Origin of the sequence: Streptomyces sp. NBC_01241 (assembly GCF_041435435.1) — a bacterium.
Taxonomy (GTDB): Bacteria; Actinomycetota; Actinomycetes; order Streptomycetales; family Streptomycetaceae; genus Streptomyces.
The window spans coordinates 5502177-5732862 of record NZ_CP108494.1; the positions used below are offsets into that span (position 1 = coordinate 5502177).

Here is a 230686-nt window from a genome sequence, read left to right on the forward strand (position 1 = left end):
CACCACGGAACGCAGGGCGGCGAGCGTGACGAGCACCGCCGCCACCGGAACCGCGACGGCGATCAGCGCCGCCGGCCAGGGTGCGGGGACCAGGTCCGCCGGGAAGGCGCTGACGTCCCACACCTCGACGTAGGCCATGAGCTGACGCCCCGCCAGGAAGAAAACGAGGCCGAACAGCAGGCCGAGCACCGCTCCGAAGAGCGCCTCGCCGGCCGCGATCCGGCGGGTCGTCCGGATGTCCGCACCGACCAGACGCAGCGCGGCGAGCCGGCGGTCGCGGCGGTCGCCGCCGAACCGCACGGCCGTCGCGATGAAGATCGCGACCGGCGCCAGCAGCACGACGCAGATCATGATGACCAGAACGATGAGGATCGGCGACATGGGCTCGGGCGGGCCCGGGTCGCCGTAACCGGCGATCCGGTGACCGCCGTTGGCGGGGGTCAGGGTGTCGCTGCCCATGTAGAAGAGCAGCTCGCCCGGGGCGATCAGGCCCGCGTCGCCGATCGTGCCGGTGATCCGGTGCGACAGCCGCTCCCTGAGCAGGCTGCCTTCGGGGGAGGCCAGCAGTTCCTTCAGGGCGGGGGAGACCACCATCTCGTCCGCACCGGGGAAGCGTCCGACGCCCGGCGGGACGACCGGATGCGTACCGTCCGCACGCATCAGGTAGCCCCCGATGGTGCGGCCGCGGTATTCGGTCTCCGCGTTGATCCGCAGCACCGAGGTGTCCGACTTCTTGGCCGCGGTGTCGGGCGAATCGGATACCGCGGTCTCGGAGCGGGCCTGGTCGCGCGCGGAGCGCTGGTCGAGCATGTGCGGTACGGACGCGGCGACGAGCAGCAGTGTCACGCCGAGGCCGACACCGACGGCGGTCAGCAGCGTGCGGATCCAGCCCTCGCGCCCGCCGGAGGAGGCGAACCGGACGCCCAGGGCGAGGTCGCGCAGCAGGGCGGTGAAGCCGGTGGGTCCGGTGGGGCGGGGCGCTGCCTGGGCCGGGGCGTTCTTGTGGTCGAGCAGCGTCATAGCGCGTGCTCCAGGTCACGGGCCCGGCCGTCGCGCACGGTGACGTCGCGGTCGGAGTACGCGGCGACCCGGGCCTCGTGGGTCACCAGGACCACGGCGACATGGGTGGACCTGGCCGCCTCGGTGAGCAGTTCCATGACCCGCTCACCGTTGAGGGAGTCCAGGGCGCCGGTCGGCTCGTCGGCGAAGATCACCTTCGGGGAGGCGGCCAGCGCACGGGCCACCGCGACCCGCTGGCCCTGGCCGCCGGAGACCTCGCCGGGGCGTTTGGCGGCGACGTTGTCGACCTCCAGCCGCTCCAGCCAGTGGCGGGCGGTGGCTTCGGCGGCCTTGCGCTTCGTGCCGCTCAGCCGGAGCGGCAGGGCGACGTTCTCCACGCACGTCAGCTCAGGGACGAGCTGGCCGAACTGGAAGACGAAGCCGAACTCGGTGCGGCGCAGGGCGCTGCGTTCGGCGTCGGACATTGCGGAGAGCTCGCGGCCCGCGTAGGTGATCGTGCCCCTGTCGGGGGTGACGATTCCGGCGAGGCAGTGCAGCAGGGTCGACTTGCCGGAGCCGGACGGACCCATCACGGCGACGACCTCGCCGGGGTGGATGGAGAGCGAGGCGCCGTCGAGCGCGGGCGTCGCCCCGTACGACTTGTACAGGCTGTCGGCGACGAGGAGGGAGCCGGCGGGGGTCATGCGCGCACCTCCGCGGCGAGCCGGTCCAGCCGGGCGGCGGTCAGTTCCAGCCAGCGCAGATCGGCTTCGAGGTGGAAGAGCGCGTGGTCGCAGATCAGCTGATCGGCGAGGTCGCCCTTGCGCTTGCGGGCGGTGAGGATGCGCATGAGACGCAGGTGCTCGGCGCGCTGGGTGTCCAGCAGGGCCTCGGCGCTGCGGCCGGTGAGCAGGGCGAGGACGACCTTCGTGTAGAGCGTCGACTGGAGGTACGGCTCGGGCTTCTCCGGCTGCGCGAGCCAGGTGCCGACATCGGTGATGCCCGCCTCGGTGATGGCGTACCGCTTGCGTTCGGGGCCGCCCCCGCTCTCGACGCCATCGACCTCGACGAGGCCGTTCTTGAGGAGCCGGGACATCGTCGAGTAGACCTGCCCGTAGTGCAGGGGGCGGTCGTGGCCGAACCTCTCGTCGAAGGCGCGCTTGAGGTCGTAGCCGTGGCAGGGGCCGGACTCCAGGAGCCCGAGCAAGGTGTGGCCGATAGACATGCACAGCACTGTACATGGTGTGTATACATCGCGTGTATACCGGCGGCCCCGGAGCCGGGCTCCGGAGCCCGATCCCGGACCCGATCCCCGGACCCCCGGTCCTCAATCCTCGGAAGGGCCCGGTCCGTCCTTCGGGGGGCGTCCCCGGCGCGGGATCGGGCGGGCCGCGCCCGGCAGGCGGCCCGCCTCCGCCAGCGCCCTGCGCAGCAGGAACTCGATCTGGGCGTTCGCGCTGCGCAGCTCGTCGGCGGCCCAGCGGGCCAGTGCGTCGTGCACCGCGGGGTCCAGCCGCAGCAGCATCTGCTTGCGCTGCGGCGACGGCCTGCGCCCGGGGGTCTCTTCCGTCACTGGTCTTCCGTCACTGGTAGAGACTGCCCGTATTGAGGACCGGCTGCGCCGCGCGGTCGCCGCACAGCACCACCATCAGATTGCTGACCATGGCCGCCTTCCGCTCCGAGTCCAGCTCGACGATGTCCTGCTCGGCGATCCGGGTCAGCGCCATCTCGACCATGCCGACCGCGCCCTCGACGATCTGCTGCCGGGCCGCGACCACCGCGCCGGCCTGCTGGCGCTGGAGCATCGCGGAGGCGATCTCGGGCGCGTACGCGAGATGACTGAAGCGCGATTCGATGATCCGCACACCGGCGGCCTGCACCCGGGCGGTGAGTTCCACGGCCAGCTTCTCGGTGATCTCCTCCGCGTTGCCGCGCAGTGAGAGGCCGCCCTCCTCGTGGGCGTCGTACGGGTACTCGATCGCGATGTGCCGGACGGCCGCCTCGGTCTGGGTGGCGACGAACTCCAGGAAGTCGTCGACCTCGAAGAGCGCCTGCGCGGTGTCCTCGACCTTCCAGACGACGATCGCGGCGAGCTCGATCGGGTTGCCGTAGGCGTCATTGACCTTCAGGACCGCGGTCTCGTGGTTGCGGACCCGGGTGGAGATCTTCCGGCTGCTGGTGAGCGGATTGATCCAGCGCAGCCCGTCGGTACGGATCGTGCCGACGTACCGGCCGAAGAGCTGTATCACCCGTGCCTCGCCCGGTGCGACCATCTTCACACCCGTCATGCAGAAGAACGAGGCGATGGTGAGCAGGATCCCGAAGATGCAGACCGGGACACCCACCCCGTTGTTCCCGTTCGAGCCGACGACGCCGCCGACGATGGCCAGACCGATGCCGGCGATCACCCCGATCACGGTCAGCAGCAGGCCGACGCCGCCGGGGATGCTGTGCGCCGTCACCTCTCTCACCTGCGGTTCGGGCATCTGTGGTGCGTCGGGTGCGAGGTCGGCGGTCAGGGTGGACGCGGTGTACGGATTGCCTTGGTCGGGCATGGAATCCCCCGTTTCGAAAGGCCGGCCGTAGCCGGCGGAGACTACTCGGTGCTAGCAATGTGATTACACATTACCGGGATTCGCAACCCTGAGCGCCTCTCATGAGTCGGTTCCCTAGAGAACGGGTGCTGATTGTCACGTCCGGAAAAGACCGCATCGCTTGCATTTTGTCCTTGCCGACGGTGTTAGCTGGCTGGGCTGAGCTGATCTGGTCGAGCAGAGAATCGGGAGCAACACAGAGATGGGTCGAGCGGATGCGCGACGAGCCCAGCGGCATGAGTCGCGGCGGGCTGCGAAGAGCGGCGGCATACGCAGACTCTTCACCTGGCGGAAGATGCTGGGCACGTTCTTCGGGTTCTGCCTGCTGATCATGGGCGCCTTCGTGGCGCTGTACATGTACGTGGACATACCCAAGGCCAACGCCCTGGCCGAGCGGCAGAGCAACGTCTACCAGTACAGCGACGGCACCGTGCTGGCCCGGACCGGTGACGGGGTCAACCGTCAGATCGTGGACCTGGCCGAGGTCCCCAAGGACGTGCAGCACACCTTCGTCGCCGCCGAGAACAAGTCCTTCTACAAGGACAAGGGCGTCGATCTGAAGGGCACCGCGCGTGGCCTCCTCAACACCCTCAGCGGCAAGGGCAAGCAGGGTGGCTCGACCATCACCCAGCAGTACGTGAAGAACTACTACCTGACGCAGGACCCGACGATCAGCCGGAAGCTCAGGGAACTGGTGATCTCCCTCAAGGTCGACCAGAGGACGAGCAAGGACGACATCCTCGCCGGATACATCAACACCGCCTACTACGGGCGCGGCGCGAGCGGGATCCAGGCCGCCGCACAGGCCTACTACGGGGTCGATGCCAAGGACCTCAACGTCTCGCAGGGCGCCTATCTCGCCGCGACGCTCCAGGCCCCCAGCCAGTACGACTGGGCGACCGCGACAGCGACCGGCAAGAGGCTCGTCAAGGAGCGCTGGGGTTACACGCTCGACAACATGGTCGAGATGCACTGGCTCGACAAGGCCGAGCGCGACACCCTGAAGTTCCCCGTCCCGGGCAAGCCCAAGCCCGCCCCCGGCATGGAGGGCCAGACCGGATACCTCGTCGATGCGGCCAACAAGGAGCTGAACGAGCAGGGCGTCACCCCTGAGATGCGGCTGGCCGGCGGCTGGACCTTCACCCTCAACATCGACAAGAAGCGGCAGAAGGCGCTGGAGGAGGCGGTCGACCGCCAACTGGAGTCCAAGCTCGACCGCAAGAACAACAAGGTCGACGCGACCGTCCAGGCGGGTGCCACCTCCGTCGACCCGAAGACCGGTGCCGTCGTCGCCCTCTACGGCGGCGTGGACTACGTCAAGCACTACGTCTCCAATGCCACCCGCCGGGACTACCAGCCCGCCTCCACCTTCAAGCCGCTGGTGTTCGCCTCCGCGCTGGAGAACGAGTCGAAGACCCAGGACGGCGATCTGATCGGCGTCAACACCCGCTACGACGGCACCAGCAGGCGGCCGGTCGTGGGCAGCGACACCCCGTACAACCCGCAGAACGAGGACAACCGGAGCTACGGCAACGTCACCGTGCAGACGGCGATGAACAAGTCGATCAACTCCGTCTTCGCGCAGATGGTGGTCGACGTCGGCCCCGCCAAGGTGAAGGAGACCGGGCTCGCCCTCGGGCTGCCGGACAAGAACTTCCCCGAGCGGCCCGCGATCACCCTCGGCACGATGAACGCCTCGACCTGGGACATGGCGGGGGCCTACGCCACGCTGGACAACCACGGCAAGAAGGTCACCCCCTTCATCGTGAAGTCCGCCAAGCACCGCGACCGCACGGTCGAGCCGGTCAAGGGCATCGGCAGCCAGGTGATCAGCCGGAAGTCCGCCGACACCGTCACCTCCGTCCTGACGGGGGTCGTGGACAGCGGCTCGGGCCAGGCGGCCAAGACCTCGGCGTACGAGGCCGCGGGCAAGACGGGCACCGCCGAGGAGAACAAGGCGGCCCTCTTCGCGGGCTACACCCCGGAGCTCACCACCGTCGTCGCGCTGTTCGGCGAGTCACCCAACAAGGGCGGCGCCCAGGTCAGCCTGACCGGTACCGCCAACTCCGGCCGCGCCAACGGTGGCGGCTTCCCGGCGCAGATCTGGGCGGACTACACCCTCGGCGCACTGGGCGGCGGCTCCACCGCGCGGTTCGATCTGCAGGACGTCGAGCACGGCGAGGTCACCGTACCGGCCAGCCCGTCGACGACCACCTCGCCGTCGCAGAGCCCCGCCCCGTCGTCGTCCCAGCCGTCGACCCCGCCGGTGCAGAGCCCGAGCGCCCCGCCCAGCGAGTCGGCCAGCCAGTCGCCCGAGCCGCCGCCGAGCCAGTCGCCGGACGTGCCGCTGCCGAGCGAGACCCCGATCCCGCCGGGCGACGGACTGAGCTCCGGATGGCCGGGCAACAACCAGGCCAACAACAACCCGGCCGGGCAGTGAACGTGTGAGGCAGTGAACGCGTGCGTCAGGGGCGGTGCCGGCCGGCACCGCCCCTGACGCGTGTGTTGCCGTACGACGGGGTCAGCCGCCGTTGACCTTCTGGGCGATCCGGTCGCCGAGGTCCTTGTCCACGTTGCGCCAGTACTGCAGCGCCCGCTTCAGGACCGGGGCGCTCACCCCGTCCAGCAGATGGCCGGAAATGTTCGACACCAGCCGATCGCGGGCCGCGTCGTCCAGGACCTTGCGCACCATCGTGCCCGCCTGGCCCCAGTCGTCGTCCTCGCGGTGCAGCTTGTACGCCTCGTGCACCATCTCGCCCGCCGTGGCCCAGCCCGCAGGGTCGCCGAAGCGCTCGGTGTCCGCCGCCGGACCGCCGTACGAGTTCGGTGCGTAGACCGCTCCCGTACGCGTCGGCTCGTACCGCATGGGGCCGTCCTTCGCGTACGAGTTCCGGCCGAACCGCGGACGGTTCGGGGGCAGCTGCGCGTAGTTCGGGCCGATCCGGTACCGGTGGGTGTCCGGGTACGAGAAAAGCCGGCCGAGCAGCATCTTGTCGGGCGACGGGCCGATGCCGGGCACCAGGTTCGACGGCTCGAACGACGCCTGCTCGATGTGGACGAAGAAGTCCTCCGGGTTCTCGTTGAGCGTCATCCGCCCGACTTCGATCTCCGGGTAGTCGCCGTGCGGCCACACCTTCGTGAGGTCGAACGGGTTGAACCGGTAGTCCGGGGCGTCCTCGAACGGCATGATCTGGACGTACAGCGTCCAGCTCGGGTGGTCACCGCGCTTGATCGACTCGAAGAGGTCGCGGCGGTGGACATCGCCGTCGATGCCCGCCACCTCGTCGGCCTCGGCCTGCGGGTAGAAGTCGATGCCCTGGTCGGTCTTGAAGCGGTACTTGACCCAGAACTTCTCGCCGCCGGCATTCACCCACATATAGGTGTGCGAGCTGTAGCCGTTCATGTTGCGGTACGTTTTCGGGATGCCCCGGTCGCCCATGAGCCACGTCACCATGTGCGCGGACTCGGGGGAGAGCGTCCAGAAGTCCCACTGCATGTCGTGGTCGCGCATCGCGCTGTCCGGGCGGCGCTTCTGCGAACGGATGAAGTCCTGGAACTTCATCGGGTCGCGCACGAAGAAGATCGGCGTGTTGTTGCCGACCATGTCGTAGTTGCCGTGCTCCGTGTAGAACTTCAGAGCGAACCCACGGGGGTCGCGCCAGGTGTCGGGGGAGCCCTGTTCGCCGGCGACCGTGGAGAAGCGGGCGAGCATGGCGGTCTGCTTGCCCGGTTGGAAGAGGTCGGCCTTGGTGAACTGGCTGACGTCGTTGGTCACCTTGAAGAAGCCGTAGGCGCCGGAGCCCTTGGCGTGGACCACGCGCTCGGGGACCCGTTCACGGTTGAACTGGGCCATCTTCTCGATGAGGTAGTGGTCCTGGAGCAGGATCGGTCCGTCGGATCCGACGGTGAGCGAGTGTTCGTCGCTCTCCACCGGGTTACCGGCGTTGTTCGTGGTGTAGGGGGTGTTCTTGGTCTTCATTTCCTCAGGCACGAGCGTCCTCCCGTCGGTGGGGGTTTCGGTCAGGTCGTCTCGTTCACGACTGAAGTCAACTCCGCCGACAGGAGGTCGGCAACATTTGGCTACCGTCCGTGCAGGGCTCCTGCCCGTGCCCGGTCCGGCCCCTTCTCCCCGCCTCTTCTACTGGCCCCGGACCGGCATCTCGAACCAGACGACCTTGCCCGTGGACAGCCGCGTGGCCCCCCACCGCCGGGCCAGCCGGTTCACGAGGAACAGGCCGCGGCCACCCTCGTCCATGTCCCGGGCCCGGCGCTGCCGGGGCAGCTGCGGGGCGTCGTCGCCGACCTCGCAGCGCAGGATGTCGGTACGCAGCAGCCGCAGCGTCACCGGCCGCTCCGCGTAGCGCACGGCGTTGGTCACCACCTCGCTGACCAGCAGCTCCACTGAGTCGGAGAGATCGTCGAGCCCCCAGCGGCTCAGCGCCCGGCGGGCCAGCCTGCGGGCCCGCCCCGGAGCGGTTTCCTCCGGTTCCAGGTGCCAGTACGCGACATCACTCGGCGCGATCCCGTCGAACCGGGCGGCGAGCAGCGCGATGTCGTCGTCCCGGTCACCGGGGCCGAGCATGTCCAGGACGTCGTCGCACAGCGCCTCCAGCGGCGGCGAGTGGTCCGGGCCCGTCAGCCGGGCGGTGGCGGCGAGCCGTTCGCGCAGCATCTCGATCCCGGTCCAGACGTCCCGCAGCCGGGACTCCACCAGACCGTCGGTGTACAGCAGCAGCGTGGCGCCCGCGGGCGCGTCCAGCTCGACGGCCTCGAAGTCCACCCCGCCGACGCCGATCGGGGCGCCGGGCGGCACCCGCAGCACCTCCGCGCGACCGCCCAGGTGGAGCAGGACGGGCGGCGGATGCCCGGCGTTGGCGATGGTGATGCGGTGTGCGACGGGGTCGTAGACCGCGTAGAGGCACGTCGCCATGCGGTCGCTGCCGAGCCGCTGCGCCTGCTCGTCGAGGTGGTGCAGCACCTCCTGCGGCGGCAGGTCGAGCCCGGCGAGGGTCTGCGCGGTGGTGCGCAGCTGGCCCATGATCGCTGCCGACGTCATGGAGTGGCCCATGACGTCCCCGACGACCAGGGCGACCCTGCTCCCGGGCAGCGGGATCGCGTCGTACCAGTCGCCGCCGACCCGGGCCGTCTCGGCGGCCGGGAGATAGCGGGAGGCGAGCCGGACGCCGGTCGGCTGCGGCAGCGAGTCGGGCAGCATGGTGCGCTGGAGCTCGTCGGCGATGTACGCCTCGCGGCCGTACAGCATGGCCTTGTCGATGCCGAGCGCGGTGTGCGTCGCCAACTGGGCGGCGACCAGCAGGTCATTGGCCTCGAAGGGCGGCCGTTCGGTCCCGCGCAGGAAGACGGCGGCGCCGATCACCCGCTGCCGGCCGCGCAGCGGAGCGAGGATCGCACGGTGTCCGGTGGGTACGGCCCGGCCGGCGCCGAGCAGTTCGGGCAGCGCGGCGCGGGCTGCCGCGGAGTCCCCGAAGACCGGCCGCACCCCGCGCAGCACCTCGGTGAGCGCGCCGCCCGAGCGGACCTCGCACAGCTCGGCCGCGGGCGGCAGATCGCCGTGCGGATCGATGGCGGGCAGCCGCAGGCGTTCGATCTCGGACGAGGTCCCTGCCTCCTCCTCGTTCAGCCGCAGCCGGTCGGACCGGCGCAGCCGCAGCACGAAAGGGGAGACCGGCCGCTCGTCGCCGACCGGGAGCGGGTCGCGGAGGTAGACCAGTATGGCGTCGGAGAACGTCGGCACGCTGGCCCGGCACAGGCCGAGCACGATCTCGTCCAGGTCTATGCCGCGGGCGATCCGCCGGGTGGCCGCCCCCACGAAACGCAGCCGGTCGCCCTCGCGACGGGCCGGTGCCTGGGGGTCGAGCCCTGCGGGGCCGGGGTTCGCGGCGGGAGCCGCCGAAGCCGCCGGAGGCGCAGAAGCCGCGGGCGCAGCGGAAGCCGCGACTGCCGCCGGATTCGCTCCGGCGCCCGGCGCCGTGGCGGGGCCGGGAATCGCGGCGGTGGCAGGAGAAGCGGCCGACGCGGCATCCTGCTGCCGCGGCCGGGTGCGTTCCTGCGACCGGGCGGCGAGAGGCTGCCGGCCTTCGTGGGAGGTGGGATGCTCCGTCACGCGTGGGGTTCCGTCCGTCCGGGCCGGTTGTATGAGGCAATCACCTCGTGGGGCGCTACTGTGCCCCGACGGGAGCAGCGATAACAACGGCTGTCACCGGATGTCCCCGAAAGAGGGGCCGAAACCGGATGCCCGCAGGGTGATTCGCCGACAACGTTTCCGATGATGGGGCAGGCGACAGTGAACACGTCTCCACCCCCTCGTAGTGGCTCATACGATTCATACGACTGATGTGGCTCATACAGCTCATGCAGTGCGTGTTGCTCGTGCGATGACTTACGGTCAGGTCCGGTGCCCCGCCCGCAGGTTGGATTGGCACGCCCCTCCGGAGCACGATCCTACGTTTGCCCCCCTGGGGTGCATCAAGGGTCTCACGAGGCCATGGGGGAGGGGGTACGGTCCCAGTCATCCGGGAGCGCCGGAACGCGCCACTGCGGATCGGGCCGCCAGTTCTCCCAGCCGTCCCGGAACGGCGCGCCCCAGTCCCGGATGACCTCGACGGCCGCGCGGCCCGCCTCCCGCACCCGTTGAGCGGTCCGCGGGGCCAGCAGACCGACCCGCTGCGCCTGGGCGAACTCGTCCTCGTCGCGCCAGACCCAGCTGTGGTCCGGGTAGACGGAGATGTCGAGAAAGTGATCCTCGGAGTCGACGCCGCCCGCCCAGCGGGTGCGGGGTTCCTCCAGGTTCACGTACCAGCTGCGGAATCTCCAGCCGGGATCCCAGAACAGCCACACCGACCAGGGATCACCGGGACGGGCGAGCTTCAGCACGCCGTTGCCGAGCCAGGCCGAGCGGGCGGTGGTGCGCGGGGCGGTGTAGCGGGTGGCGAGCGGCTCGTCGTGCACCTCGGTGCCGTCGGCCAGTACCGGCTTCACGCACTCGGTGCCGGGCGCGACCCACACGGCGAGCAACTCGTCGGTGTCCTGCACGACGGTGACGGGCCGGCAGATGTGGACCGGGCACGGGGCGGGGCCCGGCGCGGCTTCCCCGGGCAGCGGGCCGTTGCCGCGATAACGCCACAGGATCTGCTCGCCCGGAGCCCAGTGCCCGACGCGCTCGATGTACTCCGTACCTGCCATGGGCAGATCTTAGAGATGCCGCGGCCCCTTCGCTGCGATGCGTGTCACGGGCGGGTCATGCGCAAGACGTCCAGCGCCTCGTCGAGCTGCTTCACGGTGAGGTCGCCGCGCTCGACATATCCCGAGTCCAGCACCACTTCGCGGATCGTCCGGCGTTCCGCGAGGGACCTCTTGGCGACCTTCGCCGCCTCCTCGTACCCGATGTACTTGTTCAGCGGGGTGACGACGGACGGTGAGGACTCGGCGTACTCCCTGGCCCGCTCCACGTTCGCGGTGATCCCGTCGATCGTGCGGTCCGCGAGCAGCCGGGAGGCATGGGTCAGCAGCCGTACCGACTCCAGGAGATTCTTCGCGATGACCGGAAGCATCACATTCAGTTCGAAGTTGCCCGCCGCGCCCGCGACGGCGACCGTCTGGTCGTTGCCCATCACCTGGGCCGCGACCATCAGGACGGCCTCGGGAATGACCGGATTCACCTTCCCCGGCATGATCGACGAGCCCGGCTGGAGATCGGGCAGGCTGATCTCGGCCAGACCGGTGCGGGGTCCGGACGCCATCCAGCGCAGATCGTTGGAGATCTTGGTGAGCGAGACGGCGAGGGTACGGAGCTGGCCGGACGTCTCGACGAGCCCGTCCCGCGCGCCCTGTGCCTCGAAGTGGTCCCTGGCCTCGGTGAGCGGCAGCCCGGTGACGCGGGCGACCTCGGCGATGACGGCGGCGGAGAAGCGGGGCGGGGTGTTGATGCCGGTACCGACGGCCGTACCGCCCAGCGGTAGTTCGGCGAGGCGCGGGAGGGAGACGCGCAGCCGCTCGATGCCGTACCGGATCTGCGCCGCGTAGCCGCCGAACTCCTGGCCCAGGGTCACGGGCGTGGCGTCCATCAGGTGCGTACGGCCCGCCTTCACGACCGTCGCGAACTCGGCGGACTTGCGCTCCAGCGCGGCGGCCAGATGGTCCAGCGCCGGGATCAGCTCGCCGGTGACGGCGGCGGTCGCGGCGATGTGGATGGACGACGGGAAGACGTCGTTGGACGACTGCGAGGCGTTGACGTGGTCGTTCGGGTGGACCTCGCGGCCCAGGCGCTCGGTGGCGAGGGTGGCCACGACCTCGTTGGTGTTCATGTTGGACGAGGTGCCGGATCCGGTCTGGAAGATGTCGATCGGGAACTGCGCGTCCCAGCGCCCTTCGGCGACCTCCTCGGCGGCCTCCTGGATGGCCAGGGCGATGTCCGGGTCGAGCACGTTCAGCTCGGCGTTCACTTTGGCCGCGGCCGCCTTGATCCGGGCCAGGGCCTCGATGTGGGCCCGCTCCAGGCGCTGCCCGGAGATCGGGAAATTCTCCACCGCGCGCTGCGTCTGGGCCCGCCACTTGGCGTCCACGGGCACCCTCACCTCGCCCATCGAGTCGTGCTCGACGCGGAAATACGTAACTCCTGTGGGGTACTGCGGACCGAACTGTGACTCGTCCATGGGGTGCAACCTCCTGAAAAAGTTGAGCACTTGTCTTGTTCTGTCTATTCCCAAGTCGCCTACCGACCAGTAAATACCGGGGGTAACCACAAACCCGGGGAGATTGAATGAGGCGCACGAAGCACAGACTCCGCTGTACGGTCGCGGCCGCCGCGGCCATGGCGGCGGCACTCGGCGGTATGGCCGCCGCCGCGGGACCGGCCGGCGCGGCGGACCGGTCCGCTACCACCACTACCGCATCCACCCCCCTGTCGCCCGAGCTGGAGACCATCCGCGCCGCCGAAGCCACCCGGCTGTACGGCGACCCGGCCGAGCGCCCGCTCGCCGACCGCAAGACGGGACTGATCTCGCTCGGCGACAGCGAGATCTCCGGCGAGGGCGTCGGCACGTACGAGGCGGGCACCAACGGCCCCGACAACTGGTGCCACCGCTCGCCCGACTCCGCCATCCACCGCACCGGAATCCCGGCCGACGTCACGTACAACGTCTCCTGCTCCGGCGCGTATACCGGCAACATCGTGATCGGCGGATCGAAGCAGTACGCCGACGAACTCGTGCAGAGCGACAACCTCGCCATCAAGGCCCGCAACACCCGCATCAAGATGATCGTGCTGGTCGCGGGCGCCAATGACGACCTCCAGTTCGGCCCGGTCATGACGGACTGCGTCACGCGCTGGGTGCTCTCCCAGGGCACCTGCCAGCCGAAGTACGAGGGCGGCTGGCAGGCGCGCGTCGACGGACTCGTCCCCAAGGTCGAGAAGACGGTGCGCGATCTGAGGACCGTCATGTCCGACGCCGGCTACGGCAACGGCGACTACAAGCTCGTCGTCATGGGCTACCCGAGCCCGATCGGCCCGGACTTCTACGACAACCCGAACTTCCCCGGCAAGCTTCCCGGCGGCTGCGCCGGATACGACTCCGACGCCGCCTGGGGCCGTAACGTCGCGGTGCCCGCCTTCGAACGCGGCATGCGCAAGGCCGCCGCCGACACCGGGGCCGTCTACCTCGACAACTCCCGGCTCTTCCACGGTCACGAGGTCTGCAGCGACGACACCTGGGCCCGCGGCCTCTACATCGACCTGTCGAACTTCCCGCCGGACTCCAACTCCGTCCGGCAGTCCTTCCACCCGAACGCGCGCGGCCACGCCGCCTTCGCCTCCTGCCTCACCCAGATCTACAACTCCTCCCTGCGCGAGGCGGGCTGCGCCGACCCGGCCAGCACCGGACAGCCGGTGCTCCAGGCCACGGCATGGGACGACGCCTTCAAGCCCCTGAAGAACGAGGCCACGGGCACCTGCGTGGACGTTCCCGCCTCGGTGACCCGCAACAACACACAGATCGGCGGCTGGGACTGCCACGGCGGCCGCAACCAGGGCTGGTGGTACGACTCCGGCACGAAGACCATCCGTACGGAACTGAGTCACGACCGGTGCCTGGACGTGCCGGGCGCGGACTACAAGGCGGGCGCCACGCTCATCCTGTGGAACTGCTCGGGTGCGGCCAACCAGCAGTTCGTCAAGCAGTCGGGCACGATACGCCCGGCGGCCTCGACCGGACTGTGTCTGACGCTCGCGGCGGCCAAGGACCCGCTCAAGCTGCAGAACTGCGACGGCGGCGCGAACCAGCGATTCGCGTAACTGCGTCATACGGAACGGGGCGGGGCGGCCCGGGCGTTCGTGACCCGGGCCGCCCCGCCCCGCACTCCCGGCCGTACTTCAGCCGGACGTCACGAACGCGCCCAGGACGGCGGCCAGGTGGCCGGGGTCCGCGGCCCCGCACAGCTCGCGCGCGGAGTGCATGGACAGCCCCGGCACCCCCACGTCGACCGTCGGCACACCCAGCCGGGCCGCGGTGAGCGGGCCGATCGAGGTGCCGCACGGCATCGCGTTGTTGGAGACGAACGGCTGCCACGGCGCCGCCGCCCGCTCGCACGCGGCCGCGAACACCGCCATGCCGGTGCTGTCGGTGGCGTACCGCTGGTTGACGTTGACCTTGACCGTGGCGCCGTCGTTGGGCAGCGGGTGGTGGCCCGGGTCGTGCCGTTCCGCGTAGTTGGGGTGGACCGCGTGCGCCATGTCGGCGGAGACGCAGAAGGAACCGGACAGGGCACGGGACCAGTCCTCGGGGCTGCCGCCGCGCGCGGTGACCGAGCGGCCGAGGACCCGTTCCAGCAGCGGGCTCTGCGCACCGGTGTGCGAACCGCTGCCGACCTCCTCGTGGTCGAAGGCCGCCAGGACGGGGACGTACGAGGGCTCCTGCGCCGCGGTCGCCGCACCCGCCAGAGCCGTGACGCCGGCGTGCACCGACACCAGATTGTCCAGCCGCGCGGACACCACGAACTCCCGGTCCGCGCCGAGATACCCGGGCGGCTGGATGTCATGGAGCATCAGGTCCCAGCCGAGGACATCCGCCCTCTCCACCTCCGCGGCCTCCGCGACCCGGCGCAGCAACGCGCCCTCCTCGGGCGCCCCGAGCGCCCACAGTGGGGCGAGATGGCGCTGCCGGTCGAGGGCGAGCCCCTCATTGACCGTGCGGTCCAGGTGGATGGCCAACTGGGGCACCCGCAACAGCGGTTCGTCGATCTGGACCAGCCGGGACCCGACGCCGCCGCCGGGGCCGCGCAGCGCCAGCCGCCCGGAGATGCCGAGATCGCGGTCGAGCCAGGTGTTCAGCGGCACGCCGCCGTAGACCTCCACGGCGACCTGCCGCCAGCCCGCGGACCCGGTGTCGGGGGTGGGCTTGACCCGTAGATTCGGGGAGTCGGTGTGGGTGCCGACGATCCGGAACGGGGTGTGGGCCGGGGCGCCCTCGGGGACGTACCAGGCGATCAGGGCGCCGTCGCGGGCGACGAAGCTGCCGCCGGTCGTGCCCGTCCAGTCGGCCGTGCCGTGCAGTTCACGGAAGCCGGCCTTCTCCAGGCGCTGGGCGGCGCTCGCCACCGCGTGGTACGGGGAAGGGCTGGCCCTGATGAACGACAGCAGGTCGTCGGCGTGGCTGCGGTGGGGAAGCGGCGTCATACGGCGTCCGCCTTTCCGGTGTTCGACGGTAAGAGTGAGGGTGGATCAGTGGGGGGTGGCGGCTGATTCCTGGTTCCCAAGGCGGTTTCCCGGGTCCCCGGGGAGGTGGAGTGCTTCGGTACGTCAGGAACGTTCGACAATCCACCGCAGCAGCGCGGCGCGGTGCAAGCCCGCGGCGCGCCCCGCTGCGCGAAAGCTGCGGTGCCGCAGCGGCCCCGGGATCCGGGCCGGTGGTACCGGCCGCGCCTCCGCGCCGGGCGTGCCGCTGCGGGGCCGGGCGGCCGGTCGCGTAAGGAGCGCCCGAAGATTGGCTGAATACCGTCGTAGGTGAACCCTCACGGCACCGGCCTGCCACTATCGGCGCCGGAGCGGTGAGCGGGAGTCCGGTCGCGCCCGCGCACCCCCGACACCCGGATCAGGAACACCACGGAGATCACGATGGCCACCCCGTGCGACCGGGCGACTACGGTCGGCGGGCTGTGGCCGTCGAGCGCCGCCGCGGCCAGGATCATGCCGACGCCGAACCCGAGGTTCAGTGACGCGGAACGGAGCGGGGCGTCCCGGCCGATGAAACGTGACCGGAACGCCCCGCGAGAACCGTGGCTACGGGAGGGACTGCCCCGTCAGGCGAGACCCGGGCCCCGCACCGGGATGCTGGTGAACGTCGGCGCCGGGGCGGGCTCGGTGAAGAAGTCGTTGCCCTTGTCGTCGACGACGACGAACGCGGGGAAGTCCTCGACCTCGATCCGCCACACCGCTTCCATGCCGAGCTCCTCGTACTCGACGACCTCGACCTTCTTGATGCAGTCCTGCGCGAGGCGTGCCGCCGGACCGCCGATCGAGCCCAGGTAGAAACCGCCGTGCGCGTCGCACGCCTCGGTGACCTGCCGGGAGCGGTTGCCCTTGGCGAGCATCACCTTCGAGCCGCCCGCCGCCTGGAACTGCGCGACATAACTGTCCATGCGGCCGGCCGTCGTCGGGCCGAAGGAACCGGAGGCGTACCCCTCGGGCGTCTTCGCCGGGCCCGCGTAGTAGACCGGGTGGTCCTTCAGGTACTGCGGCATGTCCTCGCCCGCGTCCAGCCGTTCCTTGATCTTGGCGTGCGCGATGTCGCGCGCCACGACCAGCGGACCGGTCAGGGACAGCCGGGTCTTCACCGGGTACTTGGTCAGCTCGGCGAGGATCTCGTCCATCGGCCGGTTCAGGTCGATCTCCACGACGCTCCCGGACTCGTCCAGGTGCTCGTCCGTGGTGTCGGGCAGGAAGCGCGCCGGGTCCTTCTCCAGCTGCTCCAGGAAGACGCCCTCGGCGGTGATCTTCGCGGTGGCCTGGCGGTCCGCCGAGCAGGAGACGGCGATCGCCACGGGCAGCGAGGCGCCGTGCCGGGGGAGGCGGACGACACGGACGTCGTGGCAGAAGTACTTGCCGCCGAACTGGGCGCCGATACCGATCTTCTGCGTCAGCTCGAAGACCTTCTCCTCCAGCTCCTTGTCCCGGAAGCCATGCCCCGTGGGGGAGCCCTCGGCGGGCAGCTCGTCCAGGTAGTGCGCGGAGGCGTACTTGGCGGTCTTCAGCGCGAACTCGGCCGACGTACCGCCGACGACGATCGCCAGGTGGTATGGCGGGCAGGCGGCCGTACCCAGCGAACGGATCTTCTCCTCCAGGAACTTCATCATGGAGGCCTCGTTGAGGACCGCCTTCGTCTCCTGGAAGAGGAACGACTTGTTGGCCGAGCCGCCGCCCTTTGCCATGAAGAGGAACTTGTACGCACCGCCGTCGGTGGCGTACAGCTCGATCTGCGCGGGCAGATTCGAGCCGGTGTTCTTCTCCTCCCACATGGTGAGCGGAGCCATCTGCGAATAGCGGAGGTTGAGCTTGGTGTACGCGTCGAAGATGCCGTGCGACAGGGCCTCTTCGTCACCGCCCTCGGTGAGTACGTTCTGCCCGCGCTTGCCCATGACGATCGCGGTACCGGTGTCCTGGCACATCGGCAGGACGCCGGCGGCGGCGATGTTCGCGTTCTTCAGCAGGTCGAGCGCGACGAACTTGTCGTTGGACGACGCCTCGGGGTCGTCCACGATCCGCCGCAACTGTGCCAGGTGGGCCGGGCGCAGGTAGTGGGAGATGTCGTGCATGGCCTCGGCGGCCAGCGTGCGCAGCGCCTCCGGCGAGACCTTGAGGAACGTACGACCGTCGGCCTGGAAGGTGGAGACACCCTCGGAGGTCACCAGACGATACGGCGTGGTGTCCTCTCCCAGGGGGAGCAGATCGGAGTACGCAAACTCTGGCATTACGGCCATTCCTCACTCGGCAGACGGCGGCTGCCCTCCCTTGGGCAGCGCACCCACCAGAGTAGAACGCCGCACGGACACCGGAGCTGTGAGGTAGGGCTCAGTCCGCAGTCCGCCGTCCGTGCGGGGGGTGGCGGCGCGGGGGCGACACGGCGGAGGCGGGGCGGGGGCTAGTCGCGATCTATCGCGTTTGGGTACGCTGGGCCGGTGGACCTCGAAAAGCACCCCCAGCAGCCCGTAGCCCCGGCAGAGCCGGCCGGTATCCGCGCCTCCGACGCGGACCGCGACCGGATCGCGGACATCCTGCGCGAGGCCATGGCCGAGGGCCGGCTCACCGCCGAGGAACACGCCGAGCGGGTCGACGCGGTCTACCGCGCCAAGACCGTCGGCGAGCTCGAACCGCTGGTACGGGATCTGCCCGACCCGTCGGGCGCCTCCCGCCCGGCCGCCGCGGCCGACGTGCATGGCCAGGCGAGCCCGACGGGCCCCGCCGAGAACCTGGTGGCGATCTTCAGCAGCTCCACCCGCAAGGGCCGTTGGCGGGTCGGCGGCCGTACGAACGCCTTCGCGCTCTTCGGCAGTGTGGAGATCGATCTGACCGAGGCGCTTTTCGGCCAGAGACTCACGGTCGTCAACGCGACGTCCATCTTCGGAAGCGTCGAGATCAAGGTCCCCGAGAACATCTCGCTGCGCGGCAGCGGCACGGGCGTCTTCGGTAATTTCGAAGTCGCGACACTGGAATCCGCCGACCCCGAAGCGCCCGTGGTCGTCGTCAATGGCTATTCGGTGTTCGGCAGCGTCGAGGCGAAGCCCAAGCGCGGGAAGTTCATCGCGGATCTCCAGAACCGGCTGCGCAAATACTTCGACCAGGGGTGAAGTGGTCCGCCCTTCCCCTCCCTCCTGCTTCCTTCCTTCCTCCTTCGAAAACAAGCCAAATTCCTGATCGCACGCAATGGCGCCGCCCGGAACCGGGGCCACGCAGTGCATAGGCACACGCACAGCGGGTAGGGACTGCTGCATCGTCTCTCGCTCGCGAAGCCGTAAGCCGTCGTCAGGAGTAGACCGTGCTGCAACTGCCGCATCAGCCCCTGCAGGTCGCCGCCGTCCCTCCCCAGCGCATCCCCGCTCGGGAGGACCAGGCAGGCCCCTGGCACTCGGAGGCGGTGTGCCGCCGGGACGAGGCCGGGCTGTTCTTCGCCCCGTCGAAGGAGCCGACTGCTGCCAGACTTGCGCGCGAGGAGTCCGCGAAGCGGGTCTGCGCGCGCTGTCCGGTGATGGTCGAATGCCAGGAACACGCCCTTATACAGCCGGAACCGTACGGGGTGTGGGGCGGCCTCACCGCCGCCGAACGCCGTGTGGTGCTCGCCCGTCGCAGACGGCGCGAGATGGAACTCAAGGCATCATCCGCATCCTCCGGCGCGACGGGCCGCATCGCGGCGGCGGGCTGACCGGGCGGGCACAGGGGCTGAACCGGCCCGGACTGGGCTGGGCGGGGCTGGACTGGATCGAACCGGACCGGACCGATCGGTCCCTTCGCGCCGTCGTCCGGGTACCTCCGTGCGCGCCCGTCCGGCTCCGTGCGCGCCCGTGTTACGTCGCAACGCACCCGTGCCGCGTCCGTCTGCGCCCCGCAGGTCCGTGTACACGTCCGTACGCGCGAAGAGGCGCCCCCACCGCACACGGGGGCGCCTCTTCGCGTTCCTCTCCCCGGACCCGGGGCGGGGGCTACTTCGCCCGGTCGAAGTCGATCGCGCTGTAGGCGCGCAGCTTCGACAGCCGGTGCGTCGAGTCGATCTTCCGGATGGTGCCGGACTTGGACCGCATGACGATCGACTCGGTGGTCGCCGTCTCCGCGCGGTACCGCACACCGCGCATCAGCTCACCGTCCGTGATGCCGGTCGCGACGAAGAACACGTTGTCGCCGCTGACCAGGTCGTCGGTGGACAGCACCCGGTCCAGGTCGTGCCCGGCGTCCAGCGCGCGCTGCCGCTCGGCCTCGTCCTTCGGCCAGAGCTTGCCCTGGATGACACCGCCGAGGCACTTTATGGCGCAGGCCGAGATGATGCCCTCGGGGGTGCCGCCGATGCCCATGAGGAGGTCGACGCCGGTCCCCTCGCGGGCGGCCATGATCGAGCCCGCGACATCGCCGTCGGAGATGAACTTGATCCGGGCGCCGGTCTCCCGGATCTCCTTGACGATGCCGTCGTGGCGGGGGCGGTCGAGGATGACGACGGTGACGTCCTCCGGGGCGGAGTTCTTCGCCTTCGCGACCCGGCGGATGTTCACCGAGACGGGCGCATTGATGTCGACGAAGTCGGCGGCCTCGGGGCCGGTGACCAGCTTGTCCATGTAGAAGACCGCGGACGGGTCGAACATGGCGCCGCGGTCGGCGGCGGCCAGCACGGCGATCGCGTTCGGCATGCCCTTCGCGTTCAGGGTCGTACCGTCGATCGGGTCGACCGCGATGTCGACCTCCGGGCCGGTGCCGTCACCGACGCGCTCGCCGTTGAACAGCATGGGGGCTTCGTCCTTCTCGCCCTCGCCGATGACGACGACGCCGTTCATCGAGACGGTGGAGACGAGGGTCCGCATGGCCTTCACGGCGGCGCCGTCGGCGCCGATCTTGTCGCCGCGACCGACCCAGCGCCCTGCTGCCATGGCGGCGGCCTCGGTGACCCGGACCAACTCCAGGGCGAGGTTGCGGTCGGGGGCCTCCGGAGAGACCTCTAGCTGGGACGGCAGATGATGCTCGGACATCGGAGCGCACCTTTCTGTACGGCGACGACCGGAAGAGGGTGCTCTGACTCTATCGTCAGGTCGACAAAATGAGCAGGCCGGGTCACGTATGAGCGGGCTGCCCCCGGGTCGGACCCGTCAGGCCTAATGCGACCATGGACCCGTGGCTAGCAAGCGAGGCAAGCAGACAGTGCGGGACATGTTCCTGTCGATGGCGGTGATCTCCGCTGCGGCGGGGCTCGTTTACATCTTCGTTCCGCACGACGAGAACGCCAACCCGGTCAAGGCGGTCGACTACCGGGTGGAGCTCCTGACGGCGCGGCGCGCGGCACCGTACCCGGTAGCCGCTCCGGACGGACTGGCCAAGGACTGGAAGCCGACCTCGGTCCGTTACGACCGCGAGGCCGGCGACAGCTGGCACCTGGGCTTCCTCGACCCGGAGGGCAAGTACGTCGCGGTGGAGCAGTCCACCTCCCCGACGAAGAAGTACGTGACCGAGGTCAGCCATGACGCCAAGGACACCGGGCGTACGCAGCAGGTCGCGGGCGAGGCGTGGCAGCACTGGAAGGGCGACAAGTACGACGCCCTCGTGCGCCAGGACAAGGGTGCGACCACGGTGGTCACCGGCTCGGCCTCGACGGAGCGGCTGGCCGAGATGGCCGCCGCACTCAAGTCGTCCTGACGTCCCTGACGCCGTACGCGCACCTACGGATCCGGCCCTGGAGCAGCACACGTGCTGCTCCAGGGCCGGATCCGTACAGAGGGGGTGATCAGACGGTCGTGACGACCTCGTCGTAGGCGAGACGCGGCAGGCGCGGGAACCAGGCGTCCTCGCCCGGCTTGCCGATGTTGACGACCATCAGCAACTTGTGGTCGCCGTCCAGGAACTCCTTCTCGATGCCCGCGGCGTCGAGGCCGGTCATCGGGCCCGCGGCCAGACCGGCGGCGCGGACGCCGATGATGAAGTACGCGGCCTGCAGCGCGGCGTTGAGCGTGGCGGACGACTCGCGGACCGGGCGCTCGGAGAAGAACGCGTCCTTGGCCTGCGGGAAGTGCGGCAGCAGGGCCGGGAGCTCCTCGTGGAACTCGTTGTCGGCGACCAGGATGGCGACGAGCGGGGCGGTCCGGGTCTTCGGCTGGTTGCCTTCGGCCATGTGCTTGACGAGGCGCTCGCGGCCCTCGTCGGAGCGGACCAGGATCACGCGCAGCGGCGACTGGTTGAAGGCGGTGGGGCCGTACTTGACCAGGTCGTAGATCGCCTGGACCTGCTCCTCGGTCACCGGCTCGTCGGTGAAGGTGTTGGCGGTGCGGGCCTCACGGAAGAGGAGATCCTGGGCGGCGGGGTCAAGAACGAGCGACATGGTGCGTATTACCTTCCGGGCGTGCGGGGGGATCGAGCAACGGCGATCACCGTAACGGAGAGGTAGGTTAACTTTCAACTAAAACGGGTGCAGGGTGATCCGTTCCACAGGGCGGCCCACGACGGCCCACAGGGCGGCTCTTTCGCGCCGAGGCGTACGCCCCCGCCCGGACCGCAGCCACGCACCCCGCCCTGGCCCGTCCAGGGCTGTCTCAGCCGTTCTTGTTGCCGCTCTCGTTGCCGGCTGTCTGTTCGCCGCCGTTCTCCGCGGGCCCCGCCAGGGCCGCGTCCAGCCGTGCGCGCGCGCCTTCGAGCCAGTGCCGGCACACCTTCGCCAGCTCCTCGCCCCGCTCCCAGAGCGCGAGGGACTCCTCCAGTGTCGTACCGCCCGCTTCCAGGCGGCGTACCACCTCGATCAGCTCGTCACGGGCCTGCTCGTAGCCGAGCGTGCCCGTGGCACCAGCCGCCGTGGTCCCGTCGTCCGTCATGCGCTCCACCCTACGTTCCGCCCCGTGAGGAGCCTTCGGCCTCGTCCGTCATCACCTTCGAGGGCTCCCGCCCCCGGACCCACGCTCATTCGCTCACCCGCACCGCGAACTCGCCCCCCGATACCCGCGCCCGCAGGACCTCGCCCACCGGCCCGGCGTCGGCTGGAGCCCGCACCACATGGCCGTCCGCCCGCTGCAGCACCGCGTACCCGCGCTCCAGCGTCGCCGCGGGGGACAACGCGACCACCCGCGCCCGGGTGTGCGCGAGCTCCGAGTCCGCCCGGTCCAGCAGATGCCCCAGCACCCGCCGCCCCCGCCCGATCAGCGCGTCGATCTCCGAGGCCCGCTCGTCCACCATCCACAGGGGACGCTCCATCGACGGCCGGCCCAACGTGTGCGCCAGCCCCCGCTCTTCCCGGTCCAGCAGCCCCCGTACCGTCCGCAGCGCACGGTCCCGCAACTGCTGCACCCGGTCCAGCTCCTCACCCACATCGGGCACGATCTTCTTCGCGGCGTCCGTCGGCGTGGAGGCGCGCAGATCCGCGACCAGGTCGAGCAGCGGGGAGTCGGGCTCATGACCGATCGCCGACACCACCGGCGTACGGCACGCGGCGACCGTACGGATCAGCTGCTCGTCCGAGAACGGCAGCAGATCCTCCACGCTGCCGCCACCCCGTGCCACGACGATCACGTCGACGTCCGGAAGGTCGTCCAGCTCCTTCACGGCCTGCACCACCTGATTCACCGCGTGCACCCCCTGCACCGCGGTGTTGCGCACCTCGAACCGCACCGCGGGCCACCGCCGCCGCGCGTTCTCCAGGACGTCGCGCTCGGCCGCGGAGGCCCGCCCGCAGACCAGCCCGATCAGCTGCGGCAGGAACGGCAGCGGCTTCTTCCGGTCGAGTGCGAAGAGCCCCTCCGAGGCCAGCGACTTCTTCAGCCGCTCAAGGCGGACCAGCAGCTCACCGATGCCGACCGGCCGTATCTCCGTGGCCCGCAGGGACAGCTGGCCGCGGGGCGCGTACCACTCGGGCTTGGCAAGGACGACGACCCGCGCCCCCTCCGTCACCACATCCGCGATCCGGTCGAAGACCTGGCGGAAGCACGTCACGCTCACCGAGATGTCCTGCGACGGGTCGCGCAGCGTCAGAAACACCACGCCCGCGCCCGGCCGCCGCGACAACTGCGTGATCTGCCCCTCGACCCAGACCGCCCCGAGCCGGTCGATCCAGCCGCCGATGAGCCGCGACACATCACCGACGGGCAGCGGAGCTTCCGCGGACGTTTGGAGAGCCATGCGAGCGAGCGTATCCGCCCCCACCGACAATCAGCCGCCGACAACGGCAGCCGCTCCCGGCTCCGGCAACGGCAGCCAAGCCCTGCCGGGGACGGCAGCCTCCCCCGCGACTCCCCACCCACGACGGCAGCCCCACCCCATCGGCGGGACACAACAGCCCCTCGAATCAGGCCGTGCGTCGCCCCAATTGCAAGGCCAGCACCACCAGCCCCACCCCTAGCCAGCACACCCCCACCACCTGGGCGCTCGCGGTCGCCTCCACGATCACCGTGATCAGTACCCCAGCACCTACCACCGGCACCAGCACATGCCGCCACCAGCTCGGCGGCCCCTCCATCCGGCGTACGGCGAACCAGCCGACCACCGACGCGTGCAGCAGCACGAACGCCGTCAGCGCACCGATGTCGACGACCGACACCAGACGGTCGAGGCCGTCGGCGCGCCGGGCCGCCCACACCGCCGCCACCAGCGTCACCACCGCGGCCAGCAGGATCGCGACCCGCGGCACCCCGGACCGCGGATCGACCTTCGACAGCAGCGTGGGCAGCCGCCGCTCCCTGGCCATCGCGAACAGCAGCCGCCCGGCGGCCGCCTGTCCGGCCAGCGCCGCGAAGGCCGCCCCGATCGCCTTGCTGAGCGCCACCAGATCGTGCAGCCAGGTCCCGACCGCGGAGTCCACCGTGTAGTAGAACGCCGAGCCCTGCGTGGCCGGATCGGCGGCCAGCTCCGCCGACGTCATCGGCTCCAGCAGCGCCGCCAGATACCCCTGCACCACGAACAGCACACCCGCGAGCACCAGACAGAACAGCACCGCCCGCGCCACCTTCGACGAGCCCCCCGTCACCTCCTCCGCGAACGAGGCGATCGCGTCGAAGCCCAGATACGACAGCACGGCCACCGACACCGCCCCCAGCACCGCCGACAGGGAGAAACCGGAATCACCCGTGAGCGGGGTCAGCCAGCCGCGCTGCGCCCCGTCCCGTACGAGGACCACCACCGCCGACACCAGGAACACCAGCAGCACCACGATCTCCATAGCGAGCACCGCGAAGCCGACCCGGGCGGCGGCCCGCACGCCCCAGAGATTGAGGAACGTGGTGACGACGACCGCCAGTGCCGTCCACACCCACTGCGACACCGACGGCACGAGCGCGTTCAGCGCGATTCCGGAGAAGAGATAGGCGACCGCAGGGATCAGCAGATAGTCGAGCATCGCCATCCACCCGGCGATGAACCCCGGCCCCTCCCCGAGCCCCCTGCGCGCGTACGCGAAGACCGAGCCCGCCAACGGGGCGACGCGCACCATCTGGGCGTAACTGAAGGCGGTGAACGCCATCACCACGGTCGCCACGACATAGACCAGCGCGACCGCACCGCCCGATTTCGCGTCGAGCGTGCCGAACACACCGACGGGCGCCATCGGTGCGATGAAGAGGAGCCCGTAGACCACCAGATCCCGGAAGCCGAGCGTCCGCCGCAGCCTGCCCGCCTCCTGATGCGCACCCCGCACCGCCGCGCCCCCGCCCCCGTCGCCGCTGCCGGTCCCCGCCATGAGCCCTCCGTCGATCGCGTACGGATCAGTCTCGCGACCCCGTGGATCTTCCGCCCGTCCGACGCGGCCTTACGATGGGGCGCATGACTGCTACGACACCCCGCCGCGTCCTGCTCGCCGCTCCCCGTGGCTACTGCGCGGGCGTGGACCGTGCCGTGATCGCCGTGGAGAAGGCCCTGGAGCAGTACGGCTCCCCGGTCTACGTACGCCACGAGATCGTCCACAACAAGTACGTCGTACAGACCCTGGAGAAAAAGGGCGCGATCTTCGTCGAGGACACGGCGGAGGTGCCCGAGGGCTCGATCGTGATGTTCTCCGCGCACGGCGTCGCGCCGACCGTGCACAAGGAGGCGGCCGAGCGGAAGCTCGCCACGATCGACGCGACGTGCCCCCTGGTCACCAAGGTCCACAAGGAGGCCGTCCGCTTCGCGCAGGAGGACTTCGACATCCTCCTGATCGGCCACGAGGGCCACGAGGAGGTCATCGGCACCTCCGGCGAGGCCCCCGAGCACATCACGCTGGTCGACGGCCCCGAGGACGTCGCGGGTGTCGAGGTGCGCGACCCGTCGAAGGTCGTCTGGCTCTCCCAGACCACGCTCTCCGTCGACGAGACGATGGAGACGGTCGGCGCGTTGAAGGAGAAGTTCCCCCTCCTGATCTCGCCGCCCAGCGACGACATCTGCTACGCCACGCAGAACCGCCAGATCGCCGTGAAGCAGATGGGCGCGGACGCCGACCTCGTGATCGTCGTCGGCTCCAAGAACTCCTCCAACTCGGTCCGCCTGGTCGAGGTCGCCCTCGGCGCCGGCGCCGGTGACGCCCATTTGGTCGACTTCGCGGACGAGATTGACGAGGCATGGCTGGACGGTGTCTCGACGGTCGGCGTCACCTCGGGCGCGTCCGTTCCCGAGGTCCTGGTCGACGGCGTCCTGGCATGGCTCTCGGAGCGCGGTTTCGAGGACGTGGAGATCGTGAAGGCGGCCGAGGAGTCCATCACCTTCTCCCTTCCCAAGGAGCTCCGCCGCGATCTGCGCGCCGAGGCCGCGGCACTCGCCGGGGAGTGACGGCTTCGCGCCGACGGCCTCCCGCTCCGGGAAGTGGGCGGGGCCTGCTGCCCGTACCGTGGATTGCATGCAGATCTTCGGCGTGGACATCGGCGGATCCGGGATCAAGGGCGCTCCTGTTGACCTGGACCGCGGAGACCTGGCGCAGGAGCGCCACAAAGTGCTGACACCGCACCCGGCCACGCCCAAGGACGTGGCCGGGTGCGTGGCCGAGGTGGTCGGTCATTTCGACTGGTCGGGTCCGGTGGGCGTCGCCTTCCCGGGCGTCGTCACCGGCGGTTGCACCCGTACCGCGGCCAATGTCGACGAGGGCTGGATCGACACGGACGCCCGCGGACTGCTCGGCGACAGGCTCGGCCTCCCCGTCACCGTTCTGAACGACGCCGACGCGGCCGGCATCGCGGAGATGACGTTCGGCGCGGGCCGCGGCCGCAAGGGGACGGTCATCGTGCTGACGCTCGGTACGGGGATCGGCAGCGCCCTCTTCATCGATGGCACGCTCGTTCCCAATACCGAGCTGGGTCATCTGGAGCTGAACGGCCACGACGCCGAGACGCACGCCTCCACCAAGGCCAAGGAGGACGAGGAGCTGAGCTGGCACCACTGGGCGCACCGGCTGCAGAAGTACCTCGCCCACGTGGAGATGCTGTTCTCGCCCGAGCTCTTCATCATCGGCGGCGGAGTCAGCCGCAAGGCCGACAGGTTCCTGCCGCTGATCGAACACGTACGGGCCGAGATGGTGCCGGCGGAGCTGCAGAACAACGCCGGCATCGTGGGAGCGGCGATGGCGGCGATGGCGGCGACGGACAAGGCGTAGGACGGTGTGTGTCCCGTCCCGGCCCCCGCTCAGCGCTGGGGGCGACGGGGCGGCTGCGCGGCGAGCAGCATCCGGCGCTGACGTTGCCGCTGCCGCATCAGCCGTACCTTCCGCACGGTCGCGATGAGCCCGGCGATGAGCGTTCCGCCGTACAGCCACCCGGCGTGTACGGCGAGCGCGGTGATGAGCGCCATGGTCTGACCGGCGAATCCGCCGGGGCCGCCGGAGATCGGAATGACCCCGACGGCGAACGCGATCGGCACGATGATCGGGGCGGTGACCAGGTCCGCGGGCCGCACCCACAGCGCGGTCAGCGCGCTGACCGGCAGGAACAGCACACCGAACACGGTCGACGAACCGTCGAGCAGCAGCTCGTCGAGGCACGCCAGTACGAACATGGAGGCGGCGGCGAAGAGCCCCGCACCGATGCCCGTCAGCCGGGGATTCGGCAGCCTGCGCAGCGCGAGAACGGCGGGCGGCACCGGCCGGGACCGGCCGCCCTCCGGCTTCGCGTCCATCACCCGATAGACGGCGGCGGCTTCGTCGATGGTGCCCTGCGGGGACAGCGGGGCCTGCTGAGACTGCCTGCGCTGCGGGGGACGTGTCCTGTGCTGCTCCACCGGGACAACGTAGGTCGCCAAGCAGGAGGAATCGGGTGCGGGACACGCGCTTTCGGTGACCTTGGGGGTGAGTTCGATGCCACACGGCCGAACGCCGACCGGAACGGTGCCGGGATTCGGTGACCGGGGTGGTGCCCGGACCGGTACCGGGGGCGGTGCCCGAGCGGACCTGTGGGTACCCGGTTGCGCCCGCCCGGAAACTGGAGAATCGGCCGGCGTCGAGCGGATTGGGCAGCGCTCGCGGAGGAAGCCTTCCAGCTCGGCCGTGCCCAGGTCGTGCATTCCGAGCCTGGGAAGGAAGACAGCCGGGTGGCTCATCTGCCGCGCCACGTCAGCTGCGGCGTAGTGGCCCCCCTGCTCCGGGGCGAGGCGCGCGACCGTGCTGCCGGGCGGGCCTCCAGACCGGCGATGACCATCTGCATCGCGTGCAGACCCGACAGAGGGCGCACATTCACCGTGGCTGCGCCCCTCAACCGGCGCAGGAGCGGAACCGCGAGGCCGGTCTCCAGCCACACGACCTCTTTGGCGGAGGGGAACCGTCACTCGCCCTCCGCGGGGAAGGAGACTCCATCGAACGTACAGCCCGACTCGTCTGCCGCCACCAGCGGTTTTGCCTTAGGGAAGGCCTGTGACCTGCGTCGGAGGCCCTCGTCCGCGCGAAGCCCGCCCGGGCGTACCGCAGGCGTGACGAGAACGCGGGCGGAGTCCTCGGCGGAAGCGGACACCTCCGGCACCTGGAACTCGGCACTGACCAGCTACCGGCCGGCCGGGCCTGAACGCGCCTTACGACGTTTCGGGTGTGATGAACTCCAGCGCATTGGTGTCGAAATGGCCCCCGCAGGCCGGGCACTCGTTGCAGTACGAATGGGCACGTGAGCGCTCGACTCCGTTGGAGAACAAGGGAACGGCAACGTCCCATTCGATTACCCGGAACTTCGCACCGCAGGCTGGGTGCGAGATGTAGTGAGGCTCTCCGACAACGGCCCCGGCGAAGTCCTCTTCGGTCGCTGTCCCGGCAGCGACCCGCCTGTCGAGGGACACCAGGTCGGTTCCATCGCTCCAGTGCAGGTAGTAGCGGAGCAGCGGCCAGCCAGGACGTAGACGAATCAGGATGCGGCGCATCCGAGGGTGGTCCGCGAGCAAGCGGTCCTCCAACTCGTCGAAGCCGGCGATCGGCTCGTCAGCCCTGACCAGTTCACCTGCCGGAAAGTACTGCGCCTCCCACTTGCGAAAAGTCACTGTCAATCTACCCATGGTTCCACCTTGATCATGTGAGGGATCAGGACTTCACTCTCGCCTGCTCCGGGCAGGCTCTGCCAGATCCCTTCGCTCGGATGGATCATGGCACGGTAGACAGACCCACCCTCGGCGAAGTACTTCGCGCGCTCCAGGTCCGTCGTGAACGACATCACCGACTGGCGGCCCGTACGCCTGCTGCATCTCCGTTCCGAACTTCGAATGGGCGCGCGCCAGTGCCTCTGGACTGCCCCATTCCGTAAGCACCGAGGAATGTGTCTCCACGCGTCCGTGTATTCACCCGATCCCGTCAATGTGCTGCGCCGATCCATGACCGTCAGCGGTTCCCGTAGTCCTCGACCAGTTCAGCGATGAGCGCGAGCAGGGCGTCGGCCCGGTGGCGGTCCTCGCGCTGGTTGCGCAGCGCGTCATCGAGCGCCCAGAGTCTGCTCAGGGCGGCCGGGTTGCGGTCGCTTATCTCGTAGTACGACGTGGTGACCAGGTCCATGCATTGGGTGAACAGGACCCGGGTGGCCGGGGCGGGAGGAGCCGGGTCCGGGGCATCGAACCCACTGGTCAGGTAGCGCACGGGATCCGTGAGGCTCCAGCCGGCGACTGTGCCGTGCTGGACGAGGAGCGCCACGTCGGGGGCGATGCCGATGCGGGCCTCCAGCGGCTCGTCGAGGACGTCGAGGTCGCGCAGGCAGGTCAGCACGGTGTCCCCGGGAGCACGGCACAGCTCCGTGGTCGTCTCCATGCGGAAGTCCCGGGCCTCGTCCGCACGGAGCCCGCCCGGCCGGACGGCGGGTGTGACGGGCACGCGGACACTGTCCTCGTCGTCCGCGGACTCACCGGGGACGTGGATCTCCGCGCCGACCAGTTCCCGGCTCGCCGGATCGAAGCGGAGCTCGTCGGGCGTGTCCCACAGCCATTCCCTGCTGCCGAAAGTGTCGAGCTGGAACTGCGAGCGCTCCTTCACGTCCGCGTACGTCGCGATGCACACAAGGAATTCCCGGAAGACGAAGCGCGGCGCGATGGTCAGGGAATGGCCTGTCACGGTCGCGGTCCAGTCGCCGTCCATGGTGATTCTCACCGAGGTTGCTCCTCATCGGATCTGCACAGCCGTAGCCATGCAGCCGCGTTTGGCGGGAATCCTGCCCTCTACGACATCGGGGCAGTGCTGCCTTCGTGGCTGCTTCAGCGGGCATGGTCATCTGCGACGGCACCCCCATCATCCGCCTGCGCGAAGGCGACGTCGGCCCGTGAGGTCCGTACTGGCCCTGGCCGGGCGACGCCTGAATGCGCCTCACGACGTTTCGGGTGTGATGAACTCCAGCGCGCCGCCCTGGAAGCGGCCCCCGCAGACCGGGCACTCGTTGCGGTACGAGTGGGCGCGTGAGCGCTCGAGACTGTCGGAGAACAAGGGAACAACAGTGGTCAGTTCGATCACCCGGAACTCTGCGCCGCAGGCTGGGTGCGAGGTGCGGTAAGGCTCTCCGACAACGGCCCCGGCGAAGTCCTCTTCGGTCGCTGTCCCGGCAGCGACCCGCCTGTCGAGGGACGCCAGGTCGGTTCCATCGCTCCAGTGCAGGTACCAGCAGTGCAGCGGCGAGACAGGACTTAGACGAAGCACGATACGGCGCATCCGAGGGTGGTCGGCGAGCAGGCGGTCCTCCAGCTCGTCGAAGCCGGCGATCGGCTCGTCAGCCCTGACCAGTTCTCCTGCCGGAAAGTACCGCGTGTCCCACTTGCGAAATCTCACTGTCAGCCTGCCCACGGTTCCACCTTGATCATGTGGGGGATCAGGACTTCACTCTCGCCTGCTCCGGGCAGGGTCTGCCAGAACCCTTCGCTCGGATTGATCATGGCACGGTAGACAGGCCCACCACGGGCGAAGACCTTCGCTACCTCCGGGTCCGTCGTGAACGACATCACCGACCGGTCGCCGAACGCCTTCTGCATATCCGTTCCGAACTCCGCGTGGGCATGGGCGAGTGCCTCTGGACTGCCCCATTCCCTAAGCGCCGCGGCATGTGCCTCCTGAGACGCGCGAAGTGCGTCTTCGACCGAACCGCCCTCGAGGTACGCGCGTCGGGCCGCCTCGCTCATGAGGCGGCCTGTCTCGTCCGCGACCATGTTCTCCGACATGAAGTCTGTCCCCCGGTAGACCGGAACCTTCTCATCCGAGTACGGGGACAGGCCGAGCGGATCCGTCCAGCGGTGGGGGTTGTCCACGTACGCGACGGGGTTGGGGGCCGGAGCGAGGCCGAGCGGGTCCGGGGTGGCGTAGCGGGCGGTTTCGGGGTCGTAGTGGCGGAAGAGGTTGTAGTGGAGGCCGGTTTCGGGGTCGTAGTACTGGCCGGGGAAGCGCAGGGGGGTGTACGTGCCGCTGTTCCGGGACCAGGCCGTGGTGCCCCAGAGCGTGGAGCGGGAGCGCCAGGCGATGTCTCCGGACTCGTCGATCAGTTCGGCGGGGGTGCCGATGAGGTCGGTGGCGATGGCGAAGAAGCGGCGGTCGATCTCTTCCTGGCGATCGTCGGCCGTGAGGATGCGCTCGGTCTGGGCCAGGGGCGTGTGACCGCGGTGGTCCCAGGTGAGGGCGACCGTGTTCGGGGTGTCCGGCTGGTGGCTGGTCTGTTCGCACAGGGTCAGGCCGTCCCAGGTGAACCGGACCTCCTCTGCCACGCTTCCGTCGGCAACTGACAGGCGCTGTTTCGCGGTGCGGCGGCCGAGCGGGTCGTAGCGGTACCTCCACCGTGTTCCGTCGGGGGTGGTGACGGAGGTGAGGCGGTTCTCCGTGTCCCATGTGTAGCGCCAGGTGTCGGGCTTGCGGGAGAGGCGGGTCTTCTGGCGCAGGGTGACCCGGCCGAGGGCGTCGTGCTCGAAGCGGACGTTCCCGGCGCGGGTGATGGTGGTGCCGGTGTAGGCGCGTGGTCCGGTGGCCTCGCTGCCTGGGTGGCCGGACGGCCAGGATGCCGAGGTCTGGTTGCCGGCGTCGTCGTAGGCGTAGCGCTCCGTCCAGCCCTGGGCGTGGACCGCGGTGACGCGGCCCGCCCGGTCGAGGTCGAAGGTGCGGGTGCCCGACTTCCGGTCGGCGACGGATATCAGGTGACCGTCGGCGCGGTAGGAGTAGGCGCGGCTGTTGACGGGGCGTGCTCCGGCGGTGATGTGCTGCGCGGAAAGCCGTCCGGCTTCGTCCCAGGCGGATGTCATGGTGAGCGCGTCGTCGAAGGCGCGGGTGAGTTCCCGGCCGACGGCGTCGTGCGTGAAGTCGATCCGGTGGCCGCCGGTGGTGAGGCGGTGGGCCTGCCCGTCGGTGCCGTAGGTGTAGGAGGTGACGTGGCCGGTGGGCGTGATGCGCCGGGTGCGGCGGCCCAGGGCGTCGTAGGAGTAGGAGACGGGCCGGCCGTCCACCAGCTCGGTCTTGACCTTTCCCCGGCGGTCGTACTGGTACCGGAGTTCGCTGTCCGGCCCGGCCGCCTCCTGCAGGCGTCCCGCTCTGTCGTAGAGGTAGGTCGTCACATGGCCGTCGACGTCCTTGCTGACCACCTGGCCGAGTTGGTCACGCTCGAACGAGATGGTCCCGCCGAGCGCGTCGGTGCGGGCGGCGAGCCGGCCCACGGCGTCCACCCGGTAGCTGAGGGTGCGGCCGTCGAAGTCGGTCTCGGAGACGATGTTGCCGGCCGCGTCGTACGCGTAGCTCCAGGCCAGACCCTGCGGGTTGGTGACGCGGGTGAGGCGCAGTTCGGCGTCGTGCTCGAACTCGTAGCGGGCGCCGTCGGGTCCGGTGCGGGCGAGGGGCAGGTCGAAGTGGGTGTACTCGGAGCGGGTGACGCCACCGGATGCGTCGGTGTGGGTCAGCCGGTTGCCCTCGCCGTCGTACGTCCATGACTCCGTGGCGCCGTCGGGTCCGGTGCGCCGGGCGAGCTGCCCGTCGGCGTGCCACTCCAGGCGGGTGACGCCGCCCACCGGATCGGTGACGCGGACGGGTCTGCCGAGGGCGTCCCGCTCCGTGCGGGTGACGGCGCCGGTCGGGCCGGTCACCTCCGCGGGCAGGCCCGCTGCGTCGCACACCACCCGTGTCGTGGCGCCGAGGGCGTCGGTGACCGAGGTGAGCCGGCCGGCCCGGTCGTAGGTGTAGCGGGTCGTGGAGCCGGCCGGGTCGGTGACCGCCGTGCGGTTGCCGCGTTCGTCGAACTCGTGGAGCACGCGGTTGCCGTCCGGGCCGACGACCTCCACCGGCAGACCGAACGGACCGCGCACGGTACGCAGTTCGCCCCCGTCGGGGCCGGTGGTGGAGATGAGCCGGCCGTCCTCGTCGTAGGAGAAGGCGGTGCGCAGGCCCAGCGGGTCGGTGCGGGACAGGAGGTTGCCGCGCGGGTCGTAGGTGAACCGGGTGGTGTGGCCGAGCGGGTGGGTGACGGCCAGCAGACGGCAGCCGGGGCCGAACAGGTGGCGGGTGGCGTGCCCGTCGGCGGTGGTGAGCGTGGTGGTGCGGTGGCCCGTCTCGGGGTCGGGTTCGGTGTAGGTCAGGGCAATCTGGACGTGGCCGGCCTCGCCGCCCTCCGTCACGACACGGTCCCGGTCGTCGTAGGCGTAGTCGTAGCGGCTGTTGTTCGAGTCGATCCAGGCGGTGACGCGGCGGCGGTCGTCGTAGACGAAGGTGGTCGTGGCGCCCGACGGCTTGCTGACGGTGGCGAGGTCGCCGTCCTGATAGCCGTAGCTCATCAGGGGCAGGTCCGCGCCGCCCTCGCCCGCACCGGCCAGGGACAGGGTGGTGACCCTGCCGTCCGCGGTGGACAGGTTCACCTGGTGGCCCGCGGAGTGGACCAGGGCCAGCGGCAGGCCGTCCTCGTCGCGGTCGACGCTGATCGTGTGGCCGTTGCGGTCGGTGATGTCCGACAGCCAGGCCTCGCCGTCGCCCCCGGGTTCGCTGCCGGACGGGGTGGTGAAGTCGAGGACCAGGCCGCTGTCGGGGTCGGTGACCGTGTAGTCGCCGTTGATGTCACGGGCCAGCAGGGTGCGACCCCTGCCCGTTTCGGGCGTGGTCGGCGCGCCCGGGGCCGGGTGCGGGTACCGGATCAGGAGCCCGTCGGCGGTGACGTGGACGACGCCGATGGCATCGATCTGCAGGCGTTCGTCGACGGTGGACGTCCAGGAGGGCCCCAGGAAGCGGCCGACCGTGCAACCGGACTCGGTGCGGCGGGTGAAGACCAGCGGCAGGATGCCGGGGAGTTCGATGTCGGTCTGGGGCAAGTACATCCGGCCGGTGGCGAGGTCCACCGGGTCGGTGCCGTCGGATATTCGCTCGCCGTCGGGCCGGCTGTGGGTGCCTTCCGGGGCGTCGTCGATGAGCCTGCGCAGCCGTGCGGCGTCGGCGGCCTCCTCGGCAACGCGCACGCCCTTCACCGCGGCGCCGCCCCCACCAGTGGCGACGGTCAGCGCGAGATCGGGCAACAGCCGGCCGAAACCCTCGGCCGGGTCCTTCATGAAGTCCTTGACCATCGTGGTGCCGGTGCCGACCGGGTCGTTGGCGGCAACCACCAGACCGGCGGCCAGGCTGTTGAGGGACGTGACGTACTCGGCCGGATGCGTGAGGTTGTACGGGTCCATCGGGTTGACGCTGCGGACGAAGTTGAGAATGCCCGCAGTGGCCTTGATGATGCCGCCGTCCACATGCATGCCCATGACCTGCAGTTCCTCGACCCCGTCGCGCAACTGCTCGGCGTACGACGGCTTCTGCGGCGCCATGTCGCGGGCGGCACACACCGCCGTGCGCGCGGTCTGCGCCGCCGAGTTCCGCTGCTTGCGCGCCTCGGCGAGGAGGTCCTGCGCATCCTGCATCAGCTTCTTGCCGGGGTCCTCGAACGTCGACGCGGGCCGGGGAGGCAGGGACGACGGGTCGCGCTTGTCGGAGGGCTGGGCGTTGTAGCGGTCGACCGCGCTGTTGAAGTCGTCGACCTTCTTACGGTGGGCGTCCGCCGCGTCCTCGGAGGCCTTGATGCCCTCCTTCCACTTGTCGATCGCCGTCTGCGCCTGCCCCTGCGCCCAGGTGACGGTGTCGGCGAACGCGTCGAGAGCTCCGATCGCCTTCGCACTGGCATCGGCGGCGGCATACCACTTGGGCGGCTGAGTGCTCACCGCAGTGCGCAACGCGTTAGCCGTCTCGCCCTTGAGCTGTCCGGAGTCCAGGCCCTTGAGACCGTCGCCGGTGCCATCAAAGGCCGACTGGAAGGCGCGGAGCTTGGTGACGGTTGAGTTGATCTTGCTTGGGCTGCCGTAGATCAGCTTGGTCTTGTCCTCGGTCTGCCCGAGGTCCATCTCGTCGACCTCCGCGCCCATCCGGTTGGCGACCGAACGGGACTGCTCGCGCACCCAGTCCGCACCGGACTCCCAGCCGACGTCGTCCAGCCGGTCGGCGGTCCAGTTCCCGACGTCCTCGACCCGGTCGCCGACCCACTCGACGCCGTCCTCGATCGCGTCCTCAATCGAGTCGGGCGTGATGTCACTGAGGAAGTCGCCTATACCCATGCTCAGTTCTCCCCCGACTCACCCTGCTGCTGCGCCTGCTGGGCGCGCTCTTCCGGAGACGGGCCGAGCGTGTCGTCCAGCGCCTGGTTGAACTGATCGTCGGAGAGGCCGAGCGCGTTGTTGAACATCTCGGACTGCCGACCGCCGTAGCCCTCGGTGAGGACGGAGCGGCCGGTGTCCTTCCAGGTCTGCCCCATGTCCTGGCCGGCCTTCTCGAACGATTCCTTGCTCCAGTCCGGGTTCAGATAGTCCGGCGTGAAGATGTCGCCCCAGTCCTGCCCCGCGATCTCCTCCTCGCTCGCGTGCGGGTTCCCGCCGAACAGGGAGTTGGCACCCACCTTGAGCGTGCCCGCGAGGTACTGGTCGTGCTCCCACTGGGTACCCGCCGCCAGGCCGAGCCGGTTCGCAAGCCCACTGGCGTCCCGCACCAGGGCACGCACACCCCACTCCCAGCGCTCACAGAAGTCCTCGAAGTCAACCGAGAGACCGTGGTGCCCGGCCTCCATCCCGGTCATCGCCAACTCCGAGAAGCCCTTGCCCATCACCGAACCCGTGGCACCACCGAGATCACCGAGCTCGTCGACGGTCGCGCCCACACCCTTGGTGAACTTGTCGACAGATGCCTTGTCGAGACGCAGATCAGCCCCGTCACCGCTCATGACCTCTCCCCCTGTGCCTCACCGGCGTCGACGGCGACCGACTCCGGAACGATGCCGACGACCGGCGGGAAGAACATCGACCCGTCCTCGGTAGCGATATCGACCGCGAGACCGGCAGGCTCACTCAGGGACGGCACGACCTCGTCCACGATGCGCGCGCCCAGCAGCGCCGCATAGTCCATGGCCTGATCACCCGATGCGTGAAGCAGAGCAAACCGAGCCAGAGCGGACTCGTCGGTGAACCCACAGATCCACCGCACCCCACCCAACCGCGCCGACCACAGGCGTTCACCCACTGTCGGCACCAAAAGGACCGAACGCCGCATCTCACCGACCAGCGGCCGAGGGTCACCGACTCCCCGTCTCTGTTGGGCGATTCGCTCAGCGAGCGCTGTCCTAGCCTGCTCCACGGCCCCTCCCCCTTGTAGGTGACTGACGGCACTGTAGATCAGGACGCGCGGCATGACAGGGCCGGTTCTCATGAAGGTGTTACTCGATGCCGATTCGCCTCAAAACAGTGGGGTGACCTGTCGCACGTGCTCTGATCAGGCAAAACGCCACTGAACAGCACGCCGAAGCACCACGCAACCTGATCGCTCACGGTCTCGTAATGCGTAGGTATCGCTACTGAGCCTGGATCCACCGGTTTGATTCCCGAGTGATTGTTTCGGTCCTTCGTGGTGTGATTCGGGCCGGTGGTGGGTTTCGGGGCGTGGCGTAGCTGCTGGTCTGCCCAGCTTTTCCACATGTCCACAGACATCCGAGCTTGGTAAGAAGTCAAGCTGCGAGCGTCACCGGCGCCGTGGACGCGGCGGGGAACGCCTTGCCGGGATCGAACTTCTGCCCGGTCTGCAGGCAGTGGTAGAGGCACCCCAGGAAGCGGTTGAAGACGTTGCGCATAGCGGCGGTGTGCCGGTCCCCAAGGTCCCGGCGTCGGTCGTATTCGGCCTTGACCTGTGGGGAGGGCAGTGCCCCGAAGATCCATACGTAGCCTGCGGCGGCCAGCCGCTGGTTCTTCACCCGCCGGTGGCGCACGAGGTGGCTCTTGCCGCTGGCGATGGTGACCGGCGCCGAGCCGGCATACGCCTTCAGGGCGCGGGCGTCGGCGAAGCGGGTGCGGTCGTCACCGATCTCGGCCAGAACGCGTGCGCCGGTGAGCGGCCCGATCCCGGGGAAGCTGCCCAGGATTTCGGCGTCCGGATGCGTGGCGAACGCCTCGGCCGCAGCCTCGGCGAGGTCGTCGGCCGCCCGGCAGGCGGCATCCAGCTGGGCCACCAGTGCGAGGGTTTGCCGCCCCATCGCCTGCTCGATGAGCGACGGCTGGTGCAGGTAGTCGCCGGTGAAAATGGTGCGCAGCCGTTCCGCCCAGACCTCGATGTTCCGTTGCCGTCCGGATCTGCGCAGGGCGGCCCGCAGTCGGGCACGGGTCAAGCGGGCGGCGGTGTGCGGGTCGGGTGCCACGGCGAGGACCGCGCGAGCCTCCCGGGAGTCCAGGCCCACGCCGCGGACGGCGAACGCAGCGAGGGCGGCCGGGTAGTACTGCTTGAGGTGCGAGCGCAGCTGGTTGTTGAGCTGGGCTCGGTTCCACACCGTGTCCTGCTGGGCGCGTGCGAGAACGGCGATCGCCCGTACCAGTTCGGAGTCGGCGGGCAGGGGCCGGTGCACGTCGGCGTCGGTCCGCAGGATGTTGGCCAGTGTCATCGCGTCGGCGTGGTCGGACTTCGCGCGGGCGCTGCGGTGCCGCTCGCGGTAGCGTGCCACGGCCATCGGGTTGATCGAGTACACCTTGCGGCCGGTGGTGCGCAGGCAGGCGAACAGCAGGCCGCGGGCGGTCTCCACCGCGACCGGTATCGGGGCTTGAGCGCAGTCACCGGCTTCAGCGAGCAGGGCAAGCAGCTGGTGGAAACCGCCCGCGTCGTCCTTGATGCGCTGCTTGGCGACCAGTTTTCCCGTCTCGTCGACCAGCGCCACGTCGTGGTGGGGTCGGCACGGAGCGCGGTTCCGGGATTACTCCCGGCCCGTTTCTCCATGCCGCCCTCCCGAACCGGACGTGCGAGTTGGCCCCGCATCCGGCTCTCCACAAGCCCCGTTGGGCAGTTGCTCTCCTCAGCTTGTACTGGGCCATGGCGATGGAATCGTCGTTCCACGGGGTCGGTAACGTGTGGTGACTACCGACCCGGGGTTGAACAGGACGACTTCTCCGTCGTGCGGCCACCATCCACCGTCGCAGTAGCGGCGGCGGAGTTCCTTCCACCCGACTCCGAGGTGTTTGCGCCGGAGCCATCCGAAGACCTGCCGCCAGACGATCATGCGGAGGTACTGGAAGGCCCGGGCAGATACCCCGGGGCGAAAGTAGGCGGTCCAGCCCCGCAGCACCTGGTTGAGCTTGTGCAGCAGAACTGCCAGCGGCAGGCTGACATTCATCCGGCAGATCGTCTTCGTCTTGGCCTTGATGGACCGAAGTGCCTTCTTGGCCGGGTAGTTGTAGACGTACTGCCGGTCCGTTCCCCGCTTCCGGTGACGCTGGATGCGCCAGCCGAGGAAGTCGAGGCCCTCGTCGATGTGCGTGATCAGCGTCTTCTCCTCCGACAGCCGAAGACCGACGGTGGAGAGGACGTCCGCCACTTCCGGAAGCAGCGCCTCGGTGTGCGCTCGGGTGCCCGACACCAGAACGACGAAGTCGTCCGCGTACCGGATCAGCCGGTAGTTGGGCAGCCCCTTCTGGCGCCGTGTCCACCGCTGCTTCGTCGTGGACTGCGGCCCGCCCGGAGCCTTGACGAAGTGCTCGTCTAGGACCGACAGAGCCACATTGCTCATCAGTGGCGAAAGAATCCCACCCTGTGGGGTGCCGGTGACGGTCTCCTTGGAGGTGCCCACCTCAGTGAGGATGCCCGCTTTCAAGAACGCCTTCACCAGCGCGAGCACACGCTTGTCCCCGATCCGAGCCCGCACTCGGTCCATCAGGACCGAGTGCGAGATCTCGTCGAAACAGGCCGTGATGTCGCCCTCCAGCACCCACTCATATGTCTTGGATGCCAGAAAGCGTGTCTCGGCCATCGCGTCGTGCGCACGCCGATTCGGGCGGAAGCCGTACGAGCACGGCACAAAGTCCGCCTCGAAGATCGGCTCCAGCACCAGCTTCAAAGACGCCTGGACCACCCGATCGGCCACGGACGGAATCCCAAGGCGCCGCCGCTTGCGCGACCCCGGCTTGGGGATCATCCGTTCCCTGACCGGGACCGGGCGGAAGCTGCGGGACTTCAACTGGTCCCGCAGCCCGGCGAGGAACCGCTCCTCACCGATCCGTTCCCGGACGAAGGCGACGGTCATCCCGTCGACTCCGGCCGAGCGTGCGCCCTTGTTCCCCGCGACCCGCTCCCAGGCCATCGCCAGGAAGCCGGGATCGCAGACGAGGTTGTAAAGATCGTCGAACCGACGATGAGGATCGTCGTTCGCCCAACGGTGCAGCTTGGTCTGGATCTCCAGTACCCGCCGCTCGGTCCGCAGAGAACCAAGCGGCAGTTCACTCGTGTTCACCAGTGTTCTCCCGGTCTTCCAGTACTTCCACTGCTGACTTGCTGGCTCCCTTGGCCACGCGGCCGGCTTTCCCGGCCTCGGACTACTACGGAGCCTCCGCCCCGCCCGACGCCAGCAGCAGACGACGCGCCTGTCCTTCCTCCGCGCTGGCTGCACGGGTTCAGGACGACACCGGACGGTTCCCACGTTCACTTGAGAGTCGATCGACGGGTGAGGTGCCCAGCTCTACCCCTGCGGCATCGCCACGGTTACGCCGCAGACATTCACCGTGGCCTCCTGGCCGTTGATCACATGGCGACCAAGGAGTTCCCCGCCGTCCGAAGACAGCAGGTGCGCACCGCGACCAGCCCATATCCGCCAGATTTGAGCTGGTGGGCCGTTAAGGGGCGTCAGACACTGGTTCCTCGCGTACACCTTCCCGTCTCGCTGACCGAACCCGCGCCATCTGGCAGTACTGGCACGTCCCGGCGTTGTCAGGGCTGCTCCCACCCTCCCCGGCGTCTCCCGGCTCAGGATGCCCTCAGCTTCACCCAGCCGCTGCGACGGCCAGGAGTCGAAGGTCTTTCACCCCCGCTCAACTTCAAGCGCCTCGTGGCGCACGTGGTCTTCCGCCCAGTCGATCCCGCAGGTGATTGTCAACTTCAAGCTCCCTACTCTTCGTGCTCGTCCTGGTGTGAGCCTGCGCAGGGCGCGCCGCGACCTAATAGGAGGGCTCGATGGCCCGACATCCGATGAGCAGTTCGCAGCCCCAGCTCCCCGCACGGTCCCCGGTCTCTGGAAGGAGCTCGGCGGCTCGCGTGGTGAGGGAGAGGTGGCCGTACGGACGGCTCAGGTCACGATCATGACGTCATCGTGGAGATGTTCGACGCGCTTCGGCAGGTGCACGGTGACGGGGCCCTCTGCCTGTGGAGAGGAGTCCGGCTCCAGGTCTTGAGTAGGGGTCACCCGTCACCGTGGACAGCTATTAGGTCTCGGGCCCTCGCGGGCGGGGCGGATGGGGAGTCAGGCACGTGGTGGTGCGTGCAGGACGGCGAACATCTGCTGCCAGGCCCTCTACCAGGGCCAGTTCCGGGGCCGATGGAGTGTCAGGCGACGGGCTCCGCGTGCGATCCGGGCCGGGACGTTGATGAGTTGGCCGCGCAGGGCCGTGGTGGTCGCTCTGGTGTGGAAGGTGGAGGCCAGGGCGCCCAGGGCGCGCATCAGGTTGTGAGTGATCGCTGCGATGGCGAGCCAGGCGGCGTTGGCCTGGAAGTCGCCGGAAGGCAGGCGGGCCAGCGGACCGCCCTTCACGTCCGCGATCAACTGCTCCACGATGGCGTGCCGGCGGTGGTCCTTCTCGGCGTCGACCAGCGTGAGCGGGGAGTCGGTGAACGCGCAGTGATAGCGGTAGGTGGTGAACAGGTCGCTCTGTTCATGGACTTGGGCATCGAGGTTGGGTCGCTTGACGCGGCGCACGAGCAGACGGGCGGTGACCTGCTTCTTCTTCGGCTTGGACGTGAACGCGGTGTGGTCGGGGACCTCGGAGATCTCCACGTCCGAGATCCAGCACTGGTCCTCGTCGTCCCATACCGCCTTCGGGTAGCGGATCGCGGGCCAGGCGTCCTCGTCGATGGTGGCGATCGCCCTCTTGACGGAGGCGTTCATCCGAGCGGTGACGGAGAAGCGGGCGCCCAGGGGTCAGCAGACGGCGATCATCTCGCTCGCGTAGAACGCGGAGTCCGCCCGCAGCACCAGCAGCCCGCCCGCGCCGCAGGCCCGTGCGGTGCGCAACGCCTCCGCGACGAAGGACGCGGCCCCGCGCACCGAGCTGGCGGCACGGCGGCACCTTACGTAGACGGGGCGCGGCGATCACCGGGGCCGCGAGCGGAGTGGAGAGCATGGCCAGCAGCGCGTCCAGGCCCTTGATCGTGGGTGAACGCTCGCAGGAACGGCCCGAGGGTGGAGGGTGCGTGCACGCCGGTGAACAGGCGGTCCATCGCGCCGTGCCGCAACCGGTCCATGTCATCGATGCCGACGGCCGTGGATCGACGTCAGCAGCGCCTTGATGTACGGCCCCGTCTGCACCGGCACGGGGATCAGCTCGGCTCCGCAGACCATGGCTGAAGAGTGAGCATCAGACGCGACGTAGATCGAGAGCGATCCCGAGTCACGGGAAAGGGCGGTTGCTCCACCAGGCGCCTGGTGGAGCAACCGCCCTTCGGCATCCAGGAGCAGTGCTTGTCGACACCATCCAGGGGTGCGCCTCTACCACAGTGCCCCGGTCTGGTGAAATCCTCGGGTCTTCGGATCCTGGCCAGGCCGTCGCCAGTTCCGCGACGCGGTTCACGTCCTGCCGCCGGGAGTTCCTGCATGCCGCCGATTCCGAAACTTCGTACCGCCACCGCCACCGTCACCGCCACCGACGACCCGTGGAGCCGGTCCACGATGCGGTTCATCGGCTCTCCGGCCGACAAGCGCTCGAACATTTCCCGTACGTAGGCGGCTTCCGACTCCTCGACGTGGAGAGCTCCCACGCGGCATTTCTCGCAACGGGAGTCAGGATCCCCTTCCAGCGGGCTTCGGCACTTTCCGTAACCGAATCGGAGCCGGCCGTCGTGAGTGACGCCGCGGTTGCGTCGGTGGTCGTGGGTCTCCATCCAGGATTCACGACTGCGGTCAACCTCGTACCCGGCGACGATCAAGTGCGTGTTCCGGCCGAGCCGACCGCCGCCGCTGGAGGTGTCGATATCCTCCTTCGCCGCCCGGATCACTCCGCCGGCCTGCTCCAGGCGCTTGGTGTTGTACGAACTCAAGGTCGCGCCGCGCCCGAAACGTGACCAACGTCACACCAGGATGACGTCCGCTTCGCCCCGTTTGATCCGTTGGGTGATCTGCTCTACCTGGCGTTTCGCGAAGTACTTGCCACTCAGGTTGAGGTCCTGCAGGACGTCGATGACGACCATGCCCTCGCGCTCCGCCAGCGTGTTGCACGCATCGATCTGGAGTTCGGGGGAGATCTTCTCGTCCTTGTCCCTGTACCGTGATACGCGCACGTAGATGATGGCGCGCTTGGGCTGCTGTGGAAACGAGGAGCCGGTGAGCGTGTCTGGAGTCACGGCCGACCCCACCCTTCTTGATCTTGAGCGGACGTTTGTGTCATGAGTACTAGCATCGGAATCGTTGGCCTGCCGAATGTCGGCAAGTCGACCCTGTTCAACGCCCTGACCAAGAACGACGTGCTGGCGGCCAACTACCCGTTCGCCACGATCGAGCCGAACGTGGGCGTCGTCGGCGTCCCGGACGCCCGCCTGAACAAGCTGGCGGAGATCTTCGGCTCGCAGCGCCTGCTCCCCGCGACGGTCGACTTCGTCGACATCGCCGGCATCGTGCGAGGCGCTTCGGAGGGTGAGGGCCTGGGTAACAAGTTCCTCGCGAACATCCGCGAGTCCGACGCGATCTGCCAGGTCATCCGCGCCTTCAAGGACGAGAACGTCGTCCACGTCGACGGCAAGGTCTCGCCCAAGGACGACATCGAGACGATCAACACTGAGCTGATCCTCGCCGACCTCCAGTCCGTCGAGAAGGCCGTCCCGCGCCTCACGAAGGAGTCCCGCCTCCAGAAGGAGAAGATCGCGGTCCTCGCCGCGGTCGAGGAGGCCCAGAAGATCCTCGAATCCGGCCAGACCCTCTTCTCCGCAGGGATCACCGCGGGCACGGAGAAGGGCAAGCTCCTCCACGAGCTGCACCTCCTCACCACCAAGCCCTTCCTCTACGTCTTCAACGTCGACGAGGACGAGCTGGTCGACGAGGACTTCAAGAACGAGCAGCGTTCCCTGGTCGCCCCCGCCGAGGCGATCTTCCTCAACGCCAAGATCGAGTCCGAGCTGATCGAGCTCGACGACGACGAGGCCCTCGAACTCCTCCAGTCCATGGGCCAGGAAGAGCCCGGCCTCGCCACCCTCGGCCGCGTCGGCTTCGACACCCTGGGCCTGCAGACCTACCTCACCGCAGGTCCGAAGGAAGCCCGAGCCTGGACGATCAAGAAGGGCGCCACGGCCCCCGAGGCGGCCGGTGTCATCCACACCGACTTCCAGAAGGGCTTCATCAAGGCGGAGATCGTCTCCTTCGAGGACCTGGTCGAAACAGGCTCGGTCGCCGAGGCCCGCGCCAAGGGCAAGGCCCGCATGGAGGGCAAGGACTACGTGATGCAGGACGGCGACGTGGTGGAGTTCCGCTTCAACGTCTGACGTTCCATCAAGGGCGGCGCCCGGCCCGCTTGTTGGCGGGTCGGGCGCAGGTGCCTGTCCGCGGGGAGTCCTCGTCCGTGAAGGGCTGTGGCTGACGGCCGACCTGGTTGGCGTGGCTGTGGTCGGCGCTTCAGACCTTGACGACCTCTACGGAAGGGCCGGACAGGAGTGTCAGGTCCTCGGGGTCGGAAGTGAGGACGGTGACCGGCTGGGGCGCGTTCCGGGCGATGACGGCGAAGGCGGCGTCGATGGCGTACTTGTGGCCGTGGAGATGATGGGCGCGAAGGAGGGCGGCGGCTTCGTCGGTGACCTCTCTGGTGACGTCGTGAACGTCGACGCGGGAGAGGACCCACTTGATGCGGGCCGGGTGGATCCGCTCGTAATCGGCCTCAAGAGTGGTCATGGCGCTGGTGGCCACGCGGATGCCTTCCTCTGATGCCGCCTGGACCAGCGCTACGACGGTGCGGTCCTTGCGGTAGAGCTTGGAGAGTCCTTCGCTGTCGAGCAGCAGGGTGCCGGGCATCAGGCGGCGGCACCGCCGACCTGTCGGTGGTCGTGGCGCAGCAGCGCGCGGGCGGCCTCGACCTCCTCGCGGGTGAGCTCGTCATTGTCGGTCTCGAAGTCGGCGACGATCTCCCGAAGCTTGTCCATGGCGACCCGCTGTTCCAGGGCTTCGGCGACGTAGGCGGAGAAGCCACCGGGCCCGACATGGGCGCGTACGGCCTCGGCAAGGTCCTCGGGCAGGCTGATGGAGTACTTTCTGCTACTGCTCATGGTGCTGATCCTATCGACGGTCGTAACTCTGTGGGTGCGCATAGTCATGGCAGCGCAGGGGAGGCGGCGCTCCACCCTCCGCCTTGCGGGAGGCTGCCCGGTCCGCAGACAGTCCGCAGGACGGTCGTAAACGCTCGTCGGGGGCCAACGCACCCAAACGGTGAAATCCCAGGTCCACGGCCTGGGCGGGGCTTCGCCGCAGGTCAGGATCGGGGCTCAAGCATTCCGCTTCAACGTCTGAGCGGATGAGACACCGCCCCTTCCGACCTGACATTCAGATCAGAAGGGGCGGTGTCAAAAGCCAGTCCCTTCGTCGGTGCCGTGACAGATCCGGGGCCGGGATGTTCGGACCTGGCTCAGGGGGTGAACAACAGTTCCCATTTCTTTCAGGGCGCCGTCGCAAGCTGCACCGGCTGCTCGCCGACCCGGGTGTGGGGGCGATCGTGGTCGAGCACCGTGACCGCCTCGCCCGGTTCGGCGTCGAGCACCTGGAGGCCGCCCTCTCGGCCTCGGGGCGGTGCCTGCTCGTCGTTGACCCGGCGGAGACGGCCGACGATCTCGTACGGGATATCACCGAGACGTTTCGCCGACTGGTGGGAGGAGAACTCCAAAGAGGCGTACAACACCGGCCTGGCAGGCGCGTCGGCGGCGTTCGACAACTACGCGAAGTCGAAGAGCGGTAGGCGCAAGGGCCCGAGGATGGGCATCCCCCGCTTCAAGTCGAAGCGGAATGCTTCCCTGACCTGCCGGTTCACCACCGGAACGATCCATATCGAACCTGACGGCAGGAACATCACCCTGCCCAGGATCGGCACCATCCGCCTCCACGAACACCGGGCCGACCTGCGCGCCCTTGCCGACGCGGGAAACATGCGGATCCTGTCCGCGACGGTGCGTCTGGACCAGGGCCGCTGGTTCGTGTCGTTACAGGTCGAGGAGAAGCGTCAGCCGGCGAAGGTCGCCCGTCCGGATGCGTCGGTCGGTGTCGACCTTGGCATCAAGACCCTCGCCGTTCTCGCGGACAGCGACGGTGTCCTGGCTACGGAACCCAACCCACGCCACCTCGACCGCGCGCAGAAGCAGCTGCGCCGCGCCAGTCGTGTCGTCTCGCGCCGTCAGGGCCCCGACCGGCGCACCGGTCGGCAGGCATCGAAGCGTTGGGAGAAGGCGAACCGGGCGCGGAACAAGGTGCACCACCGGGTTGCGAACCTCCGCGAGGACACCCTCCACCGACACCCCACTGCATCAACACCCGCACCTCAAGGGCCATCGGTACCGGCACGCGCCCTCCGTGCGTCCTGCGCCCCCGTGTCGGGTTGTTCTCGGGTGGTGCGGTCGGCGGCTCAGGTGTGGTCGAGGGGGTGTGCGCATCGTGCGGCGGGTCAGGAAGGTGCGCCGGCCAGGACTTCCACCTTGCCGGTGTCGAGGTAGTAGTAGGCGCCGACCACGGCAAGGGCGCCCTTTCCTACGAGTGGGGCCAGGTCCTGGTTGGAGCGCAGGGCGGCTGCGGTCAGCTCGACCTGGGCGCGGGCCATGGTCTCGACCGGGTCGGCACCGCCTTCGCGGACGGCCTGCTCGTACGCCGGCCGCAGGGCCTTGGTGATCGCCTCCAGGTTGCCGGGCAGCGGCTTGCCGTCACGGATGGACTTGTACGCTGCCTCGACGGCGCCGCAGCGTTGATGCCCGAGGACCACGACGAGCGGAGTGCCGCTCGTCATGGGCCCGTACTCCACGGACCCGGTGACCACCGGACCGACCGCCTCCCCGCCCGTGCGCATCACGTAGAGGTCACCCAGTCCGGTGTCGAAGAGGAGCTCCGGGGGGACCCGGGAGTCGATGCACGAGAGGACCGCTCCGAAAGGTTCCTGTTTCTGGGCTACGAACTCGCGCCGGTTCGGATCCCGGTCGGGATGTCGAAGGTCTCCGCTCACCCAGCGCTTGTTGCCGTCCATCAGCCTCGCGAGCGCCTCGGCGGGCGTGGCCGGCCGTGCTTCCGGCGAAGTGCTGGTCGCCATCGGGGTGGCGCTCGTCGATGAGCACCCCGCCAGTACGGCCGAGGCGACCACGAGTCCGCCGGCGAGCAGAGTTCTGCGATCCGGACGTCCCGCTCTGTCCATTTCGGTGGTTCCCCTCAGTCCGCTGAGATGTGTCCGTACGTCTTGGCCAAGGCGATTGTTCAGCGCGGTGCGGGAGCCCGGTCACAGGCGCAAGCGAGGGCGGGCCGCTTTGCCACCGACGGCCCACAGAGCCGGCTCGGGAGGCGGCTCGAGCGGCAGCGCAGCACTGACCGGGCGATCACGCGGGTCTCCGGGGGCGTCTCTGTCAGGAGAGGCCCCCTCCCTGCTTCCGCACCGGGTCTGCCGGCGCCGCGCCGGGTGTGATCGTTGCGGGAAACCGGTCAAGTGCGGGCTGGTTCTTGAGGGGCGCGTGGTGGGAGGGGCGGCGGATTCGGGTTCCCCCGGCGTGCTGGTCGATCCGCCCTCGTGCGCTCCGCCTTTCAGGTGGCCGGCAGTCAGGATGCTTGTGTCATATTCGATTTGTATGGGTCACTTGAGTAACCGAACCGGTGGGCCGCCCATCCCTCTCCGGGGGAGCGCGGAACCGTTCTGTTCGCCGACCGTCCACGCATGACGGACCTCGGCATCGTTTGCTCCGGACGGCCGCCGCGATGGGCGCCCCTGTAGAGGACTTGGATCCGACCAGTCACCCCTGCCGAACAGCGGCAGGGGCTGGTGAGGCAGCCCCCGGCCTCTGCAAGTGAGCGGTGCGCGAGCCGTCCGCGCACACCGAGTACCTCGCCATCGAGGCCATGAGCGCGGTCGTCGGCCCGCGACATGGCTCACCACGGCCCCATGCATCCTGTGCGGCGACGGCCGCTGGAGGTTGTCCCAGCAGGCACCTTTCGGGCGATTCCCCGGGTTCGCCCAGCGGCGTACCCCCGGGACCGGTCGAGCAGGAGATGAGCGAGGTCGGCCGGGGCCGGACAGCGGCCCAGTGGTCCACGTCATGGCCATGGGTCCTGATCCGGAACCGGCTCGAAGTCAACTCCCTTATGTGGGAGTCCCGTTCAAGCACACGGAGGACGATCATGCCAATCAGTCCAAGCCAGGGCTCCACCGGTGGCGGTACCGCCGTCACCATCACGGGCACCAACCTCACGGGCACCAGTGCGGTGCTCTTCGGCACCAAGCCGGCCACCGGCGTCACCAACGTCTCGCCCACCCAGGTCACCGCTGTCTCGCCGTCCGGCTCCGGCGAGGTCGGCGTGACGGTGACCACCTCGGGCGGAACCAGCAATCCGATCCCGTTCTTCTACGTCGGCGCCCCGTTCAAGTCCGGTCTGAGCGTGAGCTCGGGCCCCACCGCGGGTGGCAACACCATCACCATCAGCGGCACTGGCCTGTCCACCGCCACGGCGGTGTCCTTCGGCGCCAATTCCGCGACGCCGACAGTGCTGTCGGACAGTCAGATCAGCGTTGTCGTGCCCGCGGGTGCGGCAGCCGGGGCGGTCGGGGTCAGCGTGACGACCGCCGGAGGCACCAACAACGGTCTGTCGTACACGTACATCGACATCCCGACCATCGCCACCGTCACTCCGGCCTCCGGACCGACGTCCGGCGGCACGGCGGTGACCATCACGGGCACCAACCTGACCTCGACGAGCCAGGTCACGTTCGACTCGGTGCCGGCACCGTTCTCGGTCATCAACGCCACGACGGTGTCCGCCGTCACGCCGCCCGGCGCCGTCGGTGCGGTCGACGTCGGTCTCTCCAACCCTGCGGGCACAGCCACGGACGTCGGCGCCTTCACGTACGTGACAGGCCCCGGCATCTGATCCGCCACGGCTGCGGCACCGACAGCCGACGCGGAACAGCGCCCGGCGCCGATACCGCCTCCGGTACATGACGTCCGCCCCGGTCCGGGACATTCCGCGCCCGGCCGGGCGGGCAATCCACTCGGCATCACTCGCTCACCGCCGCCCGGCCAGGAGGTCCGGGCGGCGCCCCGATCACCACATTCCGATCTTCGCACCCCGTGCACAACGCCCCGATCACACCCCGCAGATCACATCACCCGACAGGAGAACGGCTGTGGAGAGCTCCGACAGCTCAATGCCCCGCGAATCGACGGCCGCGGCGGCCCCCGTAATCACCGTGAGCAGCCCTTTCTCGGGAGCCGCCGGAACGGTCGTCACACTGACCGGAACCGGCTTCACCGGGGCGACCGCGGTCACCTTCGGCGGTACTCCCTCCGCTTCGTTCACCGTGGTGTCCGCGACCGGGATCACCGCGGTCGCCCCGGCCGGTGCGGGCACCGTCCAGATCATGGTGACCACGCCCGATGGAACCAGCAACGGCATTGGCTTCACCTACACGATCGCGACGCCCGCGATCAGTTCCGTCGCCCCCAACCAGGGGTCGGTCGAGGGCGGGAACACGGTCACATTGACCGGAACCGGCTTCACCGGCGCCACCTCGGTTCGTTTCGGTACCGTGGCCGCCGCGTTCATTGCCGTCTCCGCGACGCAGGCCACCGCGGTCGCCCCCGCCGCGCCCACCGGCACCGTCAACGTCACGATCACCACTCCGGGCGGCACCAGTGCCGGGATCCCCTATACGTATGTCGCCGCTCCGGTTCTGGGCAGTGTGACTCCGGCCCAGGGGCCGCTCGCGGGTGGGAACACCATCACCTTGTCCGGGACCGGCTTCACCGGAACGACGTCCGTCCGCTTCGGTGTGAACGTGGCGACCTCGTTCACCTTCGTCTCGGCGACTCAGCTGAGTGCGGTTGTTCCCACCGGCGGCGCGGGCCCGGTTGCCGTCACGGTCACCACGCCGGGGGGCACCAGCAGTCAAGCCGTCGCCTACTACTACCTCGGCGCACCGGTTCTCACCAGTGTCGTCGCCGGGTCCGGTCAGGTGGGCGGTGGCAACGCCGTGACGCTGACCGGGGCCAATCTCCTCCAGGCCACGGCGGTTCTCTTCGGCTCGACGGCGGCCACCACCTTCACCATTCTCTCGGTCACGGAGATCCGGGCGACGGTGCCGCCCGGTGTCAGCGGCACCGTCCCGGTCACCGTCACCACGCCCGGTGGCACGAGCAACAGCGTGGCCTACCTGTATCTGAGTGCCCCGGTAGTCAGCGGTCTGGTACCCAACCAGGGGGCGTCGGCAGGCGGGAACACGGTGACTGTCACCGGCTCCGGACTGACGTATACGACCGGTGTGCTGTTCGGGAGCGTGCCCGCCGGCTTCACCGTGGTCTCCGACACCCAGTTGACGACCACGGCGCCGCCCGGCGGGGTGGGCGCGGTCACCGTCAGGGTCGTCACCCCTGGTGGCACCAGTCTCGGTGTTTCTTACACCCGAGTTGGCTCACCCGGTATCTGAGTGGTCCGGTCGGCCCGGCGAACCGGTTCGGCGGGTACCCGGAGAGCGCCCGGCCCATGGACAATCGCGGCCATGGGCGAAGACTCGATACGGAACTACCTGGCCTCCGTCGAGAGCCGACTGGCGGCCGACGGCTGTGTCCCGCGCTGGGAGGACTGGGCCGGAGTCCCTGTGCTCGTCGGGCGGCGGGCCGACTTCCGGATGCGGTGGGCGGCCACCAACCTGCATCTGTTCACCGTGGCCGCCGCCGTACCCGAGGTCACCGTGCCGGTCATCGGCACGTTCACCACGCAGGTGCTCGCGTACGCCAAGAAGAACAAGGGCGGTCTGCCCGTCGGGATGCAGACCGGTGTCGCTTCCTTCCCCGTTCTGGTCAGCGACCGGATCGATCCGGCCGCGATGGCGTGGGCGGAGGAGAAACAGCACAATCAGTTCGCCTGCTTCGCGCGGCCGGTCGTCGTCGACAGCGCGCAGGGCTACGTGGGCATGTACCGGGGGAAGCCGGCCCTGGGGCGGGTCTACGCCTCGCACCTGATCGAAAAGGGTGCCCGCTACTTCCAGCCGTAGGCGGGGCACGGACACGTGCGACGCCTGCCGTGACACGGCGTCCGGGAGGCGCGCACGCGCCGGCTACGGCTGCCCGACCCTCAACTCCCGTACGCCCACCGGCTTCTCCGGATCTCCCGAATCGACCGTCAGGCGTACCCGGCGGGCCGCCGAACCCGGCCTGTACGGCTGCCAGTCCTTGCCGTTCACCGATGTCTCCACGCGGTACGAGACGACGCGTGCGTCCGTCCATTCCGGTGCGATCGAGGTCACCGGGGCCGTGCGGCCCAGGTCCACGGTCAGGCTGCCCGTCGCGCCGTCCGGGGACCAGGCCGTGGCCGGGCTGCCGTCCACCGCGGCGGCGGCGTACAGGCCGGGGGTCTCGGAGCTCGCCGTCGCCGGGCGGCAGCGGGCCGCGTTCGTCGTCCGGGCGAGGTCGGGGCGGCGGGTGGCGAGGGCGAGTGTGCTGGTGAGGAGGCGGGGGCCGGTGGGGGTGTGGACGGTGAAGGGGGCGCCGGAGGTCAACCGGACCGTCGTCGTCAGGGGGCCGATCGCGATGTCGTACGTACGACCCCGGTAGCGCAGCCCCGTCAGCGTGACGCCCCTGCCCAGCTGCGGCGGCAGCAGCGGATCGAGGCGCACCCCGTCCTCCCGCAGCCGAAGGCCCGTCAGCCCGTGCGTGAAGACCTGGAGGAATCCGCCCTTCCCGGTGAGGAAGTCCTCCGCGGGACTCCCCGACAACGGGTCCTGTGCGCCCGACTTTGCGCCCCGGGCCTCGCTGAAGAGGGCGTACGGGCCGCGCATGAACGGGCGTACGGCGCGCTGGAGATAGGTGTACGTCGCGCAGCCGGCCTCGCCGATCGCGGCCGCGGCGATCGCGTGGACCGAGTCCGTCATCGCCGGGCCGTCCGGATCGGTGCGTTCGGCGTAGTAGTCGAGCGTGGCCGCCCGGGCGCCCGGCTCCATCGGCCATTCGAGCGGGTAGATCAGCAGCACCGTGTCGGCCTGCTTGATGGTCGAGCCGTTGTAGCCCGCGTACTGGAGGAACAGTTTCCGCTTCGGGTCGTACGGGATGCGCAGACCGTCCGCGACCCGCGTCCACTCGGCCGGCGCGGTATGCCCGAGCAATCGCGCCGCGCGGGTGGCGTTGCGCAGCGCGGTGGCCGCCACCGCGTTGGTGAAGACCCCGTCGGTGACGCCGTTGCTGTATTCGTCGGGGCCCGCGACGTCCTTCACCGAGTAGCTGCCGTCCGCGTCGGCGGTCGCCCGCGAGACCCAGAAGTCGGCGATCCCCCGGAGCAGCGGCCACCCGTGCCCGGCCAGCCAGCCGCGGTCCCCGGTCGCCAGGTAGTACTGCCAGACGGCGAGCGAGACATCGCCCTGGAGGTGGACCTGGGTGAGGCAGTGCGGGGGATCCCAGCTCTGGCACTCGGACCACAGATCGCCCTTGCTCGCGCTCGTCCACGGGTAGAACAAGCCCTTGAACCCCAGTTTCCGGGCGTTGGCGCGGGCGGCTCCGCGCGTGCGGTAGCGGTACTCGACGACCGAACGGGCCAGCTCGGGGCGGGTGGCGAGCAGCCCCGGGTACATCCAGATCTCGGCGTCCCAGAAAACCAAGCCCGCGTAATTGTCGCTGGTCAGACCGGTCGGAGCGATGCTGTCGCGGGAACCGGTACGGGTGGACGCCAGCAGGCCGTACTGCGCCGACCTCAGCCACTTCTGCAGGTCGGGACTGTCCGGGACGGAGATGTCGGCCGCCCAGACCCGCCGCCAGGCGGCGGCGTTCGCGGCGAGGACGGCCGACCAGCCGCGGCCGGCCGCGCGCCGCGACGCCTCGCGGGCGGTGGTGCGCGGGGCGTACGAGGTGAGCGCGGTGTCCACGCCCACGTACTTCTCGAAGGTGTACGTGCGCCCGGCGCGCACCTGGGGCGTGCTGCGGATCTGGTTCGCGCCGGGTACCTGCGGCTCCGATCCGCCGGTGCGCAGCGTCTGGACGATCGCGCCCGCCGTCCCGGTGCCCTGCGTGCGGAACGTTCCGTCGGCGTTCAGCGTGATCCGGCGTGCGCCCCGCGGGTCGAGGCGTCCGGTGACGGTCGCGGTGCCGCTCCAGTGCGGTGTCATACGCAGCCGTACGGCGCCGGTGTGCGCGTCGGACCGGTCCGCGAGCACCTCGTACGTCAGGTCGGTCGCTCGTCCGTCGGCCGTGGTCCAGCGCAGCGACGTACGCACCAGACCGCAGCGCAGGAACACGGTTCGGCGGTAGTGCGAGATCCGGCCCGGGGGAGTGCCGGAGCCGTAGGTCTCGTTGCCGACGCGTACGTCGAGGGTCGTCCAGCTCGGCAGCGCGGCGATCACCTCGCGCCCTTCGGCGAGGTTCTTGTCGCGCCCGAACAGGCCGGAGACGAAGGCGCCGTCGTAGCGCGGGGTGAACAGCGGCCAGCCCGTCTTCCTGTCCGACGCGGCGTATCCGGCGCCTGTGGCGGGCACTCGGTGGGCCAGATAGCCGTTGCCGGCATAGGGGTCGTAACCGTCGGCCTCGTCGAACCGGGTGGAGGCCGGCGCCCAGGCGGGGTCGGTGTCCCGCCCACAGGTCGTGGAGGCGGGCGGGCGGGGAGCGGCCGCGTAGGAGAGGGGCGGCAGCGGCGCGATCAGGGCGCCCGCGACCAGGGACGTCAGGGACGCGAGGGACGTGAGGAGACAGACGCGCGAGGGGCTCACCGTACGAAGGTATGGACGCGCGCGCCGAGCGGTGGCGCACGGCGCGCGGCGGGCGGGTGAACGGTGGGCGGGGGGGTGGTGATGCCCTCGGCGAGGGCGACGGTGGGGGCGGGCGCGCCGCCCGGGGCGGCCGGCAGATCGTTCGCGTCCGCGCGGAAGGCCGCGGCGAGCGGGGACACGGCCTCGGCCTGTACGGCGATCAGCGCCGGGCGTCGGTCGATCAGCCCCTGGGCGTGGAGTGCGGCGGTGGCCGGTGCCGAGCCGAGCCGAGCCGAGCAGGAGCGTGCCGGTTCTGGTCGCGGTTCCGAGGACGGCTCGGCGGCCCGGTTCTCTCCGGGGCCCGGCGGCGGGTCATGCATGAGGCCGTGATGAATCATCACTTCGGGTGAAACTCTGGCCCGTGCTTGCGGTGCGCAACCGACGGTCGTCAGGCTGTTGCAGACTGTCAACCTGTTGGGAGTGGCCTGTGACTTTCGGTGAGCAGCCCGCCTATCTGCGTGTTGCAAGCGATCTGAGAGAGAAGATCGCCAACGGTTCGCTGCCGCCGCATACGCGCCTGCCCTCGCAGGCGCGTATCCGCGAGGAATACGGAGTCTCGGACACCGTCGCGCTGGAGGCACGCAAGGTGCTGATGGCCGAGGGGCTGGTCGAGGGGCGCTCCGGATCCGGTACGTATGTGCGCGAGCGCCCCGTCCCGCGCCGGATCGCCCGCTCCGGCTATCGGTCCGGAGCCGGGGCCAGTCCGTTTCGTCAGGAGCAGACGGCGGAGGGGGTGTGCGGAACGTGGGAGTCCCGCAGCGAGCAGGAGGGTGCGAGCGGCGAGATCGCCGAGCGCCTCGGCATCGAACCGGGCGACCGGGTGATGCGTACGCGATACACCTTCCGGGAGGCCGGTGAGCCGATGATGCTCTCCACCTCCTGGGAGCCGCTTGCCGTGACGGGGCGCACGCCGGTGATGCTGCCGGAGGAGGGCCCGTTGGGCGGCTGCGGGGTGGTCGAGCGGATGGCCGCGATCGATGTCGTCGTGGACAACGTGGCCGAGCAGGTCGGCGCGCGGCCGGGGCTGGCGGAGGAGCTCCTGGCGCTCGGCGGTGTTCCGGGCCATGTGGTGATGGTGATCGAGAGGACGTATTACGCGTCGGGCCGCGCGGTCGAGACGGCGGACGTGGTGGTGCCCGCCGATCGCTTCCGGATCGCCTATCACCTTCCGGTCCGGTGAGCGACAGGCGCAGGGCGTCGTCCGGCGCCCGTGCCGACGGGCGGGCCCCCTGCCGGGCCCCTTGTCCGATGGGCTGTCGCCGACCGTCCTAGCTTGTCATGTCCCGCTCCTTAAGGGGGCGCATCCAGCCGGGTGCGCCCCCTTTTCCGTGGCCGGATCGGTATCTCTTTGTGTAATTACGTATTCGTTGAGTGAAGGTCAGGCGTAGGCTCGGGCATATGCGTACTGCGGTTTCCTGGGGATCCTTAGAGACCTACATGCCGTTCGACGGAGGGGCGCAATGTTCGGGAATGGCGCGATGACCGACAGCGGTGCCGAGCTCCCTTGGCTGGTGATAAGGGAGGACGACAACGGCAATCGCTATCGCGTCGGCAGATATGCCACGCAGGGCGAGGCCCAGAAGATCGCCGACAAGCTCGATACCCGTGGTCACAAGCAGCTCTACTGGGTGGAGCGCATCGGGCAGAGCGCCCGGCCGTAGGGCGCCGGGCCGCGTCCACCGGAAGTCGAGCGGGGGAGTCGCGCGGGGGAGTCGCGCCCCGGCTCAGGGGCGAGGGGCGGTCGGCCGGGGCGGTCGGCGGCCTGGAGGGCCGAGGTGGCCCGGGTGGGCAGTGTCCGTCCGGCTAAGGTCCTGCCTGACGTGGGTTCCGGATGGCGGAGGCGGAGTGATGTCGGTCCTGATCGACACGGTGGCGTGGGTGCGTGTGGAAGGCGGCAGGATTCTCTGCGCGCGGCCACGGGGGAAGGATGTCTTCTACATCCCCGGTGGCAAGCGGGAGGGCGCGGAAAGCGATCTCGAAACCCTGCTCCGCGAGATCAAGGAGGAGCTGACGGTGCTCCTCGCGCCGCACACCGCGGTACACCTCGGTACGTACGAGGCCGGGGCGCCCGATCTGCCGAGCGGCGCCGTGGTGCGTATGAGTTGCTACACCGCGGACTACGAGGGGACGCTGGCGGTGAGCAGCGAGATCGAGGAGATGGCCTGGTTCTCGTACGCGGACCGTCCGCTCGTTCCACCGGTCGACCAGCTGCTCTTCGACGACCTCAAGGCGGCGGGCGAGCTGAACTGAGCCGGGCCCGGCCGCCGTTGTGCCTCGCCGGAGGCGTGTCCGTCCGGAGGTGCCTCGCTCACGGCGCGCCCCTCCGGTGCCGAGCGTTGCCCGTGTGGATGGCTGCGGCGCGCAGTGGTGGCCTCGTGCGCCCCTCTGTCTGCGTACATCTGTTCGTGTGCGCACTCGTACACCCGTACGCCCCACGTGTCGATCGCGGTGGTAGGTTGCCCTGAATATCGGGTATGTGCTGATTAACCCCCGTAAAACAGGACGCTCTCCGTTGCTGGTCTTGGGAAGTGGTCGGCGTGATCGACACCGAAGGCGATTGCGCCGAGTGGACCTTTCCGGCTGTGCCGGGCGCGGTGCGTTCCGCGCGGCATGCCGTTCATGAGGCGTTGCGCGGCTGGGGGCTCGACGACGCCGTCAGGGACATGACGGTTCTGCTGGTCAGTGAGTTGGTCACCAATTCCCTGCAGTACACGACGGGCCCCATCGGCGTGCGGCTGCAACGCCCTCACCTCAACGGTGACGCCCCTTCCGCCCACCCGGGACTGCTCGTGGAGGTCTCCGATCCGCTTCCGGATCCGCCCACCGAACGCAGTGCCGGACCCGATGACGAGGGGGGCCGAGGACTGCAGCTGGTGGCCTGTTCCGCGCGCCGCTGGGGGACCCGGCGGGGAAAGAGCGGCAAGACGGTGTGGTTCGAGCTGTCCCTGCCTGGTTAGGAGTGGGGTGGGACGTGCAGCGATCACCAGAGGCCGGTCCGGAGGCCGGGCAGAACTTGGCCGAAAGGGACTGAGACCGTGCTGTGATCGTGAACGCCGTGTCGGTTGGGACCATAGTGCTGAATACTGCGGGCAGGACCGGTCCGGTGTGTGAGCTGGAGGGGACGGTCGCGTGAGCGAAATACCTGGGACAGCGGGCGACATTGTGTGGCAGAGCAGCCCGCCTGGCTCGATCTACGACTACATCAGGGTCGCCTCCTTCTCGATCGGCCCCGATGGCCAGATCGAGCAGTGGAGCCGCCGGGCCGCCGGCCTCTTCGGCATTGCCGCGGACAAAGCGGTGGGAATGGATCCGGTCGAGGCGTTCATGCCTGCCGACCTGCGCACGGACGGCCACCGCCGGATCGGCGAGATCCTCGACGGCAAGGAGTGGACGGGCCTCGTCCCCTTCCGGATACCGGGCGACGACCCGGTGCACGGGCTCGCCGAGATCTATGTGATGCCGAGCGAGACCGGCAGCGGGGAACGGGCCGCGCTCTGCATCGTCGTGGACGTCCGAGCACTGCGCCACATCGAGACGGACCTTGCCGCGTCACAGGCGATATTCGGTCAATCTCCCTTCGGTTTCGTGCTGTTCGGTATGGATCTCACGGTCATCCGCGCCAACGAGCGCTTCGCTACCGTCTTCGGTGGCCGGGCCACCGACCACCGCGGCCGTACGGTCGACGACTATCTCCCCCGCCCCGAGGCGGACCGGCTCACCGCCACGCTGAAGCGCGTCCTGGAGACCGGCTCCTCCGTCACCGACCTCCAGCTCGTCGGCACCGCGCCTGGTGACACCGAGAACCGCAACTGGTCGATGAACCTCTACCGCGTGCACAGCGGATCGGGCCGGCCCATCGGTATCGCCGGACTGGCCACCGATGTGACCCGACGGCACATCGCCGCCCGCGAGGCCGCCAGCGCCCGCCGCAACCTCGCGCTGCTCAACGAGGCCAGTGCCCGCATCGGCAACTCCCTCGACCTGGAGACCACGGCCCGCGAACTCCTCGACGTCGCCGTCCCCGGCTTCTGTGACCTTGCCTCCGTCGACCTCTACCAGGGGCTGCTCACCGGCGACGACGCGCCGCCCGGCCGCTGGGACTCGCTCCGGCAGGAGTCCTTCGGCGGCTCCGCCGAACTGCGCCGCGTCGCCCTCGCCAGCGCCGTGTCGGACGGTCTTCCCACCACCGGCACCGCGACTGCCACGGACACCGCAGCAGCCGGCACATGCTCCGGCCGGCCCGCGCTCGGCGCCGTACACCGCTTCCCGTACGACTCGCCCTGTGCCACCGCCCTGCGCACCGGCCATGTCGAGGATGTGCCCAGCGACGACCGGGGCTTCGTCCAGTCCACGCTCGCCGTACCGATGGTGGCCCACGACGCGGTGGTCGGCCTCGTCCAGTTCGTCCGCACGAAGGGCAGCGAACCCTTCGGCGAGCGGGATCGTGCCCTGGCCACCGAACTCGCCGCCCGCGCCGCGGTCTGCATCGACAACGCCCGCCTCTACCGGCGCGAACACGAACGCGCCCTGATCCTCCAGCGCAGCCTCCTGCCACCCGGCGACCCCGTCGCCGCGGGCCTCGACATCGCCTGCCGCTACCTCCCCGGCAACACGGCCACCGAGGTCGGCGGCGACTGGTTCGACGTGATCGAACTCCCCGGCCACCGCACCGCCCTCGTCGTCGGCGACGTCATGGGCCGCGGACTGCGCGCCGCCGTGGCCATGGGCGAACTGCGCACTGCCGTACGGACCCTGGCCCTGCTGGACCTGGAACCCGCCGAGGTGCTCTCCGCGCTCGACGAGGTCGCCCGCGGGCTCGGCACGCCCGGCGGCGGCACCTCATCTTCTTCCGGCGGCTCGGGGGGCGGCGCCCAGTGGCCCTCGCGGGCCGCCCACAGGTCCCGCGAGGCGGACCTCTCCGAGGTGTACCTGGCGACTTGCGTGTACGCGGTCTACGACCCGGTCACCCGGCGGTGCACCTTCGCCAACGCCGGTCATCTCCCCCCGGCCGTCGTCGAGCCCGGCGAACCGGCCATGCTGCTCGACGTCCCGCCCGGGATGCCGCTCGGCGTCGGCGGCGAACCCTTCGAGGAGGTCGAGGTCGAACTGAAGGAGGGCGCCCTGCTCACCCTCTACACCGACGGCCTCGTCGAGTCCCGCGATCATCCGCTCGACGAGGGACTGCACGCCCTGCGCGGCGCGCTCGTCGAACCGGACCGGCCGCTCGAAGACGTCTGCGACCACGTGCTGACCACCCTCGACACCCGGCACGGCGAGGACGACATCGCGCTGCTCATGGCCCGCATCCGGGGGCTGCCGGTGGACGCCGTCGGGGACTGGCGGCTGCCCCGCGAACCCCGCTCCGTCGGCCGTGCCCGCGAACTGGCCCGTGGCCAACTGCTGGCCTGGGACCTCGACGAGCTGGTGGACACCACCGAACTGCTGGTCAGCGAACTGGTCACCAACGCCCTGCGGTACGGGGAGGGCGAGATCCGGCTCAGGCTGCTGCGCGACCGTACGCTCGTCTGCGAGGTGTGGGACGCGGGCCTCGTCCAGCCGCGGCGACGGCGGGCGCGCGACACCGACGAGGGCGGGCGCGGGCTCCAGCTGGTCGGTCTGCTGAGCGTGGCCTGGGGGTCCAGGCGCACACCGCGCGGCAAGACCGTCTGGTTCGAACTGGCGCTGCCCGACGGGGAGCCGGCTGCCGAGCCCACGGTCGAGCAGCTGCTGAGCATGTTCTGACAGGGAGGGTTCAGGAGGCCGGCGGGAGCGCCGTCATGACGCTGTTTTCAGGGCGGCGAACCGGGCCTCGACCTCGGCGCTGTCGCCCAGGGCGTCCAGCTGCTCGAACTGGGCGTCCAGGGATGACGCGGCGAGTTCCTGCTTGCCCAGCGCCCGCGCCTCCTCACGCCGCACCTTGTCCTCGAACCGGCTGAGCTCACTGGTCGGGTCGAGTACGTCGATGTTCTTGACGGAATCCATCATCAGGTTCTGCGCCTGGGCGGACTTGGCGCGGGCGACGAGCTCGTCGCGCTTGGACTTCAGCTCCGTCAGCTTGGTCTTCATCTGATCCAGGCCGGACTTGAGCTTGTCCACCACCGCCGTCTGCGAGGCGATGGTCGGCTCCGCGGTCTTCGCCTCCTTCTCCGACTGGAGTTGACGCCCGAGCGCCACCTTGGCCAGATGGTCGAACTTGTCCGCCTCCGCGCCCGCTCCGGCCGCCCGCAGTTCGTCGGCCTTGCGGCTGGCGGCGAGCGCCTTGCCGCCCCACTCCCGCGCCGCCTCGACATCCTCGCGGTGGTCCTGTTCCATCAGCCGCAGATTGCCGATGGTCGCGGCGACCGCCTGCTCGGCCTCCGAGATGTTGGCCGTGTAGTCGCGGATCAGCTGGTCCAGCAACTTCTGCGGATCCTCCGCCTGATCCAGCAACGCGTTGATGTTGGCCTTCGCCAGCTGGGTGACGCGGCCGAGGATGGTCTGCTTGGTCATGGCGCCTCTCCTGTGAGTGAAGTGGGTGAAGTCGCTGAAGCGGGTGAAGCGGGTGAAGTCGCTGAAGTGGGTGAAGTGGGTGAAGTGGCTGAAGTGGGTGAAGTGGCTGAAGCGGGTGAAGTGGCTGAAGTGGGTGAAGTGGCTGAAGCGGGTGAAGTGGCTGAAGTGGGCGAATGAATACGTACGCGTGATGCGCTGAGCCGCGGGCCGTGCCGACCGTTCAGAAGCGGCCGCCGCCGCCCCGCCGGCCACGCGTGCCCCCGCCGCCGAAGCTGCCGGGCCCGCCGCCCCCGCCGAAGTTCCCGCCGAACCCTCCTCCGTACCCCCCGCCACCGCGGCCACCCCCGCCGCCCAGGAGCCCGCCGAGGATGATGCCGCCGAGCACCGCGCCGCCGACCCCACCGCCTCCTCCGCCGCCCCGCACATCGCCCGGCCCGCCCCGGCCCCCGTACGACCGCACGTCCTGTTCGGCCAGGCTGCGCGCCTGCCCGGCCAGGGCGTCCGCCTGCTGCGCCTCGGCCAGCGCGCCCTGCGGATCACCGCTCCCGGCCAGTGCACGGGAACGGTCCAGCCGCCGCTGGGCCTCCGCGAGGCGGGTCCGGGCCTGGCTGCCCACCGCCCCGCGGTGGGTGGCGACGTAGTCGGCGGCGGCGGCGATCGCCGAACGCGCGGTGAGTGTCGCCTGGTCGAGGAGGGAACGGGCCCGGCGATCGCCCTGTTCCTGCTCGCGGGCGCCGGCCAGCGCCGCGTCGAGCGCCGTGTCCGCCTCCTCCACCCTGCGCAGCGCGTCGATGGGGTCGTACGGGCCGGCCCGCAGCTCCCCCTTCACATCTGCGAGCACCGACTGCGCGCGGGCGATCCGGCCCCGCAGGTCCGCCGTCGGCACCCCCGCACCGGTGCCTTCGAGCAGCCCGCCCGCATCGGCCAGGTCGGTCTCCATCCCGGTGAGGGCGGCGGGCAACCGGCCCGCCGCCTCAGCGAGTTCGCCGCTGCGGCGGTCCACGGCGTCGACGAGGGTCGTCGCCTGGTCGACGGCGCCCTCGGCGGCCCGTACGAACACCGCAGCCGCGGCGTTGTCGCCGCTGTCCACCGACTGCCGGGCCCGGTTGAGGGCGGAGGTGGCGAAGACGAGCCGGTCCTTGGCCTGTTCGACGGCTCCGGCGACGGGCGCGGCGGCCGACTCCGCGTACCGGCCACGCATCGCGGTCAGGGCGGCCTCGGCGGTGGAGACGCGGCCGGCGAGCGTACGGAAGGCGGTCTCGGCCGTGGCCAGGGCCTGCGGGGCGTTGCGTTCCAGGGCGCGCAGCCGGTCGAAGTCCTCGGACACGGCGTCGAGGCGGGAGCCGGCGTCCGTGCAGCGGCTGATGATCTCGTCCAGCATCCGGCGTCGCGTCGCGTCGTCCTCGGGAATGGCGTCGTCCAGCTGCTGGCGCAACCGGAACGCGGCGGTCAGCTCGCCCTTCGCGTAGCCGACGGCCTCGGTGAACGGGGCCGCGGCCTCCTCCCCGAACTGGGCGGTGGCGAAGCCCAGTTCCTCCTCGCTGGTGCGGACCGCGTCATCGGTCTCCACCAGCGTCTCCTTCGCCCGGGCATCGAGCTCCGGCAACGAAGTCGGCTGCCGTGGCCCGCCCGGTCCGGCGGAACCCGGTCCCCAGCCGGTCGCGGCGGGCGTGGTGCGGGTCGTGGCCCGCTTCCTGCGCCGGGTGTACGCGTAGCCGGCGACCACTGCCGCCCCGCCGACGACGACCACCGGAAGAATCAGATCCCAGGCACTCGTCCCGCCGGAATTCCCGGTTCCGGGATCGGAGGCGCCGGGTGTGAGCGTCGGCGTGGGCACGGCCTTGCCGGCCAGTACGGCGGAGTACCCGTTCGCGGCGCCGATCGCCGCGCCGGCCCAGTCGTGTCTCCTGAGTGCGGGCTCGACGGCCGTGCTCGCCACGTCCCGGAGCTGGGCGTCGGTGAGGCGTGAGCCCTGTTCGACGGTGTACGCGTACTGCCGGACGTGGGTGGCGACGGCGAGCAGGACGTCGTCGCGGCCGAGGCCGTTCCGGTCGGCCGTCGCATCGGCCCAGCTCTGCGCGGACCGGCCGGAGAAGTCCCGTACGTACACGACGAAGAGCTGGATGCGGCGTTCGTCGTACAGCCGGTCGAGTGCTGCCGAGACCTGGTCCTTGCGCTCGCCGAGCGCACCGACCCGGTCGGTGATCTGCCCGTCCCGGGACAGGGTGACGGGATCGTCGGCGCGAGCGGTCAGCGCGGCGGGCAGGGCCAGCCAGCACACCGTCATCAGCACGGTGAGGAGGGCCCGGCCCGGTATCGGTATCCGGGTACGGCTCACGAGCGGCATCACGTTTGTGAGGCTATGTCCACCCTGGGTGACCCGCGACCCGGCGACCGGGCGCGGTGGCTGTTCGACGCCGAACGCCGCACCATGCCGGCATCCGGGTGCAGGCCCGGCCCGGCGACAAGCTCGCCACCGAGGGGCCGGACGGGCTGCGCCTGGAGCGTGCCGCGTCTCTACGCCGACTTCGCGGCGCGGGAGGGCGACCGGGCGGCGTACCGGAAGGGCTGGAACCGACCCGGCCCCTCTGGTACACCGCCGCGCGGCCGGTCAGATGGAGAAGCGCTCCTTGGCGAGCAACGGACGCACCTTCGACTGGAATCCGCCGGTCCGGAACGGCCGTTGCAGCAGACCGGGGCGGATCGCCTGGGCCAGTGCGGCGGCGATCATGCCCTGGTCGAGGGCGAGCATGTAGTCACTGACCCGGCCGGTGCCGACGTTGACGGAGTCCCGGAACCCGTATCCGTCGTGATAGGCGCCGAAGTCGCGGTCGAGCGCGCGCAGGTTGGCGACCGCCTCGTCCGGCGCGTAGGGCAGCGCGAGGAAGGAGGCGTGCGGGGTGACGACACCGTTGGTGAATGCCGAGGCGGGCGGCAGCGGAGCGCCGTCCTCGGTGTACGTCCGGTCGGTGTTGGAGGCGTATCCGTCGACCTGCATGCCGATCGCGTCGACGCCGTACTCCTGGTACCCGCCCTCGGGAATGTTGGAGGGGGAGAAGCCCCAGTACCCGTACTCCGCTTCCTCCATACCGTGTTCGATCTGGCTGCGGACGTAGCGCTGGTGCGTGAGGCCCCAGGACCGCGGCGACCACTCCGGCTCCGGCACGAACAGCGGCACCATCAGGGCCTCGAACATCGAACCGCCCCAGGTGGGCACGATCTTCCGGCCGCGGTGCGTGTAGTGCCCCTGCCAGACCCGTACACCGTCCATGACGACGTAGCTGCCCCCGGGGTGCTGCTCCTGCCCGTGCTCGGGGAGCATCGTGCGCAGCATGTGCCAGTAGTGGTCGGAGGGCAGCGAGCCGTCCGCGATGCCGAGGTAACTGGCCATACGCGGCTCGGTGTTGAGCGCACCGTAGTGATGGCCGGTGAACTCCTCGGTGTCGGTCCAGGATCCGCCGCGCAGCTGGCCGGGGCCGGCGACGGGGTCGGCCGGGTCGTACGGCGTGTAGTAGTAGGACCAGTCGGCGGTGGCCAGGATGCGGGCGATGCGGGGGCGGAGCGCCGGTGCGGCGTCGGCGGCAATGCGCAGGCCGGTGACCAGCCAGGCGTTGTCGACGGAGGAGAGGAACGGGCGCACCGGGTCGCCGGTGCCGGGCCACTGGGTCAGGACCGAACCGTCGTGCGCGTCGTACCAGTTGAGCCAGAAGCCGTGATGGCGCTCCAGCTTCTCGACGGCCCGGACGGTGTGCTCCAGCCTGCGTTTCATCGTGGCGTCACTGATCACGCCGAGCCCGGCCGCGGCGACCGTCGACCAGAGGCCGCAGCCGATGTTGGTGGGCGAGGTCTGGCGCGACTGGACGGGGGTGCCGGAGCCGCTGACGTCGATCTTGTCGGTGGCGAGGCCGAAGTCGGTCGTCATCGCCTCGATCGAGCGGTACGTATCGCGGAACCAGCGCATGAGCAGTGGTGTGCCCGCGCCTTGCGCGGGCTGCGTGAGCTGTGCGGCGCCTGCGGAAGGCACGGCCACGGCTCCGAGGGACAGGGCGGCAGCCCCTGTTCCCGCGGCGGTGAGAAATGTGCGACGGTCCATCAGAATCCCTCGAAGAAGAGCCACCGACTGTGGGCGGTGGGCGGATTTCGTTCGTCGGTCGTAACTGAAGGGCGGGGCGCCGTGTCGCGTGCGGCACCCGCGTGGGCGCCGCACACTTGCGGGGCTGGATACGTGTGGCGCCCACGCGGGCGATGGGCCTGTCCGGCGGATCGGGCCGGACAGGGCCCGGCTGTACGGGAACCGGCGTCCGTCAGGTATCGCCGGTTCCCGTACGGGCGGGAGCGGTCAGGTCGCTCCCGGTCTGGGGACCGACGTCAGTCGGCGATGCGCGGCAGCGCGCGCGTGCGGCCCATCTCGCCCAGCCAGACGGCGGACGGCTTGGGCAGGCGCTCGAAGGTCTCCGGGTCCCAGCCGATCAGGCCGAAGGTCGGCTTGTAGGAGCCCCACTCGTAGTTGTCGAGCGCGCTCCAGGCCAGGTAGCCCTGGATGTTCAGGCCGTCCTGGAGCGCGGACGCGACCTCGTTCAGCGCGCCGGTGTAGTAGTCGACGCGGCGGCTGTCGTCGTCGGTCGCGATGCCGTTCTCGGTCACGATCAGCGGCACGTCGTTGCCGAGGACCTCGGCGGTGTGGCGCAGCGCGTAGCCGACCGCGCAGGGGTAGTACTCCCACTGCGTGAGGGTGCGCTCGACGCCGTCGGCCGTCGGAATCGGGCCCTCGGGGCCGATCTTGGTCCGGGTGTAGGACTGCACGCCGATCCAGTCGTCGCCGCGGGCGGCCTCGATGAAGACGTCCTCGCGGGGGTGACGGTAGGCCGCGGTGACCTCCTCGGCGCCGGGCAGGGCCTGGTAGACCTGGTTGGCGATGGTCCAGCCGACCTGGATGGCCGGGTTGATCGCCCGGACCTCCTTGACGGCCGCGTGGTGCGCGGCGATGACGGCCTCGGTCGTCTCGTCGTCGGGGGTCGGCAGACCGGCGGGCGGGAAGCTGTTGTCGCCGCGCTTGGCCTGGCCGGCCATGACCGCGATCATGTTCGGCTCGTTGATCGTGCAGACGTGGCCGACGCCCTCGGCGATCACCGGTGCGCAGGCGGCGACGTAGCGCGCGAAGAGCTCGGCCGCGCCGTCGGCGGTCCAGCCGCCGCGCGCCTCGAACCACTGCGGCACGGTGAAGTGGTGCAGCGTGATCATGGGGCGCAGGCCGCGCTCGATGGCGCCCTCGACCATGCGGCGGTAGTGGGCGAGCTCGGCGCGGGAGAAGCGGCCCTCGGCCGGCTCGATGCGCGCCCACTCGATGGAGAACCGGTAGTCCGTGAAGCCGAGACCGGCCAACGTGTCCATGTCCTCGTGCCAGCGGTGGTAGCTGTCGCAGGCATCCAGGCTCGGCTCCTGGATGTGGGTGCCTGCGGCGTGCTCCTTGACCCACCAGTCGCTGTTGGTGTTGTTGCCCTCGATCTGGTGGGCGGCCGTGGAGGCACCCCACAGGAAGCCTTCGGGGAACGGGAGCTGGGCGTGAGTCATCGCAAACTGTCTTTCTGGTGCGTGAAGGGGTGTGGCCGGCGGAGTGCGGGGTGCGGCCTCGTACGTTTCGGGTGGGGCGGCCGGGCGGACTACTTCATGCCCGCCGTGGCGATGCCCTGGGTGAAGTGCCGCTGGAGCGCGATGAAGACGACCAGGACCGGCAGCACGATCAGGAAGGACCCGGCCATCAGCATGCCGTTGGATCCGCCCGCCTTGTTGGGGTCGGTGGCGAAGGTGGCCAGCGCGACCGGAAGGGTGTACTTGTCGGGGTCGTTGGTCGCGATGAGCGGCCAGACGAAGTTGTTCCAGGAGCCCAGGAACGTGAAGATCGAGAGTGTCGCCAGGGCGGGCTTCACCAGCGGCATCACGATCCGCCAGAAGATGTACCACTCACCGGCGCCGTCCATCCGGGCCGCTTCCAGCAGCTCGTCCGGGATCGACTGCATGAACTGCCGCATCAGGAAGACACCGAAGGCTCCGGCGGCGAACGGCAGCACCAGACCCGCGTACGAGTCGATCAGGTGCAACTTGCTCATCAGCACGAACAGCGGCAGCAGCATCAGGTTGCCGGGCACCATCAGGGCGCCGAGGACCAGGCCGAAGATCTTGTTGCGTCCGGCGAAGTTCAGCTTGGCCAGGGCATACCCGAGCATCGAGCAGAACACCAGGTTCGAGACGGTGACCAGCACCGCCACGATGACCGAGTTCATGAAGTACAGCGGCAGATCGAGCTTGTCGAGCAGGTCCCGGAAGTTGTCCAGCGTCCACTCGGTCGGGATCCACACCGGCGGGCTCGCGGTCAGCTCCTGCGACGTCTTGAACGCCGAGAGGGCCATCCACAGGAACGGCGCCGACATGATCAGCAGTCCGAGGGAGAGCAGGACGTAGACGAGGACGCGTTTCGGGTTGCGGGCCTTCTTCGCGCCGGACTCCGGTGCGTCCTGGGGCTTCTTCGCCGGCGCCGTCGAGACGGCGCCCGGTGCACTGGTGGCGCTCATTTCGTGTTGTCCTTCAGCAGTCGGAGCTGCAGCACCGTGATGCCCATGATCACTACGAAGAGGACATACGCCATGGCACTCGCGTAGCCCATGTGGAAGAAGTTGAAGCCCTCGCGGTACATGTTCAGCGAGACAGTGAGCGTGGAGTCCGAGGGACCGCCCTGGGTCATCACGAACGGCTCCTCGAAGACATTGAGGTAGCCGATGGTGGTGATCACCGTGGCGTAGAGCAGCGTGGGCCGCAGCAGGGGCACGGTGATGCCCTTGAACTCCTGCCAGGCACCGGCGCCGTCCAGCCGTGCGGCTTCCCGCACGTCGGTGGGGATGGCCTGCAGACCGGCGATGAAGAGCACCATGACCGTGCCGAGGTTGCGCCAGACCGCCATCGCGATCATCGAGGGCATGGCGAGCGTCTCGGAGCCCAGGAAGTCGGGCGAGGTGAGGCCCACTTCGGAGAAGAGCCCCGCGATGAGCCCGTCGCTCGGGTCGAGCACGAACCGCCAGACCACGGCGACCGCGACGATGGTCGTGACCACCGGTGCGTAGAAGCCGACGCGGAAGAAGGTCCGCGCCCGGTCGATGCCGTTGTTCGCCAGTACGGCGACGACCAGCCCGAGAAAGATCGTCAGGGGGACGCCGATCACCACGAAGTACGCCGTGTTGAACAGCGACTTGAGGAACTTGCCGTCGCTGAAGAGATTGACGTAGTTCTCGAAGCCGATGAAGTTCGCGTCCAGCGGGCGCGTGACATTGCGCAGCCCGAAGTCGGTGAAGCTCATCACCAGCGTCGCGAGGATCGGGAACGCCATGAAGACGAGGAAGAGGACGAGGAAGGGGGTGGAGAACAGCCAGCCGGCCAGGTTCTGCACGCCCATCGACGACTTCTTGCCACCCCGGCGGCGCTCGGGCCCGGTGGCCGGGGACTCGGAAGCCCCCGGCCCGGCCTGCACCGTGGCCGACTCCGCGGCCTTTGAGGTCATGGTGCGCATGACTCCTACTTCACGAGGCCTTCGATTTCGGACTGGGCCGTCTTGAGCGCGTCCTCGGCGGACGCCTTGCCCTGGGTGACCTTGGCGATGGCCTGGTCGACCTTGTCGGTGATCTCGGTCCAGTTGGACGGCGACGGGTTGGCCTTGGCCGTGTCCATCTGCTTCTTGAAGACCTGGAGGTTCGCGTCGTCGGCGAGGTCACCGGAGGTCCAGGCGGCGGTGTTGGCCGGCAGGTCCTTGGTGCGCTTGTACCAGTCGGCCTGGCCCTTGGTGTCCGTCAGGTACGTGATGAACTCGGTGGCGGCGGCCTTGTGCTTGCTGTCCTTGGAGATGACCAGGGAGGAACCGCCCGCCATGGAGACGGAGGCCTTGTCGGCGGGCACATTGGCCACCGCCCACTTGCCCTTGATCTGCGGCTGGCCCTCGTTCAGCAGGGTGACGTGCCAGGGGCCGCCGAAGAACATCGGGACGCGGCCGTTGCCGAAGTCCTTCACCACGTCGTAGCCGGGCTGCACGGACTTGTTGGAGAGCCCCTTGTCGAAGTACGAGCCGTACTCCTTGAGCGCCTTGACGGCCTCGGGGCTGTCGATGACGACCTCGCCCTTGTCGTTGACGATCTCGCCGCCGGCCGAGTACAGGAAGGAGTAGAAGTTCTGCACCGTGTCCAGGCCGCTCGGCTGGATGGACAGGCCCCACTTGGTTCCGGCCTTCTTCTGGTAGGCCGTGGCGAGGTCCTGCATCTCCTTCCAGTCGGTCGGAGCCTTGGTGACGCCGGCCTTCTCGGCCAGGTCGGTGCGGTAGTAGAGGACGCGGGTGTCGACGTACCACGGCACGCCGTACGCCTTCCCGTCCACCTCGCCCTGCTGCCAGCCGGACTGGAAGAAGTCCTTCTCGTTGAACGTCTTGGTGTCGACCGGATCCAGAACGCCGAGCTCGGCGAACTCGCCCAGGTAGCTGCCGCCCATCTGCGCCACGTCCGGCAGGGTGCCGGCGGCGGCCGCGGAGACCAGCTTCTGGTGGGCGACGTCCCAGCCGACCGGGGTCACCTTCACGGTCACGTTCGGGTTGGCCTTGGTGTACTCCTTGGCCACATCCGCGAGCTTCTCGCCCTCGGCGCCCATGGCCCACACGGTGAGCGTCTGCTTCTTGTCCGCGGCGACGCTGCCGCCGTCGGAACTGCCGCACGCGGTGACACCGAAAGTGAGCGCGGCTGCTACTGCGATACCGACCGAGGCGGTTCTGGCGGTGCGGGGCATGGAGGGCTCCTCCTTGAGCAATCCGAATGTATGCGCTGCCTGTAAGCGCATACATCACTCTGCGGCAGGCGTTCGGGAATCCGCAAGAGGGTGCTAGGTCACACTCGTGCAACGTGCCGGACATCTGAATGTTCAACTTGGCACGGTAAGCGCGAAGTTTAAGGAATTGGTGATGATGTGACCGATTTCGCGCGGTTGATCCGTGAGATCGGTGGTCTGTACCGGCATGGGTGGGGCGCCGCACGGGCGATATTGTCGTGATCATGACTTCGTTCGCGCACGACTTCCCCTTCGACCCGGCCTACGGGCGCACGCTCGACGACCTGCTGCGCATCCCCGCGCCCGCCGCCCCGGACGACTTCGACGCCTTCTGGCGGGCCAGGTACGAAAAGGCCCGCGAGGTCGCCACGGAGCCGGAGCTCGGCGCGCTGGAGGAGGTGCGCGACGGCGTACGGATCCACGGGGTGACCTTCACCTCGGTGGGTGGTATCCGGCTCGGGGGCTGGGTGGCGCTGCCCGCCGAGGGGGCCGCGGAGTACGGCTTCGTCATCGGACACGGCTACGGCGGACGGCAGGAGCCGGGCCCCGATGTGCCGCTGCCGTTGCCCGGGGCGGCGGCGATCCTGCCGTGCGTACGGGGCATGGGGGCGCGGGGCCTGCACCCCGGCATCCCGGACGTGGCCAACGCGCACGTGCTCCACGGCATCCAGTCGCGCGGCACCTACGTCATCGGCGATTGCGTGGCGGACCTGTGGTGTGCGGCGTCGGCGCTGCACGAACTGGTACCGGAACTGGCTCCGGGGGTGGGCGCCCCACCGCTCGGGTACCTCGGGGAGAGCTTCGGCGGCGGGCTCGGCGCGCTGGCCCTGCCCTGGGACGACCGGTTCGGCGCCGCGCAGCTGACGGTGCCGACCTTCGGCAACCATCCGCTGCGGCTCACCCTGCCGTGCGCCGGGAGCGGGGAGGCGGTGCGGGGTCACCACAGGGAGCACCCGGAGGTCACGGAGGTGCTGCGGTACTTCGACGCCGCCACGGCCGCGACGCGACTGGAGCTGCCGACGCTGGTGGCCGCGGCGCTCTTCGACCCCTCGGTGCCGCCGCCGGGGCAGTTTGCCGTGCACAACGCGCTGGCGGGTGAGCGCGAGCTCCAGGTGCTGAGCGCGGGGCACTTCGCGTACGAGGGGCTGGCGGCGCAGACGGCGGAGCTGCGGACGGCCCGACGGCGGTTCTTCGGAGCGCGGCCGGGGCGGTGAGCCGGGGCGGGGCGGCTGTGGGATTGCGGCCCTTGCCGCCCCCGGCGCCGCACGTCGGGCTCGACGTGCCGGGCGGGCCTGAGCGCGCCGCCCCCGTCACCCCGTCAGCCGCAGCCGCAGCTCGCGCGGCGAATCACCGAGACCGGAAGCATGAGCGACACCGGCTCGCGCCCGCTGTTGCCCAGTCGCTGCACCAGCAGCTCGACGGCCTGCGCGCCGAGCTGTCGTATGGGCTGCCGCACGGTCGTCAGCGGCGGGCGTACGAGCCGGCTCAGCGGAATCCCGTCGAACCCGGTCACGGCGATGTCCTCGGGGACCCGGACCCCGCGCCGCTCCAGTGCGCGCAGCGCGCCCACGGCCATCTGGTCATTGGCGAACAGCATCGCCTGCGGCCGTTCCCCGTCCCGGTCGAGCAGTGCGTCCGTGACCCGGAGGCCTTCGGCCTGGGTCATCATCGTGGCCCGCATGGCCGGGGCGTCCGGCACCGGAAGCCCCGCGTCGCGGCACGCCTCCTGGAAGCCCGCGAACCGGGCCTCGGCGTCCGGGGAGTTCGCCTCCCCGCCGACGAAGGCGAGACGGCGCAGCCCGTGGTCCTCGATCAGGTGCCGGGTGAGCGCGCGCTGCCCGTCGGCATTGGCGACGACGATGTGGTCGAGATGGTCGATGCCGCGCGGGCCCGCCAGCATGACCACCGGCAGCCGTCGCGAGATCACTTCGAGGTCGGCGGTCGGGACGGTGCCGGCCAGGACCGCGAATCCGTCCACCCGGCCTGCCACGTTCGCGACGAGACTCTCCGGACCGCCCTTGAGCGACGCGGCGATCAGCAGGGCGTAGCCGTGCTGCCGGGCCGCTCGCTCCATGCCCCGGATGATCTGGTCGGAGTAGAGCATGAAGGCGTGGTCGTCGTCCTCGTCGGTCGCGGCCGCCTCGTTCTCGGTGTCCGGGTCCGAGTAGTCGGGGAAGCAGAGGCCGAGCACACCGGTGGTGCGGCTGGCGAGTCCGCGGGCGCTGCCGCTCGGTACGTAGCCCAGTTCGCGGGCCGCCTCCAGGACCCGCTCGCGGGTCTGGGCGCGCACCGAATCGGGGGTGCGGTAGACCCGCGAGACCGTGGCAATGGAGACGCCCGACCGCTCGGCGACGTCATACACCGTTGGGGCACTCACTCGACCGACCGTCCGCTTCTTCTTCCGTACCCAAGCACCTGCTGTTGCACGTACCACCCTCTTTTGAAAGCGCATTCACCCTAGATCGCGGGCCGCGTGACGAGCAAGGCCGTCGCGGTTCCTGGCTGGAAAACAGACAGGCAACCTTGCCTGGAAAACTTCAGTCCCGGGAGGAATCGCGTCCTTGCCGGGCGGCGCGGAGCGCCGCAGCGTCGTGCCTGCGGGCGCGGAGTGGCCGCATAGCCACCGGTGGAGTCGGGCAAGGCGATGAGCACCGGAGGCGAATGTGCGTTCTCACCGTGGCCACCAGTGACGGCGCCAAGTGCTCCGGGCGCCGGATCAGCCGTAAGCGGGCCAAGGGCCGGGCCTCGTTGGGGAGGGCGCGGGCCCTTCCGGTCTCCCGGGGTCCGCTCCGCCGCACGGGTGAGGTTGCGGAGGTGTTGCGCCGTGTCTGCGCCGCCTCTCGCGCGGGGGCGCCTTCAGTGGAGGGACGGAATCAGTGTGATCAGCTGCAAATGCCACTAAAAAGCACATGCGGTCCATCCCGGTGCGGGTGGATCGGGCCGGCCTCGGAGGTATCAGCCATGTCCCACGTCGGCGTCCCGCGGGGGACGGCACGAAAGCGCCGCTCGCTCGCGCTCCTCACGACGGGCGTGCTGACGCTCCCCGTGCTGGCCGGCTGCACCTCCGACGACAGCGGCACCACCGCCGCCGCGGCACCCCAGGACATCGCGGTCGCGGCCCGGAACCTGGTCGCGGCGGGCGGTACGGCCACCTGGGCGATCGATGCCGTGCCCACCACTCTCAACGCCTTCCAGGCCGACGCCGACGGCGCCACCACCCGCATCACCGGCGCCCTGCTGCCGACGCTCTTCCCGCTGGACGCCCAGGGCAGGCCGCAGCTCGACGCCGACTATCTGAAGTCCGCGAAGGTGGTCGAGCGCGAGCCCAGGCAGGTGGTGCTCTACCGGCTCAACCAGCGGGCGGTGTGGAGCGACGGCCGGGCGATCGAGGCGGCGGACTTCGTCGCCCAGTGGCGGGCGCTGAACGGCAAGGACACGGCGTACTGGACCGCCCGCAACGCCGGCTACGACCGGATCGAGAAGATCGAGCGCGGTGCCGACGAGCAGGAGGTGCGGGTCACCTTCGCCAAGCCGTACGCGGACTGGCGCTCGCTCTTCTCGCCGCTCTACCCGAAGGAGGTGACCGGCACCCCGGGCGCCTTCAACGACGGGGCGCGGACCACGCTCAAGGCCACCGCGGGACCGTTCAGGCTGCGCGGCGTGGACCCGAAGGCCGGCGAGGTCACCCTGGAGCGCAATCCACGCTGGTGGGGGAGACCGGCCAAGCTCGACACGCTGGTCTTCCGGGCCGTCAAGCTGCAGGACCGCACCCAGGCGCTGACCGAGGGGAAGATCGACGTCGCGGACATCGACGCCGCGGCGGCGCAGCGCATCGTGCAGGCGGGCCGGGACAAGGGCGGGAACGGGCAGCCGCTCGCCCAGGGCCCCGACTCCGGGACCGGCCCGGCCGCCGCCCTGCGCTCCTGGGCCGAGGCGCACGGCTCGGACGAGACGGCGGCGGCGGCCGCGCAGGCGGCCAGGGAGAAGAACCGGGCAGCCGCCCAGGCGTACGCGGCCGAGCAGGGCAAGCTCCGCGCGTTCGTGGTCCGCAAGTCGCTGGGGCCCGCCTACACCCAGCTCGCGCTGAACGGCGAGTCCGGGCCGCTCGCCGACGACCGGGTACGCCGGGCGGTCGCCCGGGCCCTGAACCGCCAGGAGCTGGTCGACACCGTACTCAAACCCCTCGGCCTGCCCGCCGCACCGCTCGGCAGCCACGTGGCCCTGGCCGGTCAGCCCGCATACAAGGACAACAGCGGCGCACTCGGCGGGCACGACACCGACGAGGCGCGGGCGCTGCTGGCCGACGCCGGCTGGACGCGGGAGGGCGCGGTCAAGAAGCCGGACGGAACCAAGGCGGGCAGCGAAGCCGGGAAGAAGGGCGCGAAGGACAAGGACGCCGCCGGGAAGGACGACAAGGCGGCCACACCCGGGAAGCAGGGCAAGCCCGACGCCGACAAGCCGGTCACCGGCACTGGCACCGGCACCGACAAGCCGGTCACCGGCACCGGCACTGGCACCGGCACCGGCACCGACACCGACAACGGGAGCAAGCCCGACGACAACAAGCCCGGTGGCAACGGGCCCGACGACAACAAGCCCGGTGACCGCAACGGATCACGCAACGCCCCCCAGGTCCTCGCCCCCGCCTCCGCAGCCGCGGTCCACAGCGCCGCCCTGCTGCGCCAGGCCGGCCGCCTGGCCGGGACCGGCACCGCCGAGGAAGCCGCCGCCAAGGTCGCCGGCCAGGACAAGCAGCCGGACGGCGCCACCGGTGCGTACGCCCCCGTGGGCACCGCGGCCCCCGCCCAGGCCCCCGACGCGCGCCGCGGTCCGCTCGGCAAGGACGGCAAGACGCTGACCCTGCGCTTCGTCCTGCCGTCCGGTCCCGGCTCCGAGCCGCTGCGCGCCGTCGGGGACAGGATCTCGGCGATGCTCGATTCGATCGGCATCGGCACGTCGATCACCAAGGTCGCCGACGACAGCTACTTCAAGGACCACATCGCCTCCGGCGACTACGACCTGGCCCTGTACTCCTGGCCCGCCACCGCCTACCCGGCGACCGACGACCGCCCGATCTTCGCCAAGCCCGTGCCCGCCACCGACGGCTCGCTGACGGTCGAGCAGAACTACACCCGCGTCGGTACGGACCACATCGACCAGCTCTTCGACCAGGCGGCCGCGGAGCTCGACGAGGGGGCCGCCCGGGATCTGATGAAGCAGGCGGACGCCCGGATCTGGGCCGCCGCCGGATCGATTCCGCTTTACCAGCGCCCGCAGCTTGTGGCGACGAACAGAAAGCTGGCGAACGTCGGCGCCTTCGGCTTCGGGTCTCCCCACTACCAGGACATCGGCTTCAAGAAGCCGCAGTCCGCCGGAGCCCCGGCAGGCAAGAAGAAGTAGCAGGTCAGACCGGAACCGGAAGCTCAGAACTGGCTCAAGCCCCTTGCCCGCCGGACTCCTCGGCGGGCAGGGTCGGGTACCAGCCGGACCCGAGCCGAATGCCTCGCCCACATGCCCCCACGGGATCTTGCGGAGCCCCACGGATCCCCCCACGGATCCCTCCGCATCCCCCATTTTTCCGCCCTCGGCATCCCCTTTTCACACCCTGCGCACCCACCCGGCGCAGTCCGGATACCGAGGCGGGCGACGAGGTAAGGACGGCCGAATTCCGGTTGAAGAGTGGCTGAAGAGCGGTCTCGCGGATCGGGCCGGGAAGCCCCGGACGCGCCAGCCCCGTACCATGGGGGTAGCCGTGGCGCGTCCGCCCGGCGGGCGTACGAGGACCCGAGAGCGACTGAGACGCCTGATCCCACGATCCGAGAGAAGCGCAAGCCACCCAATGCCCACGCGCCACGACATCCGTAACGTAGCCATCGTCGCCCACGTCGACCACGGCAAGACCACGCTGGTCGACGCCATGCTGAGGCAGGCCGGCGTCTTCGCCGCGCACGCCGCCGAGAACCTCGACGAACGCATGATGGACTCGAACGACCTGGAGCGTGAGAAGGGCATCACGATCCTCGCCAAGAACACGGCGGTGAAGTATCACCCCAAGGACGGCGGGGACCCGATCACGATCAACATCATCGACACCCCCGGCCACGCCGACTTCGGCGGCGAGGTCGAGCGCGGTCTGTCGATGGTGGACGCGGTCGTGCTGCTCGTCGACGCCTCCGAGGGCCCGCTCCCGCAGACCCGCTTCGTGTTGCGCAAGGCGCTCTCCGCGAAGATGCCGGTGATCCTCTGCATCAACAAGACGGACCGCCCCGACTCCCGGATCGCCGAGGTCGTCGACGAGACGTACGACCTGTTCCTGGACCTGGACGCGGACGAGGACCAGATCGAGTTCCCGATCGTCTACGCCTGCGCCCGTGACGGCGTCGCCTCGCTGACCAAGCCCGAGGACGGCACCGTCCCGCCGGACAGCGACAGCCTGGAGCCGTTCTTCTCCACGATCCTGTCGCACGTCCCGGCCCCGGAGTACGACGACGAGGCCCCGCTGCAGGCCCACGTCACCAACCTGGACGCGGACAACTTCCTCGGCCGTATCGCGCTCTGCCGCGTCGAGCAGGGCGAGCTGCGCAAGGGCCAGACCGTAGCCTGGATCAAGCGCGACGGCACGATGTCCAACGTCCGCATCACCGAGCTCATGATGACCGAGGCGCTCACCCGCAAGCCGGCCGAGAAGGCGGGCCCGGGCGACATCTGCGCCATCGCCGGTATCCCGGACATCATGATCGGCGAGACCCTGGCCGACCCCGAGAACCCGATCGCGCTGCCGCTGATCACGGTCGACGAGCCGGCCATCTCGATGACCATCGGTACGAACACCTCGCCGCTCGTCGGCAAGGGCGGCAAGGGCCACAAGGTCACCGCCCGTCAGGTGAAGGACCGCCTCGACCGCGAGCTGATCGGTAACGTCTCGCTCCGCGTCCTGGACACCGAGCGCCCCGACGCCTGGGAGGTCCAGGGCCGCGGTGAGCTCGCGCTGGCCATCCTCGTCGAGCAGATGCGCCGTGAGGGCTTCGAGCTCACGGTCGGCAAGCCCGAGGTCGTCACCAAGCAGGTCGACGGCAAGACGCACGAGCCGATCGAGCGCATGACGATCGACTCCCCCGAGGAGCACCTCGGCGCGATCACGCAGCTGATGGCGACCCGCAAGGGCCGTATGGAGACCATGACGAACCACGGTTCGGGCTGGGTCCGCATGGAGTGGATCGTCCCGTCCCGCGGCCTCATCGGCTTCCGTACGGAGTTCCTGACGCAGACCCGCGGCACGGGCATCGCGCACTCCATCTTCGAGGGCCACGAGCCGTGGTTCGGCGAGCTGCGCACCCGTCACAACGGCTCGCTGGTCGCCGACCGCGCGGGCTCCGTGACGCCGTTCGCGATGGTCAACCTCCAGGAGCGCGGTGTCATCTTCACCGAGGCCGGCACCGAGGTCTACGAAGGCATGATCGTCGGCGAGAACTCCCGCGCCGACGACATGGACGTGAACATCACCAAGGAGAAGAAGCTCACCAACATGCGTGCGGCTTCCGCGGACACCACGGAGAACGTGGTGCCGGCCCGCAGGCTCTCCCTGGAGCAGTCCCTGGAGTTCTGCCGCGAGGACGAGTGCATCGAGGTGACCCCGGAGACGGTCCGTATCCGCAAGGTCGTCCTGGACCAGAAGGAGCGCGGCCGCGCCGCGTCGCGCGCCAAGCGCTGACCCGCGCACCCGCACCCGGTCACTTGAGGCCCGGCCTCCCGCACGCACTGTGCGGGAGGCCGGGCCTCTGCGGTGAGGCAGGAGCGTCACCGCAGACGAATGCGCTCACGAAGACGGTCCTGTACCGGTTCTACGCGGGTAGGCTCCAGTGCGTCGGGGTACTGGCGGGGATACCCGTGCGACCGGGGCACCGAGCGGATCGAGCAGGCGCACAGGCACGGTGATGTGAGCGCGCCGCCCCTCGGATGCGCAACCCGTATTCCTGAGCCGAGCGTCCGGATATCGGGCGTCGCTCTCCGGAACATGTGTTAACGGTCCGTTTCGGGGGTGTCTGTCTGGGATCGCTTTGTCCGCATTTCGGGTCTACGCGTGCGATTGATGTTGTCAAACCGAGACCCTTTAACTGTGGTTTACAGCCCGGCTGTCCTTAATAGTTGGCTCGATGAGCTCGGGTCAATGGGTCACGCACTGTGGGGAGTGCCGACTCACGAGCACACTCGGGGTACTTGGGTGTCATTGCCGTCAGGGGTGTCGGCGAACGGCCAAGGCCCTTCTTGTAGATCAGTGGACTCATGAGGAGGAAACCCATGCGTGGTGCCAAGAGCGCCAAGTGGGTCGCGGGGGCGGCAATCATTGCGCTGGCCGCGACGGCCTGTGGTGGTAACGACGACAACGCCGACAAGGGGAAGGACGGCGGCTCCGGCAAGGCCGGCGGTACGTTCCGTCTGGGCATCACCGAGCCGGTGGCGATCGACCCGTACAACGCCCAGGAGTCCGAGGGCATCCTGGTCACGGACAACCTCTTCTCGGGTCTGTACGAGCCCACGGCCGACGGTCAGGTCGTCCCGGTGCTCGCCGAGTCGAAGCAGGTCAGCGACGACGGCAAGACCTGGACCTTCAAGATCAAGGCCGGCACCAAGTTCAGCAACGGCGAAGTGGTGGACGCCGAGTCCTTCATCCGCGGCTGGAACCGTGTCGCGCAGAAGAAGGCCGCTTCCGACGTCGCCTACCACATGGCCGGCATCGCGGGCTTCGCGGACGTGCAGAGCGGCAAGGCGGACAAGATGTCCGGCCTGAGCGCTCCGGACGAGAACACGCTTGAGGTCAAGCTCTCCGAGCCGGACTTCGAGTTCGACACCAAGACGACCCACACCGTGTTCAGCCCGGTGCCGAAGGTCGCCGGTGACGCCAAGAACGCGGCCTACAACACGGCTCCCATCGGTAACGGCCCCTTCAAGATGGAGGGCAAGTGGGAGCACAACAAGAAGATCACGCTCGTCCGTAACGACGACTACGGTCTGACGAAGACGAAGCTCGACAAGGTCGAGATCTCGATCCTCAACTCCCAGAACGGCACCACCCTGGAGTACCAGGGCTTCCAGTCGGGTCAGTTCGACTGGGCGCGTATGCCCACCCCGCAGCTCGCTCCGGCCAAGGCCAAGTACGAGCCGCTGGGTGAGTGGATCGCCGAGGACACGAACGGCATGAACTACCTCCTGCCGATCACCGACAACGGTCCGCTGAAGTCGGCGAAGGCCCGCGAGGCAGTGTCGTACGCGATCGACCGGGACGCCATCATCAAGGGCGTCTTCCAGAACATGATGACGAAGTCGGCGACGATCCTGCCGCCGGTCTTCAAGGACGTCTACACCAAGGACCTCTGCACCTCCTGCGTCAAGCAGGACAAGGTGAAGGCCAAGACCCTGGCGAAGGAGGCCGGTCTCAAGCCCGGTACCACCATCGACATCGGCTACAACACCGGTGCGGGCCACGAGGAGTGGGTCCAGGCTGTCGCCCAGCAGCTGGAGGACGTCCTCGGTGTCAAGGTGAAGGCGACGGGCAAGCCCTTCGCCGAGCTCCTCGCCGACCAGCAGAAGCCGAAGGCCACGGGCGCCTACCGCTTCGCGTGGGGCGCGGACTACCCGACGCCGGACAACTTCCTGTTCCCGCTGCTGTCCACCGCGTCCATCAACAAGGACGCGTCGGGCAAGGTCACCGGTGACAACCGTGGCCGTTACAGCAACAAGAAGTTCGACGAGCTGCTCGCCAAGGCCCGCGGCAGCAAGGACGCCGCTGCGCGCAACGAGATCTACAAGGAGGCCGAGAAGGTCGCCATGGACGACGTGGCGCTCATCCCGCTCTGGAACCGTACGCAGCTGCGTCTCGTCAACACCAAGAAGTTCGCGGACGTCAAGATGGACTTCCATGAGAACCCGAACCTCGCCGAGCTCAGCCTGAAGTAGCCGGTCGCCGCGCGAGAGCGGCACCGAATTGGGGGCCGTGGTGCTGAGCATGCGCTCAACGCCACGGCCCTTCATGGCCGTCGGGAGCGGTGCGATCCACCGCCCCGCCCCCCAAACCCCACCCCCCCGCATCCGGGGCGAGGGCACTGCTCTGATAGGCGCAGTGAGGTAGAGAGGTAAGTCATGGGAAGGTATGTGGTCCGTCGGCTCGGCCAGTTGGTCGTGGTCGTCCTGGGCGCGACCCTGGTGTTGTTCGCCTGTCTGTTCGTGTTTCCGGGCGATCCGGTCGGACAGATCGCGGGCAGCGACAAGGCACGTGACCCGGCTGTCATCGAGCAGCTCCACAAGCAGTACGGCCTGGACAAGCCGTTGGTCGTTCAGTACGGCACCTACGTCGGCAAACTCGCCACCGGTGACCTGGGTCAGGACTACACCCAGGGACGTCCGGTCACCGAGATCCTGGCGCCGAAGCTGGCCAACACCGCGAAGCTGGCCGTCGTCGCGATCGTCTTCGACGTGTTCATCGGTATCGCGGCCGGTGTGATCGCCGCGATGCGCAGATATTCCGTCTGGGACATGACGGTCACCTTCACCACCACCCTGGCTATCGGCGTACCCTCCATCGTGCTCGGCATGATCATGCAGTGGGTCTTCGTGATCCAGCTGGGATGGTTCCCGCTCATCTCCGACGGCACCGTCAGATCACTGATCCTGCCCGCGTTCACGCTGGCGATCATCGACGCCGCTCTGGTGGCGCAGATCGCCCGGAGCACCATGCTCGAAGTGATGGGTGCCGACTACGTCAAGACCGCGGTGGCCAAGGGGCTTCCCCGCGTCACGGTCCTTTTCCGGCACATCATGCGCAACTCCGTGATCCCGGTGGTCACCTACGTGGGTATCTCGTTCGGAACGCTGCTCGGCGGCGCGATGATCACCGAGACGATCTTCAACTGGGACGGCATCGGGCTGGCGCTGGTCAACGCGATCCAGCAGAACAACAACCCCATCATCGTGGGGGTCGTGACGATCAGTGTGGCGGTCTTCGTCGTACTGAACCTGATCGTCGATCTGCTCTACGCCGCCCTTGACCCGCGTATCCGCCTCGCCTGATCCGGCCGAGTCGTCCGAAATAGGAGTTACACCATGACTGAACTCGTCACGGGCAAGGAGGGGCCGGCGGTGGCCGATCCCGGCATAGCGACGGCGGGCGCCGAACCCGCCGTAGCGCGGGTGAGCCAGTGGGCCGACATCCGGGCCCGCTTCCTCGCCAACAAGCTCGCTGTCGTCGGTCTCGTCATCGTCCTCGCCCTGGTCCTGGTCGCGATCTTCGCGCCACTCCTGGCGCCGTTCGATCCGCTCAAGCAGGACCTCACCAACACCCTTCAGTCGCCGGGCGGCGAGCATCTGCTCGGGACCGACGCGCTCGGCCGCGATCAGCTGTCGCGTCTCATCTACGGCAGCCGGATCGCCATGATCGTCGGTATGGCGTCGATCCTCCTGGCCTGCACGATCGGTATCATCCTGGGCGCCGTGGCCGGATACTTCGGCCGCGCCGTCGACTCGGTGATCATGCGTGTCGCGGATATCTTCTTCGCGTTCCCGCTGCTCATCGGTGCCATCGTCGTCATTCTGCTGATGGGCCGTGGAGTGCTGCCCGTCGTGCTGTCGCTGGGTATTTTCTCCTGGGCCACCTTCGCCCGCCTGCTGCGCAGCCAGATCCTCTCGGTGCGCGAGATGGACTATGTGCACGCCGCCCGGGCACTGGGCGCGAGCGGGTTCCGGATCATCCGTCAGCACATCCTGCCCAACTCGCTGACGGCCGTGCTGGTCTACGCGACCAGTAACGTCGGTATCGCCATCGTGGCCGAGGCATCCCTCTCCTACCTCGGCGTCGGCGTACCGCCGGAGGTCGCCGAGTGGGGCAACATGGTCTCGGCCGGCCGGAACTTCATGGGAGTCAAGGACTTCCTGTGGACGTACCCGAGCCTCGCCATCGTCGTCACCGCGCTCGGCTTCGTCCTGCTGGGCAACGGTCTGCGCGACGCACTCGACCCGAAGCTCCGGTGAGGCACCGCGATGAGTGCAAGCAAGCTGAGCAAGCAAGCCGAAGGTGATGACATGACCAGCGCCGAGACAGCCGGCGTCGGCAGCGGACCGGCCGAGGCCGCACCGTTGCTCGAAGTCCGGGACCTCCACGTGGAGTTCAAGGTCCGCGACACCGTGACCAAGGCGGTCAACGGTGTCAGTTACAGCGTGAACGCGGGCGAGACCCTCGCCGTGCTCGGTGAGTCCGGATCGGGCAAGTCCGTCACCGCGCAAGCGATCATGGGCATTCTGGACAGCCCGCCCGGTCGCATCGCGGGTGGCGAGATCTTCTTCCATGGCCAGGAGATCCTGTCCATGCCGGAGAGCGAGCGCCGCAAACTGCGCGGCGCCAAGATGGCGATGATCTTCCAGGACGCACTGTCCTCGCTCAACCCGGTTCTCTCCGTGGGCTTCCAGCTCGGTGAGATGTTCCGGTCGCACCTCGGCATGTCCCGCAAGGACGCCAAGGCCAAGGCCATCGAGATGATGGACCGGGTGCGTATTCCGGCCGCGAAGCAGCGCGTCGGGGACTACCCCCACGAGTTCTCCGGCGGTATGCGCCAGCGCATCATGATCGCCATGGCGCTCGCCCTGGAGCCGGACCTGATCATCGCGGACGAGCCGACCACCGCGCTCGACGTGACGGTGCAGGCGCAGGTGATGGAGCTCCTCGCGGAGCTCCAGCGCGAGCTCGACATGGGTCTGATCCTGATCACCCACGACCTGGGTGTGGTGGCGGACGTCGCCGACAAGATCGCCGTGATGTACGCGGGCCGGATCGTCGAGAACTCCCCGGTCCACGAGATCTACAAGCGCCCCGCCCACCCGTACACCAAGGGACTGCTCCAGTCGATCCCGCGCCTGGACCACAAGGGCCAGGAGCTGTACGCGATCAAGGGCCTCCCGCCCAACCTGCAGAACATCCCGGCGGGCTGTGCGTTCAACCCGCGCTGCTCCGCCGCGCAGGACATCTGCCGTACGGACATTCCGGTGCTCAGCCCGGTGACCGAGCAGGACGGCACCGAGCTGGTCGGCCGCGGCAGCGCCTGCCACTTCTGGAAGGAGACGATCCATGGCTGACATGAAGAAGGAGTCCGTGGACGCCACCCCGAACGTCACCGAAGTGGAGACGGTCGACGCATCCACCGAGGCGGCGGCCGTGGCCGCCATCGAGGCGCCGGTCTCGAAGGGCGAGCCGATTCTCCAGGTGCGCAATCTGGTCAAGCACTTCCCGCTGACCCAGGGCATCCTGTTCAAGAAGCAGATCGGTGCCGTCAAGGCGGTCGACGGGATCTCCTTCGACCTGCACCAGGGCGAGACGCTGGGCATCGTCGGCGAGTCCGGCTGTGGCAAGTCCACCGTCGCCAAGCTCCTGATGATGCTGGAGACGGCGACGGCCGGCGAGATCTTCTACAAGGGCCAGGACATCACCAAGCTGTCCGGGCAGGCGCTGAAGGCGGTCCGCCGGAACATCCAGATGGTGTTCCAGGACCCGTACACCTCGCTGAACCCCCGGATGACGGTCGGTGACATCATCGGGGAGCCCTTCGACATCCACCCCGAGGTGGCCCCGAAGGGCGACCGGCGCCGCAAGGTGCAGGATCTGCTCGATGTGGTCGGTCTCAACCCCGAGTACATCAACCGCTATCCGCACCAGTTCTCCGGCGGTCAGCGCCAGCGCATCGGCATCGCCCGTGGGCTCGCGCTCCAGCCCGAGATCATCATCTGCGACGAGCCGGTGTCGGCCCTGGACGTTTCCGTCCAGGCACAGGTCATCAACCTGATGGAGAAGCTGCAGGACGAGTTCAACCTCTCCTACCTCTTCATCGCGCACGACCTGTCGATCGTCCGGCACATCTCCGACCGGGTCGGCGTCATGTACCTCGGCAAGATGGCCGAGATCGGTACGGACACGCAGATCTACGACCACCCGACGCACCCCTACACCCAGGCGTTGCTGTCGGCGGTCCCGGTTCCGGACCCGGAGGCCCGCGAGGGCCGCGAGCGGATCGTGCTCGTCGGTGACGTTCCGTCGCCTGCGAATCCGCCCTCGGGCTGCCGCTTCCGCACCCGTTGCTGGAAGGCCGAGGACAAGTGCGCCACGGAGATGCCGCTGCTGGCGATCCCCGAGCGCTTCAAGGGCTCGGACACGCCGGCCGCGCACGAGTCGGCATGCCACTTCGCCGAGGAGAAGGACATCGTCGGCGCGGCGTCATGATGTCCGCCCCGACATGAGCCGGAAGGCCCGGAACCGATTGTTCGGTTCCGGGCCTTCCGGCGTTCACGTACTGTCACCCTCCGCGTTATGACAGTGCGTCATGTACTGGTGGTCGTCCGGCTACCGGTACTGAATGCCCCACAGGTTGCTGTTCTTCTTGACCGGCGCCACGTTGTTGCTCTTCTTCCAGACCTTCTCCTTCTTGCAGGTGCCGCCGCTCTTGGGGACCCACCTGTACTTGGTGACGCTGAAGCCCTTCGCCTCGTGCTGCATCATGAGGCGGCCCATGGTCTTGCCCTTCTTCTTCTGGACCGTGGCCGAGTAGGACCAGGTGTCGGACTTCGACCACGACTTGCCGAGGGAAACGCTGAACGAGGTCGAGGCCTTGGCGAAGATGACGCCCGCCTCGGCGCCGACGGTCGCCGTGCCGGTCGCGGTCCAGGTGCCCGTTCTGTTCTTGGTGTAGCCGAGGGTCACGCCCGGCTTGCCCCAGTCGCTGTGGATGTTGGTGTTCACCCAGACGGTCTTCTTGTCGCCGATGGAATAGAACGCCGGACCGTCGCACATGGCGCCCGCGGAGGCGGGCGCGGCGGTCGCGCCGACGAGGCCGGCACCGAGCAGGGCGGTGGATGCGAGAGTGGCTATGGCACGCTTCACGCGGATTCTCCAGGTTGATTGCGGTTCGGTGTGCTGCAAGCCCTAACCCTTCTCTCAACTCGCTTGCGACGAAAGCGATTTGAGGGACCTTTGAGCTTCTTGTGCCGGATGTGAGGGGCGACCTGCGGGTGGGCGGCCGTGAGGGCTCCCGGAAGCAATCGCTCCGGGAGCTGTTCTATGCATTCAGGGCTCATGTCCAGGTTTCGGATGTCGTGGGCCGTCCGGGTCACTCGGAGGTGGCCGCCGTTTTGCGGACGAGCCCCTTTCGCGACGGTCCATCCGGTGGTTCTTGTGAGAGATACACACGTATGGGCGAAGTTAGGGTGCATTTGTAGTGCTCCGGGGCGATATTTGGCTCTAACGACCTCACCCGCGATAGAGAGTGGATCAGTGAGCGGCGTCCTGCGGCTTCGAATCCGAGGCGGAGGAGGGAAGCGACGCGAGGGGGGTTCCTCCCGCGCGAGCAGGTTCGAACGCGGGGGAGTCGTTGACCGACGACAACGCCGGAGGCGGAGTCGCAGGGCGTCGGGAGCCCGCTCTCTATCGCGGGTGAGGTCGTAAGTGTGAGGAAGACCTAAAGGAGGCACTCCATGCGCGGAGCCACACAGGCCAAGTGGGCCGCATGTGCGGTGGCCGTCGCCCTGGCGGCGACGGCCTGTGGCGGCGGGGGCAGCGGCGGCGGTGGTGGCGGTGGCGGTGGGGCCAATGGAATCGTGAGTTCCTCCTGGGGCGACCCGCAGAACCCCCTCGAACCCGCGAACACCAACGAGGTGCAGGGCGGCAAAGTCCTCGACATGATCTTCCGGGGACTCAAGAGGTACGACCCGAAGACCGGCGCGGCCATGAACATGCTCGCCGAGAAGATCGACACCAAGGACAACCAGAACTTCACGATCACCGTGAAGGACGGCTGGACCTTCAGTAACGGCGAGAAGATCACCGCGAAGTCGTTCGTGGACGCGTGGAACTACGGCGCCCTGCTGAAGAGCCATCAGAAGAACGCGTACTTCTTCGGTTACATCGACGGATACGACAAGGTCCACCCGGCGACCGGCAACGCTTCCGCAAACACGCTCTCCGGCCTCAAGCTCGTCAACGACAAGACCTTCACCGTCAAGCTGATGCAGAAGTTCTCGCTGTGGCCCGACACCCTCGGCTACCCGGCCTTCGCCCCGCTGCCCAAGGCCTTCTTCACCGACCACGCCGCCTGGGTGTCCAAGCCGATCGGCAATGGCCCGTACACCATCGACAAGTACACCAAGGGCTCGTCGATGAACCTGCGCAAGTGGGACAAGTACCCCGGGGACGACAAGGCGCAGAACGGCGGCATCGACCTCAAGGTCTACACCGACAGCAACACCGCCTACACCGACCTGACGGCCGGCAACCTCGATCTCGTCGACGACGTACCCGCCTCGCAGCTGAAGAACGTCAAGGCGGACCTCGGCGACCGGTACATCAACACCCCGGCCGGCATCATCCAGACCCTCGCCTTCCCCTTCTACGACAAGAAGTGGGACACCCCCGGCGGCATCAAGGTCCGTCAGGGCCTCTCGATGGCGATCAACCGCGATCAGATCACCAGCCAGATCTTCCAGAAGACCCGCACCCCCGCCTCCGACTGGACCTCCCCGGTCCTCGGCGCGCACGGCGGCTTCAAGGAGGGGCTGTGCGGCGCGCCCTGCCAGTACAACGCGGCGAACGCCAAGAAGCTGATCCAGGAGGGCGGCGGCATCCCCGGCGGCCAGCTCAAGATCTCGTACAACGCGGACACCGGCTCGCACAAGGAGTGGGTCGACGCCGTCTGCAACAGCATCAACAAGGTGATGGGCAACAACAAGGCGTGCGTCGGCGGCCCGGTCGGCACCTTCGCCGACTTCCGCAGCCAGGTCTCCCAGCAGAGGCTGAGAGGCGCCTGGCGGGCCGGCTGGCAGATGGACTACCCGCTGATCCAGAACTTCCTGCAGCCGGTGTACTACACCGACGCCTCCTCCAACGACGGCAAGTGGAGCAGCAAGAAGTTCGACGACCTCGTCAACAGGGCCAACGCCGAGTCCGACAAGGCCAAGGCCGTCTCGACCTTCCAGGACGCGGAGAAGGTCCTGGTCGAGCAGATGCCCGTCATCCCGCTCTGGTACCAGAACGGCAGCGCCGGGTACTCGGACCGGGTCTCCCATGTGTCGCTGAACCAGTTCAGCGTCCCGGTGTACGAGCAGATCAAGGTCAAGTGACCCGTTGAGGCCGGGTGGCCGGTGCCAGGAACGAACGCACCGGCCACCCGGCTTCCGCATCCCCTCGGCGCGTCACTCCCCGGCCCGAGCCTTTGCCCCCGCGACCCCCCGGAGCCCCTCATGGGACGTTATGTGATCCGGCGGCTGCTGCAGATGATCCCGGTCTTCTTCGGCGCCACGCTGTTGATCTTCCTCATGGTGAACGTGATGGGCGACCCCATCGCGGGCCTCTGCGGCGAACGCCAGTGCGACCCGGCGACCGCAGCCCAACTCCGGTCGGAATTCGGCCTCGACAAGCCGGTCTGGCAGCAATACGCCACCTACATGGGCAACGTCTTCACCGGCGACTTCGGCACCGCGTTCAACGGGCAGAAGGTCACCGAACTGATGGGCAGCGCCTTCCCCGTCACCATCCGGCTCACCGTCGTCGCGATCGTCTTCGAAGTCGTCATCGGCATCAGCCTCGGCGTCGTCACCGGTCTGCGCCGGGGCCGCCCCATCGACACCACCGTGCTCATCCTCACCCTGGTCGTCATCTCCGTCCCGACCTTCGTCACCGGTCTGCTGCTCCAGCTCCTCCTCGGAGTGGAGTGGGGCGTCATCAAACCGTCCGTCTCACCGGAGGCGTCCTTCAACGAGCTCCTCATCCCGGGACTCGTCCTCGCCTCGGTCTCCCTGGCGTACGTCACCCGGCTCACCCGGACCTCGATCGCCGAGAACGCCCGTGCCGACTACGTCCGTACCGCCGTCGCCAAGGGACTGCCCAGGCGCCGCGTCGTCATCCGGCATCTGCTGCGCAACTCGCTGATCCCCGTCGTCACCTTCATCGGTACGGACGTGGGCGCCCTGATGGGCGGGGCGATCGTCACCGAGCGGATCTTCAACATCCATGGCGTCGGCTACCAGCTCTACCAGGGCATCCTGCGCCAGAACTCTCAGACCGTCGTCGGGTTCGTCACCATTCTGGTCCTCGTGTTCCTGGCGGCGAACCTGATCGTCGACCTGCTGTACGCCGTTCTCGACCCGAGGATCCGCTATGCCTGAGCAGACACCGGACGAGGCGATCTCACCGGCCGGCGCGGGAGGCGTCATGGACCTGGCACTGGAGGAGGGCGCGACCCTCGAAAAGACGCCGGGCGGCCCCGAGGGCACCGGCCCCGCCGAGAAGCCGCGCAGTCTGTGGTCCGACGCCTGGCGGGACCTGCGCCGCAACCCGGTCTTCCTCATCTCCGCGCTGATCATCCTCTTCCTGGTGATCATCTCGATCTGGCCGTCGCTGATCGCCGATCAGGACCCCCTGAACTGCAACCTGGGCAAGGCCCAGGAGGGCTCCCAGCCCGGCCACCCCTTCGGCTTCGACGGACAGGGCTGCGACGTCTACACCCGTACCGTCTACGGCGCCAGGAACTCCGTCACCGTCGGCGTCTGCGCCACCCTGGGCGTCACCCTGCTCGGCGGCTTCCTCGGCGGCCTGGCCGGATTCTTCGGCGGCTGGTGGGACTCCGTGCTCTCCCGCCTCACCGATGTCTTCTTCGGCATCCCCGTCGTCCTCGGCGGCCTGGTCTTCCTCTCCGTCGTCATCAGCTCCACCGTCTGGCCGGTGATCGGCTTCATCGTGCTGCTGGGCTGGCCGCAGATCGCCCGCATCGCCCGGGGCTCCGTGATCACCGCCAAACAGAACGACTACGTACAGGCGGCACGCGCGCTCGGCGCCTCCAACGCGCGGATGATGCTGCGCCACATCACCCCGAACGCCATCGCGCCGGTGATCGTCGTCGCGACCATCGCGCTCGGTACGTACATCTCGCTGGAGGCGACCCTCTCGTTCCTCGGCGTCGGCCTGAAACCGCCGGCCGTCTCCTGGGGCATCGACATCTCCGCCGCCTCCCAGTACATCCGCAACGCCCCGCACATGCTGCTCTGGCCCGCCGGAGCGCTGGCGGTCACCGTGCTCGCGTTCATCATGCTCGGCGACGCGGTGCGCGACGCCCTCGACCCCAAGCTGCGCTGAGGAGCCCGCTGCCATGTTGCTCGAAGTGCGCGATCTGCACGTGGAGTTCCACACCCGCGACGGGGTGGCCAAAGCCGTCAATGGGGTCAACTACTCGGTGGCCGAGGGCGAGACGCTGGCCGTCCTCGGCGAATCCGGCTCCGGCAAGTCGGTCACCGCACAGGCCGTCATGGGCATCCTCGACATGCCCCCCGGGAAGATCAGCGGCGGCGAGATCCTTTTCAAGGACCGGGACCTGCTGAAGATGAAGAAGGACGAACGCCGGAAGATCCGCGGCCAGGAGATGGCCATGATCTTCCAGGACGCTCTCTCCTCGCTCAACCCCGTGCTCAGCGTGGGGGAGCAGCTCGGCGAGATGTTCGTCGTCCACCGCGGGATGTCCCACAAGGACGCCAGGCGCAAGGCCGTCGAACTGATGGACCGGGTCCGCATCCCGGCCGCGAGGGAACGCGTCGGGAACTATCCGCACCAGTTCTCCGGCGGCATGCGCCAGCGCATCATGATCGCCATGGCGATGGCGCTGGAACCCTCGCTGATCATCGCCGACGAACCCACCACCGCCCTCGACGTGACCGTCCAGGCCCAGGTGATGGACCTGCTCGCCGAGCTCCAGCGCGAACTGAACATGGGCCTGATCCTGATCACCCACGACCTCGGCGTGGTCGCGGACGTCGCCGATTACATCGCCGTGATGTACGCGGGCCGGATCGTCGAGACCGCCCCCGTCCACGAGATCTACCGGGCACCCGCCCACCCGTACACCAAGGGTCTGCTCCGGTCGATCCCGCGCCTGGACCAGAAGGGCCAGGAGCTGTACGCGATCAAGGGCCTGCCGCCCAACCTGCTGCGCATCCCGCCCGGCTGCGCCTTCCACCCGCGCTGCCCGATGGCCCAGGAGATCTGCCGGGGCGAGGTACCGCCGCTGTTCGAGGTGGCCGAGAACCGCGAGAGCGCCTGCTATTTCTGGAGGGAGACGCTCGATGCACGCTGAACAGGGGAGCTCCCGCGCGGGCGGCGAACCCATTCTGGAAGTCCGCGATCTCGTCAAGCACTACCCGCTGACCCAGGGCATCCTGATCAAGAAGCAGATCGGCGCCGTCAAGGCGGTCGACGGGGTCTCCTTCGACCTGGCGGCGGGCGAGACGCTCGGCATCGTGGGGGAGTCGGGCTGCGGCAAGTCGACCATGGCCAGGATGCTGGTCCATCTGGAACAGCCGACGGCCGGCGCGATCAAGTACAAGGGCGAGGACATCACCAAGCTGTCGGGGCGCGCCCTGAAGGCCGTGCGCCGCAACATCCAGATGGTGTTCCAGGACCCGTACACCTCCCTCAACCCCCGGATGACGGTCGGTGACATCATCGGGGAGCCGTACGAGATCCACCCCGAGGTGGCCCCGAAGGGCGACCGGCGCCGCAGGGTCCAGGACCTGCTGGACGTCGTCGGGCTCAACCCGGAGTACATCAACCGCTATCCGCACCAGTTCTCCGGCGGCCAGCGCCAGCGCATCGGCATCGCCCGCGGCCTGGCCCTGAACCCCGAGATCATCGTCGCCGACGAACCCGTCTCCGCCCTCGACGTCTCCGTGCAGGCACAGGTCGTCAACCTGCTGGACCGGCTCCAGTCGGAGTTCCGGCTGAGTTACGTCTTCATCGCGCACGACCTGTCGATCGTCCGGCACATCTCCGACCGGGTCGGCGTGATGTACCTGGGCCGGATCGTCGAGATCGGCACCGACGAGCAGATCTACGACCACCCCACACATCCGTACACCCAGGCACTGCTGTCCGCCGTCCCGGTGCCGGACCCGATGGCGCGCGAGCACCGGGAGCGGATCATCCTGCACGGCGACGTCCCCTCGCCCGCCAACCCGCCCTCCGGCTGCCCCTTCCGCACCCGCTGCTGGAAGGCACAGGAGCGGTGCGCACTGGAGGTGCCGCTGCTGGCGGTTCCGGCGGTCTTCCGGCTGACGGACACCCCGGCCATGCACGACTCGGCCTGTCACTTCGCGGAGGAGAAGCGGGTGGTGCCGCCGGAGGGGCTGCTGGAGACGCCGGGGGAGCTGCCGACGGAGCCGACGGAGCCGACGGAGGTACTGCCGGGGGAGTCGCCGGAGGAACTGCCGGGAAAGGCCGACGCGGCGGAGGAGGAGGGCGAGGCGGGATCCTCGGGCGCCGCGGGGCAGGAGGACGGGCCGTCGCCGTCCGGGAGCAGCCGGGCCCGCTGACCGCGAACGTGCTGACGCGCGGGCAACCCGGCCGTCCCACCTCCGATATACGAACACGCCACGATGGTCGTCGTACGGCCGTGCGGGTGCCGTGGACCGGCCGGGTGGCTTTCAAGTCTCCCCGGCCGACTGCCCGTTCAGGCATCATCCGGGCGATCCTCTTGTCCGGCGGGCGCGGGCCGGGGGAGTATCGATCGTGTGATACTCACGCGCGGAGCAAGGATCACCGGCGCTGTCCTCTGCGTCCTGCTCGCGGTGATCGTCGCGGGCTGGCTCGTACGGGATCTCCAGGCCGTCGACGATCCGGGGCGGTTGTGGAAGTACTGGGCGGGCTACTACGAGGTGCGGCCATCGGCGCCGCCCACCACCTCGGCCGACGACGTGATGCTGCTCGTGGCGTACGTGGTCGCCGCCGTCGCCGCCCTGCGGTCCTCGGTGGCCGCGACCGCGCTGGTCGCCACCGGAGTGGTCACCCTCGCCATGCGGCTCCCCGGACTCTGGAACATCGGTGAGGCCCCGATGGACGCCGCGTACTCCGACGGCCTCCGCACCCGCGCCGTCGTCTGCGCCTTCGTGGCCCTCGCGGCGGGCGTCGCGCTGATCATCACGGCGGGGGCCGGGCGCAGGCCGCCGCGCGACTTCTCCGAGGCCACCCCGGGCCGTCCGGGCCAGGGCGCCGGGGTGAGCGCCTTTCTGCTGCTGGGCGCTGCCGGAGCGCTCGTGATCGCCTGGGAGATCCGCCAGGCCGTGCGGTTCCCCGAGAGCTACCCCGACTGGTTCCTGGGCGGGAACCGGGTGATGCAGGCGCTGACCGACCCTCCGCCGGGCTGGAGCAGTGCGCTCGTCGCGCTGCTCTGTCTGTACGCGGGGACGAGCGCGCTCGGCCGCGCCGTGCACGCGCGGCCGTTCGGCCTGATCGCGGCCGGTGCGCTGCTGTCCGCCGGCGTGCTGGGAGTGGCCCGCGCCGTGCACTACGACTTCCTCGACCACTTCGGTGATCTGCCGGTCGAGGAGCAACTCACCGTACTGACCTGGCTCTTCGAAGTCGTCGTCGGAGCGGTGGTGCTCATCGTGCTGGCCCGGCGGGGCATCGCGGACACCCCCGCCCAGCCCCACCAGGGCTATGGGCAGGGGTACGGCTATCCGCGGCCCGGCGTCTTCGGCCCGCCGCCCCCGTCCCAGCCGCCGCCGGGCTGGTGACGGGGGACCGGCCGGCTCGGAGACGGTCAGGCCAGCAGCCCCAACGACCGCTTCAGGAAGTCTACTTGGAGCAGCAGCAGATTCTCCGCGACCTGCTCCTGCGGCGTCATGTGCGTCACCCCGCTGAGCGGCAGCACCTCGTGCGGGCGACCCGCCGACAGCAGCGCCGACGACAGCTTCAGCGAGTGCGCGACCACCACGTTGTCGTCCGCCAGACCATGGATGATCATCATCGGCCGGACCTCGTCGGCGGCCTCGGAGAGTCCGTCGTCCGTCAGCACCGAGTTGTGCGCGTACACCTCCGGCTGCTTCGCCGGGTCGCCGAGGTAGCGTTCGGTGTAGTGGGTGTCGTACAGCCGCTGGTCGGTCACCGGAGCGCCCACCACCGCCGCGTGGAAGACATCCGGCCGCCGTAGCACGGCCAGCGCCGCCAGATATCCGCCGAACGACCAGCCGCGGATCGCCACCCTGCCGAGATCCAGCGGGAACCGCCCGGCCAGCGCGTGCAGCGCCTCGATCTGGTCGTCCACGGTGAGGGCGATGTTGTCCTTGACGGCCTTCTCCCAGCCCGGTGAACGACCCGGCGTGCCACGGCCGTCCGCGACGACCACCGCGAAGCCCTGATCGGCGAACCACTGTGACGTCAGATGCGGATTGTGGGCGGCGAGCACCCGCCGGCCGTGCGGTCCGCCGTACGGATCCATGAGGACCGGAAGCGGACCGTCCGATTCCTTGTACCCGTCGGGGAGCAGCACGGCGCACGGAATTCGCCGTGCGCCCCCTTCGGTGAGGTGCACCCGTGCCGACAGGACCGGATCCTGCGCGAAGCTCGCCACGGTGGCGATCCGCTTGCCGCCCCGGAGCACCTCGGCACGGGCTCCCGGCCGGTCCAGGGACTGGGAGACCAGCACCGTCACCCCGCCGGCGCGGACCGCCGAATGCACCCCCGCCCCTTCGGAGATCCGCTCGATACCCAGTTCGTTGACCCGGTACACATGGCACTCGCCGATCTCCGGCTCCGCGGCCTCCTCGCCCGCCGACGCCGACACCAGGACATCCGAATCACCGATGTCCAGCACCGCCTTGAGCTGCAACTGCGCCCCGGTCAGCAGCCGGTCGCCGACCGCCAGCACCCGCGCCCCGCCCTCGTCCGCGATCCGCACGAGCCGCCCGTCCGGCGCCCAGGCGGGCACGCCGGGGAAGATTTCCAGCCAGACCGGGTCCTCGTCGACATGCACCGTCTGCGTCGTCCCGGTCTCCGTGTCCACCGCGAGGAACAGCTGGCTCTGCTGGTCACGTGCCTGTACGAGGAGCAGCGGAGCCCCGTCCGACGACCAGTGCACCTGAGCCAGATACGGATGGCGTGCCCGGTCCCAGACCACTTCGGTACGGCTGCCGTCCAGGCCCGTCACGAAGAGCCGCACCTCGGCGTTGGGCGTCCCCGCCGCCGGGTAGGCGACCTCGGCGGGCCTGCGGTCCGGGTGCGCGGGATCCGCGATCCACCACCGCTGTACGGGACTGTCGTCGACCCGCGCGACCAGCAGCCGGTCCGACTCCGGCGACCACCAGAAGCCCCGCGAGCGCTGCATTTCCTCGGCCGCGATGAACTCCGCCAGACCGTACGAGACGTTCTCCCCCTCCGGCTCCGCGAGCGCCCGGTCCCCGTCGCCGTCGGCGCCCACGACGCGCAGCGCGCCCTTGGACACGTACGCGATGTGCCGCCCGTCCGGCGAGGGCCGCGGGTCGATCACCGGACCGGGCACCGGCAGCGCCCGCGCCGTGCCCGCCCGCAACTCCGCGACGTACACCTTCCCGGAGAGCGCGAACGCGGCCAACTCGGCCGCCGCGTCCACCGCGTAGCCGACGATCCCCGAGGAGCCCTCACGGCTGCGCTCGCGCCGGGCCCGCTCCTGCGCCGACAGTCGCTCCGCCGAACCGCCCAGCAGCGTCCCGGGATCGGCGACGACGCGCTCCTTCGGCGCCCCGCCCTCCGGCAGGTCCAGCACCCACAGCCGGCCCGCCCGGTCCGTGCCCGAGCCCGACCGCAGGAAGATCACCCGCTCACCGTCGGGTGAAACGGTGAACGCGCGGGGAGCGCCGAGGGTGAATCGCATCGTCCTGGCGTGCTGGCGGGGAAACGAGATCTTCTGCGAAGTCATGGGCTCGAACCTAGCCCCCGACCACCCGGTCGTGCGCCCCTCGTGCTGCTGTGCCCCGATCAATGCGGTGCGACGGATAGTTATGATCCGTAGCGCTCGGTGGGTATGAACCTGCTGGCTCCGTGTGTGCTGACCGATCCGACCGTACTGATGGACTGATGGAGGTGAACCGCCGTGGCACTCTCGATTTCGGCGGTGGTGCTGCTGGCGATCGTCGTCTTCCTGTTGATCCGGAAATCCGGACTGAAGGGCGGACATGCGGTGGTCTGCGCGCTGCTCGGTTTCTATCTCGCCAGCTCGTCCATTGCACCCAGCATCTCGAACCTGACCACGAATGTGGCCGGCATGATCGGAAGCCTCAAGTTCTGAGCCCCGGTTTCGTGCTGCTGCCTGTGGTCGGCCGGTGTGCGGTCAGGGCCCGAGGCGCCGGGCTCGTAGGGTGGTCCCCATGACGGACCATCCCGCCCGGCGTCTGCTTCTGGTGCACGCGCACCCCGACGACGAGTCGATCAACAACGGCGCCACCATGGCCAGGTACGCGGCCGAGGGTGCCCAGGTGACCCTGGTGACCTGCACACTCGGCGAGGAGGGCGAGATCATCCTGCCCGCCCTCGCCCATCTCGCGGCGGACCGGGACGACACCCTGGGCCCCTACCGCCAGGGTGAACTCGCCGCGGCGATGAAGGAGCTGGGGGTCACCGACCACCGCTTCCTCGGCGGCCCCGGCCGCTTCCGCGACTCCGGAATGATGGGCGCCGAGCAGAACCACCGTCCCGGCGCCTTCTGGGACGCGGACGTGGACGCCGCCGCCGGGTACCTCGTGGAGGTGATCCGCTCGGTGCGCCCACAGGTCCTCGTGACGTACGACCCCGACGGCGGCTACGGGCACCCCGACCACATCCAGGCGCACCGCGTCGCGATGCGGGCGGCGGAGCTGGCCGCCGACCCGGCGTACCGCACGGGACCGGACGCCCCGCACACCATCGAAAAGATCTACTGGAACCGGGTGCCGCGCACGGTGGCCGAAGCGGGCTTCGCGCGCCTGCGGGAGACGGCGCCGGACGCCTTCCCGGGGATCGCCGCCCTCGACGACGTACCGGGTGTGGTCGACGACACGAGGATCACCGCGCGGATCGACGGCTCGGCCCACGCGGCCGCCAAGAGCGCCGCGATGCGGGCCCATGCCACCCAGATCGTCGTCGACGGGCCCTTCTTCGCTCTCTCGAACGACCTCGGCCAGCCCGTCTTCACCACCGAGTACTACGAGTTGGTACGCGGCGCCTCCGGGGCCACTCAAGGGGCCCGCGAGGACGACCTGTTCGCCGGACTGCCGGAAGCGGACGCACCGCGGGCGGGCGTACCGGAAGCGGACACAGCAGGGGCCGACGCACCGGAAGCGGACGCACGGGAAGCGGGCGTGCACGGAGCCGACGTGTCGGGAGCCGAGCGATGAGCGACGGCAAGCAGCGCACGCCGCGCACGGGCACGCCCGCCAAGGGCACCGCGGCCACCGGGCTCGCCGCGCCCCTCAACCCCGGGCGGATCGCCGCCTATGTGGGCCTCGCCGTCCTCGGCGCGCTCGTCGGGATCGCCGGGGCACTGGTCCAAGCGGCCTGGTTCCCCGCCGGATTACTGCTCGCGCTGGCCGCGTGCGCCGGACTGTTCTACGGCGGGCGCTGCGTCTTCGGCACCCAGCTCGGCGCCCTGGCCCCGGCCGCGGGCTGGCTGATTTCGGTCGTCGTGCTGCTCGGCGGACGGCCGGAAGGCGACTATGTTTTCGGCGATGAACTGGGCCTCACCCTCTTCATGCTGGGCGGGATGGTCGTCGCTGTGATCTGTGCCACCATGTCGCGGTCGCCGCGAACGGACGCCGACAGCGGCCGACCTGGCAAGTAATGTGCCACGTCCGATCCCGTAATGCCCCTTGTCCGTCCGGCGGTCGCGCAGCCGTTTGCCCCGGTGGCGCGGTGTCTGCCGGCGGCGGCCAGTAAAGTGGTTCGCGCGCCGAGCCGTCCCCTGGCCTGCGGCATGGGGGAAGTACGGGCGGCGGAGCCAATCGGGAGAACCTGCTTTGAGTCGTGAAACTGACAGTTCGTCCTCCGGGCCCCAGGGGCGTGGAGGAGCCGCGTACCCCTCGGGGACGCCGCCGTACGGATCCCGCCAGTATCCGTCGTTGCACCCTTCGCAGGACGCCCCGGAGGGGGCCCCGGAGCCTGCGGAACCGCCTCGGTCCGAAGAGCCGAGGACCGAGACGACACTGACGACGCGCATCCGGATCAACATCCCGGGCTCGCGTCCCATCCCGCCCGTCGTCATGCGTACGCCCATGAGTGAAGCCGACGCCACCGAAGCCGAGCGCACGAGCAGCATCCCGCGCCCCGCCTCGCCCGCGCCGAGCGGTGCGTCGGACACGGCCGACACCGCACCGGCCGCCGAGGCAAGACCCGGTTCTGCGAGGGCGGAACCGGCTGCCGAGAAGCCGGCCAGGGAGAAGAGCGGCAGCGACTGGTTCGCCCCGCGCAAAACCCCCACGAACACCTCGGTCGTCGGCTCCGGCGCGCCCGGTGGCGCCGACGGCCCCAAGGCCGCCGCGCCCACCCCGCCCCGCGCCGACCTGCCGTACTTCTCGGACGGTCCCCAGCGCACGGGCGAGCAGGACGCGCCCCGCCCCGGCACGTCCGGCGGCCCGCGTCCCACGCCCGACCTCGGCGTGCGTACACCCGGCCCCTCCGGACCGACCACGGGCGTCACCGGCACGTCGGCCCTGACGCCGAACCTCGACCGGGCGGGCGGCTTCGACATGGCGGGCCCCGGGGGTTCCGCGGGCCCGCAGGGCCAGGGTCCCGGCGCCCCCGGTGGCGTGCCCGGGCGTATGTCCGACGACACGGCGGTGCTGACGCCCCAGTCGCCGGCCCCGGCCCCGGCCGGCCGGGGCGGCAACGTCTCCGGTGACACGCTCACCAGCGGCATCCCCGTCGTCCCGCCGGAGCACCGCTCGCCGTTCCCGCCCCCGTCCCCGTTCGCGGGCGGCCCCGGCGGTGGGCGGCCCGACCTGACGCCCGGTCTCGCGGACGACGCGATGGGCACCGGTCCGGCCGGGCCCGGCGGTCCCGCGACCCCGTCGCCCGGTCCCGCCGCGCGCCGCGCCTCGCCGACCCCGCCCGCGAAGAAGAAGGGCCGCTCCAAGCTGGTCCTCCTCTGCGCCGGTGTTGTCGTCCTGCTCGGTGTCGCGTACGGCGCCGGGCTGCTGATGAACCACTCCGACGTCCCCAAGGGCACCACGGTCCTCGGCGTCGACATCGGCGGCGGCACGAAGGAGGAGGGCGTCGCGAAGTTGGACACCGCCCTCGGCAAGCGCGCCCAGGCCCCCCTCCAACTGTCCGTGGACGGCAAGAAGACCGAGCTCGCACCGGACAAGGCGGGGCTCGGCCTGGACAGCCAGGAGACCGTGCGCTCGGCCGCGGGCAGCGACTACAACCCGCTCTCCGTCATCGGCTCCCTCTTCGGCAGCAAGCGCGTCGTCGACCCGGTGATCCCGGTGGACGAGGAGAAGCTCGGGGTCGCGCTCACGGACCTGGCGGGCGTCTCCGGCTCGGCCAACGACGGCACGATCCGCTTCGAGCCGGGCAAGGCCGTCGCCGTACCCGGCAAGGCGGGCAAGGCGCTGGACGTCAACAAGTCGCTGATCTCGGTGCGCGACGCGTACCGGGCCCAGGTGGAGACCGGCCGGACGGCCACCGTCCAACTGCCCGTCACCAGCCGCGAACCCACCATCAGCCAGGCCGAACTGGACCGGGCGATGAAGGAATTCGCGCAGCCCGCGATGTCCGGCCTGATCACCATCAAGGCCGGTCCCAAGCAGATCCAGTTCGGCCCGGCCAAGTCGCTGCCGAAGATCCTGACGATGGTGCCGGTCAACGGCCGGCTGGTCGAGCACTACGACAAGAAGGCCATCGACACCCTCTGCGAAGGCGTCTTCGACGGCATCATGGTCACCAAGGGCGACGGCAAGAAGCACCAGCTCGGCGCGGACGACGTGGCGGCCGCCATGCAGACCGCGCTGGTCGGCAAGGACCCCGTCGCTCGGACCGTCACGATCGACCTCGGCGGCAACGGATAACCGCACCCGTACACCTGCACACCCGTACTTCTGTACACCGCTCCGCCCCCGTCCGGACCCCCGGCCGGGGGCGGCGCCGTGTCCGGGCGGGCGCAGCGCCCACAGTGCTCCGGCCGCCCGCCCGGCCGCCCGCCCCGCCACCGGCGTCACGCATTCCGCATGACATCTGTCATCCCGTTTCCACGACCCGCGGCCCTGCCGGGCCCACCCCCCGCTCCGCCACTCTGAACGCATGACAACGACAGCCCCCGAGACCACCGGAGCCAAGACCGCCGTGGTCCGCTTCGACCGGGTCAGCAAGGCGTACGGGACGGTGTGCGCCGTCGACGGACTCACCCTCGATCTGCACCCCGGCGAGACCGTGGCGCTCCTCGGCCCCAACGGCGCCGGAAAGTCCTCCACCCTGGATCTGCTCCTCGGCCTGCGCACCGCGGACTCCGGTTCGGTCCGGGTCTTCGGCACCACCCCGCAGGGCGCCATCGCCGCAGGCCGCGTCGGCGCGATGCTGCAGAGCGGCGGCCTGATGGAGGACGTCACCGTCGGCGAACTCGTCCGCCTCGCCTGCGATCTGCACCCCAGGCCCCACCCGGTGGGCGAGGTGCTGTCCCGCGCCGGTATCGCGCAGATCGCCGACCGCATGGTCAACAAGCTCTCCGGCGGCCAGGAGCAGCGCGTACGGTTCGCGCTCGCCACCGCCGGGGCCAACGACCTGATCGTCCTCGACGAGCCGACCACCGGCATGGACGTCACGGCCCGCCAGGCCTTCTGGGCCACCATGCGCGAGCAGGCCGAGCAGGGCCGCACCGTCCTGTTCGCCACCCACTACCTCGAAGAGGCCGACGCGATCGCCGACCGCGTCCTCGTCCTCCACAAGGGCCGGCTGCTGGCCGACGGCACCGCCGCCGAGATCAAGGCGAAGGCCGGGGCCCGCCGGATCTCCTTCGAGCTGGAGGGCCCGGTCGACGAGGCGGCCCTGCGCGGCCTGCCGTTCCTGTCCACGCTCGACATCAGCGGCAACCGGGTCCGCATCCAGTCGCACAACGCCGACGCGACCGTCCACGCGGTCTACGGGCTCGGCCTCTACCCGCGCGAACTCGAAGTCGCGGGACTCGGCCTGGAGCAGGCCTTCGTCGCCATCACCGAGGCCGAGGAGGCCAGGACCCAGTGCTGAATTTCTTCTCGTGGGCCCTCATCCGGCTCGAAGTGACCCGCACCCTGCGGAACAAGAAGTTCATGTTCTTCTCGGTCATCTACCCGTCGGTGATCTACCTGTTGATCTCCGGCACCCGGAACACCACGGACATGGTCCCCGACAGCGACCTCACCCTCCAGGCCTTCTTCATGGTCTCGATGGCCTCCTTCGGCGCGCTGACCGCCGTCCTCATGGGCAACAGCGAACGCATCGCCAAGGAGCGTGAGAAGGGCTGGGTCCGCCAGCTCCGGCTCACCGCACTGCCCGGTCGCGGCTACGTCCTGGCGAAGATCGCCAGTGCGGCGATGGTCACCCTGCCCTGCATCGTGGTCGTGTTCCTGGTCGCCGCCACCGTCAAACACGTACGGCTGGATACCTGGCAGTGGTTCGCGCTGACCGGGGTCATCTGGGCCGGTTCGCTGGTCTTCGCCGCGCTCGGGGTCGCCATCGGCTACATCGCCAGCGGTGACGCGGTCCGTCCGATCACGATGATCATCTACTTCGGGCTCTCCATCCTCGGCGGTCTGTGGATGCCCAGCGCGACCTTCCCGCAGTGGCTCCAGAACATTTCCGAATGGCTGCCCACACACGCGTACGCTTCTCTCGGTCAGGCGATCGAAATGGGCGGGTCGCCGCACGGCAAGGACGTCGCCGTCCTCTGCGTCTACTTCCTGATCTTCGCGGGCGGAGCGGCCTGGCTCTACCGGAAGGACACCCTGAAGGCGTGAACGACGAGGAGGAGTACGTGGGTGTCGGGCGCCCGCCGACGGGCCGTCGGCAGGTCTGGATCAAGCTGCTCTGGATCGGTGTCTGGCTCGCGTTCATGAGCGCCCCGGTCAAGGACCTGGCCGACGGCCACCACACCCCGTGGGGCACCGCGCTGGGCGTACTGGGTCTGCTGGTCTTCGTCGGCGCCTATCTGGTGCTGGTCTTCCGCCACACGTCGAAGGCCCTCGACCGGCGCGTCGTCCAGTCCTCGATCGCCTTCCTCGGCACCCTCGCCATCATTCTGTTCCTGACGCTCGGCACCGCGTGGCTGGTCCTCTTCGTGTACGTGGCGGTCTCCGTCGGCGCCACACTGCCGCTGCGGACCGCCCGCTGGCTGATTCCCGCGGTCGTCGCCGTCCTGGTCCTCCTCGGCCTCACCGACGACCACCCCCGCGAGATCATCACCGCCCTGGTCTTCCCGTCGCTCCTCGGCGGCTTCGCGATGACCGGCGTACGACAGATGATCCGTACGACGATCCAGCTCCGCGAGGCCCGCGCGACCGTCGCCCAGCTCGCCGCCAACGAGGAGCGGCTGCGGCTGGCCCGCGATCTGCACGACCTGCTCGGCCACTCGCTCTCGCTCATCACGCTCAAGAGCGAGCTGGCCGGGCGGATGCTCCCCGACCATCCGGAGCAGGCCGCCGCGCAGGTCGCGGACATCGAACGGGTCAGCCGCCAGGCCCTGGTCGACGTACGCGGCGCCGTCACCGGCTACCGCCGTCCGACCCTCCCCGGTGAACTGGCCGGAGCCCGTACCGCACTCGCCGCCGCGGGCATCACCGGCGACATCCCCGCCGAGGCTCCCGAGGACCTCCCCGAGAAGCCGGAGGAGGTGCTCGCCTGGGCACTGCGCGAAGCCGTCACCAACGTCGTACGCCACAGCGGCGCCCGGCACTGCACCGTCACGCTCGACCCGCGCCAGACCCTCGACGGCAAGGTCCTCGAACTCACCGTCGCGGACGACGGCGTCGGCGCCTCGGGAACGGAACCGGGCAACGGCCTCACCGGCATCACCGAACGCCTCGCCACGGTCGACGGCACGCTGATCGCCCCGGCCGGCAACTCCCGCTCCGGATCCGGCAAAGGCTTCACCCTGACCCTGACCGTTCCGCTCGGATCCGGCCTAGGATCCACGGAATGAGCGTGATCAGACTCCTCCTCGCCGAGGACCAGTCCATGGTGCGCGAGGCCCTCGCGGCACTCCTCGGCCTGGAACCCGACATCGAGGTGGTGGCCCAGGTCGCCCGCGGGGACGAGGTGCTCGCCGCGGCCCACGAGCACCGCATCGACGTGGCGCTCCTGGACATCGAGATGCCGGGCATGACGGGCATCGACGCGGCGGCGGCCCTGCGGCGCGAACTCCCGGCCGTGAAGGTCGTCGTCGTCACCACCTTCGGCCGCCCCGGCTACCTGCGCCGCGCCATGGAGTCGGGCGCCGACGCCTTTCTGGTGAAGGACGCCCCGGCCGCCCAACTGGCCTCGGCGGTACGGAAGGTGCTCGCCGGGGAGCGCGTCATCGACCCCACCCTCGCGGCCGCCGCGCTCGCCGACGGGGCGAACCCGCTCACCGACCGCGAACGCGATGTGCTGCGCACGGCGGCGGACGGCTCCACGAACGCGGAGATAGCGGCCGCGCTCCATCTCTCCCAGGGCACGGTCCGCAACTACCTCTCGATGGCGATCCAGAAACTGGCGGTCCGCAACCGTGCGGAGGCGGTCCGCATCGCCCGCGAGAAGGGCTGGTTGTGAGGTTCCAGCAGCCGGCCCGGCACTTCGTCGGTCGGCGGCCGAACCGTGGCGGGCTTGCTCACCGAGGTACTCACGCCGCGGGGCTGCACACGCGGGGACTCGGCGGCTTCGCGCACGCTGATGCCCGGCCGGCCGAAGGCCGGTTGCATCAGCTCGGTCCGGAACTACGAGCGCATCGTGCCTTTTCGCTCCATCGGGCCTCATGACCACCGACGAACCGGCGCGTGTCACCACCGCGTGGAATCGGATACAAGCCTGGCTGCGCGGGCACGCCCCGGTCTCGTACGCCACCCTGCAGCCGGGCGCCGGGCCCGAGGAGCTCGCAGAGCTCGAAGCGGCGACGGGCAGCGCTCTGCCCCCGGGACTGCAGGCCCTGTGGCTGTGCAGCAACGGCAGTGGCGGTCCGATGGCCTGGGGCGACCCGGAGGAGGAAGCCATGGCACGTGCCTTTCTGCCGGAGGGCGACACCTTCGTCTCCGCGTCAGCGGCACGACTTCTGTACGGCTTCCATACGAGGCTGGAGTTCTACGACCGCACGTGGATTCCGTTCGCGGCCTACGACCCCGACGGGTTCACCGGGCTGTTCGTCAACGCCACGCCCGGCGACAACTACGGACAGGTCGGTCTCTGGAATCACAAGGACCGGACCGTGCCCGAAGGGCCAGTGCTGTCGGCGTTTCTCGAGGACGCGGCGGACAAGCTGGAACGAGGCGTATGGCGGCCTCATGCGCCCGGGGAAGACGACTGACCAGGAATACGCGGCGCCTCCGACCGGGCTGGTCGGGGGCGCCGCGCGTATCAGGTACGGGCTGCTGCCGATTCCCGCGGAAACCGATGGTGCGACGCGGCTCCGGGATCGAGAATCACCGGACGCATGAAGTGAAGCGCAACCGCCGCTACCTGTGCAGACGCCAGATCAAGCACGCCATCCCGGAACCGAAGGACCAGCGGGCCAACCGCCGGCGCCGCGGCAGTCGAGGAGGTAGGCCCGCCGGCTTCGACAAGGAGATGTACAAGCGCCGGAACGCCCCGTGGCCTCGATCCGCCTCTGGCTCAGGCCGTGATCAGCCTGTTCCAAGAGCGTCTGCCTGCCTCGTCAGGTCTGTGGCGATGTCGTCCCAGTCCGGTCCGTGCAGCCACAGGTTCTCGGCAGCCTCTCGCATCAGCGCTGGTTCGTCCGGTCGCTGCAAGAGCACTAGTCGATAGGACAGGTTGCGGACCCAGACCGGCAGGCGGCCATCAACTATGTGCGGGCACAGCTCACGCAGCATGGCGAGGATCGAATCCGCGTCGGCGAAGGTCAGCTCCTCGACGAAGTAGTGCTCTCGGTGTTCGAGGCTGCACTCCGGCGTGGGTCGGTACTCATCTCCGTAGAGACACCGGGCATGCGCCGTCAGGGTGCCGTGCATGTCCTGGAGCCTACGACGCCTTAATCCGCCGGACAGAACACCTAGTGCTGTGCGGGTGAGGGGGTCCGCCCGGATCAACGCACGGGCGGACCATGGCCGTCAGCCCTTGGCGGCGGCCTCCCGGATCAGCGGCTCGAACTCCCGCCGCACGTAGGTGTCGAACGGCTCCGTCAGCGCGCCGTCGAGTACCCGCCGCACCCGGTGCTCCGCCGCGAACTCCTTGATCGCTGCGCGGGAGTCCGGCTCCACACCCCCGCCAATGATCAGCACCCCGAACTCCTCGGTCGCCAACAGCTTCCGAGCCTCCTCGTCGGTGCTCACTCCCTCCGCGTCAAAGCCGTCCGCGCGCAGCGTGGCCAGCACCTCCGTCACCCTGACGGGCGTCCTTCCCAGCACCAGCGTCCTCATGGCCGTTCCTCTCCGGTACGTCGACATCGGCGCCCCCGAACCTAGAAGCTCAACCAGACTTGAGGTCAACCCCCAACCCTCGCCCACCCCGGCAGCCACGTGATCCGCCGGACAGGACCTAACGGCGGTCCCGGCACGCGCGAGGGCGGTGCGGACTCGGGGTCCGCACCGCCCCGTACGGTTTGCGGTCCGGCGGATGGTCGCACCCCGGCGTCGATCGCCGACCGGCCGTCAGCCATTCTTGGAGGATTCGAGGTGGGCGAAGGCCACCACGTTGTCCTCGTAGTGCTTGGCCTTCCTGTTGTACGGGCCGCCGCAGGTGATCAGGCGCAGCTGCGCGGACGGGGTGTCCGAGTAGACGCGCTTGTTCGGGAACTTCGCCTTGCTGAACGTCTCGACGGCGTCGACCTTGAATGTGGCGACCGAGCCGTCGGCGCGGGTGATGTCGACCGTGGAACCCGGCTTGAGGAACTGGAGCTGCAGGAACACGGCCGGACCGGTCGTCGTGTCGACATGGCCCGCCACGATCGCGGCACCACGCTCGCCAGGGGTGACACCGCCCTTGAACCAGCCCACCAAGTTGCTGTCGTTCGGGGGCGGCGGGTTCAGCTGACCGTCGGCGCCGATGGACAGGTCGGTGAACGGTGCCTTGACGGCGAGGGACGGAATCTGCAGCCGCGTCGGGACGGAACGCGACATCGCCGGGCCGACGGCGGGCGCCGACGGGGTGACGGGTCGGGGCGCGGCATGGGAGCCGAGGACCTCGGGTACGGCCGCGGGCGCGATGGCGGCGGGTCGGGCCGACGGCTTGTCGTCGACCGAGGTTTCGATCGAGTTGTAGATCAGGAGCATGCCGACCCCGGCTGCCACGGCGGGCCACATCAAGGCGCGGCCCAGTGTGGTTCCGGGGGCAGTCCGGGTTGGGATGGAGCCGGGAGACTGCGGGGCGGCCATGGGAACGTGCCTTTCGGTTGTGCGGTGTTGGAGAGGGGAGAGGGGATGCGGGGGTGGGGGCGGTGGTGCAATCGAAGCCGCCGCGGCCGCCGCCCCGAGGGACGACGGCCGCGACAAACGAAACGACCGGTCAGCCGTTGGGCCCGGTCAGGCGATCGCACCGCCCGACGACTGGCGACGGCGCAGCTTGTATGCACCGAAGCCGATGCCACCGATCAGCAGCGCCGAGCCGGCAGCCAGGTTGCTGCTGGTCGTAGCCATCCCGCCGCCACCGGCGTTGACGCCACCACTGGGCTTGCCCTCGTTACGGCCGCCGCGGCCACCTTCGTCGCCGCCGCGACCGCCCTTCTCGCCGCCGCGACCGCCTTCGTCGCCGCCGCGACCGCCCTTCTCGCCGCCGCGACCGCCTTCGTCGCCGCCGCGGCCACCCTCGTCGCCGCCGCGACCGCCTTCGTCGCCGCCGCGGCCACCCTCGTCGCCGCCGCGACCGCCTTCGTCGTCGGTGACGACCCGGGCCATGAAGCCGCCGCCGGCCTGAACGCCGCCGCTGGGCTTGCCCTTGTCGCCGCCGCGGCCGCCTTCGTCGCCGCCACGACCGCCCTCATCGCCGCCGCCGCGGCCGCCTTCGTCGCCGCCACGACCGCCCTCATCGCCGCCGCCGCGGCCGCCTTCGTCGCCGCCACGACCGCCCTCATCGTCGCCGCCGCGACCGCCCTTCTCGCCGCCACGACCGCCCTCGTCGTCGCCGCCGCGGCCACCCTTGTCGCCGCGACCGCCTTCGTCGTCGCCGCGACCACCTTCGTCGCCGGTGACGACCCGGGCCATGAAGCCGCCGCCGGCCTGAACGCCGCCGCTGGGCTTGCCCTTGTCGCCGCCGCGGCCGCCTTCGTCGCCGCCGCGGCCGCCTTCGTCGCCGCCGCGGCCGCCTTCGTCGCCGCCGCGGCCGCCTTCGTCGCCGCCGCGGCCGCCTTCGTCGCCGCCGCGGCCGCCTTCGTCGCCGCCGCGGCCACCCTCATCGCCGCCGCGGCCACCCTCATCGCCGCCGCGGCCACCCTCATCGCCGCCGCGACCGCCTTCGTCAGAGTCGGACCTTCCGTTCTTGTCGCTGTGCGAGGACGAGGATCCCTTGTGGTGTCCCGAATCCGCGGCCGTGGCCATGGCGTAGGCGGAGGGACCGGTAATGGCAAGGACCGCGGTGACAGCGGCCGAAGCGAACAGTGTGCGGGCAGAGCGCATCTGAACACATTCCTTCCGCCGCAACTGCGGAGAGTGACAGGGGGTCGACTCAGTGTGGCGCAGTGGCGACATGATCTACCGTCAGTCCGAATGTCACTTCGCGCCAGCGCAAAATGCCGCATCGGGGCCATGTCGTGGGCCCTTCGGGTGGCGAAAAGCCAATAATCACCCGTTGGACTGCACGCAGTGCCACGTGAGGTTTGGGCGACGACCGTCCACTCGTTTGCCGACGCTTTGGCGCGGCGGCCCAATCGCCGCCCGGCTCGGCAATGACCCCCGATGGGCTTGAACGGCCCGTTGGGGACATGGAGTTGAGAAGACTTGCTCTCCTTGTCCGGCGAGACGTGCGCGCGCGGTGCCCGGCGGGACTCCGCCCGGAGCCATACCTTGAATTTGCATAACGGCGTACGCGGCCCGCCGATGCGTAGACACTGATCTGCTTGTCCTCGGCTGCCGGGTATGAAAGCGCAGGAGGCGGGCACGCAGGTTCCGGCAGGCATCCCCGGCTCAGTGAATGCCCGGCTGGTAAATCGGTTGCAGCGCGGGGTGGCCGCCTGCTGTACTCCCCGTCCAGCACTCGATCGACCGAGGAGAAGATCATGCGCGGAACTCTCATGTTCATTCAGACGGAAATTGTCACCGATCTTGAAGACATGGAGTTTCGTGCACACGCTGAATCTGGGAATTCTGGCGCATGTCGACGCCGGTAAGACGAGCCTGACCGAGCGGTTGCTCCACACCGCCGGTGTTATCGACGAGATCGGCAGCGTCGACGACGGGAACACCCAGACCGATTCCCTGGCGCTGGAACGAGAGCGCGGAATCACGATCAAGTCCGCCGTCGTCTCGTTTCCCATCGATGACATCACGGTCAATCTGATCGACACACCCGGCCACCCGGATTTCATCGCCGAGGTGGAACGGGTGCTCAACGTGCTCGACGGTGCCATGCTGGTGATCTCCGCGGTGGAGGGCGTACAGGCGCAGACCCGTGTTCTGATGCGGACGCTGCGGCGCCTGCGCATTCCGACGCTCATTTTCGTGAACAAGGTCGATCGCGGCGGTGCGCAGGAGGAATCCCTTCTGCGGAGCATTTCGGAAAAACTCACCCCGGCCGTGATCGCCATGGGATCGGTCGACGGGCGGGGCTGCCGGGACGCCCGCTGTACGCCGTACACCGGGGCCGACCCGGGCTTCACGGACCGGCTGGCCGAGCTTCTCACCGACCAGGACGACGCGCTGCTGGCCGCGTACGTCGAGAACGCGGCGCCGCTCCCGTACCGCAGGCTGCGTGAAGAGCTGGCGGTACAGACCGGGCAGGCGCTGGTGCATCCGGTGTTCTTCGGGTCGGCGATCACCGGAGTGGGCGTGGACGCCCTGATCAGCGGGGTCAGGGAGCTGCTGCCCGCGAGCGCGGGCGATGCCGACGGGCCGGTGTCGGGCACCGTCTTCAAGGTCGAGCGGGGGCCGGGCGGCGAGAAGATCGCGTACGTCCGGATGTTCTCGGGCACGGTACGGATCCGCGACCGGCTGCCGTTCGGCCGGAGCGACGGACACGCGGGCGGCGGCGGGGGCGGCCGCGGTGAGGGGAAAGTGACCGCGATCAGCGTCTTCGACCGCGGTTCGGCCCTGCGCGAGGCGGCGGTCGGAGCCGGCCGGATCGCCAGGCTCCGGGGGCTCGGCGACATCCGGGTCGGCGACACGGTCGGCGAACCGGACACGACCGGGCGGCGGAATTGGTTCGCCCCGCCGACACTGGAATCGGTCGTGGCCCCCAGTGCTCCGGTGAACAGGGGCGCGCTGCATTTCGCTCTCGCGCAACTCGCCGAACAGGACCCATTGATCAATCTGCGTCAGGACGGCATCCGGAAAGAAGTGTCCGTCTCGCTCTACGGCGAGGTGCAGAAGGAAGTGATCCAGGCGACGCTCGCCGATGAATTCGGAATCGATGTCACCTTCCGCGAGACCACGACCATTTGCCTGGAGCGGCCGAACGGTAGCGGTGCGGCGTACGAGATCATCGGCCAGGACCCCAATCCCTTTCTGGCGACCGTCGGCCTTCGGGTCGATCCGGCACCGATCGGCAGCGGCATCGAATACCGGCTGGAGGTGGAACTCGGATCGATGCCGTACTCGCTGATGAGAGCGGTGGAGGAGACCGTCGGGGAGACCCTGCGGCAAGGAATTCACGGCTGGCAGGTCACCGATTGCGTCGTCACCATGACGCATTCCGGCTACTGGCCCCGGCAGAGCCATTCCCATGGTGTCTTCGACAAGAGCATGTCGAGTACCGCCGGGGATTTCCGCAATCTGACCCCCCTGGTCCTGATGAGCGCGCTGAAGCAGGCCGGCACCACCGTCCACGAACCGATGCACCGCTTCCGGCTGGAACTCCCCACGGACCTGCTCGGCCCGGTCCTGCCCGTACTCGCACCTCTGGGTGCCGTCCCCGGGACACCGGCCCCGCACGGTGCCGTATGCGTGCTGGAGGGAGAGATTCCGGCGGCCCGGGTCCACGGACTGCAACAGCGGCTCCCGGCCCTGACGCGCGGCGAAGGGGTCCTGGAATCCGAATTCGACTCCTATCGGGCGGTCAGGGGTGCGCCCCCGGCCCGGCCGCGCACCGACCGCGATCCCCTCAACCGCAAGGAGTACCTGCTGCACACGGTGCGCAGGGTCGCCGGACAAGGGGACTTCCGGTAGCAGGCTCGTCCCCACGGGGCATCCCATGCGCGAGTCTGCCCGGAAGCGACTGTGGAACGGTGAGCCGGACGAGTCACGCGGTGCCGCCGATGGCGTGAGGGTAAGGCGCAAGGCGGGCAGGTCACCCCCGCGCCTACTGGCTTTAATTTCATCATATGTTCCCATGAACCGCGCACTCCATGAACGGAAAGTGACGGGCTGTCACTTTCCGAATGTGGTGGTGCATGCTCTGCGGTCTTCCGCTCCAGCGGCCGCGGTGGCTCAGGTGCATCTCCGTGGCCTGGGCACACTGACTACGGGTCGGCAGCCGCACTTCCTCAGGAAAGAGAAAGGTCACCTTCCATGGCTGTGGCTGCTATCCCGTCCGCTCCTCGTCCAGACGGTCGTACGCCCACTCGGTGCAGACGCATCTGGCTCAGGGCGACCTTCGCCGTGTTGTCCGGCGTGACCGTGCTGAGCGCCAATACGTTGTGGGCTTCCGCTGCTTATGGGGCGGAAGCTCCGGTGGCGCTGGGCACCGACACCAGCTACGCGGTGCTGGCCGGTTCGACCGTCACCAACACCGGCCCCAGCGTCATCAATGGAGACCTGGGGCTCAGCCCGGGGTCCTCGGTGACGGGATTTCCGCCCGGCATCGTCAACGGCTCTCAGAACGTGGGAAACGCCGCGGCTCTCCAGGCCCAGTCCGACCTGACCATCGCCTACAACGACGCGGCCGGTCGAGCTCCGACCGCCAGCGTGGCGGGGGATCTCGCCGGAGTGACGCTGACGCCCGGCGTCTACAACTCCACCGGGCCGCTGGCGAACAGCGGTACCGTCACCCTCGATGCGGAGGGGGACCCCAGTGCTGTCTTCATCTTCCAGATTGCCAGCACTTTGATCACGGGGTCGGCGAGCAATGTCAGCCTCATCAATGGGGCTCAGGCGTGCAATGTGTTCTGGCAGGTGGGCAGTTCGGCCACCATTGGGACCAACTCCTTCTTCAAGGGCAACATCCTGGCCCTGACTTCCATCGCGGCACAGACCGGCACGGCGATCGAGGGCCGGGCCCTGGCGCGCAACGGTGCGGTCACCCTGGACACCAACACGATCACCAGGGCGGCCTGCACGGTCGGGCCTGCCGGGCCCACGGGCCCGACCGGACCGACGGGTGCGACGGGTCCGAACGGTGCGACGGGTCCGAACGGTGCGACGGGTCCGAACGGTGCGACGGGTCCGAACGGTGCGACGGGTCCGAACGGTGCGACGGGTGCGACGGGTCCGAACGGTGCGACGGGTGCGACGGGTCCGAACGGTGCGACGGGTGCGACGGGTCCGAACGGTGCGACGGGCGCGACCGGACCCGCCGGTCCGGAAGGGCCTACTGGACCTACCGGATCGGGCGGTGGCCACGGCGGTGACCACGGTGGCGGTGGCCACGGCGGTGACCACGGTGGCGGTGGCCACGGCGGTGACCACGGTGGCGGTGGCCACGGCGGTGACCACGGTGGCGGTGGCCACGGCGGTGACCACGGTGGCGGTGGCCACGGCGGAGACCACGGTGGCGGTGGCCATGGTGGTGGCAAGGAGGGCCACGGCGGCGGCTACCAAGGTGGTGGGAAGGAGGGTGCCGGTTACCACGGTGGCGGTTACCAAGGCAATGGGAAGGAGGATGCCGGTGACCACGGTGGCGGTGGCGGTTACCAAGGTGGTGGCAAGGAGGGTGCCGGTTACCACGGTGGCGGTTACCAAGGTGGTGGGAAGGAGGGTGCCGGTTACCACGGTGGCGGTTACCAAGGTGGTGGGAAGGAGGGTGCCGGTTACCACGGTGGCGGCTACCAGGGCGACAAGGGCCGCGAACAGCTGGCCAAAACGGGAACGAAGACGGAACTCGCCGTCATGGCCGGTTCGGCGCTTCTGCTCACCCTGGGTGGCTCGGCAATCGTCGTCATGAACAGGCGGCGTCTGCGCCCCACCACCTAGGCGGGCAGCTCAACTGGGTGCAGCGATCCAATCGGCCGACGACAGCCTCTCTGGAGCTGTCGTTGGCCGATTCGGCCGTCTTCGGGGGTATTCCGGCGACTCCACGAGCGGCGTTCCTCAACGGGCCTTTCAGAGCGCTCGGCCGCAGGGAGATCCGCCCGTCCGCAGCTGGACTCAGTGGTGGGGCTCAGCCCTGTCCGGCGGCCGTGGGGGACACGGACGCCGGGCGGTTCGGCCATGGCAGCACCGTCAACGCCGGCCACTGCCCCTGCCGGCGCGCGGCCTTCGCCTCGTGCACCTCGCGGGGTGCCGGCACCGGGTTCGGCCGTACGACCAGGCCGAACACATCGGAGAGTCCGTGCGGTACACAGACCCGCCACCGGCCGTGGGCCTCCAGCCGCACGCCCAGGCAGCACGTCGTCGCCGCGAAGCTGTCGATCGCCGACTCGGTGGAGTCGTGCGGCGGGCACGGTGTGCCGTACTTCTCCTCGTACCAGAGATGCCCCCGTGCCTCGTTGCGGATGAGCGGCAAGCTGCTCATCGAGCGGGAGTCGACTGATCACCACTCCTGACTACCACGCGCCGCCCCGGCACGTCCCCACCCGTACACACGTCCGCCGACCTGCACGGCTCCCGTTCTGCCCCGTTGTAAGGCACCCTGGCTCCCTGCCGCCCACCACCGCCCGCAGGGAGTCAGTGCACCGTTGTCCAGAGTTGAGATCGACCACGAACAGCACCATCTCGACATGCTTCATGCCCGCGTGGAGGCCCTTCGCGAGCACGCCGGGCGTCAGCTGGCCGGTGTGCTGCGGGAGACCGGCGGTACCCGGCAGGGGCGGCTGGAGCGGGAGAGCGCCGCCGCCCGGTACGCGGGGCAGGTCGCGCGGTACGACGCCGCCGAGAACGGGCTCTGCTTCGGGCGGCTCGACCTGCGCGACGGGGAACGGCACTACATCGGCCGGATCGGGCTGCCCGCCGAGTCCGCCGACGACGACCCGCTGCTGCTCGACTGGCGCGCCCCGGCGGCCCGCGCGTTCTACGTCGCCACGCCCGCGGCCCCCCACGGGGTGCGCAGGCGCCGCCACCTGGCAACCCGAGGCCGGCGGGTCGTCCGGCTGGACGACGAGGTGCTCGACCGGGACGGTGTGCCGGACAGCGAGCTGACCGGCGAGGCGGCCCTGCTCGCCTCCCTCGACACCGGGCGCACCGGCCGCATGCACGACATCGTCGCCACCCTCCAGGCCGAGCAGGACGCGATCATCCGCTCCGACCACCGCGGCGTCCTCGTGGTCCAGGGCGGCCCCGGCACGGGCAAGACGGCGGTCGCCCTGCACCGGGCCGCGTATCTGCTCTACACCCACCAGCAGCTTGCCTCCCGGGGTGTGCTGGTCGTCGGCCCCAACCCCACCTTCATCGGGTACATCGGCCAGGTGCTGCCCGGTCTCGGCGAGAACAGCGTGCTGCTGTCCACCGTCGGAGAGCTGTACCCGGGGATCCGCGCGGACCGCGCCGAGGCACCGGAGACCGCCGAGCTCAAGGGGCGTACGGAGATGGCGGCCGTCATCGCCGCGGCGGTCCGGGACCGGCAGGTGCCCACGGCACCCGGGTACGGGATCGAGGTGGAGTTCGACGGGGACGTCGTCCGCCTCGGCCACGAGGAGTGCGTACGCGCCGCCGACACCGCCCGCGCGACCCGGCTGCCGCACAACCTGGCCGCCCCCGTCTTCCGGCGCGAGATCGTGGACGCGCTCGCCCGGCGGTCCGTGGCCGCCACCCGCGACCTCGCCGACCGGCTGGAGGCGGACATCGCCGAGGTGCTCGCCGAGGCCGGTCTCGACCGGGCCGTACGCGCCGACCTGGACGCCCTGCCGGGGCTGCTCGGCGACGACGACTCGGCCACCGCGCGGGAACGCACCGAGGCGCAGGACATCGACGACGCCCGGCGCCTGCTCGCCGCCGACGCCGACGTACGGGCCGCGCTCGACGCCCTGTGGCCGCCCCTGACCCCGCGGCAGCTCCTCACCGACCTGTACGGACAGCGCGCGCTCCTGGACTCCGCCGCGCCCGGACTCACCGAAGCGGAACGGGAATTGCTGTTCCGCGCGCCGGAAGGCGACGGCGGCTGGAGCGCCGCCGACGTACCGCTGCTGGACGAGGCCGCCGAACTGCTCGGCCAGGACAACCGCGCGGCCGAGGCCGCCGCCGCCCGCGAGCGGGCCGAGGGCGTCGCGTACGCGCAGGGCGTCCTGGACCTCGCGGCGGGCGACGCCGAGGACGAGGAGGAGGGCGGCCTCGCCGGACTGGTCGACGCGCGGACCCTCGCCGACCGTCACGAGGAACGCACCACCCGCACCGTCGCCGAACGGGCCTTCGCCGACCGGAGCTGGGTCTTCGGGCACATCATCGTCGACGAGGCGCAGGAACTGTCCCAGATGGCCTGGCGGCTGCTGATGCGGCGCTGCCCGACGCGCTCCATGACCTTGGTCGGCGACGTGGCCCAGACCGGCGACGCCGCCGGGGCCTCCTCGTGGGCCTCCGCACTCACCCCGCACATCGGCGACCGGTGGCGGCAGGCGTCGCTCACCGTCAACTACCGGACGCCCGCCGAGATCATGGCGTCCACCACGGATGTGCTCGCCGCGCTCGGCCCCGGGCTCGAGCCGCCGCGCTCGGTACGGGAGTCGGGTGTCGCTTCCTGGCGGCTGCGCACCGACGACACCGCCCGCACCCTCGCCGACCTGGCCGCGAAGGAGGCGGCGGCGCTGGACGAGGGCAGGCTCGCCGTGATCGTCCCCGACGCGCGGCGCGACGAACTGGGGGCCGCGGTGGCCGGTGCGGTGCCCGGCACGGCGTACGGGGAGGAGCCCGACCTGGAGAACCGGGTCGTGGTCCTCGGCGTGCGGCAGGCCAAGGGGCTGGAGTTCGACGCGGTACTGCTGGCCGACCCCGCGGCCGTCCTCGACCGTTCGGTGCGCGGCCTGAACGACCTGTACGTGGCCCTGACCCGGGCCACGCAACGCCTGGGCATCGTGCACGAGGGCCCGGCCCCCGAGGTACTGGCGACGGCGGTGCGGGAGCGGGGATGAAGGCACGGGCCTGGGGCTGGGCGGGGGTGAAGGCACGGGCCTGGGGGCTCGGGGGGTGAAGGAACGGGGCGTAGGGGAACGGGGTGGCGGAACGGGGGCGCGAGAGGGCCCGCGCATCCCGCGGGGCTCAGTTCAGCATCGCCCGCGCCGCCCGCGCCTTCCGCCGGATCGCTTCCGCCGCGTCGGGCTCGACCTTGCCGACGACCTCCGCGTACTCCTCCATCTCCGCCGCCCCGCGCAGGAACTGCCCGCTCTGCACGAGCAGTTGCGCCCGCTCGTACCGCAGCCGCGCCGGGTGCGAGGGCAGCAGCAGCGAGAGGTCCACCGCCCAGAGGGCCACGTCCGTCCGTTCCGGGCGGGTGGCCGCCCACGCCCTGATGTTGTTCAGGATCCGCAGCACGATCTCCAGCGGCGGCGCCGGCACCAGCATCGACTCGTGGAGGGGCTCCCCGGTCGCCCCCGCCACCAGCAGTTCCGCGTCCTGCCCGGTCATCGGGCGGCCACCGTCGAACGGATCGGCCAGCACCCGCTCGGCCGGATCGCCGAACCCGACGACGAAATGGCCGGGCAGCGCCACCCCGTACACCGGAGCGCCCGCCCGCCGCGCCACCTCGATCCACACCACGGACAGCAGGATCGGCAGCCCGCGCCGCCGCCGCAGCACCTCGTGCAGCAGCGACGACTCCAGCCGCTGGTAGTCCGCCGGCGAGCCCGCGAAACCGCACCGCTCGCCGAGCAGTTCCGCCAGGGCCGAGGCCCAGGCCCGGCCGCCCCGCACCCCGTACGGGAGCCGCCCCGCCAGCTCGTCCAGTTCGATCTGCGCGGCGTCGGTCCCGTTCGCGTCCAGCGCCGGGTCGGCCACCGCGCCCAGCAACAGGCAGAGCAGCGCGAGATCCGGCCGCTCGGCGCGCGCCTCCTCGGCGAACCGCCGGTACAGCTCGTCCCGGCCCCGGCGCCCGGGCCGGTCGGACTCGTGAGGACTCATCGCGCCTCCCGCCCCGTCACGCCGACCGGAAGTGGTGATACCGGTGATGGACCGCGAACCCCATGCCTTCGTACAGCGCCCGTGCCGCGTCGTTGTCCGTCTCGACCTGGAGCCACGCCGCCGAAGCGCCCTCGTCCAGGGCCTTGCGGGCGAGCGCGGTCATCACGGCGGAGGCCAGCCCGCGCCGCCGGTGCGCCGGGTCCACCTCGACGGCCATGAAACCGGCCCACCGCCCGTCCACCACGCACCGCCCGATCGCGGCGGGCGCCGCGCCTGCGGCGTCACCGGGCACGGCGGCGAACCACACCGACGGACCGCCGCGCAGCACCTGAAGGACGTGCGGCCCCGGCGTCTCGAAGCGCTGGTAGCGGGAGAGCCACGCCTCGTCGAGGTCCCGGCTCAGCCGCACCCGGGACACCTCGGCGTCCAGATCGCCGACCGGTGCCAGCGCGGCGATCCGTACCTCCGCCGTCACCTCACGCCGCCACCCGCGCTCCTCCAGCTCGGCGCAGAGCAGTTCCTGGGTACCCTCCGCACCGGTCGCCGTCTGGATGTACGCGGGCAGCTCCCGCTCCTCGTACCACCGCCGGACGCGCCCGAGCGCCTCGTCGAGCGGCATGCCCGGATCGCCGAGCGGCAGCACGGAGTTGGCGCGGCGGGTGAAACCCCGGGCGGCGCGCAGCCGCCAGTCGCCCAGCGGCTCGCTCTCCACCGGCTGCCAGGCGCGGGCACAGATGGGCGCGAGCTCGTCGAAGGAGGCCGCAGGACCGCGCCGCCGGGCCGGGGCGGCGGGCACGACCTTGCCCGCCACCAGCGTCGATTCGGGGATACGGACGGAATCTCCGCCCTTCGTTGTGATCGACAGCACACCGTTGTCCCACGATGTGAGAACACCGACCGTGTCGGTGAATTTCGCCCCTTGCGGGCCGTCCTCCGGCGTACGCCGGACTGATACCCGTTTGCCCACGTCAGCCGGTGTAATTCGGACTTCGAGTTGTCCGCCGATGGTGAATTCCACAGCTCTCTCCGCCCCTCCTGTTCGGTTCGTGCCCGCGAACGGAGATACTAGGGGTGGGCATCGACGACGCCGCGCTCCCGCGCGAGAGCCAACGCCCTACCGAGGAGGAACGACAGCGTGACCTACGTCATCGCGCAGCCTTGTGTCGACGTGAAGGACAAGGCCTGCATCGAAGAGTGCCCCGTCGACTGCATCTACGAGGGCCAGCGGTCCTTGTACATCCACCCGGACGAATGCGTCGACTGTGGAGCCTGTGAGCCGGTGTGCCCGGTCGAGGCGATCTTCTACGAGGACGACACCCCGGAGGAGTGGAAGGACTACTACAAGGCGAACGTCGAGTTCTTCGATGACCTCGGGTCGCCCGGTGGTGCCTCCAAGCTGGGCCTGATCGAACGCGACCACCCGTTCATCGCCGCGCTGCCGCCGCAGAACCAGTAGTCGACGGCAGGCAGGTGCGCCGCCTCGGTCCCGTACGGCTCGTCTCCGTACGGGACCGAGGCGTTTTTGCCGCCGGAGCGGCCCGAGTCGTCCTCGGAACCCCCGTACGAGAAAGCAGAGATCCGTGTCCGCAGTCTCCTCCCGTCTCCCGGTCTTCCCCTGGGACAAGCTCGCGCCCTACAAGTCGACGGCCGCTGCCCACCCGGACGGCATCGTGGACCTGTCCGTCGGCACGCCCGTCGACCCGGTGCCCGAGCTGATCCAGCAGGCGCTCGTCGCCGCCGCGGACAGCCCCGGCTATCCGACGGTGTGGGGGACCGCCGAGCTGCGCGACGCGATCACCGGCTGGGTGGAGCGGCGGCTCGGCGCGGTCTCCGTGGCACACGAGAACGTCCTGCCGGTCGTCGGCTCCAAGGAGCTGGTGGCCTGGCTGCCGACCCAGCTCGGTCTCGGCGCGGGCGACAAGGTGGCGTACCCGCGCCTCGCCTACCCGACGTACGAGGTGGGCGCCCGGCTCTGCGGCGCCGAGCCCGTCGTCTACGACGACCCCACCGAGCTGGACCCGGCCGGGCTGAAGCTGCTCTGGCTCAACTCTCCGTCCAACCCGACCGGTCGTGTCCTGTCCAAGGAGGAGCTGACCCGGATCGTCGCCTGGGCGCGCGAGCACGGCGTACTGGTCTTCAGTGACGAGTGCTACCTGGAGCTGGGCTGGGAGGCCGAACCCGTCTCCGTACTGCACCCGGATGTCTGCGGCGGTACGTACGAGGGCGTCGTCGCCGTCCACTCGCTCTCCAAGCGCTCCAACCTGGCCGGATACCGCGCGGCCTTCATCGCGGGCGACGCGGCCGTGCTCGGCGAGCTGCTGCTGATCCGCAAGCACGGCGGCATGATGACGCCCGCCCCGGTCCAGGCGGCGACGATCGCGGCGCTCGGCGACGACGAGCACGTCGCCGAGCAGCGGACCCGGTACGCGGAGCGGCGCGCGGCCCTGCGCGCGGCGCTGGAGGCGCACGGCTTCCGCATCGAGCACAGCGAGGCGAGCCTGTACCTGTGGGCGACGCGCGACGAGCCGTGCTGGGAGACCGTGGCCTACCTGGCGGAACTCGGCGTCCTGGTGGCGCCGGGCGACTTCTACGGGCCGGCCGGTGACCGCTTCGTACGCGTGGCGTTCACGGCGACGGACGAGCGGGTGGCCGCCGCGGTCAAGCGGCTGGCCTGATCGCCGGCATCCCATGCGAGGGGCCTCGGGAGTGCGCACTCCCGAGGCCCCTCGCATGGGTGACGCGCCGGCCGGTGGCCGGTGCGGGTCAGCCGATCGGCAGACCCTGAGTGGGCAGGCCGCCCTGGGTCGTTGCACCGGCGGCGCCGCCGAGGACCTTGCCCGCGCTGCCCGCGGCACCGCCGGCGGCGCCCTGCACGGCGGGAGCGGCCTGGGCGCCGGCCTTGCCGACGGTCCTGCCCGCCGCCGGGAGGGCCGTCCCGACGATCTTGCCGCCGGTCTCGCCCGCGGCCTTGGTGCCCTGCTGCGACGCGCCGTCGACCGTCTTGCCGAGGCCGGCGCCGTCGACGGTGGTCAGACCGCCGAGCTCCGGGGTCTGCGGGAGCGCCGCGGCACCTGCGGCTCCGGCCGCACCGACCACGGGGGCTGCACCCGCGGCGATCAGCAGCGCGGCACGGGCGATCCGGCGGGTCAGGGGGAGGGACATGATGCTCCTTCGACGGAATGAGGGAGATGAGGGATCGGTCTGTCCGTTGATCGGACGCAATGACAACCGTCGTAAGGGTGGGGGAGGTTGCGGTACGCCGAGGTAAAGAGTCGGCAATGCGTCACATAATCCGCCATGGACGAACCCGGGCGGACGGTGCATTCCCGGAGCGGCAGATGAGCCGTCACTTCTCGTTGTGCGCAGGGCAATTGGGCGGTGAGGGAGAGGTTCTGGGAAGGGGTGCGCGCATGGATGTTCCGGAGGGAGCGGACAACCCCTGCGGGTGACTCCTCGCACTGCTGGACGACTACGGCATCAGTCGCCTACCGCACCGGTCGACTACGGCGCGAGCCCCATGCGGACCTCGCTGGTGCCCGGGCCCTTGCCGTCCGTACCGTCCGTACGCACCGTCCGCCAGCCGTCCCCGGCCCTCCACACCCGGTCCGCGTACGCGACCTCGTCCAAGTGGAGCGCCTCGGACCGCGCGACCGCCCAGTGCGCGAGCTCCCAGCCGCGCCGTGACGGGGCGTCGCTTTCGGAAGCGCGGGCCGCCCGCACCGGCACCGAGACCGTGCGCGCCGCCGTCGCCGACGCACCGGCCGTGCCCTTGCCGTCCCGCCGCGCCGACGGCCGCTCCGCGGGCAGCACGTCCTTGCCGAAGTCGCGCACCAGCTCGGCCCGCACCTTCGCCGCGTCGGCCTTCGCGGCCGTCGTCCGCGGCGGCGTGCAGTTCAGCGCGGCGGGCGTACGGCCGGTCAGCGCGGCCGCCAGCAACGCCGCGTCCGGCTCGTGCTTCGCGTACGCCTGCGGGAAGCCACTGCGCTGGACCCGCTGCGCGGCGACCGTCAGCGGCAGCCGCGAATAGCCGGGAACCTCGGCCAGGTGCCGGTAGAACTCCCCGGCGGAGTAGACCGGGTCCAGGATCTGCTTCTCGGTGCCCCAGCCCTGCGAGGGACGCTGCTGGAACAGCCCCAGCGAGTCCCGGTCGCCGTGGTCGATGTTGCGCAGTGCCGACTCCTGCAGCGCGGTCGCCAGCGCGATCGTCACCGCGCGCTCCGGCATCCCGCGCGAGGTCCCGACCGCGGAGATCGTCGCGGCGTTCGAAGCCTGCTCCGGACTCAGCCGGTACGTACGGCCCTGGCCGGGCGAACCGTCGGCGGACTTCACGGTGCACCCTTCGGTGACCCGGCTGCCGGATACGTACTTCACGGTCAGATAGCCGCCCAGCGCGGCGAGCACGCCAAAGGCGGCCGTGACGCGCAGGAGGCGGGAGCGGCGGGTGTGGCGGCGGGCGGGGGAGACGTTCCGAGGCACGGGGCCACCGTACTGGAGTGCCCGGCCGGGTCCGAGGGCCCCAGGGCCTGTCCGGCGGATCGGGGTCGGACAGGCCCAGCCTCCCGGGGACGGTTCCGTTCGTCTAGGGTCGGTTCCATGCCCGAAAGCACGCTTGATCTCACCCTGGACGGCCCCGCGCTCACCGCCCGACTCGTCGACTTCCCGTCGGTCAGCGGTCAGGAGAAGGACCTCGCCGACGCGATCGAGTCGGCGCTGCGCACCCTGGGGCACCTGACCGTCGACCGGCACGGCAACAACATCGTGGCGCGGACGGACCTGGGCCGTGCCGAGCGGGTCGTGCTCGCCGGACACATCGACACCGTGCCGATCGCCGACAACGTGCCGTCCCGGCTCGACGACGACGGCCTGCTGTGGGGCTGCGGCACCTCCGACATGAAGTCGGGCGTCGCCGTGCAGCTGAGGATCGCCGCGACCGTGCCCGAGCCCAACCGCGACCTCACCTTCGTCTTCTACGACAACGAAGAGGTCGCCGCGCACCTCAACGGACTCGGCCACGTCGCCGCCGCGCACCCCGACTGGCTGGCGGGTGACTTCGCCGTACTCCTGGAGGGCTCCGACGCCGAGGTCGAGGGCGGCTGCCAGGGCACCCTGCGGGTCTTCCTCCGCACCGAGGGTGAGCGGGCCCACTCCGCGCGCGGCTGGATGGGGTCCAACGCCATCCACGCCGCCGCCCCGATCCTGGCCCGCCTCGCCGCGTACGAACCGCGCCGCCCGGTCATCGACGGACTCGAATACCACGAGGGCCTCAACGCGGTACGGATCGAGGGCGGCGTCGCCAACAACGTCATCCCCGACGCCTGCACCGTCGTCGTCAACTACCGGTACGCCCCCGACCGCACCGCCGAAGAGGCGCTCGCCCACGTCCACGAGGTCTTCGCGGACTGTGGCGTCGCCGAATTCATCGTCGACGACCACTCGGGCGCGGCCATGCCCGGCCTCTCCCACCCGGCGGCCAAGGCGTTCATGGCGGCGGTCGGCGGCACCGCCAAGCCCAAGTTCGGCTGGACGGACGTCTCCCGCTTCAGCTCCCTCGGCGTCCCCGCGGTGAACTACGGCCCCGGCGACCCGCTCCTCGCGCACAAGCGCAACGAGCACGTGGCGGTCGACCGGATCACCCACTGCGAGGAACGCCTCCGCTCCTGGCTCACCGGCTGACCCACGGTATTCCCCTCGTCGTAACCTCCGTCGATCTACCCTGACCTGACACAGATGGTCATCGGTGATGGTCATCGATCGTCGGAGGGAGCAGGTCATGGGCAACCCCGAGGGAGCGCACGTCCCCGAGGAGCAGCGGCAGGGGCCGGTGCTCCGCCGCAGGGACCAGGTGCAGCCCGGCACCACCGACCAGCGGCTGCTGGACACCGAAGGCGATTCCGAGTGGGTGCACACCGATCCCTGGCGGGTGATGCGCATCCAGTCGGAGTTCGTCGAAGGGTTCGGCGCCCTCGCCGAGCTGCCGAGTGCCATCAGCGTCTTCGGCTCGGCCCGCACCCCGGCCGGCGGCCCGGACTACGAGGCGGGCGTACGGATCGGCAAGGCCCTGGTCGAGGCCGGCTTCGCGGTGATCACCGGAGGCGGCCCCGGAGCCATGGAGGCGGCGAACAAGGGAGCCCGGGAGGCGAAGGGCATCTCGGTCGGACTCGGCATCGAGCTGCCCTTCGAGTCCGGCCTCAACCCGCACGTCGACATCGGCGTCAACTTCCGCTACTTCTTCGTCCGCAAGACGATGTTCGTGAAGTACGCACAGGGCTTCGTCGTCCTGCCGGGCGGCCTCGGCACCCTGGACGAACTCTTCGAGGCCCTCACCCTCGTCCAGACGGGCAAGGTCACCCGCTTCCCGATCGTGCTGTTCGGCACCGCGTACTGGAGCGGGCTCGTGGACTGGCTGCGGGACACGGTGGTGGCACAGGGCAAGGCGTCGGAGCACGACCTGCTGCTGTTCCACGTCACCGACGACGTCGACGAGGCGGTCAACCTCGTCACGAAGGAGGTCGGCCGGGTCCGCCACTAGGCACCTGTCCATCGGGCACCTGTCCACCGGGCACCTCTCCGGCGGAGCAGGGCCGGACACGGACAGGCCTCTGGAACCGGGGGCTCCGCACGGGCGTTCCCAAGCCCCTCCGGCGATCGAGGAGCGGGTCCGGGGCGGAGCCCCGATCGGTCAGGCCAGTCCGCGCCGCGCGACCGCGGGTTCCCGGTGGCCGGCGATGGACGCGACCATGTCCAGCACCTGCCGCGTCTCCGCCACCTCGTGCACCCGGTACACCCGCGCCCCCAGCCACGCCGACACGGCCGTCGTCGCGAGCGTCCCGAGCAACCGTTCCTTCACCGGCCGGTCGAGCGTCTCGCCGACGAAGTCCTTGTTGGACAGCGATACGAGGACGGGCCAGCCGGTCTCCGTCATCTCGTCGAGCCGGCGCGTCGCCTCCAGGGAATGCCGGGTGTTCTTCCCGAAGTCGTGACCGGGGTCGATCATGATCCCGTCCGGCCGCACCCCGAGCCCGACCGCCCGCTCGGCCAGCCCCGCCGTCACGCGCAGGATGTCCGCCATCACGTCGTCGTACGCGACCCGGTGCGGCCGGGTCCGCGGTTCGGCGCCGCCCGCGTGCGTACACACCAGACCGGCGCCGTAGCGCGCGGCGACGTCCGCGAGCCTCGGGTCGACGCCGCCCCACGCGTCGTTCAGCACGTCGGCACCGGCCTCGCAGACCGCCTCGCCGACGTCGTGGCGCCAGGTGTCGACGCTGATCACCACGTCCGGGTGGCGGCGCCGCACCTCCGCGACGAAGCCCACCGTGCGACGGGCCTCCTCCTCGGCGGTCACCTCTTCACCGGGGCCCGCCTTCACGCCCCCGATGTCGACGATCGCCGCGCCGTCCGCGATCGCCTGCTCGACCCGGGCGAGCGCGGGCTCGTCCCGGAAGGTCGCGCCCTGGTCGTAGAAGGAGTCCGGGGTACGGTTCACGATCGCCATGATCACCGGCTCGTGCGCACCGAATTCACGCCGCCCGAGCCTGAGCGCACCGCTTCGCATCCCGTGTATCTCCTCTGGATAGATCGCCCGTGGGTCGCCTGCGACCCTAACTGTCGGTACCGCATGGCACGATCGGACTCGGACAGGTTTCCGCTCTTGGGGAGATACGCGTGTTCTGGTTCTTGCTGCTGGCGATGGTGGTGGTCGTGGCCGCGGTCACCCTCGCGGTGGTCGGCGGAGGGAAGAGCGCCGTCCTGCAGGACGTGGCGCCCGAGCAGCTGACCGACCCGCTGCCCGCGACGCGTCCGGTCGGTCGCGCGGACGTCGAGGCGGTGCGGCTGCCCGTGACCGTACGCGGCTACCGCATGACGGATGTCGACGAGGTGCTCGGCAGACTCGGCGCCGAGCTCGCCGAGCGGGACGCGCGGATCGCGGAGCTGGAGTCGGCGCTGGCCGGGGCGCAGGCGACCGCGGTCGGCGGCCCCGATCTCCTCAAGCGGCCGGAGGACCGGCCGCAGCCGGCCACGGAGCGCCCCGAGGACCGCCCGAAGGCGCCGTGGGAGGCGCCGGGCCGGGAACCCCGGCAGGAACCCCGGCAGGACCCCGGACAGGGCCCTTGGCAGGCCACCCGGTCCGATCCGCAGCGCGACGCCTGGCAGGCGCCGCAGCGGGACCTCCGGCAGGACCCCCGGCCCGATCCGTGGCAAACGCCCGGACAGCCCCAGCGAACCGGAGAGGAGCCCCGGCGATGAGCGGCGGCGCACAGACGGCCCCGGACGGCGGACTGCGCTGCCCCTGGGGGCTCTCCACCGAGGACTACCTCGCGTACCACGACACCGAATGGGGCAAGTCCGTCCACGGCGACGACGCCCTGTTCGAACGGCTCTGCCTGGAGGCGTTCCAGTCCGGCCTCTCCTGGCTGACGATCCTGCGCCGCCGAGAGGGCTTCCGCTCCGCCTTCGCCGGGTTCAAGATCCCTGCCGTGGCGGAGTTCACCGATGCCGACAAGGAGCGGCTCCTCGCCGACACCGGGATCATCCGCAACCGGGCGAAGATCGAGGCGACCCTCGCCAACGCCAAGGTCCTGGCCGACTGGCGCCCGGGCGAGCTGGACGACCTGATCTGGTCCCACGCCCCCGACCCGGCCGGCCGTCCGGCCCCGCGCACCGTCGAAGACGTCGCCGCGGTCACTCCGGAGTCCACGGCGCTGGCCAAGGACCTCAAGAAGCGCGGGATCCGGTTCGTCGGACCCACGACGGCCTACGCCCTGATGCAGGCCTGCGGCCTGGTCGACGACCACCTGGCCGACTGCGTGGCACGCGGAGGAGCGGGGGCGTAGGCCTGGTCGGCAGGGCGGCTACCGCCCGAGGTACTTCGGCTTCTCCTTGTTCAGGAACGCCTGCACCGCGATCGTGTGGTCCTCGGACGCGCCCGCCTTCGTCTGGAGTTCGCCCTCCTTCTCCAGCGCCTCGCTCAGGGTGTGAGCGGCGCCGTAGGCCAGGGACTCCTTGAGCGCGGCGTACGCCACCGTGGGACCGGACGCCAGGGCGCGGGCCACACCGGCGGCCTCGGCGGCCAGGTCGGCCGCGGGCACCAGCTTGTTCACGATGCCCAGCTCGTGGGCGTCCTGCGCGGAGATCGACCGCGGGAAGAGCAGCAGATCGGCGGCGCGGCTCTGCCCGATCAGACGGGGCAGCGTCCAGGAGACGCCCGAGTCGGCAGTCAGGGCGACACCGGCGAAGGACGTGTTGAACGAGGCGGTGTCGGCGACCACCCGGTAGTCGCAGGCCAGCGCGAACCCGAAACCGGCCCCGGCCGCGACACCGTTCACCCCGGCGACGACCGGCTTGGGCATCTCGGTGATGGCCCGCACGATCGGGTTGTAGTGCTCCTGCACGGTGCTCAGCGCGTTGCCGCCGCCGGACTCACGGGCCTCGGCGAGCTTGCCGACGTGCTCCTTCAGATCCTGGCCGACGCAGAAGGCGCGCCCGGTCGCGGTGAGCAGAACGGCCCGTACGGCCGTGTCGGCCGCCGCGGACTGCAGCGCGTCACGGAGTGCCACCTTGGCCTCGGCGTTCATGGCGTTCATCGCGTCGGGGCGGTTGATCGTGATCGTCGCGAGTCCGTCGCTCACTTCATGGAGCACGCTGTCCGCCATCTGGTCGGCCATTTCGCTGTCCCCTCTGCACCTCGGGCAATGCCTGTCCAGGCAAGCATGGCCGACTCGGGCCGGAGCGAACATGTGACCTGCGTCTAACAATTGCGCTCCGATGAAGGGGCGCGGGGGGCGGAGTATCGCAGCTCGATCGCCGAATTGGGTGGTTTTGAGAGAGCGCGTTGCGCAAGCGATGCCGACCGATGTTGGTCATCGGGGTCTGTGATGCGGGATAATGGCCATGAAGCAATGTGTTCGATGCCGGTGACACAGCGCCTGTCATGGGGCCGCCGGTTGCGATGAGCTGGTTTCAGGAAGGGGAACGAGCATGGCGGCCATGAAGCCGCGGACGGGCGACGGCCCGCTCGAGGTGACAAAGGAGGGGCGGGGCATCGTCATGCGCGTTCCGCTCGAAGGCGGCGGTCGGCTTGTCGTGGAGCTGACTCCGGACGAGGCCGATGCACTCGGCGATGCCCTCAAGAAGGTCGTCGGCTGAGCAGAGGCGCCCACACTTCTCCACTGCCCCGGCACGGTGACCGTGCCGGGGCAGTGGTGCATCCGCAGCCGGTGCGCCCGGGGATCCGGACCCGTGGATCAAGCCCGTCCGACGATTGATGGCACTCCTGGGGCGCCGGGTCGCCCGGGCAGGAGCACGACCCCGGCACCGGCCTCGGCACCGACCCTGTTCCGGGGGCGTCAGCCCCTGCGCACCGCGCACAGCAAGCCGTCGCCCACGGGCAGCAGCGTCGCCATCAGCTCCTGGCTCTCCCGTACGGCCCGCAGCAGCTCCCGCAGCCGCAATACCTCCGCGGGCTGCGCCGCGGAGTCGACCGTACGGCCGTTGGCGAAGACTCCCTCGAAGCAGACCAGGCCGCCGGGCCGCAGCAGGCGCAACGATTCAGCGAGACAGTCCAGGCTCTCCAGCCGGTCGCCGTCGCAGAACACGAGGTCGTATCCGCCGTCCGCGAGTCGCGGCAGCACGTCCAGGGCGCGGCCGGGAATGAAGCGGGCCCGGTTGGCGGCGAACCCCGCGGCCCGGAACGCCTCACGGGCGAACTGCTGGCGTTCGGGCTCGGGGTCGACCGTGGTCAGCACCCCGTCGGGCCGCATGCCGTGCAGCAGATAGAGCCCGGACACGCCGGTCCCCGTCCCGATTTCGGCCACCGCTTTGGCGTCCGTCGTGGCAGCGAGCAAGCGCAGCGCGGCGCCGGTACCTGGGGACACCGAGCGAAGTCCTGCCTCCCGGGCCCGGTCCCGGGCCCAGTGCAATGCTTCGTCCTCGGCGACAAAGGCGTCGGCGAACGCCCAGCTCGTCTGCCGGTTGGCGGTAATGACCCTCTCCTGTCCCCGTAGTTGGCGCAACGGTGACTGTATCCGCTGCGCCCGGGAACCCGCAGATGGGACCGGGCGTTGTGCAAGGGCAGGGGAAAGCGCATGGAATCGGCCCGCGGATCGGGTCCGGGGCCATGGGCCGGCGGTTCCCGGGGTGATCCCCGGCCCCAGCAGGAAAAAGGCTTATCCGGAGCTAACGGGCGAGGTGGCTATGGTAGGGGCTCCGCTGGACACCACCAGAGCCGATAGGGGAGGTGCGGCTGCGCCTGTGGATCGGAGAGGAGTGCTGCGGCGCTTCCTCGGATCGGCGGGTGAGCCGAAATCCGTGACCAACATCGCTGACCGTTCTTCCAACGATTCCGCACCGACCGCGACCTTCGCCTCCGATGCGGACTCCCAGGTGTGGACGCCGCCTTCATGGGAAGAGATCGTCAGCACGCACAGCGGCCGTGTCTACCGCCTCGCCTACCGGCTGACGGGCAACCAGCACGATGCGGAGGACCTCACGCAGGAGGTCTTCGTCCGCGTGTTCCGGTCGCTGTCCACCTATACGCCGGGCACCTTCGAGGGCTGGCTGCACCGCATCACGACCAATCTGTTCCTGGACATGGTCCGTCGTAAGCAGCGGATCCGCTTCGACTCCCTCGGCGACGACGCCGCCGAGCGGCTGCCGAGCCGTGAACCGTCCCCGCAGCAGGTCTTCAACGACACGCATTTCGACGCGGACGTGCAGCAGGCGCTGGACACCCTCGCGCCCGAATTCCGTGCCGCCGTCGTGCTCTGTGACATCGAGGGCCTCTCGTACGAGGAGATCGCCGCGACGCTGGGCGTGAAGCTCGGCACCGTGCGCAGCCGTATCCACCGCGGTCGCTCGCACCTGCGCAAGGCGCTGCAGCACCGTTCGCCCGAGGCCCGTGCCGAGCAGCGCTCGCTGGCGGGCGCGATCCTGGCAGGGGAGGGCGGAGCGGCGTGAGTGGCACAAGCCCGACCCCCGCGGAGCAGCATCTGGGGGACCGGCTCGCCGCGCTTATCGACGGCGAGTTGAAACACGATGCCCGTGAGCGGGTGCTCGCCCACCTCGCGACCTGCGCCAAGTGCAAGGCCGAGGCAGCCGCACAGCGGCGCCTGAAGAGCGTCTTCGCTCAGTCCGCCCCGCCTTCGCCGTCCGAGGGCTTCCTTGCCCGGCTGCAGGGCCTTCCCGGGGGTCCGGGGGGTGACGACGACGGCCAGGGAAGACCATCCGGCGGCTCCGGGCGTTTCGCCGACGGGCTTTTCCCGGTGATCCAGCAGCCCGGCAGCCGCAGCGATTCGCCGGGGAGTTCACCACTGGGGAGCTTCGGCTTCGCTCCGCTCCCGCACGGCTCGACCGCCGTACTGCCGGGTGGGCCGTCCTCCCGTTCGGGCTTCCGCATCCATGAGGTGGGCCGCGAGCCGGACCGGTCGCCGTGGCGCGGCCGGAGGTTCGCCTTCGCCGCGGCCAGCGCCGTATCGCTGGCGGCCATCGCCCTGGGCGGTGCGCTGCCGACGGGCGCGGGTTCCAGCGCCCCGGCCCGCGCCGCGGGCGCCGGAAACGCGGTGACCCCGCTCGACGCCGCTTCGCGAGGCGAGAGCAACGGCTCGGTGAGCCGTCGCAACGGTGGCGGTCAGGGCGCGCTCGCCGCTACGGAGGCGGGCGACAGCGCGACCGCCGTCGCCCCGCCGTCCGTGTCCGAGGTCACACCGGCGGCGCCCGCCACGGCCCCCGCACTGCTCTCCTCCGCAACCCTCGTGCCCAAAGACCTCGCGTCCGGAAGCCTGGCGTCCGGGACCCTCGCGCCCGGAACCCTGACATCCGGAACCCTGACCGGGAACACCTTCGGCGTCCCGGTCCTGACCAATGTGTCCGCGCCACCGCTGATACGCCCGACCGGCACGTCCCCGCTCTTCGCGCGGGTGCTCGGGCGGCTCGCCCCGCAGCCCCCCGCCCCTTCCGCCCCGCCGTCCTGGGCGCAGCCGTCGGCCTCGGTCCTCCCCACCCCCGCCGACCGCGGTCTGCCGCTTTCCGCCCGGCGCTGACCGGGGTCTGCGCAGATATTCGCAAACCTGGTTGAATTCCGGGAGCAGTTCCGGGAGGGACGCCCCTGCGGGGGCGTGCAGAGGCCAGTTGCGGCAGTTGCGGGGAGATCATGGAAGACGGGAAGTCCGCCGGACCGAAGGCGAAATGGTGGAGCCGGCCCGCGCCGGGACGCACCACCCGCACAGTGCCGGACGGGCCGTCCCCCGTACAGGACACGGCACCCACGGCCGAAGCGACGGACGAGACGGCCGTGACAGACATGACGGAAGCGCCCACGCCCGAGCCCATGGCGTCCGTACCGGCCGCGCGGCCCGCGACGCCGCTGCACCAGCCCGACGAGTACAGCACCCCGCCCTACGGCGGACCCGGCCCCTGGGCACCCGCACCACCCGTACAGCGACCGGTCCCGACCCCCGCGCACGGCACCCCCGTACCCCCGCAGTACGCCGGGACGAACGGCGCGGGCATCCCCACCGGCCCCACCCCGCCTGCAGCACCCACCGCACCTGGTTTCACACCCCCACCCATGCACATGCCCACGCCCCCTCCCTCGCTCCCGCAGCAGCCTCAGACGCAGCCCCAGTCGACGCAGTGGCTCCAGTACGACCCCTGGGGTGCGCCCCGGCAGCCGCTGACGAACCCGGGCCCGCCGCTCGGGGCCGACACCGGCCGTAAGAAGAACCGTCGTGGCTCCCTCCTCATCGGCGCCGTGCTGCTCGCACTGGTGGCGGGCGGCATCGGCGGTGGCATCGGCGCCTACATCGAGCGCAACGGCGGCCTCACCCAGGTCGAGCTTCCGCAGGCCGGCCGGAACAGCGGGGGCCGCGCCCCCGACAGCGTCGCGGGTATCGCCGCCAGCGCGCTGCCCAGCGTGGTCACCCTCCATGTCAGCGGCACCACCGAATCCGGCACCGGCACCGGCTTCGTGCTCGACAATTCCGGCCACATCCTCACCAACAACCACGTCGTCGCCCCGGCCGGGTCCTCCGGCGACATCACCGTGACGTTCAGCGGTGGCGAGACCGCGCGCGCCGAGATCGTCGGCAAGGACAGCGGCTACGACCTGGCCGTGGTCAAGGTCACCGGCGTCTCCGGCCTCAAGCCGCTGCCGCTGGGCAACTCCGACAACGTGCGGGTCGGCGACCCCGTGGTGGCCATCGGCGCCCCCTTCGACCTGTCCAACACCGTCACCTCCGGCATCATCAGCGCCAAGGGCCGGCCGATCACCGCGGGCGGCGAGAAGGGCGACGGCAGCGACGTCAGTTACGTCGACGCGCTGCAGACCGATGCCCCGATCAACCCGGGCAACTCCGGCGGTCCGCTCGTCGACACCGATGCCCATGTCATAGGTATCAACAGCGCCATCCGTGCCGCCGACAGCGGTTCGAGCGCCGAGGGCGGACAGGCGGGGTCCATCGGTCTCGGCTTCGCCATCCCGATCAACCAGGGCAAGCGGGTCGCAGAGGAACTGATCAACACCGGGAAGGCCACCCACCCGGTGATCGGCGTCACGCTCGACATGAAGTACACGGGGGACGGCGCCAAGGTCGGCACGAAGGGGGCGGCCGGCAAGCCCTCGGTGACGCCGGACGGACCCGGGGCCAAGGCCGGGATCCGGCCCGGGGACATCATCACCGAGGTCGACGGCCAGCGGGTGCACAGCGGTGAGGAGCTGATTGTGAAGATCCGCGCGCACCGTCCCGGCGACCGGCTGGACCTCGGTCTGACCCGAGGTGGTAAAGACCTGTCCATCTCCTTGACCCTCGGTTCGGCAACCGGCATGTGACGGCCACGGACGCTACCGCGTGGGCAGTTTCGGCGGGTACCGTGGTCCGGGTCCGGACCTCGACCGACACGGTCTCGGAGAACACAAGGAGCAACAGGGTGTTCAATGACATAGGCGTACTCGAGCTGGCGACGCTCGCGATCATGGGTGTGCTGATCTTCGGTCCGGACAAGCTGCCCAAGGTCATTCAGGACGCCTCGCGCTTCATTCGCAAGGTCCGTGAGTTCTCGGAGAGCGCCAAGGAGGACATCCGTACGGAGCTCGGTCCGGAGTTCAAGGACTTCGAGTTCGAGGACCTCAACCCCAAGACGTTCGTCCGCAAGCAGCTCATGGACGGCAATGACGATCTAGGGCTGAAGGAGATCCGCGAGAGCTTCGATCTGCGCAAGGACCTGGCCGAGGTCACCGACGCGGTGAACGGCCGGGAGAGCGCGACCGTGGAGTCCGCGGACTCCGTTGGCGGCGTGTCGAGCGCCTCGGCGGTCACCGCCGCCAACGGCTCCGGCGGTACTCCGGACCTGCTCAAGAAGCGTGCGCAGCCTGCGAAGGACGACCACCCGCCGTTCGACGCCGACGCCACCTGACGGCAGTCAATCCCGAGTCGTCCGGACGGTATGGCTATTCTCCATCTGTCCGGCTGTGAGGACGCCCGTGGGGGGCGGGCCGCTCCGGACCCAACGGATCGAGGAGGCGGGCCGGGTATATGGAGACGACCAGTCGGGTGGGCGCGGAAGACGCGCCGGGCACAGTCGCCGCAGAAGGGGTGTCGGCGGCCCGGACTGTCGTCGAGGGCTATCTGGCAGCTCCGTTTCCCTGGTACGCACTGGACGAGGCATTCACCGGACCCCGTTGGCTGATGCAGGTCGCCGCCGCTGCGGACGGCACCGTGCAGCACGGTTCCCTGGGGCACGGTGACGAACCGTCGGTACGGGCCGACGCGGGGACCGAGAAACAACGATTCGCCGTCGTCGTGACGGTGGGCAGCAGCCCGGTACGGCACAGCAGTGACGGTACGGGAGTGCTGGACGCGATCACGGTCTCCTCCGCGGCCTGGCTGGCCGGGTCCGGTCTGCTCGCCTATACCTGGCCCGCGCAGCTGGACCACTCGCTGCGCGACGACTGGCTGGACCAGCAGACGGAGACGGCGTTCGAACTCGCCGACGATCTGGACGGCCCCGCGTGGTCGGCGCTGTCACTGCCCGTGGACGGCGTCCCCGTGCCGTTCCACTACCGCGAGTCCGAGTTCGGCTGGGTGCTGGCCGGGTCGGCGCACGACGGGGTGCACATCGGGGCGTACGGGCGGGGGATGAGCGCATACGGGCTGGGCTTCTCGGTCGTCGGCGACGTCGCGACGTACGACTCGCGAGAGGGACGGCGGTGACCGCCCGAGGCTGGTTGCCGCGTCGGCCCGAATCGCCGGCCGTGCTCGAAGACGACCTGGAACGCCGACCGGTCTCGAAGGCGGTCTCGGTCACCGACCGGGCTCGGTTTCGCCGGACGAGCCTGGCACAGCATGCCCGTCCGGCGATCGAGAACAGTCCCCGACGTCTCAGAACTTGTTGCGCGGGGTGATGCCCAGCGACATGCCCGACAGGCCGCGCTGACGGCCCCCCAGCTTGTCCGCGATGGTGCGCAGCGCCTTGCCGGCCGGGGAGTCGGGGTCGGACAGGACGACCGGCTTGCCCTCGTCGCCGCCCTCGCGCAGCCGTACGTCGATCGGGATGGAGCCGAGCACGGGCACCTCGGCGCCGACCGTCCTCGTCAGGCCCTCGGCGACCCGCTGGCCGCCCCCGGTGCCGAACACATCGACCATCTCGTCGCAGTGCGGGCACGGCAGGCCCGACATGTTCTCGACGACACCGACGATCTTCTGGTGGGTCTGCACGGCGATCGAGCCGGCCCGCTCGGCCACCTCGGCCGCCGCCTGCTGCGGGGTCGTGACGACCAGGATCTCGGCGTTCGGCACGAGCTGCGCCACCGAGATCGCGATGTCACCGGTGCCCGGCGGCAGGTCGAGCAGCAGGACGTCCAAATCGCCCCAGTACACATCGGCGAGGAACTGCTGGAGTGCTCGGTGCAGCATCGGTCCGCGCCACACCACCGGGGTGTTGCCGGGGGTGAACATGCCGATGGAGATGACCTTCACGCCGTGCGCCGACGGCGGCATGATCATGTTCTCGACCTGGGTCGGCTTGCCGTCCGCGCCGAGCATCCGGGGCACGCTGTGCCCGTAGATGTCCGCGTCCACGACGCCGACCTTGAGGCCGTCGGCGGCCATTGCGGCCGCGAGGTTCACGGTGACCGACGACTTGCCGACGCCGCCCTTGCCGGACGCGACCGCGTAGACCCGGGTCAGCGAGCCGGGCTTGGCGAACGGCACCTCGCGCTCCGCCGTGCCGCCGCGCAGCGAGGCCGTGAGTTCCTTGCGCTGTTCGTCGCTCATCACATCGAGCGTGACGTCGACGCGGCTGACGCCTTCGACCTTCGCCACCGCTTCGGTCACGTTCTTGGTGATCGTCTCGCGCATCGGGCAGCCGGAGACCGTGAGATAGACCGTGACAGCGACTGCACCGTCAGCGTCGATCTCGACCGACTTCACCATGCCGAGCTCGGTGATCGGACGGTGGATCTCGGGGTCGTTCACTGTCGCCAGTGCCTCAAGCACCGCGTCTTCCGTAGCCATACGTCGATAGTACGGGTGCGCGCAGCGCTCCTTGAAAGGGTGGTGGTGGGCGGCGGGAGGGCGTTACGGCGCCCGCCACTACGCGTGAGTAGCCCCTGTCAGCGGTCTTCGTCACTCTCGGCCGGGAACAGGAGGCGGCGGTCGTCCAGCTCTCGCACGAGGTCTTCGAGTTCGGAGCGGATCCAGTCGCGGGTGGCGACCTCGCCGAGGCCCATCCGCAGGGACGCGATCTCCCGGGTGAGGTACTCGGTGTCCGCGATGGAGCGCTCGCTCTGCTTGCGGTCCTGCTCGTAGGTGACCCGGTCGCGGTCGGCCTGCCGGTTCTGCGCGAGCAGGATCAGCGGGGCCGCGTACGAGGCCTGGAGCGACAGGATCAGCGTCAGGAAGATGAACGGGTACCCGTCGAACCGCCACCCCAGGGGCGCGAAGGCGTTCCACACCACCCAGATGATGATGACCACTGTCATCCAGGCGATGAAGCGCCAGGTGCCCAGGAACCGGGCGATCCGTTCGGAGAGCCGGCCGAACGACTCGGGGTCGTATTCGGGCAGCAGCCGCCGACGCGGGGCCTTCGGCTGGTCCAGCCGGAAACGGGGCGGGCGCGCGATGCCCGACGCACCCGTGGACGCCCCTTTCACGCGGTTCTCACCGGCCACGGGCGGCCTCCTGCTCACCGTGGAAGTCCGTCTCCCGCCAGTCCTCGGGCAACAGATGGTCGAGGACGTCGTCGACGGTCACCGCGCCGAGCAGTGAGCCGCTCTCGTCCACCACCGGCACCGAGACCAGGTTGTACGCGGCCAGATAGCTCGTCACGTCCGGCAGCGGAGTGTCCGGCGCGAGAGGGACGAGATCGCTGTCGACGATCGAGCTGACCAGGACGTACGGCGGATCGCGCAGCAGCCGCTGGAAGTGCGCGGTGCCCAGGTACTTGCCGGTCGGTGTCTCGTCGGGGGAGCGGCACACGTACACCTGGGCGGCGAGCGCCGGGGACAGGTCCGCCTGCCGGACCCGTGCGAGCGCGTCGGCGACCGTCGCGTCCGGCCGCAGAATGATCGGCTCGGTGGTCATCAGACCGCCCGCGGTCCGCTCCTCGTACGACATGAGGCGCCGCACGTCCGCCGCGTCGTCCGGCCGCATCAGGGTCAGCAGCCGCTCCTTGTCCTCCTCGGGGAGTCCGGACAGCAGATCGGCGGCGTCGTCCGGGTCCATGGCCTCCAGGACGTCGGCGGCGCGCTCCTCCTGGAGCTTGCCGATGATCTCCACCTGGTCGTCCTCGGGCAGTTCCTCCAGGACGTCGGCGAGCCGGTCGTCGTCGAGCGCGGCCGCGACCTCGGCGCGACGCTTCGGCGACAGATGGTGCAGTGCGTTGGCCACGTCCGTCGGCCGGAGCCGCTCGAACGTGGCGACCAGTGATTCGGCGCCCTGCCCGTCCTCCTCCAGTGAGAACCCGCTGACCGCCGACCACTCGACCGTCAGGGTCTCGCCCTTGCGCCGCAGTGCCCCGCCCTTGCCCTTGCGTACGAAGTACTTGTCGATCTCCCAGTCGCGGCGGGCCGGGAGCTGCTGGATGGCGACATCGAGGACGGTGACCTCCTCGCCGGTCTCCACGAGGCGTACGCGCCGGTCGAGGAACTCGCCGAGCACCAGGCGTTCGGTGGGCCGCTGCTCGAAGCGCCGCATGTTGACCACACCGGTGGTGATGACCTGACCGGACTCGATCCCCGTGACCCGGGTGATCGGGAGAAAGATCCGGCGGCGGCTGAGCATTTCGACGACCAGGCCGAGCAGCCGGGGCGGCCTGCCGCCGACCCGCAACATCGCGACCAGGTCGCGGAGGCGGCCCACCTGATCGCCGTTGGGGTCGAACACCGGGGCGCCGGCGAGATGCGAGACGAAGACCCGGGGGGCGCCTGCCGCCATGGTGCGCCTCCTTCTTCCGTGTACGACTTCTCTGTCCGGTCCGTTTGACAGCTAATTAACCGTTATGACGGGATCAGGCTAGCCCGTACCGCTCCGGGCTGCCCCGGTGGACCCGTCCGTACGGCTCTCTGCCGGACGGCGTGTACGGCACGGGTACGCTGCCGTCTGCCACCCCCGCCCCGCAGATGAGAGGCAGTGCGCCCGTGACCTCTTCCGCCCCGCCCGTCCGGATCCGTCGCCGCCGGACCACCCTCGCCGTTGCGCTCTGCGCGGGGCTGACCGCCGCCCTCGCGGCGTGCGGGGGCGAGGATCCGGACCAGGGGACCAACGGCGTCGGCAAGCTCGCCGTCACGGAGATCGAGAAGAAGGCGCAGGCCGCCGCGGCCTCCGCCGACGCGGTGCGCCTCGCCGGGACGCTGGTCAGCAAGGGCGGCACGTACACGCTCGATATGCAGCTCAGGGAGAAGGGCGGTACCGGCTCCGTCACCTCGAAGGACAGCACCTTCGAGCTGCTGCGGATCGGTGACGAGCTCTATCTGAAGGCGGATGCCGGGTTCTGGAGCCACGAAGAGAAGTCCGGCGAGAAGTCCGGCACCGACAGCCACGCGGGCGGAGCGGCCGCGGACAAGCTGGAGGACAAGTACGTGAAGGTGCCCGAGGACGACCCCACGTACAAGCAACTGCGCGGCTTCACGGACAAGAAGACCCTGCTCGACGGGCTGCTCGCCCTGCACGGCACCCTCAACAAGGGTGACCGGGAGAAGGTCGGCGCGACCCGGACCGTGCAGATCACGGGCGGCAAGGGCGAGGGCGGCACGCTCGACGTCTCGCTGGAGGGCACGCCGTATCCCCTGCGCTTCGCGCGCGGCGGCGGCGGCGGGATCGTGACGCTGTCGGACTGGGGCAGGGACTTCCCGCTGGAGGCCCCGGCGAAGGGCGACACGGTCGACTACGGACAGCAGCTGCCCAAGACGTCCTCCTGAGCGCAGCCCGCACGAGCCGCTGTCCGTACGACGGATCGGAGTCGCACCGCGCCTTCCCCGGCGGACCGGGGACTGCGGACCGGCGAACGGGGAACAGGACCGGGCAGGCTCCGCCCCTCAGCCCTTGCGGCCCCGCTTCAGCAGTCGCGGCAGCCCGGCCGGCACCGGCCGGCGTGTGGTCGCGGACGTCGGGAGCGGCGGCGCCGCCAGTGAGCCGTCCGGCAGCTCCGTACGGAACTCGCCGGGCGTCAGCCGCAGCACCCGGCACTCGCGCGCCCACCGCTCCGTCATCTGCTCGGCGTCCGGCGCGTTCAGCCGCTTGCCCTTGAGCTCGGCGACCGCGGCCTCCCACTCCTCGGAGTGCGGCGCCGGTTCCGACACGGCGGCCGTCCAGGCGATCAGCCGGCCCCCCTTGTCCTTGCTGCGCACGGTCACCTCGGCGGTGGACCCGTCGACGAGACCGGCCGGGAGCGGCTGCTCACCGGGGCCGTCGCCGACCAGATGCGCCGCACCCTCGTGCCATACGTGCCACAGCGCTTGTGCGGGGCCGGTGCCCCGCACCCAGATCAGGCCGGACTTCTTCGTGGCCTCCTCGACCAGGGCCCGGCCCAGCGGCACGTCAGTGGCAGCAGCAGTCATACCTCAACTCTATTAGAGCCAGCCGTTGCGCTTCAGCGTGCGGTGGATGGAGAAGCAGACCGCTCCGATGACGCCCATCACCATCGGGTAGCCGTACCGCCAGCCCAGCTCCGGCATGTGCTTGAAGTTCATGCCGTAGACGCCGCAGATCATCGTCGGTACGGCGACGATGGCCGCCCAGGACGTGATCTTGCGCATGTCCTCGTTCTGCGCGACGGTCGCCTGCGCCAGGTTGGCCTGGAGGATCGAGTTCAGCAGTTCGTCGAAGCCGATGACCTCTTCGTGCACCCGCGCCAGGTGGTCGGCGACGTCACGGAAGTACTTCTGGATGTCGGGGTCGATCAGCCGCATCGGCCGCTCGCTCAGCAGCTGCATCGGGCGCAGCAGCGGTGATACGGCCCGCTTGAACTCCAGGACCTCACGCTTGAGCTGGTAGATCCGGCCCGCGTCCGAGCCGCGGGGGCTGCCCTTCGCGGGAGTGGAGAAGACCTCGATCTCCACCTCGTCGATGTCCTCCTGGACGGCGCCCGCCACCGCGATGTAGCCGTCGACCACATGGTCGGCGATGGAGTGCAGGACCGCGGAGGGCCCCTTGGCCAGCAGTTCGGGGTCGTCCTGCAGCCGGTGCCGCAGCGCGCGCAGCGAGCCGTGGCCGCCGTGCCGCACGGTGATGACGAAGTCCCGGCCGGTGAAGCACATCACCTCGCCGGTCTCCACGACCTCGCTGGTCGCGGTGAGTTCGGCGTGCTCCACGTAGTGGATGGTCTTGAAGACGGTGAACAGCGTGTCGTCGTACCGCTCCAGCTTCGGCCGCTGGTGGGCGTGGACGGCGTCCTCGACGGCGAGCGGGTGGAGACCGAACTCCCGGGCGATACCGGCGAATTCCTCCTCGGTCGGCTCGTGCAGGCCGATCCAGGCGAAGCCGCCCTCCTCCCGCACTTCGAGCATCGCCTCGTGCGGCGTGCGGCAGGAGCCGCTCTCCATGCGCCGTCCGTCGCGGTAGACCGCACAGTCGACGACTGCGCTGGAGGCGGACGGGTCCCGGGTGGTGTCGTAACTGTTGTGCAGGGCGTTGCTCTTGCGCAGGGACGGGCGCACGGCGGCGCGCAGGTCGCGGATCATCGACATGGCTGGCTCCTTCACGGAGGGCCGTCGTCGGGCACGTGGAACAGCCCGGAATGGGGACGTGTGCTCACGTCCGCAAAGCGGGCGGCACCGCGGCGGCACGATGACGGCGATCGCTACAGACAGGCAAATTCGCTACAGACAGGCAAAGGGGGGTGCTCTTCCGCCGTGCGCAATGCCTTGGGCCTTGACCGAGAAGGCTTCAGATCACCTTAAGAGAGGTGAGATACGGAAGAGCGGTTGGTACTGCACGGTCGACTTCGATCCATGGCAGCCCCACCTCCTCCAGCCGGTCCCCCGTGGGGGATGACGTGTCGTCGAGACTGAGAGCGACGCTTCTGCGTGCTGCCCCGACCAGCGGCCAAGACTATCAGCCGACTGAGGGTCAATCCTTTACTTTGCCCGTTCCATACGCGTCCTATGCTCGCGGGATGGGAGAAATTCTTGCTCTGGTCGAGGCCCGACTGCTCGCGGCCCTCGGTGAACCCGACGCGCGCGCAGCGGTGACGTTCCTCGGAACGGACCGCATCGAGGTGCTCCGCTTCGTCGACGGCGACGTGGTGCGCTACGCCACGCTCGGCATGTCCGCACAGCCGATGGCCGACCCGACCGCGACCCTCGCGGACCCGGTGAAGGGGCCGCGCGCCGAGCTGATCCTCTCCGTGCGCGCCGGACTCGCCGACACCGACAAGGTGCTGCGCCCGCTGGCCGTGCTGGCGGCCTCCCCGCAGGTCGAGGGGGTGATCGTGGCCCCCGGCGCCTCGCTGGAGGTGGGCGAACCGCTATGGCCCGGGGCGCCGTTCAGCTCCGTACTGGTCGCCGAGCCGGGCGGACTGGTCGAGGACCTGGAGATGGACGCGCCCGTGGAGCCGGTGCGGTTCCTGCCGCTGTTGCCGATGACGCACAACGAGGCCGCGTGGAAGCGGGTCCGGGGCGCGCAGGAGCTCCAGGAGCGGTGGCTGTCGCACGGCACGGATCTGCGCGATCCGCTGCGTGGCTCCGTGAACCTGGACTGAGACGTACGCCACGGCCGGCCGGGCGTACGGGAAGCCCCGCCGCGCGGCCAGGAGGGGGAGCCGCGGGCGGGGCGGAACGGGGGGAACGCCGGCGCCGTGGTCAGTTGGCGAAGACGGTGACACCGTCCTCGGTGGCGTGCTTCGGCTCCAGCTCCTCCGCCTCGTGGCTCAGCGCCGTACGCCGGATCCAGACGACGACCGCACCGACCACGGCCGCGATCGCGGCGACCACGAACGGGATGTGGATGTTGCTCCACTCCTCGATCTTCGGGGCGAGATACGGGGCGGCGGCAGCGGCGAACCAGCGGACGAAGTTGTAACCCGCGCTCGCCACCGGGCGTGGCGCGTCCGACACCCCGAGCGCCAGCTCCGTGTAGACGGTGTTGTTCATGCCGATGAAGGCGCCGGAGACGATCGTGCAGACGATGGCGGCGGTGTGGTTGCCGTATCCCAGGATCACCAGGTCGGCGGCGAGCAGCACCAGCGAGGCGCCGAGCACCTTCAGGGACCCGAAGCGTTTCTGCAGCCGCGGGGCGACGAGCACCGAGAAGACCGCGAGCAGCAGACCCCAGACGAAGAAGACCGCACCCGACTTGTAAGGCGTCATGTTCAGCACGAACGGCGTGAACGCCAGAATCGTGAAGAACGCGTAGTTGTAGAAGAACGCCGAGGTCGCGACGGAGGCCAGGCCCCCGTGGCCGAGCGCCTTGATCGGGTCGAGCAGCGAGGTCTTCCTGGCGGGCCTGGGCTGTTCCTTCAGGAACAGCGTGATGCAGATGAAGCCGATCGCCATCAGCGCGGCCGTGCCGAAGAACGGGTAGCGCCAGCTGGCGTCGCCGAGCAGGGCGCCGAGCAGCGGTCCACAGGCCATGCCGAGGCCGAGCGCCGACTCGTACAGCAGGATCGCCGCCGCGCTGCCGCCGGCCGCCGCACCGACGATCACGGCGAGTGCGGTCGACACGAAGAGCGCGTTGCCCAGACCCCAGCCGGCCCGGAAGCCGACGAGTTCGGCGACGGACGACGAGGTGCCGGAGAGCGCGGCGAAGACGACGACGAGTGCGAGGCCGGTCAGCAGCGTCTTGCGGCCGCCGATCCGGCTGGACACGAAGCCGGTGACGAGCATCGCGACGGCGGTGATCAGGAAGTACGAGGTGAAGAGCAGCGACACCTGACTCGGCGTCGCCTCCAGGCCCTTGGCTATGGACGGCAGAATCGGGTCCACCAGGCCGATTCCCATGAACGCGACGACAGAGGCGCCCGCCGTGGCCCAGACGGCCTTCGGCTGGCGCAGGATGCTGCCCGCTCCCTGATCGAACGGATCCTCTCCCTGCATGGGCTTCTCGCTCTCCACTAGATCGCTGTGTTATGCACAGAATAAGTTAGAGACTCTAATAAATGCAAACTACATCTAAATGTCCAGGTGGGGGCCGCACGGCGGACGGGTGATCATCCTTGACGCGGCGACGGTCGAGGAGGACCGTTGGTCGCTATGAGGGGCGAACCCAGTTGCCCGAAGTGTGGAGGCCGGGTCAGGGCGCCCGGTCTCTTTGCCGACACCTGGCAGTGCTCCCTGCACGGCAGTGTGCAACCGCTGCAGCCGGCCATCCCGCCCAGCGTCGAGGCGCTGGCGGCGGTGGTACGCCGGGCCGAGGTGCCGGTGTGGATGCCCTGGCCATTGCCGGTGGGCTGGCTGTTCACCGGTGTGGCGAGCGCGGGTGACGACCGCAGCGGCGGTCGCGCCACCGTCGTCGCCTGCTCCGGTCCCGGCCCGGTCGGCGGCATCGGCGAGCTGCTGCTCGTCACCGAGGAGCTCGGCGTCGGACTCGGGGCGCGTTACGCGGGCATCGACGGCCCCGACCCCGGCCCGCATCTCGACGTCGACGGCCCGCCGGACGTCAAGATGCTCGCCGCCGGCCGACCCACCCCGCTCTGGCACGTCAAGGGAGCGCCGGAGGACCGCGCGGTCTTCGCGGGCGAGGCGCGCGGGCTGTGGCTCTGGGCGATCGTCTGGCCCGAGCAGTCCGGACTCCTGATGTACGACGAGCTGGTGCTCGCCGACCTGCGCGAGGCCGGGGGAGAGATGGACCTGGTGCCCTGCGGGGCGCTCACCCCGCGTCTGATCAACTGAGACCGACCGGACCGGCGCGCGATCGCACCCGGCGCCCACGGGGCCATCGGGCCCGGCGGGCGCCGCTCGAATGCCGGTTATCCTGGGACGTCCCCCTGTCCGGCCCCGAGCACTGGAGTACGCGTCGTGCGCATCGACCTGCACACCCACTCCACCGCTTCGGACGGGACGGACAGCCCCGCCGAGCTGGTGCGCAACGCCGCGGCCGCGGGTCTCGACGTCGTAGCCCTCACCGATCACGACACCGTGCGCGGTCACGCGGAGGCGATCGCCGCCCTCCCCGAGGGGCTCACCCTTGTCACCGGCGCCGAGCTCTCCTGCCGGATCGACGGTGTGAGCCTGCACATGCTGGCCTACCTCTTCGATCCCGACGAGCCCGAGCTGGCCCGCGAACGCGAGCTGGTACGGGACGACCGGGTGCCACGCGCCCGGACGATGGTGGGCAAGCTCCAGGCGCTCGGTGTCCCGATCGAGTGGGAGCAGGTCGCGAGGATCGCCGGGGACGGATCGGTGGGCCGGCCGCACATCGCCGCCGCGCTCGTCGAGCTCGGCGTCGTCGGGTCGGTGTCCGACGCCTTCACGCCCGCATGGCTCGCCACCGGCGGACGCGCCTACGCCGAGAAGCACGAACTCGACCCCTTCGACGCGATCCGGCTGGTCAAGGCCGCCGGTGGCGTCACCGTCTTCGCCCACCCGCTCGCCGTGAAGCGCGGTGAGGTGGTGCCGGAGTCGTCGATCGCCCGGCTGGCCGCCGCGGGCCTCGACGGCATCGAGGTGGACCATATGGACCACGACGAGAGGGCCAGGGCCCGGCTGCGCGGGCTCGCCCGGGAGCTGGGGCTGCTGACGACCGGGTCCAGCGACTACCACGGCACCCACAAGACCGTCCGGCTCGGCGAGTACACCACCGACCCCGAGATCTACGGCGAGATCACCCGGCGCGCCACGGGAGCCTTCCCGGTGCCGGGCGCCGGTGGACCCCGCCCCGCGTAATGACGTACACGTAGCCACGCAGGCGTAGGTCCGCGTCGCGGCCGGGGCGTGAGGCCCTGGACAGCCCCGCCCCATCCCGCGGTCGGACGCGTAACGCCACTTGTTCCGTCCGCGTGCCCCGCGTGCCCCGCGTCCCGCGTCCCCAACCTTCCACGTTCCACTTCCGCGCACCCGGCCGTCAGGCCGCCGTCATGGCTTCGGGGTGCGCTCCTTCAGGCCGTATCCCGCTCTCTTCTCGCAAGGCTCACTGTGTTCGACGTCGCTGTCTTCGGATCCCTTTTTCTCACGCTTTTTGTGATTATGGATCCGCCCGGAATCACCCCGATCTTCCTCGCCCTCACCGCCGGCCGGCCCGCCAAGATGCAGCGCAGGATGGCACTGCAGGCCGTGGCCGTCGCCTTCGGTGTGATCGCCGTCTTCGGCGTGCTCGGTCAGCAGATCCTGGACTACCTGCACGTCTCCGTGCCCGCCCTGATGATCGCGGGCGGACTCCTGCTGCTGCTGATCGCGCTCGATCTGCTCACCGGCAAGACCGACGAGCCGACGCAGACGAAGGACGTCAATGTGGCACTCGTACCGCTCGGCATGCCCCTGCTCGCAGGGCCCGGTGCGATCGTGTCGGTGATCCTCGCGGTGCAGCATGCCGACAGCGTGGGAAGCCAGCTTGCGGTCTGGTCGGCGATCATCGCCATGCACATCGTGCTCTGGCTGGCCATGCGCTACTCGCTGCTGATCATCCGGGTCATCAAGGACGGCGGCGTGGTGCTGGTGACCAGGCTCGCTGGAATGATGCTCTCCGCCATCGCCGTACAGCAGATCATCAACGGCGTCACCCAGGTCATCCAGAACGCCTGAGTCGCCGGCGGACACCACAGCGCCCCCGTACGGAAGACTTCCGTGCGGGGGCGCTTCGTCTTTGAGCGTCGTTATGCGTTACGAAGCCGAGGTTTCGGCCGGGCGGATATAGATGCGCTGGCCCAGGGCTGCGGCCTGCTGCACGATCCGGTTGACGGAGGCGGCGTCCACGACGGTGCTGTCCACGGCGGTACCGTCGACATCGTCGAGTCGCATGATCTCGAAGCGCACAAGGCTTCCCTTCGTCTGATCCTCCTGCTGGAGAACTACTGGGAGGACGGGTGACCCGTCCACAAGGACGAGAGCGCCCGACACAGCTGTCCTGCGCTCCACGGGATGTATAACGGGTTGCCCACTGCAAACATTCCCTACGCTAAGGAAATTTTTTGGATGTCTAAGTATCAGCAGGTCACCGGTCATGCACCGACGAGGTCCACGGCGACGTCCACGATGAGGCTTGCGGCGAGGCCCGAATGAACGAGGCAGAGATCCGCGAGCGCCTGGACCGCACCAACGTGCTGCTCCAGCGCGTGCTCGCCGAGGTGTCGAAGACCCCCTCGACCCATGCGATCTTCGTGGACGCGGGCTATGTGTACGCCGCCGCCGGACTGCTCGTCACCGGCACCGAGGACCGCCGCTCCTTCGACCTCGACGCGGAAGGACTGATCGAGGCCTTCATCGACAAGGCCCGCACGATCTTCGCGGACAGCAGACTGCTGCGCGTCTACTGGTACGACGGCGCCAGGCGGCGCATCCACACCGTCGAGCAGCAGTCCATCGCCGAACTCCCCGACGTCAAGGTCAGACTCGGTAACCTCAACGCCAACAACCAGCAGAAGGGCGTCGATTCACTCATCCGTACCGACCTCGAATCGCTCGCCCGGCACCGCGCCATCAGCGACGCGGCACTGGTCGGCGGCGACGAGGACCTGGTGTCCGCGGTCGAGGCGGCGCAGGGGTACGGGGCCCGGGTGCACCTGTGGGGCATCGAGGCGGGGGAGGGGCGCAACCAGGCCGAACCGCTGCTCTGGGAGGTCGACAGCCAGCGCACCTTCGACCTGGACTTCTGCCGCCCGTACGTCACCAGACGCCCCGTCACCACCTACGAGGAGGACACCCCCGCGCCCTCGCGCGAAGATGTCCGCTTCGTCGGTGCGCAGATCGCCGCTGCCTGGCTGGCCGCCCGGGGCCGGGACTCCCTCGTCGATCTGCTGCCCGGACATCCGTACCTGCCGGGCTCGGTCGACCAGGACCTGCTGGTCGAGGCCGAACGGCTGTTGCAGCATTCGCTGCGCGGCCACGCGCATCTGCGGCGGGCCCTGCGCGACGGCTTCTGGCAGCACCTCCAGGCGCAGTACTGAGCCCGCTCGCCACCTGTCGGCTACAGGCTGTTCCAGAAGGTGACGAGCGCGGCCGCCGTCTCCTCGGGGCGGTCCGTGTTGGGGGAGTGCTCGGCGCCCGCGATCCGGGTACGGCGCGCACCCAGCCGCTGTGCCATCTCGTCGAGGAGCGGTACCGGCCAGGTGTCGTCGCGCTCGCCGGACAGCACATGGACGGGCAGGGGTGCCGCGGCGAGTTCGGCCACCCGGTCCGGCTCGGTCGCCAACTGGCGGCCGGTGGCGATCAGCTGGGCGGGCCGGTGGCGCAGCCAGCGCCGACGCAGGGCTTCGCCGTCGGTTGCCGCTTCCTCGGGCGGGTCGAGCGCGCGCATCGCCTCCCACACCTCGGCCATGGTCAGTGCCGTGAGCGCATCGCTGAGCACCTTCACCTTGAGCTGCTGGGCCTCGGCGACCTCGGCGGGTCCGGACGACATGAGGGTCAGTGAACGGAACGGTGCGGCGTCGAGCAGCACGGCGGCACGGGCGATCTGCCCGCCGAGCGAGTGCCCGACCAGATGCACGGTGCCGTTGTCGGGGGCGCCGAGAGCGGCGGCCTGCGCGAGCACGTCACGGGCCAACTCGCCCTGAGCATAAGACTCCTGACGGTCCGTCCCATCCGTCTCGTACTGTCCGCGACCGTCCACGGCGACGGTGCGGTACCCGGCTGTCGAGAGTGGTTCGAGGAGTGCGATGAAGTCCTCCTTGCTGCCCGTGTACCCGGGCAGCAGGAGGGCGGTGCCACGCGACACGGTGCTCGGCGAGGCGTCCAGTACGGCGAAGTCCCCGCGCGGGGTGCGGAGCTGGCGGGCGTGGGCGCAGGGGGGCGGGGTGAAGGTGTGCGGCCGACTCATGGGACGAGGTTATGCCGTGAAACGCCGGACGGGCTTGAGGATGTCCTCAAGCCCGTCCGGCGAATTCGAGCCCCCGGGGGTCCCCCCCATGCCATTGAGGCTGTGAGGGAGGACGGGGCGCGGGTCCGGGGCGGAGCCCCGGCTCATCCGGCGTCGTGCACTCAGCCCTCGGTCTTGGCGGCAGTCGCACGCGGCGCCCGCCGCCTCCGAGGCTTCGCTTCGCCCTCGGCGGCCGGGGCCTGCGCCACGGTCTCCGTCTTCGGCTTGGCGGCCGCACGGGTGCGGCGGCGCGGCTTGGTCTCCGGGGTGGGCTCGGAGATCGGTGCGATCTGGAAGTCGACCTCGTCCTCGACCGGCTTGACGACGCGGGCGCGGCGGCGCGGCTTCGTCACCGTCTTCGCCTCGGGCACCGGATCGGCGATGGGGGCGATCTGGAAGTCGACCTCCTCCGCCACCGGCTTCACCACGGCGGTCCGAGCGCGGCGGCGGCGCGGCTTGGCCTCGCTCGCGGGCTCGGCCTTGACCTCGACCTCGGCCTCGGCCTTGATCTCGGTCTTCGTCGCGACAGCGGCGGCCGGAGCCTCCACCGTGCTCACCGCGGCCTCGGCCGCGACGCCCGCGGCACCGACGCGGGTGCGACGACGACGGCGCGGCGTACGCGGCTCCGACGCGGCGTCCTCGGCCACTTCGATGGACGGTGCGGGGACCGTGGCGGTGGTCTCCTCGACGCCGGAGAGGGCGGAGCCGCCCCGCGTACGACGGCGCTGACGCGGCGTCCGCGGCGCACGCTCCTCGCGGACGGCGGGCGCCGACGACGCGGCGGACTTGCGGCCGCGGCCGCCCGTCTCGCCGAGGTCCTCGACCTCCTCGGCGCGCAGACCCGCACGGGTCCGCTCGGCACGCGGCAGGACACCCTTGGTGCCGGCCGGGATGTCGAGTTCCTCGAAGAGGTGCGGCGACGTGGAGTACGTCTCGACCGGGTCGGGGAACTTCAGGTCGAGCGCCTTGTTGATGAGCTGCCAGCGCGGGATGTCGTCCCAGTCGACCAGCGTGATCGCGATGCCCTTGGCACCGGCACGGCCGGTCCGGCCGATGCGGTGGAGGTACGTCTTCTCGTCCTCCGGCGACTGGTAGTTGATGACGTGGGTCACACCCTCGACATCGATGCCGCGGGCCGCGACGTCGGTGCAGACGAGCACGTCCACCTTGCCGTTGCGGAACGCGCGCAGCGCCTGCTCACGCGCGCCCTGGCCCAGGTCGCCGTGGACCGCGCCGGACGCGAAACCGCGCTTCTCCAGCTGCTCGGCGATGTCGGCTGCCGTGCGCTTCGTACGGCAGAAGATCATCGCGAGTCCGCGGCCGTTGGCCTGCAGTATGCGGGAGACCATCTCGGGCTTGTCCATCGAGTGGGCCCGGAAGACGTGCTGCGAGATGTTCGCGACGGTCGCGCCCTCACCGTCGGGCGAGGTGGCGCGGATGTGCGTCGGCTGCGACATGTAGCGGCGCGCGAGGCCGATGACGGCGCCCGGCATGGTCGCCGAGAACAGCATCGTCTGGCGCTTCGGCGGAAGCATGGTGATGATCTTCTCGACATCGGGCAGGAAGCCCAGGTCGAGCATCTCGTCGGCCTCGTCGAGCACGAGCGAGCGGACGTGCGAGAGGTCGAGCTTGCGCTGTCCGGCCAGGTCGAGCAGGCGGCCCGGGGTGCCGACGATCACATCGACGCCCTTCTTCAGGGCCTCGACCTGCGGCTCGTAGGCACGGCCGCCGTAGATGGCGAGAACGCGGACGTTACGCACCTTGCCGGCGGTCAGCAGGTCGTTGGTGACCTGCTGGCAGAGCTCGCGGGTGGGGACGACGACCAGCGCCTGCGGCGCCTCCGTCAGCCGCTCGGGCTCGGCCCGGCCCGCCTCGACGTCCGCGGGGACGGTGACGCGCTCCAGCAGCGGCAGACCGAAACCGAGGGTCTTGCCGGTGCCGGTCTTGGCCTGGCCGATGACATCGGAGCCGGAGAGCGCGACGGGGAGCGTCATCTCCTGGATGGGGAACGGGGACACAATGCCGACGGCCTCAAGGGCCTCGGCCGTCTCGGGAAGAATCCCGAGGTCTCGGAACGTAGTCAGGGTGCTGCCTCTTCTGTGAAACGCGGTCCGAGGCGAACGCTGGGGGTCGTACCGTGCCGGGGTAAGTCATCCGGCCGTGGATGGGCCGGGTGGCGCGGGACCACTGCCGTCGCTCGAGCGCTCGTGCCGCTGAGGGGGCCCCTCATCTGCGGTCGTACGTGGCGTACGCCTCGCGTGGAGGGCTGTCGGGTCGGAGCCGATCGGGCCACCGACCGGGCATCCTCATTGGATTCATTCACGCCACAGGTACATCCAAAATACTCAGTAGCGCAATACCACTGTACCCCGGATTCGCGCACATGTGTTGGGTGGTACGTCACGAGAGAGCCTGTCCGACAATGCCGGACAGGCTCTTCCCTCAAGCTGAGTGCGGACTATTCTGCGCTTCGTGACTCCTCCCCAGAGGGGCTTCTCACTTGGCTGCCAGACAGCTTCATGACGGACAAGCCCTGCCCGGCGCGGCGAAGCGCAGTAGGGAAGCTATCAGCTGTATGCGATGCATCACAGCCGATTCAGAAAGGATTGCCGTGGCCGAAAGCGAGCACACGCAGGTCGCTGCCCAGGGCTGGGAGCAGGCCTCTGCCGACCCGCAATACAGGGCGGCGGTTGTCGACCTGCTCGGAGCACTCGCGTACGGGGAGCTGGCGGCCTTCGAGCGGCTCGCCGAGGACGCGAAGCTCGCACCGACGCTGGCCGACAAGGCGGAGCTGGCGAAGATGGCCTCCGCCGAATTCCATCACTTCGAGCGGCTGGCGGACCGGCTGACCGCGATCGACGTGGAGCCGACGGGCGCGATGGAGCCGTTCGCCAAGGCGCTCGACGACTTCCACCGCCAGACCGCGCCGTCGGACTGGTTGGAGGGCCTGGTCAAGGCGTACGTCGGCGACTCGATCGCCAGTGACTTCTACCGCGAGGTCGCCGCCCGGCTCGACTCGGACACCCGCTCCCTCGTCCTCGCCGTGCTCGACGACACCGGACACGGCAACTTCGCCGTGGAGAAGGTGCGCGCCGCGATCGAGGCCGACCCGCGCCTCGGCGGCCGACTCGCGCTGTGGGCGCGGCGGCTGATGGGCGAGGCGCTCTCGCAGGCCCAGCGGGTGGTGGCCGACCGCGACGCGCTGTCGACGATGCTCGTCGGCGGTGTGGCGGACGGGTTCGATCTGGCGGAGGTCGGGCGGATGTTCTCGCGGATCACCGAGGCGCACACCAAGCGGATGGCCGCGCTGGGACTGGCGGCGTAGCCGGTTCACCCGGGCTGTCCGGTCGTCCGTCCGCACCGGGCGGGCGGACGACCGGACGGCCTCAGGCCGCCGCTGATCGGCTCAGATGGCGGCTGCGGGGGCGGACCAGCAACGAGAGCGTCACGCTGCCGATCAGCGCCGCGCCGATCAGTGTGGCCACGAGGTGGCCGGGGCCCAGCACCGAGTGCATGAGAAAAGCGCCGAAGAGGGCTCCCAGCGCGCCGGTGGTGAGGACGGCACGTCGGGACGGAAGCCGGTCCGGCAGCGAGTGGAGCGCCACCCAGGCGAGGGCGAGTCCGAGCACGACGGAGCCGAGAGGTTCCAAGATCACAGATGATCACCTCGCGTGTTGCGGGGCGGGCAGATCGGTCGTTAGCGGTACTACCCGAGGGATGTGGAACACAACCCTCCTCGGACAGGGTTGGCACGGGAATCGCCCGGCCGACGCAAAGCCTCCCGACGGAATCCGCCGACGGAAGCGGTCGACAGAAGCGGTCGAGGGAAGCGGTCGAGGGAAGCGGTCGAGGGAATCCGTCCGACGGCCCCCGCAACGGAAAGCGGCCCGGTGGGGGTTCCCACCGGGCCGTTCGCACGACCACTGCGTCGAGCGTGTCGCCTACAGCGCGCCGAAGCCCACGCGCCGCGTGCTGGGCTCGCCGATCTCCACGTACGCGATCCGGTCGGCCGGCACCAGGACCTTGCGGCCCTTCTCGTCCGTGAGGCTGAGCAGCTGCGCCTTACCGGCGAGCGCCTCGGCGACCGTGCTCTCGACCTCTTCGGCGGAAAGCCCGCTCTCCAGAACGATCTCCCGGGGCGTGTGCTGCACCCCGATCTTGACCTCCACGGCTATGTCCCTCCGACGGTCAGTCCCTGCGCGGTGAACCGCGCCGTACGCAGCACACATTAGCCCGCTGAGGAGAGCGGCCAGGGGCCGGTGGGCAACGCCCGCAGCGAACACGAGCGCCGGGCGCGCCCGGCCGACGCCGTCAGTGCTGATCGATGCCGTGCAGCGGGAAGCCCGCGATGCCCCGCCAGGCCAGTGAGGTGAGCAGCTGCACCGCTGTGTCGCGCGGGATCGCGGACCGGCTGGACAGCCAGTAGCGGGCGACGACCTGGGAGACACCGCCCAGACCGACCGCGAGCAGCATCGACTCGTCCTTGGACAGGCCCGTGTCACCGGCGATGACGTCGGAGATCGCCTCCGCGCACTGCAGTGAGACCCGGTCGACACGCTCGCGCACCGCGGGCTCGTTGGTCAGGTCCGATTCGAAGACCAGCCGGAAGGCGCCGCCCTCGTCCTCGACGTACGCGAAGTACGCGTCCATCGTCGCGGCGACGCGCAGCTTGTTGTCGGTCGTCGACGCCAGCGCCGTACGGACCGCCTGGAGCAGCGACTCGCAGTGCTGGTCGAGCAGGGCCAGATAGAGCTCCAGCTTGCCCGGGAAGTGCTGGTAGAGCACCGGCTTGCTGACCCCGGCGCGTTCCGCGATGTCGTCCATCGCGGCGGAGTGGTACCCCTGCGCCACGAATACTTCCTGCGCGGCGCCCAGCAGCTGGTTGCGTCGGGCGCGGCGAGGCAGTCGAGTGCCTCGCGGGCGCGCCGCCTCGGTCTGCTCGATGGCTGTCACGCCGCCTCCCAAATTGTTGATCAAACACAGCTTTTTCGTGCACGCTGCGCCACACAGCCATCGTACTTTCGGGTAACCCGGGTGTGCGCGGCGCGGACGCAGAATTTCATGGACCGGACGACTGCGGTAGCCACAGATTCGTCGACCAGTGGGGCAAAGCGGGGCGTACTAGCGGTAATCGTCTTCATCCTGTGTGACAACACGAGCCTGCTCGGCCGCATCCGCCACATTGGCACGGTCGCGGTCGATATGCGTGAGCGGTTCGTCGCGCCGCTGCTGGAGATCGGTCCGCTGCTCGGCGGCGTCCGCCCGGGGCGTCTCCTCGTCCGGTTCGTCCGGCTGGACGTCCTCGAAGGTCTCCGGGTCGCTGGGGTCGACCGACATGGTGACTCCCTTCCTTGCTTCGAGCCTAGGAGCTAGCCCCTCAAGCCGCTATGTGATCTGTGACGGCGAACACATGAACCGCGGTGTGATCGTCTCGTAACATTGCCGCATGTCTTCGACCGAGCTGCCGGGAGTCCGTGCCGCCGCCGCAGTGGCCCCGACGGTGAGCACCATCGGGGCTGCGGAGGGGGAGGAGCTGCGCTCCGTCACGCTGCCCGGGCTGACGCTGACCGTCCGGTCCCGGCCGCCGGAGCGCACCGGGATGCCGCCCGCGCTCTACGTCCACGGGCTCGGCGGCTCCTCGCGGAACTGGTCGGCGCTGATGCCGCTGCTCCAGGACGTGGTGGACGGCGAGGCGGTCGACCTGCCCGGGTTCGGTGACTCGCCGCCGCCGGACGACGGCAACTACTCGGTCACCGGCCACGCCCGCGCCGTGATCCGGTTCCTCGACGCGGCGGAGCGCGGGCCCGTCCACCTGTTCGGCAATTCGCTGGGTGGTGCCGTGGCCACCCGGGTCGCCGCGGTCCGCCCCGACCTGGTGCGCACCCTCACTCTCATCGCGCCCGCGCTCCCCGAGATCCGGGTCCAGCGGACGGCCGCGCCGACCGCGCTGCTCGCCGTTCCGGGCGTCGCGTCGCTGTTCGCCCGGATGTCCAGGGGCTGGACCGCGGAGGAGCGCACACGCGGCGTCATGGCACTCTGTTACGGCGATCCGGCGCGCGTCTCCGAGTCCGGCTTCCGCGAAGCGGTGGCCGAAATGGAGCACCGGCTGGAACTGCCGTACTTCTGGGACGCGATGGCCCGCTCGGCACGTGGCATCGTCGACGCGTACACGCTCGGCGGTCAGCATGGACTGTGGCGCCAGGCCGAGCGGGTGCTCGCACCGACCCAGCTCGTGTACGGCGGACGGGACCAACTCGTCTCGTACCGGATGGCGCGCAGGGCGTCCGCGGCGTTCCGCGACTCGCGGCTGCTGACACTGCCCGACGCGGGGCACGTGGCGATGATGGAGTACCCGGAGGCGGTCGCCCAGGCGTTCCGGGAGCTGCTCGACGAACGCGGCAGGAGCTGATCCGGGGCGTGGGACGACATAGCCGAAAAGGCCCCGAACCCGCGGGCCCCGATATCGACGCCGCCCTCGCGAACGGGGGCGGCGGTCGTGAGGGCGTTCATCCGGGGCCCGGCAGCGGGCGGCGCCGGCGGGTGGCCGACGCACAGGCCGGGGCCGACGGGCACACCCCGTTCCAGCAGACCGGCCACGTCCGCGGTGGCCACCCCGAGCAGCGTGAGCCCGGCGGCGGCTGGGGGACCGGGCCGCAGCAGACGGTGCCCCGGCGTCAACCACCGGTCGGCACCCGGCCGCTGATACCCGGGCCGCGGCGCGAGTTCGTCGAGGTGTTCGACGCGCCACCCGCTCCGCCCGCACCTCGTGGGCCCGCCGTCCCGCCGGCCCGGCCGGCCGACCCGTACAGCTCGGTCGGCGAGTGGGCCGAGCAGCCGCCGAGCGGCGCCGCCGCGCCGACTCCCACCGAGAGCGGCCGGGAAGGCAAGGGCACCCGGGGGCGTACGTTCACGGGCATAGCGGCCGCCGCGGTGACCACCGTGCTCGCGGTGGTCGTGGCCGGGCAGGTCGCCCACGACAGCGGCGGGACCAGTGCCGCACAGCCCACGGGCGTCGACCGGGACGGCGTCGACGGCGCCTCCCGCTCGGACGACCGGCCGATGCCGAAGGCGGCGCAGGCCAAGCCCCTTTCGTACACGGAGAAGATGGCCAAGGCCTACCCGCTCTCCCCGGAACTGCACGGCTCCGGAAAGTTCGAGGCGGTTCCTGGGGCGGCGAAGGCCCCGGGCAGGGGGCACAAGTACCGCTATCGGATCGATGTCGAGAAGGGCCTCGGCCTCGACGCCGCGCTCTTCGCCCGGGGCGTCCAGGAAACGCTCAACGACGACCGCAGCTGGGCGCACGACGGCGCCATGACGTTCGAGCGGATCTCCTCCGGCGACCCCGATTTCGTGATCACCCTGGCCAGTCCCGGGACCACCGGCGACTGGTGCAGGAAGTCGGGTCTGGACACGACCGAGGACAACGTCTCGTGCGACTCCGCGGCCACCGAGCGCGTGATGATCAACGCCTACCGCTGGGCGCAGGGGTCGTCGACGTTCGGCCCGGACAAACTCTTCGCCTACCGCCAGATGCTGATCAACCACGAGGTCGGTCACCGGCTGGGTCACAACCATGTGAGTTGCCGCACGCCGGGAGCGCTCGCTCCAGTGATGCAGCAGCAGACGAAGTCCCTGGACATCGGCGGGATCAAGTGCCGGCCCAACGCCTGGGTGTATCCGGTGGATTGACATGGTCGCGGCCTGCCGAATCCGGCATCGGCGGAGCTGTCTGCTGAAGCACGTCGGGCTCGACCCCGAGCAGTACGACCGCTGCCCGCACGAGTTCAGCGGCGGACAGCGCCCGCGCGCCGGGATCGCCCGCGCGCCGGCCGCCGAAGCCGGAACTGATCGTCTGCGACGAGGCCGTCTCCGCGCTCGACGTCACGCCCCAGGCCCAGGTGACCGCCCTGCCGGCGCAGTTGCAGCGGGAGCTGGGGCCGGCCCTGGTCTTCATCGCGAATGATCTCGCCGTCGTACGGCAGGCCGGCGACCGGGGGTCGCCCTCATGCGACAGGGGTCGGCTCGTCGAGGAGGGCGAGGTGGACCAGGTGTACGGCGACCCCCAGAAGCCATACACCAAGCAGCTCCTGGCGGCCGTACCCGCGCTCGATCCGACGCTCGCGGCGCAGCGCCGCGCAGCCCGCAAGGAGCTGGCCGCCGCTTGACCCTGCGTAATGGAACGCCCCCATAGCGCGACAGAACGCCATCGGGGCGGGAAAGTTACGACGGTTCACCCCTTTCGGTGGTGTGACGGACAACCGTCCGTCGCACCACCGGCGTATCCGCTTACGGTCGTCCCGCTGTGAGTCGCCATTCCAACGGCGGCCGCCCACAAGGGAGATCGGAGGTGCACTCGTGCGGATCGGACTCCTCACCGACGGTGGTTATCCGTATGCGACCGGTGAGTCCAGGCTCTGGTGCGACCGTCTGGTGCGCGGACTCACGCAGCACGAGTTCGATCTCTTCGCGCTCAGCCGCTCCGCCGAGCAGGAGGAGCGGGGCTGGGTCCCGCTCCCGACACAGGTCGGCCGGGTACGGACGGCGCCGCTGTGGACGGCCGACGAGGACATCCCGGGCACCCGCGCCCCCAAGGGCCTGCTCGCCCGGATCACGACGGGCGGCGGCGGACGCTCGTACGGGAGGCGCGAACGACGGCGCTTCACGGCGCACTTCACGGCTCTCGCGACCGCGGTCTGTGCGGCCGGGGCGGTGGGTGAGGTGCGTGCGGCGGGTGCGACGGTGCCTGCGACGGACGGTGGTGAAGGCGCGAGCGGGGGCGTGGTTCCCTGCGGACGGGGTGAAGAAGGGCCTGCGGGGCTCACGGCCGCCGGTGTGGCGGACGCGCAGTTCACGGAGGGGCTGTACGGGCTCGCCGAACTGGCTCGCGAACACGGGGGACTTCCCGCGGCACTCCGCTCTGAGACCGCCGTACGCGTGCTCGAAGCCGCCCGCCGCGCCCCGGGCGCCGGACGCACCGTCCAGACCGCCACCGTCCCCGATCTCCTCGCCTTCGCCCGGGAGCTCGACCGGGTGCTGCGTCCGCTCTCCCTCGACTGGTACGACGAGGAGAGCCTCGGCGCGGTCGACCTCTGCCACGCCACATCCGGCGGCGCCGCCGCTCTGCCGGGTCTGCTGGCCAAACGCTTCTTCGGGGTCCCGCTGCTGGTCACCGAGCACGGCGTGCGACTGCGGGCGCACTACCTCGCCGCCACCGACACGCCTCTGAGCGCGCCGGTACGCGCCCTGCTCGCCGGCTTCCACGGACGGCTCGCCGCCGAGGTGTACCGGCAGGCTGAGATCCTCACCCCCGGTGACACGCACGTCCGCCGCTGGCAGGAACGGTGCGGTGCCGAGCGCGAGAAGCTGCGCACCATCTACCCCGGCATGGAATCGGACCGGTTCACGGCGCTGGGGGAGAGCGACGACAGCGGTCCCGACGACACCCTGGTCTGGGTCGGCCGGATCGAGCCCGCCAAGGACCTGATCGCGCTGCTGCACGCCTTCGCTCAGGTGCGGAAGGCCGAACCGGACGCCCGGCTGCGGATCATCGGCGCGGCGGCGCAGGGTCCGGAGGGGGCCACGTATCTCGCGCACTGCCGGGCGCTGGCCGCCCAGTTGTTCCCCGACGAGGCCACGGACGCGCACACCGTGGGCGACAACCCGGTCTCCTTCGAGGACATCGGCGGGGCCGAGGTGCCGGGTCTGCCGGAGGCCTATGGGGCGGGCGGGGTCGTCGTCCTGTCCAGCGTGGTCGAGGGCTTCCCCGTCGGTCTCGTCGAGGCGATGTTCTGCGGACGGGCGACGGTGTCGACGGACGTCGGCGCGGTGGTCGAAGTCATCGGCGGCACCGGACTCGTGGTGCCCCCGCGCAACCCGAAGGCGCTCGCCGACGCCTGCCTTGCGCTGCTGCGCGACCCGGAGCGCCGTGCACGGCTCGGAGCGGCGGCGCGCGCCCGCGCGCTCGAACTCTTCACCGTTGAGCAGAACCTCGCGGCATATCGCGGCATCTACCTGGAGCTGATCTCGCACGCCCCGGTGCGCAGGGAGGCCGACGCAGTGGACGCCGACGGCGGACCGCGCCCCTTCGCCACCCCGCCGGAGGCGCATGTCCTGGGCCCGTGGACGGCCTCGGGCGCCGACGCGGCACGGCCGGCCGGCCGCACACCCGGCTGGGCCGCCGAGGCCCCGACCGTCTGCGCGGGAGCACGGGGAGCGGGTGGCGGCAATGCGTGAACAGGGATCGGACCGGCCGGGCCGCAGCGGTGGGGCGGGACGGTCCGACGCAGCCGGCGACGATCACGGAGGAGAGACGATGGGCCGCCCGACCGAGGTGTCCGACGCACCCGCCCCACCGTCCACCGGCGGGAGCTGGGACCTTCGCTCCCGGGCATGGGTTTCCGGGACCGCCGTTGAGGAAGGCGCCGCGGAGGACACCGCCGTAGTCGCGGGAGACACCGCCGCAGTCGCGGAGGACACCGCTGCAGGGGTATCCGCAGCAGAGGAAGGCGCTACGGAACAGGCCGAGCCGGTCACCAAGGCCCGGGCCGCCGCGCCCCGGGCTCCCGAGATCGCGGGTGCCGCTCCGGCGCGCAAGCTCAACGTCTCGCGCCGCGGTCCTGCCGACCCCGTGAGATCGCTGATGCACCGCCATCGCGAGCTGTGCGAGCGCGCCGTCGATCCGCTGGAGATCGCCGCCGGGCTCGAAGCCCACGGCGTCACCGACCGTGCCGCCGCCCGCTACCGGCACCGCGACGTCTTCTCGCTCGCCGAGGAACTCTTCGCCCGGGTGCCCGCCGTGGCGGGGGAGCCCGCGACAGGGAATCGCGCGCCGGAGCGTGACACCGGGACACGGGCCGCCTGGTCGCTCCGCGCACTGGTGCCGGGCGCCGCCTGCATCGCCACCGCAGGCGCTCTGAGGCTGACCGAGGGGACACTCGGCGGTCAGGGACGGCTCGCGATCGCCGTCACCGGAGCGCTTGTCGCACTCGTCGGCCTCGCCCTCAGCCTGTGCAGCGGCCCCCTGCACGCCGTGGGCGGCTCCTCGGGGACCGCCCATGTGTACGGCTGCTGGCTCCTCGGATATGTCCTGTACGGCGACGCGCTGCTCGACCAAGTGCTCAGCGGCGGCCCCGAAGGCTCCTGGACGTTCACCCCCGCACCGCTGCTGGGGCTGGCGCTCTCGGTCGCCCCGGCCGCGTGGTGCGCGCACCTCTTCTCCGTACACGCACACCGCAAACTGATCGGAAGCCGCGCACTGGAGGAGTTCGCCGCAGGTGTGCGCCCCCTGCTGTTCGGAGCCGTCGCCCTCCACCTGTGTGCCCTCGCCGGACTGCTCTACCTCGCGCACCTGGGATACGGAGGCGGTGGCCCCTTCGTGGGGGCGGCCGCGCTCGGTGTGCTGCTCCTGCTGGCCCGGCTGCTGGCCGTGCACGGCTTCCCCGAACCCGCCACCGTCGCACTCGCCGCCGCCTGCGCCGTCGAAGCGCTGGCACCCGCCCTGGTCCTGGCCGGGCGGCTGCCCGGCCTGCACTTCCTCGCCCGCCCCGTCGACGCCCTGGTCATGGCGGCAGGCACCGGAGCCGTATCCGCCCTCGCCTGTGGCACTGCGGCGCTCGGCCTGCTGATCACCGCCGCCGTCGTCCTGTCCAGGGCATCCGCCCACGTAAGAACCACCCCCACGTAAGAACCACCCCCAGAACCACCCCCATACCCCGCGGAGCCGACGCTGCGGGTCCGTTCCCCGTACCGCACCACACGTCACTTCCTGAAGGAGACACCGGACATGACCCCCCAATCCCCCGCACCGGCAGCCCGCCGTCGGTACCGAGGGGGCGCGCGATGAGGGTGCTGCTGCTCGGAGCCAATGGATTCCTCGGCCGGTTCGTGGCCGACCGCCTGCTCGCCGACCCCGCCGTGCATCTCACGGCGCTCGGCCGCGGCGACGACGCCGACGTGCGGTTCGACCTCGCCGGCGGCAGTCCCGGCGCGCTGACCCGCTTCCTGGACGCCGTCCACCCCGGCGTCGTCGTCAACTGCGCGGGCGCCACCCGCGGCGGGGCCCGCGATCTGACCCGCCACAACACCGTCGCCGTCGCCACCGTCTGCGAGGCGATGCGGCGCAGCGGCTGCACGGCCCGGCTCGTCCAGGTCGGCTGTTCGGCGGAGTACGGGCCCTCGCAGCCCGGCTCATCGACCGCGGAGGACGCGATTCCGCGCCCCGGCGGCCCGTACGGCGTCAGCAAGCTCGCCGCCACCGAACTCGTCCTCGGCTCCGGCCTCGACGCGGTCGTGCTGCGGGTCTTCTCCCCGGTCGGTCCCGGCACCCCGGCCGGTTCCCCGCTCGGCAGGCTCGCCGAGGCGATGCGCCGGGCCATGCAGTCCGGTGACGGCGAGCTGAAGCTCAGCGGCCTCGGCGTGCAGCGCGACTTCGTCGACGTACGCGATGTCGCGCGCGCCGTGCACGCCGCCTCGCTCTCCGCGGCGCAAGGTGTCGTCAACATCGGCACCGGCCGCGCCGTGCGACTCCGGGACGCGGCCTCCGTCCTCGCCAGGGTCGCCGGATACGCGGGCGCACTCCACGAGCTCGACGCGCCCCCGCCCCGGCTGCCCATCGGTGCCCCGCGGACCTCGACCGAGTCGGTCATCGAGCACCTCTCGGCAACCCCGTCCCCCTACCCGGACGGCTGCGGCGCCTGGCAGCAGGCCGACGTCCGTACCGCCAGGGACCGGCTCGGCTGGCGCCCCCGGATCAATCTGGAGGAGTCCCTGGCCGACATCTGGATGGAGGCGGCGTGCCGTATCTGACCTCCACCGGCACCGTCCGCCGGACCGGCGGCGTCGAGCAACTCGGCTTCGGCGTCCCCGGTTACGCGCATCCGCTGCTCGCCCCCACCGAGTGGGCCGAACTCACCCGCCCCGGTACCCCGCTGCACTGGGCGGTCCTCAACATCGACGACGGCCCGGGTGCTCGCCCGGACCCGCACTGTCTGGAGGCCGCGGGCCGGCTCCGCAACGCCCGGGAGCGGGCCGTGCAGGGCGAGACCCCGCAGGACTCCGCCCGGGCCGCGGGCGGCCGGCTGCTCGGCCATCTCGATCTGGCCTTCGGCAGCCGCTCCTTCGGAGAGCTGATCGCCGACGCGCAGTCCTTCCTCGACTGGTACCGCGTCGACGGCTTCTATCTCGGCCAGTGCCCGGCCGGCCGGGCCGAACTCCCGGCCGTCCGCCGTCTCACCGGCACACTCGCCGCGCTCCTCGAACACGACGAAGGCGGGGAGGGGCACGGGCCGCTGGTGCTGGGGCTGGGCACCCATCCGCATCCGGGCTACGCCGAGGTCGCCGACCAGCTGGTCACCTTCTCCGGCCCCTGGGCCGACTACCGCTGGTCACAGGTGGCGGAGTGGACCGCCGCCTATCCGCCGGAGCGGTTCGCGCACTTCGTGCACGGCGTTCCGCGCACCCATCTCGAAGAGGCCATGCGCATCGCCCGCTGGCAGGGCGCGGGCACGATCTTCTTCACGGACCGGGACGGACAGCACGGGTGGGACGGACGGCACGGACAAACCGATCCATTCGCGGCGCTGCCCGGGTACTGGGACGAATTCGTCTCGCGGATCGGACCGGGTATCTCGGAATGAGAAGCGGCGTGGCAGTGTTACGGCAAGAACAACCGTACGTAGCTGAAGTACGTAGAAACCGACCACCTGCATTGTTGAGGTTCCTGTGTCGCTGCCACCCCTGGTCGAGCCAGCTGCTGAGCTCACCGTCGACGAGGTCCGCAGGTACTCCCGCCACCTGATCATCCCGGATGTGGGGATGGACGGGCAGAAGCGGCTGAAGAACGCGAAGGTGCTCTGTGTAGGCGCCGGCGGTCTCGGTTCGCCGGCCCTGATGTACCTGGCCGCCGCCGGTGTCGGCACGCTCGGCATCGTGGAGTTCGACGAGGTCGACGAGTCGAACCTGCAGCGCCAGATCATCCACAGCCAGGCCGACATCGGCCGTTCCAAGGCCGAGTCCGCCAAGGACTCGGTGCTGGGCATCAACCCGTACGTGAACGTGGTCCTTCACGAGGAGCGGCTCGAAGCCGACAACGTGATGGACATCTTCGCCCAGTACGACCTGATCGTGGACGGCACGGACAACTTCGCCACCCGCTATCTGGTCAACGACGCAGCCGTACTGCTGAACAAGCCGTACATCTGGGGCTCGATCTACCGGTTCGACGGCCAGGCGTCCGTCTTCTGGTCCGAGCACGGTCCCTGCTACCGCTGCCTCTACCCGGAGCCGCCCCCGCCGGGCATGGTTCCCTCGTGCGCCGAGGGCGGCGTGCTCGGGGTGCTCTGCGCCTCCGTCGGCTCCATCCAGGTCACCGAGGCCATCAAGCTGCTCGCCGGTATCGGCGACCCGCTGGTCGGCCGATTGATGATCTACGACGCCCTGGAGATGCAGTACCGCCAGGTCAAGGTCCGCAAGGACCCCGACTGCGCGGTCTGCGGCGAGAACCCGACCGTCACCGAGCTCATCGACTACGAGGCCTTCTGCGGCGTCGTGTCCGAGGAGGCCCAGGAGGCGGCGCTCGGCTCCACGATCACTCCGAAGCAGCTCAAGGAGTGGATCGACGCGGACGAGAAGATCGAGATCATCGACGTCCGTGAGCCGAACGAGTTCGAGATCGTTTCGATCCCCGGCGCCCGGCTGATCCCGAAGAACGAGTTCCTGATGGGCAACGCCCTCCAGGACCTCCCGCAGGACAAGCGCATCGTCCTGCACTGCAAGACCGGTGTCCGCAGCGCCGAGGTCCTCGCGGTCCTCAAGTCGGCGGGCTTCGCCGACGCGGTGCACGTGGGCGGCGGCGTGATCGGCTGGGTCAACCAGATCGAGCCCGAGAAGCCGGTGTACTGAGCCGGTGTGTACCGAGCCGGTGCACTGAGCCGGTGTTCTGAGCCGCTGCTGTACCGGGTTCTTGATGTACCGAATCCTTGGTGTACCGAATCCTTGGTGTACCAGGTACGAACGCTTCGAAGGGGCCGGTCCGCGTGCTGCGGACCGGCCCCTTCGGCGTTCCACGGGGTACCGGGCCCCCGGGGAACGCCCGGATCCGCGTTACGAACAGGTCTTGCCGTCTGCCGGGACCTTCCCGTCGAGGAAGTACGCGTCCACGGTCGACGTCACGCACGCGCTCTCACCGTACGAGCCGTGCCCCTCGCCCTTGTTGGTGAGCATGACGCCGACGCCCTTGCCCAGTTCGTCCGCCATCTTCCGCGCACCCTCGTAGGGCGTCGCAGGGTCGCCGGTCGTACCGACGACCAGGATCGGACCGGCACCCGGAGCGCTCGCCTCCGGGTTGTCGTGCTCGCCCTCCACCGGCCACTGCGCACACCAGCCGGCCGTGTCCCACGCCAGGAACGGTCCGAACACCGGGGACAGCTGCCGGAACTCGGGCAGCATGGCCCTGGCCTCGGCCGCCGTCGGCCGGAGCTTGCTGTCCGCGCAGGAGATGGCGCGCTGCGAGTGGTTCTGCGTGTCGTAATGGCCCTTCTCGTCCCGGCCGTTGTACGCGTCGGCCATCTGCAGCAGCATCGTGCCGGTGCCCCTCTTCTCGGCCTCGTCCAGCGCCTGGGTCAGGTACGGCCAGCTGCTCTTGGAGTAGAGCGGCATGACGATGCCGGTGATGGCGAGCGACTGGTTGAGCTCACGGCCCGAGGCGGTCGGCAGCGGCTTCTTGTCGATCCGCTCCAGCAGCCGGGCGATGCGTTCGGTGCCCGCCTTCGGGTCCTGACCGCGGTCCTTGAGGTAGTTCTCCAGCGCCCGCTGGAACCCGGTCGCCTGGTTGCGGGCGTGCCCAATCGCGTCCGCGGTCGGGTCGACGACGGCGTCCAGGACGGTGCGGCCCACCTTCTTCGGGAAGAGGTGCGCGTAGGTGCCGCCCAGCTCCGTGCCGTACGACATGCCGAAATAGGTGAGTTTCTTGTCGCCGAGCACCTCGCGGATCAGGTCCATGTCCCGGGCGGCGTTCGTCGTACCGACGTACGGCAGGACCTTGCCGGAGCGGCGTTCGCAGCCGGCGCCGAAGTCCGCGCCGTCCTTCATGAACGCGGCCTCCTCCGCCGCCGTGTCCGGAGTCATGTCGACCTTCCGGTAGGCGTCCTCCGCCTCCTTGTCGGTACGGCAGTTCACCCCCGCGCTGCCCGCGACGCCGCGCGGGTCGAAGCTCACCAGGTCGTAGCGGGCGTTGAGCTTCTCGTACGAACGGGCGGCGCGCGGCAGTATCGAGACCCCCGAACCGCCGGGGCCGCCGAAGTTGAACAGCATCGAGCCCAGGCGTCGGCTCTTGTCCCGGGCCTCCTTGCGGATCAGCGCGATCCGGATCGTGTCGCCGTCCGGCTTCGCGTAGTTCAGCGGTACCTCGACGGTCGCGCACCGCCAGCCGGTACCGGGAGCGCTGCCGCCCGCGGGGGCCTTGCAGCTCTTCCAGTCCGGCCGCTGGGAGGTGAGCGCGGCGGGCAGGGCGGGCGTGCCGGGCTGCCCGCCCGTCGTGGCGGACGGCTTGCCGGGCGTGGACGCCGCACCGCTGTCCGTCCTGTCGGCCGGTTTGTCGTCCGTACCACTGCCACAGCCGGCGAGCAGCCCCGTCAGCAGTAGTGCGGCGCCGGTCAGAGCCCCGGCGCGTGCGTGTCCTACCACGTGTACGTCCTCCCCATGTACCTGTACGTACTACGTACAGAACGTGCGCCCATGCTAGGGCCTGTCCGGCGGATCCCGGCCGGGGTCTACTTGCAGACGGTCCCGGCCGCCGGAACCTTGCCGTCCAGCAGATAGTCGCCCACGGTCTTCTGCACACAGGCGTTGCCACTGTTGTACGCGCCGTGCCCCTGGCCCTCGTACGTCATCTGCACACCGACACCCTTGCCCAGTGCGTCGGCCATCGCCTTCGCGCCCGCGTACGGGGTCGCCGGGTCGCCGGTGTTGCCGATGACGAGGACGGGGGCCGCGCCCGGGGCGCTGACGTCCGGGGTCTCCCAGGCGCCCGCCACCGGCCAGCCGGTGCAGGACATCAGGCCCCAGGCCAGATAGTCACCGAAGACCGGCGAGGCGGACCGGAACTCCGAGAGCTTCGCCATGGTCTGGTCCGCGGTGAACCGCTGCTTGGAGTCGGCGCAGTTGATGGCGGTGTTGGCGGCCATCAAATTGTCGTAGTGCCCGTCGGCCTGACGGCCGTTCAGCGAATCCGCGAGAGCGAGGAGCAGCGCGCCGTTCCCGCCGTCGGCCTCGTCCACTCCCTGTTCCAGCAACGGCCAGGTCTCCTTTGAGTAGAGGGCGGCCGCGATGCCGGTGATGGCCAGGGACTGGGTCAGCTGCCGGTTCCCGATCCCCGGGATCGGAGTCTTCTCCAGCCGTGCGAGAAGGCCGGAGACCCCCTGCTCGACCTCCTTCTCGGTGGAACCGGGGAGCTTGCAGGCCGCGCCGCGGTTCACGCAGTCCTTGGCGAAGCTGTCCAGGGCGAGCTGGAACCCCCTGGCCTGGCCGAGCGAGGACTGCACGGAGTCCAGGGTCGGGTTGACCACCCCGTCCAGTACCGACCTGCCGACGTTCTTCGGGAACAAATTGGCGTAGACGCCGCCCAGTTCGGTGCCGTACGAGATGCCGAAGTAGTACAGCTTCTTGTCTCCGAGCACCTGACGCATCAGATCCATGTCGCGGGCGGCGTTTGTGGTGCCGACGTAGGGGAGCTCCTTGCCGGAGTTCTTCTTGCAGGCCAACGCGAAGGTCTTGATGTCCTTGACGAGGGCATTCACCTCGGCGCTGTCGTCCGGAGTGGCGTCGGTCTCGTAGCGGGCGTCGAGCTGCCGGTCGGTCTCGCACTCCACGCCCGCACTGCGGCCGACCCCGCGCGGGTCGAAGCTGACCAGGTCGTAGCCGGCGCGGAGCTTGTCGTAGTCGGTGCCGAAGGCGGGCAGGGTGGCGACACCGGAAGCGCCGGGGCCGCCGAAGTTGAAGATGAGGGAGCCGATCCGCTTGTCCGGATTCTTGGCCCTGGCCCGGATGAGTGCCAGTTCGATCGTCTCGCCGCCCGGATTCGCGTAGTCGAGCGGGACCTTCATGAAGGAACACTCCCAGGGGGTGCCGTCGGGCAGGGGCGACGGGGCCTTTCCGCCGCCCTGCTCGGGGGACGGGGCGGGGCAGGGCTTCCATGCCGGCTTCTGGGAGGCGAGGTAGCCGGAGCTGCTGCTCGCCTCGGCGGCGTTCGCGGCGAGCGGGGAGCTCTGCGGCCCGACCGGGCCGCCCTTGTCGCTGCTCTCGGAGCAGGCAGTGAGGGGAAGGAGCACGGTGGCGGTGGCGGCGAGAGCGGCAGCACGCAGGGCGGGGGAGGTCCTCATGGCCCCATCGTGCGGCGGGAACCGGACCGTTGCACGGGCACCGGTCCAAGCGGGTGGCCCAGGGGCGCCCGAATCGCCCGACCGGCCTTGCGATCGCCTGACCGGCCTCACGGGCTGTGCCGGCGCCCGCCCGGCCCGAGGGCGAGCTCGCAGGACGGCTGAGGCCCCGTCAGGGCTCGCCCGCGACAAGCCGTACGCGCGTCGGAGTCCGCTCTTTTCCCTGCGGGTCGGAGTTCGCCCGCGGCGGTACGCGGCGCAGTGGGCCTTGCCTGCGGGGCAGAGCTCGCCCTTGCCAGTCGGAGCTCGCCCTTGCGGGTCAGAGTTCGTCCTTACGGGTCAGAGCTCGCCCTTGCGGGTCAGATGGTTGAAGCAGAGCCAGCCGGGAAGCACCGGCAGCCACAGCGTCAGCAGCCGGTAGAGCAGAACGGCCGGTGCCGCGACCTCCTTCGGCAGGCCGACCGCGATCAGCCCCAGTGTCAGCGCGCCCTCGACCGCACCCATTCCGCCCGGTGTGGGCGCCGCCGACCCCAGCGCGTTACCGGCCAGGAAGACCACTGCGATGCTTGCGTAACTGAGATGCGGCACATCCGGGCCGCTGAACGCCCGGACCGACGCGTCCAGACACATCACGAACAGGCCGGTCAGCAGCAGCATCCCGCCGATGCCCGTCAGCAGCTTCTGCGGCCGCTGCACCACGTCGAGCATGCGCGGTACGACCCCGGCGAACAGCGACCGCACCCGTGTCACCACGAACTTCCGCAGGAACGGAACCGCGGTTACCACCAGCACCAGCACGGCGACCGTCAGCAGCCCGGCGATCACCGTCCTGGAAGGCGTGAGCGAGGACGGGGTCTTCTCCGTACCGGTCAGATAGCCGAACGCCGCCAGCAACAGGATGTGGCAGCCGAGACCGAACAGCTGCGAGGCGCCGACACTCGCCACGGCGAGCCCCGGACGTACGCCGGCACGCTGGAGGAAGCGGGTGTTCAGCGCGACACCGCCGACCGCGGCCGGCGCGACGATCTTCACGAAGGACCCGGCGACCTGCGCCAGCACGGTCTTGCCGAACGGCACCCGCTCCGGCACGAAGCCCAGCAGGCTCATCGCCGCCGCGACGTAGCTGAGGGCCGAGAAGCCGACCGCAGCCGCCACCCAGCCCCACTCCGCCTGCTCGACCACCGCACCGAAGTCCGCCTGGGTGAACTGCGAGATGAGGAAGTACGCGGCGATCGCGCCGGCGATGCAGCTGACCAGGGTGCGCGCCTTGATGCGCTCCAGCCGGACCGGCTCGACCGGCGCCTGCGGCCGGATCAGCAGCACCTGCTGTCGCATCTGGGAGAGCAGGTCCTCCTCGCGCGCCTCTTCCAGGGCGTCTTCCATGGCCCGCTTCTCGGCCTGCTTCTGGATACGGAGCGACTTGCGGGCGGCCTTGCGGGCCGCCTTGTGGCCGATACCCGCGGCGGCGGTGGCGGGCTCCTGAGCCGTCGCCCCGTTTTCGAGTGCCCTGGCCCGCTTGGCCGCGTCCGACGCGTCGAGCACCGCCTCGCGCTCGCGCTGCGAGCGTTCCCGGGCGAGCCGGCGCAGGGTCGCCCGGGTGGAGCGGCTCAGCGCGATCGGCTGGAGCAACGGCAGACAGTCCGCTACGGCATCGGGCCCCAGCACCTCCAGCGCACCGGCCACGGCCCGCTCGGCGCCCACCCGCAGACCCATGGTGGTCAGCAGCTGGGCGACGTCCATCCGCAGGACCAGATCCCCGGCCGCGATCTCGCCGCCGCGCAGATCGGTGACGAACACCTTGCCGGAAAGATCCACCAGGATGGCGTCACCCGTGAGCCTGCGGTGCGCGATCCGTCGCGACTGGAGCGCCTTCACCTGATGCCAGGCGCCTCGCACCAGCTCGTCGGTGATCTCCGAGTCCTCCAGTGCGTCCAGGGAACGGCCGCCGATGTGCTCGTACACGAGCATCACGGCGTCGGGCCCGAGTTCCGAGGTGGCGATCAGTTTGGGCGCGTTGGCTCCGGCGGCGATCGCCGCGTACGCCAGCAGCGCCTCCTGCTCCAGCGCCTGGCGCAGCGACTGGATGGAACGGCGCTGGGTGATGCCGCGCAGCGTGAGCCTGCGCCACACCCGGTAGAAGAAGCCCTGGGCCTGCTGCTCGCGGTCGACGACCGTCACGTCGAGCGGCGGCCCGTCCTCCAGGGTGACCAGATAGCGCCGCCCGCGGTCGTTCTGGTCGCCGGAGTCGGGCGCGTCCTCGGCGCGCATCGCGGTGACCGGGTGGAAGCCGACATGGCGCAGACCGGCCATCAGGTGCTGACCGGTCGGCCGGACGTTGGGCGAGCCGACCGTGTACAGCGTGCCGTAGGCCACGGTCCAGCCGATCAGCACGGTGAGGACGATCGAGAACGGAGTCGTGTAGCCGCCGACCAGCATGGCGAACGCGTCGAGCAGCAGCACCACCCACAGCACGACGCGCCAGCGCGGCCGTCTCGCCATCCCGACCGCCGTCATATAGGCGATCACGGGGGCGAGATAGCCGTGTACGGGATCGGTGAGCGCGTCACCGGGCTGCGGCTGGGTCAGGGCGTCCTGGATGGTGCCGGGGGCGGACTTGGCCACCCAGAGGTCGGCGGCGAGCGTGACACCGTGTGCCAGTACGGCGGCGAGCACCCCGTCCGCGATCCGCAGTCCGTCACGTTTGATCAGCCGTTCGATGGCGAAGGCGACCGGAACGAGCAGCACGGCGATGCTGGACACCAGCCCGGCCATCTTGATCAGGATGTCGGGCGCCTGGCCGGTGCCCTTGTTGATGTCCTGTTCGAGGCCGGTGGTCGTGCCGTGGGCGAACGCGGCGATCGAGAACAGGATGACGATCGCGAGGACGCCGATGAGGAGCCGCATGAGATCGGAGGGGCGGTGCACCCGAGCGGGGAGCAGCGGCTCGTCGCCCGAGACGCGCTCGGCCTGGTCCGCCGCGACGGAACAGAGCGTCGAGCCGGTCAGGTGCTCGGGGACGTCCTGCCGTCCGGCACCGGGCGTGGTCTGCTGCTCGCCGGGTGCGTCTTGCTCTGTACGGTCCGCTTGTTTCGCTTGGTCCGCTCGGTCTGCTTGCTTTGCTTGGTCTGCGCCGGGCTTTGTTTGCTCCGCACCTGGCGTCCGCTGCTTCGCGCCGGGCTCTTCTTGTTCCGCACCGGGCTTTTCGGCGGGCCCGTCCGACACGTCCGAGTACGGCTCGGCGTCAGGGGCGTCCGCCGCCTTCGGTGGCTGCACGCCCTGCTCCTTCGTCGCCTCAGATGGGTCTTCGTGTTCTCGTATCACCGGTCACCGCCTGCACGATGGTGGCACGGCCCGGCGACAGAGGAGGGCATCAGGGTGCACCGCGCGGACACGCGAAGCGCAAGATACGCTCCTTTGCTTCCGCACGCACGCCCCGTGAACGGGCGCCCGCGGACCGGGCCGGGCTGTCGGTGGTGTACGGCAGGATGGGTCGGATGAGCCAACACCGGACGAGTGGCAACGGGACGAACGGCGACCGGACGAACGATGAGTTGCCGGAGTACGCGGAGCGGGTTCTCGATGTCGCCGAGCTGATCCCGCCCGGCCGTGTCATGACGTACGGAGATGTCGCCGAGTGGCTCGGCGACGGCGGCCCGCGCCAGGTCGGCCGGGTCATGGCGCTGTATGGGGCCGCGGTGCCGTGGTGGCGTGTGGTGCGCGCCGACGGGGCGCTGCTGCCCGGCCATGAACTGCGGGCGCTGGACCACTACCGCGAGGAGAGCACCCCGCTGCGCGTGGCGTCGAGCAGCGCGGAGGGCCATGTGCCGCGCCTCGACATGAAGCGGGCGCGGTGGGACGGCGTCACCGGTCGCGCGGACGCCGACGCCGACGCCGACGCGGACAAGGACAGGGGCGGAGGTGCTCACACCTGACAGCTTCGGCCATTCGGGTGCCCCATGGGCGGTGCCAGGCCTGGCGGGTGATGTGGAACACGACGCGTTGGGCGACGACACCCGCGAGGCGCGTGGCGCCTGTGAGATGTGTTGCACCCACGAGGCGCGTGGCGCCTGCGACGCGTGTGACGCCTGTGACATCCGTGACCCCGAACGTGACGAGGTACGCAGCGGACTCGCCCCGTAGCGCGCCCCCGCTGGCGTAGCGTCGTCAGTTCGCAGCACGTACCGCACTCTCATCACCGGTACACCCAGTACACGCACGGAAAAGCCCCCGTGCACGCACGCACGACCCACGTACATCCAGTACCCCCGACACGAACACCCAGCACACCCACCAGGACCGGCGACCCACGTGAGCACCTCCTCCACCCGGCACAGCCCGCACCGTCAGGCACGGCAGCGGACCGCGGGCGCGTACCGACTGGTGCGCACCCCGCCGGGCTCCGTGGACCTCCCTCTCCTGGACGCGGCGCAACGCGCGGTGGTTGACCACCCCGGCGGCCCGCTTCTGGTGCTCGCCGGACCCGGCACCGGCAAGACGACCACGCTCGTCGAGGCGGTCGCCACACGTGTGATCTCGGGCACCGACCCGGCCCGCATCCTGGTCCTCACCTTCAGCCGCAAGGCCGCCGTGGAGCTGCGCGACCGGATGGCCGCCCGGCTCGGTGCCGCCCGCGGTCCGCAGGCCACCACGTTCCACTCCTTCTGTTACGCACTGGTCCGCGCCCATCAGGACGCCGACCTCTTCGCCGAACCGACGCGGCTGCTCTCCGGACCGGAGCAGGACGTCACCGTCCGCGAGCTGCTCGCCGGCCAGCTCGAACTGGAACGGGACGGCTTCCCGCACATCCGCTGGCCCGACGAATTGCGGGCCTGCCTCACCACGCGCGGCTTCGCCGACGAGGTACGGGCGGTGCTCGCCCGCAGCCGCGAGCTGGGCCTGGGCCCGGACGCGCTGGCCGACTTCGCCCGCCGCACCGGCCGGCCGGACTGGGGCGCCGCCGCCGCATTCCTCGCCGAGTACCTGGATGTGCTGGACGCGCAGGGGGTGCTGGACTACGCGGAGCTGGTGCACCGGGCCGTCCTGCTCGCGGAGCACCCCGAGGTGTCGGAGCTGCTGGCCGGGCGGTACGACGCGGTGTTCGTGGACGAGTACCAGGATACGGACCCGGCGCAGGTACGGCTGCTGCGTGCGCTGGCCGGCAACCGGGGGAGCGCTCCGGGCGCCGGGGGCGGCCGGGAGCTGATCGCCTTCGGTGACCCGGATCAGTCGATCTACGCGTTCCGGGGCGCGGATGTGAACGGCATCCTCGACTTCCCGGACATGTTCCGGCGGGCGGACGGCGCCCCGGCCCCGGTCGGCGTCCTCACCACCTCGCGCCGTTCCGGCGGACAGCTGCTGGCCGCCACCCGGCTGCTCACCCGCCGGATGCCACTGACCCGGCTGCCCTCGGCGAAGGTCCGCGCCCACCGGGAGCTCGCCGCGGTCCGCGAGGGCGGCAGCGTGGAGGCGTACACCTATCCGACCGCCTCGGCCGAGCTGGACAACATCGCCGATCTGCTGCGCCGGGCGCATCTGGAGGACGGCGTTCCGTGGCACGAGATGGCGGTTCTGGTACGGGCCGGAGGCCGCGTGATCCCCTCCGTGCGCCGGGCACTGACGTCGGCGGGCGTCCCCCTGGAGGTCGACGGCGACGACCTTCCCCTGCGGCACGAACCGGCGGTGGCCCCGCTCCTGACAGCCCTCCGCGCAGTCGCCACAGCGGCCCTGCGACGGAGTGCGCCGGGCGCGGAGGCTCCCGTTCCCGACCGGAAACCCGACCGGAAACCCGACCAGGAATCCGACCGGCTTCCCGACTTCGATGTCGACCGGGAACCCGACCTCGGTCCCGATCTCGGTCCCGATCTCGGTCCCGACCGGGAACCCGGCAGGCCCACTGAGGAACCACCCGCCCTCGAAGCGCCCTTCTGGCTCGACACCGAGACCGCCCTGACCCTCCTCACCTCCCCTCTCGGCTCCATGGACGCGGCCGACCTGCGCCGGCTCGGCCGGGCCCTGCGCGACGAGGAGCGCGCCGCCGGGAATCGCGTACCGGCGCCCTCCGGCGACCTGTTGGCGCGCGCGCTCGCCGAGCCCGAACGGCTCGTCACGCACGATCCGGCGTACGCCCGCGGCGCCCAGCGCCTCGGTGCGCTCCTGCGCAAGGCGCGCGAGCTCCTCGAAGGCGGCGGCACCGCGGAGGAGGCTCTGTGGGAGCTGTGGGCCGGCACCCCGTGGCCGGGGCGGCTGGAGCGTGCCGCACTGCGCGGGGGCGCGGGCGGTCGCAACGCCGACCGCGACCTCGACGCCGTCTGCGCGCTCTTCGACACGGCGGCCCGAGCCGAGGAACGTACCGGCGGACGGGGTGCGCTCAACTTCCTGGAGGAGGTCGACGCCCAGGACATCGCCGCCGACACCCTGTCCAGGCGTGCGGTGCGCCCCGAGGCCGTACGGCTGATGACCGCGCACCGCTCCAAGGGTCTGGAATGGCGCCTCGTCGTCGTCGCGGGCGTGCAGGAGGGACTCTGGCCGGACCTGCGCCGCCGCGGTTCGCTGCTCGAAGCGGACCGGATCGGCCGCGACGGCCTGGCGGAACCGCTCACCCCCGGGGCCCTCCTCGCCGAGGAACGCCGCCTCTTCTACGTCGCGGCGACCCGGGCCCGCGAACGTCTCGTCGTCACCGCGGTCAAGGCACCCGCCGACGACGGCGATCAGCCGTCCCGCTTCCTCACCGAACTCGGCGTCGAACCGCGCGACGTCACCGGCCGGCCGCGCCGCCCCCTTGCCGTCGCCGCGCTCGTCGCCGAACTCCGCGCCACCACTGTCGACCCCGACGCCTCCGACGCGCTGCGCGAGGAGGCCGCCCACCGCCTCGCACGCCTCGCCGCGCTCACCGACGACGAGGGCCAGCCGCTCGTACCCGCGGCCCACCCCTACCGCTGGTGGGGCCTGTACGAGCCGACCCGCTCCACCGTCCCGCTCCGCGACCGCGACCAGCCCGTGGCCCTGTCCGGCAGCGCGCTCGACCAGCTCGCCAACACCTGCGCGCTCCAGTGGTTCCTCGGCCGCGAAGTGAAGGCGGACGCCCCGGCGACGGCCGCCCAGGGCTTCGGCAACGTCGTCCACGTCCTGGCCGACGAGGTGGCATCCGGGCGCACCCCCGCCGATCTGGCCGTCCTGATGGAGCGGCTCGACTCGGTCTGGGACGGCCTCGTCTTCGACGCCCCCTGGAAGTCCCAGCAGGAGAAGGAACAGGCCAGGGCCGCCCTCGAACGCTTCCTGCGCTGGCACGTCATGGACCGCGCCGGGCGCACCCCCACCGCCAGTGAGCACGACTTCGACGTGACGCTGGAGGCGGGGGAGTACGAAGTACGCATCCGGGGCTCCATGGACCGCGTCGAACAGGACGCCGACGGCCGGGCGTACGTCGTCGACTTCAAGACCGGCAAACAGTCCCCGACCAAGGACGAGGTCACCCGCCACCCCCAGCTCGCCGTGTACCAGCTGGCCGTACGGGAAGGCGCGGTCGACGAGATCTTCGACGGGCGGCGCCCCGTGCCCGGCGGCGCCGAACTCGTACAGCTGCGTCAGCCCGCCCCCAAGAAGGAGGGCGGCGACGCCCTTCCCAAGGTGCAGGCCCAGGAGCCTCTCTCCGGTGAGTGGGTCCCCGACCTGCTGGCCACGGCCGCCGGACGGGTCCTGGACGAACGGTTCACGCCCACGACCGGCCAGCACTGCACGCACTGCGCCTTCCGAGCCTCGTGCAGCGCGCAGCCGGAGGGCCGGCACATCTTGGAGTGAGCCGGGTACGGAGTCCCCGGCGGACCGCACGTTGTCAGTGCGTCCGGTTAGCCTCGGTCGGGTGTCCTCACCTCTCACTGATCCCGAGCAGCTGAAGGAGTTCCTCGGGATCCCGTTCACCCCGGAGCAGACGGCCTGCATCACAGCGCCGCCCGCCCCGCAGGTGATCGTGGCCGGAGCCGGGTCGGGGAAGACCACGGTGATGGCGGCGCGCGTGGTGTGGCTGGTGGGGACGGGGCAGGTGGCCCCCGAGCAGGTCCTCGGACTCACCTTCACCAACAAGGCGGCGGGCGAGCTCGCCGAGCGCGTCCGCAAGGCCCTGGTCGCGGCCGGGGTCACCGATCCGGACGCCATCGACCCGGACAACCCTCCGGGCGAGCCCAGCATCTCCACGTACCACGCCTTCGCCGGCCGGCTGCTCACCGAGCACGGACTGCGCATCGGCCTCGAACCCACCACCCGCCTCCTCGCCGACGCCACCCGTTACCAGCTCGCCGCCCGCGTACTGCGCGAGGCGCCCGGCCCTTACCCGGCCCTGACCAGGTCGTTCCCCACACTGGTCAGCGATCTGCTGGCCCTCGACGCCGAGCTGGCCGAACATCTCGTACGCCCCGAACAGCTCGCGGGGTACGACACCGGCCTGCTCCGTACGCTCGAATCGGCCCGGCTCACCAACGCCGAGCTGCGCAAGATCCCCGAGACGGCGCAGGCCCGCCGAGAGCTGCTGCAACTGACCCGCCGCTACCGCGAGGCCAAGAAGAGCCGCGACCTCCTCGACTTCGGCGACCAGATCGCGCTCTCCGCCGAACTGGCCCTCACCCGCCCGGAGGTCGGCGCGATCCTGCGCGACGAGTTCCGCGTCGTGCTGCTCGACGAGTACCAGGACACCTCGGTCGCCCAGCGCCTGCTACTCTCCGCCCTCTTCGGCCGCGGTCCGGAAGACGGCGGTCCGGCAGGCGGCGGTCCGGCAGGCGGAGTTCCCGAAGGGGATGGTCCCGAAGGTGCGGCGGCGACCGGGCACGCCGTCACCGCCGTCGGCGACCCCTGTCAGGCGATCTACGGCTGGCGCGGTGCCTCCGTGGCCAACCTCGACGACTTCCCGCTCCACTTCCCGCACGCCGACGGCACCCCCGCCACCCGCTACTCCCTCAGCGAGAACCGCCGCAGCGGCGGCCGGCTCCTCCACCTCGCCAATGGCCTCGCGGCACCCCTGCGCGCCATGCACGAGGGCGTCGAAGCCCTGCGCCCCGCCCCGGGTGCCGAGCGCGACGGCATCGTCCGCTGCGCCCTGCTGCGTACCCACACCGAAGAGATCGACTGGCTGGCCGACTCGATCGCCCACCTCGTCACGACCGGCAAGGCGCCCGGCGAGATCGCCGTCCTGTGCCGCACCGCGGGCGACTTCCCGGAGATCCAGGCGGCGCTGGTGGCCCGTGACGTCCCGGTCGAGGTCGTCGGCCTGTCCGGGCTGCTGCACCTGCCCGAGGTCGCCGACCTCGTCGCGGTCTGCGAGGTCCTTCAGGACCCCGGTGCCAACGCCTCCCTGGTCCGGCTGCTCACCGGCCCCCGCTGGCGGATCGGCCCCCGCGACCTGGCGCTCCTCGGCCGCCGTGCCCGCCTCCTCGTCCACCGCGCGGCCGACGGCGACGACGCCGACCCCGACCGCCGCCTCGCCGAGGCCGTCGAGGGCGTCGACCCGGCCGAAGTGATCTCGCTCGCCGACGCGCTGGACACCTTCCTCGAATCGGGCGGCGGTGTGGACGACGGGCTTCCGTTCTCCACCGAGGCCCGCATCCGCTTCGCCCGCCTGGCTGCCGAACTGCGCGACCTGCGCCGCTCACTGGCCGACCCCCTGATGGACGTGCTGCACCGCGTCCTCGCCACCACCGGCCTGGAGGTCGAGCTCTCCGCGTCACCGCACGCCCTGGCCGCTCGCCGCCGTGAGACCCTCTCCAACTTCCTCGACGTGGCCGCCCGCTTCGCCGCCGTCGAAGGCGAGGCCACCCTTCTCGCCTTCCTGGGCTTCCTGCGGACCGCCGTCCAGTACGAGAAGGGCCTGGACAACGCACTGCCCGGCGGCGAGAACACCGTCAAGGTCCTCACCGCACACAAGTCCAAGGGCCTGGAATGGGATGTCGTCGCGGTGCCCGGCCTGGTCACCGGCCAGTTCCCGAGCAGCCAGTCCCGCGACGCCTGGACCTCCCAGTCCAAGGTCCTCCCGCACGCCCTGCGCGGGGACACGGCCACCCTCCCCGTCCTCCACTCCTGGGACGCCAAGGGGCTCAAGGGCTTCAAGGAGGAGATGAAGGAGCACCAGCACACCGAGGAGCTCCGCCTCGGATACGTCACCTTCACCCGGCCCCGCACCCTGCTGCTCGGATCAGGCCACTGGTGGGGCCCGAGCCAGAAGAAGCCGCGGGGCCCGTCCGGCTTCCTGCACGCGCTGTACGAGCACTGCGTGGCCGGACACGGCGAGATCGAGGCCTGGGCGGACGAACCGGCCGAGGACGAGGAGAACCCGGCGCTCGCCGAGAGGGAGGCCGACCACGCGTGGCCGCTTCCCCTGGACGACACCGCGCTGACCCGCCGCCGGGCCGCCGCGGACACGGTGATGGCGCATCTGGCTGCCCTGGCCGCGACGGGCGGTGCGCTGCCGGACGCGTACGAGGCGCTGCCCGACGCCCCGGACCCGTACGACGCCCCTGAAGACACCCCGTACGACGACGATCTGTTCCCCGACGACGAGGCGTTCCCCAGCGAGGCCGACGAGTGGGACGCCCTGTCGACGGAACCCCCGCAGTCCCCGGCTCCCGCCTCCCGTCCCCACGTTCCCGCGCCCCACACCCCCGCTTCCCACGCCCCCACGCCCCAGGTCCCCGCGGCCCGCACTCCCGAGCCCGCCGGGCAGCGCACCCTCACCCCGGAGGAATCCCGCACGCTCGCCTCCTGGGACCGTGACCTCGACGCCCTCACCGGCGAACTGCGCCGCGCCCGCGCCACCGTGCGCGACGTCCTCGTACCCGCCTCGCTCTCCGCCACCCAGCTGCTGCGTCTCGCCGACGACCCCGACGGCTTCGCCCAGGAGCTGGCCCGCCCGATGCCGCGCCCCCCGCAGGCCGCGGCCCGAAGGGGCACCCGTTTCCACGCCTGGGTGGAGTCCCGCTTCGAGGAGCTGCCGCTGCCCATGCTCGGGCCGGACGAGCTGCCCGGCGGCGACGAGAACGACGCCGAGATCGCCGACGAGCGCGACCTCGGCGCACTCAAGGAGGCCTTCGAGCGCACCCCGTACGCCCGCCGCACCCCGTACCGCGTGGAGACGCCGTTCCAGATCACGCTGGCCGGCCGGGTGATCCGGGGCCGGATCGACGCGGTGTACCGCACCGGGGACACGTACGAGATCGTCGACTGGAAGACCACCCGCACCAACACCGCCGACCCCCTCCAGCTGGCCGTGTACCGCCTGGCCTGGGCCGAGCTGCACGACCTGCCGCTCACCGCCGTCACGGCCACGTTCCTGTACGTACGCAGCGGAGAGACCGTCCACCCCACCCGCCTCCCGGGCCGGGCGGAGCTGGAGCGGCTCCTGCTGGACGAGCCACCCTCCGCAGGCCGATAGGCTCAACCACATGAGCGAGACCCCGGACAGCGCCGTCCGTACGTACACCGAACAGCACCGTGCAGCCTTCCTCGACGACCTCGCCGACTGGCTGCGCATCCCGTCCGTATCTGCCCAGCCGGTCCACGACGGGGACGTACGACGCAGCGCCGAGTGGCTGGCCGCCAAGCTCAAGGAGACCGGTTTCCCGGTCACCGAGATCTGGGAGACGCCCGGCGCTCCCGCGGTCTTCGCCGAGTGGCCGTCCGACGACCCGGACGCCCCGACCGTCCTCGTCTACGGGCACCACGACGTGCAGCCCGCCGCCCGCGAGGACGGCTGGGACACCGACCCGTTCGAGCCGGTGATCCGCGACGGCCGCATGTACGGACGGGGCGCCGCGGACGACAAGGGGCAGGTGTTCTTCCACACCCTCGGCGTCCGGGCCCACCTCGCCGCCACCGGCCGGACCGCCCCCGCCGTCAACCTCAAGCTGCTCATCGAGGGTGAGGAGGAGTCCGGCTCCCCGAACTTCCGCGCCCTGGTCGAGGAGCGGTCCGCCCGGCTCACCGCCGATGCCGTGATCGTCTCCGACACCGGTATGTGGGACGAGACGACCCCCACGGTCTGCACGGGCATGCGCGGCCTCGCCGAGTGCGAGATCGAGCTGTACGGCCCCGAACAGGACATCCACTCCGGATCGTTCGGCGGTGCGGTCCCCAACCCGGCGACGGCCGTGGCCCGGCTTGTCGCCGCACTGCACGACGCGGACGGCAGGGTCGCGATCCCCGGGTTCTACGACGGCGTGACGGAACTCACCGACACCGAGCGCGCGCTCTTCGCCGAACTGCCCTTCGACGAGGCGACCTGGCTGCGTACCGCCAAGTCCCGAGCGGCGTCGGGCGAGGCCGGCTACTCCACGCTGGAACGCATCTGGGCCCGCCCCACCGCCGAGGTCAACGGCATCGGCGGCGGATACCAGGGCGCCGGCAGCAAGACGATCATCCCGTCCGCCGCCCTGGTGAAGATCAGCTTCCGGCTGGTCGCGGGCCAGGACCCCGACCACGTTCAGCAGGTCGTCCGGGCCTGGGCCGAGGCGCAGGTCCCGGCCGGTGTCCGGCACCGGATCACCTTCGCGCCCGCCACCCGTCCCTGTCTGACGCCGCTGGACCACCCCGCCCTGCAGGCCGTGGCCCGCGCCATGGAGCGGGCCTTCGGCCAGAAGATCCTCTTCACCCGCGAAGGAGGCTCGGGGCCCGCCGCCGACCTGCAGGACGTGCTCGGCGCACCCGTCCTCTTCCTGGGCATCTCCGTACCGTCCGACGGCTGGCACGCGCCCAACGAGAAGGTCGAAATCGGCCTTCTGTTCAAGGGCGTGGAGACAGCGGCCCACCTCTGGGGCGAACTGGCCGCCGCACTCCGCTGAATCCTCTGAACACCCGATCCATCTCGGGGGAGTAGGAAGCACCTGTGAGCACCTTCGACAACGCCACCACAGACCGGCCCATCGGTCTCACGGCGCCCAGCGGCATCGACCGGGCGGCGCACCACCGCCTCGACGAGGCCTGGCTGTCCGCCGCGTGGAGCCACCCGACCACCCGTGTGTTCGTCGTCTCCGGCGGGCAGGTGCTGATCGACGACACGGCCGACGGCGGTACGGAGATCGTCATGACCCCGGCCTTCGAGGCCCCGGTCACCGAGACCCACCGCTACTTCCTCGGCACGGACGAGGACGGCATCAGCTACTTCGCGCTCCAGAAGGACTCCCTGCCCGGCCGCATGGACCAGCCGGCCCGTCCGGCCGGCCTGCGCGAGGCCGGGCTGCTGCTCGGCCCCCGCGACGCCGGCCTGATGGTGCACGCGGTGGCTCTGGAGAACTGGCAGCGGCTGCACCGCTTCTGCTCGCGCTGCGGCGAACGCACGGTCATCGCGGCGGCCGGCCACATCCGCCGCTGCCCGGCCTGCGGTGCCGAGCACTACCCGCGTACCGACCCGGCGGTCATCATGCTGGTGACGGACGACCAGGACCGCGCGCTGCTGGGCCGCCAGGTGCACTGGCCCGAGGGCCGCTTCTCGACGCTCGCGGGCTTCGTCGAGCCGGGGGAGTCGATCGAGCAGTCCGTGGCCCGCGAGGTCTTCGAGGAGGCGGGCATCACCGTCGGCGAGGTCGAGTACATCGCCAGCCAGCCCTGGCCGTTCCCGTCCAGCCTGATGCTCGGTTTCATGGCACGCGCGACCTCGTCGGAGATCGACGTGGACGGCGAGGAGATCGAGGAGGCCCGCTGGTTCTCCCGCGAGGACCTGACGGCGGCCTTCGAGTCTGGCGAGGTCATGCCGCCGTTCGGCATCTCGATCGCGGCCCGCCTGATCGAGCTCTGGTACGGCAAGCCGCTCCCGAAGCCGGGCACGGTCGGCTGACGTACGGCATACGGCTCACGGCTCACGCGAACGCCCTCTCCGGTCGAGCACTGGAGAGGGCGTTCGCGTACCGCGTTCCCGCACTGCGGGAGCTGCCGGATCAGACGGCGAGTGCCTGCTTCACCTGGGCCAGGGACGGGTTCGTCATGACGGCCTCGACACCGGTGGAGCCGACGACCAGGACGGTGGGAACGGTCTGGTTGCCCCCGTTGGCCTTCTCGACGAAGGCCGCGGACTCCGGGTCCTGCTCGATGTTGATCTCGTTGTACGCGATGCCCTCGCGGTCCATCTGGCCCTTGAGCCGACGGCAGTAGCCGCACCACGTGGTGCTGTACATCGTCACAGTGCCCGGCATGTCTTCGCGCTCCTTTGGCTCGTCAGTCTGTCTCATCCGTCTCATCCGTCATGCGGAGAAGCTGGAAAGTGCGTCACCGCACGGAAAGGGAACGTACGTGAGGCAACCACCATTCCCGCGACCACCCCCGTATCGGGCGGCAGGCCGCCACCCCGTAGCGGGCCGCCACCCCGCATTAGTACGACAGATGCGGCCCCCCTGTGGACAACCTTCGCACCGGCCTCTTCCGACCTGGCAGCATGGCGGGGTGACAGCAGCAACGCATTCCTCCCTCTTCCCGCAGGTCCCCGAGTCGGCCGACGCCGTGCTCGACGGCCTGGACCCCGAGCAGCGCGAGGTCGCCACGGCCCTGCACGGCCCGGTGTGTGTGCTGGCCGGAGCCGGTACGGGCAAGACGCGCGCGATCACGCATCGCATCGCCTATGGGGTGCGCGCCGGAATACTCCAGCCGACGAGCGTGCTCGCCGTCACCTTCACCAACCGGGCCGCGGGCGAGATGCGGGGACGGCTGCGCCAGCTCGGCGCGGGCGGGGTGCAGGCGCGGACGTTCCACTCCGCCGCCCTGCGCCAGCTCCAGTACTTCTGGCCGAAAGCGGTCGGTGGTGACCTGCCGAGGCTGGTGGAGCGCAAGGTCCAGCTGGTCGCCGAGGCCGCGGCCCGCTGCCGCATCCGCCTCGACCGCAACGAGCTGCGCGATGTCACCAGCGAGATCGAGTGGTCCAAGGTCACCCAGACCGTGCCCGCCGACTACCCGGCCGTGGTCGCCAAGACCCAGCGCGACGCCCCGCGCGACCCGGCGGAGATCTCCCAGATCTATGCGATGTACGAGCAGCTGAAGCGCGACCGCTCGGTGATCGACTTCGAGGACGTGCTGCTTCTCACCGTCGCCATCCTCCAGGACCGCCATGACATCGCCGACCACGTCCGCCGCCAGTACCAGCACTTCGTCGTCGACGAGTACCAGGACGTCAGCCCGCTCCAGCAGCGGCTGCTCGATCTCTGGCTCGGAGACCGCGACACCCTGTGCGTCGTTGGCGACGCCAGCCAGACGATCTACTCCTTCACCGGGGCCACCCCCGACCACCTGCTGAATTTCCGCACCCGCCACCCCAATGCGACGGTGGTGAAGCTGGTCCGGGACTACCGATCCACCCCCCAGGTCGTCCATCTGGCCAACGGGCTGCTCGGCCAGGCCCGCGGCCGTGCCGCCGAGCACCGGCTCGAACTGGTCTCGCAGCGCGAGCCCGGCCCCGAGCCCGCCTATACGGAGTACGCGGACGAGCCCGCGGAGGCCGAGGGCACCGCCCGCCGCATCCGCGATCTGATCGCCGCGGGCGTTCCGGCCGGCGAGATCGCCGTGCTCTACCGGGTCAACTCCCAGTCCGAGGTCTACGAGCAGGCCCTGGCCGACGCGGGCGTTCCGTACCAGCTGCGCGGCGCCGAGCGCTTCTTCGAACGGGCAGAGGTACGAGAGGCCGGCGTCGCCCTGCGCGGCGCGGCCCGCGCGGGGGGCAACGACTCCCTGCTCGACGACGCGGAGGGGCTGTCGGCGGAAGTGCGCGCGGTGCTCTCCACCAAGGGATGGACCACAGAACCGCCCGCGGGCTCCGGCGCGGTGCGCGACCGCTGGGAATCCCTGGCCGCCCTGGTCCGGCTCGCCGAGGACTTCGAACAGGCCAAGCCGGACGCGACACTCTCCGACCTGGTGGCGGAACTCGACGAGCGGGCCGCCGCCCAGCACGCCCCCACCGTCCAGGGAGTCACGCTCGCCTCGCTGCACTCCGCGAAGGGCCTGGAGTGGGACGCCGTGTTCCTGGTCGGTCTGACCGAGGGCATGATGCCGATCACCTACGCCAAGACCGACGAGCAAATCGAGGAGGAGCGTCGCCTGCTGTACGTCGGTGTCACCCGGGCGCGCCTGCACCTCTCGCTGTCGTGGTCGCTGTCCCGCTCACCCGGCGGCCGCGCCGGACGCCGTCCGAGCCGGTTCCTGAACGGACTGCGCCCCGGCTCGGTGGCCCTCGGCGCGCGTGGCGCGGCGGGTGGCGGCGGCGGGATCGAGCGGGGCATCGGACGGATCGCCAGGCGCGGCACGCGCGGCCCTGCCCGGTGCCGGGTCTGCGGCAAAACCCTCACCGACGCGGGCGAGATGAAGCTGATGCGTTGCGACGACTGCCCCTCCGACATGGACGAGGCGCTGTACGAGCGGCTGCGCGACTGGCGGGCGGTCCGGGCGAAGGAGATCGGTCAGCCCGCGTACTGCGTCTTCACGGACAAGACACTGATGGCGATCGCGGAGGCGGTGCCGGGCAGCGCGGGCGAACTGGCCGGGATCTCCGGGGTCGGCGCGCGGAAGCTGGACCGGTTCGGGACCGCGGTACTTGCCATGTGCGCAGGTGAGACGGTGGAGGAAGGGGCCGGGGACGCCGTTGACGAGGTGTGAGAAAAACTCGTCGAAAAAATAGTTTGCGCCCGCCCCAGTCATCACCATAGGTTCTTAACCACGGGAACAGCGACTTCTCTGAAGCCCTGGCCCTGTGCTGTACTTATCCGAATACGTAGGACCGGTTCACCGGTCCCCCCGAGACGCCGAGAGGAGGCGATTGAAGTGATCAGCATCATCGAGACCAACAAAGTGACCGATCTTTCGGTCGTCTCCGCCTGCTCGCTCGGCCTCGCCTGCTCTTCCGAGTCCTCGCTCCGTGGCACCGGTATGTCCGGCATTTCTGCCGTCAGCCCGCTGTCCCTGGCGAGCCTCCCCGTGCGGGAGCGCAATGAGCGACCGACCCAGGCACCGGCAGCAGCAGGAGCGAAGGGACAGGCCCAGGCCTATGCCTTTGCCGCCGTCGGTGCGGGAGCGGAATCCGGCGCCAAGAAGCAGATGACGCACCACCACACGATGTGGGCCTTCCGTGGGCCTGAACCCTGGAGTGATCCAGCCTGATTCACCATCAGGCCGGCGCCTTCAGGGCCGCGGAACCCCACTCGGGATCCGCGGCCCTTTTGTTTTGTCCAAACGGACGAGACAACCCGAAGGAGCCTCGGGACAAGCAGCACCCGGTACCAGCCGCCTACCGGCCAACAGGCCGGAACGACCAGACGAGGACACCACCCACCGTGCAACTCGAAGCGCACGCCCCGTCCGTACCGACTTCCGACACGATCCCGCCGCCCGGCCCCACGGAGGACTCCGCCTTGATCCCCCTCACTGCGCTCACCGCGCTCGACGACGCCATCGAGAACCTCGGCGTGCCCGTCCCCTGCCGCTCCTATGACCCGGAGGTCTTCTTCGCCGAGTCGCCGGCCGACGTCGAGTACGCCAAGTCCCTTTGCCGCACCTGTCCGCTCGTGGAGGCCTGCCTCGCCGGCGCCAAGGAGCGGCGCGAACCGTGGGGCGTCTGGGGCGGTGAGCTCTTCATCCAGGGCGTCGTCGTCGCTCGCAAGCGGCCGCGTGGCCGTCCGCGCAAGAACCCGGTCGCGGCGTGACCGCCGTGCTGGGGGTCCCGGCCCCCAAACCCATGAAGCGCCCCGGAACCATCGACCGTCCCCACACCCACGATCCCCGAAATCAGGCTCCGATGTCCGTCCCCACGAATGAGCCCGTCGGCTCCGCAACACCGAACGTCACGATCACCGGCGCGAACGACTCGCGTCAGAACAGGACCCGCGAGATGCAACTCATCCCAGAAGCCCTGGCTCGTGCGCATATGCACGACCGTCTGAGGGAAGCCGACGCGCAACGCCAGGCCGTCCGCCTGGTCACCGCGCGCCGGATGCAGCGCCGGGCCGAGCGCGCCTCGATGCGCGCCCGCCGTGCGCTGGCCATGGCGGTCATGCACTAGTCGGGCCAGAGACCAGCAGCACCCGCTGCCGGGCAGCCGCTCTGCCCGGGAGCAATCAGTACCCCATAGTGAGTACCCCTTCCGCGGGGCCGGTCCATTCGGACCGGCCCCGCGGTTGTGCTGGGCGGTTGTGCTGGGTGGTCGTGTTGTGTGGTTCCGCGCGGCACGGCAGCGACGGAGTTATCGTCACAAGGTGAACGAGGAGACTCATCACTGGATTCAGCAATGCCCGCGGAGAGACGCCGCAGTGGTCGCATGTGCCCTGTGCGGCACCTCCGGCGGCAGCGGTACCGCACCGCCGACCTGGCTCTGTTCCGTGGAGAACGGCAGCCGCCAGTACTTCTGCGAAGAGTGCGCCCGCACCCATATCCGGGCGATCGAGAGCCGTCTCGACTCAGCCTGGTGGTGAGGTCCGGGGTGTGACGGCTCGGTACGTGACGGCCCGGGGTGTGAGGCCCCGGGCCGTCACATCCCGGACTCGGTACCGGGGCCTGAAGGCCCCCTGCTCTACGCGCCCGCGGCGGCGTCGCCCGCCCATTCCTGTACCACCGGCTCCTGCTCATCCACCGAAAGGAACCCCGGTACCCAGGCTTCGAGTTCGTCACGCAGCCGCACCGTCGCACCCAGCTGACACAGCACCCCGATCGTGCTCAGCGTCACCCGGTGTATGAGCAGATAGGCGGGCGGCAGATTCAACTGTTTGCCCAGCTGATGAGCGGGCGAGCGAGGATCCGCGATCCGCGTCGCCTGATTGCGCATCCAGTTCCGGGTGAAGGTGAACTCCTCCACCTGCGCCGGTTCGATGATCGGGAGAAGATAGTCGAGCACCGCATCAGGGTCGAGGTCGATCGAATCCTTGACGAACCCCTCCTCGCGCAGCAGCTCGTACACCGCCTCCGCGTCATCCGCCAGCGCCAGCCGCAAGGAATCACCGATGGTCTGCGGCAGACCACCCGGCAGCCGGTCCACCGTGCCGAAGTCCAGCACCCCGAGCCGCCACTGCCCGGCCTCGCCGGCCTTGTCGCTCACGCCCGTCTCACCGACTTCGCCGGTCCTGTCGTCCGGGGACAGCAGCCGGAAGTTGCCCGGATGCGGGTCCGCGTGCAGCAGACCGGTGCGTGCCGGCCCCGAGAAAAGGAAACGCGCCAGCAACTGACCGGCCCGGTCCCGCTGTTCCGGCGTGCCCTGCGCGATCACATCGGCCAGCGGAACACCGTCCATCCACTCCGTCACCAGCACCTGGTCGGACTGGTGCACGACACCGGGGACCACGACATCCGGATCGGCCGCGAACTCCTCCGCATGGACCTGTTGCGACCGTGCCTCCTGTTCGTAGTCCAGCTCCTCAGAGACCCGGTCACGCAGCTCCGTGATGAGCGGCTTGATGTCCATTCCCGGGATCAACGGGCCGAGCAGCCGGGCGAACCTGCTGAGCTGGGTCAGATCCGAGAGCAGCGCCTCTCCGGCGCCCGGGTACTGCACCTTCACCGCGACGTCCCGCCCGTCGTGCCACACCGCCCGGTGGACCTGACCGATCGAGGCGGCGGCCGACGGCTTGTCGTCGAATTCGAGGAACAGCTCCCGCCAGTCCTCCCCGAGCCGCTCCTCCAGCACCGCGTGCACCGTGCCGCTGGGCAGCGGAGGCGCGGCTTCCTGCAGTTTGGTGAGCGCCGCCCGGTACGGTCCGGCGACCTCCTCGGGCAGCGCCGACTCGAAGACGGACAGAGCCTGACCCAGCTTCATCGCCCCGCCCTTCAACTCGCCCAGGACCTTGAAGAGCTGATCCGCGGTGCGCTGCTGGACCTCCCGGGCGACCAACTCCGCGGACTTCCCGCCGATCCGCTTGCCGAGGCCCCACGTGGCGCGGCCTGCGAAACCCAGTGGCAGGGCGGCCAACTTGGCGGTACGGGTGACCGCTTTCCGGGGTAGATCAGACATGAGCCCCTCCAAATCCCAGACTGCCGTACCGCGTGCGACGGCTACCCGGCCATTGTGTCGTGTACCGCGTCGGCCACGGAGGCGCGCTCCCCCTCAGTGTGCCCAGCTGCCCCGCAGTAGCAGCCGGGGTGCGCCCCGATTCGCTCCGACCGCCAGTCCAACAGCGGTAGCGCGGCTTCCCAGCGGGTCCCCGTACTGGCCGGCAGCTCCCCGTCCAGAAAGGACAGCGCATGGGCGGCCGCCAGACCGGCCACCGCCGTCGCAAGCGCCAGGTCGCAGGCCTGGACGGCGGTGCGCCGCCCGGACTGCCACTGCGAGAGCATCCTGGACCAGTCCTTGTCCCGCTCCGCACGTTTCAGCGCCAGACATCCCGCGCACGCCGTGCCCCCGGGCAGGACCAGGGGGCCGACCACCCCCGTCGCCTCCATCACCCCGGCATAGAGGTGGGGAGTCCCCGAAGCGATCCACGGCTCCGCCGGGCGGGGGTCGGGGGCATACACCGCGAGGCCGTCACGAGGGGCGACCACGATCAGCGACAGCCCCGGCTCACCACCCGCCGAGTCCTCCGCCGTCCGGGGAGCCGAACCGGCGGCGGATCTGCGCACCAACTGCCGGGCCGCGGTGGCCCTGCGCTCTCCGACGGCTGCCGGTGGAAGCCCACCGGGTGAGACGTCCCACGGCTCGGTGCACCCGCCGTCCAGGACCTCTACCCGGCCCACCCCGGAGCCGGACAGCACCGCCGCGATCGTGGCACCGACCCGCCCCGCACCCCGAACCTGTACCCGCATCGCACGGCGGGCCGCCAGCCGCCGCATCCCGCCACCCGGCTCGGGATGGACTACTGAAAGCGACGCCAGGTCAGGACGGTGCCGCTCCATGGCGTCGGGCCGGTTCCGTAACGCATCGGTCTCCGGGCCGGCGGCCCGCACATCGTCGATCAACCCGGCGTCCAACAACCTGCGGATCAATGTGTCCACTTGATGGTCCGACAGGTCCAGCTCGCGGGCCTCTTCACGCAGCAGCGGCAGGCCGCGCGTACCGTCGAGCAGTTCCAGAAAGCAGCCCGTGGCGATATCCATCGGGCCGAGCTTCACCGCATGGGCGGCGGTCACCCCGAATTGCACGGTGCCCTGTGTGCACCACGCGCGGCGCAGTGCGGGCTTCAACATCGGATACACGCCTTCTCCCCGGTCTGTGTTCCATGGTCTCTGTGCGCGGGCTGTGGCCCGGATCTCCGCGAGATCCGTTGTCAGAATGCAGGTCGGCGGCGAAGTGTGCAGAAAGTTATCCACAGGCATGGGGTACTAGTCGTTCAAATGGTGCATGGTGCGGAGTGGATCGCGCGCGAACCGTCCCGGAGGCGGGACTTCCCCCACTGACACCGGGTAACGTCATGGCGTGCCCGCCGACCCGTCACCCGGACTCGCCGGGGAGACCCCCGCGCGCAGTACCGGAACCCCTCAGCGCAGCGCGGTGGACCGTCCGCCCCGCGCCTCGGCAACGAGCGCGGTCGAGGTCCGCAGGAGCACCCGCCGCAGCAGAACGGTCTCCGCGTACCGGGAGGGTGACCGCACCATCGTGCTCATCCCCGCACGGATGTCCGAGGCCGAGGAGCAGCGCTGGGTGAACGTGATGCTCGACAAGCTCGCGGTCCAGGAGAGCAAGCGCATCCTCGGCGACAGCGAACTGACCGAGCGCGCCGAGCGGTTGTCCGCCCAGTATTTCGAGGGCCGGGCCAGACCCGCGTCCGTGCGATGGGTGACCAATCAGAACACCCGATGGGGGTCCTGCACACCGGCGGAGGGCAGCATCCGCCTGTCGCACCGGCTGCAGGGCATGCCCGAGTACGTCGTCGATTACGTACTGGTCCATGAGCTGGCCCACCTGCTCGTTCCCGGCCACGGTCCGCGCTTCTGGCGGCTGCTGGAGGCGTATCCCCGTACCGAACGGGCCAGGGGATACCTGGAGGGTGTGGTGGCGGCCGACCGGCTGCCGCATCTGCCCGCAGCGCGCGGTGAGTGACCGTCAGCGGTTCTGTACCGGGTCTGTACCGACTTAGCTCAATGTCGGAGTTTGCGGTTAGCCTGGCGCGACGCATTCACATTCGGGATGGGGGACGGTCGTTACGCATGGCCAGGGAATTCCAACGCGGCCACAAGGCCAAGATCAGCGATCTCACACCGGGGACGGACCTGTACGTAGGTGTGCAGATCGCCGGCCCGGGACTGACCTTTGACATCAGCTGCTTCGGTCTCGATGCCAATGAGCAGCTCTCCGACGACCGGTATTTCATCTTCTTCAACCAGCCTAAATCACCCGAGGAGTCCATTCAGCTTCTCGGCGCCCAGGCCGGTGACACCGAGTCGTTCCGCGTCACGCTGGACCGCATTCCGGCGAACATCCACAAGCTGTCGTTCACCGCGACGGTCGACGGCGCCGGGCAGATGTCCCAGGTCGGCTCCGGCTACATCCGGATCGTCGCGGGTGGCGAAGAAGTCGTCAGGTATGCCTTCAACGGTTCGGAGTTCACCACCGAGCGTGCGGTGATGCTGGGCGACTTCTATCTAAAGGATGTCTGGCGGTTCGCCGCCGTGGGACAGGGCTTCGACGGTGGCCTCGAGGCGCTGCTGAAGAACTTCGGCGGCGAGGTCGCCGAGGAAGCGCCCGCCGCACCTCAGCCGCAGGCCGCCGCCCCGTCGTTCGCCCCACCCGCCCAGGCGGCCGCACCGGCACCAGCCCCGTCCTTCGGCGCCCCGGCCGCTCAGGCCCCGGCTCCCACGCCGCAGCAGCAGATGCATGCCGCGCCGACGATAGTGGCCCCGATGGCGCCGCACGGCGGTATGGTGCCGCCGCCCGCCCCCGCCCCGGCTCCCTACGGACAGCCTGGCCAGCCGCCCCAGCAGCCGCAGTTCGGACAGATCCCCGGTCAGCAGCCCCCGCCCGTCGCTCCGTACGGCCAGCAGGCTCCCGCCCCGTACGGCCAGCAACCCCCCGGTATGCAGCCGCCCGGTATGCAGCCCCCCGGTATGCCCCAGAGCGTTCCGCAAGGGATGCCGCAGGCCGGCGCCGGGCTGCAGGCCGCGCTCCAGCCGTACAAGGAGACGGCCACGGGGCAGCGTTGGACCCCGCAGAATCAACAGCTCATGCGGGTCGACCTCACCATAAAGGGTACGCCCGTGCTCGCCCGTCAGGGCAGCATGGTGATGTACCAGGGCAAGGTCGACTTCGGCTACAAGGGCGCCGGTTTCGCCGGCCGGATCGTCGGCAACGCGACCGGTCAGGAAATGCAGCTGATGCGCTGCACCGGCCGCGGGCAGGTCTTCCTCGCCGAGAACGGCTCCCATCTGCACGCCATCGAACTGCAGGGCGACGGTATCTGCGTCTCGGCGGAGAACGTCCTCGCCTTCGACGAGTCGCTGCAGCACGAGGTCCGCAGAATCGAAGGCCATGGCATCCCCGGCGGCGCCCTGTTCACCATGCAGTTCCAGGGCACCGGCACGGTCGTCGTCAAGACTCACGGCGTCCCCGTCGTCCTGCCCGTCACCCCGACCACGTTCGCCGACTGCAACGCCGTCGTCGCCTGGTCGTCCGCGTCCCAGGTGATCATCTCCAGCCAGGTCCGGCTGCGCCGCAACGCGTACCCGGGACACAGCGGCGAGACCGTCAACCTTCAATTCCGGGGCGCCCCCGGCAACTTCATCGTCGTCCAGCCCTACGAGGTCTGAGGGAGCCCGTCATGAACCAGCAACTCGCGGGCTACGCCCCGACCCCCGTCACGGCCCGTATGGAGAACCACGGGCACACGATGCTCAAGGTCGCCATGGCCACCGGCCAGGACCTCTACGCCCGTACCGGCTCGATGGTCGCGTACGAGGGATTCATCCAGTACGAACCCAACCCGCCGGCCGTCCGTCAGATCGCCTCCCAGTGGATCACCGGGGAGGGCACGCCGATCATGAAGTGCTCCGGCGACGGACTGCTCTACCTCGCCGACTACGGCGCCGATGTGGTCGTCATCAACCTCAACAACGACTCCCTCTCGGTCAACGGCACCAACGTCCTCGCCTTCGACAGCCATCTCACCTGGGGCGTGGAGCGGGTCAAGGGCCTCGCCAAGTTCGCCGGTCAGGGCTTGTGGAACGTCTGTATTTCGGGCACCGGCTGGGTCGCCATCACCTCACGCGGCACCCCGATCGTCGTCGACTGCGGACGCGGCGAGGACGAGACCTACGTCGACCCGGACGCCCTCGTGGCGTGGTCCCCGAACCTCAAGGTGAAGGGCAAGCGCAGCTTCAAGGCCTCCTCGCTCATCGGGCGGGGCAGCGGCGAGGCGTACCAGATGGCTTTCTCCGGCCAGGGCATCGTCGTCGTACAGCCGAGCGAGGACAGTACCGACCGCCTGCGGATCCGGAACTGAGGGGGAGGGAGAACACACCATGCAGAGTCCGCTTTTCAGCTACACGGAACAGCAGTCCCAGGACCGGTACACCGTCCAGAACCCGCAGCTCCTGCGGGTCTCGCTGACCGGTCACGACGACGTCCTCGCCCGCAAGGGCGCCATGGTCGCCTACCAGGGACTGATGGAGTTCGACGGCGAGTACGAGTCGCACGGGCAGCGCCGCGCCCGCGCGAGCACCGGCGAGGGCCTGGAACTGATGCGCTGCTCCGGGCAGGGCGCCATCTACTTCGCCAATCTCGCGCAGTACATCCACGTCGTGGACGTCGACCGCGACGGCATCACGGTGGACAGCGCCTACGTCCTGGCCCTCGATTCATCGCTGCACACCGAGGTCATCGCGGTGGACAGCCAGTACGGCATCTCCGGCACCGGCAAGTACCAGCTCAACATCTCCGGCACCGGGAAGGTCGCCCTGATGACCTCGGGCCAGCCGCTGATGATGCAGGTCACGCCGGACAAGTACGTCAACGCCGACGCGGACGCGATCGTCGCCTGGTCCAGCTCGCTGCGCGTGCAGATGCAGGCCCAGACGCACTCCTCGGGCGTCTGGCGGCGGCGTGGCAACACTGGTGAGGGCTGGGAGCTCAGCTTCCTCGGCCAGGGCTTCGCCCTGGTCCAGCCGAGCGAGGTGCTGCCGCCGCAGAACCACGAGATCGGCCAGGGTCTCCGGGCCCAGTACGGCATGGGCCAGCACGGTGCCCACGGGCAGAACCAGAACAACGCCTGGAACTGAGCCGCCGCCGACGCACCGGCACCACACCGGTAAGGGGCGGTCTCCAGGGAGACCGCCCCTTACCGGTGCCGCACGGTGTGCCTACCGGCGCTGCCCGAGCGCGGCGCGGGCCCGCGTCATCAGGCGCACGACCGATGTGTCGGCCACCGACGCGACCTCGTCGTACGCGAACCAGCGCAGGTCCAGCGACTCGTCACTGATCTGCTCCGTCGCGCCCGACGGCGCAAGCGCCGCGTACTGGACGTCCAGGTGCCGGTGACAGGGCGCGGGGATCCGGTGGCGGTCCAGCGTCACCGGCCCGCCCGCGAGCAGGGTCAGGCCGCTGATGCCGGACTCCTCTGTGGCCTCCCGCAGGGCCGCGGCGGCCAGCGTCGTGTCCTGCGGTTCGCAGTGGCCGCCCATCTGCAGCCACATCTGCAGCTTGCGGTGCAGGGTGAGCAGAACCTGGCCCCGATCCGGATCGATGACCAGTGCGCTGGCCGTCAGGTGTCCGGACTCGCAGGCCTTCCACAAGCTGTCGGAATGCTGAGCCAGATGATCCAGATAGACCTGGCGCAGTTCCTCCTGGGCCGGGTCCTCCGGGTTCTCGTACCCCTTCAGTACGAGAACGGCGTCGTCGTACAGGCTCACTGGTCGGTGTCGTCCTTGCCGTCGCTGTCGTCGCTCTTTCGGCCGTCCGTTCCCCCGGTGCCCGGCTCGCTCGTGCCGTCCGCTGCGGCCTCGGGCTTCTGCGGGCCCTTCGCGGCCTCGCCGAGCATCTTGTCCAGCTCGGAGAAGTCCAGTTGCTCGTGGTGCACGAAGCCGTCGGGATCGTCCAGGTCCTGGGCGGTCGGCAGCATGTCGGGGTGCGCCCACAGCGCGTCGCGGCCGTCGAGCCCGCGGGCGTCGGTGAGCGACGCCCACAGGCGCGAGGCGTCACGCAGCCGCCGCGGACGCAGCTGGAGGCCGATGAGCGTGGCGAACGTCTGCTCGGCCGGCCCGCCGGAGGCGCGACGCCTGCGCATGGTCTCGCGCAGCGCATCGGCCGAGGTCAGACGGGACTTCGCGGCCTCGTGCACCACGGCGTCCACCCAGCCCTCGACCAACGCGAGAGCCGTCTCCAGCCTGGCCAGGGCGGCCTTCTGCTCCGGGGTGTCCTCCGGCTGGAACATGCCCTGCTGAAGTGCGTCCTGCAGCTGCTCGGGCTGCGACGGGTCGAACTGGCCGACCACGTCCTCCAGCTTGCTGGTGTCGACCTTGATGCCGCGCGCGTACCCCTCGACGGCGCCGAACAGATGCGAGCGCAGCCACGGAACATGGGCGAAGAGCCGCTGGTGGGCGGCCTCGCGCAGGGCGAGATAGAGCCGCACCTCCTCCTGCGGCACGCTGAGGTCCTTGCCGAACCTCTCGACGTTCAACGGAAGGAGCGCGGCCTTGCCCGCCGGGCCGAGCGGCAGCCCGATATCGGTCGAACCGACCACCTCGCCCGCCAGCACACCGACGGCCTGCCCGATCTGCTGGCCGAACATCGCGCCGCCCATCGACCGCATCATGCCGATGAGCGGGCCCGCCATCGCCTGCATCTCCTCAGGCAGTACGTCACCCATGGCCAGACCGACGCGCTCGGCCACCGGGTCGACCAGCTTCTGCCAGGCGGGGAGGGACGCCTCGACCCACTCCGCACGGCTCCACGCCACGGTCGTGACCGAACCGGAGGGCAGCGACGTCACCCCGTCCAGCCAGAGGTCGGCAAGCCGCAGCGCCTCGTCGACCGCGGACCGCTCGGACGGGCCGACGCTCATGTCCTTGGTGCCGTCCGGCGTGCCCTGCGAGACCGCCTGACGGGCGATCTGCTTGGCCATGTCCCAGTTCACGGGACCGCCCTCGTAGCTCAGCATCTGGCCGAGCTGCTGGAAGGCCGCCCCCAGGTCGCTGGGGTTCATCGTGCCGAACATCGCCGCGAACGGGTTGTCGCCGCCCGCGCCCGGCCCGAAGCCGAACGGGTTCGCCGGCCCGCCCGAACCCTGCCCACCTCCGGTGGGGTCCTTCTTCTTGCCCTCGTCGCCGTTCTCCGGCTCCTCCGGCGGAAGGCCGAATCCGAATGGGGTGTCACTCACGGGTTTCCTCGGCTCGTAGGGCCGCCGGCTCGAACCGACGGCGACTGCCCGACATCACCATCCAGCGTAGACACCAAAAGTCCGCTTGGGGCCTCAGTGCTCCGCCGGCTCCCGGCCTGCGGCAGGATGGACGCCACCTGGTACGTACGCGTCATTCGGGTACGTACTGAAGACAACCGCTGGAGACGCCCGGTGAGTTCCCCAGATCCTCAGGTTCGCGCAGCGCGAAACCTGTCCGACCCCTCGACCGAGTACAAGCCCGCAAAAAACCGCTCCAGGAGCCGCGGCCCCGTCGTCGCGGTCACCGGAGCCGCGGGGGGCGTCGGTGAGCTGCTCACCGCACGCCTCGCGGCATCCGAGGAGATCAAGCAGGTCATCGCCATCGATGAACGCCGCGGAGAGGTCTCCGAGGCGACCTGGCACATCCTCGACGTCCGGGACCCCGCCATCGCGGAGAAGCTGCGCGGCGCGGATGTCGTCGTGCACCTGGCACTCGATCTCGACCTGGAGACCGACCCCGCCGCCCGCACCGCCTACAACGTGCGCGGCACCCAGACCGTGCTGACGGCGGCCGCGGCCGTGGGGGTCCACCGGGTCGTCCTGTGCACCTCGGCCATGGTCTACGGGGCGCTGCCCGACAACGACATCCCGCTCGCCGAGGACGCCGAGCTGCGTGCCACGGCCGAGGCCACCGGCGTCGGCGACCTCCTGGAGATCGAGCGGCTCGGCCGCCGCGCGCCCCGCGCACACCCCGGACTCAACGTGACCGTGGTCCGGCCGACCGTCCTGGTCGGGGGTACGGACACCGCGCTGACCCGCTACTTCGAGTCGCCGCGCCTCCTGGTCGTCGCCGGATCGCGCCCCACCTGGCAGTTCTGCCATGTCGAGGACCTGGTCACGGCCCTGGAGTACGCCGCGCTGGAGAAGATCGACGGCGAGTTCGCGGTCGGCTGCGACGGCTGGCTGGAACAGGAGGAGGTCGAGGAGCTCAGCGGCGTCCGCCGGATGGAACTGCCCTCCGCCGTGGCCCTCGGCGCCGCCGCCCGGCTGCACCGGATCGGCCTCACCCCGTCCCCGGCGGGCGATCTCGCGTACACGATGCACCCCTGGGTGGTCAGCGTGAGCCGGCTGCACGACGCGGGCTGGCGCCCGGGCTGGACCAACGAGGAGGTGCTCGCGGCACTCCTCGAAGAGGTGGAAGGCCGGCACACCGTCGCCGGACGCCGCCTCGGCCGCAAGGACGCGACCGCGGCAGGTGCCGCCGGCGCGACCGTGGCACTGCTCGGCACCGCCGCCCTGGTCCGGCGGGCCCGCAAGGCGCGCCGCCGTATTTAGGGGCGCGGCCAAGGGCTCGGCGGACCCGCGGACGTCCGCACACACCGCGGGACGTCTGTAGGAGGCTCCAAGGTCAGGGGCGGTCCGCCGGTGGAAAACGCTATTCCACGATGTCGGTGCCGTACGGCACCATGGGCCCATGGCTCCCACCCACGACCACCCCGGCGAGCGGGCGGCGATCGACCCCATCCGGCTGCTGGCGATTCGAGAGACGCCGCTGTCGGTCGACGAGATCTTCCGGGCCGTCGGTGACGACGCCGCAGGTGGCACGGCGCTCTTCGTCGGCACGGTGCGCAACCACGACGGCGGTCAGGACGTCGGTGCGCTCGGGTACTCCTGCCACCCCTCGGCGCTGGACGAATTGCGTCGGGTGGCCGAGAAGGTCGCCGCGGACTTCCCGGTCCGGGCACTGGCCGCCGTCCACCGTGTGGGTGACCTCCACGTGGGCGACCTCGCCGTTGTCGTCGCCGTCTCCTGCCCGCATCGTGCGGAGGCGTTCGAGGCGTGCCGCAAGCTCATCGACGACCTCAAGCACGAGGTTCCGATCTGGAAGCACCAGCGGTTCTCGGACGGCACCGAAGAGTGGGTCGGCTCCTGCTGAGTGCAAGCCGATCGGGTGGTTGTCCGCCCTGATTTGCGTAACCGCACCCCTGCCGTGAGCGTTGGTCCTGCAGATGGTTAATCTGCTGATCGTTGAGTTGCGGTCGCTCACGGGGCAGGGAGGTCGTCATGGCAGCACTCGCCTGGTTGCTGATTCCGCTTTTCGCCGCGTTCGGCGCTGCGATATGGGGGAGCTGGGCCACCCGCAATCGTACGGCCGGTGATGTTACGGAACTCGCCGGGTATGCCCGGTTCCGTGAGGCGATGGAGAAGTCGCATTCCGGTTCCGACGTGCTCTGATCTTCAGTGAACCTACGCAGTCGCCAATCCGCATCACGGAGCCGACCGCGGACGCCCTCCGGCACGGCGCCATCCACCAATCCCCGCCCCGTGCGAACCGGCCCCGACCGTGCACTGACAGACCCTTCCCGTACTGTCGTTCCATGCCACGCCGCACCGCGACGATGCTCGCCTCCACTCTCATCCTCATCGCGCTGCTCTGCGCAGGCGTGCTGATCAGAGTGCCGTATTCGGAGATGTCTCCCGGCCCGACCGTGAACACCCTCGGCAAGGTCGACGGCGAGCCGGTCCTGCAGATTTCCGGGCACAAGACGTACCCGACGTCCGGCAACCTCAACATGACGACGGTCAGGGTCACCGGCGCCGACTACCACATGAATCTCGTCGAGGCCGTGTACGGCTGGCTGGCCCACGACAGCGTGGTCGTACCGCACGACACCCTGTACCCCGGCGGGAAGACCGAGCAGCAGTCGACGCAGGAGAACGCCGAGGAGTTCAGCCAGTCCCAGGAGAGCGCCAAGGTCGCCGCCCTGACCGAGCTGCACATCCCGGTGTCGTCCCGCGTCGTGGTCTCCACGGTCATCAAGGACAGCCCCGCCCAGGGCAAGCTGCACGCCGGCGATGTGATCAAGCAGGTCGACGGCACGGCGGTGAAGCAGCCCGAGGACGTGGCGAAGCTCGTCACCCGCCACAAGCCCGGCGAGGACGTGACATTCACGATCATCCCCGCGAAGACGGCGCAGGAGGCCGAGAAGGCCGGCAAGGAGCCCGAGGGCACCCGGAAGATCGTCATCACCACCGCCAAGGCCCCCAAGGAGAACCGTGCCATCGTCGGAATCCAGGCCGGGACGGACCACACGTTCCCGTTCCGGATCGACATCAAGCTCGCCGATGTCGGCGGCCCGAGCGCCGGCCTCATGTTCTCCCTCGGCATCATCGACAAGCTGACGCCCACCGACCTCACCGGCGGGAAGTTCGTCGCGGGCACCGGCACGATCGACGACAAGGGCAAGGTCGGCCCGATCGGCGGCATCAACATGAAGCTGGTCGGCGCGCGTGATGCGGGCGCCCGGTACTTCCTGACACCGGACGACAACTGCAAGGCCGCCGCCGCCGACACCCCGAGCGGACTCACGCTGGTGAAGGTGAAGACGATCGACGACGCGAAGAAGTCGCTGGAGAAGATCCGGGCAGGGGAGACGGCCGGCCTGCCGAGCTGCTCTGCGGGCTGACCGCGCCCGTCGAGGTCCTGTCCGGCCTTGACCGGCCGGACAGGACCTCGGCGGGACGCGGCGGGGTCAGGCCTCGAAGGTCGCGGCCAGTGCGTCGGCCAGTCCGGGCACCAGTCCGGCCCCGGTCCGCACCTCGCTCGGGGAGTCCTTCTCGCGAAGCCGTACGGCCGCCTCGCGCGTACCGTCCCTGAGAACGGCCACCGTCATCCGCACCTCCTGGCGCTCCGGATGCTTGGCGACCCACTTGGTCAGCTGGGCATCGCTGAGCCCCTCCGGTACGGAGGCCTCGGCGGACGGCGGCAGCATCAGCCGCTCCACCGTCATCGCGCAGCCGATCACTGCGTCGGGCCAGGCGATCGTGGCGAGGAACTCGTCCAGGGCGGTCCCCGGCGAAAGCTCCTCCTGCTCGATGGGGGTGAGTGAGGCGGTCGGGGAATCGGAGCTGTCGAGACCGAGCTGGGCGGCGAGGCCGGGCTCCTGGGCCCGCAGCCGGGCGGTGTCGACGAGAGCGAAGAGCCGGGCCGGCTGGTCCCAGCCGAGACCGGAGATGTACTCGTCGATTTCGAGCACGGCGACGGTGAGGGGGCTCGCGGCCATCGGGGGGCCTGATGAGGGGGAAACGTTGGGCATGGCCAACATCCTGCCTCCTTCCGCCCCGGGAGCGGGAACTAGGTAAAGCCTCAGTAAGTTGGATAGGTGGGCTCTACGATCGCTGGGCCCGCTCCACACGACCCGCGAACTTCGAGGTGCGCACGTTGGCTTTCCAGATGCCGGACCGCGGCGGAGGCCCGACCGGGCCACGGATCAGAGTCGGCCGCCCGTCCCGGCGCGCCCGTACCCTGCTCATGACACTTGGCGTCCTGGCGGTTCTCGCCATGGCGTTCGTCATGTTCGCCGGGTTCTGGACGGACTGGCTCTGGTACCGGTCGGTCGCCTATTCATCCGTCTTCACCACCACCCTGTGGACCAAGATCGGGCTGTTCCTCGTCTTCGGACTGCTGATGGCGATCGCCGTCGGTCTGAACATCTGGCTCGCGCACCGGCTCCGGCCGCCGCTGAGCGCGATGTCCTTGGAGCAGCAGAGCCTGGACCGCTACCGGATGAGCCTCGCACCGTACAAGAAGTGGGTGCTGCTCGCGATCACCGCGCTCGTCGGGCTGATCGCCGGAGCGTCCGCCTCCGGCCAGTGGCGTACCTGGCTGATGTATGTGAACGGCGTGGCGTTCCACCAGAAGGATCCCCAGTTCCATCTGGACGTCTCCTTCTACGCCTTCGATCTGCCCTGGTACCGCTTCCTGCTGGGCTTCGGCTTCGCGGCCACGGTGCTCTCGCTGATCGCCGCCGCGCTGACCCACTATCTGTACGGCGGGCTCCGCATCACCAGCCCCGGCGCGCGGGCGACCGGCGCGGCCACCGGCCATCTGTCGGTGCTGCTCGGTGTCTTCGTCTCGCTGAAGGCCGTGGCGTACTGGCTCGACCGGTACGGCCTGGCCGTGAAGTCCAGTGACTTCAAGGCCACGGACAACTGGACGGGCCTGCGGTACGTCGACGCCAACGCCTACCTTCCGGCGAAGACCATCCTGTTCTGCATCGCCGCGATCTGCGCCGTGCTCTTCTTCGCGACGCTCTGGCGCCGCACCTGGCAGCTCCCGATGATCGGCTTCGGTCTGATGGTGCTCTCGGCGATCCTGATCGGCGGGCTGTACCCGGCGATCGTGCAGAAGTTCCAGGTCCAGCCGAACGAGCAGGCCAAGGAAGCCCCGTTCATCCGGAAGAACATCGAAGCGACGCGTGACGCGTACGACATCGACAACGCTCAGGTCCGCGACTACTCGGGCAAGAGCACGACGGACGACGACGCCAAGCTGCGCGCGAGCGCGGATACCGCCGCCAGTTACCGGGTGATGGACCCCAACGTCGTCTCCCCGGCCTTCCAGCAGCTCCAGCAGAAGAGGAACTACTACCAGTTCCCCAAGACGCTGGACGTGGACCGCTACAAGGACGCCGCCGGTAAGGACCAGGACACGGTCATCGGTCTGCGCGAGCTCAACCTCGACGGCATCCCCAAGCGCAACTGGATCAACGACCACTTCACCTACACCCACGGCTACGGCGCCATCGCGGCCAAGGGCACGACGACCGGCAAGAACCCGAACGGTTCACCGGACTTCACCGAGTCCGGTCTGCCGACCTCGGGTGAGCTCGGCAAGTACGAGCAGCAGATCTACTACGGCGAGAAGACCGAGCAGTACTCCATCGTCGGCGGGCCCCAGAAGGAGCTCGACTACGAGGAGGACGGCGAGAAGACCACCAGCTACCAGGGCAACAGCGGGGTCAGTCTCTCCAACGCGTTCAACCGTGCCGCGTACGCGGTGGCGTTCAGCGAGCCGCAGATCCTCTACTCGGGGGCCATCGGCGACGGTTCGCGGATCCTTTACAACCGCACGCCCAAGGAGCGCGTCGAGGCGGTCGCCCCGTGGCTGACCATCGACGGCGACGCCTACCCGGCCGTGGTGAACGGCCGCATCCAGTGGGTCGTCGACGCGTACACCACCACCAACGGCTACCCGTACGCCTCGCGTACGACGCTCGGTGACACCACGGCCGACTCGCTGACCACCAACCAGCGTGCGGTCGTCGCCCAGCAGAACCAGGTCAACTACATCCGCAACTCGGTGAAGGCCACCGTCGACGCGTACGACGGCAAGGTCAAGCTCTACGAGTGGGACACCGAGGACCCGGTCCTCAAGACGTGGCGCAAGGCGTTCCCGGGGACCGTCCAGCCCAAGGCGGACATCCCGCAGGAGCTCAAGGAACATCTGCGGTACCCGCAGGACCTGTTCAAGGTGCAGCGCGAGCTGCTCACCCGTTACCACGTCACCAACCCCGCCCAGTTCTACAGCGGCAGTGACGCGTGGCAGGTCCCGGACGACCCGACCAACAAGGAGTCCGGCGCCGTCCCGCCGTACTACCTGAGCATAAAGATGCCGGACCAACCGGCCCAGAAGTTCTCACTGACGACGACGTTCACCCCGAAGGGACGGCCCGACCTCGGGGCGTTCATGGCGGTGGACGCCGACGCGGCCAGTAAGGACTACGGCACGATAAGGCTGTTGAGAGTCACCACCACGGTGAAGGGCCCCGGCCAGGTACAGAGCGAGCTCAACGGCAACGGAGACGTCGCCGAGTTCGTGAGAAACCTCAAGGGAACCGACTCCGACATCGAGTACGGCAATCTGCTGACCGTGCCGCTCGAAGGGGGATTCCTCTACATCGAGCCGGTGTACACGCGCGGTGGCACGCAGAACTACCCGCTGCTGCGCAAGGTCGCCGCCTCGTACGGGTCGAAGACCGTCTTCGAGAACAGCCTCGGGGAAGCGCTCAACGCGGTCTTCGGGGTGACGGGCCCCGGCACCACCCAGCCGCCGGAGACCACCCAGCCGCCGGAGACCACCCGGCCACCGGGCGAGACCACGCAGCCGCCGGCCACCGGTGACGCGGCGCTGAAGAAGGCGATCGCGGACGCGCAGAGGGCCTATGCGGAAGGCGAGGCAGCCCTGAAGAAGCAGGACTGGAGCGCCTACGGCAAGGCTCAGGCGGATCTGCAGGACGCCCTGCAGCGTGCGGCGGCCGCCCAGCCCAAGTCGGGCAGTGCGAACGGCGCCGATGGAGCGAACAGCGCGAGCAATGCGGACCATTCGGGCAAGACGCCCAAAGCCGGTAATGGTGGCTGAGTAACTCGGTAAAGGCTCACCCTCGCGCCGTGGTACGGTTTGATCACAACGGCGCGGGGTGGAGCAGCTCGGTAGCTCGCTGGGCTCATAACCCAGAGGTCGCAGGTTCAAATCCTGTCCCCGCTACTGAAAGACGAAGGCCCGGATCCTTTCGAGGATCCGGGCCTTCGTCGTGTCGTGGCGACATTCTTGTGCGGTGTGCGTGGAGGGCGGTTCGTAAGGCGCGAGTTGGGCCCGGACATGTTTGACTTATCTCTCTGTGGGCATGTCGACAAAACGCTGAAGTGACCTCACTGGCCGCGATATACCAGGTGTACGCGGGTTGTAGGTGGTGCGACGATGGTATTTATGGGGGACAGGGCAACTCTGTTGGAGACAGGGCGGTTTGTGCAGCGCCGCGCTCATCGGCTGGATAGCGTGATGAATGCGGCTTTTGGTGTAGCCGCTGCGGAGAACGACGAGACCGCTGAGAACACCGGGGCCTCCGGAAAAACTGAGACCTCTGGGATCATTGGGACGACCGAGACCGCCGAGACTGCGGGGTGTGCCGCGACCGTCGAGAGCGCAGAGAACACAGAGAGCACGGCGAGCGCCCGGGCCATCGGGAGCGCCGGGGCCATGGAGGCTGCGGAAAGCTCCGGGGTCCAGGAAGTCCCGGAGACGCGAGAGAGTCCGGAGAGCGCCGAGAGCGAGGCACGCCACCGCCGCGCCGCCGACGCCGGGGACACCACGTCGATGAGCGTCCTCGGGGCCCTGCTGCTGCGCCGCGGTGATCTGGACGGCGCCGAGCCCTATCTGCGTGCGGCCACCGCCGACGGCGACCGGGCCGCGGCCAACAATCTCGGCGTCCTCCTCCACCAGCGCGGATACGTCGACGACGCGGCCGGCTGGTGGCGTATCGCGGCCGTCGCGGGCTCCGCCGCCGCCGCACACGCCCTCGGCCGCCACTACCGGGAACGCGGCGACGAGCCCGGTGCCGAGTACTGGCTGCGGCAGTCCGCCGAGCAGGGGCACGCGCTGGGGGCGTACGCCCTCGCCGACCTGCTGGAACACCGCAGCGACGTCGGCGCCGAGCGCTGGCTGCGCGCTGCCGCCGAGCAGGGGCACCGGGAGGCCGCGTACCGCCTCGCGCGGATGCTGGACCGCAACGCCGCCGACGACTTGCACGACGCCTTCGGCCGCCCGGGGCTGGCCCCCGGTCCCGGTCCCGGTCTCGGCTCGGGGGCAGGCACGCGCGCCACCGATCGTCCGGGTACCACCGGCCGCTCCGCGGCGCGCAGGGACGACGGCCCCGTGGCAGGTCCGGCGACCGGGCGCGTGGGCGAGGCCGAGCAGTGGTACCGGCAGGCCGCCGCGCGCGGCCACCGGCGTGCCGCCCTGCACCTCGGCGCCATCCTTGAGCAGCGCGGCGAGCCCAAGGAGGCCGGCCGCTGGTACCTCATCTCCGCGAAGGCGGGCGAGGCGCGGGCCGCCTGCGCGCTCGGCTTCCTGCTCCGTGATGCGGGCGACGAGGAGAGCGCCGCCGTGTGGTGGCTGCGCGCCGCCCAGGACGGCGACGGGAACGCCGCCAATGCCCTGGGGGCCCTGCACGCGGCCCGTGGCGAGCAGCAGACCGCCGAGCGCTGGTACCGCGCCGCCATGGACGCGGGCGACGTCAACGGCGCCTACAACCTGGGGCTGCTCTGCGCGGCGCAGGACCGTACGCCGCAGGCCGAGCAGTGGTACCGCCGTGCCGCCTACGCGGGCCACCGCGAGGCCGCCAACGCGCTGGCCGTGCTCCTGCTCCAGGCGGGCGACGCGACCGGCGCCGAACCCTGGTTCTCCAAGGCCGCCGAGGCCGGCAGCGTGGACGCGGCCTTCAACCTCGGCATCCTGCACGCCGGGCGCGACGAGGACCGTGCGGCGCTGGTCTGGTACGAGCGCGCCGCGGCGGCCGGCCACACCGAGGCCGCTCTCCAGGTGGGCATGGCCCTGCTGCACCGCGGCGAGGGGCAGGAGGCCGAGCGCCATCTGCGCTGCGCGGCGGGCGGCGGCAGCGCCGAGGCGGCCTTCCGGCTGGCCGGGGTCCTGGACTCGCGGCAGCCGCCGCCCGGCCCTCCCGCGCTCGGCGAGCCGATGCCCGAGAAGACCGAGTGCGAGGAGTGGTACGAGCGGGCTGCCGAGCAGGGGCACCGCCGCGCCCAGGTGCGGGTCGGGATGCTCGCGGCGGCCCGTGGTGACGTGGACGGCGCGGCCCGCTGGTACCGCGAAGCCGCCGAGTCGGGCAGCCGCAACGGCGCTTTCAACCTCGGGCTGCTGCTCGCCCGAGAGGGCAGCGAGCGCGAGGCCGCGCTGTGGTGGAGCCGTGCCGCCCGCGACGGGCATGGCCGGGCAGCCCTGCGCCTCGCCCTGCTGGCCGCCCGCCGCGGCGAGCTCACCGAGGGGCAGCGCTGGTGCGCGCGGGCGGTCGAGCTGGGCCCGGCAGAGGTCGCCGAGCGCGCCGCCCGGCTGCGCGAAGCGCTGCACCAGGAGCTCACCGCGTAAGGCCGCGCGGTTGAGGCTGCGCGAGGCCGAGCGGCAAGGCCGGCTGCCGCGGGCCGGTGCGGCCGGTGGGGGAGCGGGCCGGGCGGGGTGAGCAGCGGGACTCGGCGCGGGGCGCTGTGGAAGTGACGGTTCCGGTACTTCCCCGCCCCGCGCCGGACCGCCTCCCCGCCCCGCGCCGGACCGCCTCCCCGCCCCGCGCCGGGCCGCCTCCCCGCCCCGCGCCGGGCCGCCTCCCCGCCCCGCGCCGGGCCGCCTCCCCGCCCCGCGCCGGGCCGCCTCCCCGCCCCGCGCCGGGCCGCCTCCCCGCCCCGCGCCGGACCGCCTCCCCGCCCCGCGCCGGACCGCCTCCCCGCCCCCGCCGGAACTGATTTGCGCTGGTCCGGAGCGGTGACGTACTGTGGGGATCACAACGACGCGGGGTGGAGCAGCTCGGTAGCTCGCTGGGCTCATAACCCAGAGGTCGCAGGTTCAAATCCTGTCCCCGCTACTGAACGCAGAAGGCCGGATCCTCCAGAGGATCCGGCCTTCTGCGTATGCCCGTGCACGCAAGTCAGAGCGAGTGGCCCACCGCCTCCGCGTACATCGCCCGGTTCACGGCCTTCGCCTCCGGCACCGGGGCGCCCTTCGAAACGCCGGCGTGCGCGTACGCCTGCTGCAGCCGGTCCGTCGTGCCCTTCCGTATCTCCCAGTCCATCCGCATCGACGGGGTCGACCGCAGGGTGGCCTCGTCGGTCTTCATCAGCTTTGCCAGTTCGGCGACGAACGCGGGGTCGGCCTTGTAGTCGCCGGCGAAGTAGGTGTTCACCGTCCGGATGTAGGCGCGGAGAAAGGCGACACCGGCGTCCGGGTCCTTGTTCAGCAGCGTCGGTCCGAAGAGCAGGCCGCCGAGCGGTTCGCCGAGCGGCTGGCCGCCCAGGAACGCGTACTTCTTGTCGCCGTCCACCTTGCGCCAGACCGGGTCGAGCAGCCAGGCGGAGTCCACGCCACCGTTCTCCAGCGCGGTCAGCACGTCCGCGGAGCCGAGCTGCTGGAAGCCGATCTTGTCGAGGCCGCCGCCGTGCTTCTTCAGCGAGGTGTCCATCGGGTAGGCGATGACCGAGCCCTTGCCGATCATCGTGCCCATCTTCCGGCCCGCCATATCGACGTGGTCGGCGCTCTCGCCATCTTTGAGGCGCACCCACAGGCCGCTCTTGGAGGAGGGGTCGGGCGAGAAGTTCCCGGCCACCCACCTGATGTCGAAACCGCCGTTGATGCCGTTCATCACGGCCGCCTCGGGAGCCGCCCACTGGGCGTCCACATCGCCCTTGGCGAGCAGCGGCAAGGCATCCGGGGTGGGCAGCACCTTCAGCTCGACGTCCAGCCCTTCCTTCGCGAACTCGCCCTTCGCCACTGCGACCTGGAGCGGAGCGACGTACTCCGCGCTCAGGGTGCCGGTGGCGACGGTGATCTTCCGCTTCTTCGCCAGGGGCCGGGCCGCCGGGGCCCCGTTGTCGCAGCGGGCCGGTTTCCGGTCGGGCGCGAGGTCGGCCGGATCGCTCCAGCTACGGGCACCGCAGCCCGCGACGGGTGTGACGGTGCGCGGCGCGGCGGTGGCGCGGTCGTCGGCGGAGTCCTTTCCGGCGCAGCCTGCCGCGCCGAGCAAGAACGCCGCGATGAGTACGACGGTGCAGGTCCAGGGGGTACGTGTACGCACAGTGCCTCCGTACGAAGAACGTGGGGTGAACTGTTCAGGACTGGCCGCGGCCGCGGTCGCGGGGGGCCCACGGAGTGAGCAGCCGCCCGGCGATCCGCACCACTTCGGAGAAGACGACACCGAGGACCGCCACGCACACGATGCCGACGAACATCACGTCGTTCTGGAACAGCGCCCGGGAGTCGAAGATCAGATGGCCCAGCCCGTCGGCCGCCGCGATCTGTTCGGAGGCGACGATGACCAGTACGGCCACCCCCGCCGCGATCCGCGCCCCGACCAGGACTGCCGGCAGTGACGCGGGCAGCAGCACATGCCGGAACATCTGCCAGGGCGAGGCGCCGAAGACCTGACCGGCGTCACGGTGGCCGACCGGGACGGCCAGCACGGCCGCCATGGTGGAGATCCAGACGAAGAAGAAGACGGTCGCGGCGACCAGAGCGATCTGCGGTCCCTCGCCGAGGCCGAACATATTGAGGAAGACCGGCAGCAGGGCCAGCTTCGGGACGACGTACAGGGCGTCGAGCAACGGCTCCAGCGCCGCCCGTACGAGGGAGAGCGAGCCCATCAGCAGCCCGAGCGCGTAACCCGCGACGGTGCCGATCGCGTAGCCGCCGAGGACCCGCTTGAGCGTGGCCCACACATCCGGCCACAGTTCACCGGCGCCCGCCCGGTCCCAGCCGTCCGCCAGGATGGTCGAGGGGGCGGGGTAGACCCGTTCGTCGATCCAGGACTGTGTCGCGGCCAGCTGCCAGAGCAGTACGAGCAGCAGCGGTACGGCGACGGCGAGCGCGATCTCCAGGGCGCGGCGCCTGCGGTGGGTGCGCACCGGATGCAGTTCCTGTGGGCCCGGCCTGCGGATCAGCACGCCGTCGTCGGGTTTCGTGGCGTGCACGGTGGTGCTCATGCCGAAACCGCCTCCCTCCGTACCTCGCCGCGCAGCAGTTCCCACAACTCGCTCTTCAGCGCGGTGAATTCGGGCGCCGACCGGACCTCGCCGGTGCGGGGCCGGCCGAACGGCGGGCGGCGCTCGGCGATGATCCGCCCCGGTCTGGCGGACATCACCAGTACCCGGTCCCCGAGCACGATCGCCTCTTCGAGGCTGTGGGTGATGAAGAGGGTGGTGGTACGGGTGGTCTGGGTGAGGTCGAGCAGCTCGTCCTGGAGGATGGTGCGCAGCTGGGCGTCGAGCGCCGCGAACGGCTCGTCCATCAGCAGCATCTCGGGTTCGACGGCGAGGGCGCGGGCGATCGCGACCCGTTGCCGCATTCCGCCGGAGAGGGCGGCCGGATATGCCCCCGCGAAGTCGGAGAGCCCCATCCGGGCCAGCCAGTCGCGCGCCCTGGCGTCGGCCTCCTTGCGCGGTACGCGTTGGATGTCGAGGCCGAACCGGACATTGGCCAGTACGGTCTTCCAGTCGTAGATCCCGTAGTCCTGGAAGATCATCGCCGCCGGGCGGGGTGATGCCGTACGGATGGACAGCTCGCCGGAGCTGGGGCGGAGCAGTCCGGCGGCGATCCTGAGCAGCGTGGACTTGCCGCAGCCGGAAGGGCCGACGAGGCAGGTGAACTCGCCCGGAGCGACGGAGAGATCGACGGGGCCGAGGGCGGGCAGGGCCTTGGCGCCGCGCCCGAAGGAGCGGGTGAGCGCGTCGGCGCGGAGCTTGGGCCGGGTGGCCGAGGCGGGCACCGGGGCTGCGGCCGGAGCCGGAGCCGGAGCAGGAACAGGAGCCGGAGCCGGGCCAGAGGTCGGGTCCGGAGCCGGAGTGGAAACAGGAGCCCGGTCAGGGGCCGGGGCTGTGGGTGGGGTCGGGTGCGGATCTCCCACGGGTCTCTCCTCGGGCGTATCGAGGTACGGATCCGCCGCAGGGCGGACGTGATCGCCGCCGACGATATGACGCCCCGTCAGATTCGGGAAGGGGGTGCGCGCGTGGTGGGCCCGGGGCGGGTGTCACCCCCCTGTGGCTGTTCATGCGGAAGGCCCCGGTGCGCGTGATGCGCGCACCGGGGCCTTCCGTGGCAGAACTCAGCTCGTTGCGGCGCAGTTCGGGCAGATGCCGCGGTAGGTCACCTCGACGTTGGAGACCGTGAATCCGAACCGTTCGTCGCTCGGCAGATCCGCCAGCGGGTCGCCGGCCGGATGCACGTCGCGGATGGTGCCGCAGCGCGCGCAGACGAGGTGGTGATGGGGGCGGTGTGCGTTCGGGTCGTAGCGCTTGGCGCGGCGGTCCGTGGAGACCTCTATGACCTCACCGAGCGTCACCATCTCGCCCAGAGTGTTGTAGACGGTGGCGCGGGAGATCTCGGGCAGCTTCGCAACGGCGCGGGCGTGGACCTCGTCCGCCGTCAGGTGCACATGGTCCCCGTCGAGGACCTCGGCCACGACGCGCCGCTGGGCGGTCATGCGCCAGCCGCGTCCGCGAAGTCGTTCCAGCAGGTCACTCATAAGCACAAGCCTAACAGTGGAGGGACCAGGTCCCGAATCGATGTGACTTTGGATGTTCACTTGACTTGGACAATGTCCATTGTAGGATCAGGTTCGGCATAGGCCAAGGGACAGGCTGTGCAGGACATGACGAATGTGCAGGAACGACGCAGGAGGCGCACGTGACGCAGGGACCGCTCACCACGGAGGCCGGCGCGCCGGTCGCCGACAACCAGAACAGCCAGACCGCTGGCGTCGGCGGTCCCGTGCTGGTGCAGGACCAGTCGCTGCTGGAGAAGCTCGCGCACTTCAACCGTGAGCGCATTCCGGAGCGCATCGTGCACGCCCGCGGCGCCGGCGCGTACGGCACGTTCACGCTGACCCGTGACGTCTCGCAGTGGACGCGGGCGAAGTTCCTCTCCGAGGTCGGCAAGCAGACCGAGACGTTCCTCCGCTTCTCGACCGTCGCGGGCAACCTCGGCTCGGCCGACGCGGTGCGTGACCCCCGCGGCTTCGCGCTGAAGTTCTACACCGAAGAGGGCAACTACGACCTCGTCGGCAACAACACCCCGGTGTTCTTCATCAAGGACGCCATCAAGTTCCCGGACTTCATCCACACCCAGAAGCGCGACCCGTACACCGGCTCGCAGGAGGCGGACAACGTCTGGGACTTCTGGGGTCTGTCGCCCGAGTCCACCCACCAGGTGACCTGGCTCTTCGGTGACCGCGGCATTCCGGCCACGCTGCGTCACATGAACGGGTACGGCTCGCACACGTACCAGTGGAGCAACGAGGCCGGCGAGGTCTTCTGGGTCAAGTACCACTTCAAGACCGACCAGGGGATCAGGAACCTCACCCAGGACGAGGCCAACAAGCTCGCCGGCGAGGACCCCGACAGTCACCAGCGCGACCTGCGCGAGGCGATCGAGCGCGGCGACTTCCCGTCCTGGACGGTGCAGGTCCAGATCATGCCGGCGGCCGAGGCGGCCACGTACCGCTTCAACCCGTTCGACCTCACCAAGGTGTGGCCGCACGCGGACTACCCGCCGATCGAGATCGGGAAGCTGGAGCTCAACCGCAACCCGGAGAACATCTTCGCCGAGGTCGAGCAGTCGATCTTCAGCCCCGCGCACTTCGTGCCGGGCATCGGCCCGTCCCCGGACAAGATGCTCCAGGGCCGCCTCTTCGCGTACGGCGACGCCCACCGCTACCGCGTCGGCATCAACGCCGACCACCTGCCGGTGAACCGCCCGCACGCCACCGAGGCGCGTACCAACAGCCGCGACGGCTACCTGTACGACGGCCGCCACAAGGGTGCGAAGAACTACGAGCCGAACAGCTTCGGCGGCCCGGCCCAGACGGACCGGCCGCTGTGGGAGCCCACCCCGGTCACGGGCGAGATCGGTACGCACGAGGCCCCGAGCCACGCCGAGGACACCGACTTCGTGCAGGCCGGAAACCTCTACCGGCTCTACTCCGAGGACGAGAAGGCCCGGCTGATCGACAACCTCGCCGGGTTCATCGCCAAGGTGTCGCGCGATGACATCGCCGAGCGTGCGATCAGCAACTTCCGCCAGGCGGACGGCGACTTCGGCAAGCGTCTGGAGGCCGCGGTCCAGGCCCTGCGCGGCTGACAAGGACGCCTGTCGTCGACGGTGGGCCGGTTCCCTCTTCGGAGGGGACCGGCCCACCGGTCGTTCACGGGGGTCAGCCGACGAGTTCCGCGCGGGGGCGGCGCTTGGCGGGCGTCCAGCAGCGCAGGATGTCACGGACCGAGACGATGCCGACCGGCCCGTGGTCGTCCAGCACGATCAGGTGGCGGAACCCGCCGTGCGTCATGGCCTCCGCGGCCTCCGCCAGGGTCCAGGTGGGCGCGGCGAAGACCACGTCGGTGGTGGTGTGGGCGGAGGCGGTCTCGACATCGGGATTCCGGCCCGAGCCGACCGCGTTGAGGATGTCGCGCTCGGTGAGAATGCCGAGCCCGCTGGTGTCCCGGTCGAGAACGACCGCGGCTCCGACGTGCCGGACCGACATCAGCCGGGCGGCCTCGCGGAGCGTATGGGCGGGTCCGATGGTGAGGATCAGCGTGCTCATGGCGTCACGGACGAGCATGAAAGGAGCCACCTCCTTCGTGAAACGACTGTGTGAGTCGGTTCACAAGTTCACAAGCGGGGGGACTCTCAGAGTTGCATCGATGCGGGAACGGGACAAGGGGGGACGGGAGTCATCCGAGGGGCGTGCGGTGGTGCGCGCCTCCTGGGGGCGTGATCCGGGTCAGTAGCGCTGGTTCAGATAGCCCAGCAGTTCGTGGTGGAGCAGCCCGTTCGAGGCCGCCGCGTTACCGCCGCCGGGACCGGACACCCCGTCCAGGCTGGTGAACTCGCCGCCCGCCTCCTGGACGATGATCGCGTTGGCCGCCATGTCCCAGAGCGAGAGCTCCGGCTCCGCGCAGATGTCGACCGATCCCTCGGCGACCATCATGTACGGCCAGAAATCCCCGTACCCACGAGTGCGCCAGCAGGCTCTGGTCAGATCCAGGAACCCGTCGAGCCGGCCCTGCTCCTCCCAGCCGGTCAGCGACGCGTACGCGAACGAGGCGTCCGCGATCCGCTCCACCTTCGACACCTGCAGCCGGGTCGCGGAGGTCAGGCTGCGGCCGGAGAACGCGCCCGCGCCCTTCGCCGCCCACCAGCGCCGGTTCAGCGCGGGCGCCGACACCACGCCGACCACCGGCTGGAACCCCTTTTCACCGGCCTCCATCAGCGAGATGAGCGTCGCCCAGACCGGCACGCCACGCACGTAGTTCTTGGTGCCGTCGATCGGGTCGACGACCCAGCGCCGCGGGCCGGTGCCCTCGATCCCGAACTCCTCGCCCAGGATCGCGTCGCGCGGGCGGGCCCGATGGAGGTGACCGCGGATCAGTTCCTCAGCGGCCTTGTCGGCCTCGCTCACCGGCGTCATGTCCGGCTTGGTCTCGACCTTGAGGTCCAGAGCCTTGAACCGGTCCATCGTCGCCGCGTCGGCGGCGTCCGCCAGCACATGGGCGAGGCGCAGATCATCGTGGTAATCGGGCATGCCGTCACAGTATCGATCGCAGGTGAACAGAGCTACCGGACCTCGGGCTGCGCGGACCATTGACAGTCCACGGGAGCGCGTCAACTCTGGAACGCGGAGCCCTTGGCGCGGGAGGCGACGATGCCCACGGCGCGAGACGCATTGCTGGACGCCGCCCTCACGGCGTTGGCCACCCTGCCCTGGCCGGCGGTGCGCATGGTCGATGTCGCGGCCATCGCAGGGGTCTCCCGGCAGACCCTCTACAACGAGTTCGGCAGCAAGGACGGTCTGGCCCGCGCCCTCGTCCGGAGCGCGGCCGACGGCTATCTGACCGGTGTCGAACGGGCGCTGGGGTCGCCAGGTGGTACGGGGGACAGGCTGGCCGCCACCGCCGCCTGGACCGTCCGCGCCGTCCGCACGAACGCCCTCGTCAGGGGATTGCTCACGGGCTGCTGGAGCGACCGATTACCCCGTCCCGTACGCCCGGCCATGCCGACCGCCTCGCGCGTGCCCGCTCAGCGGCGCGCCGACTCCGGGACGCCGACGCCCGCCGAACTGCTCGGCGAGGTCCAAGGGCGCGCGGTGGCCGCCCTCGACGAGGGACGGCCCCCGCCCGACATCGAGGCACTGGCCGCGACCTGCGGGATCGCGCTCCGGCTGGCACTCAGCTACGCGCTGGTGCCGGCCCTCCCGGGGACGGACGCCGGGACAGGGCCGGAGGGGGACCCGGCGCCGCTGGTGCGCGAGCTGGTGGAACGGCTGCTCGCCGGGTGAACGCCGGCCGGGTCCGGGGCCGTCGGGCCCAGGGCCCGATCACGGGGTCAGTGGGACGAGCCCGAGAGCTGCAGGCCGATCACACCGATGATCACCAGGGAGATCGAGACCAGCTTGAGGGTGGAGACCACGTCGTCGAGGAAGACCATGCCGTAGATCGCGGTCCCCGCCGCGCCGATGCCCGTCCACACGGCGTAGGCGGGCCCCACGTCGAGCTTCTTCAGCGACAGCGTCAGCAGACCGAAGCTGCCGAGGGCGAAGACGCAGAACGCGATGGTCGGCCAGAGCCGGGTGAACCCGTGCGAGAGCTTCAGGCAGACGGCGAAGCCGGTCTCCAGCAGCCCCGCGACCACGACCAGCAGCCACGCCATCGTCAGTGCCCTCCCACGTCGGTGACCGCCTTGCCTCGCTGGGTGTGATTATGCACTTACCGGTGGCGGCGGACGGCAAACGTGCCCGGGTCAGTCGCCTTCGCGTCGTTCCCGGGTGGAGAGCAGCCGCCGCAGCGAGTCCAGCCGCGCCGGATCGGCGTGGCCGTCCGCGACCCAGGCGTCCAGGGCGCATTCCGGTTCCTGGCCGTCGTGGGTGCAGCCGCGCGGGCACTCCTCGGTGCCGGGCTCCAGGTCCGGGAAGGCGTGGATCACCCGGGACGGGTCGATGTGGTTGAGCCCGAAGGAGCGCACACCCGGAGTGTCGATCACCCAGCCGCGGTAGTCGGGCAGGGGGAGCGCCAGCGCCGAGGTGGTGGTGTGCCGGCCGCGGCCGGTGACCGCGTTGACGACCCCCGTCGTACGCCGCCGGTCCTTCGGCACGAGCGCGTTGACCAGCGTCGTCTTTCCGACGCCGGAGTGCCCGACGAAGGCGGTGACCCGGTCGTGCAACTGCTCGCGGACCCGCTCCGCCGCGTCGCCGTTCTCCAGCTCCTCGCGGCTGGTGACGATGAACGGGACGCCCAGCGGGGTGTACGCCTCCAGCAGCTTGTCCGGGGAGGCGAGGTCGGACTTGGTGAGCACGAGGAGCGGGGAGAGTCCGCCGTCGTACGCGGCGACCAGACAGCGGTCGATCATCCGCGGGCGGGGTTCCGGATCGGCCAGCGCGGTGACGATCGCCAGCTGGTCGGCGTTGGCTACGACCACCCGTTCGAACGGATCGTCGTCGTCCGCGGTCCGGCGCAGCACCGAGCGGCGCTCACCGATGCGGACGATGCGGGCGAGGGTGTCCTTGGCGCCGGACAGATCGCCGACGAGGGAGACGGTGTCGCCCACCACGGCGGCCTTCCGGCCCAGCTCGCGGGCCTTCATCGCCATGACCGTACGACCGTCGACGAGGCAGGTGAGGCGGCCGCGGTCGACGGTGAGGACCATGCCTTCCTCGGCGTCCTCGTGCTTCGGGCGGGTGTGCGTACGAGGACGGTTGCCCTTCGGGTTGGGGCGGGTCCGGATGTCGTCCTCGTCGGGGTTCTTGCCGTAGCGGCGCATCTCTCAGGCCCCGAGCATTCCGGTCCACATCTGCGGGAAGTCCGGCAGGGTCTTGGCGGTTGTCGCCACGTTCTCGATCTCCACTCCGGGGACGGCAAGGCCGATGATCGACCCCGCGGTGGCCATCCGGTGGTCGTCGTACGTATGGAAGGTACCGCCGTGCAGCGGTCGCGGGCGGATGCGGAGCCCGTCGGCGGTCTCGGTGACGTCGCCGCCGAGCTCGTTGATCTCCTTGGTGAGCGCGGCGAGCCGGTCCGTCTCGTGCAGCCGCAGGTGTGCGACGCCGCTCAGGGTGGACGGGCCGTCGGCGAGGGCGGCGACGGCCGCGATGCCCGGGGTGAGCTCGCCGACCTCGCCGAGGTCGACGTCGATGCCGTGGATCCGGCCCGAACCGGTGAAGGTGAGCCCGTGCTCGGTCAGCTCGCAGCTGCCGCCCATCGCGGTGAAGATCTCCCGCAGCGCGTCGCCCGGCTGGGTGGTGCGCTCGGGCCAGTCGGGAATGGTGACCCGGCCGCCGGTGACCAGCGCCGCCGCGAGGAACGGCTGGGCGTTGGAGAGATCGGGCTCGACGGTCAGATCACGGCCGAGCAGAGCGGAGTGGGAGACCCGCCAGACGTTCGGCTCGCCACCCGTCTCCGGCTCGTCGACCTGGGCACCGACGGCCCGCAGCATGTCGACGGTCATCCGGATGTGCGGCATGGAAGGGAGCCTGGCGCCGGTGTGGCGCACCTCCACGCCCTGGTTGTAGCGCGGCGCCGACAGGAGCAGCGCCGAGACGAACTGGGAGGACGAGGAGGCGTCGATCGCCACCGCTCCGCCGTCCAGCGCACCGCCGCCGTGCACGGTCATCGGGAGCGAGCCGCGTCCGTCGTCGTCGATCCGGGCGCCGAGCACCCGCAGGGCGTCGATCACGCCGTTCAGCGGGCGCTCGTACGAACGGGGGTCGCCGTCGAAGCGGACCGGGCCGTCGGCGAGGGCCGCGACCGGCGGCAGGAAGCGCATGACCGTCCCGGCGTTGCCGACGTCGATCGTGGTGGGGCCGTGCAGCCCGGCCGGGATGATCCGCCAGGCCTCGCCGGAGCGGTCCGGGCCGCCCGCGACGGAGGAGCTGGACGACACCGTCTCCTCGATGCCGACGCCCATGGCGCGCAGCGCCTCGGCCATCAGCAGGGTGTCGCGGGAGCGCAGCGGGCGGCGCAGCCAGCCGGGCTCGGCGGCGAGAGCGGCGAGGACGAGCGCGCGATTGGTGACCGATTTCGATCCGGGCACGGTGACGGTCGCGTCGACGGCTCCACTCGCATATGGGGCGGGCCAGAGGGCGGGGTGCACGGCACTTTCGGTCATGGACCTCACTTTAGTGGTTCATCGCAAACCCGAATCTCGATCAAACAAGACGAAACCGGTATGCAACGCCGGCGTGGTAGGCGTCGCCGGCCGACTGCGGCCCTCACATGTCCAGCAGCCAGCGCCCGCCGCCGATCAGCGAGCACAGCGACACCGCGTGGAAGAGGAACAGCCAGAGCGCGGCCGGCACGTCCGTCAGCCGCGACAGCTGGTCCGCGTCCGAGTCCGGCGCGCCGCCGTGCCGCCGCTTCGACTGGAGTTCGAAGGCCGGGCGTACGCCGCCGAGCAGCAGGAACCACACCACGGTGTACGCGAACAGTGACTGCACGGCCGGCGAGGCCAGCCAGGACACCAGCAGGAAGGCCGATCCGGTGAAGATCACCGCCAGCGCCCCGTACACATTGCGGATCATCACCAGCATCACCGCGAGCAGCGCGGTGGCCAGCCACAGGAACAGCGTGATCCTGCCGTTGACCAGCAGCCACGCCCCGCCCAGGCCCAGCAGCGACGGGGCGGTGTAGCCCGCCGCCGCGGTCAGGATCATCCCGATGCCGGTCGGCTTGCCGCGGCTGACCGTCAGCCCGCTGGTGTCCGAGTGCAGCCGGATGCCGGACAGCTGCCGTCCGGTGCACAGCGCGATCAGCCCGTGGCCGCCCTCGTGCGCGATGGTGATCGTGTTGCGGGTCAGCCGCCATATGAAATTCGGCACGACGGCGATCAGCGCGAGCGTGCCGGTCACCACCACGAGCCACTGCTCGGGGAGGGGCTGGGTGCCGAGGACGCGGTCCCACAGATTGCCCAGATCGGTGCTGTCCATGGTGGGGGCGGCTCCTTGCGGTATCGGCGTCCTGCCGGCGTGACGGTCGTGGCAGTCTGGCACTTATGTGCGGACGGTATGCAGCGAGTCGGCGGCCCGAGGACCTGACCGGACTCTTCCGGGTCGAGAAGTGGGAACCGGCCGAGACCCTGGCGCCCGATTGGAACGTGGCGCCGACCAAGGAGGTCTACGCCGTGCTGGAACGTCCATGGAAAGACGCAGACGATCAACGTCCGGTTCGCCAGTTGCGTGCCCTGAAATGGGGGCTCGTGCCGTCCTGGGCGAAGTCCCCCGAGGGCGCCGCACGCATGATCAACGCCCGTGCGGAGACCGTCCACGAGAAGCCGTCCTTCCGCCGCCCCTTCGTCTCCCGGCGCTGCATCCTGCCCGCCGACGGCTACTACGAGTGGGTCACCGGCGCGGATGAGCGGCAGCTGGAGGAGAAGGGGAAGAAGAAGCGGCCGCGTAAGCAGCCGTACTTCGTGACACCCGCCGACGGATCGGTCTTCGCGATGGCCGGGCTGTACGAGTTCTGGCGCGACCGGACCCTGCCGGACGGCCACCCGATGGCCTGGTGGGTGACCTGCTCGGTGATCACGACCGAGGCGGAGACCACCCCGCTCGCCGTAGCTCCCGCCGAGGGCCCGGCCGCGCTCGCCGACATCCACCCCCGGATGCCGCTGATGCTGACCCCGGACCGGTGGGACGCCTGGCTCGACCCGTCGCGCACCGACGTCGAGGAACTGAAGGGGCTGCTCGCACCGCCGCCGGGCGGCCTGATGCGGGCCTACCCGGTCGCCACGGCCGTCAGCAACGTCCGCAACAACGGCCCCGAACTGCTGGAGGAGCTGGCCGCGCCGGAGACGAGCACCCTCTTCTGACAGCGCACCGGTAAGGATGGCGCGCATGAGTACCGCAGATACAGGCAGTGAGCGGGAGACCGAGACGGTCGACACCGAGGCCGGGCCGGCCAGGATCACCTGGCTGCCCGCGAAGGCGGCGAACAGCGCCACGTCCGCGAAGACGGCGAACAGCGCCACGTCCGTCAGGAACACGGGTGCCCGGCTGGTGCTGGCCGTCAGCCACGGCGCGGGCGGCGGCGTCGAGACCCGGGACCTCCGGGCCCTGGCCGCCGCGCTGCCCGCCCACGGGGTGACCGTCGCCCTGGTGGAGCAGCCGTGGCGGGTCGCCGGCAAGAAGGTCGCGCCCGCCCCGAAGACCCTGGATGCCGGGTGGCGGGGCCTGTGGCCCGCGCTGACCGCGGTGGGGCTGCCCGTCGTCGCGGGAGGGCGCAGCGCCGGGGCGCGGGTGGCCTGCCGGACGGCGACGGAGCTCGGCGCCCACGCCGTCCTCGCGCTCAGCTTCCCGCTGCACCTGCCGGGCAAGCCGGAGAAGTCCCGCAAGGACGAGCTCCTAGGGTCCGGCGTACCCACGCTCGTCGTCCAGGGCGGCAACGACCCGTTCGGGCGGCCCGCCGAATTTCCTCCGGGGGAGTACGAGCTCGCCGAGGTGCCGTACGCCGACCACGGGTTTGCCGTACCGAAGAAGTCCGGCCTGACCGAGGATCAGGCCATGGAGATCCTCACCACCGCCGTGACCGGATGGCTGTCCGCCCTCGCGTGACGTATCCCTGAGCCACCCTCCCCGGGAATGTTGAGCCAGGGGCGACTGTTGTGGGTGTCATCGGTACATCAACGTCGTATGTGGAGAGGGAGTCCGTCGCATGGGTTCGACCATCTGCCCGCGTCGCTCGAAAGCCGCTGACCTGGAGTGGACGGTCCTGCATGCGGCCAAGACCACTCCCGAGCGGGCACTGAGCGGATCGGATCGACAGCCCGCCACGAAGCAAGGTCGACTATTCTCCGATTCGAGCGGGTCCGGTTTCGGCTCCGCCACAGCGTTGGAGGAGGTGGGTCCGGTCACTGGGACCGACACAGGGACCGACGACGGCCGCGCGCAGGAGACGACCGCCGAGCGCAACGCGCGCTTCGAGCGGGACGCTCTCGGTTTCCTCGACCAGATGTACTCGGCCGCGCTGCGCATGACGCGCAACCCCGCGGACGCCGAGGACCTGGTCCAGGAGACCTATGCCAAGGCGTACGGCTCCTTCCACCAGTTCCGTGAGGGCACGAACCTCAAGGCGTGGATGTACCGCATCCTCACCAACACGTTCATCAACTCGTACCGCAAGAAGCAGCGCGAACCCCAGCGCAGCGCCGCCGAGGAGATCGAGGACTGGCAGCTGGCGCGCGCCGAGTCGCACATGTCGACCGGTCTGCGCTCCGCCGAGTCGCAGGCACTCGACCACCTGCCCGACTCGGATGTGAAGTCCGCTCTGCAGGCGATCCCCGAAGAGTTCCGCATTGCCGTGTATCTCGCCGATGTAGAGGGCTTTGCCTACAAGGAGATCGCGGACATCATGGGGACTCCCATCGGTACGGTGATGTCCCGACTGCACCGGGGCCGCCGCCAACTGCGCGGCATGCTGGAGGACTACGCCCGCGAGCGCGGGCTCGTCCCGGCCGGTGCCGGAGAGTCGGACGATCGGAAAGGCTCGGGCTCATGAGCTGCGGAGAGCCGCACGAGACGGACTGCTCAGAGGTCCTCGATCATCTGTATGAGTTTCTCGACCACGAGATGCCCGACAGCGACTGCACCAAGTTCGAGGTGCACTTCGAGGAGTGCTCCCCGTGCCTGGAGAAGTACGGGCTGGAACAGGCCGTGAAGAAGCTGGTGAAGCGCTGCTGCGGCCAGGACGACGTGCCGAGCGATCTGCGTTCCAAGGTGATGGGCCGGATCGACCTGATCCGCTCGGGCCAGGCCGTGCCCGAGCAGGACGTGACGGCGTCGGAGTCCGGCCGGCCGGCCGCCGCCAAGGAGTGATGCCCGGCGGGCGCCACGCGTAGCGGCGCCCCCGTATCAACCGGCTCTCCGCCGCATCACCCGAATGTGCTAATCGGGCTCGTTGAGCGTCGGCAGGACGCACAACTCGCTAGCGTGGTGCCTCCATTGAGCAGTGGGGGAGGCGGGCGGGGCGGGTGAGAGCCACACGGGGGGCGGCGCGCGCGTACATCCTGGCGGCCGCGGTCGGTGCCCTGTTCTGTGCGCTCCCCGCGCTGCGTCCCGGCGCCGGGACGCCGTGGGTCACCGTCGGACTGCTCGCCGGCCTCTATCTGGTCTGCGAACTCCCCGGGCGCTGCCCCTTCTTCGGCAGTTCCGTGCCGATCCGTGCCGGATCGTTCTTTCCGCTGCTGCTGGCCGCCGCCTTTCTGCTGCCGCCCGCCGCGGCCGCCCTGGTCGCGATACCCGGTTCGCTGGCCGGCCGGGTGGAGACGCCGCCCGCCACCGCCCGGCGTGTCTGGCGGGCCGCGCAGCTCGCCGTCACCGTCCGGGCGGCCTCGTCCGTCCACGGTCTGCTCGGCGGGACCGTTACCCTCGGCGCCGCCGGCAGTGGCTCCGACCGGCTTCCCGACCTCCCGTACGCGCTGCTGCCCGCCTGCGCCGCCGCCCTGGTGTTCAGCCTCGTCCTGACCGCGCTGGACGGCTCGATCCTGGTCGCGGCGGAACGGCTGCCCGTCCGGCGCGCCTGGAGCGGACTGCCGGCCCGCTCGCTGGGACCGCATCTGGTGCACGGACTCGCCGGGCTGATGATGGCCGTCCTGTGGCGCGGCCCGTACGGACCGCTGTCCGCGCTCATCGTCCTGCTGCCGATGTACATCTCCTGCTGGGTCTTCGCCCAGTACCATCGCGAGCACGCCGCCCACCGCGCCACCATCAGGGCCCTGGTGCAGGCCGTCGACATCAAGGACACGTACACCCGCGGGCACAGCGAACGCGTCGGTCGGGCCTCCGTCCTCATCGCCCGCGAACTGGGCATGGACCAGGGCCGCCTGGAAGTCCTCCGGTTCGCCGGGATCCTGCACGACGTCGGCAAGCTCGGCGTCCCGACCCGGGTGCTCCGCAAGGACGGGCCGCTCACCCCGGAGGAACGGCGGGTGATCGAACTGCATCCGGAGTACGGGCACGAGATCGTCCGCGGCATCGGCTTCCTCGGCGAGGCACGAGCCGCGATCCTGCACCACCACGAACGGCTCGACGGCAGCGGCTACCCGTACGGCCTCAGCGGGCGGGAGATCCCCGAGTACGCCCGGGTCGTCGCGGTGGCGGACGCCTTCGACGCGATGACGTCGACCCGGTCCTACCGGCGGGGGCGGCCGGTGCCCGTGGCGCTGCAGGAGCTGAAGCGGTGCGCGGGCACGCAGTTCGATCCGCGGATGGTGCGGGCGCTGGTGCGGGCGCTGGACCGGCACGGCTGGTCGGCGGCGACGGCCGTGGTCACGGCGGACGAGGCGATTTCGCGGCCCCGGCGGGAGGGGGTGCCCGGCCCCGCCGCCGACGGGTCGGGCGAGGTCGCCCCGGGCCCGCGGCCGTCCGCGGACCGTCCCCGATGACCCGGGCCGCCGGCGGCCGGCGGCCGGTGCCGCCCCCCGCCGTCCTCGCCGTTCGTGGCGCCGCCGCCGTGCTGGCCACCGCCGGGCTCGGCCACACCCTCTGGGGCGGCGTCCACGAACCCGGCCACGCCCTCGCCTTCGGGGTGCTGATCACCGTCGGCGAACTGGCCCGCTGGGGCGCGCTCCCCGGCGAGCGCGAGCCCGCGCCCCTCGGGGCCGCCGGAGCACTCGCGTACGCCCTCCTCGGCCGCAGCGGCGGCGCGCCCACCACCCATGGCGTCCTCCAGGTGATCGCCGTCCTCACCGCGGCGCAGCTCGTCGCCTGCGTCCCCCAGGTGGCGCGCGGCAGCGGCCCGGCGCCCGACCGGGTGACCCGCCGCATCCTGACGGTTACCTTCGCCGCCGTGTGCTTCCAGCCGCTGTACAACTCCGGCCGCGTCCCGGACCGGTTCGGCGAAGGTCCGTACTACGTGCTCTTCATGCTCCTGCTCCTCGCCCTGACCGCCCTGTGCGACGCCGTGCTCGCCGCCCTGCTGCTGCGTTCGCGCACCGGCCATCCGTACGGGCCACTGCTCCGCGACGAGCTGCGCGCGCTCATCGGCATCGGTTCGGCGGTCTGCGCGACCGGGGTCGTGATGGCTCTCGGGGTTGCCGTCGCCGGCCTGTGGGCGCTGCCCGTGCTGTGCGTACCGCTGCTGCTGACCCAGGTCTCGTTCCGCCGGTTCGTCGCCGTGCGTACCACCTACCGACAGACGATCACCTCGCTCGCCCGGTCCACCGAGATCGCCGGGTACACCCCGCCCGGGCACGCCCGCAGGGTCGCGACGCTCTGCACCGCCGTCGGCCGTGAACTGGGGCTCTCCGGCAGCGAGCTGACCGTGCTGGAGTACGCGGCTCTGATGCACGACATCGGCCAGCTCTCCCTCGTCGACCCGGTCCCGGACGGGGCGACGGCCGCCCTGCCCACCGCCGAGCAACGCCGGATCGCGCTGCTCGGCGGGGCCGTGGTGCGGCAGACCGGGGTGGACGCGGAGGTCGCCGTGGTGGTGGAGCGGCAGGCCGACCCCTACCGGGAGCAGCCGCTGTCCGCCAGGATCGTCAGGGCCGTCAACGCATACGACGACCTCTGCGGGGAAAGTCTCATCGGGCCGCTGGGTGCGCTGGAACAACTCAGGCTCGGGACCGGTCACGACTACCAGCCCGAGGTCGTGGAATCACTGGCCCGAGTCCTGGCCCGGGGCGGTCTGACCCCCGTCCCGCCTGGGTAACCCATGGGTAATGAGCGGGCGTCCGGCCGGGCATGGTTGGATGCGAAGAAGAGCGGAAAACGAGGGTGTCCAGTCGGGACAGGCGGGAATCGTGAGGATCTTCGGGAAGGTACGGCATCGGCCCTCCGCCTCTTGGCGGCAGGCCACGGACCGCGCGTTCACGCTGATCGGCGACGGCCGGTACGAGGACGCGGGCGCGCTGCTGACACGTGCGGCGGACCTGGAGCCCTGGCTCTCCGAGTCATGGTTCAACCTTGCGCTGCTGCATAAATTCCGGCATGACTGGGAACAGGCGAGAGCCGCCGGCCTCCGGGCCGTCGCGCTGCTCGACAAGGAATCCGGCGCTCCTGACTGGTGGAACGTCGGGATCGCCGCCACCGCGTTGCAGGACTGGCCGCTGGCTCGCCGCGCCTGGCAGGCGTACGGCCTGAAGGTGCCGGGCACTGGCCAGCACACCTCGGCGGCCAACAGCGAGCCCGTCGGCATGGAGCTGGGCAGCGCCGCGGTACGGCTGTCGCCGGAGGGCGAGGCCGAGGTGGTCTGGGGGCGCAGGCTCGATCCGGCCCGGATGGAGGTGCTCTCCATCCCGCTGCCGTCGTCCGGCCGCCGCTGGGGCGAGGTCGTCCTGCACGACGGGGTGCCGCACGGCGAGCGGGTCACCGCGGCCGGGCCCTCGTACCCCGTCTTCGACGAGATCGAGCTGTGGGCGCCGTCCCCCGTACCCACCTGGGTGGTGCTGCTCGAAGCGGCCACCGAGGCGGACCGGGACGCGCTGGAGCAGCTGGCGTCCGACGCCGGATTCGCCGCCGAGGACTGGTCGTCCTCCGTGCGGCTGCTCTGCCGGGCCTGCTCGGAGAGCCGGATGGAGAGCGACGAGGGTGACGGCGATCACCTCGATCCGCACGACCACAGCGAGCCGGGGCATCCGGGCCCGCTGGGTCACCGCACCGCCGGTGAGCTGTGGGTGCCCGAGCGCGAGTGCGGGATAGCGGCACCGGCCGGGCTGGTGCGCGGACTGCTGGACGGCTGGGTCGCGGACAGCCCGGACAGCCGTGAGTGGCGGGATCTCGAAGAAGTCTGCTGACCGGTGCCCGTAGGCTGTACGGGCACCGATGGCGGTGCACGGGTGCCCGGGCCCCGGACCTTCGGATGCCCGGGTTTCAGGTTTTGAGGAAGGCGTACGGCGGACATGGCGCAGCAGGAGACGGACGAGCAGATCAGGGTCGACGACGAGGGTTTCGTCGTGGACACGGAGGACTGTGAGGCGCGCGAGGCGGCGTACCGCGAGCGCGGCACCTCCCGTCCGATCACGGTCGTGGGCAACCCGGTGCTGCACAAGGAGTGCCGGGACGTCACCGAGTTCGACGACGAGCTGGGCCGGCTGATCGACGACATGTTCGCGAGCCAGCGGACGGCGGAGGGCGTGGGCCTGGCCGCCAACCAGATCGGCGTCGACCTGAAGGTCTTCGTCTACGACTGCCCGGACGACGACGGTGTGCGGCACGTGGGCGCCGTCTGCAACCCGGTGCTGGAGGAGCTGGCCCCCGAGGACCGGATCCTGGACGACTCCAACGAGGGCTGCCTCTCCGTCCCGACGGCGTACGCCTCGCTGGCCCGCCCGGACTACGCCGTGGTCCGCGGCCAGGACGCCAAGGGCAACCCGGTCAGGATCCGGGGCAACGGCTACTTCGCCCGCTGCCTCCAGCACGAGACGGACCACCTGTACGGATACCTGTACATCGACCGGCTCTCGAAGCGCGACCGCAAGGACGCGCTGCGGCAGATGTCGGAGAACACGCCGCGCTACGAGATCGTGCCGAACGACTGAGCAGCCGGCCGCTGCCGCCGGGCGGGCCCGGTTCTTCCTCGCGAGGGAGAACCGGGCCCGCCGGTTCTTCCTCCCCGCCGGATCGTCAACCGCCGTTCGTCCGTGCGCGGTTGACGCGCGTCGACTCGTCCGACAAGCTCTCTCACCACATCTCCGTCAGGCAGGGAGCCCCCACATGCTCGGACGCACCGCACGACTCCTCCTCGGCCTTGTCATGACCATGGCTTTCGCCTTGGGTGGTGCCGTGGTCACCGCCGGCACCGCACAGGCCGACGGCTGCTACACCTGGACCCGCACTCTGTCCCCCGGCGCCACCGGCAATGACGTCGTCCAGCTCCAGATACGGGTGGCCGGCTACCCCGGCTACAACTCCGTGCTCGACGTCGACGGCTCCTACGGACCGGCCACGACCGCCGCCGTCAAGCGCTTCCAGGCCGCCTACGGCCTCACCGCCGACGGCATCGCGGGCCCCGCCACCCAGGCCAAGCTCTATGAGCTCCAGGACAACGACTGCACCCCGATCCACTTCACGTACGCCGAGCACAACCAGTGCAATGCGACCTGGGCGGGTGGTGCCGTCGCGGCGGGCACGGCGAAGGCCAACGCCCTGAGCACCATGTGGAAGCTGGAGGCGCTGCGGCACGCGCTCGGTGACCAGTCGATCCGGATCACCAGCGGCTTCCGCTCCACCTCCTGCAACAGCGCGGTCGGCGGCGCGTCCAACAGCCGCCATCTGTACGGGGACGCGGCCGACCTCGGAGCCGGACCGCACGCCCTGTGCACCCTCGCCAAGGAGGCCCGCAACCACGGCTTCAACGGGATCCTCGGCCCGGGCTACCCCGACCACGGGGACCACGTCCACGTCAACCAGGGCCCCAGCCACTTCTGGTCGGCGCCGAACTGCGGCATCTGACGCACGAGGGCCCGTACCGCACGAGGGCCCGTACCGCACGAGGGCCCGTACCGCACCAGAGCCCGTACCGCACCAGAGCCCGTACCGCACGGGAGCCCCGTACACCGGCCCGTCCGAACCGGTGTACGGGGCCCTTCCGTGCCCCGCGTCAGGCGGTCTTCGCCGTGAGCCGCGTCGCGCCCGTCGTCTGGACCGTGGCACCGTCCGACGCCCGCTCCGTCAGATGGAGCTGCGAAATCGCGTTGCGCAGGGTCACCGCGCCCGCCCCGGTGTCCAGCTGCCAGCGCTGGGTACGCGCCGTCGCCGAGCAGGCCCCGAGCGACAGCTCGGCCCCGACCTCCAGTGGCGCGCCCAGGTATTTCTTTCCGCGCACCGCGTCCAGGCACTGGCCGGTCTCGGCGGAGTGCACCGTGTAGTACCCGTCGGCGGTGGCCGTCAGTGTCCAGGAGGCCGCGGCGCCGCGGACCAGGGACACGCCCGCGTCCGCGGTGGGGGCGAGTGCCCGGTCGCCCGCGGTCAGCCGGTACGTACCGTCGGCGAGCGGGGTCCGGTCGGTGTTCGACCAGCCCGGCGCGTGACCGATCTTGCGGGCCAGCGCCTCGAAACCGGCATACGTCGCGCTCGGCTTCGGGCCGCCCCAGGTGGCCTGCGCCAGGAAGCGCAACGGCATGAACGTCTTCGCCTCGACCTCGTTCTCGGTCTCGGCCGCGGCGCTGTCCGGCCACAGGCTGATCTTGGCCCCGGTGAGGTTCGCCGCCGTCGCGGGCAGCGTCTCGCCCTCGAAACGCAGGGGCGTCCAGTCGCTCTCGTAGAGATTCCGGGTCTGCGTCGTGTAGCCGCCGCGCACCAGGTAGAGCGCGTACGCCGAGTTCATCACCGGGCGGCCCTCGGCGAGCAGCGTGGACGGCTTCTGGATGGCGCCGCCGCCCAGCCAGTGCTCCACGGTGATGTCACGGTTCAGCGGGACGACGCCGTTCCTGCCCGCCAGACCGTCGTTCCAGATCCGCAGGGACCGGCCGTCGGCGCGCACATGCGCGTCGACCTGGTTGATGAAGTCGACGAAGAGATCGTCGGGGGTCGCGCTCGCGCCGAACTTCGCGGTCGCCGCGGTCTGCAGCTGCGGATAGTTCGGGTACGAGGAGCCGATCATGTACTCGTCGGCGCCCATGTGCCAGGAGCGGGTGTCCCACACACGCAGCGCTTCGTCGACCATCGAGGTGTAGTACGTCAGCGCCTCGGGCCGGGAGATGTCGAGCCGGGGCGGGGACGCGACCCCGTTCCTGTCCTTGAGCTGGAGCTCCGGGTGGTTCTCCAGGTAGGTGTCCATGTGGCCGGGGGAGTTGATCTCCGGCACCAGCTCGATGTGGTACTTATTCGCCAGCGCGACCAGGGTGCGGACCTGGGGCTTCGTGTAGTAGCCCCAGAACGCCGACGCCGGGTCGGTGTCGCTTTTGACCTTGGCCTCGATCCACAGCTGATTGAGCTTCTGGGAGGCCATGTCCTTCATCAGCCGCTCGAACCACGGGATCGAGACGTTGATGTAGCAGGCGCACACCCCGACCCCGCGCTCCCGGTACGCCGGCACATCGGTCGCCGAACCGCGCGCGGCCCGGCCGTCGTCGTTCAGCAGTTGGAGAACGGTCCGCGAACCATAGAAGACGCCGGTGGACGTCGCGGCTGTGACAGTGACCCGGTCGCCGACATCGAGCCGGTAGCCTTCCGCGCCCAACGATCCCTTCAGGGACGGGTCCTGACGCAGCACGATGTCACCGGAACGGGCGGCTGCCCGGCCCTGCGACACCGACGCCGTTCCCCGCAGCTCACCGGCGAAACGGCGCGCATCGGCGGCCGTACGACTGTCACGTGCCCCGTCGAGCACGATCCTCGCCCGGTCGGCCAGCGTGAACTCGCCGTCACCGGCCTGCCATTGCCGCAACGAGGGCAGCACCTCCGGCGGAGGCACGGCAGCGGGTGCGGCGTCGGCCGAGGCGCTCTGCCAGGGCAGCAGCGCGGCGGCGAGCGCAGCCACCACGACCCCGATGGTCCTTCGTCTTGCCATCAGCATCATCATGCGACCGACCCTCTTGGGACGCGGTCGCCGCGGTCCATGGACAGACGTGGTGAACGATTGGACGAATGATCCGACGTCAGACCTGTTGTAGATCAGGCAACTTCGGACATCGAGCCCGGACCGCGGAAGGTCCGGCGGTACGTGTTCGGCGTGGTGCCCAACGACCGTACGAACTGGTGGCGCAGCGCGGCGGCCGTTCCGAAGCCGGTGCGCCCGGCGATCGTATCCATCGTTTCGTCGGATGTCTCCAACAGGTGCTGTGCCAGCAGAACCCGTTGGCGAAGCAGCCAGCGGTACGGGGTGGTGCCCGTCTCCTGCTGGAAGCGGCGGGCGAAGGTGCGCGGCGACATGTGCGCCTGTGCGGCCAGCTGGTCGACGGTCATCTCCTGGTCGAGGTGGCGCTCCATCCAGGCCAGCGTCTCTCCGACCGTGTCGCACGGGGTGCGGGGCAGCGGCCGCTCGATGTACTGCGCCTGACCGCCGTCGCGGTGCGGCGGGACCACCATGCGGCGGGCCAGCGTGTTGGCGACATCGGGGCCGTACTCCTGCCGGACCAGGTGCAGACAGGCATCGATCCCGGCCGCCGTGCCCGCCGAGCTGATGACCGAGCCCTCGTCCACGTACAGCACATCGGGTTCGACCACGGCCCGCGGGAAGCGACGGGCCAGCTCCGTCGTATGGCGCCAGTGGGTGGTGCAGCGGCGCCCGTCCAGCAGTCCGGCCGCGCCGAGCACGTACGCGCCGGAGCAGACGCTCATCACGCGGGCGCCCCGGTCAACGGCCCGGCGAAGGGCGTCGAGGACCTCCTCGGGGTAGTCCCGCCGGGCGAAGTCGCTGCCGGCCGGTACGGCGATGAGGTCGGCCTCCTCCAGGCGGTCGAGGCCGTACGGCGTGCTGATGGTGAATCCGGCGTGGGTCCGCAGCTTGGGCCCCTCGGCGGAGACCACGGCGAAGTCGTGCACCGGCAGGCCCACGTCGCTGCGGTCGAGGCCGAAGACCTCGCACAGCACGCCCAGTTCGAAGGGGTGCACCTCGTCGAGCAGCAGAGCGGCGACATTCTTCAGCATGGATCCAGTGTGGCAGTAATTCGATGCTCCATGACAGTCCTGCCACTGCCGGATGATGTCCGCGCGTACGAGAGTGGAGCCATGAACACAATCCTGAACCTCCTGGGCACAGCCGTACTTTTCGCCCTCGTCCTGCTCCCCGCCCTGCTCGGACTCGCCCGGGAGCGCCGCATCGACCGCCAGTTGCGGGAGGCGGAACGGGGGCGACGGGCGGAGCACCCGGAAACGCAGTCCGCACCCGTTGCGCGGCGCCCGTACGTGAGGGGCTGGGCGAGGATCTAGCCCGGTACCTCAAGCGCCGGACGGGCTCGCCCCGGCGAACCTTCTTGGGGTCATGGGTGCCCGAGGGAGGTTCGGGCGTCGCACAGCGTTACCTTCAAGCCGAGCCGTCGTTCATATGACTGTGAGTCGAACGATGGCGCGTGTCTGTGGGGGTGGGTAATGGCGAACTCGCACTGGAAACCCCATCCCGGTCTTGCTGAAGCGCTGGCGCTGGGATGCGAATTCGACCAGTGGTTGGGCGGGCGCACGCCGATCGTTTCCTATGCGCGCTCCAGCCGGGAGTCCGCCAGCGGGGGTAGGGCTGTTGGGCGCCAGCATGTAAACAATGACGGTGCGGCTGCTGCGCGTGGTTGGGCTGTGGTGTATCAGTACACCGACGACGGGATATCCGCAGCGGACCCCCATGTTGAGCGGCCTGCATACTCTCGCATGGTCAGTGACATCCGCCTGGGGCGGACCCCTGAAGGGTTCAGGATCGGTGGAGCCATAGCCGTTGAAGAGGAGCGCATGGCTCGTCTGCCGGACGATTACTTGAGCCTCTGCAGGGCGTTGGCCGCCCACCCGCCCACCGTTCTGTTCTGGGTGGACAGCAGTGAATTCGTCGACGTTCACGGTCAGGCGGAGAGCGCGGGGGCTGCGCCGCTGCTTCGTGGTCAAACCGAAGTTGAGACGATTAGGCGCCGCAAGCTCCGTTCGGTCCGGGACAATGCTCGCGAAGGCCGTGGCGGGGGAGGTGCTAGGTTCGGCTGGCTGGGGCCCGACGCCGAGACGTGGCGGCAGACAAACACCGTGCTGGATGCGCATGAGTCGCCGTACCTGCGCGGAGCGATCGAGAGGGCTCTGGCCGGTCACACATGGACGTCGATCGCTGACTGGCTGCTTGCTGAGGGCGTTCCCACTGTGCGTGGCAGTAAGTGGACGGTTCCCACCGTGCAGGCGATGGTGACCAACCCCGCTGTCTGCGGCTACCGCCTCGTGGACGGGGACCTTGTCAGGGACGGGCTCGGAGGCGAACCGGTCTTCGGGGTCTGGGAAACGGTGGCCACCCCGGAGGAATGGACGGCGCTGGTGAGCCGCTGTGACCGTTGGTACAGCCTGGATCCAGAACGTCCTTCCCGCAAGCAGGCGTATAAGTCCGGGTCGCGCGGGAACGGTCCGGGCGGGAACGTCAGGGAGCGAGCGATCAATACGGACGCGTCGCGGAAGTATTTACTTTCGGGTTTTCTGCGATGTGGGTACAAGGGCGACGAGGGTCAGAGATGTGACTTCAAAATGGGAGGACACCCTCCGCATGGCACCAACAGGCAAGCCTCGTATCGCTGTTCCCCACCGGGCTGTCGGAAGGTCGGCCGCCGGGTCGACTCGGTGGACACATACGTCGAGTCAGTTGTCTTGACGGAGCTGGAAAGAAGATTCGGCGGTACGGGGCCCGTCGACCGCCGATATCCCGGGGAGGAGCAGCTTGCGGAACTGCGCGCGAGGCATCAGCCAGGGGGCCCGATCCGCAATCTCATCCATGACATGGAGCGAGAGCGCGAGCAATTTCTTGCGCGGCTGGCAGAGGAGAATTTCCTTGCAGGATTCACCCGTGAACGCTGGATTTTGTTCGATACGAGACGGAGGAGGGGTGCTGTCTCCGCAGTCGTCAAGGAGATAGTGGTCCATCCTCTGCCCAAGGGGCGCCCCCGGAACGCACCCTTCGATCCCGCGTTCATCGAAGTGGTACTCCGGGGCGACGACTGATCCCAGCGGGCTGTCCTCCGAGATTCGCGAAGGACAGCCGACCAGATGGTGCGATCAGAAGTCCTCGTCGAAGTCGACCTTGCCCTCGACGGCCACCTGGTACGCCGACGGACGGCGCTCAAAGAAGTTCGTCAGCTCCTGGACACCCTGCAACTCCATGAACGAGAAGGGGTTCGACGATCCATAGACCGGAGCGAGACCGAGCCTACGGAGGCGATCGTCGGCCACGCACTCCAAGTACTGCCGCATGGAGTCGGTATTCATTCCAGGCAGGCCGTCACCGCAGAGGTCGCGGCCGAACTGGAGCTCAGCTGCGACCGCTTCCTCGAGCATCGCGGAGATGTCCTTCTCCAGCTCCTCGTCGAAGAGGTCGGGCTCCTCCTTGCGGACCGTGTCGACCACCTCGAATGCGAAGCTCATGTGGCAAGTTTCGTCCCGGAAGACCCAGTTCGTCCCCGTGGCGAGACCGTGCAGCAGACCCCGCGAGCGGAACCAGTAGACGTACGCGAACGCGCCGTAGAAGAACAGCCCCTCGATGCAGGCCGCGAAGCAGATCAGGTTCAGCAGGAACCGGCGGCGGTCGGCCTTCGTCTCCAGCCGCTCGATCTTCTCGACCGAATCCATCCACTTGAAGCAGAACTGCGCCTTCTCACGGATGGAGGGGATCTCCTCCACCGCGTCGAACGCGGCGGCACGATCATCCGGATTGGGCAGATAGGTGTCCAGCAGCGTCAGATAGAACTGGACGTGCACGGCCTCCTCGAAGAGCTGCCGCGAGAGATACAGCCGCGCCTCGGGGGAGTTGATGTGCTTGTACAGCGTCAGCACGAGGTTGTTGGAGACGATCGAGTCACCCGTCGCGAAGAACGCGACCAGCCGGCCGATCATGTGCTGCTCACCGGGGGACAGCTTGGCGAGGTCGGCGACGTCGGAGTGCAGGTCGACCTCCTCCACCGTCCAGGTGTTCTTGATCGCGTCGCGGTAGCGCTCGTAGAAGTCCGGGTACCGCATCGGCCGCAGGGTCAGTTCGAAGCCCGGGTCCAGCAGGTTCTTCTCGGAGTTGGTGGAGCTCATCACTGGCAGGCCTCGCAGGACTCGGGGTTTTCGAGGGAGCAGGCGATCGCGTCCGCGTCGGGCGCCGAGGCCTGCTGTACGGGAATGGGGGCGGTGGCCGCGGCCCGGCCGGAGGCGGCGCGGGCGATCCGGGTCGCCGGGCGCGAGCGCAGGTAGTACGTCGTCTTCAGCCCCTGCTTCCAGGCGTACGCGTACATCGAGGAGAGCTTGCCGATCGTCGGCGTCTCCAGGAACAGGTTCAGCGACTGGCTCTGGTCGAGGAACGGCGTACGGGCCGCCGCCATGTCGATCAGTCCGCGCTGCGGGATCTCCCACGCCGTGCGGTACAGCGCCCGCACCTCCTCCGGGATCCAGGCGAAGCCCTGCACCGAGCCGCTCGCCTCGCGCAGCGCCTCACGGGTCCGCGCGTCCCACACCCCGAGCTGTTTCAGCTCCTCCACCAGATATGCGTTGACCTGGAGGAACTCACCGCTGAGCGTCTCGCGCTTGAAGAGGTTGGAGACCTGCGGCTCGATGCACTCGTACACACCCGCGATCGAGGCGATCGTCGCCGTCGGCGCGATGGCGAGCAGCAGTGAGTTGCGCATCCCGGTCCTCGCGATCCGGGCGCGCAGCGCCTCCCAGCGCTCCGGCCAGTTCAGCTCGGTGTCGTAGTGGTCCGGGTGCAGCACCCCGCGCGCGGCCCGCGTCTCGGACCAGGCGGGCAGCGGGCCGGAACGCTCGGCGAGATCGCAGGACGCCTCGTACGCCGCGAGCATGATCCGCTCGGAGATCTTCGTGGAGAGCGCACGGGCCTCGGGGGAGTCGAACGGCAGCCGCAGCTGGAAGAAGACGTCCTGGAGACCCATCGCACCCAGACCGACCGGGCGCCACTTCGCGTTGGAGCGGCCGGCCTGCTCGGTCGGGTAGAAGTTGATGTCGACGACCCGGTCAAGGAAGGTCACGGCGGTACGGACGGTGGCGTCCAGCCGCTCCCAGTCGATGGAACCGTCGGCGACGAACGCGCCGAGGTTGACCGAACCCAGGTTGCAGACGGCGGTCTCGCCGTCATCGGTGACTTCGAGGATCTCGGTGCACAGATTCGACGAGTGGACGACGCGGCCCGGCTCGGCGGTCTGGTTCGCGGTCCGGTTGGAGGCGTCCTTGAACGTCATCCAGCCCTGGCCCGTCTGCGCCAGGGTCCGCATCATCCGGCCGTACAGCTCGCGGGCCGGCATCGACTTGCGGGCCAGCCCCTGGGCCTCGGCGGCCCGGTACGCGGCGTCGAACGCGTCGCCCCACAGGTCGACCAGCTCGGGGACGTCGGCGGGCGAGAACAGCGACCAGTCGCCGTCCGCGTCGACCCGGCGCATGAACTCGTCCGGGATCCAGTGCGCCAGGTTGAGGTTGTGCGTACGCCGCTGGTCCTCGCCCGTGTTGTCGCGCAGCTCCAGGAACTCCTCGATGTCCGCGTGCCAGGTCTCCAGGTAGACGGCGGCGGCGCCCTTGCGACGGCCGCCCTGGTTGACGGCCGCGACGGACGCGTCGAGCGTCTTCAGGAACGGCACGATGCCGTTGGAGTGCCCGTTGGTGCCACGGATCAGCGAACCGCGGGCGCGGATGCGGGAGTACGAGAGACCGATGCCGCCCGCGTGCTTCGAGAGCCGCGCCACCTGGTGGTAGCGGTCGTAGATCGAGTCGAGCTCGTCGAGCGGGGAGTCCAGCAGGTAGCAGGAGGACATCTGCGGGTGCCGGGTGCCGGAGTTGAACAGGGTCGGCGAGGACGGCAGATAGTCGAGCCGGCTCATCAGCCCGTACAGCGACGCCACTTCGTCCAGGGCGCGCTGCCCCGCTTCTGAACCGAGTGCAGCGTTCTCGGCGAGCCCGGACGCGACCCGCAGCATGAAGTGCTGGGGCGTCTCGATGACCTGGCGGGTGTGCGGGTGGCGCAGCAGATAGCGGCTGTGCAGGGTCCGCAGCCCGAAGTAGCCGAAGCGGTCGTCGGCGCCGGCGGCCAGCGAACGCTCCACCAGCGCGTCGAGGGCGGCCGCGTGCAGCGCGACGAACTCGGCGGTGCGGTCCGCGATCAGGCCCTCGCGGTGTCCGACGGCGATCGAGGCGGAGAAGGAGACGGCGCCCTGACCGGCCGCCTCGTCGGCGATGGCGAGGATCAGGAGCCGGGCGGCGAGCCGGGAGTAGGCGGGGTCCTCGGAGATCAGCCCCGCGGCGGCCTCGGTGGCCAGCGCGCGCAGTTCGGCCTCGTCCGCTCGGGCGCTGCGGCCGCGCAGTGCGGCGGCGGCGACGCGACCGGGGTCGGTGTCGGGCAGATCGACGGTGAGGCCGGTCAGGGTCCGCAGCAGCGCGGTTCCCGGTCCGTCGTGTGCGGTTGCCTCGGACTCGGCCGCTTCGGACACGGCGACTGAAGCCGGATCGGCTGGCGCGATGGTCACGTGGTGCTCTCCCTCGCTCGGCTCGGGGCCGGCGGGGAACGGGGCAGCCGGACAGAGGCGGGCCCGGGTCGGGGCAGCACTCCGCACGGCGTCCACCGGCCCAACCGCGAGGCCCGGACGTCTGGCATCCGGTTCGGTCGAGCCGGATGAACTGTCGGCAGGTCCTCGGACTTACTCGGGGGTGCGCAAAAGCGCACCGAACATACCGTTGCGGGACAGTTCCGGATTCGCACCGGATTCCCCTGCGGCGACAGCGAGCATGAGCATACATGTGGGGGCCGTCCGATGAGGCAGCCCCCACATGTTGTGTCGCGCAACATATCTCGGGACGCGCGTACGGCCCGCCGCCGAGCGCACGGACGGCCCGCCGCGCCCCGCTGGAGGGGGCTTGACGGGCCGTCGTACGGCTGTGGGAGCGGCCGTCAGTGGCCGCCGCCCGGCGCCCCTGCCGTGGCCTGCGGGAGCTCCACCTGGACGCCCTTGTCGCCCGCGTCGGCCGTGTAGTCGGCCGGCGAGGTCTCGTCGACCCCGGCGGGTGCCTTCACGGCGTTCAGGACGAAGGTGAGCACCACCGTCACCACCACGTTCAGCACGAACGCCGTGAGACCGATGTAGCCGATCTCGCCGATGCCCGGGATCTCCTTGGACGACCCGCCGAAGTGCGCCTGGGTCGGGCTGGCGACGCCGTACGCGGCCACCGTCCCGTACACCATGCCGACCGCCCAGCCCGCGAGCAGCGCCCAGCGGTGGAACCAACGGGTGAACAGGCCGCCGACCAGGGCCGGCATTGTCTGGAGGATCCAGATCCCGCCGAGCAGCTGGAAGTTGATTGCGACCGTCTTGTCCATGGTGAGGACGAAGGCGAGCGCGCCGACCTTCACCAGTAGCGACACCAGCTTGGAGACCTTGGTCTCCTGCTCCGGGGTCGCGTCCGGCTTCAGGAAGTCCTTGTAGATGTTGCGGGTGAAGAGGTTCGCCGCGGCGATCGACATGATCGCGGCGGGCACCAGCGCGCCGATGCCGATGGCGGCGAACGCGACACCCGCGAACCAGTCCGGGAACATGGTCTCGAACAACTGCGGGATGGCCAGCTGGCCGTTGTCCACCTTGATTCCGGCGGCGATCGCCATGAAGCCGAGCAGCGCCAGCAGGCCCAGCATCAGCGAGTACAGCGGCAGGATCGTGGTGTTGCGCCGGATCACATTGCGGCTGCGGCTGGAGAGCGTCGCCGTGATCGAGTGCGGATACATGAACAGCGCCAGCGCCGAGCCCAACGCCAGGGTGGCGTAACCCCATTGCCCCGCCTCGCCCGGCGCGAGCGCGCCGCGCGGCTTGCCGGTCGCCGGATTGGTCTGCGAGAACGCCTCGCCCGCCTTGGCGAAGATGTTGTCGAAGCCACCGAGCTTGATCGGGATGTAGATGATCGCCACCACGATGACCAGATAGATCAGCCCGTCCTTGACGAACGCGATCAGCGCGGGTGCCCGCAGACCGGACGAGTAGGTGTATGCGGCGAGCACCGCGAACGCGATCAGCAGCGGCAGGTCCTTGATGAACCAGTGGGTGTTCTCGCCGCCGCCGACGCCCATCACGTCCAGCACCGCCTGGATGCCGACGAGTTGGAGCGCGATGTACGGCATCGTGGCGAGGATGCCCGTGACGGCGACCGCCAGCGACAGCCCCTTCGAGCCGAAGCGGCCGCGGACGAAGTCCGAGGTGGTCACGTAGCCGTGCTTGTGCGAGACCGACCAGAGCCGCGGCAGGAAGGTGAAGATCAGCGGGTACACGAGGATCGTGTACGGCACGGCGAAGAAGCCGGCCGCGCCCGCCGCGTAGATCGCCGCGGGCACGGCGACGAAGGTGTACGCGGTGTACAGGTCGCCGCCGAGCAGGAACCAGGTGACCCAGGTGCCGAACGACCGTCCGCCCAGGCCCCATTCGTCGAGGCTGGCCTCGTTCTCGGCCTTTCGCCAGCGCGCCGCCAGGAAGCCCATGACCGTGACGGCCAGGAAGAAGAAGATGAAGACGCCGAGCGCGACGCCGTTCACGCCGTCCTTCATGCCGACGCACCCCCCTTGCGGGCGCGCTGGTCACGCTGCCACAGCTTGTACGCGATCACCGTGAGCGCGGTGGAGATCAGCACCCAGAGCATCTGGTACCAGTAGAAGAACGGAATGCCGATGAAGGTGGGGTCCACCTTCGCGTACGAACTCACCCACAGCATCGCCACGAACGGCGCGATGAGGCAGAGGGCGATGACCACCCGTACCGGTGTGACGGTCGGTGGTTTTCCTTCTGGGTCTGCTGGCATGCGGCGACTCCGTCCCCTCGCTGATCACCTGGTGTAATGCGCAGGAAATCTAGGGGAGGCTTCCGGTCACCGTCACCCCCTGTCCGCATTGCGGTCCGGCAACGGTCCCGCGGGTGGGCGCGAATGTTCGGAATATCGCCAAACGTACGAGAGTTGGTCCGGACCAGGACGTGCGAACGGCCCCCGTGGTTTCCACGGGGGCCGACGCGGCTGTGCGTACGGGGTGCGGTGGCCGGGAGCGGTCGGTCGCCGCGGCGGGTTCAGTCCGTCGGCCGCTTCAGGCGGGCCACGAACTTGTACCGGTCGCCGCGGTAGACCGAGCGCACCCACTCCACCGGCTCGCCCCGGCCGTCGAGCGAGTGCCGGGACAGCATCAGCATCGGCAGGCCCACATCCGTACCGAGCAGGCCGGCTTCGCGCGGGGTGGCGAGCGAGGTCTCGATGGTCTCCTCGGCCTCGGCCAGCCGGACGTCGTACACCTCGGCCAGCGCGGTGTAGAGAGAGGCGTACTTCACCAGTGAACGGCGCAGCGCCGGGAAGCGTTTGGCTGAGAGGTGCGTGGTCTCGATCGCCATCGGCTCCCCGCTGGCCAGTCGCAGCCGCTCGATCCGCAGCACCCGGCCGCCGGCCGAGATGTCCAGCAGCCCGGCGAGCGTGTCATCGGCCGTGACATAGCCGATGTCCAGCAACTGGGACGTCGGTTCCAGCCCTTGGGCGCGCATGTCCTCGGTGTACGAGGTGAGTTGCAGGGCCTGCGAGACCTTCGGCTTGGCCACGAAGGTGCCCTTGCCCTGGATGCGCTCCAGCCGGCCCTCGACGACCAGCTCCTGGAGCGCTTGGCGCACGGTCGTGCGCGAGGTGTCGAACTCGGCGGCCAGGGTCCGCTCCGGCGGCACGGGGGTGCCCGGCGGCATGGTGTCCGTCATGTCGAGGAGATGTCGCTTCAGCCGGTAGTACTTCGGTACGCGCGCCGTCCGCGTGGCCGCGCCCGTCCCGTTCTCCGTACTGCCCCCGTCGGCACCCATGGCCCGCCTTCCCGACTGCTGCGTTGCTGCCGTCACCGGCTCCTCCGTCTGTCGCGGCTCACATGG

At 70.1% G+C, this 230686-nt stretch carries 197 protein-coding genes, 2 tRNA genes, 5 pseudogenes and 1 riboswitch (1 of these 205 running past the window's edge); of the genes and pseudogenes, 109 read left to right on the forward strand and 95 right to left on the reverse strand.

What is annotated here, in order from left to right:
• From OG306_RS24805 to OG306_RS24825, 5 genes are all read right to left on the reverse strand, one after another.
• Positions 1 to 1020 carry the 5' end (the start) of an ABC transporter permease gene (locus OG306_RS24805; RefSeq protein WP_371665622.1) on the reverse strand. 1392 nt of this gene lie to the left of the window's left edge, so the window shows 1020 of its 2412 coding nt (coding positions 1-1020); the start codon lies at positions 1018 to 1020; its stop codon lies beyond the left edge, outside the window.
• Entirely contained in the window at positions 1017 to 1703 is a 687-nt protein-coding gene (locus OG306_RS24810) for an ABC transporter ATP-binding protein (protein WP_266748275.1), read from the reverse strand. Before OG306_RS24810 ends, OG306_RS24805 begins: the two co-directional genes overlap by 4 nt.
• Entirely contained in the window at positions 1700 to 2224 is a 525-nt protein-coding gene (locus tag OG306_RS24815; protein WP_266748276.1) for a PadR family transcriptional regulator, read from the reverse strand. The genes OG306_RS24810 and OG306_RS24815 overlap by 4 nt, the downstream gene beginning before the upstream one ends.
• Positions 2225 to 2326: 102 nt before the next feature.
• Positions 2327 to 2572 (reverse strand): hypothetical protein, encoded by a 246-nt coding sequence (locus OG306_RS24820; RefSeq protein WP_266748277.1) that lies wholly within the window; start codon positions 2570 to 2572, stop codon positions 2327 to 2329.
• Positions 2573 to 2582: 10 nt separating this feature from the next.
• On the reverse strand, positions 2583 to 3554 hold the full coding sequence (locus OG306_RS24825) for an SPFH domain-containing protein (RefSeq protein WP_266748278.1): 972 nt from the start codon (positions 3552 to 3554) through the stop codon (positions 2583 to 2585).
• Positions 3555 to 3795: 241 nt separating this feature from the next.
• On the opposite strand from OG306_RS24825, the gene OG306_RS24830 reads away from it, so the two are divergent.
• Positions 3796 to 6033: a transglycosylase domain-containing protein gene (locus OG306_RS24830; RefSeq protein WP_266748279.1), complete on the forward strand. Its 2238-nt coding sequence runs from the start codon at positions 3796 to 3798 to the stop codon at positions 6031 to 6033.
• An 81-nt stretch (positions 6034 to 6114) separates the two neighbouring features.
• Here the strand turns inward: OG306_RS24830 and OG306_RS24835 are convergent, their stop codons facing one another.
• The 4 genes from OG306_RS24835 to OG306_RS24850 form a co-directional block, all read right to left on the reverse strand.
• Complete coding sequence (locus OG306_RS24835) at positions 6115 to 7572, reverse strand: catalase (RefSeq protein ID WP_266752402.1); 1458 nt, start codon at positions 7570 to 7572, stop codon at positions 6115 to 6117.
• 159 nt (positions 7573 to 7731) lie between these two features.
• On the reverse strand, positions 7732 to 9717 hold the full coding sequence (locus OG306_RS24840; protein WP_266748280.1) for a SpoIIE family protein phosphatase: 1986 nt from the start codon (positions 9715 to 9717) through the stop codon (positions 7732 to 7734).
• Positions 9718 to 10088: 371 nt separating this feature from the next.
• Positions 10089 to 10796 (reverse strand): cytidylyl-2-hydroxypropylphosphonate hydrolase, encoded by a 708-nt coding sequence (gene fomD, locus OG306_RS24845; protein WP_266748281.1) that lies wholly within the window; start codon positions 10794 to 10796, stop codon positions 10089 to 10091.
• 44 nt (positions 10797 to 10840) lie between these two features.
• On the reverse strand, positions 10841 to 12265 hold the full coding sequence (locus OG306_RS24850) for a class II fumarate hydratase (RefSeq protein WP_266748282.1): 1425 nt from the start codon (positions 12263 to 12265) through the stop codon (positions 10841 to 10843).
• 107 nt (positions 12266 to 12372) lie between these two features.
• Between OG306_RS24850 and OG306_RS24855 the strand changes: the two genes are divergently transcribed.
• Positions 12373 to 13902 (forward strand): ricin-type beta-trefoil lectin domain protein, encoded by a 1530-nt coding sequence (locus OG306_RS24855; protein ID WP_266748283.1) that lies wholly within the window; start codon positions 12373 to 12375, stop codon positions 13900 to 13902.
• 78 nt (positions 13903 to 13980) lie between these two features.
• Here OG306_RS24855 and OG306_RS24860 read toward each other — a convergent pair whose 3' ends face one another.
• From OG306_RS24860 to OG306_RS24870, 3 genes are all read right to left on the reverse strand, one after another.
• On the reverse strand, positions 13981 to 15282 hold the full coding sequence (locus OG306_RS24860) for a M18 family aminopeptidase (RefSeq protein ID WP_371665623.1): 1302 nt from the start codon (positions 15280 to 15282) through the stop codon (positions 13981 to 13983).
• Between the two features lie 335 nt (positions 15283 to 15617).
• Entirely contained in the window at positions 15618 to 15794 is a 177-nt protein-coding gene (locus tag OG306_RS24865; protein WP_371665624.1) for a hypothetical protein, read from the reverse strand.
• Between the two features lie 111 nt (positions 15795 to 15905).
• On the reverse strand, positions 15906 to 17582 hold the full coding sequence (locus tag OG306_RS24870) for a fumarate hydratase (RefSeq protein ID WP_323183926.1): 1677 nt from the start codon (positions 17580 to 17582) through the stop codon (positions 15906 to 15908).
• Positions 17583 to 17780: 198 nt separating this feature from the next.
• On the opposite strand from OG306_RS24870, the gene OG306_RS24875 reads away from it, so the two are divergent.
• Positions 17781 to 18449, forward strand: a complete 669-nt coding sequence (locus OG306_RS24875; RefSeq protein ID WP_266748286.1) for a DUF1707 SHOCT-like domain-containing protein — start codon at positions 17781 to 17783, stop codon at positions 18447 to 18449.
• Positions 18450 to 18637: 188 nt separating this feature from the next.
• Positions 18638 to 19021, forward strand: coding sequence for a WhiB family transcriptional regulator (locus OG306_RS24880; RefSeq protein ID WP_266748287.1), 384 nt, complete (start codon positions 18638 to 18640; stop codon positions 19019 to 19021).
• Between the two features lie 277 nt (positions 19022 to 19298).
• Here the strand turns inward: OG306_RS24880 and glpX are convergent, their stop codons facing one another.
• Positions 19299 to 20330, reverse strand: coding sequence for a class II fructose-bisphosphatase (glpX, locus tag OG306_RS24885; protein ID WP_266358316.1), 1032 nt, complete (start codon positions 20328 to 20330; stop codon positions 19299 to 19301).
• Between the two features lie 142 nt (positions 20331 to 20472).
• Here glpX and OG306_RS24890 point away from each other — a divergent pair, with 142 nt between their 5' ends.
• Entirely contained in the window at positions 20473 to 20991 is a 519-nt protein-coding gene (locus tag OG306_RS24890; RefSeq protein ID WP_266748288.1) for a DUF4245 domain-containing protein, read from the forward strand.
• Positions 20992 to 21079: 88 nt separating this feature from the next.
• Here OG306_RS24890 and OG306_RS24895 read toward each other — a convergent pair whose 3' ends face one another.
• The 4 genes from OG306_RS24895 to OG306_RS24910 form a co-directional block, all read right to left on the reverse strand.
• Positions 21080 to 21670 (reverse strand): malonic semialdehyde reductase, encoded by a 591-nt coding sequence (locus tag OG306_RS24895; RefSeq protein WP_266748289.1) that lies wholly within the window; start codon positions 21668 to 21670, stop codon positions 21080 to 21082.
• Between the two features lie 211 nt (positions 21671 to 21881).
• Positions 21882 to 22157 (reverse strand): exodeoxyribonuclease VII small subunit, encoded by a 276-nt coding sequence (locus OG306_RS24900; protein ID WP_266748290.1) that lies wholly within the window; start codon positions 22155 to 22157, stop codon positions 21882 to 21884.
• 85 nt (positions 22158 to 22242) lie between these two features.
• Positions 22243 to 23454 carry an exodeoxyribonuclease VII large subunit gene (gene xseA, locus OG306_RS24905; RefSeq protein ID WP_266905547.1) on the reverse strand — a complete coding sequence of 404 codons (1212 nt, stop codon included), beginning with the start codon at positions 23452 to 23454 and terminating at the stop codon, positions 22243 to 22245.
• Positions 23455 to 23620: 166 nt separating this feature from the next.
• Positions 23621 to 25006, reverse strand: coding sequence for an APC family permease (locus OG306_RS24910; RefSeq protein ID WP_266748292.1), 1386 nt, complete (start codon positions 25004 to 25006; stop codon positions 23621 to 23623).
• A gap of 74 nt (positions 25007 to 25080) precedes the next feature.
• Here OG306_RS24910 and OG306_RS24915 point away from each other — a divergent pair, with 74 nt between their 5' ends.
• Together OG306_RS24915 and ppgK are read left to right on the forward strand one after the other, a co-directional pair.
• The gene (locus tag OG306_RS24915; RefSeq protein ID WP_266748293.1) at positions 25081 to 26070 is read left to right on the forward strand and encodes a 4-hydroxy-3-methylbut-2-enyl diphosphate reductase; all 990 of its coding nucleotides are present in this window, start codon (positions 25081 to 25083) and stop codon (positions 26068 to 26070) included.
• A 67-nt stretch (positions 26071 to 26137) separates the two neighbouring features.
• Positions 26138 to 26887, forward strand: coding sequence for a polyphosphate--glucose phosphotransferase (ppgK, locus tag OG306_RS24920; RefSeq protein ID WP_266748294.1), 750 nt, complete (start codon positions 26138 to 26140; stop codon positions 26885 to 26887).
• A gap of 29 nt (positions 26888 to 26916) precedes the next feature.
• On the opposite strand, the gene OG306_RS24925 is transcribed toward ppgK, so the two are convergent.
• The 11 genes from OG306_RS24925 to OG306_RS24975 form a co-directional block, all read right to left on the reverse strand.
• Positions 26917 to 27507, reverse strand: coding sequence for a DUF6542 domain-containing protein (locus tag OG306_RS24925; protein ID WP_266748295.1), 591 nt, complete (start codon positions 27505 to 27507; stop codon positions 26917 to 26919).
• Positions 27508 to 28290: 783 nt separating this feature from the next.
• Positions 28291 to 28761, reverse strand: coding sequence for a hypothetical protein (locus OG306_RS24930; RefSeq protein WP_266748296.1), 471 nt, complete (start codon positions 28759 to 28761; stop codon positions 28291 to 28293).
• Between the two features lie 319 nt (positions 28762 to 29080).
• Positions 29081 to 29836 (reverse strand): hypothetical protein, encoded by a 756-nt coding sequence (locus OG306_RS24935; RefSeq protein WP_266748297.1) that lies wholly within the window; start codon positions 29834 to 29836, stop codon positions 29081 to 29083.
• A gap of 213 nt (positions 29837 to 30049) precedes the next feature.
• On the reverse strand, positions 30050 to 30520 hold the full coding sequence (locus OG306_RS24940; protein WP_266748298.1) for a hypothetical protein: 471 nt from the start codon (positions 30518 to 30520) through the stop codon (positions 30050 to 30052).
• Complete coding sequence (locus OG306_RS24945) at positions 30508 to 35274, reverse strand: putative T7SS-secreted protein (RefSeq protein WP_371665625.1); 4767 nt, start codon at positions 35272 to 35274, stop codon at positions 30508 to 30510. Before OG306_RS24945 ends, OG306_RS24940 begins: the two co-directional genes overlap by 13 nt.
• Positions 35275 to 35276: 2 nt before the next feature.
• Positions 35277 to 35933, reverse strand: coding sequence for a hypothetical protein (locus OG306_RS24950; protein ID WP_327258818.1), 657 nt, complete (start codon positions 35931 to 35933; stop codon positions 35277 to 35279).
• Positions 35930 to 36343, reverse strand: coding sequence for an SseB family protein (locus tag OG306_RS24955; protein WP_371666269.1), 414 nt, complete (start codon positions 36341 to 36343; stop codon positions 35930 to 35932). The genes OG306_RS24950 and OG306_RS24955 overlap by 4 nt, the downstream gene beginning before the upstream one ends.
• Before the next feature lie 367 nt (positions 36344 to 36710).
• Positions 36711 to 37904 (reverse strand): IS110 family transposase, encoded by a 1194-nt coding sequence (locus OG306_RS24960; RefSeq protein ID WP_266905544.1) that lies wholly within the window; start codon positions 37902 to 37904, stop codon positions 36711 to 36713.
• Between the two features lie 135 nt (positions 37905 to 38039).
• Positions 38040 to 39470, reverse strand: coding sequence for a group II intron reverse transcriptase/maturase (gene ltrA / locus OG306_RS24965; RefSeq protein ID WP_266905542.1), 1431 nt, complete (start codon positions 39468 to 39470; stop codon positions 38040 to 38042).
• A 1053-nt stretch (positions 39471 to 40523) separates the two neighbouring features.
• Positions 40524 to 41114, reverse strand: a complete 591-nt coding sequence (locus tag OG306_RS24970) for a transposase (RefSeq protein ID WP_323183928.1) — start codon at positions 41112 to 41114, stop codon at positions 40524 to 40526.
• A gap of 33 nt (positions 41115 to 41147) precedes the next feature.
• Entirely contained in the window at positions 41148 to 41273 is a 126-nt protein-coding gene (locus tag OG306_RS24975; protein ID WP_266748302.1) for a hypothetical protein, read from the reverse strand.
• 546 nt (positions 41274 to 41819) lie between these two features.
• Between OG306_RS24975 and OG306_RS24980 the strand changes: the two genes are divergently transcribed.
• Entirely contained in the window at positions 41820 to 41948 is a 129-nt protein-coding gene (locus tag OG306_RS24980; protein WP_266748303.1) for a hypothetical protein, read from the forward strand.
• Positions 41949 to 42292: 344 nt separating this feature from the next.
• Here the strand turns inward: OG306_RS24980 and OG306_RS24985 are convergent, their stop codons facing one another.
• Positions 42293 to 42565, reverse strand: a complete 273-nt coding sequence (locus OG306_RS24985) for a recombinase family protein (protein ID WP_327349391.1) — start codon at positions 42563 to 42565, stop codon at positions 42293 to 42295.
• 42 nt (positions 42566 to 42607) lie between these two features.
• Between OG306_RS24985 and ychF the strand changes: the two genes are divergently transcribed.
• Complete coding sequence (gene ychF, locus OG306_RS24990) at positions 42608 to 43696, forward strand: redox-regulated ATPase YchF (protein ID WP_266748305.1); 1089 nt, start codon at positions 42608 to 42610, stop codon at positions 43694 to 43696.
• Between the two features lie 130 nt (positions 43697 to 43826).
• Here the strand turns inward: ychF and OG306_RS24995 are convergent, their stop codons facing one another.
• Together OG306_RS24995 and OG306_RS25000 are read right to left on the reverse strand one after the other, a co-directional pair.
• Positions 43827 to 44219 carry a DNA-binding protein gene (locus OG306_RS24995; RefSeq protein ID WP_266748306.1) on the reverse strand — a complete coding sequence of 131 codons (393 nt, stop codon included), beginning with the start codon at positions 44217 to 44219 and terminating at the stop codon, positions 43827 to 43829.
• On the reverse strand, positions 44219 to 44470 hold the full coding sequence (locus OG306_RS25000; RefSeq protein WP_073946283.1) for a hypothetical protein: 252 nt from the start codon (positions 44468 to 44470) through the stop codon (positions 44219 to 44221). Before OG306_RS25000 ends, OG306_RS24995 begins: the two co-directional genes overlap by 1 nt.
• Before the next feature lie 383 nt (positions 44471 to 44853).
• Here OG306_RS25000 and OG306_RS25005 point away from each other — a divergent pair.
• Positions 44854 to 45153, forward strand: a pseudogene (locus OG306_RS25005) (IS607 family transposase); the annotation flags it as partial.
• Complete coding sequence (locus OG306_RS25010; protein ID WP_371666270.1) at positions 45101 to 45901, forward strand: RNA-guided endonuclease TnpB family protein; 801 nt, start codon at positions 45101 to 45103, stop codon at positions 45899 to 45901. The pseudogene OG306_RS25005 and the gene OG306_RS25010, both read left to right, overlap by 53 nt.
• Here OG306_RS25010 and OG306_RS25015 read toward each other — a convergent pair.
• A complete protein-coding gene (locus tag OG306_RS25015; protein WP_371665626.1) occupies positions 45853 to 46587 on the reverse strand; it encodes a carbonic anhydrase in 735 nt (244 codons plus the stop codon). The genes OG306_RS25010 and OG306_RS25015 overlap by 49 nt on opposite strands.
• A gap of 971 nt (positions 46588 to 47558) precedes the next feature.
• Between OG306_RS25015 and OG306_RS25020 the strand changes: the two genes are divergently transcribed.
• From OG306_RS25020 to OG306_RS25030, 3 genes are all read left to right on the forward strand, one after another.
• Positions 47559 to 48305, forward strand: a complete 747-nt coding sequence (locus OG306_RS25020; protein WP_266748309.1) for an IPT/TIG domain-containing protein — start codon at positions 47559 to 47561, stop codon at positions 48303 to 48305.
• Positions 48306 to 48624: 319 nt separating this feature from the next.
• Positions 48625 to 49860, forward strand: coding sequence for an IPT/TIG domain-containing protein (locus OG306_RS25025; protein ID WP_266748310.1), 1236 nt, complete (start codon positions 48625 to 48627; stop codon positions 49858 to 49860).
• 72 nt (positions 49861 to 49932) lie between these two features.
• Positions 49933 to 50427, forward strand: coding sequence for a levansucrase (locus tag OG306_RS25030; protein WP_266748311.1), 495 nt, complete (start codon positions 49933 to 49935; stop codon positions 50425 to 50427).
• 63 nt (positions 50428 to 50490) lie between these two features.
• Here OG306_RS25030 and OG306_RS25035 read toward each other — a convergent pair whose 3' ends face one another.
• Positions 50491 to 53124 (reverse strand): discoidin domain-containing protein, encoded by a 2634-nt coding sequence (locus tag OG306_RS25035; protein WP_266748312.1) that lies wholly within the window; start codon positions 53122 to 53124, stop codon positions 50491 to 50493.
• The gene (locus tag OG306_RS25040) at positions 53121 to 53483 is read right to left on the reverse strand and encodes a hypothetical protein (protein WP_323183929.1); all 363 of its coding nucleotides are present in this window, start codon (positions 53481 to 53483) and stop codon (positions 53121 to 53123) included. The genes OG306_RS25035 and OG306_RS25040 overlap by 4 nt, the downstream gene beginning before the upstream one ends.
• A 107-nt stretch (positions 53484 to 53590) precedes the next feature.
• Here OG306_RS25040 and OG306_RS25045 point away from each other — a divergent pair, with 107 nt between their 5' ends.
• From OG306_RS25045 to OG306_RS25065, 5 genes are all read left to right on the forward strand, one after another.
• The gene (locus OG306_RS25045; RefSeq protein ID WP_266748313.1) at positions 53591 to 54343 is read left to right on the forward strand and encodes a GntR family transcriptional regulator; all 753 of its coding nucleotides are present in this window, start codon (positions 53591 to 53593) and stop codon (positions 54341 to 54343) included.
• A gap of 298 nt (positions 54344 to 54641) precedes the next feature.
• A complete protein-coding gene (locus OG306_RS25050) occupies positions 54642 to 54824 on the forward strand; it encodes an SPOR domain-containing protein (protein ID WP_266748314.1) in 183 nt (60 codons plus the stop codon).
• A gap of 187 nt (positions 54825 to 55011) precedes the next feature.
• Positions 55012 to 55413, forward strand: coding sequence for an NUDIX hydrolase (locus OG306_RS25055; RefSeq protein ID WP_266748315.1), 402 nt, complete (start codon positions 55012 to 55014; stop codon positions 55411 to 55413).
• A 278-nt stretch (positions 55414 to 55691) separates the two neighbouring features.
• Positions 55692 to 56120 carry an ATP-binding protein gene (locus OG306_RS25060; RefSeq protein ID WP_266748316.1) on the forward strand — a complete coding sequence of 143 codons (429 nt, stop codon included), beginning with the start codon at positions 55692 to 55694 and terminating at the stop codon, positions 56118 to 56120.
• Positions 56121 to 56325: 205 nt separating this feature from the next.
• Positions 56326 to 58905 carry a SpoIIE family protein phosphatase gene (locus OG306_RS25065; RefSeq protein WP_266752408.1) on the forward strand — a complete coding sequence of 860 codons (2580 nt, stop codon included), beginning with the start codon at positions 56326 to 56328 and terminating at the stop codon, positions 58903 to 58905.
• A gap of 33 nt (positions 58906 to 58938) precedes the next feature.
• Here the strand turns inward: OG306_RS25065 and OG306_RS25070 are convergent, their stop codons facing one another.
• A complete protein-coding gene (locus OG306_RS25070) occupies positions 58939 to 59652 on the reverse strand; it encodes a PspA/IM30 family protein (RefSeq protein ID WP_266748317.1) in 714 nt (237 codons plus the stop codon).
• Positions 59653 to 59677: 25 nt separating this feature from the next.
• On the opposite strand from OG306_RS25070, the gene OG306_RS25075 reads away from it, so the two are divergent.
• Positions 59678 to 59851, forward strand: a complete 174-nt coding sequence (locus tag OG306_RS25075) for a hypothetical protein (protein ID WP_266748318.1) — start codon at positions 59678 to 59680, stop codon at positions 59849 to 59851.
• A 21-nt stretch (positions 59852 to 59872) separates the two neighbouring features.
• Here OG306_RS25075 and OG306_RS25080 read toward each other — a convergent pair whose 3' ends face one another.
• The 6 genes from OG306_RS25080 to OG306_RS25105 all read right to left on the reverse strand — a co-directional run bounded on the left by OG306_RS25080 (position 59873) and on the right by OG306_RS25105 (position 68466).
• Positions 59873 to 61999 (reverse strand): TPM domain-containing protein, encoded by a 2127-nt coding sequence (locus OG306_RS25080; RefSeq protein ID WP_266752410.1) that lies wholly within the window; start codon positions 61997 to 61999, stop codon positions 59873 to 59875.
• A 264-nt stretch (positions 62000 to 62263) separates the two neighbouring features.
• Complete coding sequence (locus tag OG306_RS25085) at positions 62264 to 63745, reverse strand: glucoamylase family protein (protein WP_266748319.1); 1482 nt, start codon at positions 63743 to 63745, stop codon at positions 62264 to 62266.
• A 275-nt stretch (positions 63746 to 64020) separates the two neighbouring features.
• Positions 64021 to 65223: a glycoside hydrolase family 1 protein gene (locus tag OG306_RS25090; protein ID WP_266748320.1), complete on the reverse strand. Its 1203-nt coding sequence runs from the start codon at positions 65221 to 65223 to the stop codon at positions 64021 to 64023.
• Between the two features lie 89 nt (positions 65224 to 65312).
• The gene (locus OG306_RS25095) at positions 65313 to 66221 is read right to left on the reverse strand and encodes a carbohydrate ABC transporter permease (RefSeq protein ID WP_266748321.1); all 909 of its coding nucleotides are present in this window, start codon (positions 66219 to 66221) and stop codon (positions 65313 to 65315) included.
• Positions 66218 to 67210, reverse strand: a complete 993-nt coding sequence (locus OG306_RS25100) for a carbohydrate ABC transporter permease (protein ID WP_371665627.1) — start codon at positions 67208 to 67210, stop codon at positions 66218 to 66220. Before OG306_RS25100 ends, OG306_RS25095 begins: the two co-directional genes overlap by 4 nt.
• Positions 67211 to 67215: 5 nt before the next feature.
• The gene (locus OG306_RS25105) at positions 67216 to 68466 is read right to left on the reverse strand and encodes a sugar ABC transporter substrate-binding protein (protein ID WP_371665628.1); all 1251 of its coding nucleotides are present in this window, start codon (positions 68464 to 68466) and stop codon (positions 67216 to 67218) included.
• Between the two features lie 263 nt (positions 68467 to 68729).
• On the opposite strand from OG306_RS25105, the gene OG306_RS25110 reads away from it, so the two are divergent.
• Positions 68730 to 69719 (forward strand): acetylxylan esterase, encoded by a 990-nt coding sequence (locus OG306_RS25110; RefSeq protein WP_371665629.1) that lies wholly within the window; start codon positions 68730 to 68732, stop codon positions 69717 to 69719.
• A gap of 104 nt (positions 69720 to 69823) precedes the next feature.
• Here OG306_RS25110 and OG306_RS25115 read toward each other — a convergent pair whose 3' ends face one another.
• On the reverse strand, positions 69824 to 70882 hold the full coding sequence (locus OG306_RS25115) for a LacI family DNA-binding transcriptional regulator (RefSeq protein WP_266748325.1): 1059 nt from the start codon (positions 70880 to 70882) through the stop codon (positions 69824 to 69826).
• A 584-nt stretch (positions 70883 to 71466) separates the two neighbouring features.
• On the opposite strand from OG306_RS25115, the gene OG306_RS25120 reads away from it, so the two are divergent.
• The 7 genes from OG306_RS25120 to OG306_RS25150 all read left to right on the forward strand — a co-directional run bounded on the left by OG306_RS25120 (position 71467) and on the right by OG306_RS25150 (position 82762).
• Positions 71467 to 73905 carry an ABC transporter family substrate-binding protein gene (locus tag OG306_RS25120; protein ID WP_371665630.1) on the forward strand — a complete coding sequence of 813 codons (2439 nt, stop codon included), beginning with the start codon at positions 71467 to 71469 and terminating at the stop codon, positions 73903 to 73905.
• Between the two features lie 439 nt (positions 73906 to 74344).
• On the forward strand, positions 74345 to 76216 hold the full coding sequence (gene typA / locus OG306_RS25125) for a translational GTPase TypA (protein WP_327258811.1): 1872 nt from the start codon (positions 74345 to 74347) through the stop codon (positions 76214 to 76216).
• A gap of 587 nt (positions 76217 to 76803) precedes the next feature.
• Positions 76804 to 78459 carry a peptide ABC transporter substrate-binding protein gene (locus tag OG306_RS25130; RefSeq protein ID WP_327349373.1) on the forward strand — a complete coding sequence of 552 codons (1656 nt, stop codon included), beginning with the start codon at positions 76804 to 76806 and terminating at the stop codon, positions 78457 to 78459.
• Between the two features lie 183 nt (positions 78460 to 78642).
• Positions 78643 to 79569: an ABC transporter permease gene (locus OG306_RS25135; RefSeq protein ID WP_266748329.1), complete on the forward strand. Its 927-nt coding sequence runs from the start codon at positions 78643 to 78645 to the stop codon at positions 79567 to 79569.
• Positions 79570 to 79602: 33 nt separating this feature from the next.
• Positions 79603 to 80526, forward strand: coding sequence for an ABC transporter permease (locus OG306_RS25140; RefSeq protein WP_266748330.1), 924 nt, complete (start codon positions 79603 to 79605; stop codon positions 80524 to 80526).
• A 51-nt stretch (positions 80527 to 80577) separates the two neighbouring features.
• Entirely contained in the window at positions 80578 to 81624 is a 1047-nt protein-coding gene (locus tag OG306_RS25145; RefSeq protein ID WP_266748331.1) for an ABC transporter ATP-binding protein, read from the forward strand.
• Complete coding sequence (locus OG306_RS25150) at positions 81617 to 82762, forward strand: ABC transporter ATP-binding protein (protein ID WP_266748332.1); 1146 nt, start codon at positions 81617 to 81619, stop codon at positions 82760 to 82762. Before OG306_RS25145 ends, OG306_RS25150 begins: the two co-directional genes overlap by 8 nt.
• Before the next feature lie 120 nt (positions 82763 to 82882).
• On the opposite strand, the gene OG306_RS25155 is transcribed toward OG306_RS25150, so the two are convergent.
• Complete coding sequence (locus tag OG306_RS25155; protein ID WP_266748333.1) at positions 82883 to 83419, reverse strand: hypothetical protein; 537 nt, start codon at positions 83417 to 83419, stop codon at positions 82883 to 82885.
• Positions 83420 to 84009: 590 nt separating this feature from the next.
• Here OG306_RS25155 and OG306_RS25160 point away from each other — a divergent pair.
• From OG306_RS25160 to OG306_RS25185, 6 genes are all read left to right on the forward strand, one after another.
• Positions 84010 to 85650 carry a peptide ABC transporter substrate-binding protein gene (locus OG306_RS25160; protein ID WP_266748334.1) on the forward strand — a complete coding sequence of 547 codons (1641 nt, stop codon included), beginning with the start codon at positions 84010 to 84012 and terminating at the stop codon, positions 85648 to 85650.
• A 120-nt stretch (positions 85651 to 85770) separates the two neighbouring features.
• The gene (locus OG306_RS25165; protein ID WP_266748335.1) at positions 85771 to 86694 is read left to right on the forward strand and encodes an ABC transporter permease; all 924 of its coding nucleotides are present in this window, start codon (positions 85771 to 85773) and stop codon (positions 86692 to 86694) included.
• Complete coding sequence (locus tag OG306_RS25170; protein ID WP_266748336.1) at positions 86687 to 87661, forward strand: ABC transporter permease; 975 nt, start codon at positions 86687 to 86689, stop codon at positions 87659 to 87661. Before OG306_RS25165 ends, OG306_RS25170 begins: the two co-directional genes overlap by 8 nt.
• A 13-nt stretch (positions 87662 to 87674) precedes the next feature.
• The gene (locus OG306_RS25175; protein ID WP_266748337.1) at positions 87675 to 88652 is read left to right on the forward strand and encodes an ABC transporter ATP-binding protein; all 978 of its coding nucleotides are present in this window, start codon (positions 87675 to 87677) and stop codon (positions 88650 to 88652) included.
• Positions 88642 to 89886, forward strand: coding sequence for an ABC transporter ATP-binding protein (locus OG306_RS25180; RefSeq protein ID WP_266748338.1), 1245 nt, complete (start codon positions 88642 to 88644; stop codon positions 89884 to 89886). The genes OG306_RS25175 and OG306_RS25180 overlap by 11 nt, the downstream gene beginning before the upstream one ends.
• 198 nt (positions 89887 to 90084) lie before the next feature.
• Entirely contained in the window at positions 90085 to 91086 is a 1002-nt protein-coding gene (locus OG306_RS25185; RefSeq protein WP_266905530.1) for a hypothetical protein, read from the forward strand.
• A 26-nt stretch (positions 91087 to 91112) separates the two neighbouring features.
• Here OG306_RS25185 and OG306_RS25190 read toward each other — a convergent pair whose 3' ends face one another.
• A complete protein-coding gene (locus OG306_RS25190) occupies positions 91113 to 93245 on the reverse strand; it encodes a S9 family peptidase (protein ID WP_266748340.1) in 2133 nt (710 codons plus the stop codon).
• A gap of 174 nt (positions 93246 to 93419) precedes the next feature.
• Between OG306_RS25190 and OG306_RS25195 the strand changes: the two genes are divergently transcribed.
• From OG306_RS25195 to OG306_RS25240, 10 genes and pseudogenes are all read left to right on the forward strand, one after another.
• Positions 93420 to 93614 (forward strand): hypothetical protein, encoded by a 195-nt coding sequence (locus OG306_RS25195; protein WP_093896879.1) that lies wholly within the window; start codon positions 93420 to 93422, stop codon positions 93612 to 93614.
• Between the two features lie 79 nt (positions 93615 to 93693).
• Positions 93694 to 94698 (forward strand): N-acetyl-1-D-myo-inositol-2-amino-2-deoxy-alpha-D-glucopyranoside deacetylase, encoded by a 1005-nt coding sequence (gene mshB, locus OG306_RS25200; protein WP_266748341.1) that lies wholly within the window; start codon positions 93694 to 93696, stop codon positions 94696 to 94698.
• Entirely contained in the window at positions 94695 to 95141 is a 447-nt protein-coding gene (locus OG306_RS25205) for a DUF6113 family protein (RefSeq protein ID WP_266748342.1), read from the forward strand. The genes mshB and OG306_RS25205 overlap by 4 nt, the downstream gene beginning before the upstream one ends.
• A 175-nt stretch (positions 95142 to 95316) precedes the next feature.
• Positions 95317 to 97365 (forward strand): hypothetical protein, encoded by a 2049-nt coding sequence (locus OG306_RS25210; RefSeq protein ID WP_266905526.1) that lies wholly within the window; start codon positions 95317 to 95319, stop codon positions 97363 to 97365.
• 232 nt (positions 97366 to 97597) lie between these two features.
• A complete protein-coding gene (locus tag OG306_RS25215) occupies positions 97598 to 98536 on the forward strand; it encodes an ABC transporter ATP-binding protein (protein WP_266748344.1) in 939 nt (312 codons plus the stop codon).
• On the forward strand, positions 98530 to 99285 hold the full coding sequence (locus tag OG306_RS25220; protein WP_371665632.1) for an ABC transporter permease: 756 nt from the start codon (positions 98530 to 98532) through the stop codon (positions 99283 to 99285). The genes OG306_RS25215 and OG306_RS25220 overlap by 7 nt, the downstream gene beginning before the upstream one ends.
• Positions 99282 to 100466 (forward strand): sensor histidine kinase, encoded by a 1185-nt coding sequence (locus OG306_RS25225; protein WP_371665633.1) that lies wholly within the window; start codon positions 99282 to 99284, stop codon positions 100464 to 100466. The genes OG306_RS25220 and OG306_RS25225 overlap by 4 nt, the downstream gene beginning before the upstream one ends.
• The gene (locus tag OG306_RS25230; RefSeq protein WP_266748346.1) at positions 100463 to 101074 is read left to right on the forward strand and encodes a response regulator transcription factor; all 612 of its coding nucleotides are present in this window, start codon (positions 100463 to 100465) and stop codon (positions 101072 to 101074) included. Before OG306_RS25225 ends, OG306_RS25230 begins: the two co-directional genes overlap by 4 nt.
• Before the next feature lie 202 nt (positions 101075 to 101276).
• A complete protein-coding gene (locus OG306_RS25235) occupies positions 101277 to 101822 on the forward strand; it encodes an SMI1/KNR4 family protein (protein ID WP_371665634.1) in 546 nt (181 codons plus the stop codon).
• Positions 101823 to 101956: 134 nt separating this feature from the next.
• Positions 101957 to 102100 (forward strand): annotated as a pseudogene (locus tag OG306_RS25240) (IS5/IS1182 family transposase); the annotation flags it as partial.
• Positions 102101 to 102138: 38 nt separating this feature from the next.
• Here the strand turns inward: OG306_RS25240 and OG306_RS25245 are convergent.
• From OG306_RS25245 to OG306_RS25260, 4 genes are all read right to left on the reverse strand, one after another.
• The gene (locus OG306_RS25245; protein WP_371665635.1) at positions 102139 to 102483 is read right to left on the reverse strand and encodes a hypothetical protein; all 345 of its coding nucleotides are present in this window, start codon (positions 102481 to 102483) and stop codon (positions 102139 to 102141) included.
• A 99-nt stretch (positions 102484 to 102582) separates the two neighbouring features.
• Complete coding sequence (locus OG306_RS25250; RefSeq protein ID WP_266748349.1) at positions 102583 to 102891, reverse strand: hypothetical protein; 309 nt, start codon at positions 102889 to 102891, stop codon at positions 102583 to 102585.
• Between the two features lie 231 nt (positions 102892 to 103122).
• Complete coding sequence (locus OG306_RS25255) at positions 103123 to 103845, reverse strand: class F sortase (protein ID WP_266748350.1); 723 nt, start codon at positions 103843 to 103845, stop codon at positions 103123 to 103125.
• Between the two features lie 147 nt (positions 103846 to 103992).
• Complete coding sequence (locus OG306_RS25260) at positions 103993 to 105081, reverse strand: hypothetical protein (RefSeq protein ID WP_371665636.1); 1089 nt, start codon at positions 105079 to 105081, stop codon at positions 103993 to 103995.
• A gap of 663 nt (positions 105082 to 105744) precedes the next feature.
• On the opposite strand from OG306_RS25260, the gene OG306_RS25265 reads away from it, so the two are divergent.
• Together OG306_RS25265 and OG306_RS25270 are read left to right on the forward strand one after the other, a co-directional pair.
• A complete protein-coding gene (locus OG306_RS25265; RefSeq protein WP_266748352.1) occupies positions 105745 to 107784 on the forward strand; it encodes an elongation factor G in 2040 nt (679 codons plus the stop codon).
• A 504-nt stretch (positions 107785 to 108288) separates the two neighbouring features.
• Positions 108289 to 109746 (forward strand): ice-binding family protein, encoded by a 1458-nt coding sequence (locus tag OG306_RS25270; RefSeq protein WP_371665637.1) that lies wholly within the window; start codon positions 108289 to 108291, stop codon positions 109744 to 109746.
• 187 nt (positions 109747 to 109933) lie between these two features.
• Here OG306_RS25270 and OG306_RS25275 read toward each other — a convergent pair.
• Positions 109934 to 110269 (reverse strand): annotated as a pseudogene (locus OG306_RS25275) (nucleotidyltransferase family protein); the annotation flags it as partial.
• Positions 110270 to 110450: 181 nt separating this feature from the next.
• Here OG306_RS25275 and OG306_RS25280 point away from each other — a divergent pair.
• Positions 110451 to 112832: a HelD family protein gene (locus OG306_RS25280; RefSeq protein ID WP_327349365.1), complete on the forward strand. Its 2382-nt coding sequence runs from the start codon at positions 110451 to 110453 to the stop codon at positions 112830 to 112832.
• 127 nt (positions 112833 to 112959) lie between these two features.
• Here OG306_RS25280 and OG306_RS25285 read toward each other — a convergent pair whose 3' ends face one another.
• Both OG306_RS25285 and OG306_RS25290 read right to left on the reverse strand, forming a co-directional pair.
• A complete protein-coding gene (locus OG306_RS25285; protein ID WP_266748355.1) occupies positions 112960 to 113817 on the reverse strand; it encodes a transglutaminase-like domain-containing protein in 858 nt (285 codons plus the stop codon).
• 16 nt (positions 113818 to 113833) lie between these two features.
• Positions 113834 to 114835 (reverse strand): GNAT family N-acetyltransferase, encoded by a 1002-nt coding sequence (locus OG306_RS25290; protein WP_266748356.1) that lies wholly within the window; start codon positions 114833 to 114835, stop codon positions 113834 to 113836.
• Between the two features lie 117 nt (positions 114836 to 114952).
• Between OG306_RS25290 and fdxA the strand changes: the two genes are divergently transcribed.
• Together fdxA and dapC are read left to right on the forward strand one after the other, a co-directional pair.
• Positions 114953 to 115273 carry a ferredoxin gene (fdxA, locus tag OG306_RS25295; protein ID WP_037688837.1) on the forward strand — a complete coding sequence of 107 codons (321 nt, stop codon included), beginning with the start codon at positions 114953 to 114955 and terminating at the stop codon, positions 115271 to 115273.
• Between the two features lie 124 nt (positions 115274 to 115397).
• Positions 115398 to 116492 (forward strand): succinyldiaminopimelate transaminase, encoded by a 1095-nt coding sequence (gene dapC / locus OG306_RS25300; protein ID WP_266748357.1) that lies wholly within the window; start codon positions 115398 to 115400, stop codon positions 116490 to 116492.
• An 88-nt stretch (positions 116493 to 116580) separates the two neighbouring features.
• On the opposite strand, the gene OG306_RS25305 is transcribed toward dapC, so the two are convergent.
• Both OG306_RS25305 and OG306_RS25310 read right to left on the reverse strand, forming a co-directional pair.
• Complete coding sequence (locus OG306_RS25305) at positions 116581 to 116979, reverse strand: ATP-binding protein (protein ID WP_371665638.1); 399 nt, start codon at positions 116977 to 116979, stop codon at positions 116581 to 116583.
• A gap of 339 nt (positions 116980 to 117318) precedes the next feature.
• On the reverse strand, positions 117319 to 118293 hold the full coding sequence (locus OG306_RS25310; RefSeq protein WP_266748359.1) for a hypothetical protein: 975 nt from the start codon (positions 118291 to 118293) through the stop codon (positions 117319 to 117321).
• 117 nt (positions 118294 to 118410) lie between these two features.
• On the opposite strand from OG306_RS25310, the gene dapE reads away from it, so the two are divergent.
• Both dapE and OG306_RS25320 read left to right on the forward strand, forming a co-directional pair.
• Positions 118411 to 119490, forward strand: a complete 1080-nt coding sequence (gene dapE, locus OG306_RS25315; RefSeq protein ID WP_266748360.1) for a succinyl-diaminopimelate desuccinylase — start codon at positions 118411 to 118413, stop codon at positions 119488 to 119490.
• Positions 119491 to 119587: 97 nt separating this feature from the next.
• The gene (locus OG306_RS25320) at positions 119588 to 120346 is read left to right on the forward strand and encodes a TIGR00730 family Rossman fold protein (RefSeq protein ID WP_266748361.1); all 759 of its coding nucleotides are present in this window, start codon (positions 119588 to 119590) and stop codon (positions 120344 to 120346) included.
• 150 nt (positions 120347 to 120496) lie between these two features.
• On the opposite strand, the gene folP is transcribed toward OG306_RS25320, so the two are convergent.
• Positions 120497 to 121369: a dihydropteroate synthase gene (gene folP, locus OG306_RS25325; protein ID WP_266748362.1), complete on the reverse strand. Its 873-nt coding sequence runs from the start codon at positions 121367 to 121369 to the stop codon at positions 120497 to 120499.
• 110 nt (positions 121370 to 121479) lie between these two features.
• Here folP and OG306_RS25330 point away from each other — a divergent pair.
• A pseudogene (locus OG306_RS25330) lies at positions 121480 to 121816 on the forward strand (DivIVA domain-containing protein); the annotation flags it as partial.
• A gap of 241 nt (positions 121817 to 122057) precedes the next feature.
• A complete protein-coding gene (locus OG306_RS25335; RefSeq protein ID WP_266748363.1) occupies positions 122058 to 122648 on the forward strand; it encodes a DNA-3-methyladenine glycosylase I in 591 nt (196 codons plus the stop codon).
• 18 nt (positions 122649 to 122666) lie between these two features.
• On the opposite strand, the gene OG306_RS25340 is transcribed toward OG306_RS25335, so the two are convergent.
• Complete coding sequence (locus OG306_RS25340) at positions 122667 to 123479, reverse strand: enoyl-CoA hydratase/isomerase family protein (protein ID WP_266748364.1); 813 nt, start codon at positions 123477 to 123479, stop codon at positions 122667 to 122669.
• A 313-nt stretch (positions 123480 to 123792) separates the two neighbouring features.
• Between OG306_RS25340 and OG306_RS25345 the strand changes: the two genes are divergently transcribed.
• Positions 123793 to 123960, forward strand: coding sequence for a DUF3117 domain-containing protein (locus tag OG306_RS25345; protein WP_003966491.1), 168 nt, complete (start codon positions 123793 to 123795; stop codon positions 123958 to 123960).
• 200 nt (positions 123961 to 124160) lie between these two features.
• Here OG306_RS25345 and OG306_RS25350 read toward each other — a convergent pair whose 3' ends face one another.
• Entirely contained in the window at positions 124161 to 124826 is a 666-nt protein-coding gene (locus OG306_RS25350; RefSeq protein ID WP_266748365.1) for an O-methyltransferase, read from the reverse strand.
• A 181-nt stretch (positions 124827 to 125007) separates the two neighbouring features.
• On the opposite strand from OG306_RS25350, the gene sigE reads away from it, so the two are divergent.
• From sigE to OG306_RS25375, 5 genes are all read left to right on the forward strand, one after another.
• The gene (gene sigE, locus OG306_RS25355) at positions 125008 to 125769 is read left to right on the forward strand and encodes an RNA polymerase sigma factor SigE (protein ID WP_266752413.1); all 762 of its coding nucleotides are present in this window, start codon (positions 125008 to 125010) and stop codon (positions 125767 to 125769) included.
• The gene (locus OG306_RS25360; RefSeq protein WP_266748366.1) at positions 125766 to 126851 is read left to right on the forward strand and encodes a zf-HC2 domain-containing protein; all 1086 of its coding nucleotides are present in this window, start codon (positions 125766 to 125768) and stop codon (positions 126849 to 126851) included. Before sigE ends, OG306_RS25360 begins: the two co-directional genes overlap by 4 nt.
• Before the next feature lie 110 nt (positions 126852 to 126961).
• Positions 126962 to 128638, forward strand: coding sequence for a S1C family serine protease (locus OG306_RS25365; RefSeq protein WP_371665639.1), 1677 nt, complete (start codon positions 126962 to 126964; stop codon positions 128636 to 128638).
• Between the two features lie 98 nt (positions 128639 to 128736).
• Positions 128737 to 129222, forward strand: a complete 486-nt coding sequence (locus OG306_RS25370; protein ID WP_266748368.1) for a sec-independent translocase — start codon at positions 128737 to 128739, stop codon at positions 129220 to 129222.
• 119 nt (positions 129223 to 129341) lie between these two features.
• Positions 129342 to 130019 (forward strand): hypothetical protein, encoded by a 678-nt coding sequence (locus OG306_RS25375; RefSeq protein WP_266748369.1) that lies wholly within the window; start codon positions 129342 to 129344, stop codon positions 130017 to 130019.
• A 168-nt stretch (positions 130020 to 130187) separates the two neighbouring features.
• On the opposite strand, the gene OG306_RS25380 is transcribed toward OG306_RS25375, so the two are convergent.
• From OG306_RS25380 to OG306_RS25390, 3 genes are all read right to left on the reverse strand, one after another.
• Positions 130188 to 131321: an Mrp/NBP35 family ATP-binding protein gene (locus OG306_RS25380; RefSeq protein ID WP_266748370.1), complete on the reverse strand. Its 1134-nt coding sequence runs from the start codon at positions 131319 to 131321 to the stop codon at positions 130188 to 130190.
• A 98-nt stretch (positions 131322 to 131419) separates the two neighbouring features.
• Entirely contained in the window at positions 131420 to 131977 is a 558-nt protein-coding gene (locus OG306_RS25385; RefSeq protein WP_266748371.1) for a DUF1003 domain-containing protein, read from the reverse strand.
• On the reverse strand, positions 131967 to 133241 hold the full coding sequence (locus tag OG306_RS25390; protein WP_266748372.1) for a magnesium transporter MgtE N-terminal domain-containing protein: 1275 nt from the start codon (positions 133239 to 133241) through the stop codon (positions 131967 to 131969). Before OG306_RS25390 ends, OG306_RS25385 begins: the two co-directional genes overlap by 11 nt.
• Before the next feature lie 203 nt (positions 133242 to 133444).
• Here OG306_RS25390 and OG306_RS25395 point away from each other — a divergent pair, with 203 nt between their 5' ends.
• Positions 133445 to 134224, forward strand: coding sequence for a hypothetical protein (locus OG306_RS25395; protein WP_371665640.1), 780 nt, complete (start codon positions 133445 to 133447; stop codon positions 134222 to 134224).
• A gap of 117 nt (positions 134225 to 134341) precedes the next feature.
• On the opposite strand, the gene OG306_RS25400 is transcribed toward OG306_RS25395, so the two are convergent.
• The gene (locus OG306_RS25400; RefSeq protein WP_266748374.1) at positions 134342 to 134863 is read right to left on the reverse strand and encodes a hypothetical protein; all 522 of its coding nucleotides are present in this window, start codon (positions 134861 to 134863) and stop codon (positions 134342 to 134344) included.
• 12 nt (positions 134864 to 134875) lie between these two features.
• Positions 134876 to 135991, reverse strand: a complete 1116-nt coding sequence (locus OG306_RS25405) for a magnesium and cobalt transport protein CorA (protein WP_266748375.1) — start codon at positions 135989 to 135991, stop codon at positions 134876 to 134878.
• A gap of 428 nt (positions 135992 to 136419) precedes the next feature.
• Between OG306_RS25405 and OG306_RS25410 the strand changes: the two genes are divergently transcribed.
• Positions 136420 to 137004 carry a suppressor of fused domain protein gene (locus tag OG306_RS25410; protein WP_266748376.1) on the forward strand — a complete coding sequence of 195 codons (585 nt, stop codon included), beginning with the start codon at positions 136420 to 136422 and terminating at the stop codon, positions 137002 to 137004.
• A 100-nt stretch (positions 137005 to 137104) separates the two neighbouring features.
• Here OG306_RS25410 and OG306_RS25415 read toward each other — a convergent pair whose 3' ends face one another.
• Positions 137105 to 138337, reverse strand: coding sequence for an MFS transporter (locus OG306_RS25415; RefSeq protein ID WP_266748377.1), 1233 nt, complete (start codon positions 138335 to 138337; stop codon positions 137105 to 137107).
• Between the two features lie 156 nt (positions 138338 to 138493).
• On the opposite strand from OG306_RS25415, the gene OG306_RS25420 reads away from it, so the two are divergent.
• The 3 genes from OG306_RS25420 (at position 138494) to OG306_RS25430 (ending at position 140980) form a co-directional block, all read left to right on the forward strand.
• Positions 138494 to 139132 (forward strand): DUF6758 family protein, encoded by a 639-nt coding sequence (locus OG306_RS25420; RefSeq protein ID WP_266748378.1) that lies wholly within the window; start codon positions 138494 to 138496, stop codon positions 139130 to 139132.
• A gap of 126 nt (positions 139133 to 139258) precedes the next feature.
• Entirely contained in the window at positions 139259 to 140125 is an 867-nt protein-coding gene (locus tag OG306_RS25425; RefSeq protein ID WP_266748379.1) for a PHP domain-containing protein, read from the forward strand.
• Between the two features lie 249 nt (positions 140126 to 140374).
• Positions 140375 to 140980 (forward strand): MarC family protein, encoded by a 606-nt coding sequence (locus OG306_RS25430; protein WP_266748380.1) that lies wholly within the window; start codon positions 140375 to 140377, stop codon positions 140978 to 140980.
• A 78-nt stretch (positions 140981 to 141058) separates the two neighbouring features.
• Here OG306_RS25430 and OG306_RS25435 read toward each other — a convergent pair whose 3' ends face one another.
• On the reverse strand, positions 141059 to 141211 hold the full coding sequence (locus OG306_RS25435; RefSeq protein WP_266905512.1) for a hypothetical protein: 153 nt from the start codon (positions 141209 to 141211) through the stop codon (positions 141059 to 141061).
• Positions 141212 to 141453: 242 nt separating this feature from the next.
• Here OG306_RS25435 and OG306_RS25440 point away from each other — a divergent pair, with 242 nt between their 5' ends.
• On the forward strand, positions 141454 to 142341 hold the full coding sequence (locus OG306_RS25440; RefSeq protein ID WP_266748381.1) for an NYN domain-containing protein: 888 nt from the start codon (positions 141454 to 141456) through the stop codon (positions 142339 to 142341).
• Positions 142342 to 142361: 20 nt separating this feature from the next.
• Here OG306_RS25440 and OG306_RS25445 read toward each other — a convergent pair whose 3' ends face one another.
• Together OG306_RS25445 and OG306_RS25450 are read right to left on the reverse strand one after the other, a co-directional pair.
• Positions 142362 to 143210 carry an alpha/beta fold hydrolase gene (locus OG306_RS25445; protein WP_266748382.1) on the reverse strand — a complete coding sequence of 283 codons (849 nt, stop codon included), beginning with the start codon at positions 143208 to 143210 and terminating at the stop codon, positions 142362 to 142364.
• Between the two features lie 161 nt (positions 143211 to 143371).
• Positions 143372 to 145243 (reverse strand): DEAD/DEAH box helicase, encoded by a 1872-nt coding sequence (locus tag OG306_RS25450; protein WP_266752415.1) that lies wholly within the window; start codon positions 145241 to 145243, stop codon positions 143372 to 143374.
• A 617-nt stretch (positions 145244 to 145860) separates the two neighbouring features.
• Here OG306_RS25450 and OG306_RS25455 point away from each other — a divergent pair.
• Positions 145861 to 146574 (forward strand): ferritin-like fold-containing protein, encoded by a 714-nt coding sequence (locus OG306_RS25455; RefSeq protein WP_371665641.1) that lies wholly within the window; start codon positions 145861 to 145863, stop codon positions 146572 to 146574.
• Between the two features lie 61 nt (positions 146575 to 146635).
• Here OG306_RS25455 and OG306_RS25460 read toward each other — a convergent pair whose 3' ends face one another.
• From OG306_RS25460 to OG306_RS25475, 4 genes are all read right to left on the reverse strand, one after another.
• A complete protein-coding gene (locus tag OG306_RS25460) occupies positions 146636 to 146905 on the reverse strand; it encodes a hypothetical protein (protein WP_266905510.1) in 270 nt (89 codons plus the stop codon).
• Positions 146906 to 147190: 285 nt separating this feature from the next.
• Complete coding sequence (locus OG306_RS25465) at positions 147191 to 147418, reverse strand: DUF3107 domain-containing protein (protein ID WP_266748385.1); 228 nt, start codon at positions 147416 to 147418, stop codon at positions 147191 to 147193.
• Between the two features lie 142 nt (positions 147419 to 147560).
• A complete protein-coding gene (locus tag OG306_RS25470) occupies positions 147561 to 148202 on the reverse strand; it encodes a TetR/AcrR family transcriptional regulator (RefSeq protein ID WP_018105511.1) in 642 nt (213 codons plus the stop codon).
• Between the two features lie 168 nt (positions 148203 to 148370).
• Positions 148371 to 148586, reverse strand: coding sequence for a hypothetical protein (locus OG306_RS25475; protein ID WP_266748386.1), 216 nt, complete (start codon positions 148584 to 148586; stop codon positions 148371 to 148373).
• Positions 148587 to 148695: 109 nt separating this feature from the next.
• On the opposite strand from OG306_RS25475, the gene OG306_RS25480 reads away from it, so the two are divergent.
• From OG306_RS25480 to moeZ, 8 genes and pseudogenes are all read left to right on the forward strand, one after another.
• Complete coding sequence (locus OG306_RS25480) at positions 148696 to 149658, forward strand: alpha/beta hydrolase (protein ID WP_266748387.1); 963 nt, start codon at positions 148696 to 148698, stop codon at positions 149656 to 149658.
• An 8-nt stretch (positions 149659 to 149666) separates the two neighbouring features.
• The gene (locus OG306_RS25485) at positions 149667 to 150938 is read left to right on the forward strand and encodes a DUF3152 domain-containing protein (protein ID WP_266905508.1); all 1272 of its coding nucleotides are present in this window, start codon (positions 149667 to 149669) and stop codon (positions 150936 to 150938) included.
• Between the two features lie 16 nt (positions 150939 to 150954).
• Positions 150955 to 151414 (forward strand): annotated as a pseudogene (locus tag OG306_RS25490) (ATP-binding cassette domain-containing protein); the annotation flags it as partial.
• Between the two features lie 190 nt (positions 151415 to 151604).
• Positions 151605 to 153482, forward strand: coding sequence for a DUF3492 domain-containing protein (locus tag OG306_RS25495; RefSeq protein ID WP_327258793.1), 1878 nt, complete (start codon positions 151605 to 151607; stop codon positions 153480 to 153482).
• Positions 153483 to 153561: 79 nt separating this feature from the next.
• On the forward strand, positions 153562 to 154932 hold the full coding sequence (locus OG306_RS25500; protein ID WP_266748390.1) for a hypothetical protein: 1371 nt from the start codon (positions 153562 to 153564) through the stop codon (positions 154930 to 154932).
• A gap of 155 nt (positions 154933 to 155087) precedes the next feature.
• Positions 155088 to 156053 carry an NAD-dependent epimerase/dehydratase family protein gene (locus OG306_RS25505; RefSeq protein WP_266748391.1) on the forward strand — a complete coding sequence of 322 codons (966 nt, stop codon included), beginning with the start codon at positions 155088 to 155090 and terminating at the stop codon, positions 156051 to 156053.
• On the forward strand, positions 156041 to 156883 hold the full coding sequence (locus OG306_RS25510; RefSeq protein WP_266748392.1) for a spherulation-specific family 4 protein: 843 nt from the start codon (positions 156041 to 156043) through the stop codon (positions 156881 to 156883). The genes OG306_RS25505 and OG306_RS25510 overlap by 13 nt, the downstream gene beginning before the upstream one ends.
• A gap of 85 nt (positions 156884 to 156968) precedes the next feature.
• Positions 156969 to 158147 carry an adenylyltransferase/sulfurtransferase MoeZ gene (gene moeZ, locus OG306_RS25515; RefSeq protein ID WP_114246509.1) on the forward strand — a complete coding sequence of 393 codons (1179 nt, stop codon included), beginning with the start codon at positions 156969 to 156971 and terminating at the stop codon, positions 158145 to 158147.
• 201 nt (positions 158148 to 158348) lie between these two features.
• Here the strand turns inward: moeZ and OG306_RS25520 are convergent, their stop codons facing one another.
• The 3 genes from OG306_RS25520 to OG306_RS25530 all read right to left on the reverse strand — a co-directional run bounded on the left by OG306_RS25520 (position 158349) and on the right by OG306_RS25530 (position 164893).
• Positions 158349 to 159929, reverse strand: coding sequence for an alpha/beta hydrolase (locus OG306_RS25520; protein ID WP_266748393.1), 1581 nt, complete (start codon positions 159927 to 159929; stop codon positions 158349 to 158351).
• A gap of 86 nt (positions 159930 to 160015) precedes the next feature.
• Positions 160016 to 161623, reverse strand: a complete 1608-nt coding sequence (locus OG306_RS25525; protein WP_266748394.1) for an alpha/beta hydrolase — start codon at positions 161621 to 161623, stop codon at positions 160016 to 160018.
• A gap of 336 nt (positions 161624 to 161959) precedes the next feature.
• Positions 161960 to 164893, reverse strand: coding sequence for a lysylphosphatidylglycerol synthase domain-containing protein (locus OG306_RS25530; RefSeq protein ID WP_266905504.1), 2934 nt, complete (start codon positions 164891 to 164893; stop codon positions 161960 to 161962).
• Between the two features lie 221 nt (positions 164894 to 165114).
• Here OG306_RS25530 and OG306_RS25535 point away from each other — a divergent pair, with 221 nt between their 5' ends.
• From OG306_RS25535 to nudC, 5 genes are all read left to right on the forward strand, one after another.
• On the forward strand, positions 165115 to 165552 hold the full coding sequence (locus OG306_RS25535) for an MGMT family protein (protein ID WP_266748396.1): 438 nt from the start codon (positions 165115 to 165117) through the stop codon (positions 165550 to 165552).
• Between the two features lie 376 nt (positions 165553 to 165928).
• The gene (locus OG306_RS25540) at positions 165929 to 169417 is read left to right on the forward strand and encodes an ATP-dependent helicase (RefSeq protein WP_266748397.1); all 3489 of its coding nucleotides are present in this window, start codon (positions 165929 to 165931) and stop codon (positions 169415 to 169417) included.
• A gap of 61 nt (positions 169418 to 169478) precedes the next feature.
• Positions 169479 to 173033 carry a UvrD-helicase domain-containing protein gene (locus OG306_RS25545; protein WP_327349352.1) on the forward strand — a complete coding sequence of 1185 codons (3555 nt, stop codon included), beginning with the start codon at positions 169479 to 169481 and terminating at the stop codon, positions 173031 to 173033.
• Positions 173034 to 173043: 10 nt separating this feature from the next.
• Complete coding sequence (locus OG306_RS25550) at positions 173044 to 174438, forward strand: dipeptidase (RefSeq protein WP_266748399.1); 1395 nt, start codon at positions 173044 to 173046, stop codon at positions 174436 to 174438.
• Positions 174439 to 174482: 44 nt separating this feature from the next.
• Positions 174483 to 175430, forward strand: coding sequence for an NAD(+) diphosphatase (nudC, locus tag OG306_RS25555; protein WP_266748400.1), 948 nt, complete (start codon positions 174483 to 174485; stop codon positions 175428 to 175430).
• A 100-nt stretch (positions 175431 to 175530) separates the two neighbouring features.
• On the opposite strand, the gene OG306_RS25560 is transcribed toward nudC, so the two are convergent.
• On the reverse strand, positions 175531 to 175785 hold the full coding sequence (locus OG306_RS25560) for a mycoredoxin (RefSeq protein WP_266748401.1): 255 nt from the start codon (positions 175783 to 175785) through the stop codon (positions 175531 to 175533).
• Positions 175786 to 175972: 187 nt separating this feature from the next.
• On the opposite strand from OG306_RS25560, the gene OG306_RS25565 reads away from it, so the two are divergent.
• The 5 genes from OG306_RS25565 (at position 175973) to OG306_RS25585 (ending at position 180036) form a co-directional block, all read left to right on the forward strand.
• The gene (locus tag OG306_RS25565; RefSeq protein WP_266748402.1) at positions 175973 to 178228 is read left to right on the forward strand and encodes an ATP-dependent DNA helicase UvrD2; all 2256 of its coding nucleotides are present in this window, start codon (positions 175973 to 175975) and stop codon (positions 178226 to 178228) included.
• Between the two features lie 165 nt (positions 178229 to 178393).
• Positions 178394 to 178729, forward strand: coding sequence for a hypothetical protein (locus OG306_RS25570; protein ID WP_266748403.1), 336 nt, complete (start codon positions 178394 to 178396; stop codon positions 178727 to 178729).
• A 173-nt stretch (positions 178730 to 178902) separates the two neighbouring features.
• Complete coding sequence (locus tag OG306_RS25575; RefSeq protein ID WP_266748404.1) at positions 178903 to 179271, forward strand: WhiB family transcriptional regulator; 369 nt, start codon at positions 178903 to 178905, stop codon at positions 179269 to 179271.
• 32 nt (positions 179272 to 179303) lie between these two features.
• Entirely contained in the window at positions 179304 to 179627 is a 324-nt protein-coding gene (locus OG306_RS25580; protein WP_266752417.1) for a hypothetical protein, read from the forward strand.
• A gap of 193 nt (positions 179628 to 179820) precedes the next feature.
• On the forward strand, positions 179821 to 180036 hold the full coding sequence (locus tag OG306_RS25585) for a hypothetical protein (protein ID WP_371665642.1): 216 nt from the start codon (positions 179821 to 179823) through the stop codon (positions 180034 to 180036).
• 98 nt (positions 180037 to 180134) lie between these two features.
• Here the strand turns inward: OG306_RS25585 and OG306_RS25590 are convergent, their stop codons facing one another.
• Positions 180135 to 181565 carry an ABC1 kinase family protein gene (locus tag OG306_RS25590; RefSeq protein ID WP_327349350.1) on the reverse strand — a complete coding sequence of 477 codons (1431 nt, stop codon included), beginning with the start codon at positions 181563 to 181565 and terminating at the stop codon, positions 180135 to 180137.
• A gap of 41 nt (positions 181566 to 181606) precedes the next feature.
• Positions 181607 to 182743: a ThiF family adenylyltransferase gene (locus OG306_RS25595; RefSeq protein ID WP_266748407.1), complete on the reverse strand. Its 1137-nt coding sequence runs from the start codon at positions 182741 to 182743 to the stop codon at positions 181607 to 181609.
• 220 nt (positions 182744 to 182963) lie between these two features.
• Between OG306_RS25595 and OG306_RS25600 the strand changes: the two genes are divergently transcribed.
• The 4 genes from OG306_RS25600 (at position 182964) to OG306_RS25615 (ending at position 186757) form a co-directional block, all read left to right on the forward strand.
• Entirely contained in the window at positions 182964 to 183587 is a 624-nt protein-coding gene (locus tag OG306_RS25600; RefSeq protein ID WP_371665643.1) for a M48 metallopeptidase family protein, read from the forward strand.
• Between the two features lie 107 nt (positions 183588 to 183694).
• Complete coding sequence (locus OG306_RS25605) at positions 183695 to 185290, forward strand: TerD family protein (protein WP_371665644.1); 1596 nt, start codon at positions 183695 to 183697, stop codon at positions 185288 to 185290.
• Between the two features lie 11 nt (positions 185291 to 185301).
• Positions 185302 to 185982, forward strand: coding sequence for an AIM24 family protein (locus OG306_RS25610; RefSeq protein ID WP_266748410.1), 681 nt, complete (start codon positions 185302 to 185304; stop codon positions 185980 to 185982).
• A gap of 19 nt (positions 185983 to 186001) precedes the next feature.
• A complete protein-coding gene (locus OG306_RS25615) occupies positions 186002 to 186757 on the forward strand; it encodes an AIM24 family protein (protein ID WP_371665645.1) in 756 nt (251 codons plus the stop codon).
• Between the two features lie 81 nt (positions 186758 to 186838).
• Here the strand turns inward: OG306_RS25615 and OG306_RS25620 are convergent, their stop codons facing one another.
• Both OG306_RS25620 and OG306_RS25625 read right to left on the reverse strand, forming a co-directional pair.
• A complete protein-coding gene (locus OG306_RS25620; protein ID WP_371665646.1) occupies positions 186839 to 187387 on the reverse strand; it encodes an NUDIX hydrolase in 549 nt (182 codons plus the stop codon).
• Positions 187384 to 188853, reverse strand: a complete 1470-nt coding sequence (locus tag OG306_RS25625) for a zinc-dependent metalloprotease (RefSeq protein ID WP_371665647.1) — start codon at positions 188851 to 188853, stop codon at positions 187384 to 187386. The genes OG306_RS25620 and OG306_RS25625 overlap by 4 nt, the downstream gene beginning before the upstream one ends.
• Positions 188854 to 189045: 192 nt before the next feature.
• Between OG306_RS25625 and OG306_RS25630 the strand changes: the two genes are divergently transcribed.
• The 4 genes from OG306_RS25630 (at position 189046) to OG306_RS25645 (ending at position 192320) form a co-directional block, all read left to right on the forward strand.
• The gene (locus tag OG306_RS25630; RefSeq protein WP_266748414.1) at positions 189046 to 190188 is read left to right on the forward strand and encodes an SDR family oxidoreductase; all 1143 of its coding nucleotides are present in this window, start codon (positions 189046 to 189048) and stop codon (positions 190186 to 190188) included.
• 139 nt (positions 190189 to 190327) lie between these two features.
• Entirely contained in the window at positions 190328 to 190789 is a 462-nt protein-coding gene (locus OG306_RS25635) for a molybdenum cofactor biosynthesis protein MoaE (RefSeq protein WP_266748415.1), read from the forward strand.
• A gap of 128 nt (positions 190790 to 190917) precedes the next feature.
• Complete coding sequence (locus OG306_RS25640) at positions 190918 to 191088, forward strand: hypothetical protein (protein ID WP_266748416.1); 171 nt, start codon at positions 190918 to 190920, stop codon at positions 191086 to 191088.
• A 143-nt stretch (positions 191089 to 191231) separates the two neighbouring features.
• Entirely contained in the window at positions 191232 to 192320 is a 1089-nt protein-coding gene (locus OG306_RS25645; protein WP_327258790.1) for a YlbL family protein, read from the forward strand.
• A 66-nt stretch (positions 192321 to 192386) separates the two neighbouring features.
• On the opposite strand, the gene OG306_RS25650 is transcribed toward OG306_RS25645, so the two are convergent.
• Positions 192387 to 192959 carry a PPA1309 family protein gene (locus OG306_RS25650; protein WP_266748418.1) on the reverse strand — a complete coding sequence of 191 codons (573 nt, stop codon included), beginning with the start codon at positions 192957 to 192959 and terminating at the stop codon, positions 192387 to 192389.
• 128 nt (positions 192960 to 193087) lie between these two features.
• Between OG306_RS25650 and OG306_RS25655 the strand changes: the two genes are divergently transcribed.
• The 4 genes from OG306_RS25655 to OG306_RS25670 all read left to right on the forward strand — a co-directional run bounded on the left by OG306_RS25655 (position 193088) and on the right by OG306_RS25670 (position 199064).
• Positions 193088 to 196054 (forward strand): UPF0182 family membrane protein, encoded by a 2967-nt coding sequence (locus OG306_RS25655; protein ID WP_266752418.1) that lies wholly within the window; start codon positions 193088 to 193090, stop codon positions 196052 to 196054.
• 52 nt (positions 196055 to 196106) lie between these two features.
• Positions 196107 to 196180: transfer RNA gene (locus OG306_RS25660), tRNA-Met, on the forward strand.
• Between the two features lie 294 nt (positions 196181 to 196474).
• Positions 196475 to 198577, forward strand: a complete 2103-nt coding sequence (locus tag OG306_RS25665) for a tetratricopeptide repeat protein (protein ID WP_405680990.1) — start codon at positions 196475 to 196477, stop codon at positions 198575 to 198577.
• A 413-nt stretch (positions 198578 to 198990) separates the two neighbouring features.
• Positions 198991 to 199064: transfer RNA gene (locus tag OG306_RS25670), tRNA-Met, on the forward strand.
• Positions 199065 to 199127: 63 nt separating this feature from the next.
• Here OG306_RS25670 and OG306_RS25675 read toward each other — a convergent pair.
• The 4 genes from OG306_RS25675 to OG306_RS25690 form a co-directional block, all read right to left on the reverse strand.
• A complete protein-coding gene (locus tag OG306_RS25675; protein ID WP_266748420.1) occupies positions 199128 to 200270 on the reverse strand; it encodes an ABC transporter substrate-binding protein in 1143 nt (380 codons plus the stop codon).
• Between the two features lie 34 nt (positions 200271 to 200304).
• Entirely contained in the window at positions 200305 to 201174 is an 870-nt protein-coding gene (locus OG306_RS25680) for an ABC transporter permease (protein WP_266748421.1), read from the reverse strand.
• The gene (locus tag OG306_RS25685; protein WP_266748422.1) at positions 201171 to 201956 is read right to left on the reverse strand and encodes an ABC transporter ATP-binding protein; all 786 of its coding nucleotides are present in this window, start codon (positions 201954 to 201956) and stop codon (positions 201171 to 201173) included. Before OG306_RS25685 ends, OG306_RS25680 begins: the two co-directional genes overlap by 4 nt.
• A 336-nt stretch (positions 201957 to 202292) precedes the next feature.
• A complete protein-coding gene (locus OG306_RS25690) occupies positions 202293 to 202712 on the reverse strand; it encodes a Fur family transcriptional regulator (protein ID WP_266748423.1) in 420 nt (139 codons plus the stop codon).
• 161 nt (positions 202713 to 202873) lie between these two features.
• Here OG306_RS25690 and OG306_RS25695 point away from each other — a divergent pair, with 161 nt between their 5' ends.
• Positions 202874 to 204325, forward strand: a complete 1452-nt coding sequence (locus OG306_RS25695) for a catalase (RefSeq protein ID WP_266748424.1) — start codon at positions 202874 to 202876, stop codon at positions 204323 to 204325.
• 73 nt (positions 204326 to 204398) lie between these two features.
• Here the strand turns inward: OG306_RS25695 and OG306_RS25700 are convergent, their stop codons facing one another.
• Positions 204399 to 204803, reverse strand: a complete 405-nt coding sequence (locus OG306_RS25700; protein ID WP_266748425.1) for a CBS domain-containing protein — start codon at positions 204801 to 204803, stop codon at positions 204399 to 204401.
• 162 nt (positions 204804 to 204965) lie between these two features.
• On the reverse strand, positions 204966 to 205766 hold the full coding sequence (hisN, locus tag OG306_RS25705) for a histidinol-phosphatase (RefSeq protein ID WP_266748444.1): 801 nt from the start codon (positions 205764 to 205766) through the stop codon (positions 204966 to 204968).
• 120 nt (positions 205767 to 205886) lie between these two features.
• Here hisN and OG306_RS25710 point away from each other — a divergent pair, with 120 nt between their 5' ends.
• Positions 205887 to 206519 (forward strand): TetR/AcrR family transcriptional regulator, encoded by a 633-nt coding sequence (locus tag OG306_RS25710; protein WP_266748445.1) that lies wholly within the window; start codon positions 205887 to 205889, stop codon positions 206517 to 206519.
• 47 nt (positions 206520 to 206566) lie between these two features.
• On the opposite strand, the gene OG306_RS25715 is transcribed toward OG306_RS25710, so the two are convergent.
• The 4 genes from OG306_RS25715 to OG306_RS25730 form a co-directional block, all read right to left on the reverse strand.
• Positions 206567 to 206890, reverse strand: a complete 324-nt coding sequence (locus OG306_RS25715) for a DMT family transporter (RefSeq protein WP_266748446.1) — start codon at positions 206888 to 206890, stop codon at positions 206567 to 206569.
• A 90-nt stretch (positions 206891 to 206980) separates the two neighbouring features.
• Complete coding sequence (rsgA, locus tag OG306_RS25720) at positions 206981 to 207997, reverse strand: ribosome small subunit-dependent GTPase A (RefSeq protein WP_266748447.1); 1017 nt, start codon at positions 207995 to 207997, stop codon at positions 206981 to 206983.
• 3 nt (positions 207998 to 208000) lie between these two features.
• On the reverse strand, positions 208001 to 209341 hold the full coding sequence (gene aroA, locus OG306_RS25725) for a 3-phosphoshikimate 1-carboxyvinyltransferase (protein WP_266748448.1): 1341 nt from the start codon (positions 209339 to 209341) through the stop codon (positions 208001 to 208003).
• Between the two features lie 103 nt (positions 209342 to 209444).
• Positions 209445 to 210158 carry a M50 family metallopeptidase gene (locus OG306_RS25730; RefSeq protein ID WP_266748449.1) on the reverse strand — a complete coding sequence of 238 codons (714 nt, stop codon included), beginning with the start codon at positions 210156 to 210158 and terminating at the stop codon, positions 209445 to 209447.
• Between the two features lie 65 nt (positions 210159 to 210223).
• On the opposite strand from OG306_RS25730, the gene OG306_RS25735 reads away from it, so the two are divergent.
• From OG306_RS25735 to OG306_RS25775, 9 genes are all read left to right on the forward strand, one after another.
• The gene (locus tag OG306_RS25735) at positions 210224 to 211039 is read left to right on the forward strand and encodes an SOS response-associated peptidase (RefSeq protein WP_266748450.1); all 816 of its coding nucleotides are present in this window, start codon (positions 210224 to 210226) and stop codon (positions 211037 to 211039) included.
• Positions 211040 to 211064: 25 nt separating this feature from the next.
• Complete coding sequence (locus tag OG306_RS25740; protein WP_266748451.1) at positions 211065 to 211781, forward strand: alpha/beta hydrolase family protein; 717 nt, start codon at positions 211065 to 211067, stop codon at positions 211779 to 211781.
• Between the two features lie 286 nt (positions 211782 to 212067).
• Positions 212068 to 212724, forward strand: coding sequence for a sigma-70 family RNA polymerase sigma factor (locus OG306_RS25745; RefSeq protein ID WP_189273941.1), 657 nt, complete (start codon positions 212068 to 212070; stop codon positions 212722 to 212724).
• On the forward strand, positions 212721 to 213041 hold the full coding sequence (gene rsrA / locus OG306_RS25750; RefSeq protein ID WP_266748452.1) for a mycothiol system anti-sigma-R factor: 321 nt from the start codon (positions 212721 to 212723) through the stop codon (positions 213039 to 213041). Before OG306_RS25745 ends, rsrA begins: the two co-directional genes overlap by 4 nt.
• 155 nt (positions 213042 to 213196) lie before the next feature.
• Complete coding sequence (locus OG306_RS25755) at positions 213197 to 214609, forward strand: HD-GYP domain-containing protein (RefSeq protein WP_266748453.1); 1413 nt, start codon at positions 213197 to 213199, stop codon at positions 214607 to 214609.
• Complete coding sequence (locus OG306_RS25760) at positions 214606 to 215877, forward strand: HD-GYP domain-containing protein (RefSeq protein ID WP_266748454.1); 1272 nt, start codon at positions 214606 to 214608, stop codon at positions 215875 to 215877. Before OG306_RS25755 ends, OG306_RS25760 begins: the two co-directional genes overlap by 4 nt.
• Before the next feature lie 91 nt (positions 215878 to 215968).
• Positions 215969 to 216961, forward strand: coding sequence for a tetratricopeptide repeat protein (locus OG306_RS25765; protein WP_266748455.1), 993 nt, complete (start codon positions 215969 to 215971; stop codon positions 216959 to 216961).
• Positions 216962 to 217066: 105 nt separating this feature from the next.
• Positions 217067 to 217705, forward strand: a complete 639-nt coding sequence (def, locus tag OG306_RS25770; RefSeq protein ID WP_266748456.1) for a peptide deformylase — start codon at positions 217067 to 217069, stop codon at positions 217703 to 217705.
• Positions 217706 to 217880: 175 nt separating this feature from the next.
• The gene (locus OG306_RS25775) at positions 217881 to 218618 is read left to right on the forward strand and encodes a M15 family metallopeptidase (protein ID WP_266748457.1); all 738 of its coding nucleotides are present in this window, start codon (positions 217881 to 217883) and stop codon (positions 218616 to 218618) included.
• Positions 218619 to 218766: 148 nt separating this feature from the next.
• Here the strand turns inward: OG306_RS25775 and OG306_RS25780 are convergent, their stop codons facing one another.
• On the reverse strand, positions 218767 to 220686 hold the full coding sequence (locus OG306_RS25780; protein ID WP_371666271.1) for a family 20 glycosylhydrolase: 1920 nt from the start codon (positions 220684 to 220686) through the stop codon (positions 218767 to 218769).
• Positions 220687 to 220781: 95 nt separating this feature from the next.
• Positions 220782 to 221756 carry a helix-turn-helix domain-containing protein gene (locus tag OG306_RS25785; RefSeq protein WP_266748459.1) on the reverse strand — a complete coding sequence of 325 codons (975 nt, stop codon included), beginning with the start codon at positions 221754 to 221756 and terminating at the stop codon, positions 220782 to 220784.
• Positions 221757 to 221837: 81 nt separating this feature from the next.
• On the opposite strand from OG306_RS25785, the gene OG306_RS25790 reads away from it, so the two are divergent.
• A complete protein-coding gene (locus OG306_RS25790) occupies positions 221838 to 222038 on the forward strand; it encodes a hypothetical protein (RefSeq protein WP_266748460.1) in 201 nt (66 codons plus the stop codon).
• 429 nt (positions 222039 to 222467) lie between these two features.
• Positions 222468 to 223781 carry a recombinase family protein gene (locus OG306_RS25795; protein ID WP_371665649.1) on the forward strand — a complete coding sequence of 438 codons (1314 nt, stop codon included), beginning with the start codon at positions 222468 to 222470 and terminating at the stop codon, positions 223779 to 223781.
• Between the two features lie 54 nt (positions 223782 to 223835).
• Here OG306_RS25795 and OG306_RS25800 read toward each other — a convergent pair whose 3' ends face one another.
• The 5 genes from OG306_RS25800 to OG306_RS25820 all read right to left on the reverse strand — a co-directional run bounded on the left by OG306_RS25800 (position 223836) and on the right by OG306_RS25820 (position 230620).
• A complete protein-coding gene (locus OG306_RS25800) occupies positions 223836 to 224855 on the reverse strand; it encodes a ribonucleotide-diphosphate reductase subunit beta (RefSeq protein ID WP_266748462.1) in 1020 nt (339 codons plus the stop codon).
• Positions 224855 to 227284, reverse strand: a complete 2430-nt coding sequence (locus OG306_RS25805; RefSeq protein ID WP_266748463.1) for a ribonucleoside-diphosphate reductase subunit alpha — start codon at positions 227282 to 227284, stop codon at positions 224855 to 224857. Before OG306_RS25805 ends, OG306_RS25800 begins: the two co-directional genes overlap by 1 nt.
• Before the next feature lie 139 nt (positions 227285 to 227423).
• Positions 227424 to 227582, reverse strand: a riboswitch (cobalamin riboswitch).
• A gap of 124 nt (positions 227583 to 227706) precedes the next feature.
• Entirely contained in the window at positions 227707 to 229344 is a 1638-nt protein-coding gene (gene mctP / locus OG306_RS25810) for a monocarboxylate uptake permease MctP (RefSeq protein WP_266748464.1), read from the reverse strand.
• Positions 229341 to 229595, reverse strand: coding sequence for a DUF3311 domain-containing protein (locus tag OG306_RS25815; protein ID WP_114246558.1), 255 nt, complete (start codon positions 229593 to 229595; stop codon positions 229341 to 229343). The genes mctP and OG306_RS25815 overlap by 4 nt, the downstream gene beginning before the upstream one ends.
• A 260-nt stretch (positions 229596 to 229855) precedes the next feature.
• Positions 229856 to 230620 (reverse strand): GntR family transcriptional regulator, encoded by a 765-nt coding sequence (locus OG306_RS25820; RefSeq protein WP_266752423.1) that lies wholly within the window; start codon positions 230618 to 230620, stop codon positions 229856 to 229858.
• Between the last annotated feature and the right edge of the window lie 66 nt (positions 230621 to 230686).

Excerpts from the sequence above, each read along its gene's own strand:
- OG306_RS24810 (WP_266748275.1), bottom strand. The coding sequence starts at position 1,703 with ATGACCCCCGCCGGCTCCCTCCTCGTCGCCGACAGCCTGTACAAGTCG.
- OG306_RS24815 (WP_266748276.1), bottom strand. The coding sequence starts at position 2,224 with ATGTCTATCGGCCACACCTTGCTCGGGCTCCTGGAGTCCGGCCCCTGC.
- OG306_RS24825 (WP_266748278.1), bottom strand. The coding sequence starts at position 3,554 with ATGCCCGACCAAGGCAATCCGTACACCGCGTCCACCCTGACCGCCGAC.
- OG306_RS24830 (WP_266748279.1), top strand. The coding sequence starts at position 3,796 with ATGGGTCGAGCGGATGCGCGACGAGCCCAGCGGCATGAGTCGCGGCGG.
- OG306_RS24835 (WP_266752402.1), bottom strand. The coding sequence starts at position 7,572 with ATGAAGACCAAGAACACCCCCTACACCACGAACAACGCCGGTAACCCG.
- fomD (WP_266748281.1), bottom strand. The coding sequence starts at position 10,796 with ATGGCAGGTACGGAGTACATCGAGCGCGTCGGGCACTGGGCTCCGGGC.
- OG306_RS24850 (WP_266748282.1), bottom strand. The coding sequence starts at position 12,265 with ATGGACGAGTCACAGTTCGGTCCGCAGTACCCCACAGGAGTTACGTAT.
- OG306_RS24855 (WP_266748283.1), top strand. The coding sequence starts at position 12,373 with ATGAGGCGCACGAAGCACAGACTCCGCTGTACGGTCGCGGCCGCCGCG.
- OG306_RS24860 (WP_371665623.1), bottom strand. The coding sequence starts at position 15,282 with ATGACGCCGCTTCCCCACCGCAGCCACGCCGACGACCTGCTGTCGTTC.
- OG306_RS24865 (WP_371665624.1), bottom strand. The coding sequence starts at position 15,794 with ATGATCCTGGCCGCGGCGGCGCTCGACGGCCACAGCCCGCCGACCGTA.
- OG306_RS24870 (WP_323183926.1), bottom strand. The coding sequence starts at position 17,582 with ATGGCCGTAATGCCAGAGTTTGCGTACTCCGATCTGCTCCCCCTGGGA.
- glpX (WP_266358316.1), bottom strand. The coding sequence starts at position 20,330 with ATGTCCGAGCATCATCTGCCGTCCCAGCTAGAGGTCTCTCCGGAGGCC.
- OG306_RS24895 (WP_266748289.1), bottom strand. The coding sequence starts at position 21,670 with ATGTCGCTCGTTCTTGACCCCGCCGCCCAGGATCTCCTCTTCCGTGAG.
- OG306_RS24900 (WP_266748290.1), bottom strand. The coding sequence starts at position 22,157 with ATGACGGACGACGGGACCACGGCGGCTGGTGCCACGGGCACGCTCGGC.
- xseA (WP_266905547.1), bottom strand. The coding sequence starts at position 23,454 with ATGGCTCTCCAAACGTCCGCGGAAGCTCCGCTGCCCGTCGGTGATGTG.
- OG306_RS24910 (WP_266748292.1), bottom strand. The coding sequence starts at position 25,006 with ATGGCGGGGACCGGCAGCGGCGACGGGGGCGGGGGCGCGGCGGTGCGG.
- OG306_RS24915 (WP_266748293.1), top strand. The coding sequence starts at position 25,081 with ATGGGGCGCATGACTGCTACGACACCCCGCCGCGTCCTGCTCGCCGCT.
- ppgK (WP_266748294.1), top strand. The coding sequence starts at position 26,138 with ATGCAGATCTTCGGCGTGGACATCGGCGGATCCGGGATCAAGGGCGCT.
- OG306_RS24930 (WP_266748296.1), bottom strand. The coding sequence starts at position 28,761 with ATGGGTAGATTGACAGTGACTTTTCGCAAGTGGGAGGCGCAGTACTTT.
- OG306_RS24945 (WP_371665625.1), bottom strand. The coding sequence starts at position 35,274 with ATGGGTATAGGCGACTTCCTCAGTGACATCACGCCCGACTCGATTGAG.
- OG306_RS24950 (WP_327258818.1), bottom strand. The coding sequence starts at position 35,933 with ATGAGCGGTGACGGGGCTGATCTGCGTCTCGACAAGGCATCTGTCGAC.
- OG306_RS24970 (WP_323183928.1), bottom strand. The coding sequence starts at position 41,114 with ATGAACGCCTCCGTCAAGAGGGCGATCGCCACCATCGACGAGGACGCC.
- OG306_RS24980 (WP_266748303.1), top strand. The coding sequence starts at position 41,820 with ATGCCGCCGATTCCGAAACTTCGTACCGCCACCGCCACCGTCACCGCC.
- ychF (WP_266748305.1), top strand. The coding sequence starts at position 42,608 with ATGAGTACTAGCATCGGAATCGTTGGCCTGCCGAATGTCGGCAAGTCG.
- OG306_RS24995 (WP_266748306.1), bottom strand. The coding sequence starts at position 44,219 with ATGCCCGGCACCCTGCTGCTCGACAGCGAAGGACTCTCCAAGCTCTAC.
- OG306_RS25000 (WP_073946283.1), bottom strand. The coding sequence starts at position 44,470 with ATGAGCAGTAGCAGAAAGTACTCCATCAGCCTGCCCGAGGACCTTGCC.
- OG306_RS25015 (WP_371665626.1), bottom strand. The coding sequence starts at position 46,587 with ATGGACAGAGCGGGACGTCCGGATCGCAGAACTCTGCTCGCCGGCGGA.
- OG306_RS25020 (WP_266748309.1), top strand. The coding sequence starts at position 47,559 with ATGCCAATCAGTCCAAGCCAGGGCTCCACCGGTGGCGGTACCGCCGTC.
- OG306_RS25030 (WP_266748311.1), top strand. The coding sequence starts at position 49,933 with ATGGGCGAAGACTCGATACGGAACTACCTGGCCTCCGTCGAGAGCCGA.
- OG306_RS25040 (WP_323183929.1), bottom strand. The coding sequence starts at position 53,483 with ATGCATGACCCGCCGCCGGGCCCCGGAGAGAACCGGGCCGCCGAGCCG.
- OG306_RS25050 (WP_266748314.1), top strand. The coding sequence starts at position 54,642 with ATGACCGACAGCGGTGCCGAGCTCCCTTGGCTGGTGATAAGGGAGGAC.
- OG306_RS25055 (WP_266748315.1), top strand. The coding sequence starts at position 55,012 with ATGTCGGTCCTGATCGACACGGTGGCGTGGGTGCGTGTGGAAGGCGGC.
- OG306_RS25070 (WP_266748317.1), bottom strand. The coding sequence starts at position 59,652 with ATGACCAAGCAGACCATCCTCGGCCGCGTCACCCAGCTGGCGAAGGCC.
- OG306_RS25080 (WP_266752410.1), bottom strand. The coding sequence starts at position 61,999 with ATGCCGCTCGTGAGCCGTACCCGGATACCGATACCGGGCCGGGCCCTC.
- OG306_RS25085 (WP_266748319.1), bottom strand. The coding sequence starts at position 63,745 with ATGGACCGTCGCACATTTCTCACCGCCGCGGGAACAGGGGCTGCCGCC.
- OG306_RS25090 (WP_266748320.1), bottom strand. The coding sequence starts at position 65,223 with ATGACTCACGCCCAGCTCCCGTTCCCCGAAGGCTTCCTGTGGGGTGCC.
- OG306_RS25095 (WP_266748321.1), bottom strand. The coding sequence starts at position 66,221 with ATGAGCGCCACCAGTGCACCGGGCGCCGTCTCGACGGCGCCGGCGAAG.
- OG306_RS25100 (WP_371665627.1), bottom strand. The coding sequence starts at position 67,210 with ATGCGCACCATGACCTCAAAGGCCGCGGAGTCGGCCACGGTGCAGGCC.
- OG306_RS25105 (WP_371665628.1), bottom strand. The coding sequence starts at position 68,466 with ATGCCCCGCACCGCCAGAACCGCCTCGGTCGGTATCGCAGTAGCAGCC.
- OG306_RS25110 (WP_371665629.1), top strand. The coding sequence starts at position 68,730 with ATGACTTCGTTCGCGCACGACTTCCCCTTCGACCCGGCCTACGGGCGC.
- OG306_RS25120 (WP_371665630.1), top strand. The coding sequence starts at position 71,467 with ATGTCCCACGTCGGCGTCCCGCGGGGGACGGCACGAAAGCGCCGCTCG.
- typA (WP_327258811.1), top strand. The coding sequence starts at position 74,345 with ATGCCCACGCGCCACGACATCCGTAACGTAGCCATCGTCGCCCACGTC.
- OG306_RS25130 (WP_327349373.1), top strand. The coding sequence starts at position 76,804 with ATGCGTGGTGCCAAGAGCGCCAAGTGGGTCGCGGGGGCGGCAATCATT.
- OG306_RS25135 (WP_266748329.1), top strand. The coding sequence starts at position 78,643 with ATGGGAAGGTATGTGGTCCGTCGGCTCGGCCAGTTGGTCGTGGTCGTC.
- OG306_RS25140 (WP_266748330.1), top strand. The coding sequence starts at position 79,603 with ATGACTGAACTCGTCACGGGCAAGGAGGGGCCGGCGGTGGCCGATCCC.
- OG306_RS25145 (WP_266748331.1), top strand. The coding sequence starts at position 80,578 with ATGACCAGCGCCGAGACAGCCGGCGTCGGCAGCGGACCGGCCGAGGCC.
- OG306_RS25150 (WP_266748332.1), top strand. The coding sequence starts at position 81,617 with ATGGCTGACATGAAGAAGGAGTCCGTGGACGCCACCCCGAACGTCACC.
- OG306_RS25160 (WP_266748334.1), top strand. The coding sequence starts at position 84,010 with ATGCGCGGAGCCACACAGGCCAAGTGGGCCGCATGTGCGGTGGCCGTC.
- OG306_RS25165 (WP_266748335.1), top strand. The coding sequence starts at position 85,771 with ATGGGACGTTATGTGATCCGGCGGCTGCTGCAGATGATCCCGGTCTTC.
- OG306_RS25170 (WP_266748336.1), top strand. The coding sequence starts at position 86,687 with ATGCCTGAGCAGACACCGGACGAGGCGATCTCACCGGCCGGCGCGGGA.
- OG306_RS25175 (WP_266748337.1), top strand. The coding sequence starts at position 87,675 with ATGTTGCTCGAAGTGCGCGATCTGCACGTGGAGTTCCACACCCGCGAC.
- OG306_RS25180 (WP_266748338.1), top strand. The coding sequence starts at position 88,642 with ATGCACGCTGAACAGGGGAGCTCCCGCGCGGGCGGCGAACCCATTCTG.
- OG306_RS25190 (WP_266748340.1), bottom strand. The coding sequence starts at position 93,245 with ATGACTTCGCAGAAGATCTCGTTTCCCCGCCAGCACGCCAGGACGATG.
- mshB (WP_266748341.1), top strand. The coding sequence starts at position 93,694 with ATGACGGACCATCCCGCCCGGCGTCTGCTTCTGGTGCACGCGCACCCC.
- OG306_RS25205 (WP_266748342.1), top strand. The coding sequence starts at position 94,695 with ATGAGCGACGGCAAGCAGCGCACGCCGCGCACGGGCACGCCCGCCAAG.
- OG306_RS25215 (WP_266748344.1), top strand. The coding sequence starts at position 97,598 with ATGACAACGACAGCCCCCGAGACCACCGGAGCCAAGACCGCCGTGGTC.
- OG306_RS25230 (WP_266748346.1), top strand. The coding sequence starts at position 100,463 with ATGAGCGTGATCAGACTCCTCCTCGCCGAGGACCAGTCCATGGTGCGC.
- OG306_RS25235 (WP_371665634.1), top strand. The coding sequence starts at position 101,277 with ATGACCACCGACGAACCGGCGCGTGTCACCACCGCGTGGAATCGGATA.
- OG306_RS25245 (WP_371665635.1), bottom strand. The coding sequence starts at position 102,483 with ATGCACGGCACCCTGACGGCGCATGCCCGGTGTCTCTACGGAGATGAG.
- OG306_RS25250 (WP_266748349.1), bottom strand. The coding sequence starts at position 102,891 with ATGAGGACGCTGGTGCTGGGAAGGACGCCCGTCAGGGTGACGGAGGTG.
- OG306_RS25255 (WP_266748350.1), bottom strand. The coding sequence starts at position 103,845 with ATGGCCGCCCCGCAGTCTCCCGGCTCCATCCCAACCCGGACTGCCCCC.
- OG306_RS25260 (WP_371665636.1), bottom strand. The coding sequence starts at position 105,081 with ATGCGCTCTGCCCGCACACTGTTCGCTTCGGCCGCTGTCACCGCGGTC.
- OG306_RS25285 (WP_266748355.1), bottom strand. The coding sequence starts at position 113,817 with ATGAGTCCTCACGAGTCCGACCGGCCCGGGCGCCGGGGCCGGGACGAG.
- OG306_RS25305 (WP_371665638.1), bottom strand. The coding sequence starts at position 116,979 with ATGTCCCTCCCCCTGACCCGCCGGATCGCCCGTGCCGCGCTGCTGATC.
- dapE (WP_266748360.1), top strand. The coding sequence starts at position 118,411 with ATGCCCGAAAGCACGCTTGATCTCACCCTGGACGGCCCCGCGCTCACC.
- OG306_RS25320 (WP_266748361.1), top strand. The coding sequence starts at position 119,588 with ATGGGCAACCCCGAGGGAGCGCACGTCCCCGAGGAGCAGCGGCAGGGG.
- folP (WP_266748362.1), bottom strand. The coding sequence starts at position 121,369 with ATGCGAAGCGGTGCGCTCAGGCTCGGGCGGCGTGAATTCGGTGCGCAC.
- OG306_RS25335 (WP_266748363.1), top strand. The coding sequence starts at position 122,058 with ATGAGCGGCGGCGCACAGACGGCCCCGGACGGCGGACTGCGCTGCCCC.
- OG306_RS25340 (WP_266748364.1), bottom strand. The coding sequence starts at position 123,479 with ATGGCCGACCAGATGGCGGACAGCGTGCTCCATGAAGTGAGCGACGGA.
- OG306_RS25345 (WP_003966491.1), top strand. The coding sequence starts at position 123,793 with ATGGCGGCCATGAAGCCGCGGACGGGCGACGGCCCGCTCGAGGTGACA.
- sigE (WP_266752413.1), top strand. The coding sequence starts at position 125,008 with ATGGTAGGGGCTCCGCTGGACACCACCAGAGCCGATAGGGGAGGTGCG.
- OG306_RS25365 (WP_371665639.1), top strand. The coding sequence starts at position 126,962 with ATGGAAGACGGGAAGTCCGCCGGACCGAAGGCGAAATGGTGGAGCCGG.
- OG306_RS25375 (WP_266748369.1), top strand. The coding sequence starts at position 129,342 with ATGGAGACGACCAGTCGGGTGGGCGCGGAAGACGCGCCGGGCACAGTC.
- OG306_RS25380 (WP_266748370.1), bottom strand. The coding sequence starts at position 131,321 with ATGGCTACGGAAGACGCGGTGCTTGAGGCACTGGCGACAGTGAACGAC.
- OG306_RS25390 (WP_266748372.1), bottom strand. The coding sequence starts at position 133,241 with ATGGCGGCAGGCGCCCCCCGGGTCTTCGTCTCGCATCTCGCCGGCGCC.
- OG306_RS25400 (WP_266748374.1), bottom strand. The coding sequence starts at position 134,863 with ATGACTGCTGCTGCCACTGACGTGCCGCTGGGCCGGGCCCTGGTCGAG.
- OG306_RS25405 (WP_266748375.1), bottom strand. The coding sequence starts at position 135,991 with ATGTCGATGATCCGCGACCTGCGCGCCGCCGTGCGCCCGTCCCTGCGC.
- OG306_RS25410 (WP_266748376.1), top strand. The coding sequence starts at position 136,420 with ATGGGAGAAATTCTTGCTCTGGTCGAGGCCCGACTGCTCGCGGCCCTC.
- OG306_RS25415 (WP_266748377.1), bottom strand. The coding sequence starts at position 138,337 with ATGCAGGGAGAGGATCCGTTCGATCAGGGAGCGGGCAGCATCCTGCGC.
- OG306_RS25420 (WP_266748378.1), top strand. The coding sequence starts at position 138,494 with ATGAGGGGCGAACCCAGTTGCCCGAAGTGTGGAGGCCGGGTCAGGGCG.
- OG306_RS25440 (WP_266748381.1), top strand. The coding sequence starts at position 141,454 with ATGAACGAGGCAGAGATCCGCGAGCGCCTGGACCGCACCAACGTGCTG.
- OG306_RS25445 (WP_266748382.1), bottom strand. The coding sequence starts at position 143,210 with ATGAGTCGGCCGCACACCTTCACCCCGCCCCCCTGCGCCCACGCCCGC.
- OG306_RS25450 (WP_266752415.1), bottom strand. The coding sequence starts at position 145,243 with ATGACGCTCCCCGTCGCGCTCTCCGGCTCCGATGTCATCGGCCAGGCC.
- OG306_RS25475 (WP_266748386.1), bottom strand. The coding sequence starts at position 148,586 with ATGTCGGTCGACCCCAGCGACCCGGAGACCTTCGAGGACGTCCAGCCG.
- OG306_RS25480 (WP_266748387.1), top strand. The coding sequence starts at position 148,696 with ATGTCTTCGACCGAGCTGCCGGGAGTCCGTGCCGCCGCCGCAGTGGCC.
- OG306_RS25500 (WP_266748390.1), top strand. The coding sequence starts at position 153,562 with ATGGGCCGCCCGACCGAGGTGTCCGACGCACCCGCCCCACCGTCCACC.
- OG306_RS25505 (WP_266748391.1), top strand. The coding sequence starts at position 155,088 with ATGAGGGTGCTGCTGCTCGGAGCCAATGGATTCCTCGGCCGGTTCGTG.
- OG306_RS25525 (WP_266748394.1), bottom strand. The coding sequence starts at position 161,623 with ATGAGGACCTCCCCCGCCCTGCGTGCTGCCGCTCTCGCCGCCACCGCC.
- OG306_RS25535 (WP_266748396.1), top strand. The coding sequence starts at position 165,115 with ATGAGCCAACACCGGACGAGTGGCAACGGGACGAACGGCGACCGGACG.
- OG306_RS25550 (WP_266748399.1), top strand. The coding sequence starts at position 173,044 with ATGAGCGAGACCCCGGACAGCGCCGTCCGTACGTACACCGAACAGCAC.
- OG306_RS25560 (WP_266748401.1), bottom strand. The coding sequence starts at position 175,785 with ATGCCGGGCACTGTGACGATGTACAGCACCACGTGGTGCGGCTACTGC.
- OG306_RS25565 (WP_266748402.1), top strand. The coding sequence starts at position 175,973 with ATGCGGCCCCCCTGTGGACAACCTTCGCACCGGCCTCTTCCGACCTGG.
- OG306_RS25580 (WP_266752417.1), top strand. The coding sequence starts at position 179,304 with ATGAAGCGCCCCGGAACCATCGACCGTCCCCACACCCACGATCCCCGA.
- OG306_RS25590 (WP_327349350.1), bottom strand. The coding sequence starts at position 181,565 with ATGTCTGATCTACCCCGGAAAGCGGTCACCCGTACCGCCAAGTTGGCC.
- OG306_RS25605 (WP_371665644.1), top strand. The coding sequence starts at position 183,695 with ATGGCCAGGGAATTCCAACGCGGCCACAAGGCCAAGATCAGCGATCTC.
- OG306_RS25610 (WP_266748410.1), top strand. The coding sequence starts at position 185,302 with ATGAACCAGCAACTCGCGGGCTACGCCCCGACCCCCGTCACGGCCCGT.
- OG306_RS25615 (WP_371665645.1), top strand. The coding sequence starts at position 186,002 with ATGCAGAGTCCGCTTTTCAGCTACACGGAACAGCAGTCCCAGGACCGG.
- OG306_RS25635 (WP_266748415.1), top strand. The coding sequence starts at position 190,328 with ATGGCTCCCACCCACGACCACCCCGGCGAGCGGGCGGCGATCGACCCC.
- OG306_RS25640 (WP_266748416.1), top strand. The coding sequence starts at position 190,918 with ATGGCAGCACTCGCCTGGTTGCTGATTCCGCTTTTCGCCGCGTTCGGC.
- OG306_RS25645 (WP_327258790.1), top strand. The coding sequence starts at position 191,232 with ATGCCACGCCGCACCGCGACGATGCTCGCCTCCACTCTCATCCTCATC.
- OG306_RS25650 (WP_266748418.1), bottom strand. The coding sequence starts at position 192,959 with ATGTTGGCCATGCCCAACGTTTCCCCCTCATCAGGCCCCCCGATGGCC.
- OG306_RS25655 (WP_266752418.1), top strand. The coding sequence starts at position 193,088 with ATGCCGGACCGCGGCGGAGGCCCGACCGGGCCACGGATCAGAGTCGGC.
- OG306_RS25665 (WP_405680990.1), top strand. The coding sequence starts at position 196,475 with ATGAATGCGGCTTTTGGTGTAGCCGCTGCGGAGAACGACGAGACCGCT.
- OG306_RS25680 (WP_266748421.1), bottom strand. The coding sequence starts at position 201,174 with ATGAGCACCACCGTGCACGCCACGAAACCCGACGACGGCGTGCTGATC.
- OG306_RS25690 (WP_266748423.1), bottom strand. The coding sequence starts at position 202,712 with ATGAGTGACCTGCTGGAACGACTTCGCGGACGCGGCTGGCGCATGACC.
- OG306_RS25700 (WP_266748425.1), bottom strand. The coding sequence starts at position 204,803 with ATGCTCGTCCGTGACGCCATGAGCACGCTGATCCTCACCATCGGACCC.
- hisN (WP_266748444.1), bottom strand. The coding sequence starts at position 205,766 with ATGCCCGATTACCACGATGATCTGCGCCTCGCCCATGTGCTGGCGGAC.
- OG306_RS25710 (WP_266748445.1), top strand. The coding sequence starts at position 205,887 with ATGCCCACGGCGCGAGACGCATTGCTGGACGCCGCCCTCACGGCGTTG.
- OG306_RS25715 (WP_266748446.1), bottom strand. The coding sequence starts at position 206,890 with ATGGCGTGGCTGCTGGTCGTGGTCGCGGGGCTGCTGGAGACCGGCTTC.
- rsgA (WP_266748447.1), bottom strand. The coding sequence starts at position 207,997 with ATGCGCCGCTACGGCAAGAACCCCGACGAGGACGACATCCGGACCCGC.
- aroA (WP_266748448.1), bottom strand. The coding sequence starts at position 209,341 with ATGACCGAAAGTGCCGTGCACCCCGCCCTCTGGCCCGCCCCATATGCG.
- OG306_RS25730 (WP_266748449.1), bottom strand. The coding sequence starts at position 210,158 with ATGGACAGCACCGATCTGGGCAATCTGTGGGACCGCGTCCTCGGCACC.
- OG306_RS25735 (WP_266748450.1), top strand. The coding sequence starts at position 210,224 with ATGTGCGGACGGTATGCAGCGAGTCGGCGGCCCGAGGACCTGACCGGA.
- OG306_RS25740 (WP_266748451.1), top strand. The coding sequence starts at position 211,065 with ATGAGTACCGCAGATACAGGCAGTGAGCGGGAGACCGAGACGGTCGAC.
- rsrA (WP_266748452.1), top strand. The coding sequence starts at position 212,721 with ATGAGCTGCGGAGAGCCGCACGAGACGGACTGCTCAGAGGTCCTCGAT.
- OG306_RS25760 (WP_266748454.1), top strand. The coding sequence starts at position 214,606 with ATGACCCGGGCCGCCGGCGGCCGGCGGCCGGTGCCGCCCCCCGCCGTC.
- def (WP_266748456.1), top strand. The coding sequence starts at position 217,067 with ATGGCGCAGCAGGAGACGGACGAGCAGATCAGGGTCGACGACGAGGGT.
- OG306_RS25775 (WP_266748457.1), top strand. The coding sequence starts at position 217,881 with ATGCTCGGACGCACCGCACGACTCCTCCTCGGCCTTGTCATGACCATG.
- OG306_RS25780 (WP_371666271.1), bottom strand. The coding sequence starts at position 220,686 with ATGATGCTGATGGCAAGACGAAGGACCATCGGGGTCGTGGTGGCTGCG.
- OG306_RS25785 (WP_266748459.1), bottom strand. The coding sequence starts at position 221,756 with ATGCTGAAGAATGTCGCCGCTCTGCTGCTCGACGAGGTGCACCCCTTC.
- OG306_RS25790 (WP_266748460.1), top strand. The coding sequence starts at position 221,838 with ATGAACACAATCCTGAACCTCCTGGGCACAGCCGTACTTTTCGCCCTC.
- OG306_RS25795 (WP_371665649.1), top strand. The coding sequence starts at position 222,468 with ATGGTCAGTGACATCCGCCTGGGGCGGACCCCTGAAGGGTTCAGGATC.
- OG306_RS25800 (WP_266748462.1), bottom strand. The coding sequence starts at position 224,855 with ATGAGCTCCACCAACTCCGAGAAGAACCTGCTGGACCCGGGCTTCGAA.
- mctP (WP_266748464.1), bottom strand. The coding sequence starts at position 229,344 with ATGAAGGACGGCGTGAACGGCGTCGCGCTCGGCGTCTTCATCTTCTTC.
- OG306_RS25815 (WP_114246558.1), bottom strand. The coding sequence starts at position 229,595 with ATGCCAGCAGACCCAGAAGGAAAACCACCGACCGTCACACCGGTACGG.
- OG306_RS25820 (WP_266752423.1), bottom strand. The coding sequence starts at position 230,620 with ATGGGTGCCGACGGGGGCAGTACGGAGAACGGGACGGGCGCGGCCACG.